Annotated in this window: 204 protein-coding genes, 7 tRNA genes and 2 pseudogenes (2 of these 213 only partly in view); 42 read left to right on the top strand and 171 right to left on the bottom strand. The window is 46.8% G+C overall.

Features of this window, described 5'->3' with window-relative positions:
• The 23 genes from H6760_01370 to H6760_01260 form a co-directional block, all read right to left on the bottom strand.
• A protein-coding gene (locus tag H6760_01370) for an aspartate--tRNA ligase (protein ID USN53802.1) crosses the window boundary here: on the bottom strand, nt 1-874 show its 5' portion. The gene continues 536 nt to the left of window position 1, outside the view; only the first 874 of its 1410 coding nucleotides appear in the window; the start codon lies at nt 872-874; its stop codon lies off the left edge, out of view.
• The gene (locus H6760_01365) at nt 871-1284 is read right to left on the bottom strand and encodes a hypothetical protein (protein USN53801.1); all 414 of its coding nucleotides are present in this window, start codon (nt 1282-1284) and stop codon (nt 871-873) included. Before H6760_01365 ends, H6760_01370 begins: the two co-directional genes overlap by 4 nt.
• On the bottom strand, nt 1281-2573 hold the full coding sequence (gene asnS / locus H6760_01360; protein USN53800.1) for an asparagine--tRNA ligase: 1293 nt from the start codon (nt 2571-2573) through the stop codon (nt 1281-1283). The genes H6760_01365 and asnS overlap by 4 nt, the downstream gene beginning before the upstream one ends.
• 63 nt (nt 2574-2636) lie before the next feature.
• On the bottom strand, nt 2637-5312 hold the full coding sequence (locus H6760_01355) for an HAD-IC family P-type ATPase (protein USN53799.1): 2676 nt from the start codon (nt 5310-5312) through the stop codon (nt 2637-2639).
• Nucleotides 5313-5354: 42 nt separating this feature from the next.
• The gene (locus H6760_01350) at nt 5355-5789 is read right to left on the bottom strand and encodes an NUDIX domain-containing protein (protein ID USN53798.1); all 435 of its coding nucleotides are present in this window, start codon (nt 5787-5789) and stop codon (nt 5355-5357) included.
• 37 nt (nt 5790-5826) lie between these two features.
• The gene (locus H6760_01345) at nt 5827-6024 is read right to left on the bottom strand and encodes a hypothetical protein (protein ID USN53797.1); all 198 of its coding nucleotides are present in this window, start codon (nt 6022-6024) and stop codon (nt 5827-5829) included.
• Nucleotides 6025-6141: 117 nt separating this feature from the next.
• Nucleotides 6142-6576 (bottom strand): response regulator, encoded by a 435-nt coding sequence (locus H6760_01340; protein USN53796.1) that lies wholly within the window; start codon nt 6574-6576, stop codon nt 6142-6144.
• Complete coding sequence (locus tag H6760_01335; GenBank protein ID USN53795.1) at nt 6573-9344, bottom strand: hypothetical protein; 2772 nt, start codon at nt 9342-9344, stop codon at nt 6573-6575. The genes H6760_01340 and H6760_01335 overlap by 4 nt, the downstream gene beginning before the upstream one ends.
• Nucleotides 9337-10101 (bottom strand): ThiF family adenylyltransferase, encoded by a 765-nt coding sequence (locus H6760_01330; protein ID USN53794.1) that lies wholly within the window; start codon nt 10099-10101, stop codon nt 9337-9339. The genes H6760_01335 and H6760_01330 overlap by 8 nt, the downstream gene beginning before the upstream one ends.
• The gene (locus H6760_01325; GenBank protein USN53793.1) at nt 10082-10588 is read right to left on the bottom strand and encodes a DUF2431 domain-containing protein; all 507 of its coding nucleotides are present in this window, start codon (nt 10586-10588) and stop codon (nt 10082-10084) included. The genes H6760_01330 and H6760_01325 overlap by 20 nt, the downstream gene beginning before the upstream one ends.
• Before the next feature lie 128 nt (nt 10589-10716).
• Nucleotides 10717-11376: a GNAT family N-acetyltransferase gene (locus tag H6760_01320; GenBank protein USN53792.1), complete on the bottom strand. Its 660-nt coding sequence runs from the start codon at nt 11374-11376 to the stop codon at nt 10717-10719.
• Between the two features lie 22 nt (nt 11377-11398).
• Nucleotides 11399-12067 carry a hypothetical protein gene (locus H6760_01315; GenBank protein USN53791.1) on the bottom strand — a complete coding sequence of 223 codons (669 nt, stop codon included), beginning with the start codon at nt 12065-12067 and terminating at the stop codon, nt 11399-11401.
• Nucleotides 12068-12069: 2 nt separating this feature from the next.
• Nucleotides 12070-12756, bottom strand: coding sequence for a hypothetical protein (locus H6760_01310; protein ID USN53790.1), 687 nt, complete (start codon nt 12754-12756; stop codon nt 12070-12072).
• Entirely contained in the window at nt 12753-13424 is a 672-nt protein-coding gene (locus H6760_01305; protein ID USN53789.1) for a hypothetical protein, read from the bottom strand. Before H6760_01305 ends, H6760_01310 begins: the two co-directional genes overlap by 4 nt.
• Nucleotide 13425: 1 nt before the next feature.
• Entirely contained in the window at nt 13426-14016 is a 591-nt protein-coding gene (locus H6760_01300; protein USN53788.1) for a hypothetical protein, read from the bottom strand.
• An 80-nt stretch (nt 14017-14096) separates the two neighbouring features.
• The gene (locus H6760_01295) at nt 14097-14756 is read right to left on the bottom strand and encodes a hypothetical protein (GenBank protein USN53787.1); all 660 of its coding nucleotides are present in this window, start codon (nt 14754-14756) and stop codon (nt 14097-14099) included.
• A 1-nt stretch (nt 14757) separates the two neighbouring features.
• Entirely contained in the window at nt 14758-15417 is a 660-nt protein-coding gene (locus tag H6760_01290) for a hypothetical protein (protein USN53786.1), read from the bottom strand.
• 258 nt (nt 15418-15675) lie between these two features.
• On the bottom strand, nt 15676-16689 hold the full coding sequence (locus H6760_01285) for a hypothetical protein (GenBank protein ID USN53785.1): 1014 nt from the start codon (nt 16687-16689) through the stop codon (nt 15676-15678).
• Nucleotides 16690-16865: 176 nt separating this feature from the next.
• Nucleotides 16866-17564 (bottom strand): M23 family metallopeptidase, encoded by a 699-nt coding sequence (locus H6760_01280; GenBank protein USN53784.1) that lies wholly within the window; start codon nt 17562-17564, stop codon nt 16866-16868.
• 323 nt (nt 17565-17887) lie between these two features.
• Nucleotides 17888-18895, bottom strand: a complete 1008-nt coding sequence (locus tag H6760_01275; protein USN53783.1) for a hypothetical protein — start codon at nt 18893-18895, stop codon at nt 17888-17890.
• Nucleotides 18896-19102: 207 nt separating this feature from the next.
• On the bottom strand, nt 19103-19741 hold the full coding sequence (locus H6760_01270; protein USN53782.1) for a hypothetical protein: 639 nt from the start codon (nt 19739-19741) through the stop codon (nt 19103-19105).
• Nucleotides 19741-20256, bottom strand: coding sequence for a hypothetical protein (locus H6760_01265; GenBank protein ID USN53781.1), 516 nt, complete (start codon nt 20254-20256; stop codon nt 19741-19743). The genes H6760_01270 and H6760_01265 overlap by 1 nt, the downstream gene beginning before the upstream one ends.
• A 73-nt stretch (nt 20257-20329) precedes the next feature.
• Entirely contained in the window at nt 20330-21067 is a 738-nt protein-coding gene (locus H6760_01260; protein ID USN53780.1) for a hypothetical protein, read from the bottom strand.
• A gap of 392 nt (nt 21068-21459) precedes the next feature.
• Here H6760_01260 and H6760_01255 point away from each other — a divergent pair, with 392 nt between their 5' ends.
• Together H6760_01255 and H6760_01250 are read left to right on the top strand one after the other, a co-directional pair.
• Nucleotides 21460-22257 carry a hypothetical protein gene (locus H6760_01255; GenBank protein ID USN53779.1) on the top strand — a complete coding sequence of 266 codons (798 nt, stop codon included), beginning with the start codon at nt 21460-21462 and terminating at the stop codon, nt 22255-22257.
• A gap of 138 nt (nt 22258-22395) precedes the next feature.
• Nucleotides 22396-22695, top strand: a complete 300-nt coding sequence (locus H6760_01250) for a hypothetical protein (GenBank protein USN53778.1) — start codon at nt 22396-22398, stop codon at nt 22693-22695.
• Between the two features lie 64 nt (nt 22696-22759).
• Here H6760_01250 and H6760_01245 read toward each other — a convergent pair.
• Together H6760_01245 and H6760_01240 are read right to left on the bottom strand one after the other, a co-directional pair.
• Nucleotides 22760-22834: transfer RNA gene (locus H6760_01245), tRNA-Lys, on the bottom strand.
• 81 nt (nt 22835-22915) lie between these two features.
• Nucleotides 22916-23443 (bottom strand): 3'-5' exonuclease, encoded by a 528-nt coding sequence (locus tag H6760_01240; protein USN53777.1) that lies wholly within the window; start codon nt 23441-23443, stop codon nt 22916-22918.
• 128 nt (nt 23444-23571) lie between these two features.
• Between H6760_01240 and dnaB the strand changes: the two genes are divergently transcribed.
• From dnaB to recR, 3 genes are all read left to right on the top strand, one after another.
• Nucleotides 23572-24921 carry a replicative DNA helicase gene (gene dnaB, locus H6760_01235; GenBank protein USN53776.1) on the top strand — a complete coding sequence of 450 codons (1350 nt, stop codon included), beginning with the start codon at nt 23572-23574 and terminating at the stop codon, nt 24919-24921.
• A gap of 72 nt (nt 24922-24993) precedes the next feature.
• Complete coding sequence (locus tag H6760_01230; GenBank protein USN53775.1) at nt 24994-25290, top strand: YbaB/EbfC family nucleoid-associated protein; 297 nt, start codon at nt 24994-24996, stop codon at nt 25288-25290.
• Nucleotides 25291-25299: 9 nt separating this feature from the next.
• Complete coding sequence (gene recR / locus H6760_01225; GenBank protein ID USN53774.1) at nt 25300-25923, top strand: recombination protein RecR; 624 nt, start codon at nt 25300-25302, stop codon at nt 25921-25923.
• An 88-nt stretch (nt 25924-26011) separates the two neighbouring features.
• Here recR and rplU read toward each other — a convergent pair whose 3' ends face one another.
• The 34 genes from rplU to H6760_01055 all read right to left on the bottom strand — a co-directional run bounded on the left by rplU (nt 26012) and on the right by H6760_01055 (nt 47640).
• On the bottom strand, nt 26012-26341 hold the full coding sequence (gene rplU, locus H6760_01220) for a 50S ribosomal protein L21 (protein USN53773.1): 330 nt from the start codon (nt 26339-26341) through the stop codon (nt 26012-26014).
• 23 nt (nt 26342-26364) lie between these two features.
• Nucleotides 26365-26859 (bottom strand): DUF192 domain-containing protein, encoded by a 495-nt coding sequence (locus tag H6760_01215; protein ID USN53772.1) that lies wholly within the window; start codon nt 26857-26859, stop codon nt 26365-26367.
• Nucleotides 26860-26862: 3 nt separating this feature from the next.
• The gene (locus H6760_01210) at nt 26863-27963 is read right to left on the bottom strand and encodes an undecaprenyl/decaprenyl-phosphate alpha-N-acetylglucosaminyl 1-phosphate transferase (protein USN53771.1); all 1101 of its coding nucleotides are present in this window, start codon (nt 27961-27963) and stop codon (nt 26863-26865) included.
• Nucleotides 27960-28364: a Holliday junction resolvase RuvX gene (gene ruvX, locus H6760_01205; protein ID USN53770.1), complete on the bottom strand. Its 405-nt coding sequence runs from the start codon at nt 28362-28364 to the stop codon at nt 27960-27962. The genes H6760_01210 and ruvX overlap by 4 nt, the downstream gene beginning before the upstream one ends.
• Nucleotides 28342-29115, bottom strand: coding sequence for a type I methionyl aminopeptidase (gene map / locus H6760_01200; GenBank protein ID USN53769.1), 774 nt, complete (start codon nt 29113-29115; stop codon nt 28342-28344). Before map ends, ruvX begins: the two co-directional genes overlap by 23 nt.
• Nucleotides 29112-29711, bottom strand: coding sequence for a nucleoside monophosphate kinase (locus tag H6760_01195; GenBank protein ID USN53768.1), 600 nt, complete (start codon nt 29709-29711; stop codon nt 29112-29114). Before H6760_01195 ends, map begins: the two co-directional genes overlap by 4 nt.
• An 8-nt stretch (nt 29712-29719) precedes the next feature.
• Nucleotides 29720-30997 carry a preprotein translocase subunit SecY gene (secY, locus tag H6760_01190; protein ID USN53767.1) on the bottom strand — a complete coding sequence of 426 codons (1278 nt, stop codon included), beginning with the start codon at nt 30995-30997 and terminating at the stop codon, nt 29720-29722.
• 3 nt (nt 30998-31000) lie between these two features.
• Entirely contained in the window at nt 31001-31480 is a 480-nt protein-coding gene (gene rplO, locus H6760_01185; GenBank protein USN53766.1) for a 50S ribosomal protein L15, read from the bottom strand.
• Complete coding sequence (gene rpsE / locus H6760_01180; protein USN53765.1) at nt 31473-31988, bottom strand: 30S ribosomal protein S5; 516 nt, start codon at nt 31986-31988, stop codon at nt 31473-31475. The genes rplO and rpsE overlap by 8 nt, the downstream gene beginning before the upstream one ends.
• Nucleotides 31989-31992: 4 nt before the next feature.
• Nucleotides 31993-32337, bottom strand: a complete 345-nt coding sequence (locus H6760_01175) for a 50S ribosomal protein L18 (GenBank protein USN54052.1) — start codon at nt 32335-32337, stop codon at nt 31993-31995.
• A 24-nt stretch (nt 32338-32361) separates the two neighbouring features.
• Entirely contained in the window at nt 32362-32907 is a 546-nt protein-coding gene (rplF, locus tag H6760_01170; GenBank protein ID USN53764.1) for a 50S ribosomal protein L6, read from the bottom strand.
• 8 nt (nt 32908-32915) lie between these two features.
• Entirely contained in the window at nt 32916-33308 is a 393-nt protein-coding gene (rpsH, locus tag H6760_01165) for a 30S ribosomal protein S8 (protein USN53763.1), read from the bottom strand.
• Nucleotides 33309-33319: 11 nt separating this feature from the next.
• Nucleotides 33320-33514, bottom strand: a complete 195-nt coding sequence (locus tag H6760_01160) for a type Z 30S ribosomal protein S14 (GenBank protein USN53762.1) — start codon at nt 33512-33514, stop codon at nt 33320-33322.
• A 1-nt stretch (nt 33515) separates the two neighbouring features.
• Nucleotides 33516-34061, bottom strand: coding sequence for a 50S ribosomal protein L5 (gene rplE, locus H6760_01155; GenBank protein ID USN53761.1), 546 nt, complete (start codon nt 34059-34061; stop codon nt 33516-33518).
• Nucleotides 34062-34067: 6 nt separating this feature from the next.
• Nucleotides 34068-34376 (bottom strand): 50S ribosomal protein L24, encoded by a 309-nt coding sequence (locus H6760_01150; protein ID USN53760.1) that lies wholly within the window; start codon nt 34374-34376, stop codon nt 34068-34070.
• 5 nt (nt 34377-34381) lie between these two features.
• A complete protein-coding gene (gene rplN / locus H6760_01145) occupies nt 34382-34753 on the bottom strand; it encodes a 50S ribosomal protein L14 (GenBank protein ID USN53759.1) in 372 nt (123 codons plus the stop codon).
• The gene (gene rpsQ / locus H6760_01140) at nt 34750-34989 is read right to left on the bottom strand and encodes a 30S ribosomal protein S17 (GenBank protein USN54051.1); all 240 of its coding nucleotides are present in this window, start codon (nt 34987-34989) and stop codon (nt 34750-34752) included. The genes rplN and rpsQ overlap by 4 nt, the downstream gene beginning before the upstream one ends.
• A 28-nt stretch (nt 34990-35017) precedes the next feature.
• A complete protein-coding gene (rpmC, locus tag H6760_01135; protein USN53758.1) occupies nt 35018-35224 on the bottom strand; it encodes a 50S ribosomal protein L29 in 207 nt (68 codons plus the stop codon).
• A complete protein-coding gene (gene rplP, locus H6760_01130; protein ID USN53757.1) occupies nt 35221-35637 on the bottom strand; it encodes a 50S ribosomal protein L16 in 417 nt (138 codons plus the stop codon). Before rplP ends, rpmC begins: the two co-directional genes overlap by 4 nt.
• Before the next feature lie 15 nt (nt 35638-35652).
• Entirely contained in the window at nt 35653-36336 is a 684-nt protein-coding gene (rpsC, locus tag H6760_01125; GenBank protein USN53756.1) for a 30S ribosomal protein S3, read from the bottom strand.
• A gap of 1 nt (nt 36337) precedes the next feature.
• Complete coding sequence (gene rplV / locus H6760_01120; protein ID USN53755.1) at nt 36338-36841, bottom strand: 50S ribosomal protein L22; 504 nt, start codon at nt 36839-36841, stop codon at nt 36338-36340.
• Between the two features lie 5 nt (nt 36842-36846).
• Nucleotides 36847-37182, bottom strand: coding sequence for a 30S ribosomal protein S19 (gene rpsS, locus H6760_01115; protein ID USN53754.1), 336 nt, complete (start codon nt 37180-37182; stop codon nt 36847-36849).
• A gap of 3 nt (nt 37183-37185) precedes the next feature.
• Nucleotides 37186-38025, bottom strand: a complete 840-nt coding sequence (rplB, locus tag H6760_01110) for a 50S ribosomal protein L2 (protein USN53753.1) — start codon at nt 38023-38025, stop codon at nt 37186-37188.
• Nucleotides 38026-38027: 2 nt separating this feature from the next.
• Entirely contained in the window at nt 38028-38549 is a 522-nt protein-coding gene (rplW, locus tag H6760_01105; protein ID USN53752.1) for a 50S ribosomal protein L23, read from the bottom strand.
• Between the two features lie 6 nt (nt 38550-38555).
• A complete protein-coding gene (gene rplD / locus H6760_01100; GenBank protein USN53751.1) occupies nt 38556-39194 on the bottom strand; it encodes a 50S ribosomal protein L4 in 639 nt (212 codons plus the stop codon).
• Nucleotides 39195-39198: 4 nt separating this feature from the next.
• Nucleotides 39199-39549, bottom strand: a complete 351-nt coding sequence (locus H6760_01095) for a nucleoside triphosphate pyrophosphohydrolase (GenBank protein ID USN53750.1) — start codon at nt 39547-39549, stop codon at nt 39199-39201.
• Between the two features lie 2 nt (nt 39550-39551).
• The gene (rplC, locus tag H6760_01090; protein USN53749.1) at nt 39552-40367 is read right to left on the bottom strand and encodes a 50S ribosomal protein L3; all 816 of its coding nucleotides are present in this window, start codon (nt 40365-40367) and stop codon (nt 39552-39554) included.
• Between the two features lie 229 nt (nt 40368-40596).
• Entirely contained in the window at nt 40597-40950 is a 354-nt protein-coding gene (gene rpsJ, locus H6760_01085) for a 30S ribosomal protein S10 (GenBank protein USN53748.1), read from the bottom strand.
• Nucleotides 40951-41028: 78 nt separating this feature from the next.
• Complete coding sequence (tuf, locus tag H6760_01080) at nt 41029-42213, bottom strand: elongation factor Tu (protein ID USN53747.1); 1185 nt, start codon at nt 42211-42213, stop codon at nt 41029-41031.
• Between the two features lie 183 nt (nt 42214-42396).
• Complete coding sequence (locus H6760_01075; GenBank protein USN53746.1) at nt 42397-43731, bottom strand: hypothetical protein; 1335 nt, start codon at nt 43729-43731, stop codon at nt 42397-42399.
• Between the two features lie 76 nt (nt 43732-43807).
• On the bottom strand, nt 43808-45895 hold the full coding sequence (gene fusA, locus H6760_01070) for an elongation factor G (GenBank protein ID USN53745.1): 2088 nt from the start codon (nt 45893-45895) through the stop codon (nt 43808-43810).
• Nucleotides 45896-45986: 91 nt separating this feature from the next.
• Nucleotides 45987-46451 (bottom strand): 30S ribosomal protein S7, encoded by a 465-nt coding sequence (rpsG, locus tag H6760_01065; protein USN53744.1) that lies wholly within the window; start codon nt 46449-46451, stop codon nt 45987-45989.
• Nucleotides 46451-46867: a 30S ribosomal protein S12 gene (gene rpsL / locus H6760_01060; protein ID USN53743.1), complete on the bottom strand. Its 417-nt coding sequence runs from the start codon at nt 46865-46867 to the stop codon at nt 46451-46453. Before rpsL ends, rpsG begins: the two co-directional genes overlap by 1 nt.
• A 146-nt stretch (nt 46868-47013) precedes the next feature.
• A complete protein-coding gene (locus H6760_01055; protein ID USN53742.1) occupies nt 47014-47640 on the bottom strand; it encodes a site-2 protease family protein in 627 nt (208 codons plus the stop codon).
• A gap of 78 nt (nt 47641-47718) precedes the next feature.
• Here H6760_01055 and rpmB point away from each other — a divergent pair, with 78 nt between their 5' ends.
• The gene (gene rpmB / locus H6760_01050; protein USN53741.1) at nt 47719-47898 is read left to right on the top strand and encodes a 50S ribosomal protein L28; all 180 of its coding nucleotides are present in this window, start codon (nt 47719-47721) and stop codon (nt 47896-47898) included.
• Between the two features lie 115 nt (nt 47899-48013).
• On the opposite strand, the gene H6760_01045 is transcribed toward rpmB, so the two are convergent.
• The 3 genes from H6760_01045 to H6760_01035 form a co-directional block, all read right to left on the bottom strand.
• Complete coding sequence (locus H6760_01045) at nt 48014-48328, bottom strand: hypothetical protein (protein USN53740.1); 315 nt, start codon at nt 48326-48328, stop codon at nt 48014-48016.
• Nucleotides 48329-48453: 125 nt separating this feature from the next.
• The gene (locus tag H6760_01040; GenBank protein ID USN53739.1) at nt 48454-48738 is read right to left on the bottom strand and encodes a hypothetical protein; all 285 of its coding nucleotides are present in this window, start codon (nt 48736-48738) and stop codon (nt 48454-48456) included.
• Nucleotides 48739-48841: 103 nt separating this feature from the next.
• Nucleotides 48842-50092 carry a hypothetical protein gene (locus tag H6760_01035; protein USN53738.1) on the bottom strand — a complete coding sequence of 417 codons (1251 nt, stop codon included), beginning with the start codon at nt 50090-50092 and terminating at the stop codon, nt 48842-48844.
• A gap of 241 nt (nt 50093-50333) precedes the next feature.
• Between H6760_01035 and H6760_01030 the strand changes: the two genes are divergently transcribed.
• Complete coding sequence (locus H6760_01030; GenBank protein USN53737.1) at nt 50334-50996, top strand: hypothetical protein; 663 nt, start codon at nt 50334-50336, stop codon at nt 50994-50996.
• 13 nt (nt 50997-51009) lie between these two features.
• On the opposite strand, the gene H6760_01025 is transcribed toward H6760_01030, so the two are convergent.
• The gene (locus tag H6760_01025) at nt 51010-51615 is read right to left on the bottom strand and encodes a hypothetical protein (protein USN53736.1); all 606 of its coding nucleotides are present in this window, start codon (nt 51613-51615) and stop codon (nt 51010-51012) included.
• A 75-nt stretch (nt 51616-51690) separates the two neighbouring features.
• Between H6760_01025 and H6760_01020 the strand changes: the two genes are divergently transcribed.
• A tRNA-Pro gene (locus H6760_01020) sits at nt 51691-51767 on the top strand.
• A gap of 21 nt (nt 51768-51788) precedes the next feature.
• Nucleotides 51789-52421 (top strand): hypothetical protein, encoded by a 633-nt coding sequence (locus tag H6760_01015; protein USN53735.1) that lies wholly within the window; start codon nt 51789-51791, stop codon nt 52419-52421.
• A 46-nt stretch (nt 52422-52467) separates the two neighbouring features.
• Here the strand turns inward: H6760_01015 and H6760_01010 are convergent, their stop codons facing one another.
• The 5 genes from H6760_01010 to ligA form a co-directional block, all read right to left on the bottom strand.
• Complete coding sequence (locus tag H6760_01010) at nt 52468-53073, bottom strand: nucleoside-diphosphate kinase (protein USN53734.1); 606 nt, start codon at nt 53071-53073, stop codon at nt 52468-52470.
• A 24-nt stretch (nt 53074-53097) separates the two neighbouring features.
• Nucleotides 53098-53475 (bottom strand): response regulator, encoded by a 378-nt coding sequence (locus H6760_01005; GenBank protein ID USN53733.1) that lies wholly within the window; start codon nt 53473-53475, stop codon nt 53098-53100.
• Nucleotides 53476-53539: 64 nt separating this feature from the next.
• On the bottom strand, nt 53540-55000 hold the full coding sequence (gene gatA, locus H6760_01000; GenBank protein USN53732.1) for an Asp-tRNA(Asn)/Glu-tRNA(Gln) amidotransferase subunit GatA: 1461 nt from the start codon (nt 54998-55000) through the stop codon (nt 53540-53542).
• Complete coding sequence (gatC, locus tag H6760_00995; GenBank protein ID USN53731.1) at nt 54982-55281, bottom strand: Asp-tRNA(Asn)/Glu-tRNA(Gln) amidotransferase subunit GatC; 300 nt, start codon at nt 55279-55281, stop codon at nt 54982-54984. Before gatC ends, gatA begins: the two co-directional genes overlap by 19 nt.
• Nucleotides 55282-55322: 41 nt before the next feature.
• Nucleotides 55323-57347, bottom strand: a complete 2025-nt coding sequence (gene ligA, locus H6760_00990) for an NAD-dependent DNA ligase LigA (GenBank protein USN53730.1) — start codon at nt 57345-57347, stop codon at nt 55323-55325.
• Nucleotides 57348-57371: 24 nt separating this feature from the next.
• Here ligA and H6760_00985 point away from each other — a divergent pair, with 24 nt between their 5' ends.
• Nucleotides 57372-58244, top strand: a complete 873-nt coding sequence (locus H6760_00985; GenBank protein USN53729.1) for a metallophosphoesterase — start codon at nt 57372-57374, stop codon at nt 58242-58244.
• Between the two features lie 79 nt (nt 58245-58323).
• Here the strand turns inward: H6760_00985 and H6760_00980 are convergent, their stop codons facing one another.
• From H6760_00980 to H6760_00855, 26 genes and pseudogenes are all read right to left on the bottom strand, one after another.
• Nucleotides 58324-59193 (bottom strand): hypothetical protein, encoded by an 870-nt coding sequence (locus H6760_00980; GenBank protein ID USN53728.1) that lies wholly within the window; start codon nt 59191-59193, stop codon nt 58324-58326.
• On the bottom strand, nt 59183-60019 hold the full coding sequence (locus H6760_00975) for a type II secretion system protein (GenBank protein USN53727.1): 837 nt from the start codon (nt 60017-60019) through the stop codon (nt 59183-59185). The genes H6760_00980 and H6760_00975 overlap by 11 nt, the downstream gene beginning before the upstream one ends.
• Nucleotides 60016-60600 (bottom strand): prepilin-type N-terminal cleavage/methylation domain-containing protein, encoded by a 585-nt coding sequence (locus tag H6760_00970; GenBank protein ID USN53726.1) that lies wholly within the window; start codon nt 60598-60600, stop codon nt 60016-60018. Before H6760_00970 ends, H6760_00975 begins: the two co-directional genes overlap by 4 nt.
• A 6-nt stretch (nt 60601-60606) precedes the next feature.
• A complete protein-coding gene (locus H6760_00965; GenBank protein ID USN53725.1) occupies nt 60607-61236 on the bottom strand; it encodes a type II secretion system protein in 630 nt (209 codons plus the stop codon).
• A gap of 22 nt (nt 61237-61258) precedes the next feature.
• Nucleotides 61259-62014: a prepilin peptidase gene (locus H6760_00960; GenBank protein ID USN53724.1), complete on the bottom strand. Its 756-nt coding sequence runs from the start codon at nt 62012-62014 to the stop codon at nt 61259-61261.
• Nucleotides 62015-62031: 17 nt separating this feature from the next.
• The gene (locus tag H6760_00955; GenBank protein ID USN53723.1) at nt 62032-62451 is read right to left on the bottom strand and encodes a hypothetical protein; all 420 of its coding nucleotides are present in this window, start codon (nt 62449-62451) and stop codon (nt 62032-62034) included.
• A gap of 9 nt (nt 62452-62460) precedes the next feature.
• Nucleotides 62461-62985, bottom strand: coding sequence for a type II secretion system protein (locus H6760_00950; protein ID USN53722.1), 525 nt, complete (start codon nt 62983-62985; stop codon nt 62461-62463).
• Nucleotides 62954-63544, bottom strand: coding sequence for a hypothetical protein (locus H6760_00945; GenBank protein USN53721.1), 591 nt, complete (start codon nt 63542-63544; stop codon nt 62954-62956). Before H6760_00945 ends, H6760_00950 begins: the two co-directional genes overlap by 32 nt.
• A gap of 147 nt (nt 63545-63691) precedes the next feature.
• Nucleotides 63692-64246 carry a type II secretion system protein gene (locus H6760_00940; protein USN53720.1) on the bottom strand — a complete coding sequence of 185 codons (555 nt, stop codon included), beginning with the start codon at nt 64244-64246 and terminating at the stop codon, nt 63692-63694.
• A gap of 37 nt (nt 64247-64283) precedes the next feature.
• Nucleotides 64284-64805 carry a type II secretion system protein gene (locus H6760_00935; protein ID USN53719.1) on the bottom strand — a complete coding sequence of 174 codons (522 nt, stop codon included), beginning with the start codon at nt 64803-64805 and terminating at the stop codon, nt 64284-64286.
• A 570-nt stretch (nt 64806-65375) separates the two neighbouring features.
• A pseudogene (locus tag H6760_00930) lies at nt 65376-65465 on the bottom strand (prepilin-type N-terminal cleavage/methylation domain-containing protein).
• A 179-nt stretch (nt 65466-65644) separates the two neighbouring features.
• Nucleotides 65645-66853, bottom strand: a complete 1209-nt coding sequence (locus H6760_00925) for a type II secretion system F family protein (protein ID USN53718.1) — start codon at nt 66851-66853, stop codon at nt 65645-65647.
• Between the two features lie 6 nt (nt 66854-66859).
• Nucleotides 66860-67936, bottom strand: a complete 1077-nt coding sequence (locus H6760_00920) for a PilT/PilU family type 4a pilus ATPase (GenBank protein USN53717.1) — start codon at nt 67934-67936, stop codon at nt 66860-66862.
• A gap of 1 nt (nt 67937) precedes the next feature.
• Entirely contained in the window at nt 67938-68348 is a 411-nt protein-coding gene (locus H6760_00915; GenBank protein ID USN53716.1) for a response regulator, read from the bottom strand.
• A gap of 25 nt (nt 68349-68373) precedes the next feature.
• Nucleotides 68374-70155, bottom strand: a complete 1782-nt coding sequence (gene tadA, locus H6760_00910; protein USN53715.1) for a Flp pilus assembly complex ATPase component TadA — start codon at nt 70153-70155, stop codon at nt 68374-68376.
• Complete coding sequence (locus H6760_00905) at nt 70152-70445, bottom strand: hypothetical protein (protein ID USN53714.1); 294 nt, start codon at nt 70443-70445, stop codon at nt 70152-70154. The genes tadA and H6760_00905 overlap by 4 nt, the downstream gene beginning before the upstream one ends.
• A 3-nt stretch (nt 70446-70448) precedes the next feature.
• Complete coding sequence (locus H6760_00900; protein USN53713.1) at nt 70449-71117, bottom strand: hypothetical protein; 669 nt, start codon at nt 71115-71117, stop codon at nt 70449-70451.
• Nucleotides 71114-72427, bottom strand: coding sequence for a hypothetical protein (locus H6760_00895; protein ID USN53712.1), 1314 nt, complete (start codon nt 72425-72427; stop codon nt 71114-71116). Before H6760_00895 ends, H6760_00900 begins: the two co-directional genes overlap by 4 nt.
• Nucleotides 72428-72430: 3 nt before the next feature.
• A complete protein-coding gene (gene pilM, locus H6760_00890) occupies nt 72431-73519 on the bottom strand; it encodes a type IV pilus assembly protein PilM (GenBank protein USN53711.1) in 1089 nt (362 codons plus the stop codon).
• Nucleotides 73520-73601: 82 nt separating this feature from the next.
• A complete protein-coding gene (locus H6760_00885; protein USN53710.1) occupies nt 73602-76640 on the bottom strand; it encodes a hypothetical protein in 3039 nt (1012 codons plus the stop codon).
• A gap of 1 nt (nt 76641) precedes the next feature.
• Nucleotides 76642-78897 carry a PQQ-binding-like beta-propeller repeat protein gene (locus tag H6760_00880; protein ID USN53709.1) on the bottom strand — a complete coding sequence of 752 codons (2256 nt, stop codon included), beginning with the start codon at nt 78895-78897 and terminating at the stop codon, nt 76642-76644.
• Nucleotide 78898: 1 nt separating this feature from the next.
• Nucleotides 78899-79666, bottom strand: coding sequence for a hypothetical protein (locus H6760_00875; protein USN53708.1), 768 nt, complete (start codon nt 79664-79666; stop codon nt 78899-78901).
• Nucleotides 79667-79676: 10 nt separating this feature from the next.
• Nucleotides 79677-81338: a fibronectin type III domain-containing protein gene (locus H6760_00870; protein ID USN53707.1), complete on the bottom strand. Its 1662-nt coding sequence runs from the start codon at nt 81336-81338 to the stop codon at nt 79677-79679.
• Nucleotides 81338-84847 (bottom strand): hypothetical protein, encoded by a 3510-nt coding sequence (locus H6760_00865; protein USN53706.1) that lies wholly within the window; start codon nt 84845-84847, stop codon nt 81338-81340. The genes H6760_00870 and H6760_00865 overlap by 1 nt, the downstream gene beginning before the upstream one ends.
• A complete protein-coding gene (locus tag H6760_00860; GenBank protein USN53705.1) occupies nt 84847-86475 on the bottom strand; it encodes a fibronectin type III domain-containing protein in 1629 nt (542 codons plus the stop codon). Before H6760_00860 ends, H6760_00865 begins: the two co-directional genes overlap by 1 nt.
• 1 nt (nt 86476) lies before the next feature.
• Nucleotides 86477-87505, bottom strand: a complete 1029-nt coding sequence (locus tag H6760_00855) for a hypothetical protein (GenBank protein USN53704.1) — start codon at nt 87503-87505, stop codon at nt 86477-86479.
• 174 nt (nt 87506-87679) lie between these two features.
• Here H6760_00855 and H6760_00850 point away from each other — a divergent pair, with 174 nt between their 5' ends.
• The 11 genes from H6760_00850 to H6760_00800 all read left to right on the top strand — a co-directional run bounded on the left by H6760_00850 (nt 87680) and on the right by H6760_00800 (nt 96716).
• Nucleotides 87680-88198: a hypothetical protein gene (locus tag H6760_00850; GenBank protein USN53703.1), complete on the top strand. Its 519-nt coding sequence runs from the start codon at nt 87680-87682 to the stop codon at nt 88196-88198.
• A gap of 23 nt (nt 88199-88221) precedes the next feature.
• Nucleotides 88222-88776: a LemA family protein gene (locus H6760_00845; GenBank protein ID USN53702.1), complete on the top strand. Its 555-nt coding sequence runs from the start codon at nt 88222-88224 to the stop codon at nt 88774-88776.
• Between the two features lie 16 nt (nt 88777-88792).
• A complete protein-coding gene (locus H6760_00840) occupies nt 88793-89701 on the top strand; it encodes a M48 family metallopeptidase (GenBank protein USN53701.1) in 909 nt (302 codons plus the stop codon).
• Complete coding sequence (locus H6760_00835) at nt 89694-90428, top strand: hypothetical protein (GenBank protein USN53700.1); 735 nt, start codon at nt 89694-89696, stop codon at nt 90426-90428. The genes H6760_00840 and H6760_00835 overlap by 8 nt, the downstream gene beginning before the upstream one ends.
• Nucleotides 90403-91185 carry a hypothetical protein gene (locus H6760_00830; protein ID USN53699.1) on the top strand — a complete coding sequence of 261 codons (783 nt, stop codon included), beginning with the start codon at nt 90403-90405 and terminating at the stop codon, nt 91183-91185. The genes H6760_00835 and H6760_00830 overlap by 26 nt, the downstream gene beginning before the upstream one ends.
• A gap of 86 nt (nt 91186-91271) precedes the next feature.
• Nucleotides 91272-93791: an ATP-dependent Clp protease ATP-binding subunit gene (locus H6760_00825; protein USN53698.1), complete on the top strand. Its 2520-nt coding sequence runs from the start codon at nt 91272-91274 to the stop codon at nt 93789-93791.
• A 54-nt stretch (nt 93792-93845) separates the two neighbouring features.
• Nucleotides 93846-94559, top strand: a complete 714-nt coding sequence (locus tag H6760_00820) for a ComF family protein (GenBank protein ID USN53697.1) — start codon at nt 93846-93848, stop codon at nt 94557-94559.
• 114 nt (nt 94560-94673) lie between these two features.
• Nucleotides 94674-94763 (top strand) — tRNA-Ser (locus tag H6760_00815).
• A gap of 164 nt (nt 94764-94927) precedes the next feature.
• Complete coding sequence (locus H6760_00810) at nt 94928-95431, top strand: hypothetical protein (GenBank protein USN53696.1); 504 nt, start codon at nt 94928-94930, stop codon at nt 95429-95431.
• A 141-nt stretch (nt 95432-95572) separates the two neighbouring features.
• Nucleotides 95573-96070, top strand: coding sequence for a GreA/GreB family elongation factor (locus H6760_00805; GenBank protein USN53695.1), 498 nt, complete (start codon nt 95573-95575; stop codon nt 96068-96070).
• A gap of 31 nt (nt 96071-96101) precedes the next feature.
• Nucleotides 96102-96716 carry a hypothetical protein gene (locus tag H6760_00800; GenBank protein ID USN53694.1) on the top strand — a complete coding sequence of 205 codons (615 nt, stop codon included), beginning with the start codon at nt 96102-96104 and terminating at the stop codon, nt 96714-96716.
• A 17-nt stretch (nt 96717-96733) separates the two neighbouring features.
• Here the strand turns inward: H6760_00800 and H6760_00795 are convergent, their stop codons facing one another.
• A complete protein-coding gene (locus H6760_00795; protein ID USN53693.1) occupies nt 96734-97243 on the bottom strand; it encodes a hypothetical protein in 510 nt (169 codons plus the stop codon).
• 189 nt (nt 97244-97432) lie between these two features.
• Between H6760_00795 and H6760_00790 the strand changes: the two genes are divergently transcribed.
• From H6760_00790 to H6760_00755, 8 genes are all read left to right on the top strand, one after another.
• A tRNA-Ser gene (locus tag H6760_00790) sits at nt 97433-97519 on the top strand.
• 55 nt (nt 97520-97574) lie between these two features.
• Nucleotides 97575-98060 carry a hypothetical protein gene (locus H6760_00785; protein USN53692.1) on the top strand — a complete coding sequence of 162 codons (486 nt, stop codon included), beginning with the start codon at nt 97575-97577 and terminating at the stop codon, nt 98058-98060.
• 177 nt (nt 98061-98237) lie between these two features.
• Nucleotides 98238-98314: transfer RNA gene (locus H6760_00780), tRNA-Arg, on the top strand.
• Between the two features lie 90 nt (nt 98315-98404).
• Nucleotides 98405-98677 (top strand): GIY-YIG nuclease family protein, encoded by a 273-nt coding sequence (locus H6760_00775; protein ID USN53691.1) that lies wholly within the window; start codon nt 98405-98407, stop codon nt 98675-98677.
• Between the two features lie 57 nt (nt 98678-98734).
• The gene (locus tag H6760_00770) at nt 98735-99691 is read left to right on the top strand and encodes a calcium/sodium antiporter (protein USN54050.1); all 957 of its coding nucleotides are present in this window, start codon (nt 98735-98737) and stop codon (nt 99689-99691) included.
• A 62-nt stretch (nt 99692-99753) separates the two neighbouring features.
• Nucleotides 99754-100623, top strand: a complete 870-nt coding sequence (locus tag H6760_00765; GenBank protein USN53690.1) for a mechanosensitive ion channel family protein — start codon at nt 99754-99756, stop codon at nt 100621-100623.
• Between the two features lie 51 nt (nt 100624-100674).
• Complete coding sequence (gene recG, locus H6760_00760; GenBank protein ID USN53689.1) at nt 100675-102732, top strand: ATP-dependent DNA helicase RecG; 2058 nt, start codon at nt 100675-100677, stop codon at nt 102730-102732.
• A gap of 39 nt (nt 102733-102771) precedes the next feature.
• Entirely contained in the window at nt 102772-103371 is a 600-nt protein-coding gene (locus H6760_00755; GenBank protein USN53688.1) for an HD domain-containing protein, read from the top strand.
• On the opposite strand, the gene radA is transcribed toward H6760_00755, so the two are convergent.
• From radA to H6760_00650, 21 genes are all read right to left on the bottom strand, one after another.
• The gene (gene radA, locus H6760_00750) at nt 103368-104711 is read right to left on the bottom strand and encodes a DNA repair protein RadA (protein ID USN53687.1); all 1344 of its coding nucleotides are present in this window, start codon (nt 104709-104711) and stop codon (nt 103368-103370) included. The genes H6760_00755 and radA overlap by 4 nt on opposite strands.
• A gap of 10 nt (nt 104712-104721) precedes the next feature.
• The gene (locus H6760_00745) at nt 104722-105912 is read right to left on the bottom strand and encodes a transglycosylase SLT domain-containing protein (protein USN53686.1); all 1191 of its coding nucleotides are present in this window, start codon (nt 105910-105912) and stop codon (nt 104722-104724) included.
• Entirely contained in the window at nt 105909-106547 is a 639-nt protein-coding gene (locus H6760_00740; GenBank protein USN53685.1) for a thioredoxin domain-containing protein, read from the bottom strand. Before H6760_00740 ends, H6760_00745 begins: the two co-directional genes overlap by 4 nt.
• Entirely contained in the window at nt 106544-107794 is a 1251-nt protein-coding gene (locus tag H6760_00735) for a hypothetical protein (GenBank protein ID USN53684.1), read from the bottom strand. The genes H6760_00740 and H6760_00735 overlap by 4 nt, the downstream gene beginning before the upstream one ends.
• A gap of 11 nt (nt 107795-107805) precedes the next feature.
• A complete protein-coding gene (locus H6760_00730) occupies nt 107806-108939 on the bottom strand; it encodes a hypothetical protein (protein USN53683.1) in 1134 nt (377 codons plus the stop codon).
• 22 nt (nt 108940-108961) lie between these two features.
• Complete coding sequence (locus H6760_00725) at nt 108962-109540, bottom strand: hypothetical protein (protein USN53682.1); 579 nt, start codon at nt 109538-109540, stop codon at nt 108962-108964.
• Nucleotides 109541-109556: 16 nt separating this feature from the next.
• A complete protein-coding gene (locus H6760_00720; GenBank protein ID USN53681.1) occupies nt 109557-111536 on the bottom strand; it encodes an ATP-binding protein in 1980 nt (659 codons plus the stop codon).
• A complete protein-coding gene (locus tag H6760_00715; GenBank protein USN53680.1) occupies nt 111529-112230 on the bottom strand; it encodes a hypothetical protein in 702 nt (233 codons plus the stop codon). Before H6760_00715 ends, H6760_00720 begins: the two co-directional genes overlap by 8 nt.
• Nucleotides 112231-112239: 9 nt before the next feature.
• The gene (locus tag H6760_00710; protein ID USN53679.1) at nt 112240-112752 is read right to left on the bottom strand and encodes a PrgI family protein; all 513 of its coding nucleotides are present in this window, start codon (nt 112750-112752) and stop codon (nt 112240-112242) included.
• Nucleotides 112752-114089, bottom strand: coding sequence for a hypothetical protein (locus H6760_00705; protein USN53678.1), 1338 nt, complete (start codon nt 114087-114089; stop codon nt 112752-112754). Before H6760_00705 ends, H6760_00710 begins: the two co-directional genes overlap by 1 nt.
• A 166-nt stretch (nt 114090-114255) precedes the next feature.
• Entirely contained in the window at nt 114256-114555 is a 300-nt protein-coding gene (locus H6760_00700; GenBank protein ID USN53677.1) for a hypothetical protein, read from the bottom strand.
• A gap of 47 nt (nt 114556-114602) precedes the next feature.
• A complete protein-coding gene (locus H6760_00695) occupies nt 114603-116006 on the bottom strand; it encodes a hypothetical protein (GenBank protein ID USN53676.1) in 1404 nt (467 codons plus the stop codon).
• 6 nt (nt 116007-116012) lie between these two features.
• Nucleotides 116013-119201 (bottom strand): type IV secretion system protein, encoded by a 3189-nt coding sequence (locus H6760_00690; protein ID USN53675.1) that lies wholly within the window; start codon nt 119199-119201, stop codon nt 116013-116015.
• 33 nt (nt 119202-119234) lie between these two features.
• A complete protein-coding gene (locus tag H6760_00685) occupies nt 119235-123872 on the bottom strand; it encodes a fibronectin type III domain-containing protein (GenBank protein USN53674.1) in 4638 nt (1545 codons plus the stop codon).
• Nucleotides 123873-123888: 16 nt separating this feature from the next.
• On the bottom strand, nt 123889-128460 hold the full coding sequence (locus H6760_00680) for a fibronectin type III domain-containing protein (GenBank protein USN53673.1): 4572 nt from the start codon (nt 128458-128460) through the stop codon (nt 123889-123891).
• 1 nt (nt 128461) lies between these two features.
• Nucleotides 128462-134602: a carbohydrate binding domain-containing protein gene (locus tag H6760_00675; GenBank protein USN53672.1), complete on the bottom strand. Its 6141-nt coding sequence runs from the start codon at nt 134600-134602 to the stop codon at nt 128462-128464.
• Complete coding sequence (locus tag H6760_00670) at nt 134599-135471, bottom strand: hypothetical protein (GenBank protein USN53671.1); 873 nt, start codon at nt 135469-135471, stop codon at nt 134599-134601. Before H6760_00670 ends, H6760_00675 begins: the two co-directional genes overlap by 4 nt.
• 63 nt (nt 135472-135534) lie before the next feature.
• On the bottom strand, nt 135535-136356 hold the full coding sequence (gene rsmA / locus H6760_00665) for a ribosomal RNA small subunit methyltransferase A (GenBank protein ID USN53670.1): 822 nt from the start codon (nt 136354-136356) through the stop codon (nt 135535-135537).
• A gap of 2 nt (nt 136357-136358) precedes the next feature.
• Nucleotides 136359-136973 (bottom strand): threonylcarbamoyl-AMP synthase, encoded by a 615-nt coding sequence (locus tag H6760_00660; GenBank protein ID USN53669.1) that lies wholly within the window; start codon nt 136971-136973, stop codon nt 136359-136361.
• On the bottom strand, nt 136973-138160 hold the full coding sequence (locus tag H6760_00655) for an MFS transporter (protein ID USN53668.1): 1188 nt from the start codon (nt 138158-138160) through the stop codon (nt 136973-136975). The genes H6760_00660 and H6760_00655 overlap by 1 nt, the downstream gene beginning before the upstream one ends.
• The gene (locus H6760_00650) at nt 138160-141744 is read right to left on the bottom strand and encodes a leucine--tRNA ligase (protein USN53667.1); all 3585 of its coding nucleotides are present in this window, start codon (nt 141742-141744) and stop codon (nt 138160-138162) included. Before H6760_00650 ends, H6760_00655 begins: the two co-directional genes overlap by 1 nt.
• A gap of 211 nt (nt 141745-141955) precedes the next feature.
• Between H6760_00650 and H6760_00645 the strand changes: the two genes are divergently transcribed.
• Entirely contained in the window at nt 141956-143299 is a 1344-nt protein-coding gene (locus H6760_00645; GenBank protein USN53666.1) for a M23 family metallopeptidase, read from the top strand.
• A 101-nt stretch (nt 143300-143400) separates the two neighbouring features.
• Here the strand turns inward: H6760_00645 and H6760_00640 are convergent, their stop codons facing one another.
• The 3 genes from H6760_00640 to H6760_00630 form a co-directional block, all read right to left on the bottom strand.
• Nucleotides 143401-144915, bottom strand: coding sequence for a YifB family Mg chelatase-like AAA ATPase (locus tag H6760_00640; GenBank protein USN53665.1), 1515 nt, complete (start codon nt 144913-144915; stop codon nt 143401-143403).
• Nucleotides 144916-144981: 66 nt separating this feature from the next.
• Nucleotides 144982-145386, bottom strand: coding sequence for a signal peptidase II (locus H6760_00635; GenBank protein USN53664.1), 405 nt, complete (start codon nt 145384-145386; stop codon nt 144982-144984).
• Nucleotides 145387-145439: 53 nt separating this feature from the next.
• Nucleotides 145440-145799: a TraR/DksA C4-type zinc finger protein gene (locus H6760_00630; GenBank protein USN53663.1), complete on the bottom strand. Its 360-nt coding sequence runs from the start codon at nt 145797-145799 to the stop codon at nt 145440-145442.
• Between the two features lie 146 nt (nt 145800-145945).
• Here H6760_00630 and H6760_00625 point away from each other — a divergent pair, with 146 nt between their 5' ends.
• Nucleotides 145946-146890 carry an FAD-dependent oxidoreductase gene (locus tag H6760_00625; GenBank protein ID USN53662.1) on the top strand — a complete coding sequence of 315 codons (945 nt, stop codon included), beginning with the start codon at nt 145946-145948 and terminating at the stop codon, nt 146888-146890.
• Between the two features lie 2 nt (nt 146891-146892).
• Entirely contained in the window at nt 146893-147420 is a 528-nt protein-coding gene (locus tag H6760_00620; GenBank protein USN53661.1) for a metal-dependent hydrolase, read from the top strand.
• Between the two features lie 43 nt (nt 147421-147463).
• On the opposite strand, the gene H6760_00615 is transcribed toward H6760_00620, so the two are convergent.
• The 15 genes from H6760_00615 to H6760_00545 form a co-directional block, all read right to left on the bottom strand.
• Nucleotides 147464-149698, bottom strand: coding sequence for a hypothetical protein (locus H6760_00615; GenBank protein USN53660.1), 2235 nt, complete (start codon nt 149696-149698; stop codon nt 147464-147466).
• Nucleotides 149699-149887: 189 nt separating this feature from the next.
• Nucleotides 149888-150169: an HU family DNA-binding protein gene (locus H6760_00610; protein USN53659.1), complete on the bottom strand. Its 282-nt coding sequence runs from the start codon at nt 150167-150169 to the stop codon at nt 149888-149890.
• Between the two features lie 222 nt (nt 150170-150391).
• On the bottom strand, nt 150392-151090 hold the full coding sequence (pgeF, locus tag H6760_00605; protein USN53658.1) for a peptidoglycan editing factor PgeF: 699 nt from the start codon (nt 151088-151090) through the stop codon (nt 150392-150394).
• 86 nt (nt 151091-151176) lie between these two features.
• Nucleotides 151177-152217, bottom strand: a complete 1041-nt coding sequence (locus H6760_00600) for a hypothetical protein (GenBank protein ID USN53657.1) — start codon at nt 152215-152217, stop codon at nt 151177-151179.
• A 62-nt stretch (nt 152218-152279) separates the two neighbouring features.
• The gene (locus H6760_00595; protein ID USN53656.1) at nt 152280-153323 is read right to left on the bottom strand and encodes an L-tyrosine/L-tryptophan isonitrile synthase family protein; all 1044 of its coding nucleotides are present in this window, start codon (nt 153321-153323) and stop codon (nt 152280-152282) included.
• The gene (locus tag H6760_00590; GenBank protein ID USN53655.1) at nt 153283-154266 is read right to left on the bottom strand and encodes an EamA family transporter; all 984 of its coding nucleotides are present in this window, start codon (nt 154264-154266) and stop codon (nt 153283-153285) included. The genes H6760_00595 and H6760_00590 overlap by 41 nt, the downstream gene beginning before the upstream one ends.
• A 65-nt stretch (nt 154267-154331) precedes the next feature.
• Nucleotides 154332-154685, bottom strand: a complete 354-nt coding sequence (locus H6760_00585; protein USN53654.1) for a hypothetical protein — start codon at nt 154683-154685, stop codon at nt 154332-154334.
• Between the two features lie 48 nt (nt 154686-154733).
• The gene (locus H6760_00580; GenBank protein USN53653.1) at nt 154734-155267 is read right to left on the bottom strand and encodes a histidine phosphatase family protein; all 534 of its coding nucleotides are present in this window, start codon (nt 155265-155267) and stop codon (nt 154734-154736) included.
• A gap of 4 nt (nt 155268-155271) precedes the next feature.
• A complete protein-coding gene (locus tag H6760_00575) occupies nt 155272-155964 on the bottom strand; it encodes a hypothetical protein (protein ID USN53652.1) in 693 nt (230 codons plus the stop codon).
• A 418-nt stretch (nt 155965-156382) separates the two neighbouring features.
• Nucleotides 156383-157450, bottom strand: a complete 1068-nt coding sequence (locus tag H6760_00570) for a hypothetical protein (protein ID USN53651.1) — start codon at nt 157448-157450, stop codon at nt 156383-156385.
• A 715-nt stretch (nt 157451-158165) separates the two neighbouring features.
• Nucleotides 158166-159911: an ABC transporter ATP-binding protein gene (locus tag H6760_00565; GenBank protein ID USN53650.1), complete on the bottom strand. Its 1746-nt coding sequence runs from the start codon at nt 159909-159911 to the stop codon at nt 158166-158168.
• Between the two features lie 696 nt (nt 159912-160607).
• Nucleotides 160608-161258 (bottom strand): MBL fold metallo-hydrolase, encoded by a 651-nt coding sequence (locus tag H6760_00560; protein USN53649.1) that lies wholly within the window; start codon nt 161256-161258, stop codon nt 160608-160610.
• The gene (locus H6760_00555) at nt 161248-161538 is read right to left on the bottom strand and encodes a hypothetical protein (protein ID USN53648.1); all 291 of its coding nucleotides are present in this window, start codon (nt 161536-161538) and stop codon (nt 161248-161250) included. The genes H6760_00560 and H6760_00555 overlap by 11 nt, the downstream gene beginning before the upstream one ends.
• 1045 nt (nt 161539-162583) lie before the next feature.
• Complete coding sequence (locus H6760_00550) at nt 162584-163162, bottom strand: NUDIX domain-containing protein (protein ID USN53647.1); 579 nt, start codon at nt 163160-163162, stop codon at nt 162584-162586.
• Nucleotide 163163: 1 nt separating this feature from the next.
• Nucleotides 163164-163550, bottom strand: a complete 387-nt coding sequence (locus H6760_00545; protein ID USN53646.1) for a VOC family protein — start codon at nt 163548-163550, stop codon at nt 163164-163166.
• A 217-nt stretch (nt 163551-163767) separates the two neighbouring features.
• On the opposite strand from H6760_00545, the gene H6760_00540 reads away from it, so the two are divergent.
• The gene (locus tag H6760_00540) at nt 163768-164832 is read left to right on the top strand and encodes a low temperature requirement protein A (protein USN54049.1); all 1065 of its coding nucleotides are present in this window, start codon (nt 163768-163770) and stop codon (nt 164830-164832) included.
• A 130-nt stretch (nt 164833-164962) separates the two neighbouring features.
• On the opposite strand, the gene H6760_00535 is transcribed toward H6760_00540, so the two are convergent.
• From H6760_00535 to H6760_00525, 3 genes are read right to left on the bottom strand one after another with little or no spacing between them, the layout of a single operon-like run.
• Nucleotides 164963-166168 carry a hypothetical protein gene (locus H6760_00535; protein ID USN53645.1) on the bottom strand — a complete coding sequence of 402 codons (1206 nt, stop codon included), beginning with the start codon at nt 166166-166168 and terminating at the stop codon, nt 164963-164965.
• Nucleotides 166169-166172: 4 nt separating this feature from the next.
• Complete coding sequence (locus tag H6760_00530; protein ID USN53644.1) at nt 166173-166436, bottom strand: TfoX/Sxy family DNA transformation protein; 264 nt, start codon at nt 166434-166436, stop codon at nt 166173-166175.
• Nucleotides 166436-167005: a hypothetical protein gene (locus H6760_00525; protein ID USN53643.1), complete on the bottom strand. Its 570-nt coding sequence runs from the start codon at nt 167003-167005 to the stop codon at nt 166436-166438. The genes H6760_00530 and H6760_00525 overlap by 1 nt, the downstream gene beginning before the upstream one ends.
• A gap of 188 nt (nt 167006-167193) precedes the next feature.
• Between H6760_00525 and H6760_00520 the strand changes: the two are divergent.
• Nucleotides 167194-167450 (top strand): annotated as a pseudogene (locus H6760_00520) (GIY-YIG nuclease family protein).
• A 5-nt stretch (nt 167451-167455) separates the two neighbouring features.
• Nucleotides 167456-167545 (top strand) — tRNA-Ser (locus tag H6760_00515).
• Nucleotides 167546-167548: 3 nt separating this feature from the next.
• Here H6760_00515 and H6760_00510 read toward each other — a convergent pair.
• The 8 genes from H6760_00510 to H6760_00475 form a co-directional block, all read right to left on the bottom strand.
• Entirely contained in the window at nt 167549-168253 is a 705-nt protein-coding gene (locus tag H6760_00510; GenBank protein USN53642.1) for a GNAT family N-acetyltransferase, read from the bottom strand.
• A gap of 5 nt (nt 168254-168258) precedes the next feature.
• The gene (gene ppsA / locus H6760_00505) at nt 168259-170670 is read right to left on the bottom strand and encodes a phosphoenolpyruvate synthase (GenBank protein USN53641.1); all 2412 of its coding nucleotides are present in this window, start codon (nt 170668-170670) and stop codon (nt 168259-168261) included.
• A gap of 147 nt (nt 170671-170817) precedes the next feature.
• On the bottom strand, nt 170818-171105 hold the full coding sequence (locus tag H6760_00500) for a hypothetical protein (protein ID USN53640.1): 288 nt from the start codon (nt 171103-171105) through the stop codon (nt 170818-170820).
• The gene (locus H6760_00495) at nt 171092-171571 is read right to left on the bottom strand and encodes a hypothetical protein (GenBank protein ID USN53639.1); all 480 of its coding nucleotides are present in this window, start codon (nt 171569-171571) and stop codon (nt 171092-171094) included. Before H6760_00495 ends, H6760_00500 begins: the two co-directional genes overlap by 14 nt.
• Before the next feature lie 108 nt (nt 171572-171679).
• A complete protein-coding gene (gene groL, locus H6760_00490; protein ID USN53638.1) occupies nt 171680-173329 on the bottom strand; it encodes a chaperonin GroEL in 1650 nt (549 codons plus the stop codon).
• Nucleotides 173330-173347: 18 nt separating this feature from the next.
• Nucleotides 173348-173623 (bottom strand): co-chaperone GroES, encoded by a 276-nt coding sequence (locus H6760_00485; protein ID USN53637.1) that lies wholly within the window; start codon nt 173621-173623, stop codon nt 173348-173350.
• Nucleotides 173624-173758: 135 nt separating this feature from the next.
• The gene (locus tag H6760_00480; GenBank protein USN53636.1) at nt 173759-174757 is read right to left on the bottom strand and encodes a hypothetical protein; all 999 of its coding nucleotides are present in this window, start codon (nt 174755-174757) and stop codon (nt 173759-173761) included.
• A 45-nt stretch (nt 174758-174802) separates the two neighbouring features.
• Nucleotides 174803-175645, bottom strand: coding sequence for a DUF4430 domain-containing protein (locus H6760_00475; GenBank protein USN53635.1), 843 nt, complete (start codon nt 175643-175645; stop codon nt 174803-174805).
• Between the two features lie 301 nt (nt 175646-175946).
• On the opposite strand from H6760_00475, the gene H6760_00470 reads away from it, so the two are divergent.
• The 6 genes from H6760_00470 (at nt 175947) to H6760_00445 (ending at nt 180723) form a co-directional block, all read left to right on the top strand.
• Nucleotides 175947-177734: a DNA primase gene (locus H6760_00470; GenBank protein USN53634.1), complete on the top strand. Its 1788-nt coding sequence runs from the start codon at nt 175947-175949 to the stop codon at nt 177732-177734.
• A 43-nt stretch (nt 177735-177777) separates the two neighbouring features.
• Entirely contained in the window at nt 177778-179010 is a 1233-nt protein-coding gene (rpoD, locus tag H6760_00465) for an RNA polymerase sigma factor RpoD (protein ID USN53633.1), read from the top strand.
• A gap of 480 nt (nt 179011-179490) precedes the next feature.
• Nucleotides 179491-179565: transfer RNA gene (locus tag H6760_00460), tRNA-Asn, on the top strand.
• Nucleotides 179566-179657: 92 nt separating this feature from the next.
• The gene (locus tag H6760_00455; GenBank protein USN53632.1) at nt 179658-180137 is read left to right on the top strand and encodes a flavodoxin family protein; all 480 of its coding nucleotides are present in this window, start codon (nt 179658-179660) and stop codon (nt 180135-180137) included.
• Nucleotides 180137-180526 carry a hypothetical protein gene (locus tag H6760_00450; protein USN53631.1) on the top strand — a complete coding sequence of 130 codons (390 nt, stop codon included), beginning with the start codon at nt 180137-180139 and terminating at the stop codon, nt 180524-180526. Before H6760_00455 ends, H6760_00450 begins: the two co-directional genes overlap by 1 nt.
• Before the next feature lie 5 nt (nt 180527-180531).
• The gene (locus tag H6760_00445; GenBank protein USN53630.1) at nt 180532-180723 is read left to right on the top strand and encodes a hypothetical protein; all 192 of its coding nucleotides are present in this window, start codon (nt 180532-180534) and stop codon (nt 180721-180723) included.
• A 34-nt stretch (nt 180724-180757) separates the two neighbouring features.
• On the opposite strand, the gene H6760_00440 is transcribed toward H6760_00445, so the two are convergent.
• The 14 genes from H6760_00440 to H6760_00375 all read right to left on the bottom strand — a co-directional run bounded on the left by H6760_00440 (nt 180758) and on the right by H6760_00375 (nt 196501).
• Nucleotides 180758-181135 (bottom strand): TonB family protein, encoded by a 378-nt coding sequence (locus H6760_00440; protein USN53629.1) that lies wholly within the window; start codon nt 181133-181135, stop codon nt 180758-180760.
• 115 nt (nt 181136-181250) lie between these two features.
• Nucleotides 181251-183023 carry a hypothetical protein gene (locus H6760_00435; protein ID USN53628.1) on the bottom strand — a complete coding sequence of 591 codons (1773 nt, stop codon included), beginning with the start codon at nt 183021-183023 and terminating at the stop codon, nt 181251-181253.
• Between the two features lie 109 nt (nt 183024-183132).
• On the bottom strand, nt 183133-184311 hold the full coding sequence (locus tag H6760_00430) for a hypothetical protein (GenBank protein ID USN53627.1): 1179 nt from the start codon (nt 184309-184311) through the stop codon (nt 183133-183135).
• Between the two features lie 177 nt (nt 184312-184488).
• A complete protein-coding gene (locus H6760_00425; GenBank protein ID USN53626.1) occupies nt 184489-185598 on the bottom strand; it encodes a hypothetical protein in 1110 nt (369 codons plus the stop codon).
• A 374-nt stretch (nt 185599-185972) separates the two neighbouring features.
• Entirely contained in the window at nt 185973-187136 is a 1164-nt protein-coding gene (locus H6760_00420) for a hypothetical protein (protein ID USN53625.1), read from the bottom strand.
• Nucleotides 187137-187150: 14 nt separating this feature from the next.
• On the bottom strand, nt 187151-188017 hold the full coding sequence (locus H6760_00415) for a hypothetical protein (protein USN53624.1): 867 nt from the start codon (nt 188015-188017) through the stop codon (nt 187151-187153).
• Nucleotides 188018-188732: 715 nt separating this feature from the next.
• Nucleotides 188733-190046 carry a hypothetical protein gene (locus H6760_00410; protein USN53623.1) on the bottom strand — a complete coding sequence of 438 codons (1314 nt, stop codon included), beginning with the start codon at nt 190044-190046 and terminating at the stop codon, nt 188733-188735.
• Nucleotides 190047-190272: 226 nt separating this feature from the next.
• Complete coding sequence (locus H6760_00405; GenBank protein USN53622.1) at nt 190273-191496, bottom strand: hypothetical protein; 1224 nt, start codon at nt 191494-191496, stop codon at nt 190273-190275.
• A 133-nt stretch (nt 191497-191629) separates the two neighbouring features.
• A complete protein-coding gene (locus H6760_00400; protein USN53621.1) occupies nt 191630-192394 on the bottom strand; it encodes a hypothetical protein in 765 nt (254 codons plus the stop codon).
• Between the two features lies 1 nt (nt 192395).
• Nucleotides 192396-192986, bottom strand: coding sequence for a hypothetical protein (locus H6760_00395; protein ID USN53620.1), 591 nt, complete (start codon nt 192984-192986; stop codon nt 192396-192398).
• A 436-nt stretch (nt 192987-193422) separates the two neighbouring features.
• Nucleotides 193423-194295: a hypothetical protein gene (locus H6760_00390; GenBank protein ID USN53619.1), complete on the bottom strand. Its 873-nt coding sequence runs from the start codon at nt 194293-194295 to the stop codon at nt 193423-193425.
• A gap of 98 nt (nt 194296-194393) precedes the next feature.
• Entirely contained in the window at nt 194394-194543 is a 150-nt protein-coding gene (locus H6760_00385; protein ID USN53618.1) for a hypothetical protein, read from the bottom strand.
• Between the two features lie 278 nt (nt 194544-194821).
• Entirely contained in the window at nt 194822-195355 is a 534-nt protein-coding gene (locus H6760_00380) for a host attachment protein (protein USN53617.1), read from the bottom strand.
• A 45-nt stretch (nt 195356-195400) separates the two neighbouring features.
• Nucleotides 195401-196501: a hypothetical protein gene (locus H6760_00375; GenBank protein USN53616.1), complete on the bottom strand. Its 1101-nt coding sequence runs from the start codon at nt 196499-196501 to the stop codon at nt 195401-195403.
• A gap of 167 nt (nt 196502-196668) precedes the next feature.
• On the opposite strand from H6760_00375, the gene H6760_00370 reads away from it, so the two are divergent.
• On the top strand, nt 196669-197697 hold the full coding sequence (locus tag H6760_00370; protein USN53615.1) for a hydroxyacid dehydrogenase: 1029 nt from the start codon (nt 196669-196671) through the stop codon (nt 197695-197697).
• 346 nt (nt 197698-198043) lie between these two features.
• On the opposite strand, the gene H6760_00365 is transcribed toward H6760_00370, so the two are convergent.
• From H6760_00365 to H6760_00310, 12 genes are all read right to left on the bottom strand, one after another.
• Nucleotides 198044-199264 (bottom strand): ABC transporter permease, encoded by a 1221-nt coding sequence (locus H6760_00365; protein ID USN53614.1) that lies wholly within the window; start codon nt 199262-199264, stop codon nt 198044-198046.
• 3 nt (nt 199265-199267) lie between these two features.
• Nucleotides 199268-199990, bottom strand: a complete 723-nt coding sequence (locus H6760_00360) for an ABC transporter ATP-binding protein (protein USN53613.1) — start codon at nt 199988-199990, stop codon at nt 199268-199270.
• A 49-nt stretch (nt 199991-200039) separates the two neighbouring features.
• The gene (locus H6760_00355; protein USN53612.1) at nt 200040-205166 is read right to left on the bottom strand and encodes a fibronectin type III domain-containing protein; all 5127 of its coding nucleotides are present in this window, start codon (nt 205164-205166) and stop codon (nt 200040-200042) included.
• Nucleotides 205167-205177: 11 nt separating this feature from the next.
• A complete protein-coding gene (locus H6760_00350) occupies nt 205178-206431 on the bottom strand; it encodes a fibronectin type III domain-containing protein (protein ID USN54048.1) in 1254 nt (417 codons plus the stop codon).
• Nucleotides 206432-206760: 329 nt separating this feature from the next.
• Nucleotides 206761-209919, bottom strand: coding sequence for a DUF2341 domain-containing protein (locus H6760_00345; GenBank protein USN53611.1), 3159 nt, complete (start codon nt 209917-209919; stop codon nt 206761-206763).
• A gap of 440 nt (nt 209920-210359) precedes the next feature.
• Nucleotides 210360-210725, bottom strand: a complete 366-nt coding sequence (locus H6760_00340) for a fibronectin type III domain-containing protein (GenBank protein ID USN53610.1) — start codon at nt 210723-210725, stop codon at nt 210360-210362.
• Nucleotides 210726-210794: 69 nt separating this feature from the next.
• Nucleotides 210795-212078 (bottom strand): fibronectin type III domain-containing protein, encoded by a 1284-nt coding sequence (locus tag H6760_00335; protein ID USN53609.1) that lies wholly within the window; start codon nt 212076-212078, stop codon nt 210795-210797.
• 11 nt (nt 212079-212089) lie between these two features.
• Complete coding sequence (locus H6760_00330; GenBank protein ID USN53608.1) at nt 212090-215347, bottom strand: DUF2341 domain-containing protein; 3258 nt, start codon at nt 215345-215347, stop codon at nt 212090-212092.
• An 11-nt stretch (nt 215348-215358) separates the two neighbouring features.
• Entirely contained in the window at nt 215359-216933 is a 1575-nt protein-coding gene (locus tag H6760_00325) for a fibronectin type III domain-containing protein (protein ID USN53607.1), read from the bottom strand.
• Entirely contained in the window at nt 216830-220366 is a 3537-nt protein-coding gene (locus tag H6760_00320; GenBank protein ID USN53606.1) for a DUF2341 domain-containing protein, read from the bottom strand. Before H6760_00320 ends, H6760_00325 begins: the two co-directional genes overlap by 104 nt.
• Before the next feature lie 137 nt (nt 220367-220503).
• Complete coding sequence (locus tag H6760_00315) at nt 220504-228933, bottom strand: fibronectin type III domain-containing protein (GenBank protein USN53605.1); 8430 nt, start codon at nt 228931-228933, stop codon at nt 220504-220506.
• Nucleotides 228934-229172: 239 nt separating this feature from the next.
• A protein-coding gene (locus H6760_00310) for a VCBS repeat-containing protein (protein ID USN53604.1) crosses the window boundary here: on the bottom strand, nt 229173-230686 show its final stretch. The gene runs 1732 nt beyond the window's last position; only the last 1514 of its 3246 coding nucleotides appear in the window; its start codon lies off the right edge, out of view; its stop codon occupies nt 229173-229175.

Here is a 230686-nt window from a genome sequence, read left to right as displayed (position 1 = left end):
GCAAATCAGGTTTGTCCGTGCCGTATTTCTCCATCACCTCAGCGTGTGTGAGCCGCGGCCAGGGCGATTGCAGGATTTTCTTTTCTGGAAATACTTCAGCGATTAGCTTGGTGAACATTTCCTCAGTCAAGCGAAGGATTTCATCCTGGGTCACAAACGACAACTCCATATCAATTTGATAAAAGTCGCCCGGCGCTCGATCGACTCGAGCATCTTCATCGCGGAAGCATGGAGCGATTTGGAAATAGCGCTCAAAGCCGGCTACCATCAAAAGCTGCTTATACTGTTGAGGAGACTGCGGTAGGGCAAAAAATTTACCAGCTTGTAATCGCGACGGCACCAGGAAGTCACGAGCGCCTTCTGGAGTCGATTTCGATAAAATCGGCGTGTGAATTTCAGTGAAATCCTGCTCGCTTAAATAGCGGCGAACAAACTGTGCCATCTGATGTCGCTTCTTGATATTTCGCTGCATGCGTTCATGTCGCAAATCTAGATAGCGATATTGCAAGCGCAGCTCGTCATTTGCCTGGCGATCCTCATTCACGATTTCAAAGGGAGGCGTTTCAGATTGGCTGATAATCTCGGCTTTTTCCACTAGCACCTCAACTTTACCATTTGGCGCATCAGAAACGCGATTTGCCTCTCTTTCCACTACCTTGCCTTGCACGCTCACCACAAACTCAGAGCGGAAACTTTTACCAATCGCGTATACCTCAGCGTTTTCCTGCGAAAAAACCAGCTGTACAAGTCCAGAGCGGTCGCGCAAATCTACAAACACAAGCTTACCCATGTTTCGGCGAGCATGTACCCATCCTTTTAAGACTATTTCCTCGCCAACAAGTTCCGGCGTTTCCCGAGTTAATCGTCGATTCATTGCGCTTCCTCTTGGGTTTTCATAACAAGTCGTAAATCAACCGTAGTATTTCCCTTTAACTCGACAACTGTGCTACCGGCATAGGATTCCTGATCCACCGGATGCAGTAAATATTTGCCTTCAGGAAGAGAAAAAACAATCTCGTTTTGTGTATCAATCGCTAAGATTTGAGAAAAAGGATTTTCACCTTGCACAGTCCCTAATTGACTCGCCTCAATCTGAATTCCGCTTAAATCAGCGCTTGTTTGGCTATGTGCTTGCACTAAGACACTGTACACACCGCGCGTATCGGTTGCTCCGCGCACTTCTGCATCGATAGAGTTATTTTGCTCGCGAGCAAGTAAGAAAACGCCAGCAGCAAAAGAAAGAACTGCAATACTCACGATGGAGATGATCCATTGTTTGTTCATGGGCGTAGTCTGGTTAAGAGTCGAGGAAAAGGAATACTCTCTCGCACGTGATCCAATCCACACATCCAGGCCACAACTCGCTCCAAGCCGAGTCCAAAACCGGAATGTGGGAAAGAACCATAGCGACGCAGGTCGAGATACCATTGGTAGTCTTTGACCGGCAACTTATATTCCTTCATTTTTTGTTCGAGTAAAGCGAGATCATGAATACGCTGGGCGCCGCCAATAATCTCTCCATAACCCTCAGGAGCGAGTAAATCACTGCCCAAGACGCGCTCTGGGTTCCCCTCCTCAGGCTGGAAATAAAATCCCTTAATCGCTGCGGGGAAATGCGTGAGGAAGAAAGGTGTGTCGTACTCCTTAGTTAAAAGCATTTCCTCGTCAGCCCCAATATCGTCACCAACTTTAATGGGATTTCCTAATTCCTGAAGTTTTTTCACGGCATCGTCGTAACGGAGTCGTGGAAATGGCGCTTTTACTTTTTCGAGGAAGCTGGTATCGCGTTCAAGTAAGGCAAAATCACTTTGACGCTCCCGTAACACATTTTGCACGACCGCCGAAATCATTTGCTCTTGAATTTCCATGTTGCCGGCAAAGTCCACAAAAGCCGCTTCAGCATCGAGCATCCAGAATTCGGTTAAATGGCGACGGGTTTTGGATTTTTCTGCCCGGAAGGTCGGTCCAAAGTCATAGGCGCGCCCAAAGGCCGCAGTGGTTGCCTCTAAATAGAGTTGACCTGACTGTGCGAGATACGCTGGTTCGCCAAAGTAATCAGTTTCAAAAAGCGTAGTAGTTCCTTCGCAAGAGGTTGGAGTGAGAATCGGCGTATCAGTTAACACAAAACCGTTTTCCTTCATCCATTTGCGCAACTGCCAAATAATCTCGTCGCGAATACGCAAAATCGCAGTCTGACGCGGTGAACGCAGCCACAAATGGCGATGATCCATGAGGAAATCAACGCCGTGCTCCTTTTTACCTATGGGGTATTCCTGACCTACCTGCACGATGTGCAAGGCACTTACCTGCATTTCATAGCCGCCCGGAGCGCGATCATCCTGCTGCACGACGCCGGTTAAGCTAAGGGACGACTCTATGGTAAGTGTTTTTGCCTGCTGAAAAAGCTCCTCGCCAACTGCGTCTTTGCTCACTATTGCCTGCAATAAGCCGCTTCCGTCACGAAACTGCACAAAAAGTATGGAACCTGAGGAACGCAGGTTCGCTACCCAACCCTTGAGCGTGATTTCCTCTCCGGTACGCTCAGCAATATCCGATATCCGAAGTGTCGGCATAGTTCAGTAAATACCTTAAAATTGTACTTATTCTGAAGCGAAACGTCAACTTTACCCTAATGACTACGCAGCTGCCTTTTTCTTTCCACTGTGGACAAAAAGCTTCAACGCTTCAATAAAGAGCAAGACCGTGATATTCATAACAAAAATTAACTTCCAATGCGTCCAGTCAATCGCAGTTGTGCCAAGGAAATGCTGCAAAGGAGCCCAATACAACACGCCGATTTGGAGAATGAGTCCAACACCGACCGCGAGATTGAGCCAACGATTCTGAAATGGATTACCACTAAATAAGCCTTGTCGGATATGACGCAGGCTAAAGGCGTATAGCAAAGTCGTAGTGCCTAAGGCGGCATAGGCAACCGAGCGAGCCAGAATTTCATTGCCACTTTCCCGCAACACAATGAAGAAGAGTATGAAAGACAACACGCCCGTAACTGCACTGATACTGGCGACAAAGATTTTACCGGTCTGATCAAGCAGTGGCTCGCTGCGTGGACGCGGTTTTTCTGCCATCACATTACGCTCCTTTGGCTCAATAGTCAGGGCCATGTTTGGCAGGCCGTCGGTAACAAGGTTTATCCAGAGTATCTGCGCAGCTGAAAGCGCCAGTGGTAAACCGCCAAGTAAACTGAGTGCGACTAAAATAACTGCGGAAAAGGCATCGGAAAGTAAATACAGCGTCACCTTTTTAATATTTTCAAAAATTATCCTCCCCTGCTCCACTGCTGACTCAATCGTTTGAATATTATCGTTGAGCAGAATTACCTTAGCAGCTTCTTTGGCTACCTCAGTACCTGACCCTAAACCAATGCCAACGTCAGCTGCTTTCAAGGCTGCGGCGTCGTTGATACCATCGCCGGTCATAGCCACCACCTCGCCTAAGGCTTTCCAGGCTTTTACAATGCGTATCTTGTCTTTTGCCGACACGCGAGCGTACACATGGATGCCGCGAATTTTCTTTTGCAGGTCCGCATCGCTGAGTCGCTCTAGGTCCTGGCCAGTTAGGATGTGTTTTGCCGCAATGGGTAAGCCTAACTCTTTCGCAATTGCCTGAGCAGTAAATTTGTGATCACCGGTAATCATGGCAGCGTGAATGCCAGCGTGTTGGAGCGCCTGCACAGCTGTTTTTGCCTCAGCGCGGAGTGGATCTTTTAAGCCGGCAAATCCGACAAAGGTGAGTTGCGGCAGCGCACTTGGCTCGTCATTCTTATGATCAGGCAAGCGTGCATAGGCAAAAGCGAGGACGCGGAGGCCTTCGCGACTCAAAGTCTCAGCGCGTTGGAGAAGCTCACGACGACGATCATTGTGTATCTTTACTTCCTTCCCATCCAAATCTATAGCATGCGTGGCCTGTAAAATTACCTCTGGCGCGCCTTTTGCATAGGCCACATCGCCTTGCGCATCATGATGCACGGTTAGCATGAATTTACGATTTGAGCTAAAGGGTATGCTGGCGACTCGAGGCGCGTCAGATTCGAGGGCATGTCGAGTCAATCCTAGAGCGTGGGCTGCATTTACGAGCGCGCGCTCAGTGGGATTACCCGTGACCAGGCGATGCTCCAGCGCTTTATCTTCATTTTCAATATGCGCGTCATTGCAGAGCAGAGCGATTTTGAAAAGTCGGACAGTGCTCTTGGTTGAAGCCACATCTTTACTATGCGCGTGCAGCTCGTCGGAGGAGGCGTGCAGATCATGGTTTTCGGTTACCACGCGCACTACAGCCATGTTGCCTTCAGTCACCGTGCCTGTCTTATCAAAGCACAGCACACTGATTGCACCGAGCGTTTCCACGGCGACCAGCTGTCGAGTCAGCGCTTGCTGCTGCAAAATACGTCGCATGCCAATCACCAGCACCACAGTTACCCCAATAGCCAAACCCTCCGGAATTGCGGCAACAGCGATGGCTACCGACACAGCAAACATTTCAGGCAAGGAACGGCCAGTAAAAGCACCTAATATGAAAATTGCTGCCGCAACGCCCAGGACGACCAGGGTAATAAAACGGCTAAATCGTTGCAAACGCTGCTGCCAGGGTGTCGCATCCTCTTTTACATTCTGCACGGTTTGAGCAATTTGACCGAACTCGGTCGAGGTGCCGGTCGCTACGACTATTGCCTGACCTGAACCGGCAATAACCGTTGTTCCGTTAAAAAGCATGTTGTGCTGGTCGCCTAAACCCAAATGTCCGTCGAGGGCACTATGTATTTTCTCTACTGGCGTGCTTTCACCGGTGAGACTTGCTTCATTTACCTGCAAATCATTTACTTCGAGAAGACGCGCATCAGCCACCACTCGCATCCCGGCCCGCACTACCAAAACATCACCGGGCACAATATCCTGCGCCGCCACGCTCCGCTCTACTCCATCGCGCAACACCAGCGCATCAAAAGTAACCACCTTGCGCAAAGATTCCAAAGTACGTTCGGCTCGATACTCCTGGATAAATCCTACCACCACATTTAAAACAACTGCGGCGAGAATTACTTGTGCATCGATGGTATCGCGCAGGGCAAAGCTCACTCCAGCTGCCGCGATCAATAACAACATCAATGGACTGGCAAATTGCCTACCCCAAATTTGCAGCGCGGTACGTCCAGCTGCCGCGGGTAACACATTTGGTCCGTACTGCTTGAGCCGTTGCTGCGCTTGCTTAGAACGAAGACCCTGTCGGCTCCCCCGCAGTTTTTGTATTGTGTCTTTTGTGCTGTATTTGTGCCAGGTTTGCCCCCCTGTCATGCGCCCTACTATACCATTTTTTCGCGCTTCAGAAAAGCAGCACTACCCGGCGTATTGCGGAAACTTTTCTAAAAAAGCTTGGATTGATTCAGAAAAACTTTCTGCTAAGTCCATCTGGAGCGCTTCTTTTGGAGAACACCATTGCATTTCCGTTAATTCGCGCTTATCAAGTGTTGCATTACCATCATCTGCTTCAACAGCATAATCAAAATAGAGAAAATGCGCAGGCCGGTGAAAATCCTTTGAATAAATAAGTTCACCTGCTTTCACAAAACCAAGTGGATGAACCTTTAAGCCCGTCTCTTCTTCCGCTTCTCGCATAGCCGCCTCTGCAATTGTTTCTCCGGGATCAATATGGCCGCCCGGCAATGTCCATTTATCTGACCACTTCGGTGAGCGTGCAATCAGAATCTTCCCTTTATGGAATATTATTACCCCCGCTACTACCTCGACCCCTTTTGGAAAAATATTTTTCATAGCTATACTCTAGCATCTTTTAAAAAAAGAATCCCGCCTAGAAGGCAGGATTCTGTGCAAGGGTGATTGCTCCGAGGAGCAATACCGCGAGACCCACGAGCAGGAAGACAATCTCGATGGCGCCGAAGCTGACAGCTTTGCGGCGACCTTTCATTGGAGCATAGATTTGGGCCATGATCCAGACGAGAAATCCTCCGAGGAGAATAAGCTCAGTGGGAGTAAACGCAATCGACATACGGCCTCCCAAACATGTTAAGAATGAGGCCGTTGCCGATATTCGCGATGGGAAAGAACAGGGCCAGAAAGTATACAAAAACCACCGGCTCTGTCAAGGATGAGATTATTGACTGGCTTATTTTATCCCTAAACTATGCTTTACCTTTTCCACAATCGCGTGCGGCTGCAGACTGGCTTTTAATAGGTAATCCTCGGCACCTAAATCAATGGCCCGCTTGCGTTGCTCATCCGCATCAAGGTTGGAGAGAATCATTACCTTGATTGAACGCGTCTTTGGACTCTTCCGAATTTGGGCTAAGAATTGCAGCCCTACTGGATGATGAAAATCCTGCTCCGTGTCTTGGATGGTAATCGAGGGAATCATGAGATCAAGCAGCACTAAATCCGGCTTCACACGCTCAATAATGCGCTCCGCTTCTTCGCGTGTCTTAGCCCCGTACACCTCAGCCTTTACTCGTTGCTGCAACGCCAACATATACATCGTTGCTAAGAGCGGCTCGTCCTCGACAAGTAGGATGCGTTTTGGTTGTTTCCCCCTTACCTGTTTCATTTTTTCGGCTGTGTAATTGGTATCGTGAATGCGAATTTAGTACCTTTCCCTTCACCTTCTGATTCTACCCAAATCTTACCGCCGTGCATTTCCACAATTGACTTGGCAATAAAGAGTCCGAGACCGGAGCCATCAGGATTGATCTGCGCAATGCCAGACCCGCGCACAAACTTACCAAAGAGTTCATGCACATCTTCGCGCTTAATACCAACGCCAGTGTCTTGAATTTCTACCTGGATATGGCCATCGGTCTGAAAGGCGCGAACAGTCACGCTTCCCCGCTCTGTATATTTGATAGCGTTATCAATCAGGTTCTGCACCACGTTCATGAGCTTATCACCGTCAGCTTCAATTATCGGCAGCTCTTTATCAACTTCCACTTTCAGCACCAATCCTTTATCCTCGGCTGGCTTTTTCTGATCCTTAATCTGTTGGTCAATGAGATCCTTAATCTGCGTCGGCTGCTTGTTAATCGTCATCTTACCTGACTCAATCTTTGAGACGTTCAAGAAGAGGTTGATGAGACGAATCATGCGCTGACTCTCACTCAACAATTCAGTCAGCAGTTTGGTGTGCTCCGGCTCCATTTTACCGAAATCCCCCTGCACCATCATGGAAAGATAGCCCATAATGCCAGTCATCGGCGTGCGTAATTGGTGCGAGGCAATGGAGACGAATTCCGACTTAGCTTGATCAAGCTGCTTCAAGTGTTCATTCGCCTGCTCCAACTGCTTATTCGTATCCTGGATGCGATCAAAGAGTTTAATATTGTGCAGCACGATTCCGGCCTGGTCACCTAAAGCGATCATCATAGCCCGCTCCTGACTACTGATCTCCTCTTTCTTCTTCCCGAGCACAAAAACCAAGGCACCGAGAATTTCACCCTCGGCATAGATTGGCACTGCCACAATATACTTTGCGCGAATCAACTTCTGCATGGCGAAACAAAAAGCTTTAGGCACGGCCGGTGCTAAGAATTCAGCTAGTGAATCACTTTCGCGCATTTCACCAGTCAAAATAACTTGGTCGGTCATGGAATTCTCATCCACGTGCCCATGGTATTCGTTCACCGGCTTGGGCAGTAATTTCATTGCCGCGCGAGTAACCGGCGTTTGCGTAATTGCCTCAGCCCATGACTGGCCAGTCTTTGGATCATAGAGCAGGAGCACGGCACCGATGTAACCGAGCTTCTTGGCTACTCCGTCCACAATGTCCTGTCCTACTTTTTTGTAATCAAGAGAGTGCGTAATGGTGCTCGTGATATCCTGCAAAGCGCCAAGGAAACGATTGCGCTCTTTCAACTCCTTTGTCGCCTCATCAACTTTCACCTTTAATTGACTGGAGAAGTTCTTCACCTCTTCGAAGAGCATGGATTTCTCAATCGCTGATCCGATCTGCGGAGTCAACGTTTCAATCATCTTCAACTCTTCGGTCGAGAAGCTATCACCGGAAAGTTTCGGCCCCAGGATGAGGACTGCGTTGAATTTGCCTTGCGCCACAATCGGAGCAGCTAAGGCAATGTGGTTCGTTTCCATTTCCTCGCGCGATCGCTTCAACTCTTTTAATTCGTCCCCTTCGCTCGTGTCCTGAATTTTGCGCTCGAGCGATTCTAAAATGGTGATACGAGATGTGAAACGTAAGAATCCGATCATACCGGATCGGCTGGAAAAGGTTTTGGGATCAAAGTGATCGTGGTTTATGTATTCAACAAAATCCCCCTTGGCGCTTTTCAATGCAATGCCCGCGTGCTTGAGCTTGAGCCTACTCTCAAGCGTGGCGCTGATGGAGGTGACGAGCGGATCCAGGACAATTTCACGGTTAATAATTTCGCTGATTTCCCGCAACACATCAGCGTAGTCAATTTTTGCCTTATAAAAAACCGAGTCAGTAGAACGAGAGACCCATCGCTTCAATGGCTCGAAACCAATAACGATGATGAGAGAAACAAGTATTGTAGCGGTTATTTCACCAACAAATTCTTCAAATAATAACTTTGCGAGTAAGGTAATTCCAGTAAATGATCCTGCGACGAACAGGATAAGGAAAAAATAAATTAAGGAACGCGTGATAACAAGACGGATGTCGAGGAGGCGGTGGCGGATGATGGCATATGAAATAAAAAATAAGAGAAATAGAGTACTAAGAGGGCCAAATCCAGCAAGAGATGAAAAATTAAAAATTGGTAAAATTACGTTAGTACTCAAGGTCAATACTGCAGTAATAACGGTGCCAAGAAAAAGATATCTAATTTGTAATTTTTCTAGGCCTTTTGATTTTTTATATTTTTTATAAAGAATAAAAAAAGAATAAAGTAATGAGAATGCTAAAAAAATAAATTGGAAAAAATATAGTGTTCCAAGTTGATAGGTTAGACTGACTCCTTCACCTACTTTTATTGTGACATCTTGAATTACATACGGCGTAAACGTCGCAATTAAAAAGAAGCATGCCGTTAAAGAAACGACAATAATAATACTTTTCCTTAGATGTATAGTTTTTTTCGGAAAATACCAAGAAAAAAGAAGGAATGTTGGTATGAGAATAATTGGCCCGATAAATGACGATCGCGAAAAGAATAAAATTTCTTCTTTTGAGGAGCTGATATTTAAAAGTAAAATTGATAATATCCAAAGAGAGAGAGTAATAACGGTAGCACCAAATAATCTACTACTTGTGTTCTCGCGTCTCAAAAGAAGAATTATCAGACTTAAATATCCGAAGAGCAATATAATAAGTGCTAAATTTTGTGGGATTAGCAATTTATCCATTTCGAACGAATTCACGAATATCAAAATAATAGAATCTTGGAGTTAACAATAATTGCTCAGCCCTGTTCCCAGCCAGTATTATCTCAGTAATCAAAGATGCGGTAAGTAAAGTCGTTAATCCTAGCTGTGGAATTGGACTGTTTGTTTTAAATCCACTTAATAAGATTTCAATATGAGGAGATAAATAGCTTGGTACATTTTGTTTAAGTTTATTGTAAAGTTGATAAAAAAATTCAGAATTATTTTCAGGTAATTTCTCCCCAAATAACGATTTAAAATCACCCTTTCCATTTTTTGATACGAATACGAGTGATCCAAAGGCAATATTCATGGGGAATATTCCCATAATGCCTTTTTTATTAATATATTCCTGAATTTCAAAATATAAAGGACCCGCATCAACTGTGCTCACTACAATATCTGAATCTTTTATTACATTTGAAATAATCGATTTTTTTAAAAAAACCGGATACTGCTCCACTTCAATATTTGAATTGATGCTTAATATCTTTCTCATTAAGCTTTCTGCTTTGTTTTCTCCAATATCACCAATGTCAAATGCTTGCCTGTTAAGATTACTCAACTCGACCTTGTCTCCATCACAAAGTACTATTTTTCCAATACCTGTCCTGGCAATAAGGAGTGCGGCTTGACTTGCAAGACCACATCCAATAAAACAAACTTTCTGTTTTGTGAGAATTTTTTGTTCTTTTTTAGTTATAAATGGTTGATTTCTATTAAAAAGCTCTACATTCATACAAGAAAAATTTTTCAATAATAATATTTTTTGTTTTCACGTTTTCAATATTAAATCCGCTTTCTTTAATTAATATTTTCAGAGCATCTTGATTAACTAGAGTCGAACTAGTAATAACTACCTTCCCCATTGGATTAATATATTCTCTTGCGTCTTTAAAAAATTTACTGACCACCTCCCCATCCTTACTCATCCAATTGTTATCTAATAAAGAAGTGGGTTCTCCATGAAAAAAAGGTGCGTTGAAGAGAATTAAATCAAACTTTCCTTCTAAGTTAGAAAATAAGTCCGAGCAATAACATTCGACATTTTTTATCTTATTTATTATGGTATTGATTTTTGCGGCATCAACCGCGATAGGGCTGATGTCGCTTGCAATTACTTTTGCCCCTTTTCGTGCGGCAATAATCGAAATGTATCCACTTCCACAACCCATCTCTAAAACCTGTTTACCTTCCATCTCTTCGTTTACTAGCCACTTAGCCATTAGGTCAGTGGTAAACGAATTAGGCGGGAACACGTTTGGGGGACAGAGTATAATAAGATCGCTAAAGCTAAATGTTAGGTATTTTTTGTGGCTAGCCCGTCTTAAATAGAATAATACAATTTTATGAGCTAATTGCTTGAAAGAAATGTCCATAGTCCAGGATTTACTATTTTTAACCACTGCGATTCTTTTTCGATATCAATTAACACGGGTACTGAGATTGAACCCATATAATGTTTTGGTTCCCCTAATAAATTAAATGAAAAACGAAACTTTTTTAACATATTATATACATTTTGATCTATTGCCGCTACAAACATTGCAATTCCATTTTCTTCGGCGTATCTATAGCATGCTTTTAATAAACCTAACATAATACTTGGATGCTTTAAACTCGACTTCCTAAATTTTTTATCAACCGCTAGTCTAGAAATCTCCACAACTTTTTTAGAACTAATTGATCCATTCAGAGAAATTCCAAAATCATGCTCTATTGGCAAATTCCTATTAGTGCGTTTAATAAGTCGAATTGTGCCAACAACATTTTTTGTCTTTTTATTTATTGCGATGAAATGTATTGAACAATCATCATACTCATCCTTTTCAGACCTATTGGGATAATTATTCACGTCTAAATATTTACATTCTAGACAATATACTTCGTATCTTAATCTATATGATAAATTTAGTTGGTTGTTATTTTGAGTCTCTAAAACAATAAAATTATGATCTAGTTGTCTTTTAATATACCGACTTTTAAATTCTTCAACTACATGTCCTATTGTCATTTTTGAAAATCGCAATTAAACATTACCTTCTATTAATAACCCACCAAACCATACTCACCCAAATAATCGATGACGCGGGCCCAAGCCAATAGTTAATTTTTAAGTCGAAAAAATATGGCAATATTAAATTAATTAGTAATCCTACTGCCGCTGAAAACAAATAGGCGCTGAATAATAATTTGAATTGGTAGCGATAATATCCATCCAGTCTTCTTCTTTTTAAAATTATTTCCACAGGAATAAGAATTGCAAATAGCAACATAACTACCGCATACATCCAAAAAGAGTCGCCGTATATTGTTGCCCTTACTGAGGTATCATAGAATCCTATAACAAAGTTTTTATCAAAGAGAGTGGCAATAGAAACAAAGAAGGCCGGGAGGGATGTGAATAATATGAATCGCTTGTTGATATCAATGCTTGGAAATGGATGTAAAAGAATATAATAATAAAGAAAAGGAAAAATAAATGCAGCAAAAGAAAACGAGAGGCGTTGCAAAAAATCAGATTGCCAACTTGAATAGGAAAAAAGAAGCGGAATAGAATTAGTTAGCACCCATCCAGTCACACAAGCAGTAAAGAGTCCAAAGAAAAAAATAGCTTTTGTTCTTTGGTAGCGAGTAAATATGTATATTGTCAACCAAAGTTCTAGGCCCGCAATAACTAATAATAAGTATACACCATAATCCATAATTATTTCCTCTGCGTCGCCCACCAAACAAGAGCAAGCCAAATAATTGAACTAGATGGGGCTATCCAATAAGCAATTCTAATATCGAACATCGAAGGCAGAACAAGATTAAATAATAGCCCTATTGCGCCAGAAATGAAAACAGCAAAAAATAAAATTTGTGCATACCATCTGTGAGAACCCTTGGACTTATTAATCTGCCTTATTAATTCAAATAAAATAATTGCATACATGAACAACATATAAAAAGAATAGGCCCAAAAAGCTTCTCCAAATATAGTTGGCTGATTCTCTATCAATTTATCAAATCCAAATACAACCGTTCCCGACCCTAAAATCATTGTACTAAGAAGTATTGGCGCAGTAAACACAAAAAGTATTAAACGCCAATTTATTAATATTGTAGGGATGGGAAAATTAATTACATATAAGTATAGCGCTGGAAAAAGTAATATTGCAAAAACAAAACTCAACTTTGAATCAATATCAAAGAAGACATTATGTATTGGTATTACGAAAGCAGCCGCATTTGTAAGCACCCACAAAGAAAGAAAGAAAACGAAAAGTGCAAAAAATACTATCGAACTTGTCCTCACATAACGGACTATTAAATAAATCCCAAAGGCTAATTCTAATAATCCAACAACGCTAAGTAAAATTAAATCAAAAAATACTATTTCTCCGTTCATTTCCGTACAATTATGTAAGTAGTAAACCCAAGCCAGACAACTGTGAAAAGGCTGGCAACGGCAGCATTTGGGTAGATGCCCAAAGTTGTCAAAACCAAATCTAAGAAAACGATGGGTAGGCCGCCTAAAATAATACCCCAAAGCAAAGTTTTTGCGTTATCTCTGCTAAATCCATCAAAACGCTTGATCTTAACAATGAGTAGGATTATCACCATTGCATACATGAGAAAAAGATAGCTATTAAACATCCAATGTGCTGGTCCGGGATAACTTGTGGTATACCCGCTCGACGGAGTGATATTTTCTTTAATTATCGCTGGAGTAAAAGCGGCAAAACCTAATATGAGTGTTGGAATATACAACAAAACTGTATGTAGCCTATCAAACGGGAAAATCTTGTGAGGAAAGAGAATTACTAAATGAAGTAAGGCGGTAAGGAACAAAATTCCAAAGAAATATACAAATGATATGCCGAGATCAAAGTAATCAAGCAAAATCCAGCGGTAGGTAAAGGTTCCGGTAAAAATGACCCACATACCAGTCGAAAACGCCAACAACACCATCACCTTCCGAATTGCGCTGCCGCTGTTTGTTTTCCAAAAATATCCAGCGAGCATCAACTCCCCTATTCCAACCAGATAATTTGCAATGATGAGAAACTCTTTCATCTTACTTCTTTGCAATAATAATTGCAGTAGTTAGCGCAACAAAAAGTGAAGATTCAATGGCAAAGTAATGTGCCGTATAAACATTAAACCTTGGCAACACAACGTCCAACAAAAAGCCAAGGAGTCCTGATACGAAAAATACTGCCGTAATGTCTCTAATGTTCTTCCTAATTTCAAGTTCAGTGGTTATTTTATATTTCTGTATGAGATTATAGATAGCCCCCAGAACAAAGGTGGCCAAAACTAACATAAATGGTGTATACCAGACTCCAAATGTAGGCTTACTTATTCCATTTTCTATAATCACAGACTGGATAAACTGCTGATTAAAAAGTATGAATGGAATAAAAAATGTAATCGGAATTACCCAAAAAAGAATGTCGCGGGAGTTTGGTCTTGCAGTAGAAATTGGAAAGTACTTACTAAACATAAAGAACATCACAAAAGTGAAGGTGCCTGAGATAAAGCCGATCTTATGAAGGACTGTTTGACTCTCCTGACCGCCAAATAACAGCAATAAACCATTTAATAGTGCAATAAGTGCTAGTCCAAATAAAAAGCCTGAGTAATAACGAATGGATAGCGTCTGCACATATCTACGCAACATCCATATTGCGAGAGTCGCGTGAATAAAGAAAAGTGTAAAAAGTAAAACTAAATGAAAGGTGTTCATTACTTCCTCAATATCAAGTACCCAGTAATAAATAGCCAGATTGAAGAGGCTAAGGGGCCCATATAACCTAACTTTGAAACATCGACAAGTGGATGAATGATGTTAGTAAATACCGAAACCAACAAAGAAAAAACTAAGCCTATAATTAAAATAAGAAGAAAATTCTTATTAAAGCCGTCGGATTTTTTTCGACTCTTTACTAGTTCAATAAAAGACCAAACCCAATAGAAAAAGAATACTGATAATACAAACCAGTGTAACTCCCCGACAGGTCTTTGAAATCCTTCATCAAAGCTGATAACACTATTATGATCTACAAAAGTATTAGAAAAAAGTATTACGACGAAGAAAAAAACGAGTGGACTAAGAACTAAAGACAGTATTTCCTTATTGGACTTACGTGGATAAGGGAATGAGTAACTGAAGCCAAGAATAAAAGGAGCGGTAAAGGTCCCGCCAATCCAGGCAATTATTTCCAGCCATATATCATTTTCTGAAAACGGACTAAAACCATACCCGTTTGCACCTACATAGAGTGCTACACTTAGCGCGAATAGGCCGTAATATATAGTTGCTGGACTTTTTACATATCGAAAAATCAAATAAAAACCGAGTATTACTTCAACAACTGAGATAATGAGTAATATATATCCAATCATCTTACTTCCTCACCATTAAATACGCGGTAGTAAACAGCCAAATAGACGAGAATAATGCTCCAATATATCCGTAGCGCGTGACTGAAACTAAGGGAATGTAAATATCAAAAATTGCTGAAATAAGCAGTGATGAAAAAAGCCCTATGAGCACAATGGTAAGAAAATTCCTATAAAAACCGCTTGTGTGCAATCTCGTATACAGCAGGTTTCGTATTGCCCATATCCAATACATCGCAAATACTGCAATGGCGAACCAGAAAAAGACACCGATTGGCGCAGTGTAGCCTTCGGCAAAGGAATAAATATACGTTTTCTCCAGGAAAATATTTGAAGTAAAAATTCCTGCGCCAAATAACACTACTGGCCAAATTACCCACGGAAATAGCTCAGTGGGATATTTTTTAGGGCTAGGAAAGCTATAACTGAAGCCAAGGATAAATGGGGCGCTAAGTAAGCCGCCAAACCAAGCAAGTTGCTCAAAAATAAACTCGTTATCAGAAGCTCGGGTAAATCCGAAACCGTTCGCGGCAACATAGATCGCAACACTTATTGCAAAGAGACCGTAATATGTTGTTGCCTGGCTTTTTTCATAGCGAAAAATAAGGTACAGGCCAATAAAAAACTCTACAACCGATATAATGAGCAAAAGATAACCTAACATGCGCCTTCGCTCCTTTCAGAACTTGTGGCAGCTACGAGGCTACTTTGCACACAAAAAACATCCCTTTTTACTAGGGACGCTTGAGTATACAAGAGTATGTGCTGCTCTTGAGTGATTTCCCCCTCCGCGATGTCTGTTTTTGCTGACATTTTCACGCGGTTGCTAGAATATTGAGATATTCAGAATAGCTCAATGACTATACCACTTTTTAAGGGGAGGGGCAAGGTTTAATAAAAACCTCCCAACTGATATATGAAATTAGGGATACCAACCAAGAAGCCGGAACGTCCCTGTAACATTTTCTAAAAGAACTTTGCGAATGCCAGAATTTACATCGTATGATACAAGTGTTTTTTCTGCGGGGGTGTTTACACTTTCCTCCAGAAATACCAAATATCCATCTTTCCAGGGCAAAATTTCATTAACAACAGCATTTTCAGTCAACGCGCGCTCCTCACCGGTTTCCATGTCATACATCCAAATGTTACGAGAATTAAAATCATCTCCGTTTGCGTACACGAGGTATCTCCCGCTTGGATCTACGGTCAAGAGATCGTCCAAACTCGATTGCTGGAGTGTAAAGCTTTTTGTTTCGCCACTAGTCAAAGAAATTCGATAAAAGGTTGTTTGAGCCTCGTCTTCAGGGCGGAATCGATAGTGCGGTTCAAAACCGTAGGTATTTCCGACTTCATCAAAGACGTAGTTACTTACACGTAGATCATCAATTTTTTCAATTCGTTGTTGGCTTAAAGTTGCCACATCAATTGCCACCAGGCCTACGATATTACCTTCAGTTGCGTGTGTATAAAAAGCGTAGAGCGTTTTTTCATCAGCACTCCACTGCAAGGGCGTGAGCATTCCTATTCCTATATCTCCAGCAGAGCCGCTCTCCACGCTCCTTTCTTTTCCGTCAGCTGCAAGTATTACTAAATTTGTCTTATCCTGTTTCGGCTCCCCAATATTACGATTAAAAGCCAAATATGCACCACTTGAAGAAAGTATGGGATCAAAATACTCTCTCGGATCTCCTAGTTTTTTAAGAAAATGCATTGGCAAAGATGTGTCTTCAGCCTTTCGCTTCGACATTGTAGGAATCTCAAAAATGCTTATCGCGGCAGATGCATCTGAGTCAGGCAGGGTTGCAAACATAAAAGCAGGTCCCTGCACTCCTTCAATAGCTTTCTTTTCCCCAAATAATGTAGCAAAAAAGAAAGCATAAACCACTGCGCTGATAAGAACGAACACTGCGATGAAGATAGAAAAACGATTCATAGTAGTAAGATTACGATATTATGAGAAAATGCTCCAGAATAACGTAATTATAGTTTTAATCCTAAATCAACTAAAAGGATGGTGATCGCTAACAGAAAGAATAGCAACATGACTATTCATAGAGAGGAGAGACAGCGGAGAAGGCTTTCTAATGAAAAACCTTCTCCGCTATCGTGTTAAGGAATCGGGTTCGGATTTCCCGTCGGTGGCGCAACATAATCATTGCCGGAATTGTATCGCCCATTTAGACGCGGGTTGATCAACGATACGCCATCGAGCGTATGAGTGACGTTGTTCCGCCACACCGAGAAGTGAATGTGGGGTGTCGTACTCGCTCCGCTGTTCCCTGCATAGCCCAGGAAAGTCCCCTGCCGCAGGTCGTCATAGGTATGGACGAATTCCCAAGGATCCGTTTCGAGATGGGCCACAAGCGACTTCCAGCCGTTTCGATGATCCATCTCCACGCACCAACCGTACCCATTCCTCCATCCGACAAACGAAACGATGCCACGCGCCGGAGCGAGTACTGCGCTATGAGTGGTCGGCGCATCCTGCCGTACAAGATCAATCGAATGGTACGCGGCGGCCATGTAGTTTGTGTTGTGATGATAACCACATCCGTACCCGCAAACAACCTTCCAAATCTGACCCCCGCATGCATCCCGGATCCCATCATAAGGGAGTTTGAAATCCTGGATCGAAGAGGGCCAAGTCATCGGGCTTGACTGAGCTGAGGGTGAAGCATCCGGCAACTCATCAGAGATCACCGAAGTCTCCCCCTCCGTCGGCAGCTCCTGACAGCCGGTCATGAAAGCGAGGGGTGTCATGGTCAACGCGATGGCCATGAGCAGGAAGAGTCGGAAACGCCAAGTCATGGCGAACCTCCATGCATTTCAAAGTGCAAAACGGCAACAAAGCCGCTTTCCTCATGTGAGGAAATGAAGCCCGGAACTATTCCGCGCTCCCCAACGCCACGGCAAGGGAGGGTGGAATACGCCTATACAAAAACATGGCGTCTCCAGACATCCTGGTCAGTGCCAGGCAGAGATCGCCACCAATTGTGCATTTAGTGTACTCCTGTGAAGTGGGTTGTCAAGTAATAGTAAACTTCACTTTTTCATTCTGGAGCGTATCAAAAAGAGAAGAGCCCGAGATCGATGATCCCAGGCTCTGTTGGATTCCTGACGGACTGGAAAGGCTACTGCTTGATGACGCCGATGTAGACCGGATCTGACTCGTTGCCAGCATGATCTACTGAAACGGCACCGAAGTAGTGCTGACCGGGTGACAGCGTCGACGTATCAACGTCTCTACACCACACATCTCCTACGCCGCTAGCTCGCAGTTCACACACCTCAAGCCTCGCAAATGGTTGACCATCGAGGGTGATGTACACATCATCGACGTGTTCACCACGAAAGTCCTGAGCCACCACTCGCAAATTGATAGAATTCCCGATCTCCCGCTGATTTCTCGGAGCATCCCATCGATAGATGACCGGCTTCGAGTTGTCGATGTCGACCGTAATTCCCCTTGACTCTCTGTTACCGTTTACATCTGTTGCCAACGCGTGAAAGCTATGCAAGCCATCGGTGAGCTGGGTAGTATTGAAGTCATGCACGACGAAGATCTTATCACCGTCATCGGGTTCAGTCACTACAGCGATGACCCTGCCATCGATAAAGAATTTCACCTCTACCACCCCGTTGACAACGTATTCGTTTGCCGAAACAGTGAGATCAATCGTCCCGCCCTTTATTGCGCCTTCTCGAGGATCGACCCATCTTACGGTAGGTGGAGACCAATCAACCCATCGTGGGGTGCGAAGTGTATCGCCTTCGCTCGGTTCCCGAGCGCTAATCACTTCCTCGGAAAAGGATGATTGCACTTGGAAGTAGAAGAGCGCATCTCCCCTGAGTCGAGGTGCACACAACAAATGTTGAGTAGTGCTCACCTCCTCGATGACGTAGTCAGTTGGTTGAGGAGTCCTACCATAGTACACCCTTCCAACTGTCGGGATGTTTGTTTTCCACGAAACATTCACCCCTGAGTAGTCTGGGTTCACGGTATAGACAATCTCAGACTGCACGATCTGATCTGGACTGCGGATTTCTTCCGGCTTCGTAGCGGCGTCCTTACCGCCGCAGCCAACAAAACCCAGAGCCCCGATGGTGATCAGCGCGAGTACGACAAACAGGCGGTTCATGACGCCTCCTTTCTTTCCAGATTTGTCAGGGTGCTATCCTGACCCGAGGTTCAGTGTGACAATCCAACGCAGATGGGGTGCGCATGGCGCATCCATCGAATCTACCGTACTTCTCCTGCTTATCAAAACGTGGGTTACTACCCAAAAATGATTATGCTCGGACTACTGAGATGCGTCAAGTAAAGAAATAAAGATGAGATGAAGCGCTTATAAAGGCGCTCTTTCGTAGGTAAAACCGCTAATAAACTCGCGCATTTCTTGCTCAGTGAAATCACCGCTTGAAAAGACATATACAAATGCAGAGCCAAATAGATAATAATGCGCCTCTCGCACATCAATCCCCTGAAAATCAACTACTTTGAATAAACGGTTTCTTGCAATGGATAAGGTTAAAAAGCTTCCAGGAATATACTCACTATTAAGATCATTTTTTAACCAATCTTTTAGCTCCGCTTCTCCATTTGGACTTACTGAACCTGAGTTAGGATATACATCAAGTCGAAAACTATTTTTTTCAAAGGTATTAAACCCATTCGGAATATCATCTCTTTCTTCCTCTTCACTATTTGGATTTGGTAAAGAAAACCAAGTGGTGAGCAAAGTCGGCTCTGCAGCCTCGCTAACGCTCCAGTCAACACCATGATCAATCGTATAGGTGAAATCATAATTCTCTGATTGAAACACCTTGTGACCAGCTGAACTGAGCATTTCAAGTTCACGGAAATCTTTGTTGACTGTTTTGTTCGTCGTTGTTACATCGGAGGAATCTGATCTTAATCCAAGATAGAGAAAGCCTGCGGCAACTACGACAATGAGTAATATGAGGAGACGATGAGTGGTGGTCATTATATTAACTGAAAGGAAGAAAGAATTTTTTTGTAGGCCTCAAACAATTCCATATTATCATTATACTGAGAAGCTACTACCTTAATTATTGTTTTTTCTTCCTGATTGAAAACATAAAATCCGACGTATTTAATACTTCCAGACATCCCCCCTCCCGTATAAGTAACGTTAATTATTTTTTCTGTTTCGGTCGTTGTACTCTGAATATTAATATCAGAGAAACCATTAAGATCTTCCCCTACCCACGTTTCAAGTTCTTGGGTTGCAGACAAAGAATCTTGCTCCAACTTAATAGCATATATGTTTATTATTGGACTCTCCTCAATAACCTCTTCTCCTATAATTGAAACTTGAACAAGCGCTGGATCAAGAACTTTAATATTAGACTTTTTTATTGTACTAAAAGAATATCCGTAGGTTGTATTTTTATATGAAATAGCATGTCCGGAATAAAAAATCACCGACGCAAGAACAATGCTTGAAAATAAGAGAAAGACTATTTGGATTTTTTTCATATACTTATGAAGTAAATAATTGACTTTGTGGGAGGTGGGGGGAACTGAAAAACTTTCCAGCACCCCCCACTATCTAGTTATGCAGCACGCACGCCTCATGCGGACGATATGCCATGAAATCGTAGCGATCCAACTCCGTATTTGTGATTTCATGCCTTGCGATGGCATATGAGTAGTAATAACTTCCGTCCGGACGCTTGTAAGTTCCGATCCAGTTTGAATCGATTACATCCAAGCCACCGCCTAGTCGTTCTACTACGATCGCAGTATGAGGTAGTGTTTCTGACTGCAAGATCCATCCAGGTTGTGCTTCGGAAACCGGGCGTGGATTATTGTAACGATACGTAGAAGTGGGCAAGAGCAAATGTCCGCCCGGGTAGCCATAGCTAGAGCGGTAGAGCACCAAGTTGACAAAGAACTTGCACCAACCGCCTTGCTGGAAGCCATTCCATTCGCCAAGCGGTCCTGGAGAGCCACCACCGTACATATATTGACGGACTACACCAAGGGCGTTACAACAATCCCCTTGATGTGGGTAGGGCCAATCACCCATAGCCTTACCCTGATAGACCTCATGCGATGTGCCGTTTCGAAGCTGGCACAATGTGTACTTTGCTTCACTTACGACCTGATTATACCATTCGGGCCCAGTAGACTGAATCGCTGGACCGGGTTGAGCTTCCGGACTCTCAACCACTTGATCCTGTGAATCCCCCTCCGTCGGCAGCTCCTGGCAGCCGGTCATGAAAGCGAGGGGTGTCATGGTCAACGCGATGGCCATGAGCAGGAAGAGTCGGAAACGCCAAGTCATGGCGAACCTCCATGCATTTCAAGGTGCAAAACGGCAACAAAGCCGCTTTCCTCATGTGAGGAAATGAAGCCCGGAACTATTCCGCGCTCCCGCACCGCCCCTGCAGGAGAGTAGAAAAAGACGCTCTTCGTTTCGATCATCGCAAAGAGACCGATGCCGAGAAATGGGTAGCGAGCGGAGCCGAGCTACACCCTGCGGCAAGGAGGAAGAACACGCGCATACAAAAACATGGCGTCTCCGGACAACCTGGTCAGTGCCAGGCAGAGATCGCCACCAATTGTGCATTTAGTGTACTCCTGTGAAGTGGGTTGTCAAGTATTGTCGAAGATGCGCAATGCGTCTACACTTCTCTATAGGAGGAAGCACCTTCATAACTCAACGGAGGTCTGAGTATGGCACACCTCTTGGTTTTTTCTGGTAGTCAGAAACGAGCCCGCCATTTGGCAGCTCGGATCAACTGCCACACCATCACCGTCTGCTCAAGTCTTGAGGATTCTCAAAGCATCTTGGAAGATACTGATGGTGAGCCTATACGAAGCCTCATCATCGACGCTGTAGGAAAAAAAGCCGGGAACTTTCTCTCCGCCCTTGGTGCTATGGCACTTCCCAGAACTCTTGATTCTTTTCTCTTGGTTGTCCCAGAGGATCGCCAAGACACACTAGGTGCTTGGGTGGAACTTGTTGCCTCAATCTGTCTGCCGATCCCCTGGGGCGACATCGTGAGCTTTGATCGCAAGGCCCTCGCCACCCAAGATTTGGTCACCAGCGTGGTTGATCTTGAGCTGCTCAAGGGATGGCTCATGCAGGGAGAGGACGACACCGTGTACCCCTTTGACCCAAGAAGCACCTTGCTGACTGATCAAAGGAGAAAAAGCTTCTTCAACCCTGGGCTCTGCCACTTTGTCAGAATGCTGGCCGGGCGCTCATGCTGCATGGAAGAGCCACTACCCTGGGAAGCGCTTCGATCTTGCATTGATTGGGAGCTCCTGTTCGACCTCGAACTCGATCTTGGGGCAGTATTCCAGCAGCTTGGAGCGCTTGGACAAATGGCGTTGACCGACCCCTCTGCTATCCCCTTTCACTTCTTCCGATATGATGAACGCTTAGCCCGCTCTAATCTTTCGCTGCAAAAGGCGCTCGGACGCTTGATAGCCGCAATCCCTGATGAAGAGATCGCCTCCGTCAACTAACCCCAACTACGGACACCTCACTTGAGTGTGTCCGTTTTGCTTGACAAAGAAAATCCACAGCGCTACACTCCGTGGCAAGATTTGCACATTCTCAGGATGAGATCCGTGCGTGCCTTTCACTGGAAGAATGGGGGTACTATGTCGACGCAAGCGGCTACGCAGACCGACTGGATCAAGATTGGCGTACTCGGCAGTGTGCAGTTCCAACGAACGCATACGGCCAGCCTCAAACAAGGAGTGACGCTGCATGATCGAGACATTATTTGTCTCGGGGATCCGCTCGGAGCAGCGCCTCTGACAACCCTGCGTGTTGACCTCGGGGCAACGACGCGAAACGTCTTCGGTGCTAGCGGAGATATCCTGATCGAGGTTCCCAGTACCGCAAAGCCGGGAATGGCGATCTATCGCCACAATCCCCACGCCCGCAAAGGCGTCTGAACTCACACGAGACCCACGCTATGCTGGGTCTCGCTTCTTGGGTATGCAAAAAGCGCGATATGACTGGTGGGTCCAGGTGGGCTCGAACCACCAACCCACTGCTTAAAAGGCAGTTGCTCTACCATTGAGCTATGGACCCAGATTCTTATGTTTCCCTTAAATCGTAGGGAACATAGCAAAATGCTGATATTTTTTCAAGTCCTAGCAAGGGAAACCTCTCTCAACGCTGCTTCGCCCGCTCAATCAATTTGAGTAGCACTTCGGTTGTTGTTTGCACGTCGGCTAAGGCTCGGTGGGCGCTTGGTTGAGGCACTTTCAAATATGCTGCGACGTTTTTTAAGCTGTAGCTTGGTAAAATAAGATAACGTCGTGCTAAGGCAATAGTATCGAGAATTTCGTTTGTTAAGGCTTCCTGCCCTAAACGGCGATATTCAGCATTTATGAAGGCAAGATCAAAACCTACATTGTGTCCCACTAAAACTGCATCCTTGCTAAATTCCCGAAACTCTGCAAAGACCTCGGCCGGCTCTCTCCCCTTTTCTAGCAATTCCGCTTCGGTAATACCGTGCACGGCCTGCGACTCAGGGTCTAATGGACGTGAGGGCTTGATAAGATAATCAAAAGACGCCAATATTTCGGTGCCCCGTAAGCGTTGGGCGCCCAATTCAATCACGCAATGACCATCTTCTGGCCGCATGCCTGATGTTTCTACATCCAGGACGACGAGTTCAAGATTATTTTGCCCCATAACCGGATCATTATACTGAAGAGCTCCCACCTTTTCAAGCAGGAGAAACAGGGGAAAATTATGGGGAAAAAGCTGTGGAGCGCTGACTTGCCTTTGCCGCCGGCTCAGCCTACAATCAACCCACGCCTATGCCACAGGAAATCATCCCACCCCAGAATATCGAAGCAGAGCAGGCCACTCTTGGCAGTCTACTTATAGATAAAGACGCCATTATTAAGATTGCGGACCAGCTGCGGCCAGAGGACTTTTATAAGGACACGCATCGAATGATTTTTGAGGCTATGTTGGAGCTCTATGCCAAGCAGGAGCCTATCGACATCCTCTCGCTCACCAATCGCCTGAATGAGCGAAAACAGCTCGAGATGATTGGCGGACGTAGTTATTTGGCGGAACTTTCTAACGCCGTAGCAACTGCCTCAAATATCGTGCATCATTCCAATATTGTGCAACGCAAGGCTACGCTGCGTCGCTTGATTGGTGCTTCTCAGGAAATTAATGCGCTGGGCTATAAAGAAACCGACGAGGTTGATATTCTGCTGGACCAAGCTGAACAGCGACTCTTCGAGGTCTCGCAAAAATACATGCGCCAGCAGTTTATCAGTCTGCAAAGCGCCCTATCAGATGCTTTTGAACGCATCGACGAGCTGCATAAGCAAAGTGGTACTCTGCGCGGTTTACCAACTGGCTACACTGATCTTGATAATATCCTGGCGGGCTTACAACGTTCTGACCTCATTATTTTAGCTGCCCGTCCATCAGTTGGTAAAACTTCGCTGGCAATGGACCTGGCCCGTAATGTGGCGATTAAGAGCAAGCAACCGGTTGGCATTTTCAGCTTAGAAATGTCCAAGGAGCAATTGGTCGATCGTATGATCTGTGCTGAAGCTGGTGTTAGCCTTTGGAAAATGCGTACTGGTAAACTCTCATCTGATGAACAGGATGATGACTTCCCTCGCATTGGCCACGCGATTGGTACGCTATCCGAAGCACAAATTTTCATCGATGACTCAGCAGTGACCTCGGTCATGGAAATGCGCACCAAGGCCCGTCGCCTCAAAACTGAACACGGCCTCGGCTTACTTGTTGTCGACTACCTCCAGTTAATGGAAGGACGTGTTGATTCAGAGAGCCGTGTGCAGCAGGTTGCGGAAATCACGCGTGGACTCAAGGGTATTGCAAAAGAGCTCGATGTGCCGGTCTTAGCACTTTCTCAGCTTTCTCGTGCAGTGGAATCCCGCACTCCTCCGATACCAAAGCTGGCCGACCTGCGCGAATCCGGTTCTATTGAGCAAGATGCCGACGTGGTGATGTTTATCTATCGTGAAGCACTCTATAAGCCCGAGACCGACCGACGCAATGTGGCTGAAATTCACATTGCCAAGCACCGTAATGGCCCTACCGGCATCGTGCAAATGTTCTTCGATGAGAACACGGTGAGTTTCAAAAACCTCGAAACCCGAGTTCAGGAACCATTTTAAACACAAGCAGTTGTCACCCTGAACTTGTTTCAGAGTGACAGAATTGGGTATTTTTGCTAAACTTCCCATACTATGTTCAACAAACTCAAGCAAATCAAAGACCTCCGAGACCAAGCAAAAGTGCTGCAAAATATGCTGGCACAAGAAACTATCCACCACGACGTAAAGGGTGGAAAAATCTCCCTGGTCATGGATGGAAATCAAGAAGTGCTCTCCCTATCCATTGATCCGGAATTTCTCAATCCTGAGAAAAAGGATGAACTGGAAAAGGCTCTCAAGGAACTTTTTTCTGAGGCTACAAAAAAAGTACAAAAAGCTGTAGCAATGAAAATGCGTTCCTCAGGCATGCAGATCCCTGGCTTAGGCTAGCGTACGTGTATGACGCAATTCCCCGCCCCGATTCATGATTTGATCGAGGATTTTGCTCGTCTGCCCGGTGTTGGTCGTAAAACCGCCGAGCGCTATGTGCTCTATCTCCTCACTCGGCCCCCGGAACAGATTGAACATCTGGTGGATAGTTTGCGCGTGCTTAAAGAGCAGGTGCGCAGCTGCGAGATCTGTGGAACCTATACTGAATCCTCTCCCTGTCGCATTTGCCGTGACACGCAACGCGATTTGCATACCCTCTGTGTAGTAGCAACCAGCGCTGACATGCTGGCTATTGAGAGTACTGGTGAGTATCAGGGACGCTATCATGTTTTAGGCGGCGTACTCAATCCAATTGACGGCATCGGTCCTGAGCAACTGCGCGTGACTCAACTCCTTGATCGAGTGCAGAAAGAATCTATCGAGGAACTTATTATCGCTACAAACCCCGATATGGAGGGTGAGGCAACCGGCTTATATCTTCATCAGCAGTTAAAACCCCTGCATGTAAAAGTCACCCGCCTGGCCCGTGGCTTACCAATGGGAAGCGATTTGGAATACACTGACGAGGTAACGCTCTCCAATGCGATAAAAGGGAGAAGTGCCATGCAGGCTGACCAAACTCAAAATTCCTAATCTCGAAATACTAACAAGCTTTATTACAAAAAACAGAATGTTTGAAACATTCGTGTTTTAATATTGTTTCGAAATTCGAACTTCGTGCTTAGGAATGAATATCCTGTATCTGCAATTCAACAATACCTTGGCGATGACCGGTCTTGCGACGGTATCGTACCTTTGGCTTGTACTTTTGAATAACTACTTTTTTACCTTTGCCTACTTTCAGCACTTTTGCGGTAACCGTGGCACCCTCCACTTGAGGCTTACCAACCTTGGTGGTTTTTCCATCATGCACTAAAAGCACATTATCGAGCGTGACAGTGTCGCCTTCATGGGTGAAAGAATTGACCGTAATTTTTGCGTTTGGCCGAACTACATATTGACGTCCGCCCTGGGCAATAACCGCGAGTTGCTTGTTTTCTTCTTTAGGCATAACGGCAGTATGCTAGCACGCACTCACTCTGACGTCAATATCTCCCAAGAAACTGTGTCACCGACCGAAATTCCTAGGTTTTTTGCTAATCCCGCTCTGACCTCAAGCACGGCATCGGCTGGGCTTTTTGGTGCATAGGTTGGCAAAATGCCCCGTCGAGGCGCTAGCGGGACCTCAGGGCTAATAGCGATGACCCGCTGATCTCGTATCCAAATAATATCAAGAGGAAAACGCATACCTTTCATCCAAAAACTCAATCTCTGCGGCTCGGTAAAAAGGAACAACATTCCCCTGTCACTCGCCAAATCATCACGATAGGCTAAGCCAGTAGCTTGCGTTTCTGATCGAATAGCTAGATCAACAAGGAACTCATGTTCATGAATAGTCAGCTTTGCCTGACCATCGCCACTCGTCGGCGTACCGCTTGTGCTCACTGGCGCGAACCAAAGCCACCAAACTATGCCGGCCGCCAGCCCTAGCAGCACGACAATGAGGCCAATGAAAAAACGTCGCTGCATAGACTACGATTTATTGAAACCTTGATATCGACGTACGAGCCAGATACCCAAGGCACACATAACCAAGAGAAGCGCTCCGAGCGCGTATAGCTTGGCCACTCCTCGGAAGAATAATGTCGCACTACCGAATAATGCTGTGAGCAGATAGAGAAAAAGAACGGCGCCGCGATGACTAAAGCCAACATCGAGTAAACGAAAATGCAAATGCTTACGATCTGCCGAGAGCGGCGAACGCTTTTCGATAATCACTCGACGAAGAATCACCCACGCCACATCCAGTATCGGAATCCCCATCACCAGAAGTGCGGTAGCAATTTTTCCTCCACTCACGATGGAAAGCACACCTAAGAAAAATCCGATAAGCAAACTTCCACCTTGTCCCAAATATATCTTCGCTGGCGAAAAATTATATATAAGGAAACCCAGACAAGCCCCGGCCAGCGCGAGCGCAATATATCCCGTGGTCGCTTGCTGCACATCTTGCAGTTGGGTGACGCCAAAAAGAATAAGGCTGGCAATTGCACCAACTCCGGACACTAGTCCATCTAAACCATCAAGCAGCTTGGTCGTATACATCATGCCCATGAGCCAAGCTAAAGTGAGCAGATCAGCCCACACCACAAATTGATAAGAAATATCATTCATGGTGAACACGGACCAGGAAAGCGTGTCTAAGCGTAACTCACCCCCAAATGGATTGGTAATGAAGCTGATGCCAATTCCTGAAACCACAACAATAGCACAAGCGAGGAAGGACCAAATAAGTTGCTTAGCCGGGCCTACTCCCCACTTATCATCTATTGTACCGCCAACCATAATGAGTCCACCACCGAGGAGCACACCATACAAGGCTTTTGCGCTTATGACTCCATCCTGAAACCAGCCGAGCCACGCACCCAAAAGAATAACCATGGTAAAGGAAAAGAAAATCGCCCAACCTCCAAGTAAAGGAATTGGCTGAGTCTGCAGTTTTCGTTCTGGTGCGCTGGCCGGGGTGTCAAGTAAATGAAATCGATATGCGATCCGGCGAAAAAGCGGCGTGCTCAAGGCAGCCAGCACAAAACTGCTTAGGAAAAAAATACCGTTGACAAGCCAAAAACTCATGTGCGAAAACGCTGATCTAAATAAGACTGCAAAATAATTTTCGCTGCCGCCTCATCATCGTCCCCTTTTTTGCCCGCCTCTTGCTGCAAACGCCTCCCCATCTCGCTGCTAAAACGTTCTTCCATAAACTCTACGGGCAATTGCACACCTTGGCGAATCTTTTCAGCCTGTTCGCGGACCCACTGCTCTTGCTCCCCTATACCCGTACCTTGCAGAGAAAGCGGTAAGCCAATTACCACGCGCTCAATCTCATCAGTAGTCCGAATGTCAGTAATCGCCTTTACTACATCTTCAATACTGCCCTTGACGATACCACGTCCAAAGGCCCAGCGCTGATCAGGGTCTGATAAAGCAAGACCGGTCTTTTGTTTACCTAGATCAAGCGCGAGAATTCTTGCCATGGCTGAGTCCGGTTAATATCTCCACACCGTGTTCGGTCACCGCTACTGTTTTTTCAAAATGGGCGCTTAAGCCTCCATCGGCAGTGACCACTGTCCATCCATCGGCTAAAGTTTTTACCTGCCATTTTCCTGCCGTGATCATTGGCTCAATCGCAATAACTAGACCCGGCTGCACAATAGGACCACTCTCCGCACTACCGTAGTTCGGCACCATGGGATCCTCGTGCATAGCTCGGCCAATGCCGTGTCCGCAAAGATCTCGCACAACTCCGTAACCACGCGATTCGCTAAAGCTCTGTACCGCAGCACCAACCCTGCCTAATGGCTCACCGATTTTTAAAGCGGCAATACCACGTTGCAGCGCTTCGCGAGTGGTACTCATTAAACGCTCTGCCGCATAGCTTATGTTCCCAACTGCGACCGTTTCAGCCATGTCAGCATACCAACCTTCTTTCACTATGCCGATATCGATACTCAGTAAGTCACCGTTCTGTAATATTTCATCGTTTGAAGGAATTCCATGCACCACCTGTTCATTGCGTGAGGTACACAATACGCCGGGGTAACCGCGATATCCCAAGAAGGCTGGCTTCACGCCGGCATCTTGCATCAGTTTTGCGGCAATCCGATCAAGCTCGCCTGTGCTTATCCCAACCCGCACATGCTTTTTGACTTCGTCTAATATCTCAGCCAGCTGACGACCAGACGCAGCCATTTTCTTTATTTCATTTGGCTGCTTCAATTGACTCATACTTGAAAATGCTTTTCAAGGTCGCGAAATACCTCTTCAATACTTTGATCGCCGTTAATTTCAATCAACTCCCCTGCCTCTTTATAGTGCGCTAATACTGGAGCAGTTTGTCGATAGTATTCATCCAAGCGCTTGCGAATAGTTTCCTCAGTATCGTCTTCTCGTTTCCGCAGCATGAGTCGCTCCATGGTTTTCTCTTCGGATAAACTCAGCGAAAAGATGTGCGTAAATCGCCGGCCCAACTTGGGCAGCTCTTTATCCCAATATGCCACTTCTGGCATTCGCCGTGGTGTACCATCAAAAACAATTCCTTGAGTGAGCGGTACACGTTCAACTTCTCGCCGGAAAATTTCCATCACAATATCGAAGGGCACAAGTTCTCCCTTCACGTTGATGTATTCATTCACCTGACGACCTAAGTCGCTCTCTTCCTGAGCAGCTGCTCGCATTAATTTACCTGTTTCTAAGTGAAAAAGGTTATACTTTTGCGCCAACACCTCAGCCTGGGTGCCCTTGCCAGAACCTTGCGGCCCTAAAATGATAATATGCAAAGCACTCGACTGCTCAGACGACGCACTCGTTGAAGTAGTGTCCATAGGCGTAGTTAAAATCCTTCGTAGTCCCGGACAATCAACTGGGACTCAATTTGTCGCACGGTTTCGATGACCACGCTTACCACAATCAGCAAGCTAGTGCCACCAATCACGAGGGATTGAGATGGAGCGGCTGATTGGAGGGCAATTGGTAATACTGCCACGATACCTAGGAAAAGCGCACCGGCTAAAATGATGCGATTAGAAACATAGCCTAGGTACTCTTCGGTATGTCGACCAGGCCGGATGCCGGGAATAAAGCCGCCTTGCTTCTGCAAATTCTCTGCAACCTGATTGGGATGGAAAACTACTGAGGTGTAGAAGTAGGTAAAGGCAAACACGAGGATGAAATAAAGAGTGCCATAGAGCCATCCACCTTGAAAAGCGGTTGTCACCCATTGCGCAATACCCGCCACCGTAGCATTAGTTGAATTCACAAAAAACTGCGCAATCAAGGATGGAAAAAGCACAAGCGAAACTGCGAAGATGATTGGAATCACACCAGCCTGGTTCACGCGCAAAGGCAAATGGGTATTGACGCCACCAAACATACGATTACCACGAATGCGGCGAGCGTAGGACACCGGAATGTTTCGTTGCGCTTCAGTCACATAGACCACCCCAGCGATGGTGATAAGTCCAATGAGGACAAAGACACCAACATTGAGTATCTGGGTTGCATCAAAGGTGGCAGCGAGTTGTTGAATTTGTAATGGAATTTGCGCAACAATACCGGCAAAAATAAGTAAGGAAATACCGTTGCCTACTTTCTGCTCAGAAATCAATTCACCAATCCACATTAAGAAAATAGTACCAGCAGTAACGGTAACAAGCGCAACAACGAGATCAAAGCTACTGAGTGTGCCAATGAGTTGGGCACCCTGCTGCTGTTTCAAAAAAGTAATAGTGGCATAGCCCTGCAACACGGCCAGCGGCACAGTAAGCAGACGCGTCCATTGGTTGATTTTTTGCTGTCCACGCTCGCCTTCTTTTTGCAACTCTTCTAAGCGAGGGATAATCATCACCAACAATTGGAAAATAATTGAAGCTGTAATGTATGGACCTACGCCCAACATGACAATGGAGAAATTCTCTAAGGCTCCTCCAGAAAAAATATTGAGGAGTCCGAGGAATTGGTTTGAATTAAAAAAACTCTGCAACTCAGAGGTGTTCACGCCAGGAATTGGAATGTGTGCGGCGACACGAAAAACAACTAAGAGTCCGAGTACAATCAGAATCTTTTTTCGTATTTCAGGAATTCGCCAGATGAGTGAGATTTTTTCCCACATGGGCTATGAGCTTTGATGTCGCTTTGGTTGCGGACCGATTGGTAAAGGAAGGAGAACAACTTTGCCACCTTTTTCAGTTATAGCACGTCGAGCACCTTCAGAAAAGCGATGTGCCTTCACATCAAGCCTTTTTTCCAATCCAGCGTTGCCGATCACCTTCACGAGTCGATCACTCTGAATAATCCCCTGTTTCTTCAATAAGCCAGGATATACTTCACTGCCCTCAGGAAAAACATTGAGCTGACTGAGGTATACTTCAGTTGCTGCTTTTTTGCCGCTGGAAAAACCTCGCGTCTTTGGTATGCGAGCAATCAACTGCTTCATGGTACGTCGCAGGGTTCCTTGGCGTCCACCAGTACGAGCTCGCTGACCCTTCATACCGCGTCCGGAATAGGTACCTAAACCGCTGCCATGACCGCGACCTCGTCGCTTGCCAGACTTAGCACCTTTTGGTTGGCGAAGTGTGTGCAAACCTTTAGTCATGTGACTTCTCCTTCTCTTCCGTCTTCTTTGGCTTTGGTGGACGGAGTTGCTCTAAGGCACGGAACGTAGCCTTAATGTTGTTCAATTTATTACGTGAGCCAAACATTTTTGCCACCACATCCTTAACGCCTGCTAATTCCATGACAATGCGGACCGCACCACCAGCAATAACACCACGACCGGCTGGAGCTGGCTTCAAAAGCACATGAGCGGCACCGTAATGCGTATTTACTTCATGAGGAATGGTAGTCTCTTGCATCGGAACTCGCATCATGGTTTTACGCGCTGCCGCAGAAGCCTTACTGACTGCACCACTGACATCGAGACCTTTCCGAGTACCGTAACCAACCCGACCCTTGGCATCACCCAACACAACCGTAGCACGAAATCGCATGCGCTTACCGCCGGCTACCACACGGGTAACACGACTAATTTCTACAACCCGCTGCTCAAATTCGCGGTCTTTTTGTTCTACATCTCGTCGAGATCGTCGTTGCTGATTGCTCATAGTCTTATAATTTAAGTCCGGCTTCTCGGGCGCCTTCAGCGATTGCTTGGACACGGCCGTGATAAAGTCGTCCGCCTCGATCAAAAACTGCTTGGGTAAGACCCTTTTCTTGGGCGGCCTTGGCAAAACGCTTTCCTAATTCGCGAGCTCGTTCGGTCTTCGTACCGGTGATATCTTTTGCTCCACGATCAGTCATAGTTAAAAGTGTGCGATGCGTAGTGTCATCAATTAACTGAACAAGCACGTGTTTCACGCTGCGGCTGACGCTTAAACGAGGTCGTTCAGCAGTGCCAGAAACTCGCGCGCGAACTCGGCGCTTTCGTCGCTGTAATTTTGCTTGTTTGTGCATTAAATGTGTGCTCATAACTATACCTTATGCGCCAGCCTTGGCTTGTTTACCGGCCTTACGGCGGATAATTTCATCAGAGTATTTAATACCCTTACCTTTATATGGTTCTGGCTTACGGATGCGACGAATCTGCGCGGCTATCTCGCCCACTCGCTGTTTATCAGATCCGCTAATAGTAATTTGGTTCTTTTCGGCAGTGGCAATTAAATCATCTGGAATAGGAAATTCTACCGGGTGAGAAAATCCAACTGACAGCACCAAATTCTTACCCTTCATGACAGCTTGATATCCCACACCGTTGATTTCCAATTGCTTCGTAAAGCCCTTGGTCACTCCAATAATCATATTGGAAATTAGACGCTGATATAAGCCCCAAAGTGAACGTTGCTGCTTTTCATTAGGATCTTTCACTGAAACCTGCACTGCACCGTTTTCTTGGGTAACCTGCACCTTGGCAAGCAGGGCTTGCTGTAATTCACCTTTCGGACCCTTCACCGTGATCAGCTCAGGAGTGAGTGTTACGGTTACGCCGTCAGGGATTGCAATGGGTAATTTACCAATACGTGACATAGGAAATATTAGGAAACCTCACAAATAACTTCGCCGCCTAGGGAACGCTTACGCGCTTCTCGATTTGTCATCACTCCCTGTGAAGTAGAGACAATTGCGATACCATAATCATTGACCACGCGTGGCAAACTTTGACGCTTCACATAGATACGGTGTCCAGGTCGACTGACCCGACGAATTGAACGAAGTACTGGATGACCGTTCTCAGCCTTTTGCAGCATGATAGTCACCACGCCACGACCTTCATCGGTGCTATATGATTCCACATAACCTTCCTGCTTGAGGATATCGAGTATCGCAAGCTTCAACTTTGAATATGGTGATTCAAGCTGCCACTGGCCTGCCAAAACGGCATTGCGCAGTCGAGTAAGGAAGTCGGAAATTGGGTCAGACATGCTCATAGGAAATGGTATTACCAGGAAGACTTTTTCACACCCGGAATCTCACCTCGGGTGGCTAACTCACGGAAACAAATACGACAGAGATCAAACTTACGCATGTATCCGCGTTTGCGACCACAGCGCCAGCATCGGCGAACAATTCGGGTTGAATACTTCGCCTTTTTGCTGTTCTTACGACTCTTTGCGATTTGAGATTCTTTAGCCATACTACTCGTCTTTCTTGAATGGGAAACCCAAGTGAGTTAAGAGTGCTTTCCCTTCGGCCGCATTCTTGGCGGTCGTTACAATAGTAATTTCGAGTCCAAAGGTTTGATCAATGTCATCTGATTGCGTTTCTGGGAAAACAGTGTGCTCTTTTAATCCAAGTGAATAATTGCCAGATTGACCAAAAGATTTTTCGTCTAAGCCTTGGAAGTCACGTACACGTGGCAGGCTGATATTTACTAAGCGGTCAAAGAATTCATCCATACGTGTGCCGCGCAGTGTAACAGTCAGACCAACCACCATGCCTTTGCGAATCTTGAATCCAGAAATGGAGAGACGAGCCTTGCGTGGAGATGGCTTCTGACCAGTGATCCGCTCAAGTGCCTTCGTGACAAACTCGATATGCTTCGGATCCTTGAGCGATCGACCAACGCCCACGTTTACCACGATTTTTTCCAATCGAGGCACTGAAAGGTCATTGGTGTATCCAAACTCTTTTTTGAGCTCTGGAACAACTTCCTTTACATATCGTTCACGAATCCGAGTCATAGAGATTTAAGCAAAAGCTTCTTTACATTTACGGCACTGGCGAGACTTTTTGTCATCAGCCACATGATAGGCTACCCGAGTGGTCTTACCACACTTTGGGCAAAGCAACATAACATTAGAAATATGTACTGGCGCGTCAAAGGCAACGACTTGGCCTTTTTCATTTGCGTTTCGTGCACGGACATTCTTACTCATCTTATTCAAGCCTTCCACCACAACCCGCTGGTCACTAGGAAAAACTTGGGTGACTTTACCCTTTTTTCCCCGGTCTTTACCGGTGGTCATCTGCACGTTGTCGCCTTTCTTGATATACATACGTTTTACAAAACTTCAGGAGCGAGAGATGCGATCTTTGCAAATCCCAGCTGCTTAATTTCACGGCCAATTGGTCCGAAAATACGAGTGGCACGAGGTTCTTTACTCTTTTGATCAACTAATACCGCGGCATTATCGTCAAATCGAATAGTGGATCCGTCCTTGCGCAATGTTTCTTTACGAGTGCGTACGATAACCGCGTGGACGACTTCACCCTTCTTCACTGCTGAGTGCGGAGTTGCTTCAATGACTGAAGCAGTGATGATATCGCCTAAGCGAGCATAACGCTTCTTGTAACCACCAAGCACTTTAATGCAGCGGAGTCGGCGGGCGCCGGAGTTATCAGCTAATACGAGAAGTGTGCGAGGTTGAATCATGAGCTTTTCTCCTCAACAACCAGCCATCGCTTCCGCTTGGAAATCGGACGTGAAGCAACAAAGCGCACTTTATCACCGACTTTATGGCTATTTTTTGGATCATGCACCAAGAATTTCTTTGTGGTGATATAGCGCTTGTCGTATTTAGGATGGAGCTTTGTGCGCTCTACTCGAACCACAAGCGTTTTATCCATGCTGGTTGATACGACAGTACCTTCCAGGGTTCGTTGCTGCACTTTTTTTGATGATGCTTCGTTCATAAAATTAGGAGTTTGACGTTGCTTTTGACTTCATAGTGTGCAACATAGTCAGCACACGGGCAATAGTCTTACGGACTGTTCGTACATCACGCACGTCTTTGAGCTGACCATTCGCAACCTTGAAACGTAATTCACGCAACTCAGCTCGCTTCTCAGCCAGAATTTTTTGTAGCTCAGCCGCAGTCTTATTTTGTAATTCCTGCTGTTTCATGCGACGTGTACTTTTTCAATAAATCGTGTTTGCACCGGCAGCTTGTAGGAAGCGAGCCGAAGTGCTTCTTTTGCCGTATCGCGATCAACACCGCTGATCTCAAAGAGTACTGTACCTGGCTTCACTACGGCAACATAGTGATCAACTGAACCTTTACCTCCACCCATGCGGATTTCATTACCTTTAATCGTCACTGGCTTATCAGGGAAAATGCGAATCCAGACTTTACCACCTTTTTGCATAAAACGAGTGATGGCACGGCGGGCTGCTTCAATTTGACGAGCTGTCATCCAAGCCGAGCTCTGCGCCTTGATGCCGTATTGGCCGAAGCTCAACGCGATTTTGCGCTGCGCTTTACCGCGGACTCGGCCGCGATGCCATTTACGATGCTTTACTTTACGTGGAGTTAACATAGAAAAATTGTTGGCTTAGAGAACCGTTCCAAGAGGCTCTTCTTCAGTATTGCCCTGCTCTTTAGCAAAGACTTCACCCTTATAAATCCAGACCTTTACGCCAATTGCGCCGTAAATAGTTCGAGCCACACCGCGACTGTAATCAATGTTCGCGCGAATGGTTTGCAGAGGAAGTTTGCCCCAGGTTAAGTATTCTGTTCGAGCAATTTCTGCGCCGTTGAGGCGACCTGCTACCATGACTTTAACACCTTCAGCACCTGCGCGCTTGACTGACTCAATCGTGGTCTTTAATACGCGGCGGAAAGGCATACGCTTTTCTAATTGCTCAATAACGTTTTGGACAACGATATTTGCATCAACTTCCGGGCGGGTAATTTCTTGAATGCTCAACTTCAGTTGGAGCTTTGGGTCTCGGATGAATTTTCGGCGGATCTCAACGCGCAACTCTTCGCTAGCAGCGCCACCACGACCGATCACTAAGCCAGGCTTAGAGGTATGAATGGTGACAGTCATACTGCCGGATGAACGCTCGATGTCGATGCGAGAAATACCTGAATTTTTCAGCTTATTCGTAATGTGCTTACGAATGTTTACATCCTGCTTCAGATATTCGCGATATGCACGAGCTGAGAACCATCGGGAATTCCAATTCCGATTAATACCCAGTCGAAAACCAATTGGATGAACTTTTTGTCCCATACTATTTCTTAGCGCGAGGCTTTTTTACCGTTGAAGTAGTAGCTTTCTTTGTTGCAGTCTTTTTAGGGGCCGCAGCTTTACTTGTCTCTGCCTTTTTCTCTTCTTTCTTCACTTCAGTCGCTTCAGCAGACTTTGCTTCTTCTTTTGCAGATAACTTGCTCTTTTTGCCACCCTTTTGCTGATCTGTCAAGGTAAGGGTGATGTGAGAAGATCGTTTCAGAATAACTGCAGCTCGACCAAAGGCTCGTGGGCGGTAACGCTTTAAGCGAGGTCCTTCGTTTACCACTAATGTGGCAACATACAAATCTTCAGCCTTTTTATCTTGCTTTGCTGCATTTGCTACTGCCGAGAGCAAGAGTTTGCGTAAGGGGCTAGTAGAACCCTTACGAAGAATCTGCAGCTGGTGCAGCGCTTGATCGACACGCTTACCACGCAAGAGTCCGGCTACTAAGCGAACCTTACGAGGGGCAATGCGCAAATAAGAAATGTGAGCTCGAAATTCCATAGTTATTATTTTTTGGCGGGTGTTTGAGCTGCCTCAGTCTGCTTTTTCTGAGCTGCAGCAGCGGCTTGCTCAGCCTCTTTTTGCATACGTCCACCGTGTCGAACAAATTTACGTGATGGGGAGAATTCACCTAAGCGATGTCCTACCATATTTTCTACCACGAATACTGAAATATGATCTTTGCCATTGTGCACACCGAAGGTGAATCCAACCATTTCAGGCGTAATAACTGAATCGCGTGACCAAGTTTTGATAACCGTGCGATCGCCCTTCTTAAACTTCTCCAGCTTTTTGAGAAGCTTTGGGTCAGTCCATGGTCCTTTTTTTAGACTTCGTGACATAGCTTACCTCTTCTTAGTTTTACGACGTTGAAGAATCAATGCATCACTCGCTTTACGACGTCGAGTACGGACGCCAAGGGCTGGTTTGCCCCATGGGGTCTTCGGATGCTTCAAACCAATTGGCTGATTTCCTTCTCCACCACCGTGTGGGTGATCAACTGGGTTCATGGCCTTACCACGAACTGATGGACGGAAACCCATGCGGCGTACGCGACCGGCCTTACCAATGCGGACATTACCGTGATCAACATTTCCAATTTGACCGATGGACGCGTGCACTTTTTTAGAAAACTTTCGTACTTCACCTGATGGCATCTTAATCTGCGCATAGTCACCATCGATGGCCATGAGGCTCGCCTGCATACCAGCTGAACGAACAAGCTTCCCACCTGCACCCGGCTTCAATTCAATATTGTGAAGGAAAAGTCCAGTTGGAATAAACTCGATCGGCATGCGATTACCGGTTTGGATGGCAGTCTTCTCTTTAGCTGAAGTAACTGTATCGCCAACTTGCAAACCTTGTGGAGCGAGAATATAACGTCGCTCTTTATCAGGGAATTCGATCAATGCAATGTGAGCGCTGCGGTTTGGATCATACTCAAGCGCGATGACGCTTGCTGCATCGTCATAGCGATTCTGCAAAAAATCTACCATGCGATAAAATCGCTTTTCGCCACCGCCGCGGTGACGCACAGTAATTTTACCCTGACTGTTACGTCCGCCCGTCTTCTTCACTCGGAAGATTAACTTTTTCTCTGGACGCTTCTTTGTCAGATACGAGGTATCGACGACTGAGGAGGCTCGTCGTCCAGGTGTGGTTGGCTTGTATTTCTTCAATGCCATACTTAGACCTCGTACACGTCAATAGTCTTATCTTTTGGTAATGTCACAATTGCTTTTTTCCAGAAATTTGTGCGGCCAGTGGTGCGTCCGTAACGAACTTCTCGACCAGCTACCGTGATAATATTTACCCGGATTGGCCGTACGCCATAATTTGCTTCAATCGCCTTCTGAATCATGATCTTATTTGCTTGAGGATGCACCTCGAAAATGTATTGATGCTTAGCGCTGAGATATCCGGCTTTTTCAGTAATAATCGGCCTTACCAGCACAGTATCAGCTGCCGCAGTGTCAGTCTTCTTAGCTTTGACCGGTGCAGCTGCACTTGTCTTTTCCACTTCCTTCTTCTCTTCCTTTACTTCAGATTTTTTACCAGCTGCCGGGACTGACTGAAAAGACTTTTTCTTTTCTTCCTCAGCTCGCTTGGCTGCAGCCTTCACTGTCTCCTTCTGACGCTCAGAACGAGAGGCTTTTTCCTGCAGTGTTTTCTTGTCTTGCTTCTGAGTGAAGCGGTCAAAAATTCCCATGATGGATTACTCTTTTGGACGAAAAGTTTTTTCAATTACCTCGACTGATTGCTTCGGCATCAATAACACGCTGGAGTTCAGAATGTCAACGGTATTTAAGCTGTCAGCTCGGATAACATTTACATTAGGCATATTCTTTGCGATACGTCGCAGCTCAGGCATATGCTGTGGAGGAACCAGAGTTACCTTCTTTAACTTATGCGTCTTCAGTAGGTCAGCTAAGGTCTTTGTCTTCATTGGATCAAGCTGCAAATCATCAATCACATACATCTGATCGTGCTGTAACTTGGCGCTCAAGGCCATACGAATCGCTTTACGACGGGCCTTGGTGTTCACCTTTAAGGCATACACGCGAGTATTGCGCGGACCAAAGGCTACACCACCACCGACCCAAATTGGCGAGCGAATCGAACCATGACGGGCTCGACCGGTACCTTTTTGACGCCATGGCTTCTTACCACCACCACTCACCTCTGCGCGAGTTTTGGTATGAGCCACTGGCTGTCGACGATTAAGCTGCTGCACGCGAACGACCTGATAGATTAATCCGTCGTTCCACTCAATCCCGAAAACTGAAGGGTCGAGGTCGAGATTTCCGGCAGCTGCGCCGTCTTTACCATGAATTGTTGTCTGTACTTTTTCCATGAAATTATTCTTCATCCTCATCCAGCTCTGTGCGAACTAGGAAGAGGCGTTTCTTGAATCCACCGCGCTCAGCTCGCTTCTTTTCCTGGAGCTCGATCACTTCGCTGTGACGGAGTCCATAGGCCTTTTCAAAGGCGGCGAGCACTTCATAAAGATCAATGAGTTCATTGGTTATCGCGGTGACATCAGGAGCCTCGGCAAGTTCTTTAGCTTCTTCGAAAAGTTTTTCTCGAAGGGCTTTGAGATACTCTACTTCATCGAGCACCCTGATCTCAGCGTGATAACCGTCTTCGGCGATAATCTCGGGGATGAGATCGCGGACTAGCTTGTTATAGGTCTGCCCCCGTTTCTTCATACCTAGGCTTCCTTTTTCGCTTCGGTATTTTCCTCAGTTTTCTCTTCAGCCTTTTCTGGAGTTACTTCAGCTGCTGGGGTTTCGGTTTTTTCGTCACTCGCTTCTGCCTTTACTTCAGTTTCAGGATTTTCTGGCTTGGCAACTTCCTCAACCTTGTTTACCTCTTCTGCTGGAGCTTCCTGCTTTTGCTCTTGGACTGGCTCAGGCATATCTCCTTCAGCAGTGATGATTAACAATCCATGACGCGCGCCAGGCACTGCTCCGGAAATAAGGAGCTCATTATGTTCGGCATCAATGTCAACGATTTCAAGATTGCGAATAGTTACTTGTTCGGCGCCCATGCGACCAGCCATGCGCTTACCTTTCATAACGCGTTGTGCGTCTGTTGCACCAATGGAACCAGGCATGCGAAGTTGATCTTTATGACCGTGTGTTTTAGGACTACCGCCGAATCCATGACGCTTTACCACACCGGCGAAACCTTTACCTTTGGAAATTCCAGTTACCTTTACGGCATCGCCTGGCGTGAAAGTCTGTACAGTATAGGTTTGACCGCGTTCGAATTTAGCAGTGTCGTCCATGCGAAATTCATGCAGCTCGGCAACTTGTGGTAAATCCTTCAGGTGCTGCTGAACTGGCTTGGATAGATTACGCTTGCCAGTCATACCAAGCTGGACGGCAGTATAGCCGTCTTTTTCCGCTGTCTTTACCTGCGTGACAACCATTGGAGTGGCTTGCACGTGGGTGACTGACACTCTCGTACCGTCAGGTCGAAAGCGCTGAGACATGCCAAGTTTTTTACCGAGAATGAATTTCATACACTTGCACAAAAATACCGTGAAGGCCAGACAATCACTTCCGAACGAGGCCTGATGACCACGGTTGGTGAGATGCTTGCTGGCAAAAGGTTATCTAGGGATTAACGCTATACCGTTACGAGTCTTGTCATCCCGAGAACGCAATTACCGAGGTGTTAAGTAAACAGAGACTTAAGGTAATCGATCAGTGGCAGCAAATTAAGTAAGATATACTGACCAATCGACATACTTACATCTTAATTTCGATATCGACACCGGCTGGTAGACTCAAACTCATCAATGCATCAACAGTCTTTGGTGTCGGATCAACAATGTCCAGCAAGCGCTTGTGCACTCGCATTTCATATTGATCTCGAGCATTCTTATGCACAAAGGAAGATTTCAGTACGGTGTACTTTGTCTTCTCAGTTGGTAAAGGAACTGGTCCTTTTACCGCTGCACCAGACTTCTGCGCAGTTTCAATAATCGTCCGAGTCGACTGGTCTACAATCTTGTGATCGTATGCACGAATCTTGATGCGAATACGCTGCGATGGCGCTTCGCTTTCGTTGTTCGGTGCTTCCTTGTGTTCCTTGTCAGCCATTGTGGATTGAATGATCGAATCGCTTTACAAATCCGCCTCGTGTCCTTGGGTGTCCCGTGAGGAGAGGCGGATAAGCACTTACTTAAGAATCTTAGTGACGACTCCGGCGCCGACCGTGTGGCCGCCTTCGCGGATGGCGAAGCGCTGCTGCTCGGTTAAGGCAATCGGACTCTGGAGAGTAACCTTGATGTTGACGGTGTCGCCAGGCATAACCATTTCAGTGTTTTCTGGAAGAATCACTTCACCGGTCACATCAGTCGTACGAATGTAGAACTGTGGTTTATATCCCTTGAAGAATGGAGTGTGTCGACCACCTTCATCCTTGGTTAAGATATAGACTTCACATTCAAATTCAGTGTGCGGGGTGATAGTACCCGGCTTGGCCAAGACTTGTCCGCGCTCCACATCTTCCTTTTTCAAACCGCGGATCAAGAGACCGGCGTTATCGCCAGCGCGACCTTCGTCCAAAGTCTTGTTGAACATTTCTACTCCGGTCACCACAGTCTTCTGGGTGTCTCGGATACCGACGATTTCAACTTCTTCGTTTACCTTGATGATACCGCTCTCAATACGACCGGTAACCACGGTACCACGACCTTCAATGGAGAAGATATCTTCTACAGGCATGAGGAAGGACTTTTCTGTTTCACGAACAGGCTCAGGAATATACTCATCAACAGCCTTCATAAGCTCCATGATGGATTTCTTAGCTTCTTCGTCGCCTTCTAAGGCCTTCAAAGCTGAACCGCGAATAATCGGCACTTCATCGCCAGGATATTCGTACTTCTTCAAGAGATCGCGAATTTCAACTTCAACCAATTCAATAAGCTCTTGGTCTTGGACTTGGTCAATTTTGTTCAAGAAAACGACAATCTTTGGCACACCAACCTGGTAGGCCAAGAGAATGTGTTCGCGAGTCTGAGGCATAGGACCGTCAGTTGCTGACACCACCAAGATAGCACCGTCCATCTGTGCGGCACCGGTGATCATGTTTTTCACATAGTCAGCGTGACCAGGACAGTCAACGTGCGCATAGTGATACTTTTCAGTCTCATACTCAACGTGCGCAGTAGCAATAGTAATACCGCGTGCCTTTTCTTCAGGCGCGCTATCAATCTCATCGACAGAACGATTGGACGCTTTCATACCAGCGTCAGTCAATGTCTTCAGGATTGCTGCAGTTAAAGTCGTCTTACCATGGTCTACGTGACCAATAGTACCGACGTTCTTGTGAGGTTTCGAGCGTTCAAAATTTTCTGCCATGTTCTCTAGAGATTAATTTGCAATTAAATTCAATGATTATTGGCGCATTCTTTGACAGAATGCACTGGCGAGTATAGCAGGCTTGTTTTGTCCTGGCAAGGGTTTAGGCCTAGTTTTTCAAGATAAAATAAATTTTGCTAATATTAGCCAAATTAAGTTTTTAGCAGTCTTTTATCCAAAAACCTAGATTGTGGATAAGTCACTGGCAATACCCAAGAACAAGCTAAAGCTATCGCCTATTTGATTCAAACCCGTGCCTTCACTTAGGTCACTTTGCTGAAAAATCACATATTCCTTACCGCTCTGTAAGTCAATTGAGCTCAAGGTGTAGGCCCCGGAATTATCAAAAGTCACCTGCTCGGTCAGTACAAAGCGACTATCTGGACTCCAGGCTAAGAAGGAACCAGTAGCTGTTAAGCGTCGGAATGACTTATCCTCGGTATTCCAAAGAAGTACTCCTGGATTTGTCTGATCAAGCGATTCCAAGGCTAGCCACTGCCGATCCGGACTCAAAGAAGCGTATTGGTGCGCAAGGGGTGAGGCTACATTTTCATACTGAAACCATTCATTTTGCTCCAATGTAGTCAAATCGAGCGTCGTAAAAGTGGTTTTTACATTCACATTATCAATTGCCGTACTGGCAGCCCCATAATCGAGGGATTCAAAAAGTGCCATATTCATATCGGAAAAAAGGCCTACTAACTGCTTAAAATGCGTATTGACCTCATCTTCACCCTGCTGAAATACAGTTGTGACTGACGCATCAGACAGTTGGACCCGATAAAGCACATAGGGCGAAGTAGTGAGCCCAATATCCTGCATCGCCTCAATGTAAAGCTCCTGATTATCCATACTAAAGGCTAAAGGTTGGAGGAGCAGCGAAGCGTCAGGGTCTGTGGAAAACGCAGATGAGGCATACTCCTCTACCTCATTTGTGGACATATTCCGCACGATAACCGTCATATCACCTATTTCATCACTCTCCACATATGCCATTTGGCTTCCATCCTCGCTAAAAAGAGCGCCTTCAGGCTGATATGGAGGAACAAAGGTGGATGATGGATCTTGTCCATCAAAGCGGAACACGTCTTTAGTGCCCACTCCGCTGTCGTCGTATACAGCTAAATATGCGCCGCCGACAACTTGCATTGCCTCGTAAAGTAGGTCGTCTCTTTTTGCAAAAGTAAAACGATGCTGCCCAGTAAAATCGCTGAGAAAGAAGGCGTATTGGTAAGCATTATTGCCCTGTCCGTCAATTGCCACAACGCTTCGTTGCGCAAGCACTATCTTGCCTGCTGGTAAATCACTTGCTCCTAACACTTCTTGAGGCTGTGTGGCAACTCTTTCAGCTGGAGTAAAGGGCAAGTCAGCAATTTTGCCATTCTTTTTTTCTGGCAACCGTAGTAAAAGAACGCTCATTGCGATAGTCACTACAACAAAAAGCACGGTACCAAAAATCCGTATGTTACCGCGCTGGGCTGCGCCTTGTGACCTCAGGGGCCCGAGTTGCTTTTTCATACCGTCATCACTATAACCAAAAGCGCCCGTGATTGTCCATCACGAACGCTTCATATTTTCTTAAGTATTTCTTTACCTATTCAGCTTTTGCTTTGGCCTTTTCACCGATGATGGTATCAGCAACATGCTGTGGCACAATCTCATAGTGTGAGAATTCCATAGAGTAAGAAGCGCGGCCCTGTGACATGGAGCGAAGTGCGGTTGCATAGCCAAACATTTCCGCCAAAGGTACATCAGCATCAATCACTTTGGTGTTTGCTCGATCACGCATTTCTTTAATAGTTGCCCGCTTGGAGTTCAGGTCACCAATCACATCGCCCATGAATTCTTCTGGAGTTACTACTTCGATCTTCATAACAGGCTCAAGAATAACCGGCTTTGCCTTTTTAGTGGCATCTTTCAAACCCATAGAACCAGCGATTTTGAAAGCCGCTTCTGAAGAGTCGACTTCGTGATAACTACCATCAAGTACAGTAGCTCGGAAGTCAACATAGGGATAACCAGCCAACACACCGTTATCAGCCGCTTCGCGAATACCTTTTTCAATAGCTGGGATGTACTCTCGAGGAATATTACCGCCCTTTACTGCGTCAACAAACTCAACGCCGGTACCGCGTTCCAAAGGCTCGACGCGTAATTTACAGTGACCATATTGTCCGCGTCCACCTGACTGACGGATGTATTTACCTTCACCCTCGGCCATGGCAGTAACGGTTTCGCGGTAGGCAACCTGCGGCTTACCAACATTTGCTTCTACTTTAAACTCGCGCTTCATGCGATCGACAATAATGTCAAGGTGAAGTTCACCCATACCAGCAATAATGGTTTGACCGGTTTCAGTGTCAGATTTCACCTGGAAAGTTGGGTCCTCTTCAGCCAAACGACCGAGCGCCACACCCATTTTTTCTTGGTCAGCCTTGGTTTTTGGCTCAATAGCCACTGAGATAACTGGTGCTGGGAAGGTAATGGATTCAAGCACGATTGGGTGCTCTTCATCGCAAAGCGTGTCACCAGTCTTTGTTTCTTTTAATCCCACGGCCGCGGCAATGTCACCGGCGTAGACCTCATCTACTTCTTCTCGGTGATTTGCGTGCAAGCGAACAATACGACCGATGCGCTCTTTATTTCCTGTAGTAGAATTGTATATGTAGGAGCCAGACTTAATCATTCCAGAGTACACACGGAAGAAAGCAAGCTTACCAACAAATGGGTCAGCAGCAATTTTGAAAGCTAAGGCTGAGAATGGTGCAGTATCAGCTGTTTCTCGCTGCACTTCCTGTTCAGTCTTCGGGTCAGTACCGGTCACTGGTGGCACATCCAATGGTGATGGGAGGTACGTGTTTACGGCATCCATTAAGAACTGAACGCCTTTGTTCTTCAAAGCAGAGCCACAAAGCACCGGCACTAATTGGTTAGCAATGCAGGCTTTGCGGAGAGTCTTTTGCAAATCTTCGATGGAAGGTTCGTTACCTTCTAAGTATGCATTCATCAATACTTCATCGTGCTCGACAATTGCTTCAATGAGTTGGCTGCGATATTGCTCAACCTGCTCTTTCATGTCTTCCGGAACTTCTTGATCTGTCCATTCCTTACCCATATCGTCGGTGTATACACGAGCAGTCCGGGTAAAGAGGTCGATAATGCCTTGGAAGGTTTCTGCAGCACCAATTGGGAGCTGCACCGGGTGAGCGCTCTTGGTAAGACGTTCATGAATTGAATCAAGGTCTTTGTAAAAATCTGCGCCCATGCGGTCCATCTTGTTCACAAAACAGATGCGAGGCACGCCAAATTTCTCAGCTTGGTTCCATACAGTTTCAGACTGAGGTTCCACACCGGCCACGCCATCAAAAACCACCACACCGCCATCAAGCACGCGCAAAGAGCGCTGTACTTCTACGGTGAAGTCAATGTGACCTGGGGTATCGATAATGTTGATGCGATGGTCTTTCCAGAAACAGGTGGTAGCCGCAGCGGTAATAGTAATACCACGTTCCCGCTCCTGCTCCATCCAGTCCATTTCTGCTTCACCCTCGTGCACCTCGCCGATTTTATGCTTCTTACCGGTGTAATACAAAATACGCTCACTCACGGTGGTCTTACCAGCGTCAATGTGCGCAATAATTCCAATATTTCGGGTGTTATTTAGGCTATATTCTCGTGGCAAGGTGGTAAAAAATTAAGGCGGTAAAATTGAAAAGGCTAGTATCTACAAGAGATGCAAGTGGGTAATGTGCATTTTTAAATGTGACATTCCCCTACGCGAAGTGAGCGAAGGCGCGGTTTGCTTCGGCCATGCGATGCACATCTTCTCGCTTCTTCATGGCTTCACCCTCTTTTTTGGAGCCAGCAATGAGCTCTTCGGCCAATTTCACGTGCATTGGCTGTCCTTTTTTGCCTTGGGCGGCAGCGATAATCCAACGCATAGCTAAACCAATGCGGCGATCACCACGGACTTCAATCGGCACTTGGTAGTTTGCACCACCAACGCGTTTTGATTTCACTTCTAATACTGGAGCGACATTGCGGATAGCGAGATCAAATACCTCGATAGGATCTTGCTCAGTCTTTTCCTTAATCACATCAAAAGCGCCGTAGACGATTCGAGTAGCTACGCTCTTCTTACCGCGCTCCATAATCAAATTGATAAACTTTGCCAACATGACGTTTTGGTAACGTGCGTCAGGGGCAATGGTACGCTTTGGTGCTCGCTTTCCTCGCATTATTTTCCTTTCTTAGCTCCATAAATACTGCGGCTTTGCTTCCGTTCAGCTACTCCCTGGGTGTCATAGACGCCACGGACGATGTGATAACGGACACCTGGAAGGTCTTTGACACGACCGCCACGAATCAATACCACAGAGTGTTCTTGGAGATTATGACCCATGCCCGGGATGTACGCAGTCACTTCCATGCCGTTCGAAAGACGTACACGAGCAATTTTGCGCAAAGCTGAGTTTGGCTTTTTAGGGGTAGTAGTCGTTACCTTCACGCATACACCACGCTTAAAAGGACTACCCTTCTTCAGGTAGGTGCGTTTGCGCTTCAAGGCGTTTAAGGTAGTTTCGAGCGCCGGAGTCTTTGACTTCGTTTGCTCTCGTTTGCGTCCTTTGCGGACAAGTTGGCTAGTTGTAGGCATAAAAATTCTTCATTCAGCACCAGATTGGCTTCCAAAGTCGCGTACATTGCTGCAACCGGAAAATCGGGTGTAACGACGAGCACGGTACCATGAGCATGGCACTTCGTCAAGCCGACGAGGCTTTTTTGCGCTTCAGGTGCTTTTCTTTAAAAAAATGAAAAGATTGCGTTGGTTATTCCGCTAAATATCCAGTGAAAGACTCCAATTCCGGTAAACTGATCTACGATAATAATCCCCAGCAACACCAGCGGCCCAATACGCTCAAATCTTGCTTGAAATTCCAAGGTAGAGGGAGGCAAAAAACCAAAAAGTACTTTTGATCCATCCAAAGGCGGAATGGGAATAAGGTTAAAGAGCATGAGAATAATATTAATTTGTAACAAGGCGGCTAAGAAAATCACCAGGTAGTTGCTTGGCCCTAAAAACGCTACAAATTTCAAGAAAATACCAAAAACTATGATCTGGATAAGGTTTGACAAAGGACCGGCTAAGGCCACCCAAACCGTACCCAAACGCGGATTTTTAAGGTTTATTGGGTTAAATGGGGTTGGCTTCCCCCATCCAAATCCCGCAATAAGGAGGAGCAGGATGCCCATGGGGTCAATATGCGCCAATGGGTTGAAGGTCAGGCGTCCCATAGCCTTTGGGGTTGGATCGCCCTGCATCGTGGCTGATAACGCGTGCGCAAACTCATGCAAAGCAATTGGCACGATTATTGCCCCTAGGTAGATGAGGAATATGGCTGGATCGGTGAAAAGGAGGTCGAGAATCATAGGAAGGACTTGACCAGACTAGGGTCGACTGCTAGTCTATGGTGCGTTACTACTTGTTGGAAATAAGGAAAGGCCAGTATGGCACGGACATGTACAATCTGCGGTCGAGGAGCTATGAATGCAGTCAGCCGCAGCCACTCAAATATCGCTACGAAGCGCAAGCAGCATGTGAATTTGCAGACCTTGCTGGTTGATGGCAAGCGCGTAAAGGCTTGCACTTCTTGCATCCGAACCCACAACCAGAAGCAGAAAGCGTAAGTGGAAAGACCGGTACTAGGCAAGACATGTCGCCGGTTTTTGCATTGTACTAAAACTTCGCCCAATAGAAAAGCGCACTCTTGCTCATTAGGGCACAAGAGCTGCGTTCTTTAGGCTAGGCTGCCTCGGCCCATTCCTGGGCATGTACTTCGATCTGGTCGCGTAATTCCTCGTAGGTCAGCGCTTGCTGTTCACCCTCGGGGAAACGAATCACATAACGATCCTGATTGCCACCGTCTTCGTCCTCGATGAGCGCTCCCTGCTCTGTGGCAAATTGGGTGACAGTTTGTACGTCAATATTGCCTGGCTCAATCACCACGCACTGTTGGGCTCCCTCATCAATGAAATTTGCTTCGGCCGCTTCAGCGCTCATCGCACTGTCGCTTTCGTTTTCCATAAATTCTGGGGAGAATCCTTCGCTTTCGCGCATGTGTTTTTCTATTTAGCCAGTAAGACTGTTCGATTCTAGAGAATCCCCTAAAAGCTGTCAACATGTGAAACCTGCCCATGTCTCGTAATGAAACCTAGGCAGGTGGGATATTGATTGTGTTTGTCTCACTGCTGCGGCACATCGCTACCTCGTTCAGCAGCTTCCTGCACTGATTGAAGTCGCCCATGCCAGGTAGCAGCCATGATGGTCTCCGAAGCAAGCGTGAGCGATAGCACGGTGCCATCAGCGGTCACCAAGAGGCAGTTACCGGCATCCTTGAGCTCTACATGATCAAAAGGACCAGTCCCGTGCAGCAGATGCGCACGTACCACCCCTTCGTGAAGTCCAATCTGCACCTCGCGAATCTCAGGAACTCCCTGTGCAGTACCGTTGCAATGAGCGTCTGACATGACTCCCTCCTGTGTAAGCACGTCTATGTACAGTATAGCAAAGAAAAGAGCCCCGCTGCATGTAGCAAACGGGGCTCGGGTTCATCTCGTGTCCGCTAGGCTCTTAGGCCTGCGGGGTGGTGTCGGTGGACTTCGGCGGAATCACCAGGGTCTCATTCCCCCGATGAAAGAAGCTGAAGCCCTTCCAGCTAGTAATGGTGATGTAGTCACCATTCACTTCGAGGGGCTGTCCAGATCGCGTGATCCGGAACTGACCCTCGCCCAGAGCCTCGATCTTGACCAGGTCAAGATCTGCCTCGGTCTCGGCCGGAACCTGAGCAGCCTCGGTCGGAGCAGCTTCGTCCGTCGGCGCAGGAGCGCTTTCGGTCGAAGTAGCAGCCGGAGTCGAGTCAGCGGTAGCAGTGGTGGCGGGGGTGGGGTCAGCGGCGGGTACGAAAGGCATGTTCAGCTCGACTGCATCGCCTCCAGGAGTGAAGGTGAAGTCGTCGAGCCCGAACTGACCCGTCAGGCCGGTGAGCTGGTTCGCGCACTTGATCCGGATGTAGAACTTGCGCTCCTCACCCGAAGTGTTGCGCGCCGTCACTTCGTAGCACGGCTCGTTGTGGAAGTTCTCCTTCCTCGTGGAACCGTTGCTGAAGTGGGACTCGACCGCCCCGTTACCGAGGCCACGGACAGCGCTGACGATGGTCCATTCCTCCGGATTCACCAGAGATTCCGGAGACGTGGGGTTGAGACGACTGAAGGCCAGGATCTGCTCCCGAACCTCTGTCGCCGCGTCCTCGACATTCTCGAGCGGGCTTTGCCGCATCGGGTTTGCGTTGGACGGTTGAAGCAAGCGCCTCCGTTGCCGGGTTCCGAGAGTAGTCGCACCGACCAGAGCTCCAGCAGCCAGTAGACCGCCGAGGAAGCCTGGGAATCCGCGACCAGGGTTGGTCGATTCCGGAGCAGACTCGATTGCAGACGTGGCCGTCGGCACGTTGTTGCGAGACTTGTACCACGCTTTGAACTGCTCCGCCCGCCAGACAGGCACACGGTAGGTGGTCTCGCCCGGAATCATCCGGGTGAAGTCCTTCCCAGTCATTCCATGCTGCTTGTTGTAGGCGACGATGTCCGCCCACATAGCCACGGCCTCGGCAGACGAGTCTGCGTGAGACGAAGACCAGATACCGTTGATGTCGGAATCCTGGGTAGTGACGATGAGATCGCCACTCGCGTCCTCGGCAGTGTGCCAAGGGGTTGCCAGGAGGCTCCTCGGAATCATCGGTTGCGACGTGGCTTGCGCCATAGCCGCGGAGAGAAGCAACATGACCAAGCTGGTCATGATCAACGTGAACCAGAAACCCTTGCTTTGCATTTCTTCCCCCAAACGTTTGGTCTAGACCTACTTCCGTCGAAGCAAGCCGGAGTAACATACACGAGATGAATTCTCAATGTGCGCCCCTCCGCACTGACCTCGATTTTGTCCGAGGCCAATACGGAGGGGGTTCATACGCTTGACAAATTTCGCTATTTTTAGCGTAGAACTGAGTATTATACTACTAATTATATAATTTGTCAAGTATATCCATTCGCTTTACTCAGTTTTTCAGGCTACTATGGAGAACATGATCCCCTACCTCCATAAACGACAAGCAATGGCTGTAGCGCGTGAATACGGCTTTAGCAAAGAAACTGCTGGCATCCTAGGCCAAAGTGCCCAGTGGACTGATTGGCACCGCTGGAATAAATGCATCCCAAATGCAGCAACTCCGAGTACTACTGAGTACGGCGAACCTACCGACCCGAAGCTCGCCTCTCAAGCAACCAGTGCGCAGCTAAAAGAATACATAGCGCAAATACAACACAGCCCTAGCTCTGAGCGATTAGTCTGGCTGGGTTTTGCTATCCACCTTATTCAAGACCTGGCAGTACATCAGGGTATGACAAATGAGGAGCATGCCGTGCGCACCCTCTCGCTCTTTTTTAACCCTGATTGGAATCTGCGTGATTATGCGCGGGCAAGAAAATTGCTCCGCCGCTTTATGGATGCCTTACACCAAAAAATTGGCGATGAGGCCTTTGATGAGCTGAGACAAAGTGCTGGCGCCCGACCACTGAATAACAGCGAGCGTGAAAAACTCCTTGGCCCAACTGACTTTTCATTGAGATCTGCAGTGTTTGGATTTATGCAAAAAGTTTTTGAATATATTTTTGCCAAGCCAGAGCGTCGCCGAGTGCGTTGGGATTTAGACGCGGTGCTTAGTGAAGGGTTGAGATAAGCACTAGGAAAAATTATTTGCCCAGCGCCGGCTGAGTGTTTTTTGCAAACCAACGCGAACGTAAATGTTGTTCCGCAAACGCGTACACGGCATACGCAATAACCACTGCTCCAAGTATATCCACAGTGTAATGTGCCCGCGTGACGATCATGCCTACACCAAAGAAAAGTACGAGCAACCAAAACCAACGGTGAAAACGAATCGGCCCTAAGCCAAGCGTGATGATGGTGAGGAAGCCAAGGTGACCGCTGGGAAAATAAGCAAATTGCGGATAGGCACTCCAGCGTTCTCCATACTCTGGCGCACTAAACGGATGACCAATGGGTAAAAGAATAAGGAAGAGAGAACGCAAGAGATAATAGATGCCGACCAAGCAAAGAATGTAAGGAATCTGTGCGCGTTGATAACGAATATACAAAAGCAAATATGTAGCCAGCACTAGCCAGTACAACATCTCGCCTATAAAAAATAAATTCACATAAGGAATATGCTCAAGCACAATGTCATGCACGCTGGGATGAGTAGCCCAATGATTCGACACAAAGTTACCAGCTTGAATAGACACTGTCAGTCCAGTGGCGAGCACGAGAATGCCAATTATCCATTGACGAATGCGCATATACCCATACCCTATTACAAGCTCAGTATAGCGCTTTACGAGACATTCCCCTAGGTGCTAAGGTTATGCCGCCGTCGGGGTGTGGCGCAGTTGGCTAGCGCGCATGCATGGGGTGCATGAGGTCGTGGGTTCAAGTCCCGCCACCCCGACCATACAAATAACTAATACTCTATATGAATCATATTATTTCTTACTTATTTATCGATCACGTTGAAGCGTTCTCTACATTTCTAGTCGGCCTACTTGGACTATCTACGTTAATATTATATCGACGTCAGAGAAAAGATAAAAAAACTGATGTAGCGCGAATATTATTAACCGAAATTCGTAACGCTGAACAAAGGATCGAAGAAATACGAGGCTTAGTGGAGAGAGGTGCAAAAGATTTTCCTCATATTTTACCTAATAATAGCTGGAGAGACTTCTCGTATCTTTTTGCTGCGGACTTTGATCAAGATGAACTACAAGAAATAAGTGTTTTTTATAGCCAATGTGAAGCAATGCAAGAATCCTCAAAAAAAGATAATGATTTCTTTTGGGTAACAACAGAACATAGAGCTGAAGTATATCAAGACAAACTAGCGACAATTTATGAACTCAGCTACGATCGTAACTCTAACAAATTTGATGAGCAAAAATTTAAAACACTAAAAGAAAACTTTTTAGATAAGTTTGCAGACTCACCGCATTCATATGCCCCTGAAAAAACAGTGAGCCAATTAAAGCACGGACTCGCCATTACAAATAAAATTACAACAACCTCTGCGGGCCAAAAACTTAAACGGCTAGCGAAAGAACACATTTAAAAAACCGGGCACGTGGCCCGGTCTTTTTTTTGCTTCAGAGAATAAACTACTCGTACATCACCGCTTCGTCGCTGCGCTTGTAGGTATAGAGCTCGTTCTCACGGAACCATAGCTCAACTTCATACTTTGCTTCTTCAGCGTTACCTGAAGCGTGAATCAGGTTACGGACCGTTCGCTTCTGTTGATTGGCCATAGCCGGAGAATCCAGTGAGTAATCACCACGAATGGTACCTGGATCAGCAAAGACCGGTAAAGTATTACCAACTATTTGTCGTACGTTAGAAATGGCGTGCAGACCTTCGAGCACCATAGCCATAACTGGACCTGAGGTGAGGAAATCAATATTCCAGTTATTCACCATCTTACCAATTTCCAGCGGATCCATAGTTCCCAATTGCTCGTTTGGATCCATGCCGTACTCTTGATAGGTCTTCAAAGTTTTTTCACCGATACCTCGCAGCAATTCGGTGCGTGATTCTGGGTAGTGCTTAGCCACCAGCTCTTTATCAACCCAGATCATTTTCATTCCGACTATTTTTAAGCCGGTCTTTTCAAATCGGCCAATTATTTCCCCGACTAATCCCCGCTTCACACCATCTGGTTTCACCAAGACAACGGTGCGTTCGATAAAATTCGGCTGTGTCTCTGACATGCGCGTTTGATAAATTAAAATATCTTACTGAATAACTTGTTTTACTTTTTCGACGATCTCGGAAGGACTGTGATTTGATTTCACATAATAATCATTTGCTCCGAGCTCTTTCCCTTTTTTTACATCATCGTCCTGACCTAGATTGGTCAACAAGATGACTGGGGTATCTTTTAACCTTGACTCTTCTTTCAGCGCCTTAAGCACGGTAAAACCGTCCATCTTTGGCATAATAACATCCAAGAGAATGATATCCGGCTGCATGGTTTTTGCTTTTTCTAAACCAGCCGCACCATCATTCGCCTTTTCTACTTCATACCCCTCCATACTGAATTTCGTCCCATACATATCGGCGAGCATTTTCTCGTCTTCTACAATAAGGACCTTGGTCTTTTTTTCCGCCATAGTTACTGCGATTTCAGATTAGGAACGCGATAAGTCTACAATAAAAAGTGACTTTTGACAAGTGCTAAAGTTTGGGAAATTGCTTTACCCATTCACTTGAATTCTCATATTGCTGAGCCAGGGCAAATATTTCTGCTTCGGCTAATGACTTGCCAATAATCTGCATACCAACGGGTAATCCGTCGACAAAGCCAGCAGGAACGGAAATGGCTGGCAGTCCGGCTAAGCTGGTCGCCGTCATGAAAATATCAGCCAGATAGAGCTTCAAAGGATCTTGCACTTCGCCGATTTTCCAGGCTGGCTCTGGTACAGTCGGGGTAACAATCAGGTCAACCGATTGAAAGGCATTTGTGAAGTCCTCTTTTACTAAAGTGCGAACTTGCTGCGCCTTCACATAATATTTCGCTGCATAGCCGCTGGATAAGGCAAAGGTGCCGAGTAAAATGCGTCGCTTTGCTTCTGGACCAAAACCCTCATCACGACTTTTCGCAAACACTTCACCTAGCGGCGCTTTCTCATTTTTCTCCAGCGCTGAGTGTCCGTAACGAATGCCATCAAAGCGTGCGAGGTTGGAAGATGATTCAGAAGGGTTGAGAATGTAATAGACTGCCAGCGACTCCTCGGTGTGCGGCAAAGAAATCTCCACTGGCTCGTGACCAAGCTGCCGCAAAGTCATAATCGCCTGCTCTACCACTGCACGCACATCATCTCGTAAGGCGTCGCTAAAATATTCCTTTGGTATACCAATACGCAGTTTACGATTTTTTTCCTGCATAAGCGCTAAATAGTCCGGCACTGCATCAGGCAACGAAGTTGCGTCCTTAGTATCATGTCCGGCTATTGCCTGGAAGATGCGCACGGCATCCTCAACGTTACGACCAAAGACGCCAATCGTATCAAGCGAGGAAGCGGTGCCGATTAAACCATATCGACTTACTCGTCCATAACTCGGGCGGATACCGACAAGATTAGTCATGCTCGCCGGCTGACGAACTGATCCGCCGGTATCACTACCAAGTGACCCAAGCGCTAAGCCTGCGGCAACCGCAACAGCTGAGCCGGATGATGAACCACCTGGCACTCGCTCAGTGTCCCATGGGTTACGACTTGGCCCAAAAGCTGAGTACTCACCTGATACGCCAAAAGCAAATTCATCGCAGTTTGTCTTGCCTAAGATAATAGCGCCGGCCTGCTGTAATCGCTCCACCACACTGGCATTATACGTAGCGCTAAAATGCTCAAGCATGTGAGAGCCGGCCGTTGATGGGCCCTTCGTCACAATTCCATCCTTCACTGCTATTGGGATGCCAGTTAAGGGTCCAATGTCCTCACCCCGAGAAAGTTTGGCATCAGCCTCTTGGGCTGCGGCCATAGCCTGCTCAGCATGAATGGAAATGTAGGCGTTGAGTTTGGGGTTAAGTTGAGCACTGCGTTCTAGCAAACTTTGCGTCAACTCAATCGCGCTATATTCTCCCGAGCGTAATCCCTCCAGAGCTCGGCTAAGGGTTATTTCTTTGAAGTCCATAAGCTACGTACCGAAGGAATCTCAAATCCTGAACGTCGTGGGGATTGACGAGTAATCTCACTCGCATGATCAGAAGGGACAATCTTATCCTCTCTTGTCTGATTGATGAGACCGCTGACATGACGCGTAGGCGGTGTACTCGAAGTATCAACCTTATCAAGGACCTGCACATAGGCTAAGATGCTTTGCAGTTCTTTTTCTAGTTTTTTCTGCTCCTCATCAGTCAGGGCAATCTTTGCCATATCAGCTAAGAGGTCGATTTTTGCATATTTCGATGACATATAGGCTAGTCTAGCAAAGTTCGTCCCAGCTGTCGCTATGCTCAGGAATCCAGCATCTGCAAGAGCTCTTTTTCATTAATAATTGCGACGTTCAACTCTTTTGCCTTGTCGTACTTTGACCCTGGATCCTCGCCCGCCACCACATAGTCAGTCTTTTGAGATACAGAGCTGCTAATACTCCCACCAGCTCGGCGGATACGATCTTTTGCCTCATCACGGGTTAAGGAGGACAGTCCACCAGTCAGGACAAAGGTTTTTCCTTCCAATGTCCGACGCTTTGGAGCTTGATAAATAATTTCTACCCCATTCTGTGCTAGCTTTTTCAATAACTTCTGATGAGCAGGCTCGGCAAAGTAAGCGTAAATACTTTTCGCGACAATACCACCAATGTCATGAATAGCCTCCAACTCCTCTAGACTCGCCGCAGTGATAGCATCGAGGGCATGGAAGTGCTGAGCCAATGCTATAGCTGTTTCTTCACCCACGTGTCGGATACCAAGGGCATAAAGGAAACGTGCCAGGCTAATCCGCTTCTTCGCAGTAATCGCCTGTATAAGATTACGGGCGGAAACTTCTGCAAATCCGTCTAAGGGCAAAAGGTCAGCTTCACGCAAAGCAAAAATGTCAGCCGGGTCTCGGATCAATTCATGCTCGAGCAGTTGATCGATAATCTTCGGACCCAGACCATCAATATCAAAAGCTGACTTACTGACGAAGTGGTATAAACCCTCTCGGGCCTGCGCAAAACAAAATGTGTTGCTGCAATAATAGGCAGCTTGATCAGCTTGGCGCTCAACTGCAGATCCGCAGATAGGACACTTCTTTGGGAAGTGAAACCGACGTTCTTTACCAGTACGCAATTTTGGTAAGCCCTGCACGATGTCTGGAATAATATCTCCGGCCTTTTGTACGATAACGGTGTCACCTATGCGAACATCCAAGCGGGCAATTTCATCTTCGTTATGCAGAGTTGCTCGCGACACAGTCGTGCCCGCAACCTGCACAGGACGGAGATGTGCCACCGGAGTGAGAGCGCCTGTCCGACCGATTTGCACCTGGATATCTTCCACTACTGTAGTTGCCTGCTCAGCTGGATACTTGTATGCAACTGCCCCTCGCGGCGCCTTACCTACGACACCTAGCTTTTGAAAAAGCGACAAGTGATTTACGTTCACCACGATGCCATCAGTCCAGTATGGCAAGCTCTCGCGCAGCTTGCCAATTTGCGTATGCACTTTTTCTACCTCTTGGATATTTGCGCTCGTGTAATTATGATCCCCGGCCTTGAAACCAAGTTGTCGCAACAAACTATGCACCTCGCTATGCGTCTCTTGTCCCAGGTCACTCACGAGATCATAGGCAACGAAATCAAGCTTACGGCTGGCTGTGACCTTAGGATTCAATTGACGGACTGAGCCGGCAGCCACATTTCTCGGATTCGCGTAGAGAGGCTCTTTCTTCTTTTTCTGCGCCGCGTTTAAATTCGCAAAAGCTTTTTTAGACATGACGACCTCGCCACGGATTTCTACCTCACCGCGGATAACTCGATTCTGCTGCGTAATATTTTTTAGTACACGTAAACGAAGCGGGATTGCTTCGATGGTTTTCATATTCTCGGTGACGTCCTCTCCGATATATCCATCACCCCGGGTAGAGGCGCGAGCCAATACTCCATCACGATAAAGTAATGAAATAGCTAAACCATCCATTTTTAATTCAACAAAATATCCGAGCTGCTTTTGTTCGCCAGCACTTAACAATTTTTTTACGCGATCTTCCCAGGCCTGCAATTCCTCAAAACTAAAAATATCATTTAGGGACAACATGCGCTGGGTGTGCTGCACTTTTTGAAACTCAGGCAAAGGCTCCCCACCCACACGTTGGGTCGGCGAATCAGCAGTGATCAAATCTGGAAATTGCTGCTCCAGACGCTCAAGCTCGTGCTTCAAAGAATCAAGCGCAGCATCTGAAATCTCTTGTCGATCTTCTACATGATAAAGGTAGCGATGGTGATCGATTTCCTTTTTTAGCTTGTCTATACGTTGTTGCGCTTCTGCTTTTGTCATATTTCCTGCTATGCTATTGGTGCTATGGGGTCTTTTCTCAAACGTTTCTTTCTCATAACCATCAGTGTCAGCCTCCTTATTTTGGCATATATTGCCTGGTCAGGCTATCAATTCTTCCAGGCTGATAACACTCCAATCACTCAGGAATCCCTAGAGGAAACGCAGGGTTTCCAGTTTGTGGTGCTGAGTGATAATGAAGGGGCCACCCCAATTTTTGATAGACTTTTGCAAGAGATTTCAGGAGAATCAGCCCAATTTCTCATGCACTTGGGTGATTTAAGTCCTCGTGGCGCTGAGTCAGATTTGCAAGAGGTTCGGGCAAGGCTCGACCAGTTACCTTTCCCCTATTATACCGCAATTGGCAATAATGATCTTGGCCGTGATCGATCTCGTGAGCTCTATATCAAATACTTTGCTAATGCGCGGCCAGAAAACGCCAAAGGTGGGGCGACCTACTATAGCTTTGACTATCAGGATGCCCATTTTGTCGTGCTTGATAATTCTGACCGTCGCGTAGGCTTTGAAGACGCTCAGCTCGCCTGGCTAGAAAAAGATTTAGCAGAGCATGAAGCAAATGCTATCTTTCTTTTTATGCACCGGCCGGTTGATCTGCCTTTCACCGCTTTTACCGGTGATGATGAAACTCCTGCCTCACGTATAGCAAATGCGAAATTTATTGACATCATCGAGCAACATCCTATCACTCGCATATTTGCCGGCCACATCCACACCCTCTTCACCTATACTCTGGGCACTACTCCTGTCAGCGTTTCCGGCGGAGGAGGGGCGGCGCCTCAGGACCTGATTAAAGACTTTGTCGGTCCAGTCTATCACTACTTACTCGTAACAGTGACAGACGAAAAAATAAGCATTGAAGTAAAGAGACTGCAGGAATAAACGTATTCCGAAAATCGAAGTAATAGCCAATTTCAAAATTGTCTAGTGTTTCGATATTCTTATTTCAGATTTCCTTAACCTAGGTCCTCTTATCAATCGTCTGCTCACTGAAGAGCACGAAGTCAAAGATACCAGAGGCTGGCGCTTGATATGGCACTGAGGCTGATAAGGCACTCTGGTTACCGCCCGAGGCACCAAGCGAGCGAATCAACACTCGATTTGGAATCGACTTTATGCAGCTATAGGCCGGATTACATACATCAGTATCTGTCGGGTCATCTTCGGTGAAAGCAGTAATGCGCACATTACGCAGATCATCATAGAGCGCCCGCACGCGGATGCGATAATTTTGATTTGGTAAGAGGTCAAAGATGGCCGGCACATTTGGCTGGGTTTCATATACTGAGCGGAGACGCTTCTCCACATTATCATCGTCCCAATCAAGTAAGCCGCCGTTTATAGTCCAAGGGAAATAACTGATTTCCAACCAAGCTGGATTTTGGAGCGGCTTTGCATCAAGCGCCTCAACACCAAAGCTCTCATAACCACCTTCAGTTGGATCGAGAGGATCGTAGAGATCAAGCACGGTTGATTGATTTTCCTTTAGCGAGCTGAGGGAATATTCCTCGCTGGTGGTACTCTCATCCGTTGACCAGCTTGCTCCATTGCTCATGGCGCCGCCGTCATTCAGATCATTGAGAATATCAGCAAGCTCTTGATTCGTCTGTCGACCAATCTTAACGGTGTAGAGTCCTTTTTCAATTCCCGTTTCTGCTGCGTAGTAGGCCATCAGAGAACGATCAATGTTTGAAGACTGTTGGACTTCTTTAATAATCAGCACCGAGGTGCCAATCGCTACCGCAGTTAAGGCGCTTAATACGAGTAAAGACAAAAGCATCACGATACCGCGTTCATCTTTTTGCGAATGTGAAAATTGCTTAACGTCCATACACACGCGTACTTACGGTTGTTTGTAATTTCACTTCTTTCAGCTCATCTTGGTCATTGCCATTGCCCTTGGTTATCATGAGTATGGAAACCCGGGGCTGCTCATCAGCTTTATATTCGCCAGTTTCATTATTCTGAATTAAGAAAGGACTATACGGGGGGGTCAAGGTTACCTTAAAGCCATAGGGCTCGGTGGGATGTTGTGATCCACCGGTTAAACGGACGCCCTCTGGAGTAATGTCGCTCCAAGCACCTTGGTAATTACAGGAAAGCAAACAAGATTCACCAGTCTCTCCGCACTCACTGTCAGAGTTGCAAAGCGTTTTTGAGGAACCCTCATAATCTGTTGGATCTATACAAAGGTTGCTCTCTAAACATACTTCTAGCTTGTCTCCAACTTTTTCAAATCCGCCACTCTTATCATTCCCCCAGGGGTCATTTACCGGATCCAGACTCTGACGGCGAAAAATCGTACGGTTTCCATCCGGATCAATAACTGACAACACATGCAGAGGATAGCTAGGGTCGGTAATCTTCATCTCGTACTCTGTTGAAACGTATGGCGTTCGTGCGTGATAAAAATCATAGTCAACCGTACCACTTCGAATTGCCCGGGCCATGGTCTCTAAAGTAAATCGCGCATCAGCACTCAGGCGCTGGGCAGTCAGTGTGCGCTGCTGCAAACGAGTCGAGGTAACAAAAATATTCACCACCATAAGTAGTGCGGTTGAGAAAATGCCGAGCACCATGAGAATTTCCACCAAGGTGAATCCTTTTTCTTCTCGGGCAAATATTTTCTTATACAATAAGCGTCGCAACCTCATCATGTCCTCCAATCAAAGAGTCGCTCTTCTACTATTGAGGAATGGGTTGTTCCACCCTCATCCCACTGCACTTCTGACTTCACTGTATACGAGACATCAGCATCGACACAGCTACCGTCATCAGAACTAATCGTTAATAAACGACGGAAGCGACTCGGCGTTGATCCGTCCGGTCGAGGTCCAGCTGTTTGCATGTAGTAATCAAGCGGGCGAAGTGAATTTTCTCGATCTTCTCTATATAAGACCTGTGCATTGGCGTCCGCAAAATCATCTACGCTGAAATCAAGACTCCACGCATTTACATCCGGTAAAAAATCTGGAATAGCAGTAGTGTCATCAGAGGCACATAAGCCCTGGTCCCATACATTATCCTGCAGCCAATTGGTATCGCGCATAGTACGCACCAACTCTAAACCCTCCCGAGCTAGATTATCTGCAATCGTACGGTTTTGGGACACTTGACCAGCCCGCACCGTCACAATGCCAAGGGTTAAGGAGGTAACAATACCAGCCAAGAGAATCGAAACCGCGATAATCACCTCGACCAGGGTTTGACCTTCTTGATTGTGTGAAAATCGATGCATAGATAATTATGGTGTGCTGACACTTATTTGACCTGATGCTCCTACTACAGTAACCCTTCGGAGCTGGTTTGTCACGGTATGACGGAGGTCAATCTCAATAGTTTTCCCAGCTACGGCGGCATTTGTCAGATCGCCGTAAGCTACATAAGGGAGTGGTTTAGGAGGCAAAAAGGCCACGTCGGTAATGCTTTGTGTTCCATCTACTCGCAAGGCTTCAATAATCACATCGCCGGGTAATTGTACCGGATTAGGCGCTGCATCTAAATCATCATTCACCCCATCAGTCATACACGTGCTCGGAGGGTCGGCTACTAATTGATCAAAGCGCTCGTTGCGTACAGGAACACAAGTTGTCCCACTGTAACTCTCTCGATCCGCAAACATCCAATATTCGTTGTTGCCTATGTTGAGATTAAAATGAATGCCATAGCCGCCAATTGGCACGGCTGGATCTCCTGGTCCTGGATCATCAATCACCTGACCGGTCATGGCAGTATTTTGCGCAGTACGAAGATCAGTCATCAGCTGTTCAGCGGCTAGACGTAAATCATCATTTTCTCGGAAGCGGCTAAAATTCCAACCAAGAATCCCGGCGAGTATGCCAAAAATTGCGATTGAGACAACTAGCTCAATCATTGTGAAACCGTGCTGCGATTTTTTAGGTGAGGTATGGAAGGACACGATCGCTCATTAAATAAAAAATGTATGCTGCTAAACTCAAAAAGGTGCCGAAGGGAATAGCGCTTTGCCAAGACTTCTTCTTACTCAAAACCAGACCAATGCCATATAACGATCCCAATATATAGGCGAGGCACAGTGCAAAGACAATTTCCGGCCAGGCTAAGAAGGCACCAAGCAGCAGCCCGAGACGCATATCACCTCCGCCAATCCAGCGACCACGGGAAATGACATACTGCAGGAAAAAGAATCCTCCACCAATCAGCGCGCCGAGCAGCACGTCCCAAAAAGGCACACCAAGTAACAAACTGCCGATGAAGGCCAATGCCGCGCCTGGCAAAGAAACTCGATCGAGAATTAAACTGTAGCGCGCATCATAGACGAAAATGACAATGAGGAAAGCGGAAATAACAGTGACGTAAAAAAACTCAGTTGATAAACCAAAACGAAACCAGTTCACGCAAAACACTGCCGCTGTTGCCAGCTCTATGCCGGGATACCACCAGGAAATTTTGCGGCGGCAGTGCCGACAGCGACCACGCTGCCAGAAAAAACTAAACACTGGGATGAGTTCAGCTGGACCAAGCACGTGCTTGCAATGTGGACATCGCGAACGATCGCTTACTAAAGAGCGCCGTACCCGCATCCGCCAGAGCGCTGCATTTAAAAAGCTGCCAATAATCAAACCAAAGACAGCTACCGCAATAGCGCCAATGAGTGCGATGCTTTGGTCCATATCCCCCATCTGAATCGTTATTGAATCCCCTGCTCAGTCAAGAAATGCGACCCCGGGGCTAGGGTGCCATATCCGCGCTCTAAGGTAAACTCAACCGCGTAGCCGTGCTCATCCGGCACTTTGGCAATGCGGTAAGAGAAAGACCCCGGATCTTGCAAAGTACCAATTCCGTTCAGGTAGCGATCTAATCCACACGCAGCCACCGCAGTCCCCACCTCATCACAGCCATCCGCTGCCTCGGCGTAGCTTGCCTGTGTGTAATAGAGCAGCTGAAAAGCTGCCTGCACCCGTGTCATATCAGCCAAACGCTGGCTATCCCGCGTCCGAGCCCGCTCGTTCCCTAACATTATCACGCCAAGCACGATCAATAAGCCAAAAAGGCCGATAATGATAATGAGCTCAATTAGTCCTAATCCTTTTTGCTTAGCGTTTTCCATATATGTATTTTACCACGTACAGCTAGTTCCTGCATTGCAATTATCTGCCGTATGGGTATTGGCATTTAACTCAACACCGTTTTTGCCGTTAGAATCAAGCCAATACCAGTCTGTATCAGCTCCCTCTAAATGAGTATACAGAAGATACGCACTCCCATCATCAGTCGCGTCATACCAATACTCATGATTGGTGTCGTCAGTTTTTGGTAATATCACAGACGCAAGATATTCGGGTACTATTGGATTATTGCCCTCATCCGCATCAAATACACCTACGCCGTCTAAGGAAGCGTCCGGTGCACCTACAGTCACGGTTGTTGGATAAAGAAAATCGTAATCATCATAATAAAGCAATAGTGCGGATCTAATATTCGCCAGGTCTGATTTACGTTGTGCATCACGTGCTTTTTCGCGCGACTTATTAAATTGTGTAATACCAATACCCGAAAGTATGCCGATAATTGCAATCACTACTAATAATTCGATTAGGGTAAATCCTTTTCTAGAATCGGATTTTTTCAAGTCCGGTAACATGGAGAATATCTGGGAGAAACCAGAGGATAAAAATGGTGACAGGGGCGACAAAGGGGGTGAGGACAAGTCGAGGTGGCTCAGCTGAACTACGCATTGCCATGAGCACCCGTACTATCTGAGCCAACACAGCAATGAGAAATATGCTTACAAAAGTAATAAGGACGCCTGGCCAAGAACTCAAGAGAGCTGACAAACTCAACCAGCGAATATCCTCAGCATCATACTGTCCGAGTCGGAAGTATTTTTTTGCAAAGTAAAGAACAGAAAAGGTAACTAGTGCGGTAATAACTGCTACAAGTATCGGCTGTCCTAATCTCAGAATATGCGAATAAACGACATTCGAATGAGGTGGTAGTAAATAGGCGGCAACCGGATCGTTAGAGTATTCATTCCAAAGTTGGACACTCTGAATACTCATTTGTATACACATCAGAACAATGATACCGCTGACTGACCAAATAAAAATCTTACGACTCATCGCTTTCCGCCATTGGACAGTCGCAATGTAGGGAGCAAGCAAGATCAGACTAAGCAAACCGTGATAAAGCGAATTCGACATGTAGTATTATTATACAAGAAATAGCGAAAATCACCAAGGCAACCACCTTGCATTACATAACTTAAACTCCCGGAACTACCTGCTACACCAAATTCAAAAAAGAGCATTTCTGCTCTTTTTTGATTCTTACACATAGTGTTTGACTAACTAGCTTCCATCGCAAGAAGCATCTGTCGGCAACGGGTCAGGGTCATTATAGTGGCAAAGCGCATCATTCTGACAACAAGGTAAGTTAGTGTCCCCGTCATCGTAGTCTCGAACAGTACCATCAGCTAAAAGTGAGTAGATATGATCACCTGCGCCTGACTCTAACTGATAATACAAAACGAAATCCGTTCCTGTAGTGTCAGGTGCAGCTCCGCTGTTTGAGAGATAACTATAGCTAGTGCTCGAAGGTGACTCTAGTTCAGAACTAAGATACGGGCCTATTATTGCCCCACTGGCAGCCCATACACCAAGCCCTCCGCCAGATCCCGTGCCGCTAGCATCTGGCTGTCCGTTTGTACCTTCTCCCGGATACTCTCCACCATTATCATCAGCAAACAAGGTCAAAGCAGTTCGCATCTGACCAAGGTCAGACTTGGCTTGGGCGTCACGGGCCTTTTCACGTGCACCGTTTAGTGAGACGAGCCCAATTGCAGACAAAATACCGATGATCGCGATCACGACCAAGAGCTCAATAAGTGTGAATCCTTTTTTCATTCTTTCTGTCTCACCCCCTTTCATTTCCATTTTGTAATTAGCTTACTTCACAAGGCAGACTTTCATCGATACAAAGCGGTGGCGCTCCAATATTAGCATCATAATCATACACTGTTCCATTGGCAGTAAGCACGTAGTAGCGCGCTCCATCGCCAGATTCTAACAAGTAATAGAGCCCATAATCGCTAGATACATTTGGAGTAGCATCTAGTCCATTCGATACATAACCGTAAGGAGTACTTGAGCCGGATTCAAGTTCTGCTGATAGATAACTTGGAATTATTGACCCACCGGTGCCATCCCAAATACCGCCCTCAGTTAAATTGGGAGCGCTCTCATCTGGCACACCAGGACTATCACTTTGTACATCTGGATAATATCCACCGCTATCGTCAGCAAATAAAGTTAATGCTGTACGCATCTGACCAAGGTCAGACTTGGCTTGGGCGTCACGGGCCTTTTCACGTGCACCGTTTAGTGAGACGAGCCCAATAGCAGAAAGTACTCCAATAATCGCGATAACAACTAGGAGCTCAATAAGTGTGAATCCTTTTTTCATTAACTACCCCCTTTAACTTAAGCTTCAATGCGGTAAGTATAGCACAATAAACAAAAAAGGGGTCAACTAGCACCCCTTTTTTGTTTATCAACCTTACGGATTTAGCGTACAAGCCGCACCCGTGTTTGGACAGGTAGGAACACCTGTTTCATTATCTGAATAATCAACCGACTGCCCGTCAGCGCTAAGCTTGTAGTAGTTTTGTCCATCACCTGTTTCGGTCTATAGAACAACACATAATCATCAGCGTCGTTTACGGTAGCAGCTGAATTCATTTGCCACATAACCATAACGACCTTCGCACGCGTCCGCGCCAGTAACCAAGCTCGTGGTGAATTTAGATAGGTTGAGAGATAATCGGTAACCGTCGTTGCTATCCCACACTTAATCATTACCAGCTGCGGTCGATCCGGCGTCGTTTGTGTCACCAGAACAATCAGGCGTATTACTTGCGCCTGCTACCTGCACTCCAACAAAGCTTCCACCGTTATCATCAGCAAACAAGGTCAACGCAGTGCGCATCTGACCAAGGTCAGACTTGGCTTGGGCGTCACGGGCCTTTTCACGTGCACCGTTTAGTGAGACGAGCCCAATTGCAGACAAAATACCGATGATCGCGATCACGACCAAGAGCTCAATAAGTGTGAATCCTTTTTTCATTCTTTCTGTCTCACCCCCTTTCATTTTGCCGTTGTACATACTTCACGCGTGAAATATGCCGAGGCTTTTAGTGTACGCAATTTGTACAGTTGTAGTGTACCATTTTTGCAAATACCGAACAAGTGTTCTTACTTTTCCACATTCGACAACAAATCCCCTACTTTTTCGGCTAACTTTAGCTAAATGGCTGATGACAAATTATACATCGGCAAGAGAATAGCGATAACGAGGAAGGCAACTGCCACACCCATAACCACCAGAATCAAAGGTTCGATCAGGCTAACCAGGTTTGCTACGTTGTTTTCTAGCTCACGACTGTAGAAATTTGCCAGCTTTTCTAAAATGAAATCAAGCTTACCAGTTGATTCACCAATGCTCATCATCTGCGTCAACATAGGAGGGATATCTTTATTTTGCGCAAAGACATAGGAGATAGATTTACCTCCCTCAATTGCTTCAATAGTCTCTTTGGTTAACTTACGATAGAGACGGTTATCAATCACATCAGCCACAATCTCGAGTGAGCGAGTAATTGGCACGCCGCTGGAGATTAAGGTTGATAAGCTGCGCGCGAAACGGACAAGGTAAATACGCTGAAAAATTTGTCCAAAAATTGGGAAGTGCAGCTTCAAGCGATCAATCACGTCTTGACCTTGCTCAGACCGCTCCACAAAGCGATATGCCGCGTACAAAAGCGCAATCACAATAAGCAACACCCACCACTTTGTCTGCAAAAATGCCGAGGTAGCGATTAAAGCTCGCGTCATAATCGGCAGCTCTTGCCCACCAGCTGTCAGGATATCGGTCAGCTGTGGAATCACAAAAATCATCATAAGGATACCGACAGCCACCAAAGCACCCAGAATAAAGACCGGATAGGTCATCGAGCCTTTGATCTTAGAGATCAAATCGTAGTCTTTTTCCTGCTGATCAGCTAAATAGTTGAGCGTTTCATCCAACTTACCCGTGGTTTCACCAGATCGAATCATGTGCACAAAGAAATCATTGAACACATGAGGATACTTCCCTAAAGTGGCGGAAAGCTTTGATCCACCGTCAACCTCATCAGCAACCTCTGAGATAATAATCTTAAAAGCTACGTTTTCTGTCTGCTTCACGAGGATACGCAAAGCCTGCACAATCGGTACCGTGGCCGAAATCATCACTGCCAGCTGCCGTGAAAAAATAGTGACATCACGACGAGGCACGCGATTAAATATGTTCAGCGAGGTTTGAAAAAGCGCTTTGCGCTGACGCTCGCTAATACCGGTCACTATCAAACCGCGTTCACGCAAAACATCCTGCGCTATGCTCTCAGTTGGCGCTTCAACAATACCTGTACTGGTATTTCCCTGACTATCTCGTGCAGTATATTCAAAATTTGGCATAAGTAATTATCGTCCTCGTAGGGCGGCTGAGAGCTCGGCCCGATCATTTGCATTGGCTAATGCATCATCAACTAATATTTCACCATTACGTACTAAAGCGGCTAAATAACGATCAAAAGAAACTAATCCCTCCTCTTGGGAGCTTTGTAGCATAGTCTTGAGCTGACCAATCTGCCCATCGCGAATAAGGGCGCGCACCGGATCAGTGGGCAGCAGGATTTCTGCTACCACAATGCGCCCGCCGCCCACACGCGGTAAGAGACGCTGACACACGATACCACCCAGATGTTCGGCAAAAATACGTCGAGCCTGCTCCTGTTCCTCAGCCGGATATGCGTCAAGGATTTTTTCTACCGTTTGCGGCACCGAATCGGCTAATAACATACTCACGACTAAACGATCAGTCGAGGCAATTTGCAACACTGACTGCACCACATTTGGATCCTCCATCTCAGACACCATCACCACATCCACATCTTCTCGAGTTGCCGTTTCAATCGCCTTGGTAAACGATTGTGTGTCACGACCTACTTCACGCTGCTCTATCATACTCTTCTCGTTGACAAACAGATGCTCAATCGGCCACTCAATCGTAACCACATGAGCGGCGCGCTGCTGATTAATTGTTTGGAGTAAGGCGGACACCGTTGAAGACCGTCCTGATCCGTAGGGACCTGAAATAACCACGAGTCCAGATGACAAACGGGCGAGGTCCTCAATATTATCCGGTAAGCCTAAATCTCGGACAGACTTTGGTCGGCTGGCAATTAAACGGAGCGAACTGGCTGGTAAACCCTTTTGGTAAAAAAAGCTGGCTTTAAAACGTTGGCGATTCTCTAAGCTGGTTGCTGTGACAAGCTCCTTGTCAGCATGGAAACGCTCACGTTGCTCAGGGGTAAGTAAAAGTTCTTCTAAAGCGGTCATCAGGTCCGGCGTGACCACTACTTCATTCTCTAAAGGCACTAATTTACCGTCCACGCGCAGGGTCGGTGGATTACCTGGCACAATGTGAATATCAGAGGCTCCATAATCAGCCGCCGAGGCCAAAATTTTCTGAATAGCTATAGTGTCGGATGAGGGCATGCTAGCGAACAATACGCTTAATCTTTTCTACCACTTCTGATGGCAAGAAATGTGCTTTGATGAGATAATCGACAGCGCCAAGCTTCAAGCCTTTTTGTACGTCTTCTTTCTCTCCCAAATTGGTTAATAAGATAACCGGGATATCTTTTGTCTCTTTGGTCTTTTTTAACCAAGTCAAGACATCGAATCCCGACATCTTAGGCATCACCACATCGAGCAGGATGACATCTGGTCTCCTCTTCTGCACGACATTAATAGCCTGCTGACCATCACTGGCCAACTCTACATCAATCCCCTCTAGCTCAAGTTTGGTGACGTACATTCCAGACAGGAAGGTATCATCCTCCACAATAAGCACTTGGGGATTCTTCTTTTTTGACTGCTCTTTTGCACTACTTGTTGCCTTTGTCATAGGCGTAATAAAATTATTGGCAAAATTATTCTCGGGTAGCGTCCCACACCTCTTCAATGGTGGTTAAGCCGCGCAGAGCCTTCAGTAAGCCATCCTGCTTCATGGTTAATAGGCCCTGTCTATTAAATTCTTCGTGAATGTTCTCTAAAATTCTCGCCTGTTCACCAGTGATCACCTTCTTCAAATTTTCAGTCATATCTAGCACCTCAGCAATAGCAACACGGCCTTTATAGCCGGTATTTTCACAGCGTACACAACCTTTACCTCGATAAAACTTAGGCGAATTTAGACTAATACCTTTTGGTAACTGCTCAGGCTTTAATTCTTTTAAGCCCTCTTGTACCTCTTTTTGCAAGGCGGCCGGTATCTCCATCGTGGTCGTACAATGCTGACAAATACGACGGACCAGGCGTTGGGCAATGACAACATTGAGCGATGAAGCAAGTAAGAATGGTTCGATCTTCATGTCAATAAAACGCGGTATTGCTCCAAAAGCGTCGTTGGTGTGAAGCGTTGAGAGTACCACGTGACCAGTCAATGAGGCGTGCACACCCAAATCTGCAGTTTCAGTATCCCGAATTTCTCCAACCATGACGATGTCAGGGTCCTGACGTAAGATGGAGCGCAAACCTGCTGCAAAGGTAAGTCCAACGTCAGGATTAATTTGTGACTGGTTTACTCCTTTCATATAATATTCAACCGGATCTTCCAGCGTCACAATATTCACAGATTCCTCATTCAAGCGACTCATAATGGCATAGAGGGTGGTTGACTTACCAGAACCGGTCGGACCAGTGACTAAAATCATTCCGTGGGATTTATCAATGTTCTCCTGAATAATTTCGTAATTGCGCCCGTCGAAACCCAAATCCTGCAAATCAGTCATGGCGCCACTAGTGTCGAGAATACGCATCACGACTTTTTCTTGGTTGACGAGCGGCAGTGTAGAAACACGATAGTCAACATCTCTCCCGTCAATATTCATGCGGAAGCGACCATCTTGCGGCACACGCGTTTCATCAATCTTCAAATTAGACAGCACCTTAATGCGCGCAACGATTGAGGCATGGACATGCTTTGGCAACACAAGCGAGGTATGCAGCACACCATCAATACGATAGCGAATGCGAGATTCATTGCCGACTGGCTCGATGTGCACGTCAGAAGCTTTACCCTCTACTGCGTGTCGCATAATAACCGAAACCATCTTTGAAACCGGAGCTTGGCGGATTACCTCCTCCATGCCCGGCTCGGCAATGTTTAACTTTACCTCTGCGTCGCCTTCTGACTCTGTATCCTTGAGCGCTTCTTCAACTTCAGCGGAAAGACTCTCGTATTGCTGCAATATGTGCTTCACGCCTGTTTCCGAGGCAATGAAATACTTTAATTTGAGGCGATTTTTACGAGCAATGAATTCAATTGCTTCTAGCGCCTTAAAGTCAGATGGATTCACCATTGCCACAGATAGCTCATCAGCATCTCGGCTAAAGGCTACCATGCTGTAGTTTTGCGCTAACTCCTGTGGTATTAGATTCAGCACCTCAGCGCGTACTATTTTTCCAAATAGCTCAACATAGGGCACGTTAAAAAGCTTGCCCTTTGCTTTGGTGATATCCTCTTCCCTCACTGCTCGAGTATCTAAGAGAATCCGTTCGAGGGTAAACTTCTTTGCTTTAGCCTGCTCTACATATTGAGCTAGAGTTTCCTCGCTGATTAATCCCCGTTCTTCCAAGTCATTAATAATCGCCCTAGGCATGCCTAAGACGGAATCGTCCTGAACCGAGCTGCTACGTCGGGCAGCGCTCATGGGGATGGCTTCTCAAATGGGTTAGTCCTCCCCACGTCACCTAGATCAACCGGCAGATCACCATAGGGCACGAGGGCGCGGAAACGCGGATCATCAAACAAGTCTTCGCCAAAGGTAGTGTAGATTGGCAAATCTCTCTGCACAATATTATTGGAGGTATTCACATTTGGATCAACATCCGGTGGAGCGATAACCAGGAAATACACAAGTAAACCAATCACCGTGACACCGACCAGGACGCTGAGTAAAATAGTGACGCTCTTTTTATTGCTTTTCTGTACCAGTGCCATAGCTTAGGAAGCCTCCTCACCGTCAATATAATAAGTGCGCAAGTTGATTGAGTACGGAGTCGTAGCAGCTGAGGTCTCACTCGTACGGTCAGCTGACTGACGCGGCTCCGGCGTAAACTGCATAGATCGCACATCAAACAGGCGGTTGCTATTTTCGATATTCGTAATAAAGTCTTTGAAATCTTCGTATGAAGTACCATTAATAGCCGTCACTGAGATGTCAAAGGCTTTTAAGTTCTTTGATTTAGCCAACTGACTCAGCGATGTTGTACTTGCACCGGCTGCGCTTGATTCGGATTCTAAATTCGCCGGATTAATAGAAACAGAACTGAGTGATAAGCCACTCTGCTTGGCCAAGTCCTCTACAATAATGAAGAGGTCAGGGATATCTTCATAGGTCGGTAGCACCCCCTCTAACTCGCTTAAACTATTTTGATTCAGCGTACTATAGGCATCAAGCATGCCCTGTAAACGAGTCAAATAGGTTTTCCGATCTTCTAATTTCGATTTCTCATCTTTTAAGTCAGCTGTACCGAAACGACGGACTTCTTGCAATTCCGGTCCAATAAACACCAGATAGCCGACCAAAGCAAGTATAAGCGCAACCGCCACTAATACATAGCGGTATTGCTCAATTAAGAATTCAGTGAAGCTTTTGCCGAAGATTTTCATGGGTTCGAGATATTGCTATTAAGCGTCGTGCTGGTGTTGGTATTCGTACTTGAATTAGTATTTGTCGAGGTGTTCGTATTTGTAGCTCCTGAAGTATTGGTATTGGTGGATGTCCCTAAGTCCGGTACTCCGGTTGCACCAGGTAAGAGCGAAGTGTCACCGGGCAAAGGTGTTGTTACATTGCCGATTCGCTCTAAGGGGAAGGTAGAAGCATCATAATAGAAAAGGTCAGGCAGTAGGCTTAGTGTTACCGAAAAAGAAATCTGCTCAGTGCCGGTGCTGCCGACGGTGGTTCCAGTGGCTGAATCAGCCGAACGGGCTGAGGTAATTCGCACGCTGGAAACAAAGTCGCTGGCTTGTTGAAAAGCAATTAACTGGCGCGCCGGAGCACTAAAGGAAGTGCCAACTGCCGAAAGCGTAATTTGACCACCCAGACTTCCATTAAAGGCACCAATGTAATACACGTCATCAATGGTATATTCCTCAAGCTTTTCAAAAAACCTTGTCCAATACACGTGCTGGTCAAGTAAGGTCTTTACCAATTCAGTCCGCTCTTTTGTGGTAATCGCCTCACGCTGACTCGGGCGCAAATCGCTAATAGTACTTTCTACAACCGAGCGCTCCGTACGTAGACTCTGAATCTGCTCTAAAATAGAGGTGCGGTAGAGCGTCAACGCTCCATAGGCAGCTCCAATCACTAAGGCGGTGATTAAAACGGTAATTCCCAGGCTGATTAATTTCGAACGGGGGTCAATTGATCGCTGAAACTCAGTTGGCAGCAAGTTTACCAAAAAGGATTGGTCGCGCGATGAGGAAATTTTTGGCTGCTTTACCTTTTTCTTGGGTAACTCTGGCGGAGGCGTCATTTTAATTTCTTCCATCTTCTGAGTGAAGCGTGGGGGTTTCACCGCATTGGGCATTGCTTGCTTTTTCTTAGGCTCTGGCGGCGTAAAGGTTTGTAAAGACTCTTCATCTGACATGATTGGCTCTGGATTTGACTCAGGCTGAGAAGAGGGTGTGTCGAGGTCAGCAAAAATATCCTCGGTCTTGGGTCGAGCGCTCTCATCAAATGTTGGACTTTTTGGGGCTTTTATTGGTTCTTGAATAATTTCTTCCTCTTGCATTTCTTTAGGATTTTTTTTACCACGGAGGGATTGTAGCCAGGTGCTAAAGCGTGAAGGCAGCTTTGGCTCCGGTTTAGCGGGCGGGAGCTTGTCTGGATTTGTCATCTCCTGATTACCAGTTGAGTTCAACTGTTTTTTCTTCTGGTCCTCAGATCGCTGAGTATCTTTTAGGAGATTAATATCCATAGATTACACAATTTCACGCATGGCTAGACCATTTGCCACGGCAAAGCGTGGTCCAATCTCATCTAGCACTGGCTTTAATTCTACTGGGTAGACTACTCGAGCCCACGGATCTCCAATATAGCATTTGAGCTTAATCATCTGCTCGAGATAGCTAGGCAAATTGGGCAGGAAGGCTGATCCACCAGACAACACAATTTTTTCAATTGGCTTTTCGCCCTGATTTTGATACATCGATAAAATATAGCGAATCTCATTCACGATATTCTGCATGACAAATTCAATAACCCGAGGAATCTGACTCGTGCTCGGCCCACTCATAACGCCAAAGTCGCGCTTAATTTGCTCAGCGCGTTCTGCATCAATATTGAGACTATTGGCTATTGATTTCGTAATAGTTTCTCCCCCTACGTCGATACTTCGATTGAGAAAAGGTATACCATCGAGTATAACGCTTATTTCCGTGGCAATTGCCCCGATATCCACCACCATCACTGTGGAATTATCTCGTCCAAGAAGTGAACGAACAAGGGCAAATGACTCGGTTTCTAGGCTGACGATTTCGAGCTCAGCCAGTTTAAATATATCAATGTAACGTTTAACTAAGTTTTTTGGAGCTGCCGTAATGAGCACACGGGTATTTTTAGGACCTCCACTGCTTATTTGATCCTTTTTGCTCTTTTTACCTTTTTCATCAGTCGCCTCTTCTGGGTCATGGAGTAAGCGCCAGTCTAGCACCATTTCATCGAGGGACATTGGGACGATTTTTTTTGCCTCCCAGCGAATTGCCGAGTATAAATCCTTCTTCGGCATTACTGGCAAGCTCAAAATCGATGTGAAAACTGCGTAGCTAGGCAGAGCCGAAACCACTTTGCGGCTTTGCATATGGCCCTTTTTAAACACACCTAACAAGGTAGTCACCACTTGCTGGATTGCTTCGGGTGAATCGCTTTTTAAAACCTCGCTTGGTTGCTCGACAAAGCCATAACTTAACAAGCGCGGACGACCTTCTTCGTTTCTGAATTCAGACACTTTAATACTAGAAGTGCCGATATCAATCCCGAGATAGCTTTCTTTTTTGTTAAATAAACCCATCCCCCAGCGTCCTAATCATTTAGAAAAAACGTGTATGAACTCGATCAATTATAGCATTTTTCTTACTCTGTCGCAAGAAACCTTAAAAAGGTATGGTTTCTCGAATAACTGGTAAGACTTTCGCAAAATCACGGAATCCTGGCGGCGTATTTGCAATCACCCGTCCATCGTATACCACCTGCTCAGCTGGTTGTGGATCGATTAAGGTGCCACGATATGTGCGCTCGAATTTGAAGCCTCGGGCGATCATGAGACCTTGCGCACTAAAGGAGCGTTCGATTAAGGAGTTTTCAATCTTAATTCCACTAAATTTATTAGCTTCTGTCTCATCGGTTCCAAAGACGATATAGGAGCCGACGATTGAATCTACATCACCAGTCACTATCATATTTTTCTTCACCATCACACCCAGGGAGGCCAAATCTCTAATATTAGAGATTGAACTTTGTTCGTAGCTTATATTCATATCAATGGTGAGATTACCATCAACCACTATTGTCCCTGACCCACTGGCGAGTGAAGAATTCTTAATAATCAATTCAGTAACATCACCGCTACCAGGATTACAGACACCGATACTGAGATTTCCAACCACATGATATACCTTGCCATCAAGCGTTACTCCGTCAGCATCACACAAGCCAAGGTCAAGTAAATCAGCATCGCTGTTTACCGTAATGATTTCATCGCCATATTTATTTTTTCCAGCGCCCACATCCTGCACCAGAGCATCTGGATCCAATTTTCCTAGGACGTTCGTATAGTTATTTGCCTCGGTTGGATAATAAATTTCATCGTAGTTTTGCTGGATGAAGGGGCGAGTGGTGTAGTCCCCTGGCGGGGCGGTTGGATCGATTTCTTCGTAGCGCGAACAGAAGTTAGTGATGGTACCAGCTGCACTAATCACGTATGTCGCATTACATTTACCCTCTGGAGCAGCTGGCGTACCAACGCTACCGATATCAGCTTGAGCGTAGATATTCCCAAATTGGGTCTGTAACCAAGCCTGGCTATAATAGTTTGCTCGATTAAAATCAATCCAGCCAAGTTGACCATATGTAGTAGACGCGCCACTCCAAGCATAGCCGGTAATCTTACCAGTTGCGTCATCAATCGCTACACCATATTGGTCATAGGTCACACAAGAATCACAAAAAGTCTCATTCACACATGAGCCAAATCCTATACAATCTGCATCATCGGTACAGGTAATACTGTTGTTAAGCTCACAACGTCGCGTACATGAGGTGCCGCCGGTATTTGAGCACATGTTTGCAGAAACGATTGTTTCATCATTTAAAGCATTACAAATCTTACAAACACTCACATTACACGGGCCGTAGTTTTCATCTGTTCCATCACCGTCTGCGTCTACATTACAGTCAGCGTCAACTGTACACTTATACGTAGTGTCGAGACTGCAGAATTTGCCACAATTTTTACAGTCTCGGACTGGTAAGTCACCTACATTCGGAGTAACTGCATTCCCTCGCAAACGAATCCAGCCACCAGTGCTTGGATCTTCGTATAAGGAAAGTAAACGAGCCCAGCCAGTTACCTTACCCGTCTTTGCATCAAATCGAGCAATATAGTTTTGCGCACCATCATTGTACGGTGCAGCTGGAGGTGTGCCAGCCTCATCAGTCACACCATCCGAGCCTTTTTTGTTAAACGACATCCAACCAGTTGAAAAACAAGCTGCTGAATTAATAGCGCAACGACATTCAAAATCAGTAGTGCAGCTAATGCTCGAATTAGATTGACAAGCTTCGACGCCTGGATCGGTGTCACAGTCATTTGGAATATAAGCATCCGGATCAGCATTCCCTAGCCAAAAGTAACCAGACAAAGCACCTTGACTGGTGCCACTGCGGCGGATGTTTACGCCGTAAGTAAAGCCAGCACTTTCACAACTATCAAGATTAGCGCAGCTTCCGCTTCCCCATCCCAGCGCATCGCCACTTCCATTACTTGTGCTTGATCCTAGCCAAATCCAACCAAATATATTTCCCGGTGAGCTGGTTAAGAGTGTGGTGTTCGCACCAACGGCTCGTATCTCAATAAGGCTGGCAGCAGAAATGCCGCGTAATACTTCACCATTATTATTTGAATCCTGCCGTTCCCAAATTGTACCATTATATTGATAAACACCTCCGTTGCCTGTAGAGGAATCAATATCACCAACCGCAAAGGCATTATAAATAGATAAAGTAGGATTATAAAATGCACTCACATCATGAAGCGGAATATCAAGCACTGTAGTGAATTGGAGCGACCAGGTGGACCCGTCGTAAAAATAAATTTGACCTTTTGTGCCGTTAATTGCCGAAGCCCATACGTGGCTGGCATCTGCCGCTGACACTCCTGTAAAATCAATGCCTGGGAAAGAGGCTTGTTGCACCCACGAGTTTGTCAGATAATCGCTATTAAAATATATCTTGCCATCACTTGATACTGCCCAAGTATGTGCAGCGTCAAAAGAATCAATATCGCGGATGGTCCCGCTCGTAGCAAATGCTGCGGTGTAGGCGAATGCGCTTTGGTAATCATCAGCCACTGCATGATAAATGTGCCCGTTATCACCTACAAAAAAGGCAACTTTATCATCTCCGCTATACCAAGCACCTTCAACCGAATTTAAAGTCACAGCTCCAGCTGGACTATCAGGACATGGGATAGCTTCACTATTACACACAGTCTCGCTGTCAGTTAAATACCAGAGCGCTTGATTTTCCCCTACTGCCCAAACAAGATACTGATCAATATCTGAATTCCAAACAGCGGAAACATCAAAGAGGTCCGATGTCGACCCCGCACCCAAACCGTCGTCGGTAATTGATTTCCAAAAAGCGCCATTAAAGTAAAGGAGGCTTGATTGTTTACCGCTTAAGTCCTCACCTACCACCCAACCATAGTATTTATTATCGCTGGGGTTTTGTTGGAAATCAACTTTATAGAAGTCGATGCTACTGTTATTCTGATATACTTCTGGAGGTTTTTGCGGCTCCCACTCGAGCCCAGCAAAACTAACCTTTGCAATAAGAAGTCCAGCAGCCACTATAACAAGTGTTGCGAATATACTGATAAATAGTGCTCGTGAATGTCGTTGTACAAATGCCATATTAGAGACTACAACAATTATATTCGCTCACCACTCCTCCGCTAAATCGCATACCAGAGGCGACAGTCCCAGCCGGACATTCTTTTGCACTCACTGGTGTCCAGGTACAACTATTCACCGTATTATTATCTGCCTGTAGATCGCCACTCACCTTAGCTACGCCCACGAAATTGGCTGCAGTGCCACCGGCTAAATTTTCCGCCCGAAGCGTAGGTTGCGACGCGGAGTTATTCGTAACGAGAATACCATAGCCAGTTTCGGAGCTGTTATTGAAGTATCCTGCGTAGCAAGTTTTCCCTGCCCCGCAACTACTCACTCCTCCGTAAATTGCACCGCCACCGGAGGAAAAACTAGCCCCATCAAAAGTTGAGGCAATAGCAGAGCCTAGGTACGGTACTCCATTTTGTCCTAAACCAACTGCTTCCAAGCTTGGTTTCGCATTAATGCCGCCGCTTAAATAGAGGCTTTGCCGATCAAGTGCTGAAACACCTTGGAAGAATGAAGAACCGTTTGAAGTGTTTGGACGAACATAAATACTATCAGAGCCAATCCAGTCGATATTTGCATCTCCGCTGAGCGCACCCGCTTCCATAGTCTCACCATCAGTAAAGCGAGCGCTTCCTTCGTAAATAGAAAGCTTCTGAGATCCTTCACTTGGAGCAGATCCAACAGTCCAAATCTTTTGATTCGATGTACTCTCATTAATGCTATTCACGCACTTTGCCGTCAGGGTCCATTGCCCACTACCTACGAGCGTTCCCGGCGCATGTGTAGTATAGGTAGCACCGACGACTGTTTGTGCTTTTACTGAGGAGTATTGTGTACCGGCGGGCCCTGTTAAGGTGAACTGCACCTCTTTTACTCCTGCAGTACTCGTACAGGTTGTCCGAGCATGTGTCACAATCGCGCCATATTGTAAGTTCGCGCAATCAACGTAATTAGAACCATTATCAATGCTACATGTCGGCACACCAACTGTTGTTGTAGCGCTTGCGGGCAAAGTATTTGCGATTAAACGCACTTTACCTTGGTCTACTGAGCCGGCATTACCATTCACATACAATATTCCATTATATACTGCAGCGGCATTGCAGAAGGTGGGCGCAACTCCCGTGAACGTAACAAAACCAGTCACAGTGGAAATGCCTCGCAAGGTACTATTTGCGCAGTGATATAGGAAGTTGTTATTTACTACGACAAGGGGACCATCACCAATAGAGCCGTTATAATTTCCAGCTGTCCATGACAAACCGCCGTTTATAGCACTTCGAGCGAGATAGGCGTATTGCGTGCTTCGTCGCTCGGAGTAGTACACCTTAGTGCTGCTATAGGCGATACTTAAGGCCTCATTCGTAGCTGCCATTGCTTGATTCCAGGTTTGATTTCCAGTAGCTGAACTGAGAGAAATATATGCATCAGGCGCAGCATAAATAGCATTATCAGCGTAAATTAGTGACGCTCTGGTCCGAATCACTCCGGAACCATAAGGACCGGCAGTCCAGTTCACGGCTCCAGTACTCGCATTAAGCGCACGATAACCAACCCGACCATCAGACAGCGAACCTTCAACAAATTGGATAAACACTTGATCACTACTAACTGCTAAGGCGCCAAGCTGTTCAACGCTGGTCGAAAAGCCAAAGCTTGGCTCAATAGTGCGCATCCATAACAGCTGACCATCAATCTGCTGCAGTGCGAGCACTCTCTGCTCGGATCCATTAAATTTCGCTCCGATATAGAGATTGCCATTAGCTGCGGTTATTACATTGTAAGTACTACCCACCGCAGTTGAGCTAATCGTTTTTGTCCACAGCACTGATCCATCGATGAGTGAACGTGCCTCTACTTGAATTGGACTTAAGCCTTTTTTGACTCGATAGAGCACATCCCCTACCACAACCGGACTTCGCTCGGATTGAGTCATGTCATATTGTCGAATCGGTGAAGTGGCAACGCTGTTATAATCATAAATGCAAAGTTTTTCCTGTGACTCAGAATGTGCAACAACGATAAGCTCTCCATCTCGTACCATCGTCCAATCAACCGTTTGCGTGGTACCGCTTACACAACCCGACACCGTCCCCTGCACCACGTTCGCGGTTGGACCATTATCAGTACTAGCGCTCGTATTCTCGGCTCCTTTTTGCTGTCGAGTCCAGTTTGAATAGGTGTAGGCACCAACTGCGACACCTAAACCAAGCACTGCGATGAACATCGCGCTTAAAATGTGTAGTTTATGTAATCGCGGGAATTGCATATTACAGCTCACAACAATAAATATCAGAAATGACTGGGTCTGTATTACTCGCTCGGACACCGGCTAATAATTTTCCGCTAGGGCAGACTAATTCTGCACCGCTTACCGACTCCCAGGTACACGCAGAACGAGTATTATTATCGAGAATAAGCCGATTTGTCTGCACATTACCGGTAAAGGAAGCGGCTACGCCATTTGCATCAGCATTTAATACTTGCAAAGCAGGAGTAGCTCCACCGTTTGGATTTGTCGCCGTATACGTTTGCACTCCTGTGCTTTGGCCACCGGCAAAGTAACCAGCGTAACAGGTTTGCCCAACACCACATGATTGTACTTCACCAAAAATTGCGGCACCAACCGCACTATCAGGAGCGCCGTGGAAATAACCAGTGACCGCGCCTCGAGTTTCGTCTACTCCATTCGTTCCGATCCAGGAGGCTTGGATAGTATCACTGCCACTAATGCCGCCAGTTAATGAAAGGCGCTGACCAACATCATTGGTAACACCGCTGAAGAAGGAGCCACGCGCGCTTCCATCAGGACGCAGATACAGAGTCCCGCTTGCTTGAATATCGCGACCGGCATTACCTAAGCGCAATTGTGCGCTACCATCAAGTAATAAAGTACCATTATAAATAGACAAGCGCTTATTGCTGTTTCCTCCAAAAGGTGTAGCCGCATACCCTTTTTCAGGCAAGGCACTACTGACCAGGAAGAGAGCAGAGAAAAGCACAGTTCCAAATATTAGTACGAATTGATGTTTTTGCATTTGCATATACTTATGGTCCATAACAATCAGGACCGTTACATGGAGGTGGCCCTAATGGCGGAGGGTCTTCCTTCAACATAATTGGAGACCCGCCTCCTTTACAAGAAGTTGCGCTACAGGCTTTATCACCTTCATTCCATGTACAGCAGAAAGGATATCCCGGATCAACGCCACATTCCACATCAAAAGAACACCTCGCTGGAATGTGCACTGCTCGCTCGAAAGGATCTGACTCATTGCCATTATTATCCACTGCAGTGACACTATAGGTATAATCATTTGTCTGACTCAAATCCCCTGAATCATCAATGAAATTCAAATCGGTGGTGGTGCCAATCATTACAAAGGGAGGACCAACTGACCAGTCTAATCGATAGATATGAAATTCTTTAAAACCACTTCCACCCACTGGGTTATCGCTCAAATCATGAGCCCAGGTTAAGTCGATGATTTCTGTTGGAGATGGAGGTGGAATATGCACATCAAGTACTAATCCACTCGGAACTGGCGGAGGATCAATATCAACCACGCTGGCTGACAATATTTGATCTGAGGAAAACACAGCTGCACCAGAATTTTCCGTCAGACCACCAACGCGGTAATGATAATCCTGATCGCTATCTAGGCCCTCAATGGTGATTGAATGACTTGTGACATATGAACCGTCAATGTCTTGTCCACCATAGAGATCTGAAAGACCAAACTGAACTACTGAGGTCATCGTCGTATTTGAAGTCCAGGTAAACTGGGCGCTGCTAGAGGTCAGCCACTCCGCATCGATGTTCGTTATCGTCGGGCAGTCAATTGGACAACTGATCGCATCCTCGGAACAAAATCCGTCGCCACAGGTAAGAGTGCCGGCGCCCGGATCACCCAACAGCGCATTCGCAAATTGCGCATTTCCACTCACCGCGGTGTTTCCAATCTGACTTGAAGTAGGCCAAGTATTTTGTAAGAGGAGAAATTCTTCGCCCGGTGCTCCATTTGGCCAAGTGGTTCGACAGTCAATAGTGAAACCATCAGTCAGACAAAGTTCCGAGTTATTCACTAACTGAACATTCCCAGTGAAATAGCCTGCATAGGCATTGAGGTTATCTCCATTCCAGCCAAAAATGCCATAAGCTAGGGCTCCGGGATTTATTCCCTCATGAGCTGCCACTCCAAGTACGCCGTAGCTATAGTTATTCGTAACTGGACCAGTCCAAGACTTGCCATAAAAGCCATAACTCGCACTAGCTGTCGGAGCAATGGCGCGAGAATATAGAGCAAAGTCAGCGTCAGTGGCAGCTTGGAAAGTAGCCCCACCTTGCAAGTGAATATATCCGTCGTCAGATGACGGTGGCGAGAGACGAACAAAATCACCAAGTGCCGCTGTCCATGCGTTAATACAATCTCCATTCAAACAAATTGAAGCACCACCGCTCACCGTAACATCACCGGAGGTAACGATTTCACTATCACGAGTAATTAAAGGTCCGGAAGCGCTAACGTTGCCTTGCACTGTCAGGGGTCCCTGACGAGTCTGATCCTGTGGACCAGTCAATACTGGTGCGCTCGTTGTATCACTGGGCGGGAAATCATCCGGCTCGATAAAAGCCATCGCCCTGAAAGCAAAGGTTCCTACAATGATTGTAGCGAGAAAGAAAATTGAGATGCGTAGTTTTGAATGCATTAGTTTCCGCAACAATAAAGTTTATCAGCTACTCCGAAACTGGTGCTATCGTAACCAAAGACAAAGCCTTCGTTTGGACACACAGTATCGCCCACGTCTACCGTCACCCATACACAGGCATCAGGGCTAAATGAACCGGAGAGGTCCTGACTCACTTGCACCTTACCCGTAAAGAGTGCGGACATATTCAGCGTAGATGCATTTGGTGTGGCAGCGTTTTCTGCTCGTAGGGCTGGTAAAGAGGCATTGTTTGTCGAGGCGTAGAGGCCAATCTGATCTCCACCCTGGAAATACCCTGCGGCACATCCACCGCTGCTTGCACAACTCATTACATCACCGTAAACCCCACTGCCACCTGCATTATTAGAGAGTCCTGTAAAAATTCCTGCAATTCCACTCGCACCATCTGCGCTATTTACCGTACCTGTGCCCTTGGCAAAGACAGTGTGTTGACCTGGCACACCATAGGGTAGATGGAGTCGCTGCGATCCAGTTGAAGCTACGCCTTCGAAGTACGCTCCCGCGTAACTGTTATTCGGGCGGATGTAAATATTTCCATTCGAGGTAATATCGCGTCCAGCATTACCTATCTCCATCGTATCACCGGAATTCTTAGAAATTTGCGCTACTCCGTCGTAGACAGAAAGTTTTTGCTGATCACTAAAAGGCCAAGGTCCAACATCCCAAATACTTTCACGCTGCACTGTTTGTCCAGCCACATCTTCACAAGTGGCTTGTACCGTCCACTGCCCCTCTTCGTCAATGAGCTCAGGGTAATAAAGAGTATACGTTGAAGCATTCACCTCACCAGCTACTTGATCAACATAACGCGTACCAGATGGCGCAGTCATAGTGAAGCGAACTTCGCTTATTGATGCAGCACCAATTCCAGCTGGTGTAATAAAAATATCGGTATTTGCTGGACCGTTTTGATCGCTTAACCAAACAATGTTCTCACCATCTCCGCGTGGCCAGTATTCATTATTAAGACTATTGGTTAATTGGGTTTCTGAAGTATCGTCGGCCGTACCATATTCACCATCCGGTCCGAGGTCGTACATCATAACGTTTTGATTTGCATCGGACGCGCCGCCATTCTGTGTTTGATGCCAGAGAATCTTTGTACCGGCAATCCGCGGTGAGCTATCTTTTTTCGCCGAGGCGCTGATTTGTGATTCACCGATATCATCAGAGGTGCCGTATTGTTCATCTGGACCCATGTCATAAATGAAGATGTCGCCATTGCTGGTGCCGCTGCCATCATCGTACCCATTTGGATCATTACGAAAATCCATCCAAGCAATATATCGTCCTTGGATATCTGGCACATCAGCTTGCACCGAAGCATTGCTATATACAGGTGTTTGTGTAATCGAAGTAAGATCGAAGAGATAGATATCATCTAAACCACCGGTGGAGTGCCCAACTGCATAACGTCCACTCACCCGGGCATAGTTTGCCATGGGCGTCGAATTAAGCTGAGTGCTTCCCCCGTCATCAGCCGTACCGAGCACCTCGTCCACACCTAAATCTTTCACACTCAAGTTGGTTGTGCCGCTAGGTGCATAGACTAAGTAGCGTCCATCGTAGCCAGAAATTGAAGAAAAGGCGACGCTCGTTAAGGTGCCTGGATCTATCGAGTCATCACTGAGGTTATAAAAACGCAAAGAGGCCGTGCCACCAGCTGAACGCCAATATAAAATTCTTCCATTCTTAATATCTTGTGGGTAGGTATCAATACTCCCCTCATCCACCAAAATTTTTGTGCCTAGGTCATCACCCGTACCAAACTGCTGATCAGGACCTAAATCGTACGCGTACACTTTCCATCGAGGACCGGAGTCAAGATAGCGATATACCACATAGCGACCCTCAATAAAGGCAGAATCCTCGTGCACTCCACTAGTATTTGCTACCATACCTTCTGAAAGTGGGACAAAATCTCCTGGGTCACAGGTTACTTGCACGTGACTCACCGTTGAACCCTGTTGTGCATCAGAACAAAGTACAAAATTACTACCGTTATCAATACTACAAATCGGATCTGAAACTGTAGGTAAACTATTCAGACAATAACTTTGTGCACCAACAGATTCTCCAATACGTCGGAAGCCCTCATCCAAACAATATGTGTTACTTGTCGATGAAGTAACGGTGTGCAGACCGAATTGCATGTCATCTGGTTTACTCCGTCGAACATCAACTCCGTCAGCAGAAAAGACAAGCGCTCCGCCCGCACTCACTCCCTGCATTTCACAAAGTGCTGAATCAGATGGCACATTATCATGACAATAGGCAAAGAAGGTGACTCCCTGAGCCGTCCCTGCCACTTTATAGTTATTATCCTCAGCTTCGGTCGTCACTACAACGTCGGAAGCCCAACGCTTCGCGCCCGTTTCCACATTAATGCGATTCGTTACCAGGGCGCTATCAGATGTTCGCCGCCAAGCGGTGGCCAACTCATCGGCTCCACTCCAAACAAACTTTGCTCGATCAAATTGACTTGATGGATCATAGCTATTCGATTCAGCAAAGAGGAGGGGGTTAACCCAGGCAGCACTTCCATCTGAGGTGTGAAAAGCTTGAATAAAGTTTGATGAGCTCTTACGCCAAATCGCATAAAAAGTATCTGGAGTCTTGGCAAATAATTCTAATCCAGTTGGAGAACCACCAGTAGCATCGGTAATGCTTACTGTCCAGAGTACGGTACCAGTACTATTTACTCGAGTGGCATGCAAAATGCTTCCTGCGCCATCGCGATGTAGCACAATCATGCCGCCCTGTTGATCAGAAATCATGCCTCGCACAATGGCATTTGAACTAGAGTGATAAATTTCACGGGCAGATCGAGCTCCCACGGTACAATTGGCTGATGATGACCACTGACTCACACCAGTTGCTCGACTAAGCTTCATCGCACACACAGAACTACCCTTAAAGTAAGTAATAAGCGCATTGCCACTCGTGTCTGAGGCTAAATACTGTCCCCAGTTTACTTCAGATACACCCACGGCATCATTGTTTGCACGCACCCACTGCAAATTACCACTTGAACCTACTCGAGCAATGACGTTGTTATACCCCACCCCAATAACGTTAGAGGTCCAACCAACGTAAGCGCCGCCGATACCATCTGAGACAAAGCCAAAATTATTTCCCTGGTTTGTTCCCACATTTAGCGCTGGAGTGAGTTTGGTTCCTAACACTGAGCTACCATCATCGTTCACACGGAACACGTAATTATTGCGATCCCCGCCAGGAATATCATCGGTATATACAAAGAGTCGACTGGAAGCAGAGTTTTGTATCGGTGCTGACCATGGACCAATGTAGACTGAACTATCTCCCACATGAGGCTCAGTTGACCACCGTGGTGTCAGTCCAAATTCTGCATTTGCGTTACCTACGAAACGGCTAGCAATCATAAGTACGCCGAGCATAAGTACGGCTAATCCAAAAGTCACCAGATTTGTTAAACGTTTACGTAAATGAAGTTGGAAATAGCGCATTAGTACCAGCCACCTCCTTCATCCCAACCACCTGGATCCTGATATTGGGAATACTCTAAGGGAATTTCTTTAAGCATGACTGGCGAGCCTCCGGGCGGAGGTGTGCCACACCCCAATGCACCATAACAAACTGGATACTGCGGATCAGTACAGTCAAGGTCGCTAATACACGGAGTTGGTACATGCACGATAAGTGGATTTGAAGCCTCTGACTCATTGTTACGATTATCCACAGCAGTCACCCAATAGACGTGGTCATATCCAGGATCTGGGAAATAATCTACATAGTAGGTATTACCGGTAGTGTCGTAGGGTGATCCATCACGATAAACAATGAACTCTTTAAAACCAGATCCACCCGGATTATCAAGCTGAGAGTGGAACCACGCTAATGGCACTCGATCTGGTGCTGGGGTTGTAGTTCGCAAATTAGCCGGCACATTAGGTGCTGTCTGATCAAGTAGGGTTGTGAATGATTGTATCGAGCTGGTTTGAGAAATGCCCGAGCCGGTCGTTGTGCGGACCCGGAAATAGTAATGCGTATCATGATTCAAGCTATGTATTTGCAAAGAGTGCATCGTCACCATCGAGGCATCATATACATCACTACCAAAATCGCTGGTCAATCCATACTCAACATATGAATCAGCATTGATCAGCGTACGCCAGGTAACGGTAGCACTGCCATCCGTAATATTGGTAACTTGGAGGTTGATAATGGTGAAACAATCGATCGCACAAGTAAGCCCACTCTCGCTATTGTTGCAAATACCGTCTCCACAGGTCACAGGTAAACTTAAGCCCGAGGGGTCATCGCCTAACACAACGCTAGTAAAAACTGTTGTCGAGCTGGTCGATAAATCAATATTTCCTATTTGCGGCTCATCGTCATCTTCAAGAAGCGCAACATACTCACCGCTTGGTAATCCACTTGGCCACGCATTTAAGCAAGTGCCTCCATTCCACTCAAGACATCCCACAATATTCACTCGCCCCTTAAAGTAGGCTGCATAGGCAGGGCCGTCTGGATCGGGACTCACACCAGATAAACCAATCGATTGACTTGTATTTGCACCAGCCTCACCAAAAACACCGGCTGAAAAATTAGGCCACGGAGCATCATCAGCACCAGCAATACCCAATAAACCGTAGGTGTTTTTTGTTATAGGATCACCGGCAATACCGTATAAGCCAATTGTTTCGGTCGAACTAATGTCTAAATAACCTTCGTTAGTTGAGCCATCACCGAGTAGCACAAAGCCGAGGTCAGGATCAATCGCAGACAAACGTACATAGTTATCCGAGCTTGTTTCTAACGAGCTTTTACATACACCGTTGAGACAAATTTGACCGCCGCCGTCTGGCGTAACACGCAAATTACCATTTTGTACCGTGAGTACGCCGCTTGAACTCACTCCATTCTCCGCTGTTAAGCCGCGCTGTAAAAAGAATGATCCAGTCTTTGTTTGATCTACGTTGGAAGTATTTAAAGGCGCTTGCGTGCTTCCTCCGGTGGTAGGAAATTCACCAGTATCAGGTTCGACCCATTGTGCATGCACAGGCAAAGCATTAGTCGTCCCTAGTATGATGAGGAGAAGCAGCGTTCCAATGGAGGAAAGATGTCGCATATTAGGAACAATCCTCCGCGCAATTTACAATATTTTCGCCATTTTCACCGTAATTACAAAGATTATCGCCGCAGGTCAACAAAATTGAGGTGGAGGCAGTCGGCGCACCTAAAACAAACTGACCACTCTTCACTGTACCTTGAATTTTTACCAAACCGCTTTGGAAAATAGGATCACCGCTGTCTTGTACCCGCACATAATCGTTATACCCACCAGGTGGGCCCCAGTTTGAAACATCGCGACAATCGCCGTTAATACAAAGTTCGCCTTCTACACCGACCCGACCATCGAAACGTCCAGCCCAGGCATTCGCATTTCCACCATTTGAGCCCCATACACCCGTACTCTTATCGTATGGCGTACAAACATTTGAAGTACAATCGCTATTTGCCGTACACACCTCGCCGGCGTTACTTCCACCAACACAGAAGGAGATGTTAACCGCCACGCCACCGATACCATAGGTGGGAGTGTCTCCGGGTGGTGAGGCTTGATCTGAACTATCACCTGCTATTCCAGCAGTCTGAGCAGCTGGACTTGGCTCTGCGGCAATACTGCGGACTCCAAAGAAGTTGCTTTTAGGAATAATCTTTGAGTTTAGCGCCGGGTCAGAACTGTTACTCTGCACCCAAAGCGTACCCGCATCAGCCGAAATAGGGCTCAGATGGACATATCCTCCCGCAATCGCACCCCATGAGCTAATACACAAACCGTTTAAACAGAGCTGGCCACTGTCCACAACCACATTTGAGGTGCTAGAAACAGTGCTGGTGTTTAATCCACCTGATATATCTAAAGTTCCAGGAGGACCAATAGTGAGTCCACCGGTCTTAGTTTGACTGAGAAGGCTAGAAATATCACTTGCACTGCCCTGGAAAATCGGATATCCCACGCTGGAATCAGGGGCTGGTAAATCAGGCTCAGTCCAATACGCAAATGCTTGGGAAACACCAAAAAACAGCATCGTCACTCCAAGAATGACGAGCAGACTAATATGCTTTTTTCGACGCGAATTACTATTTATTCGCATCAATATGTACTCCCCCGATGTAGCACAATTTTGTTGTAGTAAGGAAAATGGCTTTGACAGAGCCTTGTCGACACACCTATACTATCATAGAGTAGGTCAGATGGTCGAATTACACTCGTCCAAAAAATACAAAAAAATTCTACCACTTTCTCGACCTAGCGTCAACAAAATCCCATGCCTAAACAAACTCCAGGTCTGACACAAAACATTATACGAAAGACCGAGCTAGGACAACACGCGCACGACCCTTGGATTAGGGTTATGCGTTCAGTTATTGGCGTTACTATTGTGCTGACTATTCTTACCGTCCTCGTCTTAGTGTTCCCGGGCCAACAGCAAAATGAAAGTGACACGAATGGAAATGAAGTAACAGGTATGGGAGCGCTGGAAAGGCTTTCCGGATCGCAAATTTCCGATGAAGCTCGTCAAATGATCGGAATTAGTGGCACTATTGCACGAATTCAAGGTAATTCCCTCATTATGCAGGGTGAAAATGGAGAAGAAATTACCCTTACGATTGAGGAAAATACTGCTATTGTACGGACAATCTACTATACTGATGCGGCTCCAGCCACTGAGGAAAGCATTACTATCTCTTCCCTATCAGTTGGTGATAAAATACAAGTATTAGCGAAAAATACTGCTGGACAAGTAAATAAAGGTACAGCTCAAAAAATAGTCCTTTCGCAATAATTTAACTTCTAAGCAACTCTATTATGTTATATCTTTGGATTGTACTCGCACTTATCGCTCTGATTGCGCTCTGGTTCTGGGGAACCTACAACGGTCTTATTAGTCTACGCAACCGCACTGATGAAGCATGGTCAGATATTGACGTTCAGTTAAAGCGACGACACGACCTTATCCCCAATCTCGTTGAAACGGTGAAAGGTTATGCGCAGCAAGAGCAGAATGTCTTTATTAAAGTCACCGAGGCTCGAGCTCAAGCAATTAGCGCCCAGGGAACTGAGGCAAAAGCACAGGCAGAAAACGCTCTCTCTGGTGCTTTAAAAAGCCTTTTTGCTGTGTCGGAAAATTATCCACAGCTACGTTCTTCAGAAAACTTTGCCAAACTACAGGACGAGCTCTCTGACACGGAAAACAAGATTCAAGCATCTCGTCGCTTCTTTAATGGTAACGTACGAGATCTGAACACAAAGTTGCAGGTTTTCCCAACCAACTTGATCGCCGGAATGTTTGGCTTCAAGACTCGCGAATTCTTTGAGATCGAAGAACCAAGCGAGCGAGAAAACGTTCAGGTAAAATTCTAGTCGCGCTCAAGGATACATGGCGACAACCTACACGCATATTGCCGCAAATAAGCGCCGATCAGTGCTACTGATGGTATTCTTCCTCGTTTTCATTGTAGCTCTGGGTTATTCCATCGACGCGTGGTCTGATTCCGGTGTCTTCTTCCTTGGTATTGCCCTATTTTTGGCTATTACCATGAGTATAGGCGGCTACTTTGCTGGGGATAAAGTCGCGCTCTGGTCATCAGGCGCTCGTCCGATTCGCAAGGAAGATAACCCCTATCTTTACCGGATGGTTGAGAATCTCTGCATCACATCAGGACTACCCCTTCCTCAGATCTACATTATCCCTGATCAGGCAATGAACGCCTTTGCTACTGGTCGGGACCCAAAACACGCTTCACTGGCCGTGACAAGCGGCTTATTGGAGCATTTGGAAAATGAGGAGCTCGAAGGCGTGCTGGCGCATGAACTCTCCCACATTGGAAACTATGATATTCGATTCATGACCCTAGTAACGGTGCTGGTCGGTATGGTCGCGATTATCTCGGACATGTTCATCCGGGGCTCGATGCTTAGGAGCTTTCGGGGAAATCGCGATCGATCTTCTGGAAATGCAGTTTTTGCCATACTTGGATTGGTGCTCATTATTCTCTCGCCAATCATTGCACAATTGATTAAATTTGCTGTATCCCGTCGTCGCGAATATCTGGCGGATGCTTCGGGTGCGCTGCTTACTCGCTATCCTGATGGACTTGCTTCGGCTTTGCAAAAAATATCCCGGTCATCGAAATTACAACGAGCCTCAAATGCTACAGCGCATTTGTACATTGCGAATCCTTTCGGTACAGTAGCTAAGAACATCTCAGGTGTGTTCTCTACTCATCCTCCAATTGAAAAACGTATTCAAGCATTAAGAGAAATGGGCGGCCAACATCATGGATAATCCACCGGTACAAGCAACAAACTCCTTTAACCTCTTCACCATCATCCAAAAGAGCTGGGAGCGCTTCTGGACCTACTCAAATCAAATTATCGCTGTCTCTGCATTGGTAACCATTATTACCATGACACTCACCTATCTCAATGGCGGTCTTGATCAGGTGAAAGCTAATCTCGGCCTTATTGATCCATTTAATAATCCTGAACAATTTACTTCTACGCTGAGGGTATCATTTACCTCTCTGGTTATTCTGTTAAACGGCATCTTCACGACACTGGGTTCCGGAGTCATTATCAGCATACTCCATAACTCCTCTCGAAACATTGCCAATGAAATACGCGCAGTACTGCCTAAAACACTTCCACTGCTCATAGCTGGATTCCTTGGTACTCTCGCCGTCTTGGGCGGAATTATACTCTTTATTATTCCAGGCATTGTCTTAGGTATATGGTTCATGTTTGCGCCAACGGTAGTTGTTGTTGAAAATAAATCTGCGATTGATGCATTAAAAAGAGGTAATGGTTTAGTAAAGGGGAAATTTTGGTCTGTCCTGCTCATTACGCTACTTGGGTTTATTTTACTTGCCGCACTATCGGCTACCATTAGCACTATTCCGGTTTTTGGACCCTTGGCAAGTGATATTTTGCTGTGGCCTTTCACTGTTGTGTTCATCTACTCGCTCTATACTGAGCTGATTCATTTCCATGCCAGAGAAAACAACACCCAATAACATTCGTAGTTTTCGCCGCTGGTGGATTCGTGACCTCCAACATGCTTGGTTTGGCCTCTTCGCTGTGACCTTGTTGTTAGTAGCGTGTAATACCGTGCTTTACTTTGCGCTAAGCTATCTGAAGCCTGATTTTGGATCACTCTTTTCTATTTCTAGCCTGTCAGGAATCATACGAGCCAGCGTAAATATTTTAGGAGATCCATTTACCATTATCGGATTTGCCCTGCTCTACTTTGCGCTGAATGGTTTTTTTGTTACCTGGATGACCTCTATCCTGCATCGTGCCATACTCGGCGGTGAAGAGAAAATTATCTCACTTTGGAAGCGCTACACTGGCGTACTCCTTATCTCACTACCCGCCTTGATTACGCTTTGCGCAATACTGGTGAGTGGCATTGCGCTAGCCTATGCTATTAGTCGCTGGTACTTCGGCGGAGTCCTGCCTATCCTCCTGCTTACCTTCTTCTTCCTGGCTCTCTTTACTCTATGGTTTGCCTACACTCCATTCATTGTTATCTGGGAGGAGAAAAAAGGGACGCAGGCCCTAAGCATTAGTCGAGACTACGCCCGGCAATCACGTTTGCGACTTTTTGCGCTCTTTGCCGTACTGATTGTACTTTGCTTCGTTATCTCTACTGAACTCGACGGATTAAACGTCTGGCTGCGAGGTATACTCATCTTAATCACCTTGCCGGCTATCACTTCTCTGCTTGGCACTCTTTACGCAGAAACGCGCAGTAAAAAGTCACTAGCATAGGCCTTGTATCTCTCGCTCAACGTGCTAAGCTCTGACTTCAGAGATTGACATAAAGCGAACATTTTTGTATCTTCAATCTACTTCTCATGGAGAAGAAACCACCTCTAGCACAAAAATTTACTACCCATCTCAAGGCCACCTTTGAGCAGGCTTCGCGTTTATCAGCTGATCTACGCCACGTCTTTTTAAACCCTGAACATTTGCTCTATGGCTTACTCGAAAGCCGCGGAGGTATTGCTGCAGAAATATTAAACAAGGCGGGTGTGGAAGCTGAAATACTCAAGAGTTTTATTATTGAGCGGAATGAACCTCTTTCCCCTGATCTTCATTTTACCAAAGAGCAGGTAAAATTTTCTTTGCCAGCTAAGAGAGCAACCGAAAAAGCTGCCTTGATCGCAAAAGAGCACGGACATAAGTATATTGGCACTGAACATCTGCTCCTAGGTTTATTGCAACTCAATGATCCCACCTTAGAACGCTACTTCAATGAGCACGCGATAAAATTGAAAGAGATTCAGCGCCAAGTGTATGTCGTCCTCCGTAGCACCACCAAATTCCCTGACCTGACTGGTTTCTTTGAGGTAGGTAAAGAGGAGGCACTCGAGGCGGGTATTATGGGTGACCCAAATCAACAAAAAGGATCGGCGCTCGAATTTTTCACCACCGAATTAACCAATTCCTCGCTACAAAAAGGTATTGACCCAGTAATCGGCCGAGAGGGTGAAATTGATCGTTTAATGAATATCCTTTCTCGACGCACAAAAAATAATCCTGTGTTGATTGGAGACCCGGGAGTCGGAAAAACAGCAATTGTGGAGGGTCTGGCCAAGAAAATTATGGAAAAACAAGTGCCCGACGCGCTGCGCAACAAGCGACTCTTGAGCTTAGATATGAGTCTCCTAGTAGCCGGGACAATGTATCGCGGCGAATTTGAAAGTCGTCTCCGTCAGGTTATTGAAGAGATTAAAGCTGATCCTAATATCATCCTCTTTATTGATGAGCTGCACACCATCGTCGGCACCGGCTCAGCTTCTGGCTCTATGGATGCGGCAAATATTTTGAAGCCCGCCCTGGCAAAAGGGAATGTCCGCTGCATTGGCGCCACCACACTCGATGAATATCGTAAGCATATTGAAGCTGACGCGGCCCTAGAGCGACGTTTCCAGCCTATTATTGTAGATGAACCTACCCCTGAGGAAACAATTAAAATACTGCAGGGCATCAAGCGTTATTATGAACAGTATCATCGGGTGCACATCACTGACGATGCGGTACAAGCTGCCGTACAAATGAGTGTGCGCTATATCCAAGATAAATTCCTGCCGGACAAGGCAATTGATTTGATTGATGAAGCGGCTTCGAAGCAAAAAGTGCTGCGTAAGAAAAGTCCGTTGATGCAGCAGTACGAGGAAATTGAAAATCGGCTGCAGGAATTAGAGCAGGTAAAAAATGCTTCTGTACAATCAGAAAACTTTGCCGAAGCAGTCAAGGCACGCAATGAAGAATTACAACTGCGCAAGCGTTTAGAAAAACTGCAGGAAAAAATTCGCCTCGAGGAATCACGCTACGAAGGCACGGTTGATACGCAAAAAATCGCTGAAGTTATTTCACGCGCTACCGGCATCCCGCTGGAGGATTTGGTGAAAGAGGAAAAAGAACGCCTCTTAAACCTGGAAGCGCTACTGAAAGAACACATCGTCGGCCAGGACGAGGCGATCAAGTCAGTCTCCAGTTTTATCCGTCGCTCACGAGTTGGCTTAAGTCATCCAAGCAGGCCGATTGCCTCTTTCCTTTTCCTGGGTCCCTCCGGTATTGGTAAAACGGAAACTGCGAAAAAGATTGCTGAAATAGTTTTTAAAGATCCAAAGGCGCTTATTCGCATTGATATGTCGGAATACGGCGAAAGTTTTAATACTTCAAAGTTGCTTGGCGCACCGGCCGGTTATGTGGGCTACAAAGATCAAAACACCCTAACAGATCAAATCAGACGTAAACCGTATTCGGTCTTATTACTCGATGAAATTGAAAAAGCGCATCCGGATATTTTTAATGTCTTCTTGCAAGTATTGGATGATGGCCACCTAACCGATGCCAGCGGTCGCCGGGTGAACTTCAAAAATACCATTATCATCATGACCTCGAATATTGGCATTGCCGAATTGCAGCGAGCAGCCAGTCTAGGTTTCGCAACCTCAGCAAAAGAGGAAAAGAGCTCAGACTTTGAGACTGAGTATCAACGCATTAAAGAACAGGTGCTGCATGAAGTGGAGCGAGAATTTCGACCGGAGTTCCTGAATCGACTTGATGAGATTATCGTGTTCCGTCCATTAAATCCTGAGCAGGTTATCGAGATCGTTCGCTTGCAGATGAAGGAGTTACGTCAACGACTTGAGGAACAACATATCAGCATCAAGCTCACTCGTGGCGCTGAAGAATTTATTGCGCAAACAGGATTTAAGCCAGAATTTGGCGCACGGGCAGTTCGTCGCGTCATTCAAGAGCATATTGAAAATGCATTAGCGGCTAAATTGCTCGATGGATCAATTCAGGCTGGCGCTAAAGTAACAGTAGGTGCTCGTAACGGCCAACTCACCTTTACGACCTGACCCGTATTCTAGACATGGTGGCGATCATCCCTCACGGGATAATGATACGCTACTATGCCAATTCAGCTCCAAAAACTTTTTACCCTACTTCTCGATCTCCTTTTTCCGATCGAGTGTTTAGGTTGCGGACGCGAAGGTGAATGGTTATGTGAAAAGTGTAATGTATTTCCAGCAGCTCCCCGCGTCTGTCCTTTTTGTCATCAAGCGAATAAGATGAATACTACCTGCGACGCGTGCCAAAAAGAAAAAGCTCTCGATGCTTTGATCGCGGTCACTAGCTACCAAGCTCCCCTTGTCCATGAAATTATTCACGGATATAAATTCAAATTCTGGAAAGGAATATATCCCTTCCTCGGTAAACACATGGCGCGCAGCCTGACTGAGCATCAACCGACTTTACCTAACGCGATACTCGTCCCTATCCCTCTGCATTCTTCACGCTTACGTTTTCGCGGCTTTAATCAAAGTGCTTATCTCAGCCGGGTAGTAGCTGAGGAAACGAACTTAATAAGCACAGATGCGCTTCTCCGAGTGAAAGCCACGCAACAGCAGGCCAGATTGCAGGCAAGCGATCGAATCCGAAATTTGGCCAATGCATTTCAAATCCGTCCAGGCCTTGATTTCGCGGAAAAATCTGTTATACTCATCGACGATGTGTTCACTACAGGCGCAACCTTAGCGGCCGCGGCCCAGGTCTGTAAACAGGCCGGTGCCAAGCGTGTGTGGGGTCTTGTATTCGCGAAAGGCCTTAAAAACACTGACAAGTAATTTTGGAGAGGTGGCCCGCCCGCCACGCCTAGGGTCTAGCCGTGGCGGACGAGTAAAAAAATAAAACGAAGAAGTGTAGAGTTGGGTCATTTTAAAACTTTTGCAATACTACATGGAGAGGTGGCTGAGTGGTCGAAAGCAGCACACTGCTAATGTGTTGAGCTCGAAAGGGCTCCGTGGGTTCGAATCCCACCCTCTCCGCCACGCTCTGAGCGTGGCAAAATAATTGCATTCGAAGGCGAGCCGAGCGCCCGTAAGGGATGCAGCGAGGCCGCCCGGCTGCGGAGGAGAGCCATGAGCTCCGTGAATGGCTCGGGGGAGCAGAATCCCACCCTCTCCGCCAGCACAGCTAGTACATTTTTTCTACTATGAAACTAGCAACACAAAAGTCGATATTTATTCTCTTGATTGTCTTAATTGGAATAATAGGGACCTATCTAGTTCTCCGTATCAGCCTTCCACAGAATTCCGCTAAATTACTCGAACTTACTCTAGATGTTCCCGCTTCAATTAGGGTTGGTGAAGAAGTCACACTAAAACTGCATGTTAAAAATTCTAGCGATCAAGCTATTACTATAGAGCTTGGAGGGAATCCCGCACATGCGTTTGTAATATCGGATATGAATGGAAAGCAACTGTGGGATTCTCGGGCGGTTCATGATCTTTCCCTCAGCTCAAAAACTTTTAGTTCTGGAGAAGAAGTAATATACGAAACAAGATTAGACAAATATCTTTGGAATCCTCTTCCAAACTCCTACCCCGATATTCCTATTCCTTCAACGCCGGGAGTATATACAATCCAGGGCTTTTTATACCAAGGACAAAATATGCCTATATTAAGCTCCTCTCTACACACTTTTGAAATTCGTTAGACAGACACAAATAATAATTGGTTAATTACAGTAACGAATTCTAAATATAATAATGTCGCGACAGTCAGCTATATCGATGGATACACGGCACTTAACCCTTGTGTCTCGTTATTCTACACACCTCAACATATAACAAGCGCCATGCGAATTCCAAAACGAAAACCAAGCACATACGCACAGGCCGTACCAGACACTCGTCTCACAGAAGCAAAACACACCGAACTGCAAGAAACTTTGCAAAAGATCAAAAACACTCGCGCACGCTTAGCTGAGGAAGTTAAGGTACTTAGTGAGGGCGGTGATTTTTCTGAAAATGCCGGGTATGCAATGGCTAAAGGGCGTTTGCGCGGAATGAATCAAAGAATACTTGAGCTTGAGGATCAACTAAAGCGTGCAGAAATTATCAGAACGCCAAGAAACACTTCTGAAATACAGCTCGGTCATCATGTCACCATTGAGATTGAGGGTCAACAAAAAACTTATCAGATTCTCGGTTCCGCCGAAGCAAATCCAAGCCAAGGAATAATTTCACAGAATTCACCTATTGGCTCCGCCCTGATGAGTCATCGAGTAGGAGAAAGTATCACTTATCAATCAGGAGCTAAAACGGTTACGTGTAAGGTGATAAGGATAGAATAAACGCAGGTGTTTTAATAAAGGGACTGCGACTATGCAAAAAAAGATTTTTAAAAGCGGACTATTTAGCCTAGCTATTATTTTATTGTTCCCATGTACTGCCTTTTTCCAAGATTCTATTCATGATAAATTCCTAAACATTGCAGCTACTGCGCCTGAATTTGCTGGCTACTATTATGTCGGACAAATTATACATATTAATGTGGCTTCAGAAGACCCCGAAGTACACCAACGTGTCCTCAGTGTACTAGAGGCTCAAGAACCGCTATTTAGGGACGAAAATCCCATATATGTAATTGATACGGTAAAATATAGCTTTAATCAAATCAATAGTTGGTATCAACAAATTTATAACATAATTTATACTGTTGACGGAATCACGGGTTCTGGGATAAATGAGTTAAAGAATAAAATTACCATCAATGTAGCGACAAACTCGGATATATCGAAAATGGAAGAAGTAATTCAAACTTTTCGCGTTCCTAACGACGCAATTGAAATTACTGTACGTGAAGCATTTCACTATGATACAGAAGAGGCCGAATCAAGCACAAAAAACTTACTGCTGTATTTGAGTTTGATATTAGTGGCTATAGTCCTAATCTTTTTCGGCTGGCGATATTTTGCTCCAAGGCCGTCAAAGAGTTGATACTAATTGCATAGGCTCTAGCTTGCCTTAGACTCAAGTAGATAAATATCCTTGGTCAGCGCCCACCAAAGTGAAGTTTTAGTGACATTTGATAATGATCCTGGAACGTCTTCAGGGATGGTAATTTGATTATCTTTTTCCTCAGCAACTATCATTTTACCTGGCGTGAATACAAATAGTCCCGTCGGATAATCAGGATCGGGATGTTTTACAAAAAATACTTTTCCATCTTCCTGCTTAACGCCTTGCATGGTAAGTAGACGACCGTCGCTGCCAACCACCTCGTTAAAAGGATCATTATTTGGAGCGAAGTTTGAATACGCATAAATCTGAAAAGTTCCTGAGAAATGCATACTCAATTGATAATACACACCCAGCACCACAACGGAAAAACCAATAAAGGTAAAAATACCGCCAACAATCATCCCTGCTCGCTTCATCGGACTGAGCTTCATTTTTGCAATCATCCAAATAATACCGACCGCCGCTAAAATGAGGATGGGAAAAATTACCCACCACGTAATCATATTCGTCCCAAGGTGTGATTCCATAGCTCTTGATATTAATGCGTGAATATAGTAAGTATATCACTCTCGCCCCTTGAAAAAAACTGGTGTTTTACGTACAATTCCAGTGCTCATGCCGTGCATTTTTTAAGACCTGACGCACGGAATTGAACCTGTGGAATGGTCGCGATTGAGATCCTGCACTGAGGTGGAAGGGTGCCTGAGTGGTCGAAAGGGACGGTCTTGAAAACCGTTGGGCCTGAAAGGGTTCCGTGGGTTCGAATCCCACCCCTTCCGCCCTAGCGCAGGACGAATCGCACAGCATTACGCATCAATATTAATCAACACACCTATGGCCGACAGTGAATACGGTGAAGTCCTAGCCACTTGGCACTTCCCTGACTACGTCCAACATAACCGTAGCCGACGATGGTATATGATTGTTGGCGTGATTGGCGCGCTGTCATTCTTGTTTGCCATGCTGACATTTAATTTCCTCTTCGCCATCATCCTCATTATCATTGCGGTCATACTTGTACTGCAAAATCGACGTAGGCCACAAGATGTCACCATCGATATTACCGAGGATGGTCTGCATATTGGAAACGACTTTTTTGAATATGAAGCGTTAAAAAACTTCTGGATTGCTTATCGTCCACCAGAGGTAAAAAAGCTCTACGTGCCTTTTAAAAGCACCTTCCGACCTATGCTCGTTATCCCTTTGGAGGACGAAAATCCTATTGAGGTCCGTAAGGTACTTCTCGAGCATTTAGAGGAAGATTTAGAACGAGAAGATGAGACTACTTCGGAGGCACTTAGTCGCCTCTTGAAACTCTAGTGCAGATACGCTAAAGTCCCGAGGGTCGTTACCGCAACGACTCAATATAGTCATCTCTACGCGTGAATACGCGCCCGTAGCTCTCGCCCGCATGCGCCTAAGCGCAAGCGATGGCGAGCGGGCAGTTGGCCCCTCGGCCATCTCGATGACAATATTAAAATCTAACGCATTATATATGCGCCCGTAGCTCAGTTGGATAGAGCGCAGGCTTGCGGAGCCTGAGGTCGTAGGTTCGATCCCTGCCGGGCGCACCACGCTAAGCGTGGTGCGAAGTCGCGCTTAGCGCGACACCAATCACTATCATTATATACATACATTCGTGGCGAAATGTCGTCACTTCTGTTATGTATTACGTTTATATTCTTTTAAGCTTATATGACAAGAAGCTCTATATTGGCTCAACGAATAACCTTAATAATCGTATTAAAAAACATCAAAACGGATTTGTACTATCAACAAAGTATCGTAGACCATTAAAACTAATTTACGTAGAAATCTATATTTCAAGTATTGATGCACTACGAAGAGATCGTTATTTGAAAGGAGGAAAAGGTCGTCAAGATCTCCGAACACAGTTACAAGCCACTTATAGCACTGTCCGATATCCTTTTCGCTAATGTCTTTTTTTATTCTTTTTTGCTATACTTTTATTGTTTTTCCCTTTTATTGACGACATGATTACTGCCATTTTTCTCTTACTGTTGGGCCTCGCGCTACTCATCGTAGGCGCTGAATCACTTGTACGAGGCGCTGCCTCACTTGCGAAGCGTTGGGGCGTTTCCACACTAGTTATTGGACTTACCATTGTGGCTTTTGGCACCTCCTCGCCAGAGCTTATTGTAAACATTGTTTCTGCGGCTAAAGGAACAGCTGACATTGCGGTAGGAAATATTCTCGGGAGTAATATTGCCAATATTCTTCTTATTCTTGGCATCAGTTCCTTTATTCGGCCAATGGAAGTAAAGCGGCAAACTGTCTGGCGAGAAATCCCTTTTGCCATTCTTGCCGCAGTGCTTATTGTTATCATGGGAAACGATATTTTCTTTGATGGAAGCGCGATAAACGCAATCACTCGAACTGACGGTTTCACCCTCATGGCGGTATTCTTCATTTTTATGTTTTATGCTTTTTCCGTCAGCCGTGTCGAGGGTGATCAAGGCGAGGATGTAAAAACCTACCCCTCAGGAACCTCGGCCTTACTCATTCTAGGCGGTCTTATTGGCCTCTACTTTGGTGGGCAGCTACTTGTTGATAATGCAGTCACTCTAGCGAGATTGGCCGGTCTATCAGAAGCGATTATTGGACTCACCGTTGTGGCCGTTGGCACTTCCCTTCCCGAGCTTGCTACCTCAGTTGTGGCAGCTGCACGTGGACATAATGATATTGCTATCGGCAACATTGTCGGATCAAACATTTTCAATGTCTTCTGGGTACTGGGCCTAACGGCAGTTATCTTACAAATTCCCTTTAGTGGCACAATTACCTTTGATGCTATCTTTGCTGCTGGCGTAACTATTCTGCTTTTCTTGGCTATGTTTGTGGGGAAGAAAAACCAGCTCACGCGCTGGGAGGGTACCACTTTCCTATTGCTCTACGTCCTCTATATCAGCTACCTCGTCTATCGAGGGTAGACATATCCGCTCATCCTTGTTACTAATGAAAGGCGAGCTATTTTTTATTTACCAAAAAAACTATGGAACAATGGTATACACCCATATTTGATTGGCTAAGCGGACACGGTATTCAAATACTCATTGTCTTAGTTGGCGTGAGCATTGCGCAGGTGGTCATTGAACGACTCATTAAACGAGGTATGCATCACATTGTACGCCGCATCCAGCATGAGGAAGCGCAAGAAGGTGTACGAGAAGCCGCGCTGGGTAAGCGAGAAGATACGCTTAATAGCATCGCCATCTCCAGCCTTCGAGTAGTATTATGGCTCACTGCCATACTCATGATACTTTCGGAGATAGGCATTAACATTGGACCACTCATTGCCACGGCCGGCGTCGCTGGTTTAGCATTTGGCTTTGGTGGTCAATACCTTATCCGCGATCTTATCTCCGGTCTGTTTATCATCATCGAAAATCACTATCGCAAAGGCGACGTAGTGAAAATTGCCGGCATAGGCGGCTTGGTAGAAGACATTAATTTACGGCGAACCGTGTTACGTGATTTAGACGGCGTGCAACATTATATCCCTAATGGAGAAATTAAAACCTCTTCAAATATGTCCAAGTACTGGTCACGCCTCAATCTTGATATTGGAGTGGCCTATGAAACAAATCTTGATTACGCTATTCAAGTCCTCAATCAAATTGGACAAGACATGATGAATGATGGGACTTGGAAAAATGATCTTATTGAAGCGCCAAAAGTCTTGGGGGTTGAGCAGTTTGCCGACTCGGCAATTATCTTAAAAGTATTAGGTGATACCAAACCTCTCCGACAATGGGATGTCATGCGGGAATATCGTAAGCGGGTCAAGTCGGAATTTGACAAAGCAAGTATTGAAATTCCTTTTCCGCAGAGGACAATTTCCTACAAAAATCTAGCACAATAGCGGCTATTTTCTCCATTCGCTTTTCCGACCAGCCCTGCTACACTTAGGGTCATGGACCTCAAAACACCGCTTACCCAACTGCGTGGAGTAGGACCAAAAATCGCTCAAGCGCTTCAACGTCTCGGTATCCAAAACGTACGCCAACTGCTGCAGCATTACCCTTTTCGCTATGAGGATTTTTCGCAAGTCATCCCTATTTCTCGCTTGCAGGCTGGGATAGCAGCGAGTGTGCGTGTGCATGTTGAGCTGCTTGGAGCCCGTCGTAGCTTCCGTCGCCGGATGAGTATTACTGAAGCGGCTGTGAAAGATGAGAGTGGTTATCTGAAGCTTGTCTGGTTTAATCAAGCCTATATCGCCAAGAGTTTAGAGAATAACGAGGAAATAATTGTCAGCGGCACACCAAGCCTGGCAAAGGATGGCAGCCTGCAAATGACCAATCCAAGTTTCGAGCCAGTGAAGGATGAACAAACGCATACCGGACGCATTGTGCCTATCTATCCAGTTACTGATGGTTTGACGCCAAAGTACCTCCGCTACTTGGTGCAACAGGCACTACCCTGCGTGGAAGAGATTAAAGATCCTCTACCAACAAAAATCCGTCAAAGCGAAAAGCTACCAAAGCTCGAGACTGCCGTACGGGATATTCACTTCCCAAAAACCTATGCTGCACTAAGGGCCGCGCGAGCTCGACTTGCCTTTGATGAGTTGCTGCGTTTCCAGTTACATAATCAAATGCACCGCGCACAACTGCATCATGCTGCAGCACCCAAGATTGAGTTTCATGAAAAAGCAACAAAAGACTTTGTAGCGACGCTCCCCTTCACCTTAACCAATGGACAGCGTAATGCAGCCTGGGAAATTATTCAGAGCATGAACGAGGCCCACCCAATGAATCGCTTACTGCAGGGTGATGTCGGATCAGGAAAAACCCTAGTAGCCATCTTGGCTGCTCTTAACACTATGTGGAGCAAACATCAAGTTGCCATCATGGCACCAACTGAAGTACTGGCTGAGCAGCATTTCCAAAGTATACAAAAAACCCTGCAGGACACGTCAATAACTATCGCTCTTTTAACTGGATCCCAAGCAAAGGCAAATAGAAATGATGCTATTAAAAAATCGCAGCTCAAAAAAGAAATTGGCCAGGGAAGCATCCAGTTGGTGATTGGCACTCACGCCCTGTTAGTTGAAGATGTTCAATTCCAAAGTCTCGGACTTATCATCATTGACGAGCAGCATCGCTTCGGGGTGGCTCAGCGTAAACTCCTTAAAGAAAAAACTGGCACAGCATTAAGTACAGAGCCACACTTTCTCTCCATGACCGCAACGCCGATCCCCCGCACCCTAGCGCTTACTCTCTATAGCGATTTGGATATCAGCACGATCACCGAAATGCCAAAAAATCGTAAGCCTATAAGAACGCATCTCATTCCCGAGGCAAAGCGAAAGGAAATGTACGGCTTTATTGCACAACAAATTGCGCAAGGTCGACAAGCTTTTGTCATTACCGCGCTCATAGATGAATCCGACTTGCTGGGCGTCAAAGCTGCCACGCATATGGCGGAAGAATTACAAAAGCATGTCTTCCCTAAACTCCGTGTAGCACTCCTGCACGGCAAACTTGGGAGCAAGGAAAAAGAAAAGATTATGCGTGACTTTGCTGATCATCACTATGACATCCTAGTAGCAACTGCAGTCATCGAGGTAGGCATAGATGTGCCAAATGCAAGCGTGATGGTGATTGAAAATGCTGAACGTTTTGGTCTAGCGCAACTGCATCAATTTCGTGGACGAGTCGGCCGAGGTGACGCCCAATCGTATTGCTTCCTCTTAAGTCAATCAGAAACAAGTGGTCGTCTGAAAAAATTCGCGGCAACCAGGAGCGGTTTTGCCGTAGCTGAAGAAGACCTGAAGCGCCGCGGGCCCGGTGAATTACGCGGAGGCCGACAATCCGGTTTACCTGATTTTCGCATGGCGTCACTCCAAGATATTGAGCTTATTGCTCATACTCGCGATATTGCGAAAGAGCTATTGCAACAAGACGTCAACCTGGAGAAGTGGCCAGGGTTACTTGAAACAATTCGGCATGATGCAGTGCACTGGGAGTAACGCATTTACTTTTTCCCCTTCCCTTATTACACTACCCCTATGAGCCTCGAGCGCGATATTCAATTCCTGTATGAAGTAGGCACTTTTCGCTTTATTCCACGTACTTGGCGACAGTTTCTGAACGCTGATTTTGCCAATGACAGCGAACATACTATCCGGGTTATCTGGATTGCCCTTACTCTTGCCAGACACGAAAACCAGGGCGATGCGGGCAAGATTGCTAAAATGGCCCTCGTGCATGATTTACCGGAAACTCGAACGGGTGATGTGCACTATGTATCACGCCTCTATACTAGCCGAAATGAAGAAAAAGCAGCCCAGGACATTTTCCATGACACTTCGCTAGGAAGTGAATATGTAGAGCTATTTCGTGAGTATCAGGCAAAGGAATCTATCGAAGCAAAGATTGTGAAGGATGCTGATATCCTTGACCAAGAATTTGAAATAAGCGAACAATCAAGCAAGGGTAATAAGATAAACGAAACTTTTGGACCAAAACGCCAATCGATGTTGCGCGAAAAGCTCTCCACTGCATCAGCTAAGAAAATCTGGGACGCAATCCAAAAAGCGAACCCACATGACTGGCATGATAAGGGCGTGAATCGTTTCAGTGAGGGCGACTGGAAAAAAGAAGCCTAAGCTTTTGGTAAAAGAGCAGTAATGGCGTCCTTTACTGTGGCAACCGGGATAATTTCAATCCCACTTTTTTTCATCTTGGTCTTTGCACTCACCAGCACTCTCTTAAAATCCATACGCTCAAGCTCTCTTACACGCTGCTCGATTTGTCCCACACTTCGCACCTCACCGCCTAAGCCTATCTCTCCCAGCATGGCCGTGTGTGAATCAAACGAAACATTTCGAAAAGCAGAAGCTACTGCGAGTGCGATAGCGAGATCGGCGGCTGGCTCACGCACGCTAATACCTCCAACCACATTCACAAATACATCTTGAGTCCCCAATTGCAGACCTGCTCGTCTCGTTAAAACTGCTAGAATAAGCTGCAAACGTTGTCCATCAACTCCAGTTGCTGAGCGTCGCGGCATGCCAAAGACAGAGGGATTTACTAGAGCCTGAATCTCTGCTAACCAAGCTCGAGTGCCCTCCATCGTTGCTGTGACAACTGATCCACTACCCTGCTGTCGTTCTTCTAAGAAGCGCTCGGATGGATTAGCAACTTCGCGTAATCCTTTTTCCTCGAGCGTGAATACTCCAACTTCATTGGTTGTGCCAAAGCGATTTTTACTGCTACGCAATAAGCGAAACTGATGCTTATTATCGCCTTCTAAGGAAAGTACAGTATCTACTAAGTGCTCCAGTGTTTTTGGACCAGCGGTTACCCCCTCTTTTGTCACGTGACCAATGAGTAAAGTGGCCACGGTATGATTTTTTGCATAGTGCATCGCCAGGTTCGTAACCGTGCGCACTTGTCCAACAGTGCCAGCCTCGGAGGGAATACTGGACGAAGCGAGTGTCTGCACTGAATCAAAAATAATGAGGCGAGGCTTCAGTTTATCAGCTGCTGCCAAGCATGGCTCAATTACGGTGCTACTGATGAAGTCAATATTTTCCGCTGATAAACCAAGCCGATCAAGACGTAATTTTACTTGCTCCCCGGATTCCTCACCCGAGACATAGAGCACTTTGCCGCCCTTCGCAATATGGGAAGCAAGTTGCAACACTAAAGTTGATTTTCCAATACCCGGCGCGCCAGCCAGTAATAACATTGCTCCGGGAACTATCCCGCCACCTAATACGCGATCACATTCTGCTATGCCCGTACTAAATCGCTCAACATTTGAGCCGCGTAATTCATGCAAGGGTGTAGCTGCAGCCGGCTTTGTTGCGCTAACCATTTGATCGCTAGCGCTGGCATTGGCTGGCTCTAGAGTACCCCAAGCCTGACACTCGGCACATCGGCCCTGCCAGCTACTATACTGCGCATCACATTTTGAGCAAACAAATAGGGTGCTGTTACGCATGCAAAAATTCTTAGTTCAGACCCCCCCAACCTTGCACAATAGTATACATCTTTTCTACCGATTTTACATAATTTCTAGTTTCCGCAAAGCCACCATTATCTGTGCATTCCCACCACGTCTGACCTTTTAAGCCTGGTCCAGCCGGCGCACAAGTCTGTGAGGAGCAATTAGCCCCCACTCCTCCATTATATGCCGCAATCACATAATGCCAGCTGCCGTTATAGCAATTTGTCTGTTGTGGATTACACTCCACAGTTTTACCACTTTTTAGACTAGCTGAGCTCGGACAGGTATTTCGAATGAGTCGAGCAATGAGATTTACACCAGCTCGAATATTCTCCTCTGCTCGTGCTTCACCGACCAGGCATACGCCATTCGCATTTGCCGGCATTACCTGCATCAATCCGCATGCGCCAACGGGTGAAATCGCGTTTGCATTTCCGCGCGACTCAATCATCATGATTGCTTTCACATAATATGGATTGACGTTATTCTCATTACTTATCGTTCGAATCAGGTCGTCCCACTTGGTGACATTACTCACTCCACTTAAATCCTGTATTGATTCTGGTAAACCTGCGGCGGTATCACCCCGCGCACTTGATTCTCCTTTTTCTCCTATCAACTGACTTGGAACTGAAAAGATAGAGAGGTCTTGAAGCGTCACAAGTGCTGGATTAATCGCCTGTAAAATAATATACGAGGTCAGCGTTAACACTAAACCAACCAGGGCTCCGTTCATGGTGGATTTAGCATTCTCTATTTGCGAAGTATTACCGGCCGCGGTTAACCATTGGATGCCAGCGTACATTGTCATCACTACTGCTAAGATACCAACAATCCAAACAAAATAAATATAGAAAGAGCGAATGTAGCGACTCAGTAGTGTGCCGTCTACTTCTTGTGGTCCTTCAAAAACTCCTGGGATAGGTGCGTTAGGCGTAAAATAAATCGGATCACTTGTAGTGCTTGACTCAATATCTGTGTTTACACCTGCACATTGGAGTGGGTCAAGATCTGTTGGTAAATAAGGTAAGGCACATTCATCCAACACCTTACAGTCCTGTATCGGTGCTCCTCCCACTACTTCAATTTCTACACAACAACATTCTGAAGCCTGGGCTGTCGGCGTCTGCAAAGAGAAAAAAGCTCCCCCAACAATTCCCACGAGTAAGATAAAGAAAAGATCCCTTCGCTTCATTCAGACAGTAATGAAGAAACAAGTGAATCAACCGTAGAAAAACTTGGCGCTTCTTTGAAAATGTATTGACCAACGTAGATGGTTGGCGTGCCACTTACCCCAAGGGTCACGCCTTCCTGCTGACTCTGCGTAATGAAAGTGTCTGCATCACCTGAACCTCGGCAACGAGTAAAGGCTTGTGCATCTAGGCCAAGGTCTTGGGCAATATCAGTATAAAGCGCTGTGCCTAACTCGCTCTGACGTGCAAAAAGTTGATCGTGGTATTCCCAAAAAGCAAATTGCTGCTGAGCACAACGCGCTGCTTCTGCGGCTGCTTTTGCCTCTGGGTGTAGATCGGTTAAGGGAAAGTCTTTCCATACCAATCTTACCTTGTCGCCATATTTATCTAGTATCTGCTGAGCAACCGTATGCCAAGTCTGACAAAATTCACATTGGAAGTCGCTATACTCAACAATAGTCACCTGCGCATCTTGTCCGCCGCGAACCGGATCAGTTAAATGTACAGTTGGGAAACGCGTGGAAAGATTCGGCGTAGTTGGGATGCTAATAGTCCACCAGGTAAACCCAATCAGGACTATGGCAGCAAGCGCTACTAATAAAGGTAAGAGCCAATTATGCTTCTTATTCTCCATCATCGCAACTTAATTGTACGAATCTTACCATCCTGATCAGTGAAATAGATTTGATCCTCAGCGCCTGACAAATATACATTACCCACCGAGTACCTTGTTTCACCTGTTGTATTAGTAGGCGTCGCGATCAGCTGCTGTACACCCGTGCTGAGATTAATCTCATAAAATTGATATGGCACGCTATTTGCTAGCTCTGGATAGAGACCACTACCACTTTCTAGACCCTGCGGAACCGCACAATATACCTTAGTAGCACTCGAGGTAAAGGCACACTTATCTGGCCAGGTTTGCAGATTTAGTCGTGTATTACTTTCACCAATTGCATCGCCCCTCGCCTGCACAATATACAACTCTGGATTCATTGAGGATGATGAACTGTAAACGCTATAAAGAAGCCTATTTCCACTTTGGTCCCACTTTCCTTCAAAACCCCTCCCCTCAACTTCGAAGGATTTAAAATTCTCGCCTTGGATACCTAGAGGAACAATTTCTTGACGTTCACTATCAATTGACTGCTGATAGGTGGCGACAATTTGCGAGTTTGGAGACCAGTTTACCTGCACTTGATTTTCCTTATCCCGCAAAGGCTCAACAACCTGCACGTTTCCCCCATTTACATCTACGACGGCCAGCCAATTATCATCCTTTGTCGGACCAATAAACTTTGCGGCAATTTGCGCGGAATCAGGTGAAAAGGAAAATTCTTGCAGCTCGGTTGGTAGTGATATCTGCTGCTGCTTGGAAAAATCATACACAATATTTGCACCGTCTTTGAAAGTAAGCACGGCACGTTGTCGGTTTGGTGACCAGGCTACATCCGAGACTCCTTTAAAAGTAGTGTCGTTCAATACTTTTCGCTCCACGCCATTTCTATCAAGCTGATAGAATTTCCCACTCAGCTCCTCGTAATAAATCAGATCAACACCATTTCCGGCTAAGGCAATATTTGCCGAAGGGGTGTCAACTAAAGATTGCGCAATGGTTTTCCCGCCATCGGCAGTGGCGCTTGGCACCTCTATCTGTGTATTAGTGATCGGTAAAACACTCACGCTATTTGTATTTGTAGTTGATCGATTCACTCCATCATTGGTGTTTGGTAAACGACCATTTGAGGTAGTGTTGGTATTACCATTTACGGCGGTATCGGTGCGGAAAAAAGCCCAGAAAAGCAAGAAGCCAAGAATGAAGAGTACGACCAAGAAGCCAAAAATAGCTAGTACTCGATTTCGTGAAAGTGAGGGTAATTCCATATGAATAGTGATTAACCAATACAGCCTTCGCTGTTATTGTAAATGCCTTGAATATCAAAAGTAAAATCTTGGTGAACAACTGACCCAGGCGCATAGGGTAATTCAAACCATAGTTGTTTTACTGATCCATCGGGATTTACTGCGTCACAATCTCGATTACTCCAAAAACTTTCACGGAATGTCGCAGAAAACTTAAACTGGATAAGGGGGACTGAATCATCGCTCGTAAATTCCAGCACCGCGCCTTCGGTTAATTGATCTGCATTAAACTCTTTGACAAGCTTCCATGGTAATTCATTATCATCCTCAAGCGCATTTGGGTTAGTACGATATAACTTCAACGACTTTAGTTCTTTATCTGGCACTAAGTTAGTAATGGTAGCCCCCACTGAAATAAATGAGTCGTAGTAACCGCAGGTGTATCCACGATCCTTACAAAACACGTACGGAACACCGTCCCCTGTGCAAGGCAGACAATCAGTTCCCCCATCAGCAGCTCGACAGGCGCTACTTAAACAAAAGTGCTCAGCACCATTTGCATCCGAGTACTTGAGTTGTTCGCCGCACACCAGACCTGAATTTTCAGCTTGTGTCTGCTGGGCTGGTGGACAAAATGTCCCAGAAATAACACTTGTTTCAACCGGCTCAACAAAAGGCACTCGTAATGTCACTAAATCAGGATTAATTGCCTGTAAAATAACATATGAAGTAAGCGTCAATACAAGTCCGATAAGCGCACCATTCATCGTAGATTTAGCATTCTCAATCCGTGAAGTATTGCCAGCAGCAGTTAACCATTGAATGCCAGCGTACATAGTCATCACGACTGCTAAAATACCAACAATCCAGACAAAGTACACATAGAAGCCTCTCACAAACGTAGAAAGCTCCTGACCTGACTCTGCTTGTAAAACGTGGATAGTTTTTACTTGGTCACCTGTTTCCGAAAGGCACTGTACTGTGTTAGTAATCCCTGGAAGCGCTACATTGAGCTGCATGTGATCAGCGATTTGATTTAAAACCTCGCTTGATGAGCAGGTGGGTAAACTTGTCTGTGCCGAAGCTGGTGAGACTACAAAGCTCGCCCCAAACCCGAGAAAAACGGTGAGCATTCCTACAACGAATTTTTTATAGCGAAAGCTCATGAAAATACTGCAAAGATTCTGATTATTCAGGCTGGACTCGTGATGGCTGCCAACTTGCTCCATTTACCATCCACTCTCCATTTAGGAAAGTATAGTCAAGTACCAAGGTTTCATAATAGTGAGCATCTGGCTCATTGTCGCGTCGTTCTGTGCGATCCATCACAAATGAAATACTTGCTGAGCTATCCTCTTCCCAGGACTTATAGGAGCTAGTTAATACACGACTTGATACCGACTGAACGGTTTTTGCCGCATCAAGAGCTTCATTATCTGTTTGTAGCACGGTTGCGAAGGAAGGAGTAATCCAGGCGCTGAGACTACTAATATACTCATCAAAGTCGGCTCGAGACCAGCTGGCATATCGCTCGGCAAAACTTCGCCCTTGACCGATTAAGGTGCTCTGAGGGGAAACATCTACACTCGAATTCACGTTATTGTTTACTGTGGTATTTGTATTTGCAAGCGGCAAGCTAGTATTTGTTGTGGTGTTGGTGTTTTCGTTGGTATTAAAAGCGTCTCCCCCACCAATCCAGATGAGAATGAGGGCAGCAATGGTAATCAAGAGTACAAGCGCGATGATGATGATAAAAATTCTACGCATAAATTTGAGGTTAATGCTAACCTAAGCCCTCCGTATCACTTAGCGAACGCTTTGCTTCGAGTGGCTCATTTTTTGCTGTGCCGAATTGATCTTGCGGCAAATCAGTTTGACCGGCCGCATAAGCTTCATCGAATTCTTCCTTAGCTTGTTCGATCTCTAGGAGCTGGCGTGGATCAGAGGTAATAATTTGGTCCTCGGTATAACTCGCTACAACTTTAATAGCCGCGTGTTTTGCTCCAGCGAAGAAAATACCCTCACCTACATTACACTCAAGTAAGAGATACTTTTCACCTTGAGTGAGCAAGAAAGTCTTCTGCACGATATCAATACCGGCTGGCGATTGCTTCATAAGTAACTGTAAAGCGGAGTTGTTTACAATCGCTTGGCCATAGGGTGATCGCAAGAAGTCATTCACATCCTGCGTAATAGTCGTTACTCCAAGATAATATTTACGACATCGCTTCACTAAAGCATAAATAAACTTAGCTGAGTCCTCATGTTGCATGAGCCACCACGCCTCATCAATCACGAGGATGCGACGCTTCAGTTGAGAACGTACAATATTCCAAATATAAGAGACAATTGTGGAAATTCCGATTGGTCGTAATTCATCCTCGAGATCACGTACCGAGAACACTACGAGCTGATTATTTAATTCAATATTTGTAGCGCTGTTAAAGAGGCCGGCAAAAGTACCTTCAGTGTATTTTTTCAAACGCTGCACGAGATCTTCTGTTCCCACCATATCGCCTAAGACCTCTTCAAAATCCTTCATAAGTGGCGGGTCTATATTCTGCAAATCTGAATCTGGGGTAATATCCTTCTTCGCGTACGTCTCTAATAATGCCCGGTCAATCAAAGAATCTTCTTCGTGATTTAACTCGCCCAACATCAGACGAATGAGAGACTTTAAGGTAATAACGGCGGAACGAATAATATCAGCCGGTTTTTCATCTTCGCGAGACGGGCGCGGTAGGTCAAAGGGGTTAATCTTTGAATCCGAATTCAGGGATATATTAATGTAGGTCCCTCCAACGGCATCAGATAAGTGACGATATTCCATTTCTGGATCTACCACGATGACATCGGCGCCCAACATTAAGCTACGCAAAATCTCTAGCTTGATGGCGTAGCTCTTACCAGCTCCAGCCGTGGCGAAGACAACAAAGTTTGCGTTCTGCAAGCTGAAACGATCAAAGAGAATCAAGCTGTTGTTGTGGCGATTAATGCCGTAGAGAATACCATTATCTGAGGTGAGATCAGAGGAAATGAAGGGGAAAGACGACGCAATCGGCGATGAACTCATGTTATAGGTCACCTGCAGTTGATCACTCCCTAGGGGAAGCGTCGAGTGGAAACCTTGCTCAGCCTGGAAGAAGGCACGCTTAGAGTAAATTAATCGACCTCCTAAAATTGATTCGATCTTTTCTGTCAGTAAATCAAGGTGGTCTTTACGCGAAGAGTAAATGGTTACGTAAAGCGCAAATTGAAAAAACTTTTCTGTACCTTGCGTTAAGTCATCTCGCAATTTTTCAATATCACGAAGCGCTGTCTCTCGTACTGGATCACGCGGGGCGCCCTTCTCAGCATCGGAAATAATTTGTGCTTCAAGTACACCCACCTTATTTCGCAACTGCTTCAAAATAACCGCTGACTCAATCGGATAGAAGAACATGCTGATATCTAGCGGGATATTGAAATTAATAATCGGCGCAAACCAGCCAACAGTAATATAGCGCGGGTATGAAACAACAAAGAGAGTACGGACATACTGACTTCCCAATCGCAGGAAGTCTGCCTCTACTTTCATGGCCGCCGGAGCAATTAAATCGCGAACAGTAACTACTCCAGCTCGATAGACCCGCTCAGCCTCAAGTAGTTCGCGCTCCTGCTCGGCCTCTAGTCGCTCATCTTGCTGACGTTGCCGCTCTGACTTTGGTAAAGGCGAGGGTGAAGGCGTCTGGCCAGCTGCTTTGGAAAAATCAATATCAGGCATTGCCGCCTCCTTCTACATTTACCTTTGAGAGATCAGCAAACTTTTGCTGGCCAACTGATTCTGGATTGTAGGTATTGTAATACAATTCAATTAAACTCTGCGTATCAAGCATAACCGCCTTTAAGCCAGCTGCGCTCAAGCCATCAATAACATAATCAACCCGCTTCATAAGTTCGCTGCGATAAGTGAGAAACTGCTGCTGTTTAAGGTGAATAACTGTCGATGGCGATACTGCCTCAAGTATGCGCGAGAAGAAACGTTTTGGTTTATCAGAGTGCGGCATAAATGGCACAACAACGTAGAAACGCTTCGCCATTAAGTCGGCAATATCTATCAGCTCGGCAATATACTCTCGATACTCTCTTGTCTGCATGCGGAGGAGCTCGTTACGTTGCGCTCGCTCACTCTGCTTTAATCGCTCGAGGTAGTCATCAATATTTAAACGGCGAGACTGGATAACGATTTGAATAGAGAAGTCTAAAGAGTTTAAGAACTGGGTATAGCTGGCGATCACCGCATTCTGTTCTTCTTCTGACTTCAGGGCAAAGTTAATTGAGGATACTAAAAGGACAGCTCGAATCGTGCCATCTTTTAGAACGACAATATCATCCTTCACTTCAAGAATATCGATATAACGCTGGGTTGGCGTTACTGATCGCTTCTTTTTGTTGTCCTGAATTTTTTTTGCTGCCATAACAATATATTAACTGCGAAACTCATCATCACTTAACGAGGGGGCCTCATCGCGCTTCACGCTCACACTTCCCTCGCGAATCTTCTGTGGAGCTTTAAAGGCTCCTCCAGTATCAACAACCAAAGAAAGCATTGCCAACTTTGAGGGTGTGAGCGACTTTTTGGTTGGCTCCACTACCGTCTGAACTGGATTTGCATTTGCCTGTTCACGCTTTAAATCCTTTAGGCTCACTTCTTTACTCCAGATACGTAAACGTGGATCACGCATGGTCACTAAGAAGTTGAGGAGAAAAAAATGAAAAGGTCGTCCGTTCACCTTCACAAAGGCAAAAACGATGTCCAACAAACCAGTAATAATTGCGCTAAAGAGAAAGACCCAAATGTTGTTATTTAACTGGTAAATTAATTCGTACTCTAAGAAAATCATGCCAGCGCCAACGAGTAGCAGAATAAACTGCCGCACTGATATTGGCCCGATGACTTTATCCTCTACGTCGATGAATTGAGGTACAACAAACTGCATTAGAAACGAAGCTTAGTATTTAAATCAACTACCGCATGAAACTCTGCCTCACTCAAGGAGGCTTTATTTTGCTGCGTCCGCTCACTAATCACTTTACTCACATCCGTCCCCTTTTCTAAACTCTCACGACTAATGGATAAGTAAAGTTGATGCACCGGACTCTGACGCCAGGCTTGTACACCCTCAATGCGTTTGCCAAATGATTCTTGTCCAAGCACGGCAATTTTCTCATACACTTTTCGTACACTATCCGCTGGAGTAGATCCCCAATTACGAAAATCCTCTAGACTTAGGTGCTGCAACTCCTCAACCGGACCAACCAGTCGACGCGAAGGAGATTTAATATCGTCTAAAGTTGGACGACCGCTCGCCTGCACTGTTTGACGCTTAGGAAGTACTTTGCGTGACTCAGATGATGTTGCTGCTGGTGTTTGCGTACGAGGCGGCGTAGGGATAGCCTGATGCGCCATCACCTTGGTAGGCTGATTTGCTAGATGTGGCAGCACTCGCGAAGGTGCTGGAGGTGTAGGCGTCGGAACGTGCGCTTTCTGTTGAGGATGCACCTCAGGCAAGCTTTCATCAAGCACTTCAGCGCCTGACTCCAAAGACTGCAGCACCGCATCGGCTAATTCCGGCGCCAATCCCATGCCACCGACCTTTGGCGAACGAGTAAAGATTTCTTTTGCCTCTTTGTCATCACGAATACCCTTCAAACGTGAGATTGCAATAGTGCTGAAACGTTTCGCTAGCTGCTCATCTGGGAACTCTAAATGATGATGGGAGATAATACTCTCCACCATTGCCTCATAATTATGCTGATCATTTAAACGCAGTCCGGAAAGTCGATTGGTATGCTCTCGAATCTCTTCTTCATCCTCCGGAACATCAAAGGAAACAGGGACTGACTTTTGCGCGGCTCGCGATTCAGTACTATTTTGTACATTTCCAATGCTCTTCCGGAAGCTCGGAGGAGTGGAAGGACGCTCGCGCAATTGCTGTTTTTGCTCTTCTGGACTCTGGAAGCGACCATGACTAAAGAGCTGTACCTTGCCCGAAGAATCTCTTACTGCTACACGAGTACGTTCTTCTGAAATGAGCGCATCATCCGCGGGATTTGCCTCTCCAACAAGCCGTTCAAGCGATTGAAGTATTTCTTGATAATTGTTACGTATTGGATCATTTGGAGATTGGGGAAGTTGTCGCTGTAAATACGATAACAAAACCCCTGCCCGCGATACATCACCTAGCGAGACAACATCATCGACTTCTGCACGTACTGCTTCCAGCGTTTTCGGCTGAGCAATCGTACTGGCATTAATCGTTGCGAGATCTATCATCTTTTCTTTTTTGCGGTTCGCCCCTTAGTTGATCCAAATTCCTCGTAAAAACAGGTTTTTGGTATGAGAATAACTAGGGATAATATACCACAATGCTATGAAAATTCCAAGTAATAGAAATAAAAAACATCGCCTATTTATCTCAAGCTGTCTTTAGCTTCAAAAACTAGCGGCTTGCGCTGATATATTGCTGAATTCGAGCTGCTTCCTCTTCTAATAAAGGTCCATCATACTCACCTGAATGAGCGTGACTACCCTCATAGCTTGTTTTCTTCATATCTACGTGAATATTGAGCACAAGAAGATCGGAGCTGTCCTGGTTTACGTACACATGAAATCGGGGGTATACCAATCGACCCAATCGTCGTTGATAGCTAGATTCCTGAGCTGCGGAACGCTGGGCTGGGAAGCCTGTCCGGCGATCTGGACTATACCCTAAACGCCGCATAAGGCTCCATGTATTCATGTTTCTCGGAAATGCAAAAGTCAACCGCATGGAAGAGGGCTTTGTGGCTACGGAATTCTGTTACGAAGCACACCATCGGCTGAGCGCACTTCAGTCAAAGACCAGTGGAAATGCTGGTCGCTCATATCAAAATAGGCAAAACCTGCTTCTGGACCAGCCATTGTTTCTGGCACAATACTTGCCACATGCACCATTAAGCGTGCCGCATCAGCCTCAGATCCGGTGGCAGTATTAAAGAGAGCCTTAAAAAACTCTTTTAAGATCACCATGCGATTGGCCGGTGAATCGCTTACCTGCACGGCCTGGTCATGCGTAAGGCGCAGACGCTGCTCTAATTCCGGCGCCATTGTCTTACGCATAAGGTTCACAAATGAAGCGTCGCTCAGTAAGGCTTGTAATCCCCTTGCTCGCACTATTTGAAATATTCCAGCGATTACACGACCTGACTTCTCCTGCCCTGCTAAGGCTTTTTCCGCCAATGCAGTAAGTTGCATAATGCTCTTTGGTCCAGCCGGGGGCAAATCTTTTTCTAAACGTTCAAAGCGCTCAACTAGGTTGCTTGAATTATGCAGATTAGTGAGTAATAACTCTTGTGGACTCACGTCTCGCTCCGGCTTCTCTTGTGCTGCACTTTGAACAGGTTTTATTTTACCCATACTCTTTTGTGGGGCAACTGGTGCAAGTACATCATTATCTGGCTCTTGTGTAAGAGTATCTGGTATTTTTGACACACTAGAAGGACTTACTCGCGGGCGACTGGCCTCTGACACCCTCAAAATTGGACTTTGATCGATTGATAAAAGGTTAAACCAAGTAAAGAGCTTACGAATGGCTGCTTTATCCGAATCTTCCAAGGAACGAATATTCGGACTCTTGGTCATGTACTCAGCAATAACTACGTCACCATCAGCCGGATGATTTTCGGCAAATCGTTCATAGTCCTGCGTCCACGAGCCTATTGTTGGACTACTCACCTTACCATTAAACAATTGGATGCGAGAATTGCCGATCTCTTGCTCACCTGCTCGCAAGCCTTGTACTGCCGATCCAAACCAACGTAAGAACAAATCAGGGAAGCCTAAATGCACCTGGATGAGTCTCGGCATGATGTCCTGTAATTCAAGCTCTTCAATGAAAAGAGGTACCCGAGATTTCTTTTGCATGTATTCTTGAACTTCTTCCGGACTGGTGGAAGGGAGAGAAGAAAATTCGACAATACATTGTATTTGAAAAAGGAGCGTTTTTATCTCTTCAGGAAGTGTACTCTTTGGTATTGTAGAAAATTTTTGGTCGATAAAACTAAGGACCGAATGAGCCTTACCAGGCTGGGTTTGATACCAGGCATGTGTTAATGCGTCACGAATAGCCGCTAACACCTCAGCCTTTTGTACTTCCTCGACTGATAGACGCTCTACGTCGTGATATTCGTAAAAATCTTCAAAGGTAACCATAAAAAACTACTTTTCTTTAACTGACTTTTTTATTACCTTACCCACCTCACCAAGTAATTCTGTACTGCGCTTAAAGAATTCTCGCTGCTCATCAGCCGGGGTTCGATTAAAGCGAATTGATTCTCCGTTTTCCTGATGGGTCTTCAATTTATCTACCAGACCGCCTATTTCATTTTTTAAGTCTGGAGCTTTTACATTGCTCTGAATATTATTCAAACGATCAACCGCATCTGTTACGTTACGACCAAGCTCGCTAATAGTTGTACGTAACTCATCAGCCGATTTTGGCAATTCATCATGATAGGCGGTCAAAGAATTCGCCAATCTGCCATAACTATCAGAGGCTTGCATATGTTCTCGATTATAAGGCGCTTTTTCATCAGCACTAGGCTCTACTGAAGGAGTTTGACTACTTCTATCTGATGTTTTTACCTCCCCCTCTTGTTCTGCCTTAAACTGAGCACCTGGAGTCAAAACCACTCCTCCGGGCGATTTAGTTTCATCTTTTTGCGCGGTATCGGACGTAGATGTTTTTTCTTCACCTGTTGCCTTATTAGCCGTCTCTGTATTTTCCTCAGCCTCAGCTTTTTTTACAGCTGCTTTTTCCGCCTCTGTCGGTGCTGGAGGAGTCCATCCTTTTATTGTTTGTCCACCTTTATCCCAATCCTTAAATCCGTCAGCACTTCCGGTAAACACCTTCATATATAATTTCTTCGCGGAAAGTGAGTCTTGACTATACATAGCCTCCCACCGACGTTGTGATTCAGCTCGACGCGCTTTCTTTTCTTCATCTGTTCCTTCGCCTTCGTAAAATTGACCTTTTGCATCAAAGATTACATTTTTCTTTCCTACAACACCATCAAGTCCAATAATTTGTTCACCGACACGGCCCGACATTCGTCCAATTTCACGGTTGGTAAACTTACCAAAGAATTTAAACATCCGTTTCCCAATCTCGCTCCATTCAGATGCGTCAGTATTATAGTCTATCTCACCTGTTTCCGTATCAAAATAGCGCGGAGTAATGGCATGAGGCGACATGCGCTCCATAACTTTGGATGATTCTGTTTTGTTCAGCAGACCGTAAGAATCATCTGCCATTTTTTCTAGGGTGCCAATATAGCTATACCCCTCTTCTTCATTAAAGAGTCCATGTCGCTGTTCAACGTGCTGACCCACACTAAGTGCTTCATCACCGGCCCACTGTAAGGCTATGAGTCGATTGCGATCATCAATTCCAGCGTTTTTAGCTTCGTTCATAGCTTGTTGCTGGGATTTTTGCATAATTTCTTTATATTCTTTTGCAGCACCTGCGTCACCAGCCTCGCCTTCACGACGCATGATATGGATGTTCTTCCCTCTCTTTTGTGCTTCCTGAGCCGCTAGATATTCTGGATCATACTTACGTGACAGGCCTAGATAATTCATCATAATGACACGCATGTGTTTCGAACTTTCATTCACCACATCTTCCCATTCATCAATGGCACTATCAGTACTAAAGCCCCATTCTTCAAGTAGCTTACTTTTTACGTCTGCAGGGATTTGATCAGGGTCAGGCCCGTATTTTTCAATGTTTGATTTAAGCTCCTTATTAAAAAACATCATTTGGTTAAGATCGTCCCAATTTCCATTTCTAGCACCCAGAAGCGCTCCACTGTTTTTTGAAGTAATACCTTGTTCACCTTTTTGTGCTTTGGCGCTCCACATTTCTTGAACAACCTTTTCCGAGCTAGGATTTTTTCCTAAACTTTTTTGTTTTTCATTATAGCCCTCGTTAATCAAGGCGCGTTCAGTGTCTTCAATGTAGGTGCCCACGGCTAAGTCACCGCCACCACCATAGAGCTTGGTTTCACGGACAATATCAGCCATGGTGCGCCCACGGGCCATCATGCGACGATCAAGGACTTGCTGCTGCTCAGCCCCACGCTGTGCATACCCTTCCCAGTATTTCCTGGTTAAAGGTGCCAGTATCTGTCGATTGCCTACCTTTGATTTCGTAACCGCAGTTCGCCATGCGGTACTCCCGACACGCTCTGCACCAGCCTTTCCTCCTCGTAAGGCAAGTCGAGCCGCAGCTACTCCGCTCAGAACACCGGCCGCACTTAAACCACCGGTCTTCAGTTTCTCTGACATTGAACCGGCCCAGCGACCCCCAGCAGCACCGAGTTGTTGTGCAGCTTGCAAAGAGCCTAACAAGAGACCAATGGTAATCATGTAGGAAAGTAGACGATCAGACTCACCTATCGTAGTGATGGCGGCGGAAATCGTCTGACCAGTGCCTTCACCAGCCTCATTTGCCGTGCCTAATAATCCGGTAGTCTCTTGCGTACTTACTGACTGAAAGTCTGTGGCAAGATTTCCATTGCTTGTTGCAATAACAGTTAATGAAAGCCAGAGAAAAAAGGCGAGCACCGGTCCAACAATGATGTTCTTATTAAACTCACCCCACCACTGATCAGAGTATTTGGTCGTATTTGGAAAAATACGGGTAAGGAAAGCCAAAGGCGAAAAAACAATCAATATCCATAACATCACAATACGATAAAGCAACAACACCGTAATAATGAGCGTCACTACAACGGCAATCCCTAGGAGGATTAAGGCAAGAATAATAGCGCCATAAAGCGCTTTGCTCGTGATGTCAATGTTCTGAAGTGGACTGTTTGAAAGTTCTAGCGTTTTGTCTAATCCCAGACCGGAGGCTAAATTACCAGCTGCTGCGTCCTTAAACCCGTTCACAAAGGTCAACATGATCACCTGTCCGATGTCTATCCAAAATCCAGCAACAAACTTTGAAAAGTTAATCAAGAAAGCAAAAATAACTAGCTTACCAAGAATGCGATTGTAACGATACGCTTCGATTTTAAATATGGTACCAAACGCAATAATAAGCAAAAAGACAATGAAAAACATGTTGGAGAGATCGCGTACAATCACCCAACCTTTTTCTACTGCCGGAGCATTGATAAATCCATTGTACTGCGCAACGGCGACGAGGATATTTATTACCACAATCAATACGTTCGCCAAAAACTGCACCACCGGGTACATGAAATTCTCAATAAAGAAGAGTGCTACCTTATCTCCCGTGCTTGCGGCATAGGCGCGACTCTCAGGAAAGAAAAGTACCAGTGCGGCAACAATAAAGACACTCACAAGCACAGTCGGACCTAGTCCCCTTTTTTCTCGCATCCGACCTGTAAGTCTCAAAAAGAATTTCATGTGCTAAGTTCCAATTGGCTGCACGTGCACCTCAATAGTTTTGTTTGGCGCGTAATCTTGCCAGCTCGGTGGGAAGTTTATATCACTTGATTCACATGAGAGGTTAAGATAATCATTATCTACACATATATTATATTGAGGATGACAGAATTGCCCGTCGGCACAAGGGCATGCTGAGCCTTCTTGAAAATCAGCTGGCACGCCATTACACCAACCCCAATTATCTTTAACAACCACGCGAGGTTGATATACACAATATTGTTTCTCCCCTCCAGTCGGACCAGCACAAGGATAAGTTCGTAATTTTGGATCACTGTTACACGTAGGGAGATTCTCAAGAGTCGTCGGGCTGCAAAAATAGCGATGACTCAAGTTATGTGGATTTCCTGCATCAGATTTTGGCGCATAAGGGAAGTAAACTGATTGCTGCTGACCATCGCTCCAATCAATTAAGAGGGAGTCTAACGGCAACTGCTCACTATCAGCTGTCGAATTAAATTTAAAGTTTACCCAGGATCCATCGGAAACATCCGCTGACTGCTGATCATTTACCGAAAAATTATACGTCCGTGGGCGCACTCCACAGTAATCTGCCGCGGGAACAGTCGTATTATATGTTCCTCGAACACTAATAAGATTACAAGTTGCACCTCCACATTGAGATGTTGTTCCAAGCTGGTCGCAGGCCTTTTGTGGTGAAGTATTACAAACAAGGCATTGCTTAGTTGGTGGCGACCAATCCTCTGCCCCTTCTTGAGCTATATATTTTCCTTGTTTTTGACTCCAGGTCCAGAATCCATAGCTTTCGGAAAAGATACGCTGCAAGTTATTAATTGCAAAAGCGCGTTTAAAAATACTTGCGGGTGCGATCGCCTTACATGTATCACCGTCTTGATAGCTCTCGCAAAGAGTATCACCATTGACATTACTACAATCTGTCGGACTATTACAGCCACACCAAGCGCCGGATTTTTCACACTGGTATTCATCGTCAGTATTGTATACCTGACTAGTTCGAATACTGGCTGCACCCCCTATACAAATATCACTTGCATTATCTAGGGAACAACATTTATCTGCAGTTAACGTTGTTCCATCAGGCGCTAAGCAAGTACCCGATTCACTAAAATTACCTTGACAGGCTTTCTGAGAAATAGAACACACTCCTACACCAGCACAAACGCCCTGGTTTCCTGAATTATCTCGACAATCGTCAGCAGTATGACAGATTGCGCCCTCAGTTGAGCCCCCACCTATACAAACCCTACTTGAACAATCACCTTTGCAAGCAAACGGTGAACCTGCTCGAGATTGATATGGGAAGGTGAAATTTTCATTTGTCCTCGGTTGTTCAACGTATAATTTTTCAGTCCAGGTGGATGGATCACCAGCGCTTGTTACTGCACCACCATAAGGTGCCAAATCCTGCGTAAGTACATAATTAATGTCGCGAATAGTATAGCCACTTCCAATTGATAATCGGCTTGCCCAAGCTTTATTTTGACCATTTTCATCTACCACCTTCACAATTTTATTACAGGTTTCACGCAGTTGGACTGAAACATTTGCCTCAAAACCACCGTAATCTCCACTTTTATCATTACCCCATAGTTTAAAAGCGTCTAACCTACCGGTAGTAGTATTAAAAACTACTTCGATCTCAAAGAAATTACCTCCTCCGGGCTCCCTTCGGGCTTTCCAGTTATTATCGTCATTTAAACAAAACCTACCAATATGCCAATCACTGTGTGTCGTAGCTTTTTCATCTATACATATTTGTATAATTTCATTCTTATAATATTCATCAGCTGGATCCCACTGAAAATGAGCAGGGTCATTATTACTATCGTCAAAATGAAATACCGAGTAATCAGCTTTTCCATCACATCCGCTCCATTCACAATCTCCATCAGTGTCACCGAAAAAGTCTTTATCATCACAACCCCCAAGCAATCCTTTCGAAGCAATTCCATACCACAAACGCATAGTATTACACTTTCCATTCTCACTTTCATAGCCCTGCATGGTCGATCGTAATAATCTCCAGCCATCGGATACTTCCGAAACTGGAACATCATTTTCATCTCCGTCATGATCTAGCTCGTCACCACCGGTAACCCCTTCAGCCTCTACGCAATAATAGAGTGGACTCCGATCGGAATAACCTGCCTGAATTTCTGACCCAAAGGTCCCATATACATCGGTTTCTCCGCCAATAATATCCACTGGCCACCAAGAAATGCATCGATCAGCAAATTTAGGATCTTTTTCTAGACAATAGCCATACCACCCCTTGTATCGGACTCCGGAGTCATCGCGATACTGACATAGTAGTGAGTCTTCGCTTGGATATAAACGACAAGATCGGGGAACATAATTAAGTTGTTCAGCATTGTTAGTCTTTGAAACCCCGAGAGCTACATTTAAAGACACATCATCAATGTAGAACGGATCACTATTATCGGACAAACGCACAAACTGCAACCAGCCACTACCTCCCTTTACTGGGACAGGATTAGCAACTATTCCTTGCCAGCTTGTCGTTACCTCCCCTCTCCACAGCTCACTTACACTACCATTAGGAGACATAATTCTCGCTTGAATAGTTTGACCCTCAGGGACAGAGGAGCGTATCTTAAATGAAATAATATATTTTGCACCATTAAGAGTTGAAAAGGGGCTTGATGGGGCTTGCGCTCCGGAAAACTCCTCAACACAAGAATCAGCAACACCGCCGCAGTCAACATCACCCGAACATGCGTTTCCGTCATTTACTCCACCGCGACAATAGCTACCCGCGTCAGTGGGGTCTATCTTTAATATATGATTTGGATTGCTTTGCCCAGTTCCATCCTCTGGAACAACTGTAATAGTCGCTTCACTATTATCACTGCCGCGACGTCCGTAAGCTGACCAAGGGCTTGTTGTATAATCAATAACAGTTTGCTGAGTCCCGTTGCTACTAGTAATAGTTGTTGATTCTTGATTTTCAAATGCCTCGTTACCTAGCGACACAACCGAGCCGTCTTGTGGCATGAAATACCAAGGAAACTGTCCATCATAAGTAAAAGAAACCCCAGTATTCCAGCGAAGACCTGCTTTGACTGATCCGCTCAAATACTTAATCTTTTGCACATCTATTGGACTTACATAAGTAACATTTTCCGGCTGAAATTCAGTGCACTTTCCATTAGAGTCAAAAGGTAAACAAGTTGGATTATTTGTACCGCCTTCATTCACATCACAGGGCACATATTCATAGGGCTCAGTCGGACTGGGGCGACGTGGAACAGCACAATAAGTGCCCGAGGCAGGCTTACAAAGTCCTGACTCACAATCATTACCAGTAGAGCAGAAGCGCAATGCATCGCCTACACAATATTTACCAAAGAGTGGCTTCGCGCACTCACCATTTGGCCCGATGGCTGCACAAGCTGCTAAGTCATAGCAAAGGTTCTCTGTTGTCTGTGTTGTAGGATTAGTTACCTGCGTTTGGGTTCGGCAAGTCATCCACTTATTACACACGCGATCACGATCAACCTGCACTACAGTGTTAGCATTACATTGATTCCAGGATGCGTAACACCCTGGCCCAGCTGGACTCAAGAAAACACCCTCCTGACAAGAGCTGCCAGGACAATCCGCATCAGTACTACAAGCGCTGCCGCTATTCACACAGGCCCGACCATAGCACGATGGAGGATTACACTGATACGAATCATTCCCTAAGCCCGGATCAGTCGTACAGGCTCCACCATTACGGCACGTCTCCCCCACCTGACATTGGAATCCACAAACTTCACAGTTGATAACCAAGCCGCCTGGTCCACAGTAGAAGCCATCTTCATTACATTGACCAAGAGGTGTATTATCTTCCGCACAAACTCCAGGTGTAAACACATAATCAAACTGATTCAACCCAGTCCTGAATGGTAAGGGTCCGTAGCTACGATAGTTGCCCTCTGGATCAGTCAACTCAATTCTATATTCGTAGCTACTTGAGGCCAGTAAAGGAATATTATTCACAAAGTCCGCTGGATAGGCTACTGACCAATCGTTTAAGAAGTTTCCTGGAGCAGAAGTACTTGAATTTCCTACGGCGTTTGGACCATCGGTAATGGTAATTTTATACGCCGAAGGCTCATTTGTTGAGAAAGTAAAGGTGCCGCTGCAGCAGTTTGCATTTACTTGAATGTTGGTGAGGCGCGGACCCTCGTCACTACCACCGCCACCGCCTGATGGTGTGGAAAAGGTAATTGTTCCTGAGTCCGGAAACCAGGCTCGGTCAGATTCTGCCTCACTGTCCAGCTTTGAACCAACCCGATATTCGTAGACCGTATCAGCTGCTAAAGGCTCTAAACGAAGTTGATGTGTCGTTACTAAATCACTAGCAGCAACTTGATTTGGCAAGCCTCCGCCAATCACACCCCACTCAATAATGGAATCTGAAGGGAGGTTAGTATTCCATCCAATGTCAGCATACCCCGTTGTTAAATCATTAATACGGACATTGGAGATGACCACGCTACCAGCTGCCCCAGCTCCATTGCTGCTGCTTAATACGCTAACTCCAAGCAATAGCAGAAACAAGCTGATCCGCATCAGTTTTTTTGCATCGACTTGGAGGAAGGAATACCGCATAAAGTTCATGATATATCTAGCCGCCGCATTGGCCGCAATTTCCAGCATCATCACATGACTCAGCCATGAAATGATACGGGGATCCAGGGTTAAGGTCGCTCAAGGTAACTAAGTGACTTATGACGCTTTCGTTACGAATCTGAGCCTGACAATAATAGCAGTCAGGTCCGCGCTGATCATTTGCGCAATATCCATCACTGCCGCAATTGCCACAGGTTTCTGGTTCTCCAGGATAGCCCTCTCGACAATAGTATACGCGAGAATCAGAATTTTCGCTCGTGCTCCAGCTAATATTTGCCCATGTAGCGCCCACCTCATAGCTTAAGTTGCTACACATTGGCCCTGTCGTGTCGTTAATAACTGTAACGACAATGGTTCGAGAGCTTGGATTACCTGCAGTGTCGCGAGCGGTTGCGGTTAATGAATGATTACCATCTGAGTATAAGGTGGTATCCCAGGTAGTATAGCAATAATATGGATCGCAGCCTGGCGGGTTTGTATCTGTGCTGATGAGTGCGCCATCTACCAGGAAGCGAACATCCTGAATACCAATATTATCCGTCGCGCTCACTTTCATAGCAATAGTACCGCTGACGGTCTGACCATCACTTGGCTCGACCCAGCTGACAACTGGCGCTTCATTGTCAATAAATTCTGTTGTTTGACATGTGCCCGGTGGAACTGGGATCTTTTCACTGCAGTTGCCTGCCTCATCACACGACTGCACCTGATAATAGTAGGTCGTATTTTGATTTAAGCCTGTTGCCGTAACGCTGTGGCTGGTAACCAGACCATTATTTTCTGCTTTCGATCCAGTTGGCGGATTATTTGTGCCATAGAAGAGCGTACCATTGGCCGGCTCGTCAGTTGTCCAGTTGACCGTAATTCTATCAACATCCGGGCTGCAAGAAATCTGCGCTGGATCAATGACTGGCGGCTCAGTATCCTCTTCTTCACAACCAACAACTTCAAATTTTACCAAGACACTATGTGCGGTATCAGGTGGGCCAACTACTTGATCGTCCCGACCGCGCGCAGTAATGTGATAAAAGCCACACGGGGTATTTCCACCAGGTCGAATGATAACTGAAGCGTCTACTTCACCGTCAGCTGGAGGTATGACAATAATTTCTTTTGTGCCGCTGTTCACAAACTCAGCAGCAATATGATCCCAGGCTTCTGGATCATTTGGCCATTCATCCTCTAAGGTCGTCCGCACTGGCTCAGTAAAACCGTTAATTGATTTTACTTTTATGTCCCATATACGGTAAGTGCCTTTTTGAATTTGAAGGTAGGTACTGCCTTGAGTGTGATAAATGTCAAAGTCGACATCTTGCAACACAAGCTCGACAGTCACAAAATGTGTCTTATTTAGTGGATCTGTCCCAGCACCTTTAAAGGTTAAGGTGTAGGTATCCGCCGGCGCGTCTGCTGCAATGTTAATTACTACATTTTGATTTGTACCAGGTCCGGCAGAATCACCGGGAGTCACATTTTGTGGCAAGCTTGTCGTGGTAATTTTGCTACTTTGATCGCCTTCATCATTTCCCCATACCTGATCTAAGGTTACCGCGACTGGCCAGGTGTATTCAGGAATAGTTTCACGCAAGTTTAAGGTGTAGGTTACTGTGCCACCGAACTCACCTATTTGCGTCAAAGGTGTTGCAGTAATCTCGAAGTCAGGCGCGTCACCAATGATAATCGTGAGGTCAAGATATTTAATGCGGGAGAGCGGGTCGCTTCCACTTGCCTTCACTTTTACCACCCATGTGCCAACCTGAATATCGCTGGCGGTTGAAATGGTTACTGCTGACGTCCCAGCGCCATGCGGTGTTGGTGTTGTTGAAGCAGGGGCGTAATTTATAGTGAGGTCAGCTGGATCGCCGCCGGTCGGCTTGGTAATTGAATCAGTCGTTAAGGCAACCGGGAAAGTATAACTCGGCACTGATTCAACCAAATTCAAGACATAATGTGCTTGTTGTCCTGGTTGAATAGTTTCGCTGGTGTCTGGAGAGCTCAGGGTAAAGTCAGGTCCATCAGTCAAAATCAGATCAAAGTTTGCGTACTTAATATTACCGCCACCTTGTTTATCAGCCTTAGCGCGCATATTAAAGGGACTGCTTGATGGATTTAAGTTTGAGGTGGTAACGGTCAAAGTAACTTCTTCACCATCTGCATCAGGAGTCACACTTGTTCGACTCCAGGTGAAATTACCCACTGGAACGCCATCTCGCTGATCAACGGTTAAATTCACCGCCGTGCTCCATCCATTTATACCGCTTAATCGGAAGGTATATTCTGCGTTTTCTCCTCGTTGTTTCGTGAGCGGGCTATCGGAGATTAACTCAAAGGTATAATCAGGGATCGTATAGATTAGCGTTACCTGATCATAGCCATAGAGACTGTCATTATCACGAGCCCGCACCTCAACCAAGTTTGACCCAGCACTCACGGTAATTGATTTTGACCAACTACTCGTGCCAGAGGCATTACTCCACGCACCGCCATTGACGCGAACCTGCACCTGATTCACTGTGCCGTCGCTATCAGATGCCGTACCGGATAGTGCCACTGAGCTACTATGTACTTCATCACCATCATTATGGGAAGTAATATCAACAGTTGGCGGCGTGCCACGATTTACCACAATTTGCTTGAAGCCAACATTTCCACTTGCATCTGTAGCCTCAACTCGAATGGTATTACCACCCAAGTCAAGAGTGATGGTTTTAGGTCCCCAGCTTACGTTCTGGCTCGAAGTAATGGGGATATTTTGGAAAGCTCCCCCGTTCACACTAACCCGCATCGGGGTTGTAATAGCATCATCGGCGTCAGTTGCGCTACCGGAAATATCAATAGTAGTAGTATCAACCAATTGACCATTGGTGTGGCTGGTAATATTCACCACAGGTGTCGCACCTCGATGTACATGTATTGAAGCTACTGATTCGAGGTTGTCATTATCACGAGCCCGCACCTGAATATGGAAAGTACCATAGCCAGAAAAGCTTATTGACTTGCTAATGTTATAGTTAGCTTGGTTTGGATTCGCAATGGTTGAATATGACTCACTAGTACAGTTATTCAAACATACTCGATAGGCGGCATTGGTAATGAGTCCGTCGTTATCGTGCGCATTACCGATCATGGTATATGTCGAGGTGGGAATTTCTTGCCCATCAGTCGGGTCGGTAATAGTTACCACCGGAGCTTGCAAGGCAGTTGTGGTGAATTGCCTATCACTTGATGAAACACAAATGTAATCATTACAAGAAGTTACCTTATAATGGTATACCGTGTTTGGTTGTAAGCCGTTAATAAAAATACTGTGACTCGTTGTGTCGGTAAAGTCTGTACGGTAACTCCCGTATGCGGTTGTGGTGCCAAAATCAACCCGGGAATCGGCATTAAGATTTGTTGCCCAAGTAACGGTAGCGTCGCGAGAATTGACCGGAGAAGCATTTGGACCTGAGGTAATAGTCAGGCTTGCATCTTCAGAAAAATCGAACTTGGTTACTTTACCGCCATCTTCATCTTGATAAGTAACCCACAAACTATCTCCCACCTTCTGAATCTTTAGCGGGCGGCAAACGCTACAATCTCTATTTACAATCTCTGAATACGTATTGGTGTCTTTATCCCAACGCTCGATGATAATGCGATTTGCCTCCTTCATGGCATAAATGTTTTGCCCACCATCGTAGGTCGCATCAATATAACCATAAGAACCTACGCCTGTAGTTGAAAATACCGGCGTACAGTTATTTGGATCAAACTTTTTTACAAATTTTCCTAAGTTTGTATCGTTAACGAAAAACCAGGCGTATGTACCATCCCAAATACTTACCCCAGCCCGGAGCTGCATCGAGCTAGGTGAATGAAAAACACATCTGGACCCAACTTCATCAAGGGTTGTCCTATTGCGTTTCACAAAACCGAAATCTACTGGGGAGGTAGTGGTTCCCGGTATAAAGCGGGTATAGAAATCAAGTACCGTGGAACCGTCAATAACATGAAGCCCATCATGACGGTATTCGCTATTTCCCCCACTATAAAGTGAATCCTCAACAAGGATGTTTCCGCTTGCGTCAACTCGATAAATACTATCGTGATATGTGTTTGTGCCATTTCGCGCAAAGAATCTATCGCTTTGATATCGAGCAAAAGGATCTGGATAATTTTCAGCAATTGGGAAAAAACCGCCGAGAGGGCCTGGTAAATAAATATTACTTGACCCATCAATTCGCATGAGCTGATATTCGGAGGTGTCAACTTTATTTTTTACCCAAACATATTGTCCATCCCAATGTATACCACTCGGTGTGAAGTATTCAGCAACTGGATAGGTGGAAGTAACTTGTCCATTAGCTGGATTCACGCGCTTCACCACATCGTCGTCACTACTAGCAAACCAAAGGTTAGTGCCATCGTATGTAACGAAAGCATTTCTCATTCCAATATTATAATCGGTGACAGTGTACGCATGCGTAGGCGCACTCCACCCTATAATTCCAAATAATGCGAGGGTAGCAACCGCAACCAAGCTTATCGAGAATCGAGTAAAAATTCCTTTCTGCGCATTATGCATATTAACCCCCTATAAAATTAGCATTTGGATTAGCGGTGTCATAGAATGGCTGACACCCGGTAGTGAAATCAATAGTTGAATTACATTCGGAAACTTGCGAAGTAATACTTTGCCGCAAGATGTAGTAAGGCTGACAGCCAGGTTGTGACGCTGCTGTTGAGCCAGGTCGACACTCAGCATCTACCTCAATGAGATTATCATTACGGTCAGTGGCCAGCGTACAATTCACCTGACAACCATTTGGATAGGCTCCTTGTTGCGGCGGATCAAGAGGGTCACGGAATTCCGTACATCCCGCAGCGGCCGGCTCGCAGGTGCCAACCCAGTAATTTGCACAACTCGCTTCCACGCCACAGGTACTCCCTGGACAATCGCTATCGTTAAAGCAAGCGTTATCAGCATTTGTACCACCAGCACAAACACTGGAACAGTATGCATCATTGGCACAAGACAGGCCGTCGTTTGGACCACCCTGACAGGTTCGCCCTGGCTGACCTACCTGAGGAATGGCCGTACAGAGCCCATCATCAGCCAAACAATTTTCCTGATCTTGTCGAGTTGATCCGGTTTGACGACCATCACAGAAAGGCCGCACACCACCATCACCGCACTGCCCTATCTCACAGGTACCACCTCCACCACAATCATCATTGCGTAGACAAGATGCACCAGCATTCGTGCCGCCTACACACACATTCGAGCATTGACCATTATTCACACAAGCCTGACCAACTGATCCACCAGTTGAACAGGTTGAACCACAGATAAGATTTACCTCTTTCACTTCTCCGTCTAATGGATAGGCGATACAGTAGCCATTATTGTTTAGACAAGCTTGCTGCTGATCCGACGTCATACACGGTTCACCAGCCAGAGTGCCGCCGAAGCAAGTCAACGACTGTGATGGACATGGCTCATTTGTGCCCGTGATAAACCAACCGTCTACTAATAATCCAGCATAGGCAGCTGATTCACGATATTCACAGGTTTGATTGCCTGGATCGCGGAAATAGGCCTTACTGCCACTAATACTCTCGGTGTACTCTTCACAGCGATTCTGACTCGGATGACAAAGTGCTACCGGATAAGTGTCTGGATCATTAATCAAATTCGTGCTTGACCATGCAAGTACTTCATTATTTTGATCATAGGAAGCAACGCCATACTCAGTACAGCCCTGGTACTCTGCCCGACAATAAGCGCTTGAGGAGTTTACATACGCGAGAGTCAGATCACCTTGAATAAACTTATCAGGATTATCTTGTACATCCTGCACAAAAGGATAATCTGAATTTTGCGTCACTGTCATTGCCTCACAGCCGACTGCCCGATCAGAGCAGAGATGACTAAATGAGGTAACTGCCACCGGGCTATTTGCGCTATCAACATAGAGGCGACATCCGGCATTTGCTGGATCACAGGACGAGGTCGTACCCTTGATACGATAAATACTGTCAACTGATTCGCGTAATTTAATATTATCGATCCACCCGCCTGGTAGGCTTGAAGGAGTGGTAAATTCTAAGATAAACTCGGTCGGGTCGCCGGTTGAATTCACAAAGACTGGTCCGAGCTCATACTGCGCCCATTCTTCACCCGGCCGAATAGCTACCGTGCTGCCAAAGCTCTCGCCTAGCTCATCGCGAATTTGAAAGGCTAGGTCACCGGTCTGCCGAGCCTTATAGGAGAACTGAATACTGTAGGTTCGGCCGTTAGTAATGGTGTTTGAGAGATCGATTGAGAAAAGAGTGTCGTCGCTCGTGCGCATGGAGTGACCGCCTAAGTTAACTGACTCATTTGAATAGGTCACGCCCCCACTCCAACCGTTCACCGAGCCGTTTTCAAAATTCTCATTGTAGACGGTACGGCTACTATCTGCAGTTGTTCCCTTGTACTGACGACAACCAGCTGCAGCGGCGGAACAAGTGACTGCTTCGCTCGGAATCACGTGATACACACTATCCTCACCTGCAGCTGCGTCAATTGAATTACGGAATGGGTGACAATCATTGGAGACGGTGACTGTTCGACTCTTCAAGCGATAAAAGACTTCGCCGGAATCGTTAAAGTATTCAGTACAATCAGGGTTCACGCCTAGGTCATCCACACTACACTCAGCGATTGGATTGCTATCGTCTTCACAGATTGGATCGCTGGTAGTTGTACCGACCGAAAGATTTGTACATGGACCTTGATCAACATTACTCGTGAGAAGTTTGTATGCACGAAGGTTATAACCAGCTTGTTCGCTACCTTCCCAAGTATAGAAGTTACCTGCGTTTGGATCTGTCGGCTTCACACACTGTTTAATTTGTGAGAAGTACGCTAAGGCTTCTCCGCCTGACTCACCCAGGTCAAGGTTAGTGTATTCCTCACAACCCACACTGGCAGCTGTACATTGGTTTCCCGAACTTTCAATAATGTAGACTGGATCAATGCCATCACGCTGAGGCACATGTTCAATCGGCATTTCACGGAATTGGCGGCAACCAACCTGATCAAGCGGACAAATGTCGCTGGAACGCACTACGCCATTTACGGCATCACCAGCCCCAACTGGTCGATATTTTTGACAACCAACTTCTTCGCGGTCACAACTTAGTGGAGTTTCCACCACCTTCACATCATCACACCAAACCGTACCAGAACCATCAGCTTGAATGCCTCCTGTATCCTGAGACACATTTGTACAAGCAACTCGCATAAAGCCGATATCAGGATTATTTGCGGTCACGGTATAGCGGAGATAAGTCCAGTCGCTCGTCCCAGTTGTTACATAATAATTGTTACCGTCTTCAACTGAAGGACGAATGTAGGTTTCGAAGTTAGACAAGAGACACTCGCTTGGCTCATCAGCCGAAGGATTAAATGTTTCGTAAGCATTTGGATGGCTGGCACTGTACACACATTCGGTCATGAGTGCGCCAAATGGAGTATCACCACCACTTGGAGTCAATTGACTCTTTACCCAACCGCTCACTTCATAGGTTTTACCTTGTTCAACTGGAACAAGCTGGCCCGCATAGCTACGCACTCCACTAGCGTCAATCCGAAGTGATTCATCATCAAAGTGGCCTTGCGTGCGATCAATTGCGATACTTCCTACTGCTCGTGGTGTCCAGCCGTCTGGAATATTGTCATCTGCGGTAGAGTTATCTCCATCAACTGGGGCTGGGTAGCTAAAGAAGTCAGTTCCATCATCTAAGCTGAAGTCTCCGTTGGACAGCAGAGTGGTCTGTGGAACTTGCATGGAAATTTCATTCACCGTCTGATAATCCGAGTACACTGTTTGCGCAGCACTAAATTCTAATTTAGCTGAGTCAACCAAAATACCGCAGCCCGGATTATTTATGTACGCCTGCACCTTACTCTTAGTATAAGCTGATTCTGGGAAGGTGAAGACTCCAGCATATTGCTGCCAGAGATCGGTGTACTCAGCGCTACCCTCTTCATCAGCGGCTGGCACATAAATTGCATCAGCGCTTTGTACGCCAAAGGTGCCGCTACAACTTGCTCCAAGCGCTTTTGCGTAGTATGAGAAAGTCATCTGCATGCCGCTCAAATCTTGATAGGCATCAGCTTCGTGAATGAGCTTGCCAACCCCGGCGCTCATTTGCACTGCAATGGTGTCTGGTGAACCAACGCCACTCACATCATCGCTGACTGCTTGTAGTTGGACGGCACCGTTATCAGTTTTCCAACCTTCACAACTTGCCCCGAGTCCACAGTCTCCATTGGTTTGACAGGCAGCGCCATTATTACTGCAGAAGCCAAAAGTATCTCGAGTGCCGTCATCGCTGGTACCTGTATAGTATTCAAATCCAGCGTTTGCTAAAACGTTTGATCCAGCTTCGGTGCGAATTAATTCAGTACATCCAACCGCACCATCTGGACATGAGCTCGCGTCCCGATCAAAGTATATAGTATCACCTGAATCAGAGCGACAACTCCAGGTCTGATTTACGGCATTGTATTCGCCATCGCTGCAGTACGCGCGACAACCGGCATTCTCTGGATTACAATCGCCCTCATCAAGGGTATCTTTTAAGTAAGCGAGTTGAATGCCACTTGAATTTGTATAAGATCGACAAGAAGCATAGTACCCGTTACAGGTTTCACCGCCGAAACGCCAAATCGGCTTTTCTTCATAGCAATATCCATAGGCGAGACAATTCCCATCACTATCTTCGGCCACACAGCTAGGCTCATCAACGCAGGTATCTTGATTTCGTGAAATAATCCAGGAGCCAATATCCCCTCCACCCAAATCGCTCAGGCTACAATTAATTCGACCATCGCCATTGGTATCAGTGTCACACACATAGCGACGTTGGATAATTTCATCACCAGCGCCCTGACGTCGACAGTACGTGTCAGGAGCTTTTAATACCCAACTCGGGTCAACCAATCCGCAGAATGGTGAAGGCAATGGTGTCTCTGGATCATCTGGATTTGGTAAACCATGTGCAGCGTCCTGTCCACACCAATCATAGAGGTCGACGAGTTCGCCTAAGCCATGTGACTGTCTATCTGCATCTGAACCGATATACACAGCGGCCAACTCCCAGCCAACAGGGACGACTCGATATTTACGCAGATAAAGGATGGAGCGGTATGGAATTCCATTTTCCGCTTCATTGTCTGTTTCGTCGTAGCCAAAGGTTGCGCTGGCATTTAGCAAGCCGGCGTTCAACGCTTCTCGCACTGTCATGTGCTCATCAATAGCCTGTCGGAAACCGGAATTAATTATACCTTGCGCTTCTAATTGATTTGATACTGCTATTTGTGAACGACCTGGATCTCCTGTTGTGTAATCGATTCGAGCTAAGCTGGCGAACTGGAGTCGCGCAGCTGCCAGACCGCTTGGAGTCCGTGTGCTAAAGAGTAAGGAGCCGAGTTTGGAGTCTGTTTGGCCTGGGCCCTCGCATGCGCTTGGATTTAATCCACACTTACTGCGGAAGAATCTCTCCATTAAACGCTGCGTTAAGGTGTTCGCAAAAATATTACCCACATCAGCGAGTAAGGATCCGGTTTGCGTAGTATCAATTGTTGAAGACTCTCGAATAGGCTGGGCTGCTTTTTCTTCTACCAAGCTGGCCGGGGTAAGGATGTCTGTACGAAGCGTTGAAGTTACCGCGCCTAACTTACTATTCTGAATTGTCTCTTCGGCAATCTTCGCCTCTTCTTCTGCTTGCTGAGTCAAGCCGAAAAGGGTAAGAATCTGACCAATATCATTTTGCTCAGGCTTAAAGTAAGTTTGAAATTCTACTGAGAAATCCTGAATGTCTCGAATGTTTCCCCATACTGCGGTTGCGGTACAGGATGACTTACGAGATCCGCGATTACAATCTTGCAAACATGAGGTCAATTCTGAAGTCGCCTGCTGCCTTCGACGATTGTAGTTGTTTGAGATGAGTTGAAAACACTCAAGCTCTGACATCTGTGTGCCATAGGTTGAGGGATCATTCGGATTGTCTGGAGTGCTAATGCCAAGCAGAAACTCTTCATCAGGACAATAGGTAAGCGCATTCGGACTTGCTTGTGATTTACGTTCTTGAAGATCAAGATACGATTTCATGTTCCCTAGCTGCTCGGCTGTATTGTTGTATGTCGTGTTACAACTGTTCTCACACACGTTTAAAGGATTGATAAGATTGCGGGTGGCAATTTCTAGTTGAACCTTCTTTTGCACATCGAGCGGCTCACACAGACTTACTCCAAAAACATCTTTGGAAATAGAATCCAAAAAGTCGCCGCCAGCCGCATCGGTCAAATTTCGCCAATAATGCGGATCAGTGATGAAGAGCGGCTTTTGGCCCGTCCCGGCACTGGAAACCCACACGGCGGTATCTTCTGCCACCTTACCTAAGAAAACTCGTAAGCTATTCTTAAACGCAATGGCGTAACTGGTATCCTGAGCTTTTTCAAAAGCAGCTTTTGCCTGCGTGGCAATATAACGGGCTGAATCTTTTACTTCCTTCCAAATAAATCCCGCCAAACTGCCAACTGCGCCAATTTGAGCTTTGCTTTCTCGTGGTAAGGCAACTCCCAACACTGTCACCAGTAAAACCATTGGCAACAGAAAACTAGCGATTGCTCGCACGCTCTTTTTCTTCTTTGATTGCTCAGAAGGCAGAATCATGATGAGGAGTCAGAGGAAAACTCGGATTGCACTGCATCAAGGAATATTTGCTGCAGCTCAGAATCGTCTACTTGATCGATTAATGATTGATCAACGCCACTTTGAATGAGAAGTGCGCGTATCTCGCTGGCTGATAAGCTTTGCAGAAGTTGTAAGGTGGTAGCGTCATCAACAGTCGACGTGTTACTCGCATTTGTATCTGTCGAGTTGGTATCAAGCGAGTCACCACCCTGCTCAGCTACTAATTCGTTGTAAAGCTCAAGCAAAGTAGCATCATCGGTTGAATCCACGACGTAGGCAGGAGCACCCGAGGCCTTTAACACTTCACGCAACTGTGCCATATCAACCGCACTCGTGCTCGTACTGGTATTTGTCGCGGATGTATTGGTGGAGCTATTAGTAAGCCCCAATGCATCGTCAACTGTACTCGTGTTTGTATTTACGCCTAATCCGGTACAATCCTGGCCACTTGGACAATTCGGATCGTTTCCACTCTCGATTTCTTTCTTATCATCAATGGTATCCGAGTCAGAATCAGCTAAATACGGGCTAGTGTTGTATTGATAAAGTTCTTCGTAATCACTTAACCCATCTCCATCCGTGTCTCTTTGCTGCAAATCAGAGATGTTTTCTTGATTGGTGTCCTGCTGCACCGCAATGAGGTTGGCATTTGGTACAAAAGGTGACTGAATATTCTTTGCCAAGCTCACAATTCCGAGCAAAAGCCCAACTGCGCCAAAGGAAATTAACGCAATAAAAAAGCCCCGCGAGCCACTTTGCTCAGGCGGAACCTGATTACCTTGCTCTGGGGCATTATTGAAAAGCTTTGTATTGTCATTCTCCCCTGGTTGTTCCCCCTGAAAAGCCAAAATCGTGTAGTGAAAAAAATCCTTTTGAAATCCCCATCATTATAGCACTTTCGTCCCGCTACGTCAAAGCTTTTCTTGTGCGATTGTCAACCAGTTCTCAAGTGAGAGATCTTGAGCTCGTACTTCTGGATTTATACCCTGTTTTCTCAATATTTCCTCGACTTTTATTGGTTCAACTCCGAGTACTGAAGCAAGTGAATTGCGCAATTTTTTGCGCTTACCTTGAAAGGCCGAACGCACAATGGAGAAAAAGCGTTTTTCGTCAACATTTGGAATGGTACTATGCAAATCAAGACGCAGAATAGCTGATTTCACCTGAGGCCGCGGCCAAAAAGCTGCCGGAGAAACGGTTCTGACCAGCTTTGCCTGAGCATAAAAAGCCACCGCAATACTTAACGTGCTTGCCTCTCCTGATGGCGCAATAATCCTTTCAGCTACTTCTTTTTGCACGAGCAGGGTGATACGACGTGGACGAGGATGCGTGCTACATAAACGCCGAATAACTAAGGAGGTTATTTGATACGGCAAATTAGCCACTACATCATATGCCGCCTCTTGGAGACCCAGCGCAGCAAGATCAGTAAAACGAAAATCATTCTGCACTATGGTCAAATTTTTTTGGGAAGAAAAACGCTTTTGCAAATGTTCAGCTAGCTTTTTTTCTAGTTCAATTGCTATTACCTGAGACGCTTTTTGCACTAATGCTTCTGTTAAAACGCCAAAACCCGGCCCAATTTCTAATATCGGATGCTCGGAGTCTATTTCAGCCGCTTGCAGCATACGATCAATCAAATGTTGATCAATAACAAAGTTTTGCCCGCGACGTCGCTGAGGCCGTATGCCAAATTGACGGCAAAGGGCTTGCAACTGAGTTGGCGAATACACGCTCATATTGTGGCGCCCGGGATCACAATTGGCCCCTGACGATGTATCTTCACTTCTCCGTTATGGCACTCCGCAATGGTTGAGGGCGGTACTTCTGCTAATACTCCTCCGTCTATCAGTACGACCGGGCTGTGGTTATTATTTACTAGCTCATGCAGCACCTCATCAGGATCATACTTTGGGCCCATGCCAGCCATATTTGCTGAAGTTGCCACAACTGGATGACCGAGTCGCAAGGCTAACTCACGAGCAAACGGCATATGTGGTACTCGAATGGCTACTTTTGGCAGGCCTAACGTGACTTCTTCTGGTAATCCACCTTTCCGGTCAAGTAAGAGGCTGAGCGGACCGGGCCAATGTTTCTTCGCCAGCAGCTCTTCATCAGGGTGTAAAATAGCCACCTGAGCAACTTGGGCACTATCAGCAGCAATTAATGGAAGTGGTTTTGCCTCGCTACGCTGTTTCACTTGTTGGACTGCCCGGACAGCCGCCGCATTTGTCGCATCTGCGCCAATAGCATAGGCAGTGTCAGTAGGATAGATAATAAGTTGTCCGTTTTTGAGCGCACGAACAGCAGTAGATAATGCTTCTGGGTCATGGATTAGCAAGCGTCGCATTATTTTTCCTTCTTATTACTGTCAGGCATAATTGGGAAAAAGGCCGTAAAAATACCAGCGGTAACAAAAGCGGCAATAAAGGGATCCACCATATTTGCTAATGCCGCGAGGAGAATAAGGAAAAATCCACCGAAAAGATTTGTTACTATTTCGTAGGAAGCAATAAAAGCTGCTTTATTTTCGCCATGTTCATAGGCGCTTTTATAAAAAAGTGCATTATAGGGTACATCAATGATCCGGCGAGAAACCCGACCATATGCGTCAAAGGCAAAAAGTTGCCAAGGTGTTTTGAGTAAAATTCGGGCAAGCCAGCCAAAGGAAGTAAAAATTGCCCCAAGAGTCAAAACCACTCGGCGACGTGGCGAATCAGTCAAATGTCCAATATATAAACCCATCAATAGCGTGAGTAAAAAGGCTACGGAATTAATAACACCTAAGTCAACAAAATTTGTAATGGCGAGAAAAAGAAAAACCGGCCACACAACAACGCTAATCTTTCCGCTAATGCCATCGCCTATAAAAACAAGATTCCGGCGCCAATGACGAAAAGAAAAAGCGTAGTGAAAAGTCTGTCGCCAGTGTAAGTGAAATGGCTCATGTACCTCTCGAGAAAAGAAAAGCGGAAGAACGGAAACTCCTAAACAAATAATGACAACGAGAAAAAGCACTGAGAAGCCGAACTCTGTAATAAGAAAGCCCCCGAGCAAAGGCCCAATGGCGTGCGCAATCATTGGTATAGCAAGGAGCATGCTCGTCTGCCGACCTCGGTGCTCTGGATTGGCAAATCGCGAAAAATCAATGTGAAAGGCCAACCAAAAAATCGCGTGATAAATCGCGATACTGAGTAATGCAGGAATAATTAACCAGGGCCAGCTAGGTAGAAAAAGTAATGAAACGAAAAACAGTATAATAAATGGATTGGCCAGGAGGATACTCTTTTTCACGCCAATCCGATTTACGAGCATGGCAGCAAAAGGAGTAAAAAGCGCGTGCAGCACATAATTCATGCCGTAGAATAAGAGCAATAAAGCTAGAGAAGATCCAAACCACTCGAAAAGATAAATGACCTCGAAGACTGACAAAAGCGCCAAGCCAAAGTGCTTGATTGTCACGCTGAGATAAATTTCGGTCACTTCTCGTCGAAGCGAATACTCTAAACTTTGCGTATGTGGAAAATGATGTGACATCAGGCGATCAGATTGAGAATTTTTCCTGCACGATAAATAACCTTCTTGGGCTGTCCCTTTTGAAGATAGCGTTGAATATTTTCTTCGGCTAAGGCTAGCTCCAGCGCTTCTGCTTCGCTTGCTTCTGGTGAAAGGCTTATGGAGGCGCGCACTTTGCCATTAATCTGCACACCGATCGTGACGGTCTCCGCTTGTAAAGCGTTTGGATCAAAGTTTGGCCATGATTGTTCGCGAATATCGCTCTTCTTTCCTAACTGCTCCCAGAGCTCTGAGGCAAGGTGCGGCGCAAATGGGAAAAGGATCACGAGAAACTTTTCTGCTGCTTCTTTATCGAGCCTACCCTGCTGCACTTCATCACGGAAGTGATTAAAATATTCCATCAAAGTGCTCACCGCGGTGTTGAAACGAAAAGCCTCGAGGTCTTCCCCAACCTTTTTCACAGCTTTGTGAATGTCCCTCTCTTCTGTTACTTGGGCCGTCTCTTCTGTAACTTTACGATAAAGTTCCCACACACGATTTAAGAAGCGATGCACACCCACGATACCCTTGGTTGACCACGGAATCATATCCTCAAATGGTCCCATAAATAACTCGTACATGCGCACGCTATCTGCACCGTACTCCTGCACATAATCATCCGGATTGACCACGTTCCCCCAACTCTTTGACATCTTGCGATTATCCTCAGCTAACACAATCCCATGCGAATGACGATGCTGGTATGGTTCTGGAGTTGGTACCAAGCCCTGATCAAATAAAAACTTATGCCAGAAACGCGAGTAGAGTAAATGGAGGGTGGTGTGCTCATTGCCACCATTGTAAATATCCACCGGCAGCCAATACTCTAGCTTTTTCTTATCAGCAAAGGCTTTACTATTGTGCGGATCCGAATAGCGCAGGAAATACCACGAGCTCCCGGCCCAATTCGGCATGGTGTCGGTTTCTCGACTCGCTTCGCCCTTACACTTCGGACATTTCACCTGCACCCAATCCTCGATCGCAGCTAATGGTGAAGCCCCAGTATTAGTGGGTTGGTATTTTTCTACATGAGGCAATTCCACTGGTAGGTCTTTCTCCGGCACTGGAACAGCTCCGCACTTAGGACAATGAATAATCGGAATCGGCTCGCCCCAGTAGTGCTGACGTGAAAATACCCAGTCGCGAAGTTTAAAATTGACTGCTGAATGACCGAGTCCTTTTTCTTCTAACCACCTTACAATGTTCTTTTTTGCGTCTTCGCTTTTTTCTCCATCAAAGTCCTGAGAATTTACTAGGACCCCCTCGCCAGAATATACAATATCTTTTTTCTCTCCTACACGATTAAAACCTCTTACTACTTCTCTTATTTGCAGGGAGTACTTTTTTGCAAACTCATTGTCTCGCTGATCATGCGCCGGCACAGCCATTATCGCTCCGGTGCCATAAGAACTCAGCACATAGTCAGCTACCCAAATCGGGATTACTTCACCATTTGCCGGATTTACTGCCTGAATACCTTTGAGCTCAACGCCACTTTTTTCTTTGGCCAACTCGGTCCGCTCCATATCGGATTTCTTGGCGGCCTCTCGCACATACTTTTGAACTTCATCCCAATTTGTAATGTGTGATTGATACTTGGCAAGGAGTTCATGTTCAGGGGCTACAACCATATACGTGACACCGAAGATGGTATCGGGTCGTGTGGTAAAGACCGTCAAGGTGCTCATATCGAAAACCTGCGGCACAATTTCATTGCGCACTGTGGCGAAGAAGCGATCAAAAGCGATCTCTGCGGGCATCTCTTCTCGATACGCATCAGTCACGGGGTCACGCAAAAATGCACCGACCGCATAGCCTTCCCATCGTGCTTTAGCCGGATTAGCCTTCAACATGTATTCGCGCTGAATACTCACAAAGCCCTGCACTCCCTTCTCATCGGCATAACCAATAGCATAATGAAAGGCTGTACGCGACTCACCATTTTTATCGATAAATTTTTTTATCCATTCTGCTAGTTCTTCATCTGTTGCTCGTCCAGATTTCGGATTTGCTAATTTGCGAATATGCGTAATGAAGCCATTATCCTCAGGCCATTTCTCTATCCAAAGAATATGATCCGTCGATATGGTTGGTAAACCTGTGGCTCGGTGATAAAAATCTGCTTTCATTTTTGCATTAGCACGAAAGTCATCGCCCTCTACTAAAGCCTGATCATCGACCTTACCAATATCACTTAAACTGATGAGGTGAATATTTGGGTAAGGGGCCAATGCTCGTCGAAGCATTTCCACCTTTGCCTGATTTTGCGTACCAACCAAAAGTGTGTTTGGCATGAGATGCGCTAATAGATAAGGCTCTTGCTTTGCGCAGAAATGCTCTTCATTTGCGGTCACCTTGTAGCACGGCACTTCGAGCGCTTTTGCTAAAGCCTCTCCAGCTCCCTCGGGCACGGCATCATCATGCACGTCATGTAGCACTTTTATAAAACCTGCTTTATCTCGAATCGCCTGGAAATCAAAATTCCATGTAAAGGTATCGCGGAATGGTCGATCGTGATCAGAAAAATCAGCCTGGGTAAATCCACCGGCCATAACCAAGCCAGCTACTTTTGTGGGAAGCTTTTCTATAACCTTCATGGCCACGACTGTACCAAGCGAATGACCAAACACGATGGTGTTTTCATCAAAGCGACAATGTTCAAGTACATAACTTACCTGTTCCTCTTCAGTCGGATGAGCGCTGTTTGGTAATTCAGGTACTTCCACCTCATAGCCCTTTGCGACCAACTCATCTTTTAGCCATGGGAAAAAGTTACCTTTAGCTGAGCCCTGAAAACCATGGAGAAGTACGAAGCGAGGTTTTTGCGACTCCTTACTAGCTATTTGAAAAGATATTTCAGCACCCTCGCTCTTACCTATCCAGTTTTTCTGCTGTGTTTTAATTTTTTCAACGTACTCAACTGTATCGAGATCACGTAGTAAGCGATCTGCATAGGCGGTGATTTTTAACATCCACTGCTTTTGCATTTTACGCGTTACTTCAGTGCCGCAGCGTTCGCATTTGCCATCAACCACTTCTTCATTGGCCAAACCGATTTTATCTTTTGGACACCAGTTAATAGGAATCTCTGCCTGATAGGCTAAGCCTGCCTTATAGAACTGCAAAAAAATCCACTGTGTCCATCGATAGTATTTTGGATCTGTTGTATCCACTTCTCGAGACCAATCAAATGAAAGGCCTAGCGCCTTAAGCTGGCGGCGAAAGGTGGCAATATTCTTATCAGTCGCAACACGTGGGTGTACGCCAGTCTTAATCGCATAATTCTCGGTGGGTAAACCAAAAGCATCCCAGCCGATGGGGTAAAGCACATTAAAACCCTTTAAGCGAGAATAACGCGCCAACACATCGAGAGCGGCATAGCTTCGCACATGCCCCACATGCAGTCCATCACCTGAGGGGTAAGGAAATTCAATGAGAAGATAGCGCTTTGGATCATGCGCAAAATCCTTAGCCTGATCTGGTTTTTTGTTCCAGTGCTCCTGCCATTTTGCTTCAATACTTGCTGGGTTGTATTCCCCTTCCGGTACAACGTTTTTCATACTCATACTAGGCTCAGTCTACCTGAAAATCCCCTGTTTTCGCAACTATATAGTACGGCTGCTAAACTTAGGAAAAAGGTCATACGATATACGATTGACAGTTATTGCCTAGACTGGTATAGTTCTTTGCGTTTTCCCGTAAGCTGTTCCCTTAATCCTTGCGCAGAAAAAAAACGGTTGCAAGCAAGTCGACACTGGATCGGCACATAGGCCCCGCGTGAGTTTACAGCTCAAATCGCAGGTACTCAAATTAGCTTTTGGCGTCTACCATCTCGTCCGCTATCTTTGGAAGTTGGTCGTGCTTATTGTTATCTACGGAATTTTTAAACCTCTGGCGTGGTTTTGGAATGCCACCTTTATGGTATTGGCAGTTCCAATCTATCGACAATATTTACGTGTAACCCAACGGCTTGAGAAATCTCTTGCCGGAAGTAAGTCCTCATGGTGGTATCCAATCACCACGCGCTATTTGCTTCACGTGGTCGTTATTGTCGTAATCTTCGGAGTACTTACTAATAATGTATTAGCTCGAGAAGCCGCTATTGAAGACTTTGCCAGTGGCACTTTAGTAAATACTATTCTGCATAATCAAGAAACTGACGAAGAATATGTCGAGTACGCGGTGGTGGCGCCGAATTCTGCACTGAGCTCAATCACCCGCGACGGAGCAATTGACCGCTATCATCGAAATACCGAGGAATCTGAACAGCAGCGTCAGCTCTTAGCTATCGCCCGAAATGAAGGAAGTGGTGAAGCGCTAGCCAAGGCAAATATCCCAAGCACCAGCGAATTAGGAGTGCCCCGCGACCAGGTCCGTGAATATGTCGTTGAGGGTGGCGATACTATCAGTATCATTGCCTCACAATTTTCTGTCAGCACCAACACGCTCCTCTGGGCAAATAACCTTAACGACTCCTCAGTCATTAAGCCTGGTCAAACATTAAAAATCCCTCCGGTCAGCGGTGTTGTCCACTCAGTACAAAGCGGCGATACCATTGCATCGCTCGCAAAGAAGTACGAAGCAAACGCTGATGATATCCTAGAGTTTAACCAATTGGCTGATGCAAGTGCTATTGAAGTTGGGCAGCAACTCATCATTCCGGGCGGTAAAATTGAACCTCCTCCAGCGCCTAAAACAACTGTTAGTTCCACTCAAGTTGCCAGCAGCGTCAGCAGTGGTCCTCGACCAGCCTCCGCCACCAACGTTGGTGCTGGAATGTTCTGGCCTACGGTCAGTCACAAAATTAACCAGGGTTATAGCGCACGTCACACCGGTATTGATATTCATACTCGCACCTCACCTATTTATGCATCAGATGGAGGACGAGTTGTCCGCACAAACTGGGGAACTGGCTACGGCAATAACATCATCATCGACCACGGTAATGGTCTGCAAACCCTCTATGCTCACCTAAGCAAGTCCTATGTCAGCGTAGGCCAAACAGTGAGCAAGGGCGAAACTATCGGCATTTCCGGTTGTACTGGCTGGTGTACTGGCGACCACCTGCACTTCGAAGTCTGGGTAAACGGCCGACGCACCAATCCGTTCAACTACTTCTAAGCTCTAAATAAGAAAATCGAATTCCTAAACAAATAGGAGTTTTGAATTTAGTGATTGTGTCATTAGTGCTTGTTTCGCATTTGTAAATTCTTATTTCTCATTTAATTTCCTCTATATTGCACCGCTTCTGCTACGTGTTCACTTTTTATTTCATCACTGCTGGCTAAATCTGCAATGGTGAGTGCTACTTTTAAGAGGCGGTAATAAGCCCGAGCTGATAGTTGGAAACGCTGTACCGCCGTTTCAAGTAAAGCGCGAGCATCTGCATCTACCTGCACGAGCTTTTCTAGCTGTCGGTTTCGAAGCTCACTGTTTGTTTGTACCTGCGTGCGCGCAGCCCGATGAAGCTGCCGTTTCCGGGCATTTATTACCCTCGAACGAATAATTGACGATGACTCACCTTTTTCAGTGTGGAGAAGCTCCTCAACTGGTAAGCGGGGAATAGTCACGTGCAAATCTATCCTATCGAGTAATGGGCCGGAAATTCTCTTGGCATATCGTACACGAGCACTAGGATGACAAGTACACGCACGCTCAGGATCACCGGCAAAACCGCAGGGACAAGGATTACGAGCTGCTAAGAAGATATGTGCAGCTGGATATTGTAAGGTCGCTGAAACACGTGCAATAGTAACTCGACCTTCTTCTAGGGGCTGTCGCAAAGTTTCTAAAACGGGTCGAGGAAATTCAGGCAACTCGTCAAGAAATAACACTCCCCGATGCGCTAAGGAAATCTCACCGGGCTTAGGAATCCTCCCTCCACCTACAATTGCTGCTGAGGAAGCCGTATGATGCGGTTGGCGAAATGGCCGGGTAATTTTGAGCGGCTCTTTTTCGTCGAGTAATCCGGCAACGCTATAGAGCTTGGTTACTTCCAGTGCTTCGGTAAATTCTAAGGGCGGGAGGATGCTCGGTAAAGCGCGGGCCAACATAGTTTTTCCAGACCCTGGTGGACCGGTGAAGAGCACATTGTGGCCGCCGGCTGCCGCGACCTCTAGGGCTCGTTTACCAAATTGCTGACCGCGTATTTCACTAAAGTCAACTGGGAAACTTTCTTCACTCCGAATCTGAGCAAAGTCGAGATGCTCGCGTAGTACCGGAAGCTCTTTTTGTCCACGAATATGTGCGACAATGTCTTGAAGTGTTGTAACCGGCCGGATAGCAAAACCGGAGATGATTGATGCCTCTCGGGCATTACAAGCTGGTAAAAACAATTCACGAATACCTGAGCGAGATATATGTTCAGCAATCGGTAAAGCGCCTCGTACTGAGCGGAGACTACCATCCAGCGCAAGCTCACCTATAAAGCACAACTCACCCTCAGGTGCTGGAATCTGACCTGAGGCTAAGAGAATAGCCAGAGCAATCGGTAAATCATAGGCCGGTCCTGCCTTACGCATATCAGCCGGCGCCAAATTCACAATCACATGATGATTGGGAAAATCAAAACCCGAGCTCAGTATTGCTGATCGGACTCGCTCACGAGCTTCCTGCACCGCGGCATCAGGCAAGCCCACAACTAAAAATTTCGGCAACCCTGCCGCAATATACGCTTCTACCTCAACCAACTCTGCGTCTAAACCATAGACCGCGGCGCTACGAATCCTCTGAAACATAATACGATGGCCTTTTTGCGCCACCGTCTTGTCTGTCTATACATTAACCTTAACTTGGCGAGGATGTCAACGCATCCCCTGACTTTTCCAACTACGTAGGATAATCACACCATACCAAATCACGCCGATAAAAATAAGGATATCGGCAATGTTAAATACCGGCCAATGTGCGACACCAACATAATCAAGCACGTGCTGATACTTGAGTCGATCCCAAAAATTGCTCATTCCTCCCAGAATAATCCACACACCAGCTGCCACAATCCCTGGATAACGATAGCGTATGCCATACACAAATAGTCCAATGACGAACAAGAGAACAACTGTGGTAATACCAATGATGAGCGGGTAAGCTAAATTAGTATCTGCAAAAAAATTTGGATTTGGATAATATCCAATACTTAACCAAGCATCAGGGTTTGGCCAAGTAAACCCATGCAGCACTAGGGCTTTAAAAAAACGATCAAGCACCAAAAGGCAAAGGCCTAGTACTATGCTAAACCGATGTGTGCTGCTAAAGAGACTTAAGCTTGATTGGCGCAGCTCAGACACGTTTGCGCGGTTGGATTTGCTAAGAGCCGTTCAGCTGCAATTTCTTTGCCGCAGCTCTGACACTTCCCATAGCTACCCTGCTCAATTTCGGTCAAGCTTTTTTCTATCGAAGCAAGCAATTCCTCCCGGTTTTCCTCCACCTGCATATTGGTCGCATAATCTGCTACCTCAGAGGCGTTTTCATCATCATGATCGCCATAGTCAGGGAAAGATGCGGTGCGACCATCTACCTCATCCGGAGTTGGCGAAGATTCTCGCTGTAACTCAGATTGTAGCTGCTCCTTTTGTTGCAATAATTTGGCTTTGATTTGTTCAAGAGTTGCGCTGTCCATATCGTTCCTTACCTTTAAAATCAATGATTGATATAAGTAGTATAGCAGAAAAAGCCTTACTTTACTAGTGAAAGTGCTGCTTTCGCTCGATTAGGTGGGAAGTATCTGCTATACTCCTACTGCTTCATTCCTTAGTTTTACCCTGTATGAGCTCAACCCCAACCCAAAGCGACCTTTTGATTATTGGCGGATCAGCCGCCGGCGTGACCGCGGCAGTCTATGCTGCTCGACGTTCTCTAAAATTCACTCATGTCAGTTTGGATATTGGCGGTGAGGTTTTTACTAGTGGCGAGATTGAAAACTATACCGGATTCCCTTCGACAGACGGATTCACTCTGACTGAACAATTTCGTAAACAGCTGCAGCATAACAATATTCCTGTACAAGAAGGCGTGACAGTGAAATCCATCCAAAAACAGGATAAAGGATTCCTAGTTGAAGCAGACACTCTACAGGGCCCAGCTCAGTGGCAAGTCAAAGCAATTATTATTGCCACAGGAGCTCATCCACGGCATCTCGGTGTGGCAGGTGAAACTGAACTGCGCGGCAAAGGGGTAACCTATTGCACCACCTGCGATGGCCCACTGTTTAAAGGTAAGCGCGTCGTAACTATTGGCGGCGGCAACTCAGCCCTTGAGTCAGGACTGATGATGAGCGAACTAGCCAGTCAGGTTACTGTTATTAATAAGAACGACCACTTTAAAGGTGAGCAAGTCCTCATTGATAAGCTTAGTAAATGTCAAAATGTAGATATTCGCTATAACGCACTTACTCAGGCAATTGAAGGTGACGCTCAGGTAAAAAGTGTACGCTATACAGACAGTGCAAGTGGTGAGGAAAAAACCGTTGAGGCTGATGGCGTCTTTATTCACATCGGCACTATTCCTAATGCTGACTTTATCCAGGATATTGAGAAAAATAAGGCCGGAGAGATTATCACCGACATGGCTGCGAAAACAAGCGTGCCTGGCATTTTTGCTGCTGGTGATGTAACAAATACTCCGTACAAGCAAATCGGCGTGGCAGTTGGTCAAGGAGTTGCCGCCGCCCTCTCAGCCGTGAGTTACCTCAACAATCTTTCTCACGAATAAGTATGACCGGTAAAACGCACTTCTTAGCTGGCGCGAATGCAGCGGCCTGGACTTTTGCTGCAAGCCTTCCTGGCCAGGAGGTCGCTCTCATTACGCTGATAGGAGGGGTGGCCGCACTCCTGCCTGATCTCGATGCCTCGAATTCAATGCTCCAACAAAGCAGTATTCAGCTTGGTCGACGAGGACCACGTCTGCCACTTTTGCGACCTCTTGGAATGCTCCTCCATGCGCTTTTTGGTCATCGTGGCCTACTGCATTCACTTCTCGCCCTCGGCATAGTTATCGCGCTGACAAGCCTCTGGCAGCCACCCATTGCTATCATCATTGCGGTTGCCATAGGATATGCAAGCCACCTACTTCTTGATGGAGTTACGCCATCAGGCATTCCACTTTTTTATCCATGGAAGTTACGGGTGCGTCCACCAAAAATGCTGCGGATTCGTACTGGTGGGTTCATTGATCAATTGCTTTTTGTAAGTCTGAGTCTAGGTTTAGTATTACTCGCTCTACGCATTCTTCCCAAAGTTTGATACGAAAAACGCCCCGGATGACCGAGGCGTTTTTTTGATTAGCTTATTCTTCTACTGTCGTGCGTGTGATGCTGGGGAACATATCTTCATCTATCTTCCGAGGGGTAAAACTGCCCGAGGCATACGCTTTTGTTTTTCCCTGTTGTGTGAGCACCTTGTAGGTATATTGCTCATTAGGCAATAATCCAGAAAGTGTTGTGGTGAAGACGCCCTCACTCGCTTCCTCAAGGGTAACAGTAACGTTTGGTGTTTTCTTTGAGTTATACGTCAGCTGGACTAAATCCGCATTTGGCGATTCCACGGTGACATCGATGGTCCCATCATCTCGTAAAACATGAATAACATCTTTCAAAGATAAGGAATTCTGCAGCGTGCGGAAGTTGTAATCGTTTGAATACACTGTCGCGCCGTTTTGACCCGTTGCCTTTATTCGATAGTGATAGAGCGTGCCTTGAGTGAGGCGATTAATATTGACGGAGTAAGTACCATCAACCCGTGAGCGCTTCAAAACCAGTTCATTGCCATACTGGGTGGTCTTACCGTACTGCACAACAACTGATTGTGCGTCCTGCACCTTAGCGCTAATTAAAGCTCGGGTGCTCCAGACACGGTCGGTCTGCACATTTTGGATTAATGGAGCTTCTGTACGAATGAGGATAACTGCTTCGTTATCACGCAAAGTAACTTGACTCACTTCATCTCCTACACTTCCATCTGCCCGTAAGACTCGATATGGCTGATCAAGCTCATGCGTGGTCGCGGTTGCATCTCCCCAAGCATCCTCACGAGCCTGACGCATTTTGGTAAGCACCAATGCATTCTCGTATTGTCGAGCATAAATCGAATAGGTATGTCCTGAATTTCCCGGATCAGCTCCGGTCGCCCATTCATAGAATTCACTGGTGTTTTGATTGCCAAAGACATCTCGAATACCAGCTGGGTTCTGAGCAGGTTGGCCAATGTCGTAAGCTAACTGTGGTAACCAGGCCCAATTTTGTAGATGCTCATCTGAATTATGAGCTGGCACATCAAGTCGATATGACACTACCGAGCGATCAGGTGTTTGGACGAGATACGCTAAGCCGAGTAAGAAGGTGTTTGTTCGATCGCTAGCCTGATCACCCAGGGCAACCAATTCGAGTCCAGTTTGTTTCTGGTTTGATAGCGCAATGGTATCTTTGAGATACTTCAAATGCACATCTCGACTTGGCCCTGAGGTAAGTGGATAAGTATCATTATATTGCATCCACACTTCCCAGAAAAACTCGCTGTTTGACTCGCTGGCAAGTAAAGCGTCTCGGTAGTCATTGTTTTCAATGTTGCCGTGATCATAGGTCCAATATCCAGCTACCGTGTTACAAGGAATCCAATCAATTGATCCATACTGATCGGCATATTCCTCGTTATAGCGATCCAAAACCTTATCCATGATAGCGATTGAATCACCTACAAAAGGATGGCGAAAATTATCTGAATCATCTATGTCGGCATACTCAGCAGTGCGACTCAGGTGATTCTCGCTTTGTACAGATGCTCCAGCACACCAATCAAAGAAAGTGCCATCAATTCCGTACCAACTTTGTCGCAAAGCAAGCATGTCAGCTTGAAAAACAGGCAGACCTTCATAGTTTGGATTTGGCACATACCAACCCCGGGCAAACTCACCAGAATCTGGCACTCGACTCTCTTCACGTGTAGTTGCCGTTGCGGCTGGCTCACAATTTGGTGAGCACTCCTCTCGCCAACCCTTTACGAGAATCTGATTTCCACTAGGTCCAACCAAGGTATCTTGGGTGTAGTGCAAGAAAAATTCTTCCTCATCATATTCAGGATGATCTGCCAGCCAAGTTTCTAATTCCGGCACGCTGTTAATAGCTCGTACGCTGCGCATAAAGGCCAGATTGATGTTTGGATTAACCTGACGTAAATAATTTGCATAAGTACCGACTTGACCAACATAATAGTCAAAGTGCGTGGCTAAGAAATTTGCCTCTGTTGTGCTATTTACAGGCCGATGATTGAAGTGAATCGCCGTTCTCACATGTGGCCAAAGGCTTGATGCGCGATGTTGCTCGTTCACCTTATTGCCAAATGAAGTAGCTTCCTTTGAGAATCCCTGGCTAAAGAAGAAAAAGGCAAACATACCAACGCTAAGTGCTCCACCTATCAACAACAAACCAAATGCGGTATCAACTCGAGTGCGAGTCTTTACTCCAACCTCCTCCGTGCGTGATCCTTTTGTACTTGGCATAGATTTTTTTAATGATTTATTTGGCATAAAAAATTACTATCACAGAACGAAAACCCCACCATTTGGTGAGTTCGGAAGTTTTGATTGTTAGCTGCAAATCCCCCGCATATTTTTATTTCACATAAAGTATACCACAAAAATTCCTTTGTATCAAGTTTATTCTACATAACCAAAATCCCCTCGCGGGGATCTTGATCAGAAACTATCTTGTTGAAATTACAGAATTGCTTCTTTGGCTGCCTTGGCAACACGGAACTTCACCACGGTCTTGGCCGGGATCTGGATCGTTTCGCCAGTAGCAGGGTTACGACCGGAACGAGCAGCACGGTGCTTCTTCACCAGCTTACCAAGACCTGGGAGGGTAAACTCGCCATTTCGCTTGGTCTCGTCATAGGCCATCTGGGCCAGCATGTCGAGAAACTCGCCAACATCCTTCTTTGACATGTTGCTCTTTTCAGCCAACATGGTGAGGAGTTGAGATTTGGTCATTTTTGCCATAGCATCTCCTTAAATTAATTATCGAAAGTTCTTGAGATAGTATAACCGAAAAGTTAATTTCCGCCAATGTTTATAGGGGTAAAATCATCCACAGCCCCTCTACGGTACGAAACTTTGTCAAGAGAGTGCAAAAATAAAAGAGCAAAATGGAAAAGACGCCAAAAAAATTCTGCTAGGATTAGCGAAAAGCAATCCCGAAGGATTGCTTTTACCTGAGGTGGACTAACTTGGTAAGCGTGCGATTGTAGCAAGCATCAGACCAAAGCCTGTGCCCTGCCTCCGACGAGAAAAGTACAAACCCGGCCGACAGTAGGTGCAATGAGGATGAACCTCGATGTGACGCGCAATGACTCCTACCTCACCGAGCTGCATACGAGCAACCCTGGTAAGATCCAGTCTTGTTTCGAGTCCCCGCTGTTCCAAAGCTAGTGAATAGCGTGCCCGAAATCGTCTCGCCACTTCCTCGCCTACTTGATAGTGGCAGGATCGGATACTCGGACCAATTGCTGCGAATACATCCTCTGGGTGCACTCGGAAGCTTTGCTGCATTCGTTCAATCCCCTGCCTCAGCACACCTTGCTCCAAGCCGCGCCACCCGGCATGGAGGAGTCCAATCGCCTCGGTCCTTGGGTCATACAAATAAACTGGCAAACAATCAGCTACGGTCAGACCCAGGACTAGACCTGCTTCGTTCGTTACTAAACCGTCCACGTCTGGAACAGTTTGACCAGCGTCTGTCCCGCGGACTGCAATCACATTCGTGCCATGATCAAGTCCAGCGTAGACAGCCTGATCAGACCTAAAGCCCTCGGACTCCAAAAAAATCCTACGGCGTTCTAGGCCGTTTCCATCGGACGCTTGCGCCCGCATGTCCCCATCCTCAGGTTGAGAAAGGGCGATCAAGATATTACGAGAAAACATGCTATGCCCCTTAATATTGTGTACAGCCATTCTGAAGACGGACTACTTGCATAGTACGTAGAGAGGATAAAATTGTCCAGTCTTATCTAGCGAGAAAAATTCAGCTCAGGATACACTTGGATCTCGTGAAAGTTTTTCATTGGCAGCCAATCGATTGCTTCAATTTGAACAGATAGACCCTGAACAGCATTCCATTGCTGAGGGGATAAAATTCGCTCCACATAGCGACTATCATGTTTTTCAAGCACACCAACTCCGGTCCAGAATTTAGTCACGGAACTTGCACTTGTGCCAACTGGAATTGATCCTGAAGGCAAAGGCGTAGCACTCAAGTCAAGTTTACCTGACCCGCGTAATGCTTCGTTCACTCTTGATAAAGCACAATACCCATCATGAACCAATGGTCCACGAAAAATCTTTTCTTCTCTTTCACTTTCACCCAACTTGGTCCAATCCTCTGCTCCAGACCACTGTATATTTAATTCTGAAGTTGTTCTCTTAATTCTTTTTCTATCCTCAGTCCATTCTTCGTGATATTTTCTTTCTGTATTTAGGATACATTGCTCTAATTCTTGCTCGTATTCGTTTTGATCTGGATAAAGTTCAGAATAGTCATGAAGCTCTACAACAATATTTGAGGGAAGGTACTTTCTAAAAAAGGAAAGCAATCGATTAAATTCCTCTCTATATTTTATACACTCTTTAATGGGTATATTGCTTTGCTGCAGCATAATTGAAGCATGAGCAACCCAAAATTTGAAAGTCACACCGGGAGAATAAGCCGCCGCGATTGGAGAAATAAATTGTAGAAAATATGCGATAGTAAAAAACTCAGCCCAGTTTGGTTCAGGCGAGCCGGGTAAGCTCCATAATTTATATCCACCAAAAAACCAAGTTGGCTCTATTGGAATATTTTTTTCTACACAATAGCGAATCTGTTCACGAATCTCTTTTTGGTAACTTTCTTGAATTCTCCACTTCCGAAATTTCTTGGAAGTAAGCTTGGCGTACAAGAACTCTTCCATGCCTTTTTCTTTGAGTAGAACATGGTCTGACGCGGTCAACTCGTAGTGACCACAACTTTCGAGTCTATGTTGTAAATACTGACTCGGACTAAAATGTGACATACGACTGCAATAAGAAAGTTCTCCTAGTGCATACTAAGTGTTCTGATGGATCCTGTCTAGAACTATTTAGTAAGCGTAAAATTCAGCTCAGGATACACTTGGATCTCGTGAAAGTTTTTCATTGGCAGCCAATCGATTGCTTCAATTTGAGCTTTCTCATGCTGCAATGAAGTAAGTTGTTGCGGGGTCAGCACTCTCTCTATATAGCCTGCTTCTTTTTGTTCCAACACTCCGTAGCCCGGCCAAAACTTCGCAATTGAATTCTTAGTGCTACCTAGTGGAATACCATCAGAAACTTGTCTATTTACAAAAAGTAAAATCGTATCGTCACTACGCATGAATTGTTGTCGTTTGCTAATCGCGCAATAGGCATCGTGTAATATTGTGCCGTAGTGAATTTTTTCCTTCTTTTCATCCTCAGTAAGCTTCTGCCAATCCTGAACTCCATCCCAGCGAATATTCATGGCTGAGGTTTTTTCAGCAGAAGCGACTTCCTCTTTTGACATGGCCGCATATCTTTCTTCAATTATCGGAATCATTTGCTGAGCTTCATTGAAAATTTCTTCTGCATTGTTATAGAGATTGCGCACAGGTCGAATATCAACAATGAAATTATTTGGCCAATACTTTTTAAATTCTGCCAACAAACGCCTGAATGATTCTTGGTATGCATCTGTTTCTTCTCGAGATACATTGTTCATAGGTTCGACAATTACCTCATCTGAAGAAAAATACAACTCCACCCCCGGTTGATATGCGGCTAAAATTGGTGCGAGGAACTCTGAGAAATACGCCAAGGTAAAAAACTCAGCCCAGTCCACTTCTGGACTTGATGGCAAGCGCCAAAGTTTATATGCCCCAAAGGGAAAACGTAACTGTAGTGGCTTATTCTTTGGCACCGTGACAGAAAGTGCATTACGGATGCGGTCTTCTGCTTTTTGAGTTATTCTCCACTTCCGAAATTTCTTGGAAGTAAGTTTTGCGTACAAAAACTCCTCCATGCCTTTTTCTTTGAGAAGAGCGTGATCAGACTCGGTCAATGTATACTGACCGCAGGTTTCAAGTTTATGTTGTAGATACTGGCTCGGACTGGGTAGCTCCTTCATATGCTTCACTCTCTTTTACTTTAGGCGCGGGTAGCTCACTCGTTCCAATAAGTAAAATGGAAACGATGAGGATAAGAATACCTAGGCCCTGGCCAAAGCTAATGGGCTGCGGCGCGCCAAAGGGATTAAGCGCTGTCACGGCTATGAGAATACTTGTGACGGGAAACATCAACTCAGCAAAAGTGGAGACTTTCGCTGGTGTAATTCGCAAGCCACGGTAGTAGATAAGAATCGCCGCTGCTCCAGTAGTCAAACCAATAGCGACGAAGCGGAGCCAAGAAGCCCCGGAAATTTCCACCGGACTATAGCCATGATTAAGTGTTAGCATCGCGATAGCACTAATAGGAATGGCTAATAAGAAACGCAAGGAAGTCGCCTCGCTAAATGAAAGCTTCTCTAAAATCTTCTTGCTCAAAATAGTACCCGATCCCCAGGCTAAGGCAGCGCCGATAGATAAGAGAAACACTATCTCTTTACCGCTCCAGCTTAGCGAAACAGATTCGGATCCAAAAGTAACCATATAGCTACCTACTAAAGCGAGTATGGCTAAACCAATGAAACGCCATGTCACTCGCTCGCGTAAGAGAATAGCTGAGAGTAGCACCACAAAAACTGGTTGGAGTTTTTGCAGTAAGGTTGGAGTGATGAAGTCATAAGAAACAGCGCTCCGGGCAAATGCCTCGGTAAAAAGAATAGTGCCAAGCACACTACTCACTATGGTAAGTAAAATGAGTCGAAACCAATCAGCTCGATGCAATGTTTTTACTTTAGGTAGAGCTCTCCAGAAAAAAGGGAGAAGAAGGACAAAGCCTACCAGGTGCTCATAAAAAACAATGGCGGTGGAGGGAATTGACGCAGTAAGCTGTGAGCGCAGTAAACCGTCTAAGGCCCACAGCATAGCCGCAATCATTATGAGAAATGGTCCACGGAAAAAATATGGCATAGCAAAATCAGAACACTACGTATGCGAAGTATACTTGTTTTTCCTTTTTTCGCAAGCTCCCAAGGCTACTCCGACAACCCGTCTATCAAGCTTTTAATCTGTTGATAATTCGCGTCAATAATTTCCTTAGTGCGAAATTCCATAGCAAACTCCTTCATATAATCTATGGCCTTCTGTAGAGATGCCTTAGTAGGCTGGGAAAAGTCACCACTTGTTTCTGTAAACGCGCGGCGTACTATGCCTTCAGTGAAATTAGAGGTCATCTTCTTCAATGCTTCTTCACCAAAATCCTCGCCTGCAAATTGGAATTGCTTCTCAGCCACCTCTTTATGGGCTTGATAGAAACACTCCACAATAGCGTCTCGAACATCTTCTGCTGTGAACTTACTTTTCGGGTCGACCCCAAATATTTTTTCCATATAATTTTCCTCCTTATGTTATTATGCGCTCTATGAAAAAAATAGCAACTAAAACAAATAGCTCCACCCCGGTTGCCAAGCTTTCTTTTTACGCCAGTCTTCCGTAATCGCTTGCTCCCACGTTTTTCCATTCAGGAGCACTTCGAGCGCAAGTTGAGGTGCCTTGTGGGCCATAAGGGCCACATGTTTATCTGCATAGCCAGTGTTAAGCATTTCTAAAAATTCCCGCATCCGCTGCTCAACGTCATGTAAGCTCTCACCATTTGGAAATGGTTCTGCAATATGCTTGGCGTAGTCCACAAGATCCTCAGACCTCTGTGTTAAGTCACCATAGTTGCATTCACGCAAACGCTGATCTTGAATTATCTTCAACATCCCTCCAAAACCTAGCTCAGCTGAATCAACTGCCCGTTGCAAATCAGAACAAAACATGACTGCAAACTGTGACGCGTCAACCTGCTCTCCAAGATCTTTTGCTTGCCGCTTCCCTAATTCAGACAGTTGACCCGGCGCCCAACCCATACAAAGATCATGCTCATTGTCAGTTGTGGTGCCATGAACAAAGTATGTGATATATAGCATGTATTTATTTCTGGAAAGAATAAGTATCAATGACCCGCATACTGCTCGGATGACACAGCGCATTGACCTCCATGAGGGAAACTTTTTCTAAATGCACTTCGCCAAATGAACACTCTTTTAACTCCTCGACTTTGGCAAAAAAATCCTTGTTAGGAGTAGTCGTAAAACGAACAAAAGTAACATTACCAAAAATAACATTTCCAGAAGCATACACTTTATTATCTGGCACACCATTACGTCGTAGAGCTTCGCGCAGCTCAAGCACCAGATCCCGAAACTCCTCGCTCACGAATGCACGGATCGCAACGCTTGCAGGAAAGATATTTAAACCTTCAAGTCGACATTTTAGCAATGGGTATTTAGGAACTATGTTATGAAATATCTCGCGTGCTTTTTCTATGTCAGCTGAAGTATACAGAGGCGGATCAGCGACTGTCCGAATATTTTGCACCGTGACATGGAGACTACGTGCTTCAAAATACGCCTGCTGCGAGTCTACCACCTGAAGCGGAATAATGAGTGTATGATAGATTTTTTGCTGCACTGCCGGAGGCAAAAAACTCAAGCTCGTAAGCGATAAGCGCTTATCCTGAACATAGTCTTGTACCGGGTCAACTACCGATCCTTCTGCCTTTCCTTTTTTTACAGCATTTTCTACCCTTTCAAAAGCCTTTTTTTGCTCAGCATAGTAGCTCATGATTGAAGCATAGCCTTATTTCCCCTTCTGCGCTACTATCCTTTTTTGACAGAATATTGCCATCCGCTATACTCCGAATGCGCGAACTGACACCACGCCCGCGTTCTCCAACCCTGAACATACAGACGGGCACATCATTCCGCACAGATGGGTTGCCAAAGGTCGACTTATCAAGCAAACATTGGCAACTATGGATAAAAAACAAGAAGAGCAACTCGAGGACTGGAAGCGCTACCGAGAGGCTTACCCGCAACTCCCCTGGCGCGCCTGGGGCTCCTGGTACAGTTGGGGATCAGCCACGGGGCTCGGACTCTTTCTGATCTCTATCGGAGTCTTCATCCTCCTGCTCCATTTGGCTGGGCTCTACTAAGTCTCGCGTCAAAACTAAAGCCGGCCGCTCAGGTCGGTTTTGGTTTATCTACAACAACAAATACAAACCTAAGCTTAGTAAAATGATTCCGGCAATGGCATGAAGTAGGCGCAGGCGACTTTGCCGTATTTCTTCAAGCCGACTCGGTTGTAATCCGAAATATACTGCTAAGGTTAATCCCAACATCGGTAAGATAAAAATAACATTGTAGAGTATCAACCAAAGGACTGCCGCGTTTATTGATTCCGTAGAGCTCAACATACCAATAATAACAATGTAGGGACCAGAGGTGCAGGGTAAGAGAAATAAGCTTACCAAAATGCCTGCTCCAAAGGCGCTCAGCGGATGCGTGACTGAGCGAATTAATTTTTTCATCCGAGGTCGCCATGACATTGGCACTTCCATCAACACACCTTTTCCATACCAAAGCGCATCTTTGAGATTGAATAACCCGAGCAAGATTGCCATCCCGGCGGCCAGCTTTGTGACCCAAGTCGTCGCACTGGCTGCGGCAATTGCTGAATACAGACCAAAGCCCATTGCCAAATATGAAAGGAATATAGCGAAAGAAAAACTTAAGCCAGCCAGCAAGGCTCGTCGCCTGTCTTGCGAGGCAATCACTGTAGCCATAAGAATAATCAGAACAGCAAAAGCGCATGGATTGATAGCATCAACCAAGGCGGCGCCAACTACCGGAAAAAAATGAAGCTGATCGTCTCCTTGCTCTTCAGCAACATTCGGCGCTTCGGTATGAATAATTTCCGAATCCGCATAGTTTTCTATTGCCTCAATAATATACACGTCCCCAACATAATATTTAGCCCCAAGCACCATAAAGGGAACTCCTTGCTTTGACTCTGGCACGTGAAAAACTTGAAACTGCTGGGTAAGGTCGCGAGCATTTTCCGGGTCTCCATACACCTCTTTCGCTATAATACGAAAACGCTCGTCAAGATTTTCATCCTCAATATATTGCTCAACTACAGCGCAGTGCGGACAACCTTGGCCGTAAAAAAACAACAGCTCGGGCTTTTCCTGGGCTTGCGCAGTATTCGCTAGATACAATCCTCCTGTACATAATAAAATCAAAGTGAGGAGAAGTAGTACTTGGCGCATAATGTTTTCCTAACTCTTTTGGTATAGCACTCCGACGCAATAATTCAAGTGGAAAAGAAAAAGCCGCGCAGTGTCATGAGTCTAAGGAGCGTGTCGGTAGGTAGACTCACAACAAGCTGCGCGGCGGGAAAGGGGTGGGACTGCGTAACAAGGCGCTGAGCTGGCGGCAGTGGACTCAACACCCGTTCCACCATGACGCAGTCCCACGTTGATTAATGTGCTGTGCTACTCTAGTTGAAAAAAGAGGTGTAGTCAAGAAACACACCCACACTTGACACCTACTTTTATGCAGTGTACCTTAGGCACTACCGCTTGCGTTCTCTGAACAAAAGCGAGGGACAAGACTCGATGCAATCCACAAGGAGACGCACGATGAAGATCCCGAAACTGGCTCGTCGGTTCTGCAATAGCGCCTAACTCCCCTACGTACGGGGAACAATGGCGCTCGCGCAGATCTGTGCGAGCTTCTCTCGGCGGCTGGATCTCCTAGATTCAGCCGCCTCTTCTTCTTTGGTGTATGAAAAAACCGCGCAGTCTGGTTCTTGCGACATGGGCGGGAGCCGCATGAGGAGGTGCAAGTTGAGACTGCGCGGTATGAGTAATGATAAGCTGACTCTGAACGGCTCGGGGAAGAAAGCCAGAATCTGAGCTGATCATCACTCAATACGAAAGAACGGTATCTAGAGCCTAGCAAGATACCTATAGTGAGGCAAGCTTATTCAGTCGCGCCGCTTTGCTGACGCCACAACGCTGCATACAATCCGCCAGCTTGGACCAATTCCTCATGCTTACCCTGCTCAACAATCTTCCCCTTCTCTAAAACATAAATGCGATCAGCGTGAGCAACTGTTGAGAGTCGATGCGCAATCAATAAAGTCATGCGCTGATTATTTTCTTTTCCGAGCTCCTGGATAGTCTGGGTGATTTCTTTTTCAGTCAGGGAATCAAGGCTGCTGGTAGCTTCATCAAAAATGAGGAGCTCTGGATTACGCAACAGTGCCCGTGCAATGGCTAGACGTTGACGCTCGCCACCGGAAAGTTTCAAACCACCTTCGCCGATCTTTGTGTCTAGCCCTTGCTTGCCTCGCTCAATAATATTCATGGCCGCGGCTTTTTTAAGCGCCTCCAAACACGTAACCTCATCAGCCTCGGGCTGGACAAACTGCAAATTCTCACGGATGGTCCCGGCAAAAAGTTGCGTCTCCTGCCCGACAAAACCAATTTTCTTCCGCAGCTCATCAATCTGAATAGCCGATCCGGGTATATCATTATAACGAAGTTGTCCTTGGCTTGGTTGGTATAAACCCAAGACTAATTTCATGAGCGTCGTCTTACCCGAGCCAGACGGACCGACAAAAGCAATGGTTTCACCCGAGTGAACCTCCGCGTGAATATGCTCGACTGAACTCACGCTATTAGATTGATATTGAAATACTACATTGTCAAAAATAATTGACTGCAGCGCATTCAGTGAAACCGGCTGCTCGGGCTTAGGCGCCTCGGGCATGGCTAGAATCTCCTGCAGCTTTTCACTGCTGGCCCGAGCTTCTTGGAAATCAGTTATAACAGTGCCAAGCTCAGTCAACGGTTGAAATACAAAGAAGGAATAAATAAATAAACTTAGAAATTCGCCAATGGAAATGTTGCCTTGGTAGATAAGCCAAAGCATAAGCAGGATGAGTCCGGATCGTAAAGCATTCAATAAAGTGCCTTGCACAAAACTCAGCGCTCGGACGAGGCGCACTTTTTTAAGCTCCAAATCAAGAATGCGATCATTCACTTGATTCAATCGACTCACTTCTTGCTCTTCCAATCCCAAGCTCTTTACTAACTCAACATTGCGCAATGTTTCCGTGGTGGACCCAGATAATGCGGCGGTCTCTGTCACAATAGCTGACTGCGCCTTCTTAATACGACGACTAAGCGTTAACACAGAGAAAGCAATCGTCGGAATAATGAGCGTATAGACCAAACCAACCAGCCAATGCACAAAAAAGGCATAGACAAGTACAAAGAGCATTCCGATGACTGACAAGAAAACCACATTTACAAAACTACGAATCACCTTTTCAATGTCGGTCTTTGCCTTCTGCATCTTTTGAAGCAGCTCACCGGAACGCTGGTCCTCAAACACGGCAAAAGGCAATGCAAAGGCATATCCTACACTCTGTGCGTAAAGATTGGTACTTACTCTCTGACTAATAACATTGACGTAATAATCCTGGAAGCTTCTCGCGACTAGAGAAATAAACGCAACGCCGATAATGCCGAGCGCCCACAGGAAAGCTCCTCGGAAAAAGTCAGGTGAACTATATTCCTCTGGTCGACTGGCATAGCGATCAACTAGGATTCTGAATATCTGGGGATCAAGTAAGGAAAAAACCTGATTAATAGCTGCAAGCACAAGCGCGCTAATAGCAATCTTTTTGTATTGTTTGAGGGCACGAAAGAAAATTTCCATATGTGCACGCTAGCAGTTTTCCCTAAGCTTAGTCAATGAAAAAGCCGCCAACAAAATGCTGACGGCTCGTACGCGCTTCATGCGGAGGGAGCATCGATACGGTAAATCGGATGCTGACCCCAGCGAATCCACCTTCCGACCTGGACACCGACCTCGCAAGGGCCTGAAACTTCCTCGACACGTCTTCCGTTGACCTCCATTTCTCCAACCACAATACACAACCTTCGTCTCCTGCTCGCCTCGAATTCGATCACATCACCAACCTTGACCATAGCACCTGGATCCAAGGAAAGCGCCGCTACTTTCAGCTGAGAATAGTAGTAAACGCTCCGACCAACAGGCACTCGTGCTCCAGGAGCCTCTCTCACAACTTGAGCTGCCGGACGTACCCCACATATATGCATCCCCAACCTCCTGTTACTCTGAAATGCAAAGAACAAAAAACTAGCCTTCTTTACATACTCCTTAAGAAGGAAGTCGTCAAGCAAAAATGTCAGCGTTTCCTGTCCCGCTTAAAAAGATACCTTACATTCCAGTGTGGTATGGGACTTTTTCTAATAAAAATGCCGCTATACAAATCCCCTCAACTGTACTACAGTCGAGTTGGACCAAACAGGTCCACACCATCTCTGAAACACAGAGAAGGCGTCCACGCGGCAGTTGGGCTTGTCTCAACTGCCGTCTTTTTAACTCATTTTAGATCTCGAATTCGTCGCCGCTTTCTAAAACCTGAAAAGCAATATGCTGCTCCTCAAGCTTCATCTTTGCTACATTGTAGTACACGCCGTGACGCATAAAGTCTTTGAGAAAGGCGTCGTGAATTGGAATAACTGTTTTTGCGCCAACCGCTTTTGCATATTCCACTGTTTCGGTCAGCTTGGCCCAGGGCGCGACGACTGGTAAGGCGAGCACTTCGCAGCTAATATCACTTGCCTCATAGGAATCACCTGGATGCAATAATCTACTATTAATAAGATATGCAAAGTTGTCTGGCACAGGTAAAGGTAGAGGACCGTGACTTCGTGCAAAGCCCTTTACATGAAAACCAACCACCTCCCTTTCTTCACCATCCTGTAGAAGTGTATGAGCGATTCCTTCCTCATCAAGCAGCTTACCAATTGCTGCATGGGTGATAATCTCGCAATCGCCTAGGTTTTTAAAAGCGCGTAGTGCTTCGGGAAAGTAATGATCCTGATGTTCGTGCGTGATTAGTATTGCATCCACTGCACCTACTTCTTCAGCTTTTATCCCCTCATCTCCAAAAGAAAACTTGCCCGGATCAATCAACAAGCGCTTTCCATTTTCTTCAATGAGGAGACAGGAATGAAGATACTTTTTAATTTTCATTGGTGTCCCTCTCAATAACAAGCTTAAACATGTCGAGAAATTCTGGTTGGAATGGCTCACCTTTCTTAGCCATTGCTAAGACTTCTTCGGGCTTATGCCAAACAACTTCGGCCACTTCAATTGCCTCAAGCTCAAATGGTCCCTCGTGCTTGGCAAGATAAACACCAATACGACGACGAATATCTCGATCTGGCACGGTGTACCAAGTTGTTAAGGCATTTTCTAAAGGTGCTTCAATGCCTAGCTCTTTCTTGCACTCCACGTGCAGCCGCATCGTCATATGACTCGCCTTTTTGACTGTCCACTGGCCGAGGAGCTCCAGTGGCCCGGGAGAAAGCTCTCACCACTTCACTGCGTTTCTGAATGGCAAACTGGCCTTGGCTATTTTGCACAAACACATGCACGATACGACAAGTAAGGCTCCTTATCATACAACTCTTGCCGAGTTGTTTGGCCTGACATTTCGTCCTTTCGTTGATAATATCGAGTAGTTCATGTTGCATACATATTTATATAATAACTCTCTAATCAACACCTTCGACTATCTCGTATCGAAAAAATAAAAGTATGAGAAAAAGATCTGTAAATAGTGTTCCGGAATTATTAACGTCTTTCTTAAAGTTTTTAACGTCAAGAATATTAATTTTTGCAAAAACCTCATTATACTTCAACTTCTTTATCATGCTGGAATCAGGATATCGAAATAAGGTGTTCTCAGTATCTTTTAATAATTTTTGAGAAAGTCCACGATCTTTCAAAAGTTTAAATTGCTGTAGTACTCCACCATCACTCGAATTTCCCTCCATCCGTTCCTCCATGTGTCTAGATAATACGTATCATACTTACCTTTTGATTTACTTAGTCTGCTTTGAAGCCAAATATCTACAAACGATATTATCCAACTTCCTTATAACACCTTCGACTATTATTAAATTGCTTAATGTATTGTGTTGTCTTTTAACTTTTTGATCTAATATCTCCATTGTCATTTTTACAAACAACTCTAATGAATGTTTAATGTTAAAAAGAATTGATGGAGATAAAAATCAATATTCAATCGTTTATCTTTATGAGTTTTTGATTGTAAAATAACATCACACCCAGCCCCTGCAAGTGAAAATTAAAAGATCGTGCAAATTTCAGCCAATCCATGCCGAATATTTTAATATTTCCGGATTCTTCCATTTTAGGTATTAAAAGAATCTTATAGAATTCTTTCTTCTTCTGTGGATCCAGTCGCATCTGGTAAAACCTGGAACAAGTCTCGCGCTCAGTAAACATAATCATTACACGCGAGAAGTCTTCAAAAGTAATAAGCTGGTCTTCTATTTTTCTCCCCCGTCCAATTGTGGTTCGCCTGCCTTCTGACAATTACGAGCAATAAAGCAATGTAATGACCAGATACTCTTTCGATAGGGTGAATATGATTTCCTAATTGCCAATTCCGGTTGGAATGGCTCGCCTTTCTTGGCCATTGCTAAGACTTCTTCAGGCTCATGCCAAACAACTTCAGCCACTTCAATTGCCTCAAGCTCAAAAGGTCCCTCGTGCTTAGCAAGGTAAACGCCAATACGACGGCGGATATTTCGGTCTGGCACGGTGTACCAAGTTGTTAAGGCATTTTCTAAAGGTGCTTCAATGCCTAACTCTTCTTGCAGTTCACGTGCAGCCGCTTCGTCATATGACTCGCCTTTTTTGACATGTCCACTGGCCGAGGAGCTCCAGTGGCCCGGGAGAAAGCTCACCACTTCACTGCGTTTCTGAATGGCAAACTGGCCTTGGCTATTTTGCACAAACACATGCACGATGCGACAAGTAAGGCCCTTATCATACAACTCTTGCCGAGTTGCTTGGCCTATTACCTCGTCCTCTTCATTGATAATATCGAGTAGTTCGTGTTGCATCTTAAACTGCCTCCGGGTCAGCTTGCATCATCCCAAAAATATTTCCTTCGGTGTCTTTGCAATATGCCATCCAGCCCACTCCGGGCACGGCCATTTTTTGCAATTCGACATGTCCACCATGTTGCTTCACTTTCTCTATATACGCATCAACATTCGGCACATCAATAGTACACACAAAGGCGATCACCGCATCATGCTGGCTTAATTCACCCTGACGCCTAAAAATTGCGCCATTGATACCGGCTTGCGTATCTGCACCGGTGTTTACTAGCCAGTACTCTTCTGGACCATCCCACTTCTGTATATCCCAATCAAAAACGCGTGCATAAAACTGCGCAGCTCGTTCTGGATCACTGGCATGAATTTCAAAATGAATGACTCGTGGCATATTTTCATCACAACTTTAACACATTTTTATCGCTCAGGCCAGCCATGACAAGCTTAAAAATATGTGCTACAATCGGCGCGCAATGCATACGGGACACGAATGGAATCCTCACAAACACTGGTGGCAACATCCGGTTTTACGGCGTGATGAAGATGAAAATCAAGAGCGTCGAGCAACGTGATTAGAGCTATTTTTTGACCTTGTTTTTGTTGCGGCAATCAGAGAGCTTATCCATGCTCTCGCTGACCAGCCAGACTGGAGCGGCGTACTTCGCTTTGTTTTACTCTTTATCCCAATCTGGTGGGTTTGGATTGGACACACGCTCTACAACGATCGCTTTGAGACAGACGATGTGAGTCACAAGCTCCTGACCTTCCTGATGATGCTGCCGATCGCTGGATTGGCAATATTTGCACGCGATGGACTCGATAGTACCGCATTTGGCTTCGGGGTCTCATATATTCTTGCCCGACTTGTACTCATCTTCCTTTGGATACGGGGCGGATATCATAATCCAGAAATCCGAAAAACTACCGGTATCTATTCCATTGGCTTCAGCACCTCAGTTATCCTGTGGACCATTTCACTCTTTGTCCCAGCCCCACTCCAACTTATATTACGAGGACTTGGACTCGCTATCGACCTGTTTACTCCAGCGCTTACCTTTGGAGAGCAAAGCAAGCTTCCACGCTTCAGCAACTCTCATCTACCTGAACGTTTTGGTTTATTAGTGATTATTGTCCTAGGTGAGACCATTATCGCAACAGCAGAAAAAATTGCTGACCTTCCTGTTATGACTACTCACTCTCTCCTCATTGGCGGTCTAGGAATGTTACTCGCATTTGGATTATGGTGGCTCTACTTCAATACCATACCGGTACGCCGAGTGAGACAGAACGAATGGGTTAAGGCAGCTTGGGGCTATGGACATTTGCCCTTGCATATCGGCACTGGCGCAATTGGAGCTGCCATGTTAGCCATCATTGCAAATGGGGCTAATCTCCTGCGCAGCGAAATCATATGGCTCCTCTGTGGCGGAGCAGCTATTACTCTCCTCTTTAATGGCTTACTAGAGCTGACTCTGGTGCCTGACCAACACGATGTTGAGCATAAAAAAAGCGATCGCGGCATTCGCTTTGGTGGCGCACTGCTTATTATCCTCGTAGGAACTTTTGCTCCACGACTTGGTGCCACTTTCTTCCTTCTCGCACTTAGCCTACTCATGCTGGGACAAGTTATTCATGGAATCGTACATCGCTACGACGATCCGGAATGCGAATAATAATTCCTAAATTCTAAGTTCGAATCTCGAAACAAAAACTATATCTAAACATGCTTCCCAAAGTAATTTGGCGTATTTTGAAGTTCTTATTTAGAATTTGCTTAGTATTTCGGTATTGAGGTTTCGAAGTTTATCCGTACTTACTGAGCAATGCATAGCTCTTCACATCAGCCAGGACGAGAGCAACAACGATAAGAGCAAATACTAACCATTGAAGTTTTTTTGGCAACCATACCAGGAGACCCAGACTAAGCAGCGCACTAAAAACGGGCAGGACAGCAAAGAGATAACGCCCTTGTGGCTGATAAAAACTCAAGCTATACCAGAACACACCGACAAAAACACTCAGCGCGCCCAAACAAAGTATCCAGATCGCTTGCATTCGAGGCTGCCATTTTTCACTCCAATGCTGGAAGGTGTAGCGCAGAAAACCAATCGCCCCCATCATGAGACCTAGCTTGATAAAAAGATAAAAAATCCCAGGCAGGGCAATATTAAAATAGGCAAATCTCGCCCAAAAACTTTCAACCAGGGTAACTAGCCACTGCCATACACCTGAAGGGCTAAGAAAATTTCGATGCTGCTCAGCATACCACAAATCATGCTGCACTTGATGTACCGTCGGATCACCGTAGATAAGAGTATTTCGAGTCAGCCACCAAAGCATAATCAGAAGGGCGGGTATCCAATACAACGCTACACGTTTACGCTCTGAGATGGGCACTCGGAAAAAATGCACAAGACCAAGAAGCGCGACTAATGGCCAGAGTGATGCTTTTGTGAGAAACATTGCCGCAGCTAAAAGCACCATCCAAACATTGGTAGATTTTTTTAATAAAACACTTTGTCGCGTAAAAAGAAAAACAATGGCAAAGACCCATGCTGCACCCAGAAGATTTGTGAGCGCATCATTATTAATCACGCTGCTCATGAAAAGAAACTGAGGATTTAGGGCCACAAAAACCGTGGCGAGGTAGGCAAGGAGTCGACGGGTTGGGAGGAGTCGGCGAATTGCCGCATAGGTCAGCAAGACCACACCACTACTGAGTATAAGCGACCAAAAACGAAGTGCTAGTACCTGCGCCCGCTCTGACCAATGCTGGGTCAAAGAAAAGACTGGCTGACTCAGCCAATAGTACAAGGGTGGTTGATGCGCCTCCTTATTTGGTGAATCAGCCGAGAGCACCGGCAATAACCCGGTCTCATGCACGTATTGCACATATAAATAATGCCCTCGCTCATCTGGGGCGTTAAAGGTAGAAGTTTGTATTGCAAAACCTACACCGAAAAGGAAGAAGAGGCAGGTAAGGATAACTATAAATGAATGCTTCCACATATTTTTAATCTTTCCAATTCCACCATTTCAATTTTTCTACATCGTGACGAGTATGACTCGCGTAATACACTGCACAACGAAATACATAGAGTATACAACGATCAATTGGCGCTCCTTGCTGACGCTGCAGGTTTTCATAAAGTTGTTCCGGGTTTTGCCGGCGCAAATCTTCTACCTTATGGATGTTTAATTCGTGTAAATCCTTTGCAATACTTTTTCCTACACCGGGGATTTCTAGCAACACGTCCTTCGGCAATGTGCGAGGCATTATTGTGCTAAGCGATAATACGCGTGAAGTGCACCATCCACCATCGCCAGAGAAACCAATCGATCTCCCTGCTTATTGGTAATAATCTTCAATGCTTGATCAATCGTACTTTTGGCCAGCGTTTCAAAAACGCTATTGAGAATTCCGGCACCCTCAACTCTCGCATTACGTACAACTAATTCCTTTTGAGAATCACCTACCACAATTTGCGCTTCGAGAGTTTGTCCTCCCTCCCAGCGCATACGTAAAATGCCGAGGCTGTCTTGGATCTCTATATGTGCATCAGCTAAAGTATTTCCCTGACTACTCTGTCCAATCTGTTCTTGTAAACGGTTATTCAATTCTTCCTCACTCAAACGTACTCGAACAGTATTTTCGGGTTGACTCGTACTCTCACCTAAGACGTTTTGCTCCTGAGTGTCTGTTTCGCTTGAGGATGTGGAAGTGTCAAAAGCTTGCTGCACGATTACTACTAGAGCGGTCAACACAAAGAGCGAAAGGACGAGTTTCCGCCAGCTCCCTTTTTTCTTTTTTACTACCTGGGTTTCTGGACTTGCTTCTACGCGCATATCCATATCCTAGCCGAGCGGGACCTGTTTGTCGAATTTTACTCTGTATTTTCGCCTTGCCAAATAGGTAATTTTTCGCTAGGATTGTCCCGTTACAAATCACGCAACCTGGAGAGGTCGCATAGTGGCCTAGTGCGCTTGCTTGTCCCGCGGGGCGGGATGCCGCTCCGCGGCAGAAAGCAAAATGTATGTTTATAACATATATTCTACAAAGCGAAAAAACAGGAAGGTATTATATAGGCCATTGTGAAAATATATCCACAAGAATAATTGAGCACAATGCGTCTCGTGTTCGATCAACGAAGTCTGGAGTTCCCTGGAAATAATATATGCGGAAAAGTATGGAACAAGGAGCGAGGCACGAAAAGCAGAGTTAAGAATAAAGAAATACAAAGGCGGTGTGCAATTTCACGCCTTACTGAACGGCACGATAAGAAAAAAATAATTCGTGGAGAGGTCGCATAGTGGCCTAGTGCGCTTGCTTGGAAAGCAAGTAAGGGTGAAAGCCCTTCGGGAGTTCGAATCTCCCCCTCTCCGCCATATCTATTGGGAAGAGAGATGTTTGCGAATCTCCAGGCTTGGTTCCTCTCTAGTGCCCCTAAGCGCAATCCCCACCCAGTCCGAGTGTAATAGCTCATCAAGCGTTTTTGTGTCGCTCAGCAACACTTCACGTTGTTCAAATGAAACTGAGCCGGCCTTATTGCTGGGAAGGTTTTGCGATAGCTCAAAACGACCGTGCTGCTTCGCTGCATCATAATAGACAAATCCGGTCACCTGAAATCCTTCACGCAGCTTCAAGCTTAGTGAGGCAACATTATGCTGCGCTACATGAGCCAGGATACGACTTGCCCCTAGGTGCTGCGCTTCTGCAATACGTTCAACACTTAATCGAGTGCTTATTTTTTTGCCACGATGATCTGGATCAACTGACAAATGCGAAAGTAAAGCAACTCGCTCTCCAGTACTTGGATCAGTGCTCACTTTTAAGCGTCCAGTAGCAACCAACTTCGTGCCGTATCGCATACCATAGAAACGCACACTCGCCGCCGAATCCTTTTGCTGCTCAAGTAAACGCTCAGTCAAAGCATCTACCTCTTTCTCTTCCTGTGTCACATCCGCTATAGACTTACCGTAGTACTGACGAAATGCTAATGCAAACTCTCGAAGTTCTTCCGGGTTTCGTAATTCCACTGAGCGATACGAGTCATCCCCGTATCGCTCATGAATATGTTCAGATTGAGTTGGCATAACCCTTACTTCTTACGGCGCTTCCCGCGTTTGCGCTTCTCAAACTTTGTTATATCAACCATGGTCTTCAAAACCGTATCAGGGTTAATCGAGAGCGCATCAATACCTTGCTCAACCAGGAAGCGAGCTAGCTGCGGATAGTCTGATGGACCTTGTCCGCAAATACCGATCTTTTTCTTACGGCGCTTCGCTACTTCAATCACCTGAGCGAGGAGTCGATGCACTGCCTCGTTGTTTTCATTCCCCACGTGCGCAATCAGGGCGGAGTCACGGTCGAGTCCTAGAGTTAACTGCGTCAGGTCGTTCGAACCAATGGAGAAGCCATCAAAGATATCAGCAAACTTATCAGCTAAAACAACGTTGGAAGGAATTTCACACATGACGAAGATTTCCAAACCATCTTTGTGCTGGACCAGGCCATTCTCCTTCAAAATAGCGATAACCTTTTTACCCTCTTCTACGGTACGGCAGAACGGCACCATGATCTTGAGGTTTTTCAGACCCATCTCATCACGCACTTTTTTAATTGCCTTACACTCCAGATCAAAGGCTGGTCGGTATTTTGGATCATAGTAGCGGGAAGCGCCGCGCCAACCAATCATCGGGTTACGCTCCTCCGGCTCAAATTCATGCCCACCGATTAACTCAGCATATTCGTTTGATCGGAAGTCAGCCAAACGTAGAATAACTTCTTTGGGATAAAAGGCTGCCGCAATCATGGCAATACCTTGCGCCAAAGTATCAACGTAGTATTGCTTCTTGTTGTCGTAGCCTACGGTCAGCGCTTCAATTTTCTTCTTTGCCTCTTGGTCCTTCAATTTCGCAAAGTGAATCAAAGCAAGCGGGTGGACCTGAATGTGTGAAGCAGTGATTACTTCTTCACGAGCCAACCCCACGCCATCGTTTGGAATCTGCGAGGTCTGGAAGGCGAATTCCGGCGTACCAAAGATAATTTGTATCTTGGTCTTTGGCTTTTTGAGATTCTTCAAATTGGTTGTATTCACCGTGAAAGGAAGCTTGCCAGCGTAAATATATCCACGCTCACCTTCCGCACAGCTTATCGTGACCATTTGGCCGGTCTTCAGCTTCTTGGTGGCGTTTCCTGTACCAACCACAGCTGGTAAACCTAACTCACGAGAAACAATTGCCGCGTGCGAAGTGCGTCCACCCTCTTCAGTAACAATCGCGCTGGCGATTTTCATAATTGGTTCCCAGTCCGGATCTGTCATGCGCGTTACCAAAACCTCGCCGGCTTTGAAGCTGTGAATTTGGGAAACATCCTTAATGACTCGTACTTTACCCACGCCGATCTTACTGCCGACGCTCGTACCTTCGCTTAGGACACGGCCACGCTTGCCAATGCTGTATTCCTCAAGCACGCTGGTATCACGCTGACTCATAACCGTTTCCGGTCGAGCCTGCACAATATAGAGCTGACCAGTCTGACCATCCTTAGCCCACTCCATATCCATTGGCTTCTTATAGTGCTTTTCAATGAGCACGGCCCACTTTGCCAACTGCGTGACTTCTTTATCTGTTAAACAATATTTTGGACGATCTACCGTTGGAACAGGAACATTCTTAGTTGGATTTTTCAAATCCTTTGTGTAGATCATTTTAATCTTCTTATCGCCCAACTTGCGGGAGATAATCGCCTGATAGCCTTGAGCTAGGGTTGGCTTAAATACATACCACTCATCTGGCGTCACAGCGCCCTGGACAATGTTTTCACCTAGACCGTAGGAACCGCTGACCAATACAGCATCGCGGAAACCAGACTCGGTATCAATCGAGAACATCACACCAGAGGATGACAAGTCAGATCGGACCATCTTTTGCACGCCAAGGGAAAGGGAGATTTTGAAGTGATCAAAGCCCTTATCTTCGCGATAAGAAATTGCACGGTTAGTGAAGAGTGAGGCAAAACCTTTGCGGCAGGCATCGAGTAAAGCCTCATGACCTCGAATATTCAAATAGGTCTCTTGTTGGCCAGCGAAAGAAGCATCAGGCAAATCCTCAGCTGTTGCCGACGAACGGACGGCGACATCCACGTTAGCCGTCCCAAACTCCTTCGAAAGCTTGTCATAGGCTAGCTTAATCTCCTCCTCCAGGTCAGCTGGCATTGGAGTCTTTAGTAACAGTGCACGCACTTTTTCACCGTGCGCCATCAAGTTACGAGTATCTCGCGTATTGAGGGTCTTTAAAATGCGGCGAATTTCCTTCTTAATGCCGCCCTTGGTAATAAAATGCTGGTAGGCCTCAGCCGTGATAGCGAAGCCATTTGGCACATACACGCCCTTCTTGGTTAAACGACGATACATTTCACCCAAGCTTGCATTCTTGCCTCCAACTAATCCTACGTCCTTATTACTTACCTGGTTGAACCAAAGGATGTGTTCTTTTGCGCGTTGTGCCATAGTCCCCTAATAATCTCAATAGTAGAAACATGCTTAGTATACGCGAAAATCGCTTGAGCAACAACGGAGTCAAACCCAAAGCGCCCCGAACGATTCTACGCACACAGAGAATCGATAAGGACGCTGATTGCCTTGATAAAGCTTGGGTTAGAAATTTATTTTTTCTGCTAACATGCCAACTAAAGGCATTTTCCATTTCTCGCCTTGGTAGGCCTTGTACATACCTATTAACGCCATCACGGCGACAATAAGATTCACCCACCAGAAAATTGCCAAGATGGAGCAGATTACTGAGATAATAAAGAGAACAAAACCCTGTCGCGCATGAAAACGTACAAAGTCACTGTCCTTCTTCAACAATAAGATCAACACGCTGAGTATCCAAACATACGAAGCTAAAGCAAGCAGTCGGTCGTCATTATTATTCTTGGTCATTGGTTCGCTCATTCGTTTTCACCTCCTTTCGCATTTTGACATCGGTGGCCGGTTTTTTTGGCTTCCGATGTAAGAGACTATAGAGTAGCGTAGAAAAAAGAAAGCCGCCAGCCGCGGTGAGTAGCGGCTCGGTAATCAGATTGAAGAAGAGGTAGGCGTGTCGCTCAATCACTAAGCGGAATATCGCAACAAAGAAACCTAAACTGAGACCAGCGACAATTCCCATCGCACTGGCGCTGCCAAAAGTAAGACGCTTTTTTAGCTGCAGCCAATAGGCTAAACCTAGAAAGCTTAGGACATTTATTCCCCAGAGATAAGGCCAGGGCTGCTGGGCAGCGAGAAGCGCCGCGTTCACAAGCGTTGCGGCGGCTACTGGCCATCTAGCCATACGCCAATAATCACTCAAACGTAGACCAGCTACGTAGACTTCTTGCTCGGATGTATTTTGTGATGTTGCTTGTTCCATACTTCCCCGCTTCACTTGCAGTATAGCGTGAAGTGCTTGAAGGAGTAAATACAACATAGGCGAGGATGATCATCCTCGCCTATGTCTATTCAATTCGTCAGAGCAAAATTACATTCCCATCATACCGCCCATACCCGGCATACCCCCGCCCATACCAGCGGCGGCAGCTTCATCATCCTTCTTATCAGGTAGGTCAGTAACGACTGCTTCGGTCATGATGAAGAGTGCGGCAATTGAAGCGGCGTTTTGCAAGGCTGTGCGAGTAACCTTGGTTGGATCAAGTACACCAGCCTTCACCAGGTCTTCATATTCACCGGTAAGCGCATTGTAGCCGTAGTGGCCTTCGTGACGCTTCACGGCATCAACAACCACAGAGCCATCAGCACCTGAGTTCTCAGCAATTAAGCGGAGAGGCACTTCGAGAGCACGGCGGAGAATCTGTATACCAATCATCTCTTCAGTAGAATCGCTCTGCACTTTTTCAAGTGCTTGACTGGCGCGCAATAAGGCAACGCCGCCGCCTGGCACAATACCTTCTTCAATAGCAGCCTTGGTAGCATTCAGGGCGTCCTCAATCTTGAATTTGCGCTCTTTCATTTCTGTCTCAGTCGCGGCGCCAACCTTGATGAGACCTACACCACCAGAGAGTTTCGCTAAACGTTCTTGCAGCTTCTCTTTATCAAAGTCGGAGTCAGCTTTTTCAATAGCCGATCGGATTTGGCTGACGCGATGATCAATTTGTGACTGATCGCCCTTACCTTCCACGATGGTGGTGTTTTCTTTGGTAGCAATTACCTTGCGAGCTTGACCAAGCATGCTTGGATCGGCTGATTCCAGCTTCAAGCCTACTTCTTCGGTAATTACCTTACCGCCAGTCAGTACGGCAATATCTTCCAGCATTTCTTTACGGCGATCACCAAAGCCAGGAGCTTTGATACCGAGCACGGAGAAGGTACCACGCAATTTGTTTAGCACAAAGGTGGCTAATGCTTCACCATCCACATCATCAGCAATGATAACTAATTCCTTCTTACCCATTTGGGCAAGCTTCTCAAGGAGAGGGAGGATTTCATTCAAGGCAGAAATTTTCTTATCCGTGATAAGGATGTGCGCATCCTCATATACTGCCTCCATGCGTTCGGCATTTGTTACCATGTAGTGAGACACATAGCCCTTATCAAACTGCATACCTTCGACTAATTCCTTAGAAAGGCCAAAGGTTTGGGATTCTTCAACAGTGATCACGCCGTCCTTGCCAACCTTATCCATCACATCAGCAATCAGCTGACCAACCTCTTTATCACCAGCAGAAATTGAAGCTACCTGAGCAATTTCTTCAGTGGTCTTTACCGGCTGCGAAAGCTTCTTTAGTTCTTCAACAACAGCGGCCACACCACGCTCAAGTCCGTTACGCAGACTCATTGGGCTGGCACCAGCAGCTACATTTTTTAAACCTTCGCCGACAATTCCTTGCGCTAAGACAGTGGCGGTCGTAGTACCGTCACCAGCGACATCATTTGTCTTTGTGGCTACTTCTTGTACCAGCTGTGCGCCAAGGTTTTCAAACTTATCTTCTAGCTCAATCTCTTTTGCAATGGTCACGCCATCATTCGTAATGGTTGGTGAACCAAAGCCTTTATCGAGTACAACGTTGCGACCGCGTGGCCCGAGGGTCACTCGGACGGCGTTGGCTAACTTATCGACTCCGCGCTTCAGAGAATTGCGCGCTGCTTCATCAAATTGAATTTGCTTTGCCATAAAATATTCCTTTCTTCCTTATTCTAGTACGGCTAAGACATCCTCTTCCTTGAGGATTTTGTATTCGACATCTTCATGCTCGAATTCATCTCCGGCATATTTACCAAAGACGACCATATCACCAACTTTGAGGCCGAGCTTTTGAATTTTTTCACCGCTGCCAATGGCAACGATTTCACCTTGCTCCTTTTTTTCTTTTTCAACAGTGTCAGGTAAGACAATACCGGACTTAGTGACTTCTTCCTCGGTGGAAGGCTTCACTACAATCCGATCTCCGAGAGGACGTAATTGCATAGTAGATTACGGTATTACTAATGAGATAAGTATCTAAGGGAGTAAATTAGCACTCAAATTTATAGAGTGCTAAATACTGCGTTCGCAGTATAAGAAAAAGCAAAATCCCTGTCAAGTTAAGAGATAATTGAAAACTCACTCCAAAGGCGGTCTATGCTCTTCCCCTACTACGGGTCGTGGCTTGCGCAAAATTTCCCATAAGCGGCCTTCAAAAAGACGGCGATATTCTTCGCGTCGATCTTGCTCATGAAATTTGAGGATGTTGTCAGAGATAATCACCTGACTGTCATTCTCCCATGCTCGGCTATGCACATTCCGATCCATCTTGCGCAGCTGAATGCGACGGAAGAACTTCTCAAACCAATCGCCAATACGCCCACCTAAAATCCACTCCGCGCTTTGCTTCATCATGCTGGTCAATAAGGTATCTCGTATCTGTGGCTGGGAAGACTGAGAAAAGGCAAAGGGCAAATATTGCTTGCCCCAGACATTCGCCTGCTGGTAGTCCTGAAACACTGCGGCAGTGTCATACAACAGGACAAACTGATCAGCCCAATACACAAAGTGCGGGTCAACCGGCTGCAAACGCAAAGGCTCCAAATTCATAGCCGCGTCAGTTACATAGAAACTCAGACAAATTTTATCCTTAATCGCCGCGCCCTTGCGCCGTATGCGAGCAAAATCAAGCAGGGTCGTTGTGAGGAAACGCATGGTCCACATACGACCCTGACGCGCAATAATGAAAAAATCAATGTCACTCTCTTCTCTGGCATTATTTAAAGCCAGCGTGTTGCAAACCGCCACCATGCGAATAAAAGGAATAACCCGAAGCAAGCGAGTAGCAAAACGAGCGATTCGCCATTTTCGCATACTTATCCTCCTTCGCTGAACTCGACGTTCAATGAGCTGACCTCGATGTTTTAAGGTATACCAACCCTCACGCTGCTCAATATACTCGGACAAAGCCTGACTGTGTCGTAGGGTTTCTTGGACGGTCGACTTTTCCCAATGCTCGCTTGGAGAGGTGACGTAAAACCAGCGCAGTATTTCCTCTTCACGCAAAGGATAATCAAATACATCAAAATATGCCAAGGTGGCGAGTATCCCCTGTTCGTTTTTTGATAAGGTGGTCATAGGGCAGTATCAGTATATCAAGTTGATACTGCCCTGACCAAACCCTTATCCGTTTCGACGGAAAAAGCCAATACTAAAGGCAAGTAGGACGCCGATTCCGGCTAACCAAAGCACGGTTCTTTGCGTAGTAGAGAATTGATCAGACTCTGAGGCCGTAGCATCGGCTGAGCTGAGCACCACTACACCTTCTTCATCAGATTCGGCATCTGTCGCAACATCCTCTGGATGAAAATCTTGCATAGTGCTGCGGACATATCCTTCTTTTTCCGCTTGCACCATATAGCGACCAGCTGCACTTGCTCGCAGGGTTACTTCACCAGCTGCGTTGCTTACACCCTCGACTTCTCCTACCTTCACCTTTGCTCCATCGACTGGGAGAAAAGCATCATCATCAATCGAATACGCAGTCACCCGCGCGATAGCTTCACCTGCCTGTGTTGCACTTTCTTCAAGCGTTAAGCGAAGTGGTGAGGCAGTCCAGGGCACGTACGCTAATAGAAACTCATCACCTTCTTGCAATACATAGTCTGTCATCCCAACTGTTGCCGCCTTATCATTCACCCAATAGATCCAGTTTTCATCAGTTCCATTATCTACACCATTCACCGCAGCCAACAAAAGACCAAAATCAAAATTTTGAAAACTGTAGCTGATTCCCGCTTGATCGGCCGCTGCCACCATTGCACAAACTCCTGCGCCAGCAGCATACTCATGCACATCTCCACTGGTATCAGTCACCGTACAGGCGTCGACCAGCACCGAACTATTGAACAAGGTGGAATCCGCGGATTCAACTCTTACATTTACTTGAGGAGCGCTCGTCTGCGCCACTACGGGCAAACTGAAACTCATCATGAGGACAAACAAGAATACCTGAAATACTCGCATACTTTTTTGAGATAAGAATAAAACTTCTGTTTCGAGCAGAAGTCATAACGCACAGTGCACTTGCACGCCTTGTCCTCTGCTCGGAGGAAGAACGATTGAAACAACATAGCTGAGTATCGGGCTCCCCACCATAGCTTTAGCGAAGGTAGGATACCGTACCGGCAGTGCCCCGGATTTTCACCGGAGTTCCTCATCTATGAAGTGAGATACTAATGTGCGTATTCAGAGCCTACTGTAGCATCACCCTGCTGTCAAGGAAGCTTGACTTGTTCTTTTTGCTCAGCTAAGACAGAATGCAGGTATGGCCCAAGTCACCGATGAAATTAAGCAGCGTCTGGACCTGGTTGAGCTGATTGGCGAGTACGTCACGCTCAAACCATCCGGGAAGTATCATAAGGCTCTGTGTCCTATTCACCATGAAAAGACACCTTCCTTTATGGTGGATCGAGCAAATGGCATCTGGCACTGCTTTGGCTGTGGTAAAGGTGGTGATCTCTTTACCTTTATCCAAGAGATGGAAGGTATGGACTTCCCTGAGACACTCCGCCTGCTGGCAAAGAAGGCCAATGTCGAGATTCCTCGCTTTGACCCCAAACTGCAAGATCAACGAACGCACCTGCTGGATATCCTGGCTACTGCGTCTCGTTTTTATCACCAAGTCCTCCTGCGGGCGAAAGAAGCAGCCTCGGCGCGGCAGTATATAGAGCAGAGGAGTATTACGAGCGAGGACATTGAAAACTTCCAAATCGGCTTTGCGCCAGAGGGCTGGGAAAATGTAAAAAACGCTTTAGCCAAAAAAAATATCAAGGACCTCGACATGGCCCGAGCTGGCCTACTCCAGCAAAAAGAAGGTAGCGCTCGCTATTATGACCGCTTCCGCAACCGACTCATGTTTCCAATTGCTGATGTGCACGGCAATGTGATTGGCTTTGGTGGTCGCGTAATGCCGCCAGCACCTGAGGATGCGGCAAAGTATGTGAACTCCCCGCAAAGCGACGTGTATAACAAAAGCACAGTGCTCTATGGCCTGCATCTGGCGAAGCAGTCAATCCGAAGTGCTGGTTATGCAATTGTTGTGGAAGGCTATCTGGACGTGATTGCCTCACATCGCGTTGGCGTCACGCAGGCGATCGCTGCTAGTGGAACAGCGCTTACCACTGATCAATTGAAGCTTATCCGACGCTTCACTGATACTCTCCTCATCGGCTTTGATACTGACATGGCCGGACAATCAGCTACCCGTCGCGGTATTGAGCTAGCCTTGCAGCAAGAATTTACCATTAAGGTCATCAGCGTACCAAGCGGCAAAGACCCGGATGAATTAATTCGACAAGATCCAAAAGCTTGGCCCGAGGCAGTGGCAAAAGCAGAGCCTTATCTCGACTATGCGCTTCGCAGCACTTTTGCCCCGCTTGATCTGACAAAGGTTGATGATAAAAAGAAGGCAGTAAAAAATCTCCTTCCTTTACTTACCATGGTGGCAAATCCCGTTGAGCAGAGTCACTATCTCTCGAAACTTGCGCAGGCCGTCCAGGTGAATGAGGAGTTGCTACGAGAACAAATGCAAAAAGGAAAAACGCCTCGACCAAAAGCAAGCACAGTAAATCCCGCGCAAGTAGCGCAACCACGCCAAGGTCGCCATTGGCAGGTCAGTCAACTTCTCGCCGCCCTACTCATCCATCAGCTAGAATTCCTTGACTCGCTGCCAGCGGACTTCCAGGCTGAGCTGCTTCACCCCCCCTATCACACCCTTTACAAGATACTACGAGATCAGTATACTAGTAACCACTCTGTCAGTCTTGACGATTTGCAACGCGAAATAACACGCCGAGCACCGGAACTCGCTTCTGAGATTCCGCAGCTTCAATTATTCGCTGCACAATATTTTGATGGACGCCAAACTGGAGAGCTCTCAAAAGAGCTGCGCACTTGCGCACATTTCCTCCTCAAACGAAGCATCGAGCAGTCCATCGCAACAGTCCAAGCAGCCCTTCGTCAGGCAGAGACAGAGCAAAATCAGGAGCAGGTACAGCACTTGCTCGAACAATTTAGTGAGCTAAGCGCTCGCCGCAACGCCTTGTCTGAATAAGACATCGCTCTCATTTCTCACTCTCTAGCGCAACTTTTTACGTATGAAGAAAAAGTCTCCTGCCAAGAAGTCGACCAAAAGTGTAAAAAAAACAAAAAAAGTAAAGAGCACAAAAGCGGTAGCAAAGAAAAAAACTACAGGCAAAGCAAAGACCACTACGAAGCCACGCGCAAAAGCTAAGGCGCCGATTGAACCAGATGCTGCAGCAGTAGACCAGCTTGTGCACAAGGGACGTATTCGCGGTTTTGTAACTGAAACGGAGATTCTTTTTGCCCTACCTGAATTAGAAGAGTATCTGGACTACTACGATACGCTCCTTGATCGCTTCGAGATGCAAGGCATCAGTGTGGTGGAAACTGGAGAAAGCATTCTCAATCTCAACGACGATCAATCCAGCATTCGAGAAAAAATTGGCCTCAGCACTGAGGAACGACACTTCGACCTGGGTGATATCTCCAACGACTCTATCCAGATGTACCTTCGAGAAATCGGCAAGGTGCCTTTGTTAACCACTGAAGAAGAGGTGGCTTTAGCAAAACGTAAAGAACGAGGTGAGCAAGAAGCGCACCGTCGCTTGGTTGAAGCAAACCTACGTCTCGTCGTGTCCATTGCGAAGAAGTTTACTGGTCGATCACTTTCTCTGCTTGACCTCATTCAGGAGGGTAACATTGGACTCTTCCGCGCAGTAGAGAAATTCGATTATCGTAAAGGATATAAATTCTCTACCTATGCTACTTGGTGGATTCGCCAAGCCATTACTCGCGCTCTCGCTGATCAATCAAGAACTATCCGCATCCCGGTACACATGGTTGAAACGATTAATAAATTCCAGCAGATTGAACGGCAGCTTATCCAAGATCTGGGTCGTGAACCACTGCCAGAAGAAATCGCCGCGGAAATGGGTGAACCGGTTGAGAAAATTCACCAAATCATCAAAATCAGCCAAGACACTGTCTCCTTGGAAACTTCCGTGGGTGAAGGTGACGAAGACTCAACCCTGGGCGATTTCATTGAAGATGTGAAATCGGTTTCGCCGGATCGTGTTGCAGCGATGCAACTACTGAAAGATCACGTGCAGCAAATCATTCGCGAGCTACAACCTCGCGAGCAAAAAATCCTGGAGATGCGTTTCGGACTAACTGACGGTGTCGCACATACCCTGGAGGAAGTGGGTCAGGAATTTGGCGTGACCCGTGAGCGTATCCGACAGATTGAAGCTAAGGCACTGGAAAAAATCCAGTCACATGAAGGCATGCGTAAACTCAAAGATTACTAGTCGCAATACTCAGGCGAAGGCAAAGCGGAGCTCACGGGCTCCGTTTTGTGTAAAAGAAAAGATCCGTCATATCCCTGTGACGGATCTTTGATAAGACACGCATTCCCTACCCCTTGGTTACTTGTGCTCCCGAAACGGAATGACTGGACGCGGTGCTGGGGCTGGTGCAGGTTCAGGCTTCTGAACGGGCGGCGGCTTGTCCTTCGCGTGCGTTCGCTCAGCAAGTCCTTGCCAAATCAGAGCGCCGAAAAGAAGGCCCAACAAAGAAGCGAGTCCGCCCCCAGAGCTACCTTCACTCATCTCATACTCCTTTTTCTAGATGTCAGCTTTGCCGAACAACGTGTCTCGTTGATGCAAAGAGCTAACAAGCAATTCCATCATACTATATATGATACATTTGTCAATGCCTTATTCTTTCAAGCCTATAGTTGCCAAGAAAGGCTGAGCACGCTACACTAGGCTTCGTTCAAGTGGGTGTATTCCGGGGTAGCTCAGTGGTAGAGCAGGTGGCTGTTAACCACTTGGTCGCAGGTTCGATCCCTGTCCCCGGAGCCAAAGAAAAAGAATGGGCTATGTGTCCGTTCTTTTTCTTTTTTACAACATCCTACAGTAGCCGAATGCGAGAAAATACCGTACACTATATATATATGGAGGTTTTCATTGTCTATGGCACGAATTCCGGCGGCACGCTGGACGTGGCCAAACAAATCGCATCAGTCTGGCAAGAAGCTGGACACACCGTACATATCCGCCGGGCCGATTCTGTACAAGCAGAGGAGCTTCGCCAGCCGGATTTTGTTTTCCTAGGCTCCTGTACCTGGGAACATATTACTGAAGATGGTAAACGTCTAGAAGGTCAACTGCAACAACATATGCGGGAACTGGTTGAAAAACTTCATGGCGTCTCCTTGCATAAGCAAAATTTTGCTGTCTACGGATTAGGTGACGAATCGTATCAAGAAACTTGCGCGGCTGCTGACCACCTCGAAAAATTGGTTACTGATGTAGGTGGAAAAAAGATAGGCGCAACACTTCGGCTGCTTCATTATTTCTACGATTTGGATAAAAATCGTCAGCGTGTACAGGCCTGGGCTACACATGTACTAGATAAAGCAAACAGCAAGTAATGGAAACCTTGAAACCTCATTCGGCAGGACTTCGCTTACTCTTTTTTTGGATAGGCATACTTGCCACCATCGCCTATCGCAGTATTATTGTACTGAACAATATCGGAACAGTTTGGGTGCAAGTGGTCTGGTATTTTGGTACGGTCGGTTTTGTGCTCTATTTTTTGCATCGTTACCAAGTTGCGAAAAAAAGAGCGCGTGTCATTGCTGAATATAAGCTCGCTGAACGTATTCAATCACTTGATAACCTATCAGAGGAAGAGCGATCTGCAATGCGTTATATCTTTACAACGCTTGGCTCATCGAAAGAACGCTGGAACTATATTGTCATATTTACCTCTTCAACACTGGCCATTCTTATTGGCATTTACCTTGATTTCTTAAGTTAATGCATATGGACGACGAACTAAAAAAACGACTTGATGATCAAGATGCTTTACTCAAGGCCATCTATCAGTCAACAGAAAAAACGCGGAAATATTTCCTATGGTCCTTAGTTGCCAACCTTCTCTTATTCTTACTCCCCTTGATTGGCGTACTGCTTCTTCTGCCTGTCTTGATTCAATCGCTTGATTTGAATATATAGAAAGCCGCCTACCCAGAGGATAAGCGGCTCGTACTTAGTGGTTGAAATTGAAAGGGATACTGACGCTACGGACCGGGGACGGTTGGTCCTGTTTTTCCGTCCACTCGTAGACGAGACTGTCAATGATTCCCGGATGTGTTTCCAGGTAACTCGCTGTTTCAAGCTCCGGAATTCTACGCAAGACCATAACGCCATCCACCGCGTCGATCAGATCCACCATGGGCATGATCGGTACAAAAACCCACTGCTTCGCCGCCTCGAGCGCATACCGCTCAAACAACGAGCTTGTTGAAGACTGAACCCAGACCTCCTCCACACGGCCGACCGGGTCAATCTGCATTCCCACCATCACCGACCCAGACTCACCAGCAATCCACGCTGAAAGTGGATACTCTGGCGCTATGCTGTACATTGGCTGGAATTGCTCAGACTGACCGTACGCAGACTGCGATGCGCACAGTACGCAAGCCAACACGTAGATCCACAACCTCCACTGCATATTCACTCCTCCTCTGACAAAGAACTCCCTACATGGAATGAAGCCCCACTGGTTGATAAAGCCAACTATTTGGGCTACATACGATCCCTTGATACCCCAGCTCACAAAGCTGTTCACGAATTTCTGACCACGCGACGCTACCCTGCGGTCCCGGAGTAATGATTTGAAAAGCAGCGCCTTTTAACCCATCAGCATGTATAGCGACTAAACCATGCTCTGGATAGTATTCCATAAGGTGCTGCGCATCAAGTAGTGGTGCATTCCAGTGATCGTATACGACATAGTATGGTCCGTTACCGGGCAGAGCCTCGGTCCGCACATACACATACCCATCATCGGCAGTCCAGGCGGCCACTCCTTCTGGAATCTGTTCAGGTAATTTTCGAGCAAAAACCTGCGCTGGCGCTAGCTGACTTGCGTTTCGGATTTCCTCTTCATCAATGGCATATGCATGTGTTCTTGCTTGCTGCCAAAGCGCTGAGGTATGTGCATCATAGCGACCTGAACGATCATACAGTGTGGCAACATCGTAAGCTACAAAAATCTTTGCCTCGTTTTGCCGTCCGATGGCTAAGGCATCTTGAAGTAGTTCAGGGGAAACTATTTCTCTACCTTCGTAATTAAAAAATTGAATAAAGCTGCCTAGGGTAACATAAGAATCTGACAAAGCAATTTTGGCTTTTTCTAACTGCAGCGCATTAAAAGACATTGGCCAGAGCTCATGCGTACCATCCTCTCCAAATTCATGCACGTAGGCATCAATTGATCCGCGTTTTGCCAGGGTGTGAAGCGAGACGCCGAAGATGGCATTCTCGGGATTGCCCGGACCGTATCCAACATCCCAACGATTGGCTGACCAATCATCAGCGTAGGCGTAATCAAATTCATCCACCACACGTTGCCAAGGCATGTAAAGCACTGGCACCCTTTGCACTGACTTCACCGCATTACTCAGACTCTCCACATAGTCAGCAAAAAGTTCAAAGCGCCATTGATACCAATACTTCCATAAAGCACTTTCTGGGGCTGAAGGAACATACTGGGTGAATTGAGAAACTAACTCCGGACGATCCACTGGGAATCGCTGTGTTGCATCCTGACCATGCAGTAGGAGATAATGTTGAAATGAATCAAGCGCTGCATCGGAATAGGTCGGTGAATCCCAATAACGTACATACTGTGGGAAAGACCCATGCACCCAATCGGAAACCCTATCCTCAACAATGAGGTATCCATCGAAAACGTCAAAAGAAGTCAGCGCACTCCGCAGTTGCCCACTCATCCATTCCAGTGCAGCGGGGTTTGCTTTATCAATGTGCTGCGCGCTGATTTGTCCATCATTCACTAGGGCCGGCACGCGTTGTCCGGTGTCAGCAAGTTTATATGCCTGATACTCAGCAGGCAGAAGGTCGGGATGTGTGCCAGGATATTCCCAAGTATTTAAGTACACTTGCAAGCCGTGGGCATGAGCACGGGCAAGGAAATTATTCACCGTGCCAATAGTAAAATCGTTTTGACCCAGGAACCATGTCCAGATACGCAGCTCTACGGCATCAAACTGCTGAGAGCTTTGGTCAAGAAAATGTTCCAAGTCATCACCACTAAGCAGCTCCTGTATTCCTTGCCGGGAATCAGTCACGCCATCGCCAATCACAATGCCATCATTTGTCACCACCACTCCTTGACCAATACTTAAAGGAGGCGTGGTAAACGCATACACGCCATCGCGACTCTCCTGCTTTGGCGTGAAGCTGGTGAGTGAAATGGCGAGTCCGAGAATGACAAGAATATTGCGTAACATTACAACTCAGTAAAAGAAAGTGAACAGGCGACTATAGCAAAAATATTGCCCATGGTCAATAAGAAAACCCGGCGCACGCATTGCATGCACCGGGGTGAATCACCTTCTCCTAGTTGGAGAGATTGACTGGCAGGTAGCCGTACTGACCGTTCTTCGAAACTGATCCCGGGCGACCCGAGAAAAGTTCCGCTGAAGCGCTCCATACGGTTCCGGACGGATCGGCCGAAGCGTCGGCCGGATCCTCCCAGCCCACCTGACACACCTTGTCGACCACGCCGGGATAGTAGAGGTAATCCCCGTTTTCCCGGAGCTCTTGATCGTCGCCGGCGATAGCCCATGGCTTCACCCCGCCCAGCAAGTAGTACTTGCCATTCTTGGGGCGAGCCGGATCGCTGTACTTGTTCGTCGCCACGATCTCCTTCGGGAAGTAGGTGCGTCCGTCTTGTACAAAACAGACAGCAGCGCCTTTCTTGAGGAGACCGTCGGCCTTGCTCTCGAAAGGATCGTAGACCGGAGCCTGGACGACTTTCGGTTTCCCGTTCTCATCGGCATCGACCACAGCGCTGTCGCCCTGCGGCTTGTCCTTACCAACCACGATGGTCTGCCAACCCGGATCAGCCGAGCAAGTCCAGTTGGACATGCAGGCTTCCCGGTTGTTCACTTCGACGCCGCCGTACGGAGCAGTGAGTGAACGCCAGTAGTCAATGCCGCCCTGGACATAGGCTGGACCCGTAATCCGAATCCGAGTCTCTGCCCAGCAGTTGGTAGCACCGGCCGGAATAGTGACACGCCAGACATCCTCCGCTGGATGGTAGGAATTCCACCAGTGAAAGACTCGATCCGGGTAGTCGCTCGGTCGCAAGACCAAGTAACCGTTGACCATGTCGAACTCGCAGGGCAGACTCGTATGGTCATCGTTGTAGAACCACGAGGGATGACGAAGATAGAGACCTCCGTCCCCGATCATGTCGTTGTACTCGTCGCTGTCGAGCAGTGAATCGCGGCCGGCTACGTGGGCGTAGACCCGGATGTAGTCGACCTCGATCTTCGAGGGCTCGGATGAACCCTCGGCCTGAACAGCGTGCCACATCGACAGCATCGAGTTGAAGTCCTCCGGCGGCTTGGTCAGGCGAAGGTAGCCAGTCGGATGAATGCCATCCGACGGCACGCAGTCGCCCACGTAGACCTGCCCGACGGGCTGCTGATGCTGCTTCAGCGTGGCACTACCTCCGGCACAGCCGAAGGCGAAGAGCGCCAGCAAAGACCACGCAAAGAAACGTTGGAGCATGTAGTCCTCCCGGTTGGGATGTGTAGTGTCTCTCGCTTGTGTAACTAGATTGTGAGGTGCAAAAAGAACCGGCTATAGTATGCTATTTTTGGCATTTTGTCAAGCATAGTAAAAAGAAAGCCCCGCTACATCCGTAGATATAGCGGGGGTTGAAGTAAAGAACGTTGCAGTCGCGGACTACGGCATCTGCTGGATCGCCACAGCCCTCAACTGATAGTCGGGGTCACGACAGAAGGTCCCGTCGTAGCCGGAGTAGAACTCAGCGATCGGAGCCCAGACTACGCCACTTTCAGGCATGTAGGCCGGGTCGTTCGGATCCACCCAGCCGACCTGGAAAGGACCTTTGATCACGCCAGGCCAGACCAAATAGTCGCCCTGGACCGTCATCTTCTGCTTGGCCGGATTGACGAGCTTCCAGTTCATCCCCTGCTCGCCGGCCATCACGTAGAAGTTCTGGTCAGCTCGACTGGGGTTGATCGGGTCGCCGTACTTGTTGCGCTGCACCAGATCCCGACGAACGTAGGTCTGACCGTTGTAGACAAAGGCAACGGCCGGACCCTGCTTCATCAAGCCGTCCCCACCCATCACCTGTTCACCGGCCGGAACCATCGTGGTAGTCATGGACACAGCGACGTTGCTAGCCGGCGGCGGGGGCGGCGAACCACCTCCGATCGTACCAGCCACCAGCCCGGCTTGCGTACTCGTTCGAGTCGTCATCTGCACAGGCGCCGTCGTGGTCGTGGTACCACCCAACTGCACTCCACCAGGCTGGTGAAGCGAAGTCGATGTGGAAGTCGAAGGCACGGTCACGGCGAATTGGGTCGGCGTCTCCTTGAGACGCTTCTCCGCATTCCGTGCCGCAACCTTGGCTGCACGAGCCTCGGCATTGGTACTCTTCACGTCCTTCTGCAAATCAGTGATGGGATTCCTCGTCCGGGTCTTCACGACCATCGTCGAGTCGATCTTCCCGGTCACCGGATCCTTGACCGTCGCCCACAGCGTATCGAGATAGGTCTCGTCGAAAGCGCTGAGAGTGATCGCCGCCGGCTGCATCGAAGCAAGGTCACCCTTGCGTACCACGTCATCGGGGATTTCAGCGACCGGAGCCGGCATCTGATCAGCGAACTCCCTGATCATATCCGACACCTCGGTCTCCGTCAGACCTTGCTGAGGACTCCAGGGATGCGTGTAGATCAGCACCCCGACCAAGAGGACGCACAAGATCGCCACAGTGGCAATCAAAAGCTTCCTCGATCCTCCTTCTTCGCGCATGGACACCTCGGGCATTACATGACCCTCCTCATCTTGGGGGAAGCTCGGCGAGCCTCCCAGGTTTGTTTCTGCTCTCTTCGGATTTCGTCTTACTTGAGGAATTCCCCCAAGCTTATCTCCCAGTAGAGATGCGTAGGACGGCGAAGCACTTGGTGCAGGCTGAGGCGGCGGAACAGGACGACGAGGTTCATCTCCTTTCCTTGGAGAACCTGTTGACTGCTCACCCGTTCGAGCTTTCACTCTTGCCTTTGCCTGTTTTTTCCGTTCCTCTCTGCGGGCTCGATGCTTCGCCTTCTTTTTGCGATCTCTCTTCGCGACTCGTTGCATTTGGCGAAGTACCTCTCTTACTTGGGGAGGCACCTCACGACTTGTCGCATCACCTTCTTCGCTCATCCGCCGGTCTCCATGCCGATGTCAGCGGCCCGGTTGTCCTCGCCCTGCATCACCGTGTGGTCATGCATGGGCGTGCATCGGAAGACCTGGATCGGAGGATCCGGGTCGAGCGGCACGGCAGCCAGGTGGTGCAACTCCGTTCCGTTCAAGCGAACGGTACGAAACACACCAGTCCCGTCTTCCATACTCACCCTCAAATCCTGCTCGCCCACCCAGGTCGTGAGACCGGTGAGCTGCCAGGTCCAGCTGCCGACATAGGTCATCGGCATCATCTCACCGTTGGTGAGGCCTGTGCCGTTGAGATACACCGTAGCGCTGGGATCGATATTGGAATTGCTGACCGAGACCGTGTTCCCATACGAGAATCGGTTCTCAGTACCGATCGAGCTCACCGTCCCATCCGCGTTCACGTGAAAGCGGAAGTAACGATGTACCGTCGGCTGGTTGTCATGCGTGAAGTCATCGACGTAGGCGACCAGCTCGGTGCCGTTGATACGGACCGTGACTGCATCACCCAGACCAACTCGCTCGTACATATCCATCACAGCGATTTTGGCATCACCGGGCAGGAGGCGTAGCGAGCGTCCGTAGACGTTGTCATGCAAGTGGTTCAACATGGCCGGGTGCACGACGTAACACGTCGGCGTACCGACCACGCCAAGATCCGTTGCCGATGACCAGTTGAGCACCTCGATGTCGAGGTCGACCAACTGGCTGGCATTGGAGGGCCACTGCCAGACCCAGGCACTGTCAGCGTCGCTGACGAGAACCATGTGGCTCGCGAAAACACCGCGGTTCTCATCCATCCAGTAGTTGGACGGAGTCGAACCGGCCAGAGTGTAGTCTCCCAGCACCGGCACACCGTCCCTGGTCAGCATGTCGCTATACCAGTGTCCAGCGTAGGTGGTGAGGAAGAAGTTATCCGGGTTGACTGTTACAGTCGCCCAATCCGTCACGCCACCCTGATGGATGAACATGTCGGAAACGAATTCGTATTGTCCGGCGCCACGCTCGAAGTTGAGCGCGAGACCAGACTCAGGTCCGTTGTACTCCTGCGGCGGCTGACTGCCACCGGTGTCGATCGGCTCGCTGGGGAGCTTCTGGCACCCGAAGGCACCGAGCAGCAACAGCGCAGCGGCCATGAAACGGAGAAAACGCATCAGGAATCTCCCTTCTAGAACCAGAGCCGCTGCCCTAGTTCTGCTATGAGGCCCCAAGCCTCGTCTTTACTCCCTCTTCCGCCACCGAAGATGAAGACAGCCTCGCGATTCCAGAATCCGGGAAACTCTCGCTTCCCAAATACGTGAACGCGCGAAGTGTAGAATCGACCATCGTTGTCCATGAACGAGTCATAGACAAACTCGCCGCCGATCGACCACCAATGCATTCCTTCACCCGACAGCTTGTAGGCATGTCGAGTGCGGAACCAAAGTGCTTTGGTCGTAGTGCCGTAGCTGACATCCTCATCGTTCCACCAGCGACCGATGGGGAAACCCAGCACTCCTTCCAGCTGGACGCCATCCTGCCAGTCGCCAGCCTTATGGTCATACTGCTGACCAATCAGGCCGGTAACCTGGATGTTGTCCCAAGGCCGGTAGAAGAGGCCGACTTGCCAGCGACTCATATCGCCGCCAACACCTCGGTAACTCGTCCGACCACGGAGCTTCTCGTAGTTTGCCTGAGACGTTGCCGCCCCAAACTTGAACGTGAGCTTGTCCACGATCAACGGAAAGTCGATGTAGACGCCCTCGAAGAGCGACCAAGCCTTGGACTCGAGTGACTTACTTCCTGCCACTCCAGCCCAACCATCGATCGGTAGCCTGAAGTGTTTTTCAGGCTCTACTACGATCGGCGGCTCCGTCTCCGCAATGGGAGGTGGTGCTGGGGGCTTCGGAACAGTCAGGGTTGGCGGCGGCAGTGGGCCAGTCGGCTTCGGTGCTTTCAACACACCGACGCCTGACCAGAGCACGGGGTTACCGCACGCCTGAATAACGTGGATCTGATACAGCGTCTGCTCCGGCGTCTCAGCTAGAATAGACACGATCAGCGTATCGGCCCGGGCACCATTCTTCATGGTTTGTCCGGGTTCGACACGTCCCTTGATGATCTTCCCATCCTTATCGAGACAGTAGATCCCGACGGGAAAGTTGAAGGTCGTCTTGAACCAGCCGTCCCGAGCAGCATGTACTGCCAAGGAATCAGCCGGGTAGCCGCTCTTGTACACCGGGTTGCCCCCGATGTTGAGATGCGGCCAGTTCGCAATCACCGAATCCGTCGCGACGTAGTCGATCGGGATTTCGATGACCTGGGCCCGAGCGGACCCAAAGGAGACGAGCGCCAGTAGCGCAAGAACCACATACCAGGTCCGCATGAGACCCTCCTCTGTGAGAATGACTTCTGAATTCAATTGTCAAAGAATGACAATTACTGCAGTACTTCCGGTCCAGAATCGGTTGAGGAATGCTAGGCATTTCTCAAGCCATTCATGTCCATAAGTAGCACAAACGACTAAGGTCGTTGTGGTAAAAATGTTCGTTTTTTAGATGGTTTTACGCATTGGTTAACGGCGAACTTTAGCAGGAAAAGTGCTATTTTGTCAAGCCCTACGAAACATTGCTTCAACAAACATCAGAACTTGAAGACTAGTTACATTTCCATCCTGCCAAGGTAAAAGAAAGCCCCGCCGCGCTTCAACACAAAGTGTTGTAGCGGGCGGGGCAAGAATGTGCAATCGTCAGCGTTCCCAGGGCTGGCGATTAGTAGTTCTCTCCTCCGATCGTACCAGTGCGATTGTCCGTCCCCTGTTGCAGGGTCGGACCCTCGCCAAGGACGAAGGTGAAGTGAACCGTCGGCTCCGAACCAGGATCCTGAAACACTTCGAGGTGCTTCACTTCCTGGCTGCCGATCTTCACCGTGGTGATGATCGGCTTGTCTCCGTCACTCGTATCCCAGACCGACAGAGCCGCCGGACCAGAATGGAGCGTGATCTGCGTGGTTTCCCACTTGCCGCTCACCCGAGGAATCTCGAACGGCTGATTGTCGTTGTAGCCGTCGTAGACACACATCAGGTGGTGATCCTGCGGAATGCGGTTGTTCGTGATCGAGATGGTCGTCTGAATCGGGATGCCTCCGCATCCCTGTTCGATACCACCATCTTCGTGGATGATGAGTCGGTAGACTCGCTTCCCAGCCAACCAACCGCGGTCGGTGAACCAGGTCGTGCTGGCGAAGTACGTATTCACGTTCTCCACCAACTCCGTACAGTCGAGCTGGACCTCTTCACCAACCGGCGTACCGTTCACTTCGCCTTGGGCAGTGATCAAATACGAGGTCGGCAGAGCCCCACTTCCGCGAATCCGGAAAGCGACCTTGTTGCCGCTCGCCTTCAACGCCGGACCCCACCACTCCCAGATACCGTAGTCGGAGCTGTAGATCGCCTCCGGATACATCTGATTCCAGTTCGTGGAAGTTCCCACGATCTGGAGTCCCTGGAAGTCAGCCGGGGCAGGATCGTAGACTCGGTAGTGCACCGTCATCAGCTGATCCCGGTTGTCTTCGAGCTGATACAACTGGAAGCCAGACGAATCCGGCAACAGCTTGACCTGGGCGAAGATCCCCTTCATCTCATCCAGCTGCACGAAATGCTGCGGCTGGATGTCGTTGATGAGGAAGTTGGTGATCTGGACGTTGCCGTCGACCGAAGGAGCGACCGAATACCAACGACCGTTCATGGTCTGGATTTGGACATCGCCGCTGCTCCAGTTCTGCATCTTCCACTCGGTGTCCAGTCGGTCACCGGTGAGGAAGATGTTGCCGATCACCTGCACCGTATTGGTCACCATGAAAGCACTCGAAGCGCCTCCATTGTGCTGGGCCGGTACGCCGCCGATCTGCAGACTGAGCGTGGCTGTGCCATCGCCCGGCAGCTGATCGGTCGGCACATCCTGATCGGGCTGGAACACGATGGGCTCCTGAGCGCAGCCATAGAGACCGGCACCCAGAAGGATGAGAAGCGCGAAGATCGCGCTGATGCGAAGCTTGAACAAGGCTTCCTCCTTGGCTTGCCCCAATTTTTTGTTGTCGGGGCAGGTTAATCCCTAGCCCCAAACAAGTTGATTGGGGCATGGTCAGTTACACAAGCTCATCAGATAGTCGGCGGAGCACGCTTTCGCATGTTGTCCTCCGTGTGCGTTCGGCACAGGTCGCGGACCCTTAGGTCCTTTTGTAGAAATCCTTACGGATCTCCTGACCACCCGACGAGTTATGAGTACTGACCAAGTGGCCAGGATTCGTACATCAGAAATCAACTCCGAGTCTCAGCTCGGCATTGATGTAGTTCCATTCTGGAACACTGCCCTTCCCGCCGCCGACCAGAAGTCGTAGTGGGAAGTGATCACCCAGATGGGTATCCAAGCTGGCAAATGCTCCGTAGTGAGATCGATTGAAGCGCGTCCCAAGTGCAGACACGTAGTAGTAGCCGTCCTGTGCTACGAGTTCGTAGTTCAGGTTAGCTAACTCTCCGCCCATCTGCAGCCGGCTACGATAGCCGACTTGGAAAGCAAGCCCCGACCGTAGTCGAGTCCAAACTTCCTTCGCGTCGTTATCCCGCTGCTCTGCTTCCAACTCGTGATGCAGGAACCAGGTTTGTAGCCTGGATTCGAAATGCACGAGCTGAATGCTTTGCCCGGACGAACTCATCTCACCAAATGTCAATCGAGCGTACTCGACCGACAATCGATGTATAGGAGCTGTCCGGTAACAGAGCCCGACTCCCCAGCCCTGCGATGGATCGAGATCCTTCGCTTCGTGCCGCTCCCAACGTCCGGTCAAACCAAGGTGTTGGTTCAGCCAAAGCGATGGAATCACTTGATGAGTGAAGATGTTCTCGGGTTTCACACCGAGGAACTCCGTCCTCAAATCAAGCTGCCCGCGAATGAAGGGGTGATGGATGATGTGCTCACCCTCAACCCGTCCAGTCGATGGCGCAGAGGACACGGGCGTGTTTCTCACCACCGGCGTCGTCTTGATCGCTTCACCCTGCTGCTGCGGTGTCGCAGTCACAGGAGCAGAAGTGACAACCGTCGCTTGCTCGGGACCACGTTCCAATACCAAGAGTTTGGTGTTGTTGGGGACGTAGACCGGATCGCTATTCAGCCAGATCGGATACGCGAATCGCTCCGCGTAGCTCGCCTGCTTATTCGAGAGGAGATAGAGCAACTGGTAGTACGCTCCACCATCGTCCCGACGCAGCTCCGTCGCCACCACCTTTGCCTCACTCGGAAGTGAGTAGGTGCGGAGACTCCGATCGGCAAACACGAATGTCGCCGGCACCGGACACGGGAAGTGTGCTACCACCGTGCCAGCTGGCAGCTGTGGTAGAGCTTCGGGAAAGGTTGATGCGAAAAACGCACCCAGCTCCAACACCGGCGGACCGGGTCGGAGATTCTGATACTCACCTGCATGCGCCGCATTGGCCACGAAGATGAGCCAAAGGCACAACGCCATGGTCAAACAGCGCATACGGAAACCTCCAAGTTTATCTCGTCGTATGCAGGAACCAGTCCTGATACGTTCAATTGTCAACGTTCAGAGTACGGGTCTCGCACTCATTCCGGGATGGAAGCTCTTCCATCCCTTGAGAATGCACGACGTGTTAGAGATCGTCTTCCTCTTCATCGATGCCCGGTAGGCTCGGAGGCGGAGTCGACTTCATACGTATTTCATGCAAAGTCTTTCGCGCACTTGGCGCTGCTCCACTCATATCATTTTCAGTACGACGAATTGCTGGCGCGGCTTCTTTTGCTTTTGGCAAAGGAAGGAGGGCGACAATTCCAACACCGGCAATGATGCCAAAGAAAAGCGCGGCTACGGTAGTACCAAGAATGTTTGGTTGCACAGGCCATTGCTTGGTATAGACATCATCTACTACCTTCACAATGATATTTGCCTTACCGTGAAACTCTTGACTCTCGGTGGTAAGTACTTGCGCCACGCCGCGGGCAATCACCGCTGCCTGCTCTTTATTCTTGTGCAGCACGGTGACTGTTAAGATTCCAGATTGCTGAGAAATAGATGCATGGGCAGTTTTTTGCCAAGCTAAGCGACGCTCTTCCGGATTTGTGCCGAAATCATCAGTAATTGGAAAGTCGGTTGCCAGCACCTTATCAAAGAATGAACTGGTGCTAATAACATCAACTAAGCCTTTACCAACCTGTTCAGTGGCGCGAAGTGCAGAGAGTAAATCTTGATTCTCTGACTGCTGCTGAATAATAAGCAGCTCCACACGTGCCTGATAAAGAAAAGGTTGAGTTAAGAGCACGCCGTAGCTCATCGCCAGAGCCAATAACACCACGATGCTGACCACGCCTTTGCGGCGTAGTAATTTGCTTGTAAAAGTTGTTGATTGCGTAGATTCCATACTATTTTCCTCGTGGGTTATGACCGCTGCTAATCTCGACACCATCAGAGAATCCATCATTATCAGTGTCAGGATTTTGACTATCAGTGCGATAGACATAAATTTCTACAGCGTCATCCACACCATCATTATCTAAATCAGAGCCGCTTAGTGGGAATTCTCCACCAGTTAAGCCTTTTGGACTTGCCACGTGCTGGCCGGCCAGTAATTGCTCGTTGTAGTCCTCGGTAATGGTGTAGGTAAGCGTGTAAAACTCAATCGGCTCACCAATTGGGACATAACGATAGGCGGAAAATCCAGTGCTCGGATCGCTTGGGCCTGATAAGTAGGCCGGAACTAAGCCTTGCAGCGTCTTAGGATAGCTTTTGCGATCCTCGTTATACTCTTTCAATGCTGCAACAATACTTTGCACTTCTTCGATCCGCTTTTGCGGAGAAAGCACAACCACAGTATTTTGACTGGCTTTTTCCTCATTTTTGGCTTGTTCTAGCGAAATTATGCCAAAAAAGCGGGTAATGAGTAGCGCGAGCTCGAGTGCTACGAGAACGCTTAAGCCCAATATTGCGATGACTTGTAGGGTGTTCTTTTGCATAGGTGATAAGTTAACCGCGAATACTACATGAAAAACCCTATCTTGTCAAGGGATAGCCTAAAATAAAGAAATACTCCTCCGCGCAAGCTGCGAAGAGGAGCATTGTGGCTGCTAGGCAGCCTTGTTGATAGGGACGGAAACCTCGTAGGTCTCGCCGATCTGATGGCCCTGCTGGCAGACGTCATCGCCGTCAGCAAACTGGGTATGGCAAACCGAACAGCGAGATCCGCCTTCCTGTACACAGTGGATGTGTACACTCTGGACTTCGCTTCCCTGCGCTACAGACTGATTCATCCGTGTCACTCCTTGTCAAAGAGTTGTGGTTCGCCTGCGGATCAAAGAACTAGATAAAGTATGCCAAAACACCCCTTTTTGTCAACCCTGTCACCCACAAATGACAAGATCAAAGAGTATAAATAAACGAGTATATATTTAGCTAATTTTTTTGATCCCGCTTTGGTCGATGTTCTGGATCGTACATGTTCAACATATTATTGAACAGTTCACTAAAGGCATCATTTATCTTATCGCCCTTCATGGGCAAGCGATAATGGTAGTCACCATGCGATACTCGTGACATACCTAGCGCAAGCACCTCAAAAGGCCGGCTTAACCAGCGCGCTAATAAAAAGGCGGCTAAAATAATAATTGGCACGACAAGCAGCATCGCAATTCCAACATTCCTTGCTAACTCTGCGCGTCGTTCTTTAATTAGCTCCGCTTTCATGTCTACACCCACAACTGCAACTGCTTGTCCTTTTGCATTACGTAAAGGTGCGTACCCTGACAACCACGATCCCCATTTATCATAAGTAATATTTTTGTCTGCAGTAGGGGCAAGTAAGCCTTTTTCTAATTCTGGAGAATTTGTGGCGTCATATAATTCTGTTAAATAAGCTTTTTCTTCGCTTTCATCAATAATACCATCATTATTCTCATCTTCAGTATCTTTACCACTTACAATAAATTGAAAAATATGCGCTGTTTGAGTAGGGCGTAATGTATACACATCGTCAAAGCCCGGATTTGCATCTAAAATTGCCTTCAATAATGTCTGAACTTCAAGATATTCATCGCTTTCTTGTTGATCTCTCGAAATAAGAGCCTCATGCGCAGTAATTGGTATTTTTCTAGCAACCCTAAAAGCAGCTTCCTGCAATTCTTGCTGGCGTTCTTGCAATATCTGGTTACTACGGAATGAAAAAGCAAATATACCAGCGGCGATTAAGGCGAGTAACAAAAAAAGCGAAATAAATATAAAGACCTTTCGCTGATACTCTTCACGAATTGTTATTGCGTGATCGGACATCCCCCTAATATATTTACCGAAAAAGTATACCATAGCATATAAAAAACAGAAAGAGCCTCTGTGTGAGACCCCTTCTGATTTACGAAGACGAAAAAAGACTAGCGCTTACGCTTAGTCGTCTTACGCTTTGTTGTTTTGCGCTTGGTTGTCTTTCGCTTTGTAGTTTTTTTTGCTACCTTGCGGCGTACTACCTTTCGCTTTGCAGGCTTCTTGGTCTTGCGCTTTGTTGCGCGCTTCTTTGTTGCCATATCGCCACCCCCTTTCATGTGCGATGTATTCAATATACTCTCATTAAAAAAGTCATCCGAAATCTTGTCAAGTACATTGTACACAAAATATACAACAAATTACATTTGTACACAACAACACATAAAATATTTTTTACATAATGTACGCAAAAAAATATTCACACAAAACTCATTACATATAAAAAAACGCGCAAATAAAAAAATAATTCGCAAGATTTTACGAAATACTACAACATTATTTCATTTAATTGTGTAGCTCCTTCCCAATACAAAACTACTTATACTCCATCCAGTTTTGCAATTGAACGAACACGATGCAGTAATTCCACTGGATGTTCATGAATATAGTCGCCATCAATCACGTGGGCGATTTTTTTGGTCACATAGGCATGCAGGCGATCAAGTAATTCATGTCGGTAGTGATGTGGCGCAAAAAGATAAATCGCTTTATAGGGCCGCTTTTTTTCCAAAGCTAAACCGCCCTGACTTACTTTTTTGGCAAACTGATAATAAAGCCCCTCTTGGCCGAGTGGTGACTTAACAAGCCTACCTTTGCGGGGAATTTTTTTACGACGACCGCCGCTGGCTAATCTACCTTCACTCGGGTCAGGATGAATTGCCATCTCTTCCAGCTCGTTAATCTCACCATTGGAAACTTCAAAAAACTTCGCGTGTTCCTTATCGGTCACGATAAATAGTGCGCGCTGACGACGGAATTGTGGCAAGTTTAAACTAATATGCATGGTAGCTATATCATAGCACTCCCCAATCTTGAAGAAAAGAAAAAGTCCCGCCTCTTGATTTTGGATCATAGTGATCCTCACTTGAGGCGGGACGTGAATGAACAGTGTGCTTGATCAGACCTCGTCGAACATGTACTTCCCGAAACAGTTAGTGATCCGATCTCTCCAACCAACTGGATCGAGGAAGCGTGCAGCCGCCGCTGCGGTTGAGAGCAGACTGTTGCCGTCCTGCGGAGTGAACGCGAAACCAGTGATCTCATTCCCGTTCACTACCAAGGTCTTCACTGGAATGACCGTCTGGTCGAGTACTCGACCGTAGAACCCGTCGTCGCGCGCTTCCGAGAAGGCCTGTCCCGTGTTGCAGTACTCAGTAGTTGCCACGAGAGGACGCTCGCGAATTGCTGCGATGATTTCTTCATGACTCGGTGGACGCTCAACCTCGAGGAAGAAATGCAAGACATGCATGTACTGGGTCGGTGTCTGCAGTGCTGAAGAAAACAGGTCGTAATCAACGCCCATGGTCTGAAGAACCCGCCAAGCATCGTAGGCGTGGTGTGTACCGAAGTGTCGATCGCCCCGAAGCTCCTTGTGCTTATCGACCTTGGGAGCAGAAACATTGTCCGGTTGACTGATGTCCGTCGCGCGGCGAATCATCACGAAACGACCCTTGATCCTGCCCACTCCGAGCTTCCCGAAGAGATCAAGTAGCACGAGGAGGTTATGCGTGTTACACGACACAACCTGGACGTACTTGTGTGCGTTCGGATCAACCTGTTCGTTGTTGATGTCCAACGCAAAAGGCTGGCCAAAGCCCTCTTCTGAACCCTGGGCGATGAAGCCGAGGGTACTGTCTTCGTGGGCTGGATACCAGGGTGGGCACTCAACCACCACACCCTTCTTGTTCACCGCTCGACCAGTCTTGTGTGCGTTGCCGGCTGGCGTGCAGTCTATCACCACGTCAGCCCAGGCTAACGCCTCATCGCGCGTCATCTGCGGCTCCAGGCCATAGCGATGGAAATCATCCCTCGCCTCTTCATCACAGACCAAGAGCGCACCACGATCAACTAGTCGACGAATCGAAGGCGTGGTATCGGCTTGCGGAGTCCGCTTGTGAAAAGCAACCTGACTGATACCAAGACCTTCCATTCTCTTGGTGAGCAAACCGATGAGCGGCTTGCCGATCGTTCCCGTCCCAACCACGAGTACGTTTCCCATGACTCTTCACTCCCGGATCAACATCCTTATAGCATGTCAACGTTCCAAACACGCACAGTCCCCCCGTGCGTTGCATGTCTCCATCCTAGAAGGTATTGAGTCAGTGGACAACCAAGTTATCCACAAGAGATGTATACGCATGTCAACTCGGTTGCTATACTTATTTTGTGAAAAAAATCTCAACGCGTAAAAAGAATTTAAATCAGCACACGACTTTTCTAGGCTGTGATGATTGGGAGTTAAATTATTTTCGTTCCAAGTTCCGTGCAACGCCTGCTTCGTTTCTCAAGCAGGTAACTTTGCCTCCGTCACAGCGTGCAATCGGTGAAAAAACTACTGTGCTATCTGTTTTTATCACCACACCGATTGATGAAGCGCTGCTTAAGCAATTTCCGAATGTTAAATATATTGCCACTCGATCAACTGGTTATGATCATTGTGAAAGCACGTTACTCAAAGAGAGGGGTGTAAAGGTAGCCAACGTGCCAAGTTACGGCGAAAACACAGTGGCGGAGATGGCTTTTGCTTTGTTGTTAAGCATGACGAGAAAAATTCATCCGACATATTGCCGCATTCAGGATGGAAATTGTTCTCGCGATGATTTACGTGGTATAGACTTGCGTGGTAAAACACTTGGCGTTGTCGGCGCTGGTCGCATTGGCCAACATGCAATTCGCATGGGCTTAGGTTTCGGTATGAAGGTGCTCGCCTATGATCCTAAACGTAACGCACAACTGGCAAAAGAATTAGGCTTTCAATATGCTAACCTCAGCAGCTTAGTTAAAAAATCTGACGTGCTCACTGTACATGCGCCATATTTCCCAAGCACGCATCACATTTTAAATAAGAAAAATCTCAGCCAATGTAAAAAAGGTATGTACCTGATTAACACTGCTCGCGGAGAACTCATCGAAACTGAAGCACTGTATCGCGGTATAAAAAATGGAAGTATTGCCGGAGCAGGATTGGATGTACTAGAAGATGAAGCGAGTGTGTTGAAACCATCCTGGAAGCCTGCAAATAAACAAGAAGCACGAATTGCTCAGATGAATGCTGAGTTGATTCGACATCCAAATGTGCTCTACACACCTCATAATGCATATAACACAACCGAGGCAATTCAGCGCATCGCTGATACGACGATAGATAACATTCTTTCTTTTCTCCGACAAAAGCCAAAAAACCTAGTAATTTAGCAGAAAGTCTTTTTTGTTCACTCGCGAAGGGTTGACCTCGCACCAGAATCGGTGCGCGATACAACCCTATACCCAATGTGGTATGGGGTTGACAGAGTCTAGACAATACGTTCTCAGACACGTACACTAGACCCTACGTGAAATCACATCAATTGAAAGGAGGTGATTGCATGTTCAAATTCGACGGAGAAGAGAACCAGACTCCAATGGAAGGTGGCGAAACCACAGAAGAAAACGCTGGTGACGCTGATATGGGTGAGGCTGGTGGCGAGAACGCCTAACCTGATAGATACGAAAACGGAAGCAATTACATGCGTCCGTTTTCGTTTATTCGTTTTTGGAAAAATTATTCGTAGCGCAGAGCGTCCAAAGGATTGAGTTTAGACGCACGACGAGCAGGATAAACACCAGTCAAGAAACTCACCAACACGATAATTGAGAAAATGACAACAATGAGCAAAAATGGAGTGAAGAAAATATCAACTGATTGACCACCATAACGATTCGCCAAATAATTTACTACCACGTTGGCAATTTCACCTAAGGAATATCCTATTAATATTCCCAAGCTTCCACCTGAAAATCCAATCAAAAATGACTCGCTCAAGAAAAGTCGGTACACATCCTTACTCGGTGTGCCTAACGCCTTCATGATTCCTACTTCACGCGTACGTTCAAGTAAAGAAACGGTTAAGGTGTTAAATGCGCCCAAGGATGCGACCAACATGGCAATAAAGCCAAATCCAGCCATGACTATTTCAAAGACCAGGAAGATACGATCAATCTGACCAACAGTATCAGCCACTGAATCAACTTGATACCCTAGCCCTTCAATTTCTTGGCGGACACCGACCAGATTATCTCTATTATCTACTTTTACGCGCGCTAAATCATAATTTTCTGGTTGCGTAATTTCCAAGATGCTAATAGGTAAATACGCTAGAGTTAATTCATCATCCACGACTCCAATGACCTCCACATCAAAATCAACTACTTCAGGGGCCGGTGGGGGTAGATTTGGATCAAGTGGTGCGCCATTCTCATCAGTCGTTTGCTCTACTGAAACGCTATACGTAACTGTTTTGCCAATTAAAGAAGCAAAGTCCTCAACACCAAGCAATTCAGCTGCCGTAGTGCTAATAACTGTTTCATTGCCATCAGGGATTGAAAAAACTCGACCAAAAGCCGGTGTTATACCTTCTAGCCCTACATACTCCGGTTGAATGCCAAACATGGCAATATCAGTGACTGACCCGGTATAGGCTACCTGACCAGAAATACTGTACGAGGGACTTACATCAAGCACGTGAGGAATCTCTTTAAAGCCAGCAATGCGATCATCATCAATTTGTAGCAAGGTTGAGGTGCCGGTACTTACATCAAGTATGGTAAGCGCTTCCAGATTAGTTACCTGTGAGGTAATGAGGCGCTGTAAGCCAAAACCAAGCGAAACCAAGAAAACAATTGAGCTGATACCGATTGCCATACCTCCAATTGTCAAAAAGCTACGCAGCTTACGTTTGCGCAAATTTTGTGTTGAGAGAAAAGCAATATAGCTAAACTTCATACTCTACTTCTTCTTTGTGCCGAATGATTGTTCACCTTCTAATACACGACCATCTCGTACATAAATAGTATGGGTCGCATAGCGAACATATTCAATGTTATGAGTAACCATGATTACAGTTTTCTTATCCTTTTCTCGCAATTCGGTAAATATATTCATCACGCGCTCAGCTGAATCAGTATCCAGGTTTCCTGTAGGCTCGTCAGCAATAACAATGTCTGGATCCATTATTAAGGATCGAGCAATTTCGCACTTCTGTTGTTGTCCACCAGAGAGTTCGCTTGGCGCATATTCAGCATGATCGTCCATACCAAAGCGCTTTAGAAGTTCGATTGCCTTAGGAATTGCTTCTGTCATGGAATGATTTGCAATAGCTAAAGGAAAGGCTACATTTTGTACGATATTCAAAGCTTTTATCCAGTCAGGACGCTGGTATACCACGCCGTAATTCTGTAAACGAAAAGCTGCCAACTTATCAGAGCTGAGTGTAGTGAGATCTTCATTCGCAACCAAAACTTGACCGGAGGTGGGGCGCTCTAAACCAATTATGGTATTCAAAAGCGTCGACTTTCCTGATCCAGATGGTCCGAGAATAATGATAAACTCCTGTGGTTCAATTCGTGCGTTAATATCTTTAAGGACACGAATCGTATTCTTCCCCACTCGGAATTCTTTGATAATATTTTTGAGTTCGATAATCGGTTTTTTTCTGCTTTGCTCAGCCATGTCGGTCTGTATTTTTTACTTGAATACTATACCATAGATTAAAGAATTCTTAAAACCCCCCAATATTGGTAAACCAGGCAAAGGTGTCTTCCAGGTTGCCAATGACCAGTTGGAGGAAGGAATCTCTCCGACGGGTGGTAAGCACTCGGTAGGTATCAGAGTCAGTACTATTCCCTGCTTTGTCAACGGCAATAGCCTGAATATTGTAGGTTCTCGCTGGTTCTAGGTCTGAGACGACAAGGAGGTGATCATAGACTAACTCTGGGTTCACATCTGATTCAGAGGAAAGGTTATTTCCTTCACCAAAGCGGACTTGGGAAGAGGTAGGCTCATTGGTGGTCCAGCGGACAATGATCTGCACACGAGAGAGCTCACCTGAGCCAATGGTATTGGACTCTACCTGCACATTACTCACGACTGGAGGGGTAGTATCTTCCAGGGTACGGAACTCTTGCTCATCTGAGATGGCTTCGTAGCCAAATTGGTCAGTGCCTCGGACTTGGAATTGGTAAATGGTGGCATCGTCGAGGCCAAAGAGAAGGACGGAGTGTTCCGTGGTCAGGACCGTATTACCTTGGGTCTTGGCTGGAGTAGTTTCGTTGTAATATTCCACTTGGGAGGTGGTGGGGACATTGGTAGTCCATTGCACTTCGGTCTCGCCTTCGGCTTGATTAGCCCAGGTGATGTTCTCGACCCGGGGGAAGGTCAGGGTGGTGAAGGTGTAGTTACCACTCGCCGGGTTATTGCCAGTAATATCCACTCCTGTTGGCTTAAAATTGTATGTGGTATCGTCAGTTAAATTCTCTAAATGTACGGTATGGGTTGTTGTGAGTGATCCTGAAGTGTCAGTAATAGTCTGTCCATAACCAGTCGTAGTACCATACTCAAGTGAAGTTGTGGTCGCTTTATTTGTTGTCCAATTAATATATGCATCATAGAGGCGAATATCTGAGACAAGCACTTCAGAAACAAAAGGTGCCTCCAAGGTAGTAAAGGTAGTGATGCTCGAGAGGGCTACATTGCCATCTTGGTCACGTGAACGAATGCGATAGTAATAAGTCGTTTCTGGTTGGAGTCCTTCGAGTTGGACGGAATGATCGTCAGTCTCATCGATTGTACCCTGTTCCTCCCCTAAAGAAGAATTCGTCCCGTACTCAACATGCGAGTCTGCGTCTCGATCGGTTTCCCAGGCAATGCCTGCTTCAAATGAATCCGGGGTTACATTTGGACCCTTCGTAATCTCCGGTGGAGTGGTATATCTCCCCTCAGGGATATCTGAGACGGTGGTCGAAGGAGCTGAAGCAGCGCCGGCGGAGTCTTTGGCTTTCACTTGGTAGTAATACTCCGTCGTATTGTCGAGATCGACGTCCAGGTAGCCAGTCGAGGTAATGTTGGCCACGGTGGAGAAGCTGTCTCCATCAGTGGAACGGAGAATCTCGTAGGTCACCGCGTCATCTTCCAGGCTACCGGCTTGTTCAGTGGTCACTGCTTTCCACTTCAAGGCAATAGAGTAGTCTTCAGTTTCTCGGTTCGAGGCATCGGTAATGATGAGGCCGGTGGGGATGGCAGGAGCGGGGGTCGTGGCAGTGAAAGCGACTGCAGCATAGTTGTCGTAGTTCACATTGTTCGCTTCATCAATAGCGACAAGGTAGAAGACGTTCTCCCCTTGTCTCGTGGCATATGCGCCAGGGCCAAGCTCTTGCTGAGCAGTGAAGGAGGTATTCGTACTGGTGGGGACATCATTCACACTGTAGAAGTAGCCTTGAATAGTGACTCCAGCATCACTGGGGGGATCCCAGGCAAAGGTAAAGGAGTTTCGGGTATTACTCTCTGGGTCCACACTGAGGTTGGTCGGAGCTGACGGTGCATCAGCAGTGGTAAAGGAGAGGACTGAAGAATAGCCGGTATTACTGTCTTGGTCAGTGTATTTCGTACGATAGTAGTAGGTGGTGGCTGGCTCAAGATCGAGGAGGGTGACACTGTGACTCGTCACAAAGTCATCTTGGCCCATGATGCGATCAAGGGTATCTGCAGCAGTGCCAAACTCCACAAAGGAGCTGCCTTCGCGATCAGTCAGCCACTCGACGGTGGCCGACTGGATGTAGGCCTCAACCCCTGGGGAGCCAATGAGTTCTGGGGGTTCAGTGAAGCGGCCTTCTGGACGCATGGAAACAATAGAAGAGGTCGCTGATTGGGCTCCGGCATTGTCGGCTGCCTTCACGCGGTAGCAGTAGGTCGTGGTATTGGAAAGATTCGGATCAAAGTAGCCTTCAGCGGTGGTGGTGGCATGCTGGACCCAGGTACCTGAACCATCACTGCAGCCGATAGTGGTTGAGCGGTCAATGACGTAGTGATCAATACCTGAGCCTTCGTTCTCTGGAGCATCCCAGGTGAGGGTGAGGGAATACTTGTTCTGGGCCCGAATGGATGAGTCTGTCAGGGTCACACCAGTTGGAATACCTGGAGCAGTGGTATTGGCGGTGAACTCAACTGCAGCGTAGGAGTCCCATTCCACGTTGCCAGCCGTGTCTTTGGCGACGACATAGAAGATGTTCGTGCCTTGTTGGGTGGCAAAGGCACCAGGACCGACACTGAGGTTGGTCGTTGCGGTCGTGTTACTTGCCGTGGGTAAGGCATTTACCGAGTAATGGTAGGTGGCAATCGGATTGGAGTAGGAGGCGGGAAGTAGCCAGGTAAAGGTAAAGGAGTTGGCCGTGTTCTCTGTGGGGTCCACCTCGAGTCCTTGCGGTGGTGAAGGCGCATTGGCAGAGTAGTAGTAAGAGACCTGGGTGTAGAAGGTGGGGAGGTTGCCAGCGATATCTTTACTTCTCACGTAAAAGATATTGGCTCCTTCTTGGTAGGCAGTAATACCCGTGACTGAGGTGGAGGCGGTACAGGTTTCGACATAGCCATCTTCTCCGGTCTTGTAGCAGTATTCAGCAATACCAGAGCCACCCGCATCGGAGCCGGTATTCCAGGTGAAGTCAAAGTCATTCACATTGGTAAAGCCAGCCGGATCAGGCAGGATACCAGAGGGATTGGCTGGTGGGGTGGCGTCGTACCAATATTCAAATACCGAGAAGGTTGCAGAAACATTCCCAGCAGTGTCACGAGCCTTCACTCGTAAAGAATACTTTTGATTGCTTGTTAACGACACTGCAGTATACTCTGCAGTAGTCACATAGGAACCAGCGCTTGGATCGCAACTGCTAGTTCCAAAGCAAACATAATACCCATCAATACTAGAATCTCCATCTATGGCATCATCCCAAGTAAAGTATGGAGTTGGGTAGTTATACCAGGTAGTTTGAGAGATGACATCTCCACCCTCTTCATCATACCCAGCTCCGTTAACCGGCGATGGTGGTGATGGGGCGTCGTTGTCTTCCTGATAATGAAAAGCAAAATCCTGCACTGAAGGGTTGGCTAAGCCATCACTTGAGGTAAATGAAATGCGTAACTGAAAATACTTATTCACACTGGAGGGTAAAACCCCGCTTCCACTATTTAAAGCATCCATCTGTCCTTTGGTCAGCGTATATGCACCAGAGCTCGTTGGCGAGCCAAGTGAGTAATATGTTGCTGACGCTAGATTAGCAATAGATGAAGCACTACGTAGCTCAAAGCTAAGTGTCGAATGAGAAGGATCGCTCATCGTTACGTTTGCGGTAAATGCTGTATCACTATCACCGCCACCACTCCCCCAGGCAAAGATGCGAGCAAGATTTATAAATGCGTCATCCCCTGTATCAGTTTGATTTGAAGCAAAGGTACCAATAGGAGTAAGTGATCCAACTTCACCTCCATCAGTAACAGATAAAGTAGGAGAAGTAACTAAAGCTTCATTAGCATATCGAAAATACTCAGCTGAACTATAGTCACCAAGATATATTTCCCCGGTCTTCCAGTTATAATCAATAAAAGTTGGATTCGACATCCCACTAGGGTGAGTTTCAGTATTTGTACCAGTCCCGCCAAAATTCCCAAAGTCAACTTCCTCTGTACCATCAGGCAAGCTCCATCGTCGCCATCCATCACTATAACTCACCATTACGAGATAGTCGTTGCTCATAGTAAAGCCATGATTATCTACTGAGTGATAGGTTCCACCTAGGGTGATATCATCTAACCAAGTGAGCGTGTTACCACTAATAGTGTAGCGACGCAGAATCATACCGCCAGATGCATACTGCACGGTACCAATCCGATCGCTCGAATCAGTCACAAGATTATGATTCATCCAGGATTGACCTGATAAAAGTGGATGTCCACCTGGAATACTCAATGGAGATAATGTTGAGCTATCCCAGTCATACGCATAAAGATTATTACTTAAGTCTCGACCAATAACCCGTCCATCAGCAAAACCGAGTCCTCTATTTGCACCACCAATACTCACTGTCTTAGTGCCAACTAATGACCCATCAAGGTTAAGTTTTGATAACTGAGACCCATTTGACATGTAAACGTAGTCACCGTCAGTAGCAATACCAAGGTTTGTAACTCCACTTGTTAAAACTTGGTTAGCGGTTGTATGCATGCTGAGTACCGTCTTTACGTTACCCACCGTACTTGGCGGAGTTGAGGACTCACTTGAGTACCCGTAGTACACATAATAATCACTACTTGATCCACCACTTCCCGCGATAGTGGCCTGAATAGCAAAAACAGTCGAACTAGTACTTTCGTAGACACGATCAAGCTCTTCATTACTCGAGCCGTTCCAATATACTACTCGCCAGTCATTACGATCTGAACGCAACTTCCCTGCTGTCTCAAGCGCCGAAGTATCAATGCTGATGGTAGCTGTTGTGCCTACTTCAGCAGTTCCAGCAGAATCATTTGTAACCGTAAGTTGTCGACGATATTGATAGTTTGCGTCCCACCAATTTTCCGCTCCTCCAGACAGTTTAATTTCGTCATTACTCACATCAACATCAGTTAATACCCCTCCACTAAAATCGCTACTCAGCGTAAAGGTCTCGGTATTATTTGTTGGAACCGCTTGTAGGTATGGAATAGCTACCCCAAACACTGAAGCAAAAACAAGAACCGTCAAGGTGAGAATAACTTGAACGTGATATCTTGACTTATATCGTGATAATTTTGAATGACGTGAGTTTTTCCGACTTACTCTCGGAGTTAATCCTTTATGTCCTACGCTAAAATGTCGCATCCGTCGACTCATCACAACCCCCCAATATTGGTAAACCAGGCAAAGGTGTCTTCCAGGTTGCCAATGACCAGTTGGAGGAAGGAATCTCTCCGACGGGTGGTAAGCACTCGGTAGGTATCAGAGTCAGTACTATTCCCTGCTTTGTCAACGGCAATAGCCTGAATATTGTAGGTTCTCGCTGGTTCTAGGTCTGAGACGACAAGGAGGTGATCATAGACTAACTCTGGGTTCACATCTGATTCAGAGGAAAGGTTATTTCCTTCACCAAAGCGGACTTGGGAAGAGGTAGGCTCATTGGTGGTCCAGCGGACAATGATCTGCACACGAGAGAGCTCACCTGAGCCAATGGTATTGGACTCTACCTGCACATTACTCACGACTGGGGGGGTAGTATCTTCCAGGGTACGGAACTCTTGCTCATCTGAGATGGCTTCGTAGCCAAATTGGTCAGTGCCTCGGACTTGGAATTGGTAAATGGTGGCATCGTCGAGGCCAAAGAGAAGGACGGAGTGTTCCGTGGTCAGGACCGTATTACCTTGGGTCTTGGCTGGAGTAGTTTCGTTGTAGTATTCCACTTGGGAGGTGGTGGGGACATTGGTAGTCCATTGCACTTCGGTCTCGCCTTCGGCTTGATTAGCCCAGGTGATGTTCTCGACCCGGGGGAAGGTCAGGGTGGTGAAGGTGTAGTCGCTACTCTCTGGAGCATTCCCGCTCTCGTCGAAACCAGTAGGACGGAAATGATACAGTGTATCATCGGTTAAGCTATCAAGCTTCACAATATGGTTCGTGGTAAGGGACCCAGAAGTATCTGCGAGACTTTGGCCGTATTGCTCAGTCGTACCATATTCCAAAACCGTTGTTGTTGCCTTGTTTGTTTTCCACGCAATAAGCGCATCGTAAAGTTTGATATCAGAAATGACCACATCCGACACCCTCGGTGCCTCCAAGGTAGTAAAGGTAGTGATGCTCGAGAGGGCTACATTGCCATCTTGGTCACGTGAACGAATACGGTAGTAATAGGTCGTTTCTGGTTGGAGTCCTTCGAGTTGGATGCTATGTTCATCAGTTTCATCAATCGTCCCTTGCTCTTCAGTGAGATCTGAGGTGCTGCCATATTCTACGTGGGAATCAGCATCACGGTCAGTACTCCACTCTACCTTGGCTGAGAAGCTGGAAGGAGTAACGTGGGGGCTTTGGTAATCTCCGGTGGAGTGGTATATCTCCCTCAGGGATATCTGAGACGGTGGTCGAAGGAGCTGAAGCAGCGCCGGCGGAGTCTTTGGCTTTCACTTGGTAGTAATACTCCGTCGTATTGTCGAGATCGACATCCAGGTAGCCAGTCGAGGTAATGTTGGCCACGGTGGAGAAGCTGTCTCCATCAGTGGAACGGAGAATCTCGTAGGTCACCGCATCATCTTCCAGGCTACCGGCTTGTTCAGTGGTCACTGCTTTCCACTTCAAGGCAATAGAGTAGTCTTCAGTTTCTCGGTTCGAGGCATCGGTAATGATGAGGCCGGTGGGGATGGCAGGAGCAGGGGTCGTGGCAGTGAAAGCGACTGCAGCATAGTTGTCGTAGTTCACATTGTTCGCTTCATCAATAGCGACAAGGTAGAAGACGTTCTCCCTTGTCTCGTGGCATATGCGCCAGGGCCAAGCTCTTGCTGAGCAGTGAAGGGAGGTATTCGTACTGGTGGGGGACATCATTCACACTGTAGAAGTAGCCTTGAATAGTGACTCCAGCATCACTGGGGGATCCCAGGCAAAGGTAAAGGAGTTTCTGGGTATTACTCTCTGGGTCCACACTGAGGTTGGTCGGAGCTGACGGTGCATCAGCAGTGGTAAAGGAGAGGACTGAAGAATAGCCGGTATTACTGTCTTGGTCAGTGTATTTCGTACGATAGTAGTAGGTAGTAGCCGGATCAAGGTCGAGGAGGGTGACGCTGTGACTGGTCACAAAGTCATCTTGGCCCATGACACGATCAAGAGTATCTGAGGACGTGCCAAACTCCACAAAGGAGCTGCCTTCGCGATCAGTCAGCCACTCGACGGTGGCCGACTGGATGTAGGCTTCAACCCCTGGGGAACCAATGAGTTCTGGGGGTTCAGTGAAGCGGCCTTCTGGACGCATGGAGACAATAGAGGAGGTGGCGGATTGGGCTCCGGCATTGTCGGCTGCCTTCACGCGGTAGCAGTAGGTGGTGGTATTGGAAAGATTCGGATCAAAGTAGCCTTCAGCGGTGGTGGTGGCATGCTGGACCCAGGTACCTGAACCATCACTGCAGCCGATAGTGGTTGAGCGGTCAATGACGTAGTGATCAATACCTGAGCCTTCGTTCTCTGGAGCATCCCAGGTGAGGGTGAGGGAATACTTGTTCTGGGCCCGAATGGATGAGTCGGTCAGGGTCACACCAGTTGGAATACCTGGAGCAGTGGTATTGGCAGTGAACTCAACTGCAGCGTAGGAGTCCCATTCCACGTTGCCAGCCGTGTCTTTGGCGACGACATAGAAGATGTTCGTGCCTTGTTGGGTGGCAAAGGCACCAGGACCGACACTGAGGTTGGTCGTTGCGGTCGTGTTACTTGCCGTGGGTAAGGCATTCACCGAGTAGTGGTAGGTGGCAATCGGGTTGGAGTAGGAGGCGGGAAGTAGCCAGGTAAAGGTAAAGGAGTTCGCCGTGTTCTCGGTAGGATCAACCGCAAGTCCCTGGGGTGGTGAAGGGGCATTGGCCGAGTAGTAGTAGGACACCTGAGTGTAGAAGGTGGGAAGGTTGCCAGCGATATCTTTACTTCTCACGTAAAAGATATTGGCTCCTTCTTGGTAGGCAGTAATACCCGTGACTGAGGTGGAGGCGGTACAGGTTTCGACATAGCCGTCTTCTCCGGTCTTGTAGCAGTATTCAGCAATACCAGAGCCACCCGCATCGGAGCCGGTATTCCAGGTGAAGTCAAAGTCATTCACATTGGTAAAGCCAGCCGGATCAGGCAGGATACCAGAGGGATTGGCTGGTGGGGTGGCGTCGTATTTGTAGGTAAAGGCATCGTAGGCTGAGGTGGCCACATTGCCGGCAGCATCTCTCGCTTTGATGCGGAGGTAGTAGGTCGTATTGGTAGTGAGACTCCCAGCCGTGTAGGCAGCGGAAGACACAAAGGTACCAGAGGTAGGTTCACAGGATGAGGTGCCAAAGCAGACCCAGTAGCCGGAGTAGCCTCCGGACATACCAGCATCAGTATCACTGGCGCCACTCCAGGTGAAGTAGGGAGCTGGATGGTTGTACCAATTACCTGAAGTAATGGCTGCTCCTCCATTCGAGGCATAGCCATTCTGGGTGTTGGGATTACTGGGCGGATCAGTTTCTCTGGTGTAGTCGTAGCGGTAGTCAGCGATGGAAGGATTACTACTGCCATCTGAGGAGCTGAGGGTAATTCTGGTTTGGACATAACGATTGAAGATATCGCCTACGAGGGTGACCATCTCTCCTCGGGTGAGCGTTTTGGTACCAGAGGAGGTGTAGGTGGCCAGGGATGTCCATGATGACCAGTTGGTGGAGCCGTCAGCTGAATGGCGGAGTTCAAACTGAACTGAGGTGTTACTGGGAACCGTGATGTTGGTAGTGAAGGCAGTGGAAGAGTCATTACAGCCAGAGGCACAGTCTCCCCATTGGTAGATATACTGGAGATCAAGGTTGTGGGAGGTGTAAGTGCCAGGTGATTGGAGGGCGGATTCTTCACTTCCCCAGGTCGAGATGAGGGTGTCGGTTTCGGAGAGATGCGCTAAGGCTAACCAGTCTGCGCTCCGAGCCGTACTCGACATGCGCACTTCATCAATCTCTCCAATATAAAAAGATGAGTGCCCAGTATCTCCTCGGGCGCCAAATTGTAAGCGTGAAGTGGTTGTCCCCATGACGCCACCCTGGTCCCGGTTGTACACAAGGACACCATTCTTATATAAACGTTGCTTGGACTTATCGTATGTCGTCCCAGACAAATGCCAAACATTATTTGTAACGGAAAAAGCAGTTCCTCCATCCCAAGCCCAGTGCGGCTGCCAGGCGTAGTCGTGGTAAGAACTTCCGGCTGCCGCAGCCTCGTACAAATTCTCTTTATTATAGAGAATTCGTGAACTAGGACTCCCATTTGAAGTTGTTTTAAACCAAATTTCTACAGTCCAATCATTACTTCCTGGATTAAGAACGTTGCCAAAATCAATATAGTCACCGCCGTCGAAAGATTGTGCATAACCAATTTGTCCGTTGACCTGAGTTGGGGCAGCCGTGCTCGCACCCTTTGTACCGGTATAACCATGTCCAGTACTATCGCTGATTGTGGTGCTGGTTGCATTATTCATGTGCCATACACCCTGAAAATTCCCATCATTATCATAGGTGCCCGCCCCATCTTCACCATTCGTTGCCGCATCATTTCCATAGTAAAGATAGATGGAGTCGGTATCAGCATTATCAACCTGAGGCACTTCTACCCAGGCAATCGCATCATCATTGGCATCATCAAATTTCTCAAAATGAAAGTCTAAAGCCGTACCATCGCTATCGCCGAAACGGGTTTCATCTCTTGAGGTCACTTCGCCCCAGTAGTCAGTGTTGGATGCACTGATATGCACCATAATCGGCATATTGGCGACTGGAGCACTTAATGAAGATGCATCAAAGGTCAATTGCTGTCTGAATTGCCAGCCAGACTCTGCTATCCAGTTCGCTCCCCCATCTCCGGAGATCTCAATACTCCCGCTATTCACTGTAACATCGCTCAAAAGGTGCCCATGTTCCAGTCTGCGTCTGAAGTTACTTCAATGTAAGTGGCTTCTGGTGGAGCGGCAATTGCATTAAACTGCAAAAAATGCCGAAACCTAAAGTAATGGCAAGCATTACCGAGATGACTGACTGCAGGCGATATTTTTTTGTCAGCACAAAAAAACCACGCGCAGAGTTGCCTGGTTTTTTTCTTTTCTATGAAGCATGCTACCAGTTAGATAGCTTTGAAGTCTTGTTTTTTTCGTGCTTGAGATATTTGAGCCTTGGCTCTTTTTCTCTTCCCCGAAAAAAATTTTTTGGCTAATCTTCAAGCCAAAATCCTTAATTTCGCAAATTAAAATTATTTTTTGTTGTTATATTGTAAAATTTTTCCTTGATTTAGTCAAATCAGGAAATTCCTAAAACTTCTTCAACTTTCTCTATGCTACAACCCCCCAATATTGGTAAACCAGGCAAAGGTGTCTTCCAGGTTGCCAATGACCAGTTGGAGGAAGGAATCTCTCCGACGGGTGGTAAGCACTCGGTAGGTATCAGAGTCAGTACTATTCCCTGCTTTGTCAACGGCAATAGCCTGAATATTGTAGGTTCTCGCTGGTTCTAGGTCTGAGACGACAAGGAGGTGATCATAGACTAACTCTGGGTTCACATCTGATTCAGAGGAAAGGCTATTTCCTTCACCAAAGCGGACTTGGGAAGAGGTAGGCTCATTGGTGGTCCAGCGGACAATGATCTGCACACGAGAGAGCTCACCTGAGCCAATGGTATTGGACTCTACCTGCACATTACTCACGACTGAGGGGTAGTATCTTCCAGGGTACGGAACTCTTGCTCATCTGAGATGGCTTCGTAGCCAAATTGGTCAGTACCTCGGACTTGAATTGGTAAATGGTGGCATCGTCGAGGCCAAAGAGGAGAGGACGGAGTGTTCCGTGGTCAGGACCGTATTACCTTGGGTCTTGGCTGGAGTCGTTTCGTTGTAATATTCCACTTGGGAGGTGGTGGGGACATTCGTAGTCCATTGCACTTCGGTCTCGCCTTCGGCTTGATTAGCCCAGGTGATGTTCTCGACCCGGGGGAAGGTCAGGGTGGTGAAGGTGTAGTCGTCGGACAAAAGTAAGTTTCCTTCACTATCTGTTCCTCGTAAACGTAAGTGGTAAAGTGTACCATCAGTGAGGTTTTGCAGTCTTACCGTGTGGCTGGTTGTTCTTGAGGCTGTGGCATCACTCACAATGGTTCCGTAATTTGTAGAAATGCCATACTCAAGTTCAGTAGTTAAAGCAACATTCGTATCCCAAGTAAGAAAAGCATCAAATAAACGAATGTCGCTTATCTTTACGTTTGACACCCTCGGTGCCTCCAAGGTAGTAAAGGTAGTGATGCTCGAGAGGGCTACATTGCCATCTTGGTCACGTGAACGAATGCGGTAGTAATAGGTCGTTTCTGGTTGGAGTCCTTCGAGTTGGATGCTATGTTCATCAGTTTCATCAATCGTCCCTTGCTCTTCAGTGAGATCTGAGGTGCTGCCATATTCTACGTGGGAATCAGCATCACGGTCAGTACTCCACTCTACCTTGGCTGAGAAGCTGGAAGGAGTAACGTGGGGGGCTTTGGTAATCTCCGGTGGAGTGGTATATCTCCCCTCAGGGATATCTGAGACGGTGGTCGAAGGAGCTGAAGCAGCGCCGGCGGAGTCTTTGGCTTTCACTTGGTAGTAATACTCCGTCGTATTGTCGAGATCGACATCCAGGTAGCCAGTCGAGGTAATGTTGGCCACGGTGGAGAAGCTGTCTCCATCAGTGGAACGGAGAATCTCGTAGGTCACCGCATCATCTTCCAGGCTACCGGCTTGTTCAGTGGTCACTGCTTTCCACTTCAAGGCAATAGAGTAGTCTTCAGTTTCTCGGTTCGAGGCATCGGTAATGATGAGGCCGGTGGGGATGGCAGGAGCGGGGGTTTCAGCACTAAATGAAATACTTGCGTAATTACTATAATTAATATTATTTGCATCATCGATCGCTACTACATAAAACACATTTTCACCCTGCCGGCTAGCATATGCACCTGGACCTAATTCAGTTTGCGTAGTGAAGGAAGTGTTTGTACTAGTTGGCACGTCATTAATACTGTAGAAATATCCCTGCATCTACTCCTTCATCACTTGGCGCATCCCATGAAAAAGTAAATGAATTGCGTGTGTTGCTTTCTGGGCTCACGGTCAAATTTGTTGGAGCAGAGGGCGTCCGCCGTTGAAAATGACAAAATTGTAGAGTAACCAGTATTGCTATCCTGATCAGTATGCTTGGTTCGATAATAATATGTTGTGGCAGGCTCTAGATCCAATAATTGTACTGTATGCGAGGAAACGAAATCGTCCTGTCCCATAATTCGGTCCAAAGTGTCAGACGCTACTCCGAATTCAACAAATGAATTCGCCTCACGATCTGTTAACCATTCAATAGTCGCCGACTGGATGTAGGCTTCAACCCCTGGGGAACCAATGAGTTCTGGGGGTTCAGTGAAGCGGCCTTCTGGACGCATGGAGACAATAGAGGAGGTGGCGGATTGGGCTCCGGCATTGTCGGCTGCCTTCACGCGGTAGCAGTAGGTGGTGGTATTGGAAAGATTCGGATCAAAGTAGCCTTCAGCGGTGGTGGTGGCATGCTGGACCCAGGTACCTGAACCATCACTGCAGCCGATAGTGGTTGAGCGGTCAATGACGTAGTGATCAATACCTGAGCCTTCGTTCTCTGGAGCATCCCAGGTGAGGGTGAGGGAATACTTGTTCTGGGCCCGAATGGATGAGTCGGTCAGGGTCACACCAGTTGGAATACCTGGAGCAGTGGTATTGGCGGTGAACTCAACTGCAGCGTAGGAGTCCCATTCCACGTTGCCAGCGGTGTCTTTGGCGACGACATAGAAGATGTTCGTGCCTTGTTGGGTGGCAAAGGCACCAGGACCGACACTGAGGTTGGTCGTTGCGGTCGTGTTACTTGCCGTGGGTAAGGCATTCACCGAGTAATGGTAGGTGGCAATCGGGTTGGAGTAGGAGGCGGGAGCAAGCCAGGTAAAGGTAAAGGAGTTCGCCGTGTTCTCGGTCGGATCAACCGCAAGTCCCTGCGGTGGTGAAGGAGCATTGGCCGAGTAGTAGTAGGACACCTGGGTGTAGAAGGTGGGAAGGTTGCCAGCGATATCTTTACTTCTCACGTAAAAGATATTGGCTCCTTCTTGGTAGGCAGTAATACCCGTGACTGAGGTGGAGGCGGTACAGGTTTCGACATAGCCGTCTTCTCCGGTCTTGTAGCAGTATTCAGCAATACCAGAGCCACCCGCATCGGAGCCGGTATTCCAGGTGAAGTCAAAGTCATTCACATTGGTAAAGCCAGCCGGATCAGGCAGGATACCAGAGGGATTGGCTGGTGGGGTGGCGTCGTATTTGTAGGTAAAGGCATCGTAGGCTGAGGTGGCCACATTGCCGGCAGCATCTCTCGCTTTGATGCGGAGGTAGTAGGTCGTATTGGTAGTGAGACTCCCAGCCGTGTAGGCAGCGGAAGACACAAAGGTACCAGAGGTAGGTTCACAGGATGAGGTGCCAAAGCAGACCCAGTAGCCGGAGTAGCCTCCGGACATACCAGCATCAGTATCACTGGCTCCACTCCAGGTGAAGTAGGGAGCAGGATGGTTGTACCAATTACCTGAAGTAATGGCTGCTCCTCCATTCGAGGCATAGCCATTCTGGGTGTTGGGATTACTGGGGGGATCAGTTTCTCTGGTGTAGTCGTAGCGGTAGTCAGCGATGGAAGGATTACTACTGCCATCTGAGGAGCTGAGGGTAATTCTGGTTTGGACATAACGATTGAAGATATCGCCTACGAGGGTGACCATCTCTCCTCGGGTGAGCGTTTTGGTACCAGAGGAGGTGTAGGTGGCCAGGGATGTCCATGATGACCAGTTGGTGGAGCCGTCAGCTGAATGGCGGAGTTCAAACTGAACTGAGGTGTTACTGGGAACCGTGATGTTGGTAGTGAAGGCAGTGGAAGAGTCATTACAGCCAGAGGCACAGTCTCCCCATTGGTAGATATACTGGAGATCAAGGTTGTGGGAGGTGTAAGTGCCAGGTGATTGGAGGGCGGATTCTTCACTTCCCCAGGTCGAGATGAGGGTGTCGGTTTCGGAGAGATAAGCAGCTTTAATCCAATCAGCTGATCGAGCTACATCAGAAGCACGATGTTCATCTAAATATCCATCAAATTCATGTTGCGGCAGGGAGTAAGCACCGCTCTGGTCAGAAATTGCTCCAAGAATAGTGTCCCCTGCATCATCTAAATTTGCACAAGATCCACTTGCAGTTTTTTTCTGAACACCATTCACATAAAGTCGACCAATCGATCCGTCATAGGTGTAAGCGAAGTAATACCAAGTTCCTGTACCATATACAGTAGGATCATCAGCGCTGCCAACTCGACCAGTCGTACATTGCACCCAGGCTCGAAGTGAACCGTCTGAATCGACGGCTAAGGCGTGGCTATCAGCGTCGCCATCCAGGGAAAATTCTAAAATTCTTCCGGACCCAGTACCGGATCCGGTTCGCTTAAACCAACCTTCTAGAGTAATACTATTTCCAAATACGATACTTGACGTTTGATTATGGAGCGCGTCGCCGTTTCCTGTGAAGCCATCTCCTCCATTTACCTTGCCAGTTTCATCTTGGGTTGGTGCATTGCGAGGAGTGAGGTCAACGTTATTACTTGTAGAATCATATGACGTACCACTTGTCTCTGCCATGTGCCAAACGCCAACAAAATTTCCGTCATTATCATAGGTGCCCGCTTCATCTTCACCGTTAGCTGGTGAAGCGTGTCCATAATAGAGATATATGTGATCAGAAGAATCATTAGTTAGCGTTGGCACTTCAACCCAGGCAATGGCATCATCGGCAGTATGATCAAATTTTTCAAAATGAAAATCTAAAACGGCACCATCGCTATCACCGAAGCGTACTTCGTCACGACTTGCCGCTCCTGCCCAAAAATCCGTATTTGTATTATCAATATGCACCATGATGGGAAAATAACTCAGAGATGTCGTGAGCGTAGAAGCATCAAAGGTAATCTTTTGCCGCAATTGCCATCCTGATTCTGCTATCCAGTTTGCTCCCCCATCTCCAGAGATTTCAATACTCCCACTATTCACCGTAACATCGCTCAAGGTGCCCATGTTCCAGTCCGCGTCTGAAGTTACTTCAACGTAGGTGGCTTCTGGTGCGGCTGCCTGGATAAATGACGAGATAGTGAGTAGGAAAAGTGAAAACACCGCAATCGAGATACCTACTTGCTGGCGATATTTTCGACGATAGCTCGTACGTGTTGCTGGATGAGCTGGTCGCTTCTTTGCACCTCTATGCCAATGTTTCATCGTCCGTGCCATCAGAGTCCTCCAATATTAGTAAACCAGGCAAAGGTGTCTTCCAGGTTGCCAATGACCAGTTGGAGGAAGGAATCTCTCCGACGGGTGGTAAGCACTCGGTAGGTATCAGAGTCAGTACTATTCCCTGCTTTGTCGACGGCAATAGCTTGAATATTGTAGGTTCTCGCTGGTTCTAGGTCTGAGACGACAAGGAGGTGATCATAGACTAACTCTGGGTTCACATCTGATTCAGAGGAAAGGTTATTTCCTTCACCAAAGCGGACTTGAGAAGAGGTAGGCTCATTGGTGGTCCAGCGGACAATGATCTGCACACGAGAGAGCTCACCTGAGCCAATGGTATTGGACTCTACCTGCACATTACTCACGACTGGAGGGGTAGTATCTTCCAGGGTACGGAACTCTTGCTCATCTGAGATGGCTTCGTAGCCAAATTGGTCAGTGCCTCGGACTTGGAATTGGTAAATGGTGGCATCGTCGAGGCCAAAGAGGAGGACGGAGTGTTCCGTGGTCAGGACCGTATTACCTTGGGTCTTGGCTGGAGTAGTTTCGTTGTAATATTCCACTTGGGAGGTGGTGGGGACATTCGTAGTCCATTGCACTTCGGTCTCGCCTTCGGCTTGATTAGCCCAGGTGATGTTCTCGACCCGGGGGAAAGTCAGGGTGGTGAAGGTGTAGTCGTCGGAACTAACTTGCGTCCCTTCTGCATCAACGCCACGGAAACGAAGATGGTAGAGCGTGTCATCTTGCAAATTCTCTAACTTATATAAATGAGATGTGGTAGTTGATCCTGTTGCATCGCTCACCGTTGTACCATAGTTCGTGGTGGTGCCATACTCAAGTGAAGTTGTGGTCGCTTTATTTGTTTCCCAGCTAATGAGAGCATCAAATAAACGTACGTCGCTGATGCCTACATTTGAAACACGTGGAGCAGCCTGGGTGGTAAATGTAGCAACACTTGAATGTGAAATGTTTCCATCCACATCAACACTTTTTACTCTATATGAATACGTAGTTTCAGGCTGCAAACCCTCAATGGTTACCTCGTGGTCAGCGATAAGGTTTGAAGTACCCTGCTCTTCTGTTAATGAGGCGGGGTTAGTGCCAAATTGAACAAAGGAGGTAGTTGGCCGTCCAGTACTCCACTCTACCTTGGCTGAGAAGCTGGAAGGAGTAACGTGGGGGGCTTTGGTAATCTCCGGTGGAGTGGTATATCTCCCCTCAGGGATATCTGAGACGGTGGTCGAAGGAGCTGAAGCAGCGCCGGCGGAGTCTTTGGCTTTCACTTGGTAGTAATACTCCGTCGTATTGTCGAGATCGACGTCCAGGTAGCCAGTCGAGGTAATGTTGGCCACGGTGGAGAAGCTGTCTCCATCAGTGGAACGGAGAATCTCGTAGGTCACCGCGTCATCTTCCAGGCTACCGGCTTGTTCAGTGGTCACTGCTTTCCACTTCAAGGCAATAGAGTAGTCTTCAGTTTCTCGGTTCGAGGCATCGGTAATGATGAGGCCGGTGGGGATGGCAGGAGCGGGGGTCGTGGCAGTGAAAGCGACTGCAGCATAGTTGTCGTAGTTCACATTGTTCCTTCATCAATAGCGACAAGGTAGAAGACGTTCTCCCTTGTCTCGTGGCATATGCGCCAGGGCCAAGCTCTTGCTGAGCAGTGAAGGAGGTATTCGTACTGGTGGGGACATCATTCACACTGTAGAAGTAGCCTTGAATAGTGACTCCAGCATCACTGGGGGGATCCCAGGCAAAGGTAAAGGAGTTTCGGGTATTACTCTCTGGGTCCACACTGAGGTTGGTCGGAGCTGACGGTGCATCAGCAGTGGTAAAGGAGAGGACTGAAGAATAGCCGGTATTACTGTCTTGGTCAGTGTATTTCGTACGATAGTAGTAGGTAGTAGCCGGATCAAGGTCGAGGAGGGTGACACTGTGACTGGTCACAAAGTCGTCTTGGCCCATGACACGATCAAGAGTATCTGAGGACGTGCCAAACTCCACAAAGGAGCTGCCTTCGCGATCAGTCAGCCACTCGACGGTCGCCGACTGGATGTAGGCTTCAACCCCTGGGGAGCCAATGAGTTCTGGAGGTTCAGTGAAGCGGCCTTCTGGACGCATGGAGACAATAGAGGAGGTGGCGGATTGGGCTCCGGCATTGTCGGCTGCCTTCACGCGGTAGCAGTAGGTCGTGGTATTGGAAAGATTCGGATCAAAGTAGCCTTCAGCGGTGGTGGTGGCATGCTGGACCCAGGTACCTGAACCATCACTGCAGCCGATAGTGGTTGAGCGGTCAATGACGTAGTGATCAATACCTGAGCCTTCGTTCTCTGGAGCATCCCAGGTGAGGGTGAGGGAATACTTGTTCTGGGCCCGAATGGATGAGTCTGTCAGGGTCACACCAGTTGGAATACCTGGAGCAGTGGTATTGGCGGTGAACTCAACTGCAGCGTAGGAGTCCCATTCCACGTTGCCAGCGGTGTCTTTGGCGACGACATAGAAGATGTTCGTGCCTTGTTGGGTGGCAAAGGCACCAGGACCGACACTGAGGTTGGTCGTTGCGGTCGTGTTACTTGCCGTGGGTAAGGCATTTACCGAGTAATGGTAGGTGGCAATCGGATTGGAGTAGGAGGCGGGAAGTAGCCAGGTAAAGGTAAAGGAGTTGGCCGTGTTCTCTGTGGGGTCCACCTCGAGTCCTTGCGGTGGTGAAGGCGCATTGGCAGAGTAGTAGTAAGAGACCTGGGTGTAGAAGGTGGGGAGGTTGCCAGCGATATCTTTACTTCTCACGTAAAAGATATTGGCTCCTTCTTGGTAGGCAGTAATACCCGTGACTGAGGTGGAGGCGGTACAGGTTTCGACATAGCCATCTTCTCCGGTCTTGTAGCAGTATTCAGCAATACCAGAGCCACCCGCATCGGAGCCGGTATTCCAGGTGAAGTCAAAGTCATTCACATTGGTAAAGCCAGCCGGATCAGGCAGGATACCAGAGGGATTGGCTGGTGGGGTGGCGTCGTATTTGTAGGTAAAGGCATCGTAGGCTGAGGTGGCCACATTGCCGGCAGCATCTCTCGCTTTGATGCGGAGGTAGTAGGTCGTATTGGTAGTGAGACTCCCAGCCGTGTAGGCAGCGGAAGACACAAAGGTACCAGAGGTAGGTTCACAGGATGAGGTGCCAAAGCAGACCCAGTAGCCGGAGTAGCCTCCGGACATACCAGCATCAGTGTCACTGGCGCCACTCCAGGTGAAGTAGGGAGCTGGATGGTTGTACCAATTACCTGAAGTAATGGCTGCTCCTCCATTCGAGGCATAGCCATTCTGCGTGTTGGGATTACTGGGCGGATCAGTTTCTCTGGTGTAGTCGTAGCGGTAGTCAGCGATGGAAGGATTACTACTCCCATCTGAGGAGGTCAGCGTAATCCGAGTTTGGACATAACGATTGAAGATATCACCAATGAGACCCACTAGGTCTCCTCGGGTGAGCGTTTTGGTACCAGAGGTAGTGTAGGTAGCCAGGGATGTCCATGATGACCAGTTGGTGGAGCCGTCAGCTGAATGGCGGAGTTCAAACTGGACTGAGGTGTTACTGGGAACCGTGATGTTGGTAGTGAAGGCAGTGGAAGAGTCATTACAGCCAGAGGCACAGTCTCCCCATTGGTAGATATACTGGAGATCAAGGTTGTGGGAGGTGTAGGTCCCAGGTGATTGGAGGGCGGATTCTTCGGTGCCAAAGACAAGACTTGGCTCGCTTGCCATCCATTTACGTACCCGCACATTATCAATCAAATAATCACCTGCGTAATGCATCCAGGCTGGATGAAGAGAAGCCTCAGTTGAATAGGTGCTTGTATAATCGGTTGTCCATGATCCCCCATTGTTTGTACTCTTTTCATAGTAAGCTCCGCCAGCACTTCGCATGCGAACCCGCAGATTATACGTTACATCTTTGTCCCATACTCCAGCATTTCCCCGACTATTCCCATCTTCATACACATTCCCTGTACAGTTCGTTGTACAAAAACCCGACCCACTATTGTAGTAGCCATACACGAGATTTGTGTAACTTACCGCTCCGCCATCATCTTTCCAGCCAAACATGAAGGCGTCATATGGATTATAATCGCTAATCCAAGTTTGATCCCACTCAAAACTCCAATCCGCCCGCGTAAAAGAAGTGACGCCATACACACTTGCATTCCATGCTCCACTACCAGACCCGTAAAGGAAACGGAGCGATCCGGCTGATTCATCAATTTTTGAGCTGGGATCAACTTCTACCCATTTACCCGTGTCTATACTTGCATCATTGAAATCATCAAAGAGAGGAAAAGTCGCCGCTCCGTCCGATGTACTCGAAGCGCCAGAATTATTGTAATACATGTAGATCACCGTATCGCCCGATCCAGCCAAAGAATCCACCTCCACCCAAACAACGGCTGAGGTAGAATCAACTTTAGATTGCAGCCAAAAGTCCAGCTCAGTGCCATCAGCTTTTGCAAAACGTAAATCATCAAAATCCGCCTGCATTTTGGCATCATAGGTAACATCAACTCTTACTTGATAGTTTGTCTGCGCTGAACCGGTATTGGTAATTGTGACCGGCTGCCTATTTTGCCATCCACTCAACCAGCCAGCTCCCCCGTCTCCAGAAATTTCAATGCTGCCACTATTCACAGTGACATCTTCAAGCGTGCCCATATTCCATTCAGCATCGGAGCTTACCGTCGTAAAAGCAGTTTCAGGTGGCGCCGCTACAACAAACATTTGAAAACCAAAAGCCAAGAGCAAAACAATTGCCAGACTAATAGAGACAAGCTGTTGAGCCCGGTAACGTCGCGTCTGTCTAAAAAGCTGCAATAAAACAGCCCCAGGCTTTAAGCTGTGGGGTTGCTCCAGTTTAGTCTGACGACGTCGATTTTTCTGAAAAAAATTACTGAAAAGGCTGAATCTTCCTGACTTTCTCTTTTTTCTAGCCTTCCAGTCCTGTTTTTTCTTTCCTTGGCTAATCTTCAAGCCAAATCCCCCTTTTTCTTTCAGTAAAGAAAAGTTAAACTACCGTTTTATTTTGATATATTTTCATCATTTCGTCAACAACAAAACACTCTGAGTTTTTTCAAACCCAAAAAGGATTTTTACCCTATCTTATCTCGCTAACCCGGAGTCAAATTACCGAGCCAGGCAAAGGTGTCTTCGAGGTTGGCGATGATAAGCTGGAGGAAGGAATCACGTGATCGTGACGTCAACACAGTGTACACATCAGACTCTGAACCGTTTCCGGCCTTATCAACTGCCACAGCTTTTACGACGTAAGTACGCGCCGGATCAAGATCTTGAATAACCATCAAATGATCATACACAAGCTCACCATTTACATCAGTCTCTTGGGTGGTACCTGCTGATCCCTGTCCATAGAGCACTTGAGTAGAGGTGGGTTCATTTGTCCGGAAGCTAACAATGATCTGTACACGAGAAGCCTCACCAGAACCAATGGTGTTTGATTCTACTTTTACGTTGGAAATAATTGGCGGCGTGGTATCTTCCAAGGTACGGAAATTATTTTCATCCGACTCTACCTTATTACCAAACTGATCTTCGCCGAGAATTGTATAGTTGTATACTGTAGCGTCCTCGAGACCAAAGAGGAGGATAGCGTGATCAGTCACCAGGGCAGTGTTACCTTGTGTTTTTGGCGGACTTGTTTCGTTATAGTACTCAACGAGAGAAGTAGTTGGCACATTGGTAGTCCAACGAACTTCAGTCTCTCCCTCTGCTTTGTTTTCAGTTTCAAAGCTGAGGATGCGCGGGAAGGTCAGCGTAGTAAATACATAGTTGTCAGATTGGACGGCATTTCCACTACGATCAGTACCGGTTAACTGGACATTATATGTCGTGCCGTCGGCCAAGCCTTGTAGCTGCAAAGTATGTGTGAAGGCAAATGAGCCACTAGTGTCATTCACTGTAAATCCATAATTAGTCGTAGTGCCATATTGTAAGGCAGTGGTTGTTTCCTTGTTGGTGGTCCAAGTAATAGTAGCGTCAAAGAGACGTATGTTACTAATCTTTGCATCAAGCACTCGCGGAGCCTCTAGGGTAGTAAAGCTACCCACGCTGGAATAGCCCACGTTTTCATCAATATCGATCGACTTCACGCGATAGTAGTATGTTGTAGTAGGCTTCAAGCCAGTAACAATCACACTATGATCTGAAATAAGATCAGAGGTGCCTTGCTCATCACCTAAATCTGCTGTGAGACCAAACTCTATGAATGAGGATGTTGGACGTTCAGTGTCCCATTCTACCTTGGCGCTAAAGGAATCAGCCGTGACTGTTGGGCCCTGAGTAATATCCGGCGGTGTTGTGTAGCGACCAGTTGGAACGACATCCACCGCCTCAGCCTGGTCTGAAGTTGCACCAGCCGAATCAGCTGCCGTGACAGTATACTCATATGTTTTTCCACCCTCTAGTCCTGCATCAAGATAAGCGGTTGAACTGACGCTAGCAATTTTACTAAAGTCATCCTCCCCTTCAGCTTTACGATACACCTCGTAAGAAATTTCCTCGTCTACTTCCTCACTCGAAACGAGACCTCCTGTACTGGTTGGAATGCCCGGCTCGGACCAGGTCAGCGTAGCGAGATAATTTTCAGTATCACGGTTTGATGAGTCTTCGATAAAGAGATTAAGCGGAGGTTCAGGCGGTGTCGTATGTGCTTCAAATTCTACCGTAGCGTAGTTATCGAAATCGACGTTGGCTGAAGTGTCAGATGCCACAACGTAGAAAGTATTTTTATCCTGCTGAGTAGCTGCTCGGAACGGACCCACGCTGGTGTTCGCAGTAAACTTGGCATTCGTTTCATTTGGCAAAGTATTCACTGAGTAGAAATACCCACCAATCTCAATACCTTCGTCGCTTGGTGCATCCCATGAGAAAGTGAATCGATTTGCTGTGTTTGTGGTCGGATCTACTGTTACGTTTGTTGGGGCAGATGGGGCGCCCAAGGTAGTGAATTCAAAGTCTGATGACTCACCACGATTTCCATCGACATCAATCCAGAACGCCCGCGCATGATAGGTGGTATCAGCAGCTAAGCCGGTTATAGTCACGCTGTGCGCATTCACCAATTCAGATGAACCGGTTTCGTTACCATAGGCGGTAGTTTCTCCATATTCAACAAAGGAAGAAGCAGGGTGAGGAATAACAACACCACCGGTACCTACATCATCAGCGGTCAACCACTCCATCTCAGCGGTAGTTACCTTTGGCACCGCTGATACTTGTCCAATAATGAGTGGAGGATTCACAAACTTACCCTCTGGCTTAATGCTTACTACAGCAGAATTACCAGACGGCGCATTACCTGGCCCAATTGCCCGGACAAAGTAACGATAAGTAATGGTCGTATCTAGCTCAACATCGAGATAACCGCGTGTAGTAGTATTTGCGATATTGGTGTAATAGGTTGGCGGATCTTCGCTTGATGAAGGATTATCACAGTCAGTACTATTTTCGTCACAACGATAAATTTTGTATAACTCAACGCCGTCCCCTACATCGCTTGGCGTGCTCCAAGTTAAGGTAGTTGAAAATTCTTCGCTAGCCCGATCAGATGAGTCAGTTGCTTGCAAGCTGGCTGGAGGTCCAGGGGCAGTAGAAGTGAAAGTATAGTTCACTTCTGCGTAATTCGCGTAATCAATATTATTAATCGCATCAGCTGCTACCAAGTAGAGCGTGTTTACATCCTGCTGAGTCGCAGCTGAGAAGGCCGGCAAGAGTCGATTAGATGTCTGAGTCGACGTGGTCCATCCTCCGTCCGGACTTGGCGTAGCGTTGCCATCCAAATTTGTGCCACAGTTTGCCTGACTCGGCAACTCGTTAATCGTATAACAGTAACGAATAATGTCAGCAGCCTGACATGGTGTCCGGCCAAGACAAGTATTTGGTAAGCTCCATGAGAATGAGAAGGCATTTGTATTCTCAGCCGTTGTTGGAGTGGCTACAAGCGTAAGCGGCTCCGTCGGCGCATCACCAGCATAGAAGTAGGTTGTTGTTGCGTAGTTAGAATAGTTCCCCGCATTGTCCTTGGCACGAACATAGAAGGTATTGCCACGAGTTTGATATGCCAGAATGTCAGTCACCGTTGTTATGCTAGAATCGATACAAGTATCAGTTGAGCCTACGTCCCCGGTCTTCCAACAATATTGAGTCACACCTGAGTGTGTGTCGGAGGAAGCAGTCCAAGAGAAGTCAAAATTATTCACCGAGGTATATCCTGCTGGATCGGCTGAGACACCACTTGGATCAGTTGGAACCTGTGTATCAATTTTGTAAGTAAAGATAGATGCAGCCGATGCGGTTACATTTGTATTAAAGTCCTGTGTTTTTACTTTGAGGTAGTAAGTACCAGAGCTCAAGGATCCTGATGCCTGCGTAGATGCATCCCAGGATACTGTTCCGCTACTTGCGTTATAGAAGTTAGTACCACTCTTATAGGCCAAGTTCGTTGCATCATCGGCATCGTCGACAGGATCAAGAGCGCTGTTTGTACCAAAGTAGACATAAGCGCCCTGTACGCCTATACCGCCGGTATTATCTGTGGAGCTCCATTCAAAATACGGAGTTGTTTCAGCGGTCCAAGTATTGTCCGTGATTCCAGTTGTCTTGCCTGAATCAGTATACGCACTAGCTGCGCTTGGATTATTTGGTGCAGTTCCATCACTATACGAAGACCAACTAAGGCTATGTACGCTGGAGGTATAGAGTTGATCAGACACAAAGCGAATGCGAACCTGACCATACTGCGCAACACTGGAAGCAACGGTATATGAGGTGACGCTCCCAAGGCTTTGCGTGCTGGTCGCTTCTGCCCAATCACTCCAATGTGCATCGTTTTCATCACCAGCACATCCAGCATCCGAGCACGTACGAGTTTCCAAACTTACAGATGTATTCGCCGGATTCGTCACATCTAAACTCAGTCCAGCATATCCATAAGCGCCGGTGCCAAAGTCAAGAATTTGGGATGTCCATGAGCCATTCCCCTCAAAGCCAGTCGTGCTTGTGGCAACAACATAGCGCTGTAGAGCAGAGGTGCTTTCACCACGGAAACCGAGAATGACGTTATTTGAAGTCATGGCCAATTCGCCGTATTCAAAGTACTGCAATACCGATCGAGTGGACCAACTATCACCAGCAATGTTATAGACATACATGTCTGTCGTATTATTGCCACGTGGGATGAGGATATTACCCTGCCCATCTAAGACACATGCATCGCCGTAATAGAAATTGCCCGGGGCCGAGGTTAGGGTGCCAGCAGCGTCCCAAGTTTCGGTCGAAATGTTGAAGCGATAAATGTTAGCAGTGTTTTGTCCTCGTACTAAGTAAATATATCCGTCACCGCCATTTACCTGACAACCACCTTGATATACAGCCCCTGGAACTGTTGAAGCAACTGTGTCCCAGGTATTTGTAGAAATCGTATACTTATAATAGGTCGTGGTGTTTTGTCCACGAGGCGAATAGAGGGTATCAACTCCATCCCAAACAAGATCAGCACCAAGTCCTGGCTCAGCTGGTAGATCAGCTAGACGAGTCCACAGATCTGTCGTGCGGCTATATCGGAAGAAATAGCCAACACTGTCACCGAGACTTTCGGCGCCATTCATTAAATATACACCATCGTATTGATTGCTGGCATGATCTATCACAGAAGCATCAGCACCCTGGTAGACACGCATTGGCACATCAGCTAACTCTTCCCATTCATCTGTATCGATATGGAAAGCCCACCAATCAGTGTAATTTTGTCCGCGCGAAACATATAACTGATCAATATTACTATCATAGGCTACTGCGCCATAATAGAATCCAGTGTTTGAAATATCCTGCGGCAAGCTTGGCGTTTTCCATCGATCCTCTGACACATCATAGGCAAAGAGGGAGTAGTCGCTATAGCCCCGCAGAAGATACATGGTATCTGTGGAAGGAACGTAGGTTAAACCATTGGTACTACCTTGATAGTGGTTGGTGGGAATTTCATCGAGATAAGACCACGAGTCGTTGGCAATATCATACTTCAAGAAATCATTTGCGAGATAACCACGCACGAGATACAGGGCGCCATTTAAGTAGTATGATGATGCGCCATACTGCGTCCAAATAGGCGCGTTCGTAAGATAAATCCAAGAATTTTCACTTATATTATATTGATACAAGTCAGAATCTGAGTTTCCCCGAGTAGCAAAGAGACATCCGGTTGGATCAGCGCAATAATCACCAGGCGCAACATATACAAGGGTCGATCCATAATAAAGCGTTTGATCGGTTGAAGTAAGGCTAGTCCAGGAATTACCTGAAATAGAGTAACGATAAAGGTCGCTTGAGTTGTTTCCACGGGTCACATAGAGATAATTTCCCTGACCCCAGGCTATCGAGCTCCCATAGTTCACTACTCCGGGTACATCTGTGAGAGGTGACCATGTAGCCGCGGCAATATTGTAACGCTGAAAAGTTTGCGAGGTAGCACCGCGTGTCACAAATAAACATCCGGTAGCGTCAGCACACTGAGCGCCACTAGGGATGTACACCATGCTCGATCCATTATATACATTGACTCCATAGTTCGTGAGCTGGGTGTAGGTTTTTTGAGAAATAGAATACGCGTAGATTTCTTGTGAGTTAGTGCCACGAACAAAATACAGCGTATCGTTTCCGTCATAGGCTAAGCTAGCACCATGACTAACGTTATTAGGAGTTGGCGCTTCGTTTGTCCATACGCCATCAGTAATGGAGCTTAAGGTAAGATCAACGCCACTATTAGCCGCAGTATTCACATTTGTGCCACTTGTTCCGCTTGTCTCAAAGTCACCTTGGGTTGTCCAAGTTGTTGCTGAAGCCGGTGAGATACCGGAGTATACATAGGTAAAAGCAGTTTGCGGCGTTGAGACATTACCCGCCCCGTCTTTTGTTGCGATGCGGAGATAATAATTCGGACCAGGCGCGCTCGTTTGTAAACTGGTATTTACTTCAAAGGACTCGCTTGTCTGGAAATAGTCTTCATCCGCACTTGGATCAAGCGTCGCGTTTGTCGTCCAGGCAACATAGTAGCCGACTACACCAGACTCGGCATCACTAGCACCCGAGAATTCAAAGTAAGGATTGGTATGGTAATAGGAAGATCCAGAATTTAGGGTTGCGGTTTTGCCACTGTTGGAATACCCGGTGATTGTCGGGTTTGTCGGATCAACTGAATCTTTTTCATAGGTGATGCTGAAGCTGGAGAGCGTTGGAGTATTGGTGTCGTCAGAGTTAAAAGTTATCTTGATCTGAATATACCGATTGGTAGGAGATTGAATGCTTGTGCCTCCGGTAATCGTCTGCCAAGCTGACCAATTTACTTTATCGTCGGAAGTACGAGACTCGTAGGTAAAAGAAGTTGAGCCTGGTGTAGTTGCTGAGTCACCAAAACTCGTAAACGATGAAACATAGGTGAGGTCGATAATTGGTGAAACCCAATTTGCACTCGGGATATACGCATCTGTTTCTGTATTGAAGCGATAGATAGATGATGTGCCGAAACCTCGGAGTAAATAGAGAATATCATTCGCATCATCATGAGCAGCGGCATGGGAGTTTACAAAACGGCCTGGCAAATCAGTGATACGATTCCAAGTCTGATCAGTAATATCGTAGCGCCAAAAGTCTTTTTCATAGCGTCCGGCAATTGCATAAATACTATCCACACCATCGTATTCCAGTGTTCCGGTATAGTAGGATGAGGTAGGCAATCCAGGTAACTCAGTCCAACCGACGCCCGGCTCAAAACGGAAAAAGCTCCCGCGTAAGTTACCGGCCATCACGTAAATATAAGTTCCATCATTCGTTGCCGCTGCACCGAGGTTTGCCTGAGCAACCGGGATATTTGTTTCTGTCGTCCATGAACCATTGTAGTGATAAAAACTCGGCTGGTTATTTCCCCGCAAAAGATAAAAGTTATTATCGCCTAAACATGTGATCGCCCCACCATTTCCAATCGCGCCTGGTGAGGTTAGTGAAGAAAAGCTATTACCGCTAATACTGTAATTATAGACAGAAGTAGTATTTGCGCCTCGAGCAATAAAAATATTGTTGTTACCGTCGTAGCATAATGAGCCGCCATAATAGACGCTGGCAGTGATGTTCGTAAGTGAATTCCAGGTTTTTGCTCCAATATCATAGCGCCAAAAAGTGTTACTATTTGATCCACGTGCTAAGAAAAGACAACCATCGGCATCAGCACAATCCGCACCGTTTGGCACATAGGCCATGAGTTCATCTTCTGGATTATTAACATTAGTACTGGAGGCGGCTGGACTTACAATTGAATTCCATTCACCTGCAGTGACATCGTAACGAACAAACTCACTCAGGTTACTTCCTAGAGTTCCATACACGTAGCCTTGTAAATACACAAGCGCCCCGCCGTAATATACTGCGCGAGGTGCGTCCGGCGTATCCAAGGTGTCGGCATCCCAGGTTTCATTTGCAATATCATATTTTACAAATTCATCATCGTTTCCTCCGGTAAAGGCGTACATCATACCATTCACATCATCAAAGGCCATCGAGCTTCCATAATGTATTCCGCGTATTGCTGAAGGAATATCGGCAAATCCAGTTACCCATTGATTCAACTGGATATCAAATCGTAAAAATTGCCGATTATTGTTCCCACGAAAAGCATAAATACAACCAGCCTCACAATTTACTGGATCGGGCCCTCCGTAGGACACATCAGAAAATTCTAAGGTGTGGCTATTGGTAGTATAGATTTGATAGGGAGCCGGAATACTCGGCAGGGTATCACTCCAAGTGTCGTTGGAAATGTTATATGACCAGAAAAAGTCGGTGCTTTGTCCTTTAACCGCGTAGAGCTTACCATTGCGACCACTGATGATATCTGACCCAAGCCCCCAGTTTGATGGCGCATCTGCCAAGCGTGTCCAAAGATCTGTAGCAATATCGTAACTGAAAAGCACGGCGGAATAATCAGCGCTTGGATCACCCTCTTGTCCATTGATGGCGTATATCTTTCCATCGTAGTAAGTCAGCGCACTTCCATAGTAGAAAGAAGTTGGCGCATCGGCTAATGACTTCCAGGTGTTAGTGTCTGGGTTGTAACGGAAGAAGCCTGGCTGCCGACCTCCCACGATCATGTATACGTAATATCCATCAGTCACTAAATCGGCACCATAATTCGTGCCCTCTGGAACGATGGTAGGATTTCCCCGCTCGTTTGCTGGATATCCCGGAGTACCAGCATCCCAAGACCCAACACTTCCACTAGCTATAGAAATATCACCAGCTGACGTTTTCGTATCGAGTTGGTGAAGCCAATACTCACCTGATTCCCATTCAGATTGGCTGCTAAATGTGTAGATTTCCGATACAGCAAAAGATGAACGGGCATACCAATACCAAATGCCACCCAGGGCTGCGAGCGCCACAAAAGCGCCAATAAGCGCTGGACGAGGGCTTAGGCGAACAGAACGTGTAATAAACTGTCGAAAACCTAGGGTTTTTTTCTTTGCTCGACGACGCAAAAATACGCCACCACTCCCAAGAGTTTTCCCCCTTGTTTTTCTAAATTGGCGTTTTTCCCCTATTCTGACTTTTCTTTGTTTCAATCGTTCCACGGCACAAGCTTGGAAATACCGAGGTTTTTCACAATTACGAACATGAATTTACCTAAATTATTTTAACACATTTTTTTCTTTTTTGCAAGAACGTAATAATAAATAAAAAAACCCTAAATTCTCAAGGTTTTTTCTAAATCAAGCAATTACAAATCGTTGCCGTTGCTATCGTAGACATGCACTGTGGAAAGACCACGCGCCAAGCTTGCGGCAATATCGGCAACACCATCACCGTCGTAATCACCTACCCCAATGTGTACACCATTGCGGAGGCGCGAAGCAAATCCATAGAACTGTCCTTCAACAGATCCATTACCATCAAAGATACGAATGTGAGGCGCTGCGCCATTCTCAGTGCCAGTCACAATTTCATCCCGACCATCACCATCGGTATCGCCAGCTTCAATAGTGATTCCAGTTCTCAGATTTGCACCGTAGGCAAAGAATTGACCGAGGAGTTGACCCTGCGCATTAAAACGGCGAACATGTGGACCGCCATTGGTCAACGGTGCGACAATAATTTCTTTTGTACCGTCCCCGTCAGTGTCGCCGAGAGCTAAGTCGAGACCTAAGCGAAAATGTGCCGGGTAGGCAAAGAATTGAGAAACTAATTGGCCATTTGGAGTAAAGACGCGGACGTGTGGACCACCGCGTGCTTGCGGACTCACTACAATTTCCGGATTACCGTCACCAGTCACATCACCACAGGCTACTGTCACACCGATCCGGAAAGCCTGCGGGTAGGCAAAGAATTGGTTAATTAATGAACCGTCGGCTCGCAAGATACGTACATGCGGCGCCTTCGCTCCATCCGTACCCGTCACGATGTCGTCCTTACCATCACCATCAATGTCGCAAGAGGCAACACTCACTCCCCCGCGATAACTCGGCGCATAGGCAAAGAGCTGACCGACCACAGAGCCATCTTTGGTAAAGTAACGAACATGTGGTCCACCGAGAGATGCCGGGGCGGTAATTATTTCATCACGACCGTCATTATTCACATCGCCGGAACTCAGATTTACTCCTCCTGGGAAGTTTGGCGCATAGGCATAGAAGCCACCTTGCTCCAAAATGGGGAAGAAGCGCTCCGGCACATTTCCATTCGCATCAGAGAGACCAAAGCCATTGGTAAGGATATCAACCTGGCCATCAAGATTTGTCACTGAGACATCGTAGTGTCCCGGCTCCATCAAACCGATCGGGATAACTACGGTAAGCTGCGAATCACTCTTTACATAGGTAGTAGTGCGAAAATCACCAAACTTTGTTTCGGCGCCATGCAGGAAGTTCGCGCCCAAAACATCGAGATAGGCTACGGCTGACGCATCTGTTTGATCTTTTATCGGACTTGGTCGCACACCTTGTACAACTGGTTGTGGATCAGAGTAAGGCGGCGAACCGGCAATACTAATACGTCGAATTAAATCATTACGATTATCAGCAGCAAAAAGCGTATGTGAAGGAATATCAACAGCAAATCCAGCGATATTATTGAATTTTGCATCAGTCCGTGTGCTATCGTGATAGCCACGATTTCCGCTACCAGCTACCAATTTAGTTAACATGTCACTCACTTCTACTAAGCGAAGTCGAAGCGATCCTGCTTCGGAGAAATAAAGGCGATTATCACTGCCCCACTTCACATACAGCGGATAAG

Source organism: Candidatus Nomurabacteria bacterium (genome assembly GCA_023898465.1).
GTDB lineage: Bacteria > Patescibacteriota > Patescibacteriia > HK-STAS-PATE-3 > HK-STAS-PATE-3 > HK-STAS-PATE-3.
The sequence above is the reverse complement of the archived record's forward strand: the minus strand, read 5'-3'. Positions and strand labels throughout refer to the sequence as shown.

Excerpts from the sequence above, each read along its gene's own strand:
- H6760_01365 (USN53801.1), bottom strand. The coding sequence starts at position 1,284 with ATGAACAAACAATGGATCATCTCCATCGTGAGTATTGCAGTTCTTTCT.
- asnS (USN53800.1), bottom strand. The coding sequence starts at position 2,573 with ATGCCGACACTTCGGATATCGGATATTGCTGAGCGTACCGGAGAGGAA.
- H6760_01355 (USN53799.1), bottom strand. The coding sequence starts at position 5,312 with ATGACAGGGGGGCAAACCTGGCACAAATACAGCACAAAAGACACAATA.
- H6760_01350 (USN53798.1), bottom strand. The coding sequence starts at position 5,789 with ATGAAAAATATTTTTCCAAAAGGGGTCGAGGTAGTAGCGGGGGTAATA.
- H6760_01345 (USN53797.1), bottom strand. The coding sequence starts at position 6,024 with ATGTCGATTGCGTTTACTCCCACTGAGCTTATTCTCCTCGGAGGATTT.
- H6760_01340 (USN53796.1), bottom strand. The coding sequence starts at position 6,576 with ATGAAACAGGTAAGGGGGAAACAACCAAAACGCATCCTACTTGTCGAG.
- H6760_01335 (USN53795.1), bottom strand. The coding sequence starts at position 9,344 with ATGGATAAATTGCTAATCCCACAAAATTTAGCACTTATTATATTGCTC.
- H6760_01330 (USN53794.1), bottom strand. The coding sequence starts at position 10,101 with ATGAATGTAGAGCTTTTTAATAGAAATCAACCATTTATAACTAAAAAA.
- H6760_01325 (USN53793.1), bottom strand. The coding sequence starts at position 10,588 with ATGGCTAAGTGGCTAGTAAACGAAGAGATGGAAGGTAAACAGGTTTTA.
- H6760_01320 (USN53792.1), bottom strand. The coding sequence starts at position 11,376 with ATGACAATAGGACATGTAGTTGAAGAATTTAAAAGTCGGTATATTAAA.
- H6760_01315 (USN53791.1), bottom strand. The coding sequence starts at position 12,067 with ATGGATTATGGTGTATACTTATTATTAGTTATTGCGGGCCTAGAACTT.
- H6760_01310 (USN53790.1), bottom strand. The coding sequence starts at position 12,756 with ATGAACGGAGAAATAGTATTTTTTGATTTAATTTTACTTAGCGTTGTT.
- H6760_01305 (USN53789.1), bottom strand. The coding sequence starts at position 13,424 with ATGAAAGAGTTTCTCATCATTGCAAATTATCTGGTTGGAATAGGGGAG.
- H6760_01295 (USN53787.1), bottom strand. The coding sequence starts at position 14,756 with ATGATTGGATATATATTACTCATTATCTCAGTTGTTGAAGTAATACTC.
- H6760_01290 (USN53786.1), bottom strand. The coding sequence starts at position 15,417 with ATGTTAGGTTATCTTTTGCTCATTATATCGGTTGTAGAGTTTTTTATT.
- H6760_01285 (USN53785.1), bottom strand. The coding sequence starts at position 16,689 with ATGAATCGTTTTTCTATCTTCATCGCAGTGTTCGTTCTTATCAGCGCA.
- H6760_01280 (USN53784.1), bottom strand. The coding sequence starts at position 17,564 with ATGACTTGGCGTTTCCGACTCTTCCTGCTCATGGCCATCGCGTTGACC.
- H6760_01275 (USN53783.1), bottom strand. The coding sequence starts at position 18,895 with ATGAACCGCCTGTTTGTCGTACTCGCGCTGATCACCATCGGGGCTCTG.
- H6760_01270 (USN53782.1), bottom strand. The coding sequence starts at position 19,741 with ATGACCACCACTCATCGTCTCCTCATATTACTCATTGTCGTAGTTGCC.
- H6760_01265 (USN53781.1), bottom strand. The coding sequence starts at position 20,256 with ATGAAAAAAATCCAAATAGTCTTTCTCTTATTTTCAAGCATTGTTCTT.
- H6760_01260 (USN53780.1), bottom strand. The coding sequence starts at position 21,067 with ATGACTTGGCGTTTCCGACTCTTCCTGCTCATGGCCATCGCGTTGACC.
- H6760_01255 (USN53779.1), top strand. The coding sequence starts at position 21,460 with ATGGCACACCTCTTGGTTTTTTCTGGTAGTCAGAAACGAGCCCGCCAT.
- H6760_01250 (USN53778.1), top strand. The coding sequence starts at position 22,396 with ATGTCGACGCAAGCGGCTACGCAGACCGACTGGATCAAGATTGGCGTA.
- H6760_01240 (USN53777.1), bottom strand. The coding sequence starts at position 23,443 with ATGGGGCAAAATAATCTTGAACTCGTCGTCCTGGATGTAGAAACATCA.
- dnaB (USN53776.1), top strand. The coding sequence starts at position 23,572 with ATGCCACAGGAAATCATCCCACCCCAGAATATCGAAGCAGAGCAGGCC.
- H6760_01230 (USN53775.1), top strand. The coding sequence starts at position 24,994 with ATGTTCAACAAACTCAAGCAAATCAAAGACCTCCGAGACCAAGCAAAA.
- recR (USN53774.1), top strand. The coding sequence starts at position 25,300 with ATGACGCAATTCCCCGCCCCGATTCATGATTTGATCGAGGATTTTGCT.
- rplU (USN53773.1), bottom strand. The coding sequence starts at position 26,341 with ATGCCTAAAGAAGAAAACAAGCAACTCGCGGTTATTGCCCAGGGCGGA.
- H6760_01215 (USN53772.1), bottom strand. The coding sequence starts at position 26,859 with ATGCAGCGACGTTTTTTCATTGGCCTCATTGTCGTGCTGCTAGGGCTG.
- H6760_01210 (USN53771.1), bottom strand. The coding sequence starts at position 27,963 with ATGAGTTTTTGGCTTGTCAACGGTATTTTTTTCCTAAGCAGTTTTGTG.
- ruvX (USN53770.1), bottom strand. The coding sequence starts at position 28,364 with ATGGCAAGAATTCTCGCGCTTGATCTAGGTAAACAAAAGACCGGTCTT.
- map (USN53769.1), bottom strand. The coding sequence starts at position 29,115 with ATGAGTCAATTGAAGCAGCCAAATGAAATAAAGAAAATGGCTGCGTCT.
- H6760_01195 (USN53768.1), bottom strand. The coding sequence starts at position 29,711 with ATGGACACTACTTCAACGAGTGCGTCGTCTGAGCAGTCGAGTGCTTTG.
- secY (USN53767.1), bottom strand. The coding sequence starts at position 30,997 with ATGTGGGAAAAAATCTCACTCATCTGGCGAATTCCTGAAATACGAAAA.
- rplO (USN53766.1), bottom strand. The coding sequence starts at position 31,480 with ATGACTAAAGGTTTGCACACACTTCGCCAACCAAAAGGTGCTAAGTCT.
- rpsE (USN53765.1), bottom strand. The coding sequence starts at position 31,988 with ATGAGCAATCAGCAACGACGATCTCGACGAGATGTAGAACAAAAAGAC.
- H6760_01175 (USN54052.1), bottom strand. The coding sequence starts at position 32,337 with ATGCACAAACAAGCAAAATTACAGCGACGAAAGCGCCGAGTTCGCGCG.
- rplF (USN53764.1), bottom strand. The coding sequence starts at position 32,907 with ATGTCACGTATTGGTAAATTACCCATTGCAATCCCTGACGGCGTAACC.
- rpsH (USN53763.1), bottom strand. The coding sequence starts at position 33,308 with ATGAGCATGTCTGACCCAATTTCCGACTTCCTTACTCGACTGCGCAAT.
- H6760_01160 (USN53762.1), bottom strand. The coding sequence starts at position 33,514 with ATGGCTAAAGAATCTCAAATCGCAAAGAGTCGTAAGAACAGCAAAAAG.
- rplE (USN53761.1), bottom strand. The coding sequence starts at position 34,061 with ATGACTCGGATTCGTGAACGATATGTAAAGGAAGTTGTTCCAGAGCTC.
- H6760_01150 (USN53760.1), bottom strand. The coding sequence starts at position 34,376 with ATGTATATCAAGAAAGGCGACAACGTGCAGATGACCACCGGTAAAGAC.
- rplN (USN53759.1), bottom strand. The coding sequence starts at position 34,753 with ATGATTCAACCTCGCACACTTCTCGTATTAGCTGATAACTCCGGCGCC.
- rpmC (USN53758.1), bottom strand. The coding sequence starts at position 35,224 with ATGAAACAGCAGGAATTACAAAATAAGACTGCGGCTGAGCTACAAAAA.
- rplP (USN53757.1), bottom strand. The coding sequence starts at position 35,637 with ATGTTAACTCCACGTAAAGTAAAGCATCGTAAATGGCATCGCGGCCGA.
- rpsC (USN53756.1), bottom strand. The coding sequence starts at position 36,336 with ATGGGACAAAAAGTTCATCCAATTGGTTTTCGACTGGGTATTAATCGG.
- rplV (USN53755.1), bottom strand. The coding sequence starts at position 36,841 with ATGGAATTTCGAGCTCACATTTCTTATTTGCGCATTGCCCCTCGTAAG.
- rpsS (USN53754.1), bottom strand. The coding sequence starts at position 37,182 with ATGTCACGAAGTCTAAAAAAAGGACCATGGACTGACCCAAAGCTTCTC.
- rplB (USN53753.1), bottom strand. The coding sequence starts at position 38,025 with ATGGCATTGAAGAAATACAAGCCAACCACACCTGGACGACGAGCCTCC.
- rplW (USN53752.1), bottom strand. The coding sequence starts at position 38,549 with ATGGGAATTTTTGACCGCTTCACTCAGAAGCAAGACAAGAAAACACTG.
- rplD (USN53751.1), bottom strand. The coding sequence starts at position 39,194 with ATGGAAAAAGTACAGACAACAATTCATGGTAAAGACGGCGCAGCTGCC.
- H6760_01095 (USN53750.1), bottom strand. The coding sequence starts at position 39,549 with ATGAAGAAACGGGGGCAGACCTATAACAAGCTAGTCCGCGATCTCATC.
- rplC (USN53749.1), bottom strand. The coding sequence starts at position 40,367 with ATGAAATTCATTCTCGGTAAAAAACTTGGCATGTCTCAGCGCTTTCGA.
- rpsJ (USN53748.1), bottom strand. The coding sequence starts at position 40,950 with ATGGCTGACAAGGAACACAAGGAAGCACCGAACAACGAAAGCGAAGCG.
- tuf (USN53747.1), bottom strand. The coding sequence starts at position 42,213 with ATGGCAGAAAATTTTGAACGCTCGAAACCTCACAAGAACGTCGGTACT.
- H6760_01075 (USN53746.1), bottom strand. The coding sequence starts at position 43,731 with ATGAAAAAGCAACTCGGGCCCCTGAGGTCACAAGGCGCAGCCCAGCGC.
- rpsG (USN53744.1), bottom strand. The coding sequence starts at position 46,451 with ATGCGAGGAAAGCGAGCACCAAAGCGTACCATTGCCCCTGACGCACGT.
- rpsL (USN53743.1), bottom strand. The coding sequence starts at position 46,867 with ATGCCTACAACTAGCCAACTTGTCCGCAAAGGACGCAAACGAGAGCAA.
- H6760_01055 (USN53742.1), bottom strand. The coding sequence starts at position 47,640 with ATGATTCTCGACCTCCTTTTCACCGATCCAGCCATATTCCTCATCTAC.
- rpmB (USN53741.1), top strand. The coding sequence starts at position 47,719 with ATGGCACGGACATGTACAATCTGCGGTCGAGGAGCTATGAATGCAGTC.
- H6760_01045 (USN53740.1), bottom strand. The coding sequence starts at position 48,328 with ATGCGCGAAAGCGAAGGATTCTCCCCAGAATTTATGGAAAACGAAAGC.
- H6760_01040 (USN53739.1), bottom strand. The coding sequence starts at position 48,738 with ATGTCAGACGCTCATTGCAACGGTACTGCACAGGGAGTTCCTGAGATT.
- H6760_01035 (USN53738.1), bottom strand. The coding sequence starts at position 50,092 with ATGCAAAGCAAGGGTTTCTGGTTCACGTTGATCATGACCAGCTTGGTC.
- H6760_01030 (USN53737.1), top strand. The coding sequence starts at position 50,334 with ATGGAGAACATGATCCCCTACCTCCATAAACGACAAGCAATGGCTGTA.
- H6760_01025 (USN53736.1), bottom strand. The coding sequence starts at position 51,615 with ATGCGCATTCGTCAATGGATAATTGGCATTCTCGTGCTCGCCACTGGA.
- H6760_01015 (USN53735.1), top strand. The coding sequence starts at position 51,789 with ATGAATCATATTATTTCTTACTTATTTATCGATCACGTTGAAGCGTTC.
- H6760_01010 (USN53734.1), bottom strand. The coding sequence starts at position 53,073 with ATGTCAGAGACACAGCCGAATTTTATCGAACGCACCGTTGTCTTGGTG.
- H6760_01005 (USN53733.1), bottom strand. The coding sequence starts at position 53,475 with ATGGCGGAAAAAAAGACCAAGGTCCTTATTGTAGAAGACGAGAAAATG.
- gatA (USN53732.1), bottom strand. The coding sequence starts at position 55,000 with ATGGACTTCAAAGAAATAACCCTTAGCCGAGCTCTGGAGGGATTACGC.
- gatC (USN53731.1), bottom strand. The coding sequence starts at position 55,281 with ATGTCATCGAAATATGCAAAAATCGACCTCTTAGCTGATATGGCAAAG.
- ligA (USN53730.1), bottom strand. The coding sequence starts at position 57,347 with ATGACAAAAGCAGAAGCGCAACAACGTATAGACAAGCTAAAAAAGGAA.
- H6760_00985 (USN53729.1), top strand. The coding sequence starts at position 57,372 with ATGGGGTCTTTTCTCAAACGTTTCTTTCTCATAACCATCAGTGTCAGC.
- H6760_00980 (USN53728.1), bottom strand. The coding sequence starts at position 59,193 with ATGGACGTTAAGCAATTTTCACATTCGCAAAAAGATGAACGCGGTATC.
- H6760_00975 (USN53727.1), bottom strand. The coding sequence starts at position 60,019 with ATGATGAGGTTGCGACGCTTATTGTATAAGAAAATATTTGCCCGAGAA.
- H6760_00970 (USN53726.1), bottom strand. The coding sequence starts at position 60,600 with ATGCATCGATTTTCACACAATCAAGAAGGTCAAACCCTGGTCGAGGTG.
- H6760_00965 (USN53725.1), bottom strand. The coding sequence starts at position 61,236 with ATGATTGAGCTAGTTGTCTCAATCGCAATTTTTGGCATACTCGCCGGG.
- H6760_00960 (USN53724.1), bottom strand. The coding sequence starts at position 62,014 with ATGGACCAAAGCATCGCACTCATTGGCGCTATTGCGGTAGCTGTCTTT.
- H6760_00955 (USN53723.1), bottom strand. The coding sequence starts at position 62,451 with ATGGAAAACGCTAAGCAAAAAGGATTAGGACTAATTGAGCTCATTATC.
- H6760_00950 (USN53722.1), bottom strand. The coding sequence starts at position 62,985 with ATGTTACCGGACTTGAAAAAATCCGATTCTAGAAAAGGATTTACCCTA.
- H6760_00945 (USN53721.1), bottom strand. The coding sequence starts at position 63,544 with ATGTCGAATTCGCTTTATCACGGTTTGCTTAGTCTGATCTTGCTTGCT.
- H6760_00940 (USN53720.1), bottom strand. The coding sequence starts at position 64,246 with ATGAAAAAAGGATTCACACTTATTGAGCTCTTGGTCGTGATCGCGATC.
- H6760_00935 (USN53719.1), bottom strand. The coding sequence starts at position 64,805 with ATGAAAAAAGGATTCACACTTATTGAGCTCCTAGTTGTTATCGCGATT.
- H6760_00925 (USN53718.1), bottom strand. The coding sequence starts at position 66,853 with ATGCCAAATTTTGAATATACTGCACGAGATAGTCAGGGAAATACCAGT.
- H6760_00920 (USN53717.1), bottom strand. The coding sequence starts at position 67,936 with ATGCCCTCATCCGACACTATAGCTATTCAGAAAATTTTGGCCTCGGCG.
- H6760_00915 (USN53716.1), bottom strand. The coding sequence starts at position 68,348 with ATGACAAAGGCAACAAGTAGTGCAAAAGAGCAGTCAAAAAAGAAGAAT.
- tadA (USN53715.1), bottom strand. The coding sequence starts at position 70,155 with ATGAGCGCTGCCCGACGTAGCAGCTCGGTTCAGGACGATTCCGTCTTA.
- H6760_00905 (USN53714.1), bottom strand. The coding sequence starts at position 70,445 with ATGGCACTGGTACAGAAAAGCAATAAAAAGAGCGTCACTATTTTACTC.
- H6760_00900 (USN53713.1), bottom strand. The coding sequence starts at position 71,117 with ATGAAAATCTTCGGCAAAAGCTTCACTGAATTCTTAATTGAGCAATAC.
- H6760_00895 (USN53712.1), bottom strand. The coding sequence starts at position 72,427 with ATGGATATTAATCTCCTAAAAGATACTCAGCGATCTGAGGACCAGAAG.
- pilM (USN53711.1), bottom strand. The coding sequence starts at position 73,519 with ATGGGTTTATTTAACAAAAAAGAAAGCTATCTCGGGATTGATATCGGC.
- H6760_00885 (USN53710.1), bottom strand. The coding sequence starts at position 76,640 with ATGGCATTTGTACAACGACATTCACGAGCACTATTTATCAGTATATTC.
- H6760_00880 (USN53709.1), bottom strand. The coding sequence starts at position 78,897 with ATGCAATTCCCGCGATTACATAAACTACACATTTTAAGCGCGATGTTC.
- H6760_00875 (USN53708.1), bottom strand. The coding sequence starts at position 79,666 with ATGCAAAAACATCAATTCGTACTAATATTTGGAACTGTGCTTTTCTCT.
- H6760_00870 (USN53707.1), bottom strand. The coding sequence starts at position 81,338 with ATGCATTCAAAACTACGCATCTCAATTTTCTTTCTCGCTACAATCATT.
- H6760_00865 (USN53706.1), bottom strand. The coding sequence starts at position 84,847 with ATGCGCTATTTCCAACTTCATTTACGTAAACGTTTAACAAATCTGGTG.
- H6760_00860 (USN53705.1), bottom strand. The coding sequence starts at position 86,475 with ATGCGACATCTTTCCTCCATTGGAACGCTGCTTCTCCTCATCATACTA.
- H6760_00855 (USN53704.1), bottom strand. The coding sequence starts at position 87,505 with ATGCGAATAAATAGTAATTCGCGTCGAAAAAAGCATATTAGTCTGCTC.
- H6760_00850 (USN53703.1), top strand. The coding sequence starts at position 87,680 with ATGCCTAAACAAACTCCAGGTCTGACACAAAACATTATACGAAAGACC.
- H6760_00845 (USN53702.1), top strand. The coding sequence starts at position 88,222 with ATGTTATATCTTTGGATTGTACTCGCACTTATCGCTCTGATTGCGCTC.
- H6760_00840 (USN53701.1), top strand. The coding sequence starts at position 88,793 with ATGGCGACAACCTACACGCATATTGCCGCAAATAAGCGCCGATCAGTG.
- H6760_00835 (USN53700.1), top strand. The coding sequence starts at position 89,694 with ATGGATAATCCACCGGTACAAGCAACAAACTCCTTTAACCTCTTCACC.
- H6760_00830 (USN53699.1), top strand. The coding sequence starts at position 90,403 with ATGCCAGAGAAAACAACACCCAATAACATTCGTAGTTTTCGCCGCTGG.
- H6760_00825 (USN53698.1), top strand. The coding sequence starts at position 91,272 with ATGGAGAAGAAACCACCTCTAGCACAAAAATTTACTACCCATCTCAAG.
- H6760_00820 (USN53697.1), top strand. The coding sequence starts at position 93,846 with ATGCCAATTCAGCTCCAAAAACTTTTTACCCTACTTCTCGATCTCCTT.
- H6760_00810 (USN53696.1), top strand. The coding sequence starts at position 94,928 with ATGAAACTAGCAACACAAAAGTCGATATTTATTCTCTTGATTGTCTTA.
- H6760_00805 (USN53695.1), top strand. The coding sequence starts at position 95,573 with ATGCGAATTCCAAAACGAAAACCAAGCACATACGCACAGGCCGTACCA.
- H6760_00800 (USN53694.1), top strand. The coding sequence starts at position 96,102 with ATGCAAAAAAAGATTTTTAAAAGCGGACTATTTAGCCTAGCTATTATT.
- H6760_00795 (USN53693.1), bottom strand. The coding sequence starts at position 97,243 with ATGATTACGTGGTGGGTAATTTTTCCCATCCTCATTTTAGCGGCGGTC.
- H6760_00785 (USN53692.1), top strand. The coding sequence starts at position 97,575 with ATGGCCGACAGTGAATACGGTGAAGTCCTAGCCACTTGGCACTTCCCT.
- H6760_00775 (USN53691.1), top strand. The coding sequence starts at position 98,405 with ATGTATTACGTTTATATTCTTTTAAGCTTATATGACAAGAAGCTCTAT.
- H6760_00770 (USN54050.1), top strand. The coding sequence starts at position 98,735 with ATGATTACTGCCATTTTTCTCTTACTGTTGGGCCTCGCGCTACTCATC.
- H6760_00765 (USN53690.1), top strand. The coding sequence starts at position 99,754 with ATGGAACAATGGTATACACCCATATTTGATTGGCTAAGCGGACACGGT.
- recG (USN53689.1), top strand. The coding sequence starts at position 100,675 with ATGGACCTCAAAACACCGCTTACCCAACTGCGTGGAGTAGGACCAAAA.
- H6760_00755 (USN53688.1), top strand. The coding sequence starts at position 102,772 with ATGAGCCTCGAGCGCGATATTCAATTCCTGTATGAAGTAGGCACTTTT.
- radA (USN53687.1), bottom strand. The coding sequence starts at position 104,711 with ATGCGTAACAGCACCCTATTTGTTTGCTCAAAATGTGATGCGCAGTAT.
- H6760_00745 (USN53686.1), bottom strand. The coding sequence starts at position 105,912 with ATGAAGCGAAGGGATCTTTTCTTTATCTTACTCGTGGGAATTGTTGGG.
- H6760_00740 (USN53685.1), bottom strand. The coding sequence starts at position 106,547 with ATGATGGAGAATAAGAAGCATAATTGGCTCTTACCTTTATTAGTAGCG.
- H6760_00735 (USN53684.1), bottom strand. The coding sequence starts at position 107,794 with ATGGAATTACCCTCACTTTCACGAAATCGAGTACTAGCTATTTTTGGC.
- H6760_00730 (USN53683.1), bottom strand. The coding sequence starts at position 108,939 with ATGAGCTTTCGCTATAAAAAATTCGTTGTAGGAATGCTCACCGTTTTT.
- H6760_00725 (USN53682.1), bottom strand. The coding sequence starts at position 109,540 with ATGCGTAGAATTTTTATCATCATCATCGCGCTTGTACTCTTGATTACC.
- H6760_00720 (USN53681.1), bottom strand. The coding sequence starts at position 111,536 with ATGCCTGATATTGATTTTTCCAAAGCAGCTGGCCAGACGCCTTCACCC.
- H6760_00715 (USN53680.1), bottom strand. The coding sequence starts at position 112,230 with ATGGCAGCAAAAAAAATTCAGGACAACAAAAAGAAGCGATCAGTAACG.
- H6760_00710 (USN53679.1), bottom strand. The coding sequence starts at position 112,752 with ATGCAGTTTGTTGTACCTCAATTCATCGACGTAGAGGATAAAGTCATC.
- H6760_00705 (USN53678.1), bottom strand. The coding sequence starts at position 114,089 with ATGATAGATCTCGCAACGATTAATGCCAGTACGATTGCTCAGCCGAAA.
- H6760_00700 (USN53677.1), bottom strand. The coding sequence starts at position 114,555 with ATGAATACATGGAGCCTTATGCGGCGTTTAGGGTATAGTCCAGATCGC.
- H6760_00695 (USN53676.1), bottom strand. The coding sequence starts at position 116,006 with ATGGTTACCTTTGAAGATTTTTACGAATATCACGACGTAGAGCGTCTA.
- H6760_00690 (USN53675.1), bottom strand. The coding sequence starts at position 119,201 with ATGCGAGAAAAAAGGGGACTAGGTCCGACTGTGCTTGTGAGTGTCTTT.
- H6760_00685 (USN53674.1), bottom strand. The coding sequence starts at position 123,872 with ATGCGGTATTCCTTCCTCCAAGTCGATGCAAAAAAACTGATGCGGATC.
- H6760_00680 (USN53673.1), bottom strand. The coding sequence starts at position 128,460 with ATGCATAATGCGCAGAAAGGAATTTTTACTCGATTCTCGATAAGCTTG.
- H6760_00675 (USN53672.1), bottom strand. The coding sequence starts at position 134,602 with ATGATTCTGCCTTCTGAGCAATCAAAGAAGAAAAAGAGCGTGCGAGCA.
- H6760_00660 (USN53669.1), bottom strand. The coding sequence starts at position 136,973 with ATGCGACGCTTGCTAATCCATGACCCAGAAGCATTATCTACTGCTGTT.
- H6760_00655 (USN53668.1), bottom strand. The coding sequence starts at position 138,160 with ATGTCACATCATTTTCCACATACGCAAAGTTTAGAGTATTCGCTTCGA.
- H6760_00650 (USN53667.1), bottom strand. The coding sequence starts at position 141,744 with ATGAGTATGAAAAACGTTGTACCGGAAGGGGAATACAACCCAGCAAGT.
- H6760_00640 (USN53665.1), bottom strand. The coding sequence starts at position 144,915 with ATGTTTCAGAGGATTCGTAGCGCCGCGGTCTATGGTTTAGACGCAGAG.
- H6760_00630 (USN53663.1), bottom strand. The coding sequence starts at position 145,799 with ATGGACAGCGCAACTCTTGAACAAATCAAAGCCAAATTATTGCAACAA.
- H6760_00625 (USN53662.1), top strand. The coding sequence starts at position 145,946 with ATGAGCTCAACCCCAACCCAAAGCGACCTTTTGATTATTGGCGGATCA.
- H6760_00620 (USN53661.1), top strand. The coding sequence starts at position 146,893 with ATGACCGGTAAAACGCACTTCTTAGCTGGCGCGAATGCAGCGGCCTGG.
- H6760_00615 (USN53660.1), bottom strand. The coding sequence starts at position 149,698 with ATGCCAAATAAATCATTAAAAAAATCTATGCCAAGTACAAAAGGATCA.
- H6760_00610 (USN53659.1), bottom strand. The coding sequence starts at position 150,169 with ATGGCAAAAATGACCAAATCTCAACTCCTCACCATGTTGGCTGAAAAG.
- pgeF (USN53658.1), bottom strand. The coding sequence starts at position 151,090 with ATGTTTTCTCGTAATATCTTGATCGCCCTTTCTCAACCTGAGGATGGG.
- H6760_00600 (USN53657.1), bottom strand. The coding sequence starts at position 152,217 with ATGTCACATTTTAGTCCGAGTCAGTATTTACAACATAGACTCGAAAGT.
- H6760_00595 (USN53656.1), bottom strand. The coding sequence starts at position 153,323 with ATGAAGGAGCTACCCAGTCCGAGCCAGTATCTACAACATAAACTTGAA.
- H6760_00590 (USN53655.1), bottom strand. The coding sequence starts at position 154,266 with ATGCCATATTTTTTCCGTGGACCATTTCTCATAATGATTGCGGCTATG.
- H6760_00585 (USN53654.1), bottom strand. The coding sequence starts at position 154,685 with ATGGAAAAAATATTTGGGGTCGACCCGAAAAGTAAGTTCACAGCAGAA.
- H6760_00580 (USN53653.1), bottom strand. The coding sequence starts at position 155,267 with ATGCTATATATCACATACTTTGTTCATGGCACCACAACTGACAATGAG.
- H6760_00575 (USN53652.1), bottom strand. The coding sequence starts at position 155,964 with ATGAGCTACTATGCTGAGCAAAAAAAGGCTTTTGAAAGGGTAGAAAAT.
- H6760_00570 (USN53651.1), bottom strand. The coding sequence starts at position 157,450 with ATGCGCCAAGTACTACTTCTCCTCACTTTGATTTTATTATGTACAGGA.
- H6760_00565 (USN53650.1), bottom strand. The coding sequence starts at position 159,911 with ATGGAAATTTTCTTTCGTGCCCTCAAACAATACAAAAAGATTGCTATT.
- H6760_00560 (USN53649.1), bottom strand. The coding sequence starts at position 161,258 with ATGAAAATTAAAAAGTATCTTCATTCCTGTCTCCTCATTGAAGAAAAT.
- H6760_00555 (USN53648.1), bottom strand. The coding sequence starts at position 161,538 with ATGACGATGCGGCTGCACGTGGAGTGCAAGAAAGAGCTAGGCATTGAA.
- H6760_00550 (USN53647.1), bottom strand. The coding sequence starts at position 163,162 with ATGCAACACGAACTACTCGATATTATCAATGAAGAGGACGAGGTAATA.
- H6760_00545 (USN53646.1), bottom strand. The coding sequence starts at position 163,550 with ATGCCACGAGTCATTCATTTTGAAATTCATGCCAGTGATCCAGAACGA.
- H6760_00535 (USN53645.1), bottom strand. The coding sequence starts at position 166,168 with ATGTGGAAGCATTCATTTATAGTTATCCTTACCTGCCTCTTCTTCCTT.
- H6760_00530 (USN53644.1), bottom strand. The coding sequence starts at position 166,436 with ATGCCTCGCACATTGCCGAAGGACGTGTTGCTAGAAATCCCCGGTGTA.
- H6760_00525 (USN53643.1), bottom strand. The coding sequence starts at position 167,005 with ATGCGCGTAGAAGCAAGTCCAGAAACCCAGGTAGTAAAAAAGAAAAAA.
- H6760_00510 (USN53642.1), bottom strand. The coding sequence starts at position 168,253 with ATGCCAACTCAATCTGAACATATTCATGAGCGATACGGGGATGACTCG.
- ppsA (USN53641.1), bottom strand. The coding sequence starts at position 170,670 with ATGGCACAACGCGCAAAAGAACACATCCTTTGGTTCAACCAGGTAAGT.
- H6760_00500 (USN53640.1), bottom strand. The coding sequence starts at position 171,105 with ATGACCAAGAATAATAATGACGACCGACTGCTTGCTTTAGCTTCGTAT.
- H6760_00495 (USN53639.1), bottom strand. The coding sequence starts at position 171,571 with ATGGAACAAGCAACATCACAAAATACATCCGAGCAAGAAGTCTACGTA.
- groL (USN53638.1), bottom strand. The coding sequence starts at position 173,329 with ATGGCAAAGCAAATTCAATTTGATGAAGCAGCGCGCAATTCTCTGAAG.
- H6760_00485 (USN53637.1), bottom strand. The coding sequence starts at position 173,623 with ATGCAATTACGTCCTCTCGGAGATCGGATTGTAGTGAAGCCTTCCACC.
- H6760_00480 (USN53636.1), bottom strand. The coding sequence starts at position 174,757 with ATGACCACCTTATCAAAAAACGAACAGGGGATACTCGCCACCTTGGCA.
- H6760_00475 (USN53635.1), bottom strand. The coding sequence starts at position 175,645 with ATGCGAGTATTTCAGGTATTCTTGTTTGTCCTCATGATGAGTTTCAGT.
- H6760_00470 (USN53634.1), top strand. The coding sequence starts at position 175,947 with ATGGCCCAAGTCACCGATGAAATTAAGCAGCGTCTGGACCTGGTTGAG.
- rpoD (USN53633.1), top strand. The coding sequence starts at position 177,778 with ATGAAGAAAAAGTCTCCTGCCAAGAAGTCGACCAAAAGTGTAAAAAAA.
- H6760_00455 (USN53632.1), top strand. The coding sequence starts at position 179,658 with ATGGAGGTTTTCATTGTCTATGGCACGAATTCCGGCGGCACGCTGGAC.
- H6760_00450 (USN53631.1), top strand. The coding sequence starts at position 180,137 with ATGGAAACCTTGAAACCTCATTCGGCAGGACTTCGCTTACTCTTTTTT.
- H6760_00445 (USN53630.1), top strand. The coding sequence starts at position 180,532 with ATGGACGACGAACTAAAAAAACGACTTGATGATCAAGATGCTTTACTC.
- H6760_00440 (USN53629.1), bottom strand. The coding sequence starts at position 181,135 with ATGTACAGCATAGCGCCAGAGTATCCACTTTCAGCGTGGATTGCTGGT.
- H6760_00435 (USN53628.1), bottom strand. The coding sequence starts at position 183,023 with ATGTTACGCAATATTCTTGTCATTCTCGGACTCGCCATTTCACTCACC.
- H6760_00430 (USN53627.1), bottom strand. The coding sequence starts at position 184,311 with ATGCTCCAACGTTTCTTTGCGTGGTCTTTGCTGGCGCTCTTCGCCTTC.
- H6760_00425 (USN53626.1), bottom strand. The coding sequence starts at position 185,598 with ATGCCCGAGGTGTCCATGCGCGAAGAAGGAGGATCGAGGAAGCTTTTG.
- H6760_00420 (USN53625.1), bottom strand. The coding sequence starts at position 187,136 with ATGCGTTTTCTCCGTTTCATGGCCGCTGCGCTGTTGCTGCTCGGTGCC.
- H6760_00405 (USN53622.1), bottom strand. The coding sequence starts at position 191,496 with ATGCGCTGTTTGACCATGGCGTTGTGCCTTTGGCTCATCTTCGTGGCC.
- H6760_00400 (USN53621.1), bottom strand. The coding sequence starts at position 192,394 with ATGGAATCTACGCAATCAACAACTTTTACAAGCAAATTACTACGCCGC.
- H6760_00395 (USN53620.1), bottom strand. The coding sequence starts at position 192,986 with ATGCAAAAGAACACCCTACAAGTCATCGCAATATTGGGCTTAAGCGTT.
- H6760_00390 (USN53619.1), bottom strand. The coding sequence starts at position 194,295 with ATGTCCGATCACGCAATAACAATTCGTGAAGAGTATCAGCGAAAGGTC.
- H6760_00385 (USN53618.1), bottom strand. The coding sequence starts at position 194,543 with ATGGCAACAAAGAAGCGCGCAACAAAGCGCAAGACCAAGAAGCCTGCA.
- H6760_00380 (USN53617.1), bottom strand. The coding sequence starts at position 195,355 with ATGATCCAAAATCAAGAGGCGGGACTTTTTCTTTTCTTCAAGATTGGG.
- H6760_00375 (USN53616.1), bottom strand. The coding sequence starts at position 196,501 with ATGGGAAACGTACTCGTGGTTGGGACGGGAACGATCGGCAAGCCGCTC.
- H6760_00365 (USN53614.1), bottom strand. The coding sequence starts at position 199,264 with ATGAAGTTTAGCTATATTGCTTTTCTCTCAACACAAAATTTGCGCAAA.
- H6760_00360 (USN53613.1), bottom strand. The coding sequence starts at position 199,990 with ATGGCTGAGCAAAGCAGAAAAAAACCGATTATCGAACTCAAAAATATT.
- H6760_00355 (USN53612.1), bottom strand. The coding sequence starts at position 205,166 with ATGCGACATTTTAGCGTAGGACATAAAGGATTAACTCCGAGAGTAAGT.
- H6760_00335 (USN53609.1), bottom strand. The coding sequence starts at position 212,078 with ATGCAGGGATATTTCTACAGTATTAATGACGTGCCAACTAGTACAAAC.
- H6760_00330 (USN53608.1), bottom strand. The coding sequence starts at position 215,347 with ATGAAACATTGGCATAGAGGTGCAAAGAAGCGACCAGCTCATCCAGCA.